Source organism: Telluria aromaticivorans (genome assembly GCF_013003915.1).
In the GTDB taxonomy this organism is placed as follows: Bacteria; Pseudomonadota; Gammaproteobacteria; order Burkholderiales; family Burkholderiaceae_D; genus Telluria; species Telluria aromaticivorans.
Map to the genome: position 1 here is coordinate 966,916 of NZ_JABAIV010000001.1, position 225,045 is coordinate 1,191,960.

At 64.8% G+C, this 225,045-nt stretch carries 195 protein-coding genes, 4 tRNA genes and 1 pseudogene; 73 read left to right on the forward strand and 127 right to left on the reverse strand.

Annotated features, from left to right (window positions below; translation table 11 throughout):
• Positions 1-3 precede the first annotated feature (3 nt).
• A complete protein-coding gene (locus HGB41_RS04460; RefSeq protein WP_171081442.1) occupies positions 4-459 on the forward strand; it encodes a response regulator in 456 nt (151 codons plus the stop codon).
• Here the strand turns inward: HGB41_RS04460 and HGB41_RS04465 are convergent.
• Complete coding sequence (locus tag HGB41_RS04465; RefSeq protein ID WP_171081444.1) at positions 441-2,108, reverse strand: response regulator; 1,668 nt, start codon at positions 2,106-2,108, stop codon at positions 441-443. The genes HGB41_RS04460 and HGB41_RS04465 overlap by 19 nt on opposite strands.
• Before the next feature lie 133 nt (positions 2,109-2,241).
• On the opposite strand from HGB41_RS04465, the gene HGB41_RS04470 reads away from it, so the two are divergent.
• From HGB41_RS04470 to HGB41_RS04480, 3 genes are read left to right on the forward strand one after another with little or no spacing between them, the layout of a single operon-like run.
• Positions 2,242-2,592 carry a hypothetical protein gene (locus tag HGB41_RS04470; protein ID WP_229422719.1) on the forward strand — a complete coding sequence of 117 codons (351 nt, stop codon included), beginning with the start codon at positions 2,242-2,244 and terminating at the stop codon, positions 2,590-2,592.
• A gap of 24 nt (positions 2,593-2,616) precedes the next feature.
• Positions 2,617-3,060, forward strand: a complete 444-nt coding sequence (locus HGB41_RS04475) for a YeeE/YedE family protein (protein WP_171081446.1) — start codon at positions 2,617-2,619, stop codon at positions 3,058-3,060.
• Positions 3,057-3,482 carry a YeeE/YedE family protein gene (locus tag HGB41_RS04480; protein WP_171081448.1) on the forward strand — a complete coding sequence of 142 codons (426 nt, stop codon included), beginning with the start codon at positions 3,057-3,059 and terminating at the stop codon, positions 3,480-3,482. The genes HGB41_RS04475 and HGB41_RS04480 overlap by 4 nt, the downstream gene beginning before the upstream one ends.
• Positions 3,483-3,546: 64 nt before the next feature.
• Here HGB41_RS04480 and HGB41_RS04485 read toward each other — a convergent pair.
• A tRNA-Asn gene (locus HGB41_RS04485) sits at positions 3,547-3,622 on the reverse strand.
• Between the two features lie 133 nt (positions 3,623-3,755).
• Between HGB41_RS04485 and purT the strand changes: the two genes are divergently transcribed.
• Positions 3,756-4,964, forward strand: coding sequence for a formate-dependent phosphoribosylglycinamide formyltransferase (gene purT / locus HGB41_RS04490; RefSeq protein ID WP_171081449.1), 1,209 nt, complete (start codon positions 3,756-3,758; stop codon positions 4,962-4,964).
• Between the two features lie 90 nt (positions 4,965-5,054).
• Here the strand turns inward: purT and HGB41_RS04495 are convergent, their stop codons facing one another.
• From HGB41_RS04495 to HGB41_RS04515, 5 genes are all read right to left on the reverse strand, one after another.
• On the reverse strand, positions 5,055-5,666 hold the full coding sequence (locus HGB41_RS04495) for a PEP-CTERM sorting domain-containing protein (RefSeq protein WP_171081451.1): 612 nt from the start codon (positions 5,664-5,666) through the stop codon (positions 5,055-5,057).
• Positions 5,667-5,858: 192 nt separating this feature from the next.
• A tRNA-Asn gene (locus tag HGB41_RS04500) sits at positions 5,859-5,934 on the reverse strand.
• 77 nt (positions 5,935-6,011) lie between these two features.
• On the reverse strand, positions 6,012-6,785 hold the full coding sequence (locus HGB41_RS04505; RefSeq protein WP_171081452.1) for an alpha/beta fold hydrolase: 774 nt from the start codon (positions 6,783-6,785) through the stop codon (positions 6,012-6,014).
• A gap of 122 nt (positions 6,786-6,907) precedes the next feature.
• Positions 6,908-6,983 (reverse strand) — tRNA-Asn (locus tag HGB41_RS04510).
• Positions 6,984-7,097: 114 nt separating this feature from the next.
• Positions 7,098-8,309 (reverse strand): amino acid aminotransferase, encoded by a 1,212-nt coding sequence (locus tag HGB41_RS04515; RefSeq protein ID WP_171081455.1) that lies wholly within the window; start codon positions 8,307-8,309, stop codon positions 7,098-7,100.
• Positions 8,310-8,425: 116 nt separating this feature from the next.
• Between HGB41_RS04515 and uvrB the strand changes: the two genes are divergently transcribed.
• The gene (uvrB, locus tag HGB41_RS04520; RefSeq protein WP_212760806.1) at positions 8,426-10,522 is read left to right on the forward strand and encodes an excinuclease ABC subunit UvrB; all 2,097 of its coding nucleotides are present in this window, start codon (positions 8,426-8,428) and stop codon (positions 10,520-10,522) included.
• Positions 10,523-10,700: 178 nt separating this feature from the next.
• Here the strand turns inward: uvrB and HGB41_RS04525 are convergent, their stop codons facing one another.
• From HGB41_RS04525 to ndk, 18 genes are all read right to left on the reverse strand, one after another.
• Positions 10,701-12,725, reverse strand: a complete 2,025-nt coding sequence (locus HGB41_RS04525; protein WP_171081457.1) for a hybrid sensor histidine kinase/response regulator — start codon at positions 12,723-12,725, stop codon at positions 10,701-10,703.
• Positions 12,726-12,809: 84 nt separating this feature from the next.
• On the reverse strand, positions 12,810-13,409 hold the full coding sequence (locus tag HGB41_RS04530; protein WP_171081459.1) for a MarC family protein: 600 nt from the start codon (positions 13,407-13,409) through the stop codon (positions 12,810-12,812).
• Between the two features lie 168 nt (positions 13,410-13,577).
• On the reverse strand, positions 13,578-14,117 hold the full coding sequence (locus tag HGB41_RS04535; RefSeq protein ID WP_171081460.1) for a phosphoribosyltransferase: 540 nt from the start codon (positions 14,115-14,117) through the stop codon (positions 13,578-13,580).
• 98 nt (positions 14,118-14,215) lie between these two features.
• A complete protein-coding gene (locus HGB41_RS04540; RefSeq protein WP_171081462.1) occupies positions 14,216-15,532 on the reverse strand; it encodes an adenylosuccinate synthase in 1,317 nt (438 codons plus the stop codon).
• 3 nt (positions 15,533-15,535) lie between these two features.
• On the reverse strand, positions 15,536-16,690 hold the full coding sequence (locus HGB41_RS04545; RefSeq protein ID WP_171081463.1) for an ATP phosphoribosyltransferase regulatory subunit: 1,155 nt from the start codon (positions 16,688-16,690) through the stop codon (positions 15,536-15,538).
• A gap of 486 nt (positions 16,691-17,176) precedes the next feature.
• A complete protein-coding gene (gene hflC / locus HGB41_RS04550) occupies positions 17,177-18,049 on the reverse strand; it encodes a protease modulator HflC (protein WP_171081465.1) in 873 nt (290 codons plus the stop codon).
• The gene (hflK, locus tag HGB41_RS04555; protein WP_171081469.1) at positions 18,049-19,341 is read right to left on the reverse strand and encodes an FtsH protease activity modulator HflK; all 1,293 of its coding nucleotides are present in this window, start codon (positions 19,339-19,341) and stop codon (positions 18,049-18,051) included. Before hflK ends, hflC begins: the two co-directional genes overlap by 1 nt.
• Positions 19,342-19,344: 3 nt before the next feature.
• Positions 19,345-20,559, reverse strand: coding sequence for a GTPase HflX (gene hflX / locus HGB41_RS04560; protein ID WP_171081984.1), 1,215 nt, complete (start codon positions 20,557-20,559; stop codon positions 19,345-19,347).
• Positions 20,560-20,591: 32 nt separating this feature from the next.
• The gene (hfq, locus tag HGB41_RS04565) at positions 20,592-20,828 is read right to left on the reverse strand and encodes an RNA chaperone Hfq (RefSeq protein ID WP_106756584.1); all 237 of its coding nucleotides are present in this window, start codon (positions 20,826-20,828) and stop codon (positions 20,592-20,594) included.
• A gap of 158 nt (positions 20,829-20,986) precedes the next feature.
• Positions 20,987-22,330: a ribosome biogenesis GTPase Der gene (gene der, locus HGB41_RS04570; RefSeq protein ID WP_171081471.1), complete on the reverse strand. Its 1,344-nt coding sequence runs from the start codon at positions 22,328-22,330 to the stop codon at positions 20,987-20,989.
• Between the two features lie 9 nt (positions 22,331-22,339).
• The gene (gene bamB / locus HGB41_RS04575; protein WP_171081473.1) at positions 22,340-23,512 is read right to left on the reverse strand and encodes an outer membrane protein assembly factor BamB; all 1,173 of its coding nucleotides are present in this window, start codon (positions 23,510-23,512) and stop codon (positions 22,340-22,342) included.
• 85 nt (positions 23,513-23,597) lie between these two features.
• Positions 23,598-24,281: a YfgM family protein gene (locus HGB41_RS04580; RefSeq protein WP_171081475.1), complete on the reverse strand. Its 684-nt coding sequence runs from the start codon at positions 24,279-24,281 to the stop codon at positions 23,598-23,600.
• Positions 24,282-24,357: 76 nt separating this feature from the next.
• The gene (hisS, locus tag HGB41_RS04585) at positions 24,358-25,719 is read right to left on the reverse strand and encodes a histidine--tRNA ligase (protein WP_171081477.1); all 1,362 of its coding nucleotides are present in this window, start codon (positions 25,717-25,719) and stop codon (positions 24,358-24,360) included.
• A 117-nt stretch (positions 25,720-25,836) separates the two neighbouring features.
• The gene (gene ispG, locus HGB41_RS04590; RefSeq protein WP_371868440.1) at positions 25,837-27,120 is read right to left on the reverse strand and encodes a flavodoxin-dependent (E)-4-hydroxy-3-methylbut-2-enyl-diphosphate synthase; all 1,284 of its coding nucleotides are present in this window, start codon (positions 27,118-27,120) and stop codon (positions 25,837-25,839) included.
• Positions 27,121-27,141: 21 nt separating this feature from the next.
• Positions 27,142-28,173, reverse strand: coding sequence for a RodZ domain-containing protein (locus HGB41_RS04595; RefSeq protein WP_171081479.1), 1,032 nt, complete (start codon positions 28,171-28,173; stop codon positions 27,142-27,144).
• Positions 28,174-28,197: 24 nt separating this feature from the next.
• Entirely contained in the window at positions 28,198-28,986 is a 789-nt protein-coding gene (pilW, locus tag HGB41_RS04600) for a type IV pilus biogenesis/stability protein PilW (RefSeq protein WP_171081482.1), read from the reverse strand.
• Positions 28,986-30,155 (reverse strand): dual-specificity RNA methyltransferase RlmN, encoded by a 1,170-nt coding sequence (gene rlmN / locus HGB41_RS04605; RefSeq protein WP_171081484.1) that lies wholly within the window; start codon positions 30,153-30,155, stop codon positions 28,986-28,988. Before rlmN ends, pilW begins: the two co-directional genes overlap by 1 nt.
• Positions 30,156-30,251: 96 nt before the next feature.
• Positions 30,252-30,665: a nucleoside-diphosphate kinase gene (gene ndk / locus HGB41_RS04610; RefSeq protein WP_171081486.1), complete on the reverse strand. Its 414-nt coding sequence runs from the start codon at positions 30,663-30,665 to the stop codon at positions 30,252-30,254.
• A 232-nt stretch (positions 30,666-30,897) separates the two neighbouring features.
• Here ndk and HGB41_RS04615 point away from each other — a divergent pair, with 232 nt between their 5' ends.
• On the forward strand, positions 30,898-31,593 hold the full coding sequence (locus tag HGB41_RS04615; RefSeq protein WP_171081488.1) for a Bax inhibitor-1/YccA family protein: 696 nt from the start codon (positions 30,898-30,900) through the stop codon (positions 31,591-31,593).
• Between the two features lie 219 nt (positions 31,594-31,812).
• Here HGB41_RS04615 and rlmD read toward each other — a convergent pair whose 3' ends face one another.
• From rlmD to HGB41_RS04650, 7 genes are all read right to left on the reverse strand, one after another.
• Positions 31,813-33,180 carry a 23S rRNA (uracil(1939)-C(5))-methyltransferase RlmD gene (gene rlmD, locus HGB41_RS04620; protein ID WP_171081490.1) on the reverse strand — a complete coding sequence of 456 codons (1,368 nt, stop codon included), beginning with the start codon at positions 33,178-33,180 and terminating at the stop codon, positions 31,813-31,815.
• Between the two features lie 307 nt (positions 33,181-33,487).
• Entirely contained in the window at positions 33,488-34,504 is a 1,017-nt protein-coding gene (rpoS, locus tag HGB41_RS04625; RefSeq protein WP_171081492.1) for an RNA polymerase sigma factor RpoS, read from the reverse strand.
• A 6-nt stretch (positions 34,505-34,510) separates the two neighbouring features.
• Positions 34,511-35,437 carry a peptidoglycan DD-metalloendopeptidase family protein gene (locus HGB41_RS04630; protein WP_171081494.1) on the reverse strand — a complete coding sequence of 309 codons (927 nt, stop codon included), beginning with the start codon at positions 35,435-35,437 and terminating at the stop codon, positions 34,511-34,513.
• Between the two features lie 153 nt (positions 35,438-35,590).
• Positions 35,591-36,499, reverse strand: coding sequence for a protein-L-isoaspartate(D-aspartate) O-methyltransferase (locus HGB41_RS04635; protein ID WP_171081496.1), 909 nt, complete (start codon positions 36,497-36,499; stop codon positions 35,591-35,593).
• Positions 36,496-37,227, reverse strand: coding sequence for a 5'/3'-nucleotidase SurE (gene surE, locus HGB41_RS04640; RefSeq protein ID WP_171081498.1), 732 nt, complete (start codon positions 37,225-37,227; stop codon positions 36,496-36,498). Before surE ends, HGB41_RS04635 begins: the two co-directional genes overlap by 4 nt.
• Before the next feature lie 299 nt (positions 37,228-37,526).
• Positions 37,527-39,524 carry a tetratricopeptide repeat protein gene (locus HGB41_RS04645; protein WP_171081500.1) on the reverse strand — a complete coding sequence of 666 codons (1,998 nt, stop codon included), beginning with the start codon at positions 39,522-39,524 and terminating at the stop codon, positions 37,527-37,529.
• Between the two features lie 8 nt (positions 39,525-39,532).
• Positions 39,533-40,141: a toll/interleukin-1 receptor domain-containing protein gene (locus tag HGB41_RS04650; RefSeq protein ID WP_171081502.1), complete on the reverse strand. Its 609-nt coding sequence runs from the start codon at positions 40,139-40,141 to the stop codon at positions 39,533-39,535.
• 175 nt (positions 40,142-40,316) lie between these two features.
• Between HGB41_RS04650 and HGB41_RS04655 the strand changes: the two genes are divergently transcribed.
• Positions 40,317-41,291 (forward strand): NADPH:quinone oxidoreductase family protein, encoded by a 975-nt coding sequence (locus HGB41_RS04655; RefSeq protein WP_171081504.1) that lies wholly within the window; start codon positions 40,317-40,319, stop codon positions 41,289-41,291.
• Between the two features lie 129 nt (positions 41,292-41,420).
• Here the strand turns inward: HGB41_RS04655 and yoaA are convergent, their stop codons facing one another.
• Together yoaA and HGB41_RS04665 are read right to left on the reverse strand one after the other, a co-directional pair.
• Positions 41,421-43,490, reverse strand: a complete 2,070-nt coding sequence (gene yoaA, locus HGB41_RS04660; protein ID WP_371868441.1) for a DNA repair helicase YoaA — start codon at positions 43,488-43,490, stop codon at positions 41,421-41,423.
• Positions 43,491-43,530: 40 nt separating this feature from the next.
• Positions 43,531-43,731 carry a YdcH family protein gene (locus HGB41_RS04665; RefSeq protein ID WP_171081506.1) on the reverse strand — a complete coding sequence of 67 codons (201 nt, stop codon included), beginning with the start codon at positions 43,729-43,731 and terminating at the stop codon, positions 43,531-43,533.
• A 192-nt stretch (positions 43,732-43,923) separates the two neighbouring features.
• On the opposite strand from HGB41_RS04665, the gene HGB41_RS04670 reads away from it, so the two are divergent.
• Positions 43,924-44,715, forward strand: a complete 792-nt coding sequence (locus tag HGB41_RS04670) for a PP2C family protein-serine/threonine phosphatase (protein ID WP_171081508.1) — start codon at positions 43,924-43,926, stop codon at positions 44,713-44,715.
• Between the two features lie 148 nt (positions 44,716-44,863).
• On the opposite strand, the gene HGB41_RS04675 is transcribed toward HGB41_RS04670, so the two are convergent.
• From HGB41_RS04675 to HGB41_RS04700, 6 genes are all read right to left on the reverse strand, one after another.
• Positions 44,864-45,541, reverse strand: a complete 678-nt coding sequence (locus tag HGB41_RS04675; protein WP_171081509.1) for a hypothetical protein — start codon at positions 45,539-45,541, stop codon at positions 44,864-44,866.
• An 18-nt stretch (positions 45,542-45,559) separates the two neighbouring features.
• Complete coding sequence (gene zapE, locus HGB41_RS04680; RefSeq protein WP_171081511.1) at positions 45,560-46,657, reverse strand: cell division protein ZapE; 1,098 nt, start codon at positions 46,655-46,657, stop codon at positions 45,560-45,562.
• Positions 46,658-46,873: 216 nt separating this feature from the next.
• Entirely contained in the window at positions 46,874-48,304 is a 1,431-nt protein-coding gene (gene lpdA / locus HGB41_RS04685) for a dihydrolipoyl dehydrogenase (protein ID WP_171081513.1), read from the reverse strand.
• Positions 48,305-48,574: 270 nt separating this feature from the next.
• Positions 48,575-48,916 carry a PspC domain-containing protein gene (locus tag HGB41_RS04690; RefSeq protein WP_171081514.1) on the reverse strand — a complete coding sequence of 114 codons (342 nt, stop codon included), beginning with the start codon at positions 48,914-48,916 and terminating at the stop codon, positions 48,575-48,577.
• Between the two features lie 61 nt (positions 48,917-48,977).
• The gene (odhB, locus tag HGB41_RS04695) at positions 48,978-50,225 is read right to left on the reverse strand and encodes a 2-oxoglutarate dehydrogenase complex dihydrolipoyllysine-residue succinyltransferase (protein WP_171081516.1); all 1,248 of its coding nucleotides are present in this window, start codon (positions 50,223-50,225) and stop codon (positions 48,978-48,980) included.
• Positions 50,226-50,337: 112 nt separating this feature from the next.
• The gene (locus HGB41_RS04700) at positions 50,338-53,193 is read right to left on the reverse strand and encodes a 2-oxoglutarate dehydrogenase E1 component (RefSeq protein WP_171081518.1); all 2,856 of its coding nucleotides are present in this window, start codon (positions 53,191-53,193) and stop codon (positions 50,338-50,340) included.
• A gap of 281 nt (positions 53,194-53,474) precedes the next feature.
• Here HGB41_RS04700 and HGB41_RS04705 point away from each other — a divergent pair, with 281 nt between their 5' ends.
• From HGB41_RS04705 to HGB41_RS04725, 5 genes are read left to right on the forward strand one after another with little or no spacing between them, the layout of a single operon-like run.
• Positions 53,475-54,146: a PepSY-associated TM helix domain-containing protein gene (locus HGB41_RS04705; RefSeq protein ID WP_171081520.1), complete on the forward strand. Its 672-nt coding sequence runs from the start codon at positions 53,475-53,477 to the stop codon at positions 54,144-54,146.
• A 53-nt stretch (positions 54,147-54,199) separates the two neighbouring features.
• On the forward strand, positions 54,200-54,703 hold the full coding sequence (locus HGB41_RS04710) for a DUF2271 domain-containing protein (RefSeq protein WP_171081522.1): 504 nt from the start codon (positions 54,200-54,202) through the stop codon (positions 54,701-54,703).
• 20 nt (positions 54,704-54,723) lie between these two features.
• Positions 54,724-55,539, forward strand: a complete 816-nt coding sequence (locus HGB41_RS04715) for a DUF4198 domain-containing protein (RefSeq protein WP_171081524.1) — start codon at positions 54,724-54,726, stop codon at positions 55,537-55,539.
• A 7-nt stretch (positions 55,540-55,546) separates the two neighbouring features.
• Positions 55,547-56,551 (forward strand): FAD:protein FMN transferase, encoded by a 1,005-nt coding sequence (locus HGB41_RS04720; protein ID WP_171081526.1) that lies wholly within the window; start codon positions 55,547-55,549, stop codon positions 56,549-56,551.
• Entirely contained in the window at positions 56,548-57,900 is a 1,353-nt protein-coding gene (locus tag HGB41_RS04725; protein ID WP_171081528.1) for a sulfite reductase subunit alpha, read from the forward strand. Before HGB41_RS04720 ends, HGB41_RS04725 begins: the two co-directional genes overlap by 4 nt.
• 375 nt (positions 57,901-58,275) lie before the next feature.
• Here HGB41_RS04725 and HGB41_RS04730 read toward each other — a convergent pair whose 3' ends face one another.
• Positions 58,276-58,758 carry a KGG domain-containing protein gene (locus tag HGB41_RS04730; RefSeq protein ID WP_171081530.1) on the reverse strand — a complete coding sequence of 161 codons (483 nt, stop codon included), beginning with the start codon at positions 58,756-58,758 and terminating at the stop codon, positions 58,276-58,278.
• 281 nt (positions 58,759-59,039) lie between these two features.
• Between HGB41_RS04730 and HGB41_RS23925 the strand changes: the two genes are divergently transcribed.
• From HGB41_RS23925 to HGB41_RS04765, 7 genes are all read left to right on the forward strand, one after another.
• The gene (locus HGB41_RS23925) at positions 59,040-60,650 is read left to right on the forward strand and encodes an ATP-binding protein (RefSeq protein WP_171081532.1); all 1,611 of its coding nucleotides are present in this window, start codon (positions 59,040-59,042) and stop codon (positions 60,648-60,650) included.
• Positions 60,647-61,309 carry a response regulator gene (locus HGB41_RS04740; protein ID WP_171081534.1) on the forward strand — a complete coding sequence of 221 codons (663 nt, stop codon included), beginning with the start codon at positions 60,647-60,649 and terminating at the stop codon, positions 61,307-61,309. The genes HGB41_RS23925 and HGB41_RS04740 overlap by 4 nt, the downstream gene beginning before the upstream one ends.
• 99 nt (positions 61,310-61,408) lie before the next feature.
• On the forward strand, positions 61,409-61,840 hold the full coding sequence (locus HGB41_RS04745) for a hypothetical protein (RefSeq protein WP_171081536.1): 432 nt from the start codon (positions 61,409-61,411) through the stop codon (positions 61,838-61,840).
• A 57-nt stretch (positions 61,841-61,897) separates the two neighbouring features.
• Positions 61,898-62,278, forward strand: a complete 381-nt coding sequence (locus tag HGB41_RS04750) for a BlaI/MecI/CopY family transcriptional regulator (RefSeq protein WP_171081538.1) — start codon at positions 61,898-61,900, stop codon at positions 62,276-62,278.
• A gap of 3 nt (positions 62,279-62,281) precedes the next feature.
• The gene (locus HGB41_RS04755; protein ID WP_171081540.1) at positions 62,282-62,476 is read left to right on the forward strand and encodes an oxidoreductase-like domain-containing protein; all 195 of its coding nucleotides are present in this window, start codon (positions 62,282-62,284) and stop codon (positions 62,474-62,476) included.
• A gap of 84 nt (positions 62,477-62,560) precedes the next feature.
• Positions 62,561-63,025, forward strand: a complete 465-nt coding sequence (locus tag HGB41_RS04760) for a DUF421 domain-containing protein (protein WP_171081542.1) — start codon at positions 62,561-62,563, stop codon at positions 63,023-63,025.
• Between the two features lie 149 nt (positions 63,026-63,174).
• Positions 63,175-63,780, forward strand: coding sequence for a CHRD domain-containing protein (locus HGB41_RS04765; RefSeq protein WP_171081545.1), 606 nt, complete (start codon positions 63,175-63,177; stop codon positions 63,778-63,780).
• Here the strand turns inward: HGB41_RS04765 and gluQRS are convergent.
• Positions 63,767-64,666 (reverse strand): tRNA glutamyl-Q(34) synthetase GluQRS, encoded by a 900-nt coding sequence (gene gluQRS / locus HGB41_RS04770; RefSeq protein WP_171081547.1) that lies wholly within the window; start codon positions 64,664-64,666, stop codon positions 63,767-63,769. The genes HGB41_RS04765 and gluQRS overlap by 14 nt on opposite strands.
• 177 nt (positions 64,667-64,843) lie before the next feature.
• The gene (locus HGB41_RS04775; RefSeq protein WP_171081549.1) at positions 64,844-65,326 is read right to left on the reverse strand and encodes a nuclear transport factor 2 family protein; all 483 of its coding nucleotides are present in this window, start codon (positions 65,324-65,326) and stop codon (positions 64,844-64,846) included.
• 127 nt (positions 65,327-65,453) lie between these two features.
• Here HGB41_RS04775 and HGB41_RS04780 point away from each other — a divergent pair, with 127 nt between their 5' ends.
• The 6 genes from HGB41_RS04780 to HGB41_RS04805 all read left to right on the forward strand — a co-directional run bounded on the left by HGB41_RS04780 (position 65,454) and on the right by HGB41_RS04805 (position 71,087).
• Positions 65,454-65,825, forward strand: coding sequence for a hypothetical protein (locus HGB41_RS04780; protein WP_171081551.1), 372 nt, complete (start codon positions 65,454-65,456; stop codon positions 65,823-65,825).
• Positions 65,826-66,172: 347 nt separating this feature from the next.
• Entirely contained in the window at positions 66,173-66,607 is a 435-nt protein-coding gene (locus HGB41_RS04785; protein ID WP_171081553.1) for a hypothetical protein, read from the forward strand.
• 30 nt (positions 66,608-66,637) lie between these two features.
• The gene (locus tag HGB41_RS04790) at positions 66,638-67,339 is read left to right on the forward strand and encodes a response regulator transcription factor (protein ID WP_171081554.1); all 702 of its coding nucleotides are present in this window, start codon (positions 66,638-66,640) and stop codon (positions 67,337-67,339) included.
• Entirely contained in the window at positions 67,326-68,597 is a 1,272-nt protein-coding gene (locus HGB41_RS04795) for a sensor histidine kinase (protein ID WP_171081557.1), read from the forward strand. The genes HGB41_RS04790 and HGB41_RS04795 overlap by 14 nt, the downstream gene beginning before the upstream one ends.
• A 77-nt stretch (positions 68,598-68,674) precedes the next feature.
• Positions 68,675-70,297, forward strand: coding sequence for a phosphoethanolamine transferase (locus HGB41_RS04800; RefSeq protein WP_371868443.1), 1,623 nt, complete (start codon positions 68,675-68,677; stop codon positions 70,295-70,297).
• A 4-nt stretch (positions 70,298-70,301) separates the two neighbouring features.
• Positions 70,302-71,087 (forward strand): phosphatase PAP2 family protein, encoded by a 786-nt coding sequence (locus tag HGB41_RS04805; protein WP_171081559.1) that lies wholly within the window; start codon positions 70,302-70,304, stop codon positions 71,085-71,087.
• Here the strand turns inward: HGB41_RS04805 and rnk are convergent.
• Positions 71,032-71,439 carry a nucleoside diphosphate kinase regulator gene (rnk, locus tag HGB41_RS04810; RefSeq protein ID WP_171081993.1) on the reverse strand — a complete coding sequence of 136 codons (408 nt, stop codon included), beginning with the start codon at positions 71,437-71,439 and terminating at the stop codon, positions 71,032-71,034. The two genes, HGB41_RS04805 and rnk, sit on opposite strands and share 56 nt — an antisense overlap.
• Before the next feature lie 355 nt (positions 71,440-71,794).
• The gene (locus tag HGB41_RS04815; protein WP_171081561.1) at positions 71,795-72,142 is read right to left on the reverse strand and encodes a TfoX/Sxy family protein; all 348 of its coding nucleotides are present in this window, start codon (positions 72,140-72,142) and stop codon (positions 71,795-71,797) included.
• A gap of 130 nt (positions 72,143-72,272) precedes the next feature.
• On the opposite strand from HGB41_RS04815, the gene HGB41_RS04820 reads away from it, so the two are divergent.
• Positions 72,273-74,765, forward strand: a complete 2,493-nt coding sequence (locus HGB41_RS04820) for a hybrid sensor histidine kinase/response regulator (protein WP_171081563.1) — start codon at positions 72,273-72,275, stop codon at positions 74,763-74,765.
• A gap of 77 nt (positions 74,766-74,842) precedes the next feature.
• On the opposite strand, the gene HGB41_RS04825 is transcribed toward HGB41_RS04820, so the two are convergent.
• The 8 genes from HGB41_RS04825 to HGB41_RS04860 form a co-directional block, all read right to left on the reverse strand.
• Positions 74,843-75,721 (reverse strand): PhzF family phenazine biosynthesis protein, encoded by an 879-nt coding sequence (locus HGB41_RS04825; protein WP_171081564.1) that lies wholly within the window; start codon positions 75,719-75,721, stop codon positions 74,843-74,845.
• A gap of 122 nt (positions 75,722-75,843) precedes the next feature.
• Entirely contained in the window at positions 75,844-77,145 is a 1,302-nt protein-coding gene (gene gltA, locus HGB41_RS04830; protein ID WP_171081567.1) for a citrate synthase, read from the reverse strand.
• A 66-nt stretch (positions 77,146-77,211) separates the two neighbouring features.
• The gene (locus HGB41_RS04835) at positions 77,212-77,478 is read right to left on the reverse strand and encodes an FAD assembly factor SdhE (RefSeq protein WP_171081569.1); all 267 of its coding nucleotides are present in this window, start codon (positions 77,476-77,478) and stop codon (positions 77,212-77,214) included.
• A gap of 272 nt (positions 77,479-77,750) precedes the next feature.
• Entirely contained in the window at positions 77,751-78,461 is a 711-nt protein-coding gene (locus HGB41_RS04840) for a succinate dehydrogenase iron-sulfur subunit (protein WP_171081571.1), read from the reverse strand.
• 50 nt (positions 78,462-78,511) lie between these two features.
• Entirely contained in the window at positions 78,512-80,290 is a 1,779-nt protein-coding gene (sdhA, locus tag HGB41_RS04845) for a succinate dehydrogenase flavoprotein subunit (protein WP_171081573.1), read from the reverse strand.
• Between the two features lie 2 nt (positions 80,291-80,292).
• Entirely contained in the window at positions 80,293-80,661 is a 369-nt protein-coding gene (gene sdhD, locus HGB41_RS04850; RefSeq protein WP_171081575.1) for a succinate dehydrogenase, hydrophobic membrane anchor protein, read from the reverse strand.
• Between the two features lie 2 nt (positions 80,662-80,663).
• Positions 80,664-81,089, reverse strand: a complete 426-nt coding sequence (gene sdhC / locus HGB41_RS04855; protein ID WP_171081578.1) for a succinate dehydrogenase, cytochrome b556 subunit — start codon at positions 81,087-81,089, stop codon at positions 80,664-80,666.
• 340 nt (positions 81,090-81,429) lie between these two features.
• Positions 81,430-82,203 carry a GntR family transcriptional regulator gene (locus HGB41_RS04860; protein ID WP_171081580.1) on the reverse strand — a complete coding sequence of 258 codons (774 nt, stop codon included), beginning with the start codon at positions 82,201-82,203 and terminating at the stop codon, positions 81,430-81,432.
• 270 nt (positions 82,204-82,473) lie between these two features.
• Here HGB41_RS04860 and HGB41_RS04865 point away from each other — a divergent pair, with 270 nt between their 5' ends.
• The 7 genes from HGB41_RS04865 (at position 82,474) to HGB41_RS04895 (ending at position 91,425) form a co-directional block, all read left to right on the forward strand.
• Positions 82,474-83,463: a malate dehydrogenase gene (locus HGB41_RS04865; RefSeq protein ID WP_171081582.1), complete on the forward strand. Its 990-nt coding sequence runs from the start codon at positions 82,474-82,476 to the stop codon at positions 83,461-83,463.
• Positions 83,464-83,573: 110 nt separating this feature from the next.
• Positions 83,574-84,578 carry an HpcH/HpaI aldolase/citrate lyase family protein gene (locus tag HGB41_RS04870; protein WP_171081584.1) on the forward strand — a complete coding sequence of 335 codons (1,005 nt, stop codon included), beginning with the start codon at positions 83,574-83,576 and terminating at the stop codon, positions 84,576-84,578.
• Positions 84,578-85,138, forward strand: a complete 561-nt coding sequence (locus tag HGB41_RS04875) for a hypothetical protein (protein WP_171081586.1) — start codon at positions 84,578-84,580, stop codon at positions 85,136-85,138. Before HGB41_RS04870 ends, HGB41_RS04875 begins: the two co-directional genes overlap by 1 nt.
• Positions 85,139-85,212: 74 nt before the next feature.
• Positions 85,213-87,921, forward strand: a complete 2,709-nt coding sequence (acnA, locus tag HGB41_RS04880) for an aconitate hydratase AcnA (RefSeq protein ID WP_171081589.1) — start codon at positions 85,213-85,215, stop codon at positions 87,919-87,921.
• 293 nt (positions 87,922-88,214) lie between these two features.
• Complete coding sequence (locus HGB41_RS04885) at positions 88,215-89,366, forward strand: sensor histidine kinase (protein WP_171081591.1); 1,152 nt, start codon at positions 88,215-88,217, stop codon at positions 89,364-89,366.
• 251 nt (positions 89,367-89,617) lie between these two features.
• Positions 89,618-91,036 (forward strand): ATPase domain-containing protein, encoded by a 1,419-nt coding sequence (locus HGB41_RS04890; RefSeq protein WP_229422721.1) that lies wholly within the window; start codon positions 89,618-89,620, stop codon positions 91,034-91,036.
• A 14-nt stretch (positions 91,037-91,050) separates the two neighbouring features.
• On the forward strand, positions 91,051-91,425 hold the full coding sequence (locus tag HGB41_RS04895; RefSeq protein WP_371868445.1) for a response regulator: 375 nt from the start codon (positions 91,051-91,053) through the stop codon (positions 91,423-91,425).
• Positions 91,426-91,543: 118 nt separating this feature from the next.
• Here the strand turns inward: HGB41_RS04895 and HGB41_RS04900 are convergent, their stop codons facing one another.
• Complete coding sequence (locus HGB41_RS04900; protein ID WP_171081596.1) at positions 91,544-91,837, reverse strand: hypothetical protein; 294 nt, start codon at positions 91,835-91,837, stop codon at positions 91,544-91,546.
• Between the two features lie 182 nt (positions 91,838-92,019).
• Here HGB41_RS04900 and HGB41_RS04905 point away from each other — a divergent pair, with 182 nt between their 5' ends.
• The 3 genes from HGB41_RS04905 (at position 92,020) to HGB41_RS04915 (ending at position 94,048) form a co-directional block, all read left to right on the forward strand.
• Positions 92,020-92,451 carry a DUF2231 domain-containing protein gene (locus HGB41_RS04905; RefSeq protein ID WP_171081598.1) on the forward strand — a complete coding sequence of 144 codons (432 nt, stop codon included), beginning with the start codon at positions 92,020-92,022 and terminating at the stop codon, positions 92,449-92,451.
• The gene (locus tag HGB41_RS04910) at positions 92,448-93,740 is read left to right on the forward strand and encodes a PQQ-dependent sugar dehydrogenase (RefSeq protein ID WP_171081600.1); all 1,293 of its coding nucleotides are present in this window, start codon (positions 92,448-92,450) and stop codon (positions 93,738-93,740) included. Before HGB41_RS04905 ends, HGB41_RS04910 begins: the two co-directional genes overlap by 4 nt.
• Positions 93,741-93,898: 158 nt before the next feature.
• Positions 93,899-94,048, forward strand: a complete 150-nt coding sequence (locus HGB41_RS04915; protein WP_171081996.1) for a lmo0937 family membrane protein — start codon at positions 93,899-93,901, stop codon at positions 94,046-94,048.
• A gap of 70 nt (positions 94,049-94,118) precedes the next feature.
• Here HGB41_RS04915 and HGB41_RS04920 read toward each other — a convergent pair whose 3' ends face one another.
• The 3 genes from HGB41_RS04920 to HGB41_RS04930 form a co-directional block, all read right to left on the reverse strand.
• Positions 94,119-94,640, reverse strand: a complete 522-nt coding sequence (locus HGB41_RS04920) for a GNAT family N-acetyltransferase (protein ID WP_171081602.1) — start codon at positions 94,638-94,640, stop codon at positions 94,119-94,121.
• A complete protein-coding gene (locus HGB41_RS04925; RefSeq protein WP_171081604.1) occupies positions 94,637-95,320 on the reverse strand; it encodes a Fe2+-dependent dioxygenase in 684 nt (227 codons plus the stop codon). Before HGB41_RS04925 ends, HGB41_RS04920 begins: the two co-directional genes overlap by 4 nt.
• Before the next feature lie 88 nt (positions 95,321-95,408).
• Positions 95,409-97,739 (reverse strand): TonB-dependent receptor, encoded by a 2,331-nt coding sequence (locus tag HGB41_RS04930; RefSeq protein WP_171081607.1) that lies wholly within the window; start codon positions 97,737-97,739, stop codon positions 95,409-95,411.
• A 237-nt stretch (positions 97,740-97,976) separates the two neighbouring features.
• Between HGB41_RS04930 and HGB41_RS04935 the strand changes: the two genes are divergently transcribed.
• Together HGB41_RS04935 and HGB41_RS04940 are read left to right on the forward strand one after the other, a co-directional pair.
• Positions 97,977-99,230 carry a DUF2863 family protein gene (locus HGB41_RS04935; protein ID WP_171081609.1) on the forward strand — a complete coding sequence of 418 codons (1,254 nt, stop codon included), beginning with the start codon at positions 97,977-97,979 and terminating at the stop codon, positions 99,228-99,230.
• A gap of 267 nt (positions 99,231-99,497) precedes the next feature.
• On the forward strand, positions 99,498-100,217 hold the full coding sequence (locus HGB41_RS04940) for a carboxylesterase family protein (RefSeq protein WP_171081611.1): 720 nt from the start codon (positions 99,498-99,500) through the stop codon (positions 100,215-100,217).
• 66 nt (positions 100,218-100,283) lie between these two features.
• Here HGB41_RS04940 and HGB41_RS04945 read toward each other — a convergent pair whose 3' ends face one another.
• The 6 genes from HGB41_RS04945 to HGB41_RS04970 form a co-directional block, all read right to left on the reverse strand.
• Positions 100,284-102,548 (reverse strand): catecholate siderophore receptor Fiu, encoded by a 2,265-nt coding sequence (locus tag HGB41_RS04945; protein WP_171081613.1) that lies wholly within the window; start codon positions 102,546-102,548, stop codon positions 100,284-100,286.
• A gap of 310 nt (positions 102,549-102,858) precedes the next feature.
• Positions 102,859-104,004: a serine hydrolase domain-containing protein gene (locus HGB41_RS04950; protein ID WP_171081616.1), complete on the reverse strand. Its 1,146-nt coding sequence runs from the start codon at positions 104,002-104,004 to the stop codon at positions 102,859-102,861.
• Positions 104,001-104,474 (reverse strand): CYTH domain-containing protein, encoded by a 474-nt coding sequence (locus tag HGB41_RS04955; protein ID WP_171081618.1) that lies wholly within the window; start codon positions 104,472-104,474, stop codon positions 104,001-104,003. Before HGB41_RS04955 ends, HGB41_RS04950 begins: the two co-directional genes overlap by 4 nt.
• 13 nt (positions 104,475-104,487) lie before the next feature.
• Positions 104,488-105,609 carry a M14 family metallopeptidase gene (locus HGB41_RS04960; RefSeq protein ID WP_171081620.1) on the reverse strand — a complete coding sequence of 374 codons (1,122 nt, stop codon included), beginning with the start codon at positions 105,607-105,609 and terminating at the stop codon, positions 104,488-104,490.
• Positions 105,610-105,700: 91 nt separating this feature from the next.
• Positions 105,701-106,066, reverse strand: coding sequence for a hypothetical protein (locus HGB41_RS04965; RefSeq protein WP_171081622.1), 366 nt, complete (start codon positions 106,064-106,066; stop codon positions 105,701-105,703).
• Between the two features lie 204 nt (positions 106,067-106,270).
• Positions 106,271-106,591, reverse strand: a complete 321-nt coding sequence (locus HGB41_RS04970; protein ID WP_171081623.1) for a KGG domain-containing protein — start codon at positions 106,589-106,591, stop codon at positions 106,271-106,273.
• Positions 106,592-106,932: 341 nt separating this feature from the next.
• Between HGB41_RS04970 and HGB41_RS04975 the strand changes: the two genes are divergently transcribed.
• A complete protein-coding gene (locus HGB41_RS04975) occupies positions 106,933-107,928 on the forward strand; it encodes a hypothetical protein (RefSeq protein ID WP_171081625.1) in 996 nt (331 codons plus the stop codon).
• A gap of 316 nt (positions 107,929-108,244) precedes the next feature.
• Here the strand turns inward: HGB41_RS04975 and HGB41_RS04980 are convergent, their stop codons facing one another.
• Entirely contained in the window at positions 108,245-109,675 is a 1,431-nt protein-coding gene (locus HGB41_RS04980; protein WP_171081626.1) for an aldehyde dehydrogenase family protein, read from the reverse strand.
• Positions 109,676-109,916: 241 nt separating this feature from the next.
• Here HGB41_RS04980 and HGB41_RS04985 point away from each other — a divergent pair, with 241 nt between their 5' ends.
• From HGB41_RS04985 to HGB41_RS05010, 5 genes are all read left to right on the forward strand, one after another.
• Complete coding sequence (locus tag HGB41_RS04985; RefSeq protein WP_171081628.1) at positions 109,917-110,915, forward strand: glycosyltransferase family 2 protein; 999 nt, start codon at positions 109,917-109,919, stop codon at positions 110,913-110,915.
• Between the two features lie 24 nt (positions 110,916-110,939).
• The gene (locus HGB41_RS04990; RefSeq protein ID WP_229422723.1) at positions 110,940-112,295 is read left to right on the forward strand and encodes a glycosyltransferase; all 1,356 of its coding nucleotides are present in this window, start codon (positions 110,940-110,942) and stop codon (positions 112,293-112,295) included.
• Positions 112,296-112,434: 139 nt separating this feature from the next.
• Entirely contained in the window at positions 112,435-112,998 is a 564-nt protein-coding gene (locus tag HGB41_RS04995; protein WP_171081630.1) for a D-glycero-alpha-D-manno-heptose-1,7-bisphosphate 7-phosphatase, read from the forward strand.
• Between the two features lie 206 nt (positions 112,999-113,204).
• Positions 113,205-113,417 (forward strand): hypothetical protein, encoded by a 213-nt coding sequence (locus tag HGB41_RS05000; protein WP_171081633.1) that lies wholly within the window; start codon positions 113,205-113,207, stop codon positions 113,415-113,417.
• A 155-nt stretch (positions 113,418-113,572) separates the two neighbouring features.
• A complete protein-coding gene (locus HGB41_RS05010; RefSeq protein ID WP_171081638.1) occupies positions 113,573-113,755 on the forward strand; it encodes a hypothetical protein in 183 nt (60 codons plus the stop codon).
• Positions 113,756-113,831: 76 nt separating this feature from the next.
• Here the strand turns inward: HGB41_RS05010 and HGB41_RS05015 are convergent.
• Positions 113,832-113,908, reverse strand: a tRNA-Pro gene (locus HGB41_RS05015).
• A 153-nt stretch (positions 113,909-114,061) separates the two neighbouring features.
• Positions 114,062-115,948 carry an MFS transporter gene (locus HGB41_RS05020; protein WP_171081639.1) on the reverse strand — a complete coding sequence of 629 codons (1,887 nt, stop codon included), beginning with the start codon at positions 115,946-115,948 and terminating at the stop codon, positions 114,062-114,064.
• Between the two features lie 274 nt (positions 115,949-116,222).
• On the opposite strand from HGB41_RS05020, the gene HGB41_RS05025 reads away from it, so the two are divergent.
• Positions 116,223-116,405 carry a hypothetical protein gene (locus tag HGB41_RS05025; protein WP_171079747.1) on the forward strand — a complete coding sequence of 61 codons (183 nt, stop codon included), beginning with the start codon at positions 116,223-116,225 and terminating at the stop codon, positions 116,403-116,405.
• A 103-nt stretch (positions 116,406-116,508) separates the two neighbouring features.
• Here HGB41_RS05025 and HGB41_RS05030 read toward each other — a convergent pair whose 3' ends face one another.
• A complete protein-coding gene (locus HGB41_RS05030) occupies positions 116,509-117,828 on the reverse strand; it encodes a homoserine dehydrogenase (protein WP_171081641.1) in 1,320 nt (439 codons plus the stop codon).
• A 23-nt stretch (positions 117,829-117,851) separates the two neighbouring features.
• The gene (locus tag HGB41_RS05035) at positions 117,852-119,078 is read right to left on the reverse strand and encodes a pyridoxal phosphate-dependent aminotransferase (protein WP_171081644.1); all 1,227 of its coding nucleotides are present in this window, start codon (positions 119,076-119,078) and stop codon (positions 117,852-117,854) included.
• A gap of 175 nt (positions 119,079-119,253) precedes the next feature.
• Here HGB41_RS05035 and HGB41_RS05040 point away from each other — a divergent pair, with 175 nt between their 5' ends.
• From HGB41_RS05040 to HGB41_RS05090, 11 genes and pseudogenes are all read left to right on the forward strand, one after another.
• Positions 119,254-119,640 (forward strand): Mth938-like domain-containing protein, encoded by a 387-nt coding sequence (locus tag HGB41_RS05040; protein ID WP_171081647.1) that lies wholly within the window; start codon positions 119,254-119,256, stop codon positions 119,638-119,640.
• A 62-nt stretch (positions 119,641-119,702) separates the two neighbouring features.
• Entirely contained in the window at positions 119,703-120,077 is a 375-nt protein-coding gene (locus HGB41_RS05045; RefSeq protein ID WP_171081649.1) for an SMR family transporter, read from the forward strand.
• A 214-nt stretch (positions 120,078-120,291) separates the two neighbouring features.
• Positions 120,292-120,762, forward strand: a complete 471-nt coding sequence (locus HGB41_RS05050; protein ID WP_171081651.1) for a peroxiredoxin — start codon at positions 120,292-120,294, stop codon at positions 120,760-120,762.
• A 234-nt stretch (positions 120,763-120,996) separates the two neighbouring features.
• Entirely contained in the window at positions 120,997-122,847 is a 1,851-nt protein-coding gene (locus HGB41_RS05055) for a PhoH family protein (protein WP_171081654.1), read from the forward strand.
• 108 nt (positions 122,848-122,955) lie between these two features.
• Complete coding sequence (locus HGB41_RS05060; protein ID WP_171081656.1) at positions 122,956-123,774, forward strand: hypothetical protein; 819 nt, start codon at positions 122,956-122,958, stop codon at positions 123,772-123,774.
• 326 nt (positions 123,775-124,100) lie between these two features.
• Positions 124,101-124,675, forward strand: a pseudogene (locus HGB41_RS05065) (GGDEF domain-containing protein).
• A gap of 82 nt (positions 124,676-124,757) precedes the next feature.
• Positions 124,758-125,399, forward strand: a complete 642-nt coding sequence (gene udk / locus HGB41_RS05070; protein ID WP_171081660.1) for a uridine kinase — start codon at positions 124,758-124,760, stop codon at positions 125,397-125,399.
• Positions 125,400-125,579: 180 nt separating this feature from the next.
• Entirely contained in the window at positions 125,580-125,936 is a 357-nt protein-coding gene (locus HGB41_RS05075; protein WP_171081662.1) for a YciI family protein, read from the forward strand.
• A 111-nt stretch (positions 125,937-126,047) separates the two neighbouring features.
• Positions 126,048-126,446, forward strand: coding sequence for a YciI family protein (locus HGB41_RS05080; protein ID WP_171081664.1), 399 nt, complete (start codon positions 126,048-126,050; stop codon positions 126,444-126,446).
• Positions 126,447-126,470: 24 nt separating this feature from the next.
• Entirely contained in the window at positions 126,471-126,911 is a 441-nt protein-coding gene (locus HGB41_RS05085; RefSeq protein WP_171081667.1) for a VOC family protein, read from the forward strand.
• A complete protein-coding gene (locus HGB41_RS05090) occupies positions 126,911-128,182 on the forward strand; it encodes an RNA polymerase sigma factor (RefSeq protein ID WP_171081671.1) in 1,272 nt (423 codons plus the stop codon). Before HGB41_RS05085 ends, HGB41_RS05090 begins: the two co-directional genes overlap by 1 nt.
• Before the next feature lie 53 nt (positions 128,183-128,235).
• Here HGB41_RS05090 and HGB41_RS05095 read toward each other — a convergent pair whose 3' ends face one another.
• From HGB41_RS05095 to HGB41_RS05115, 5 genes are all read right to left on the reverse strand, one after another.
• A complete protein-coding gene (locus HGB41_RS05095; protein WP_171081673.1) occupies positions 128,236-129,096 on the reverse strand; it encodes a FecR family protein in 861 nt (286 codons plus the stop codon).
• Positions 129,062-133,081: a two-partner secretion domain-containing protein gene (locus tag HGB41_RS05100; RefSeq protein WP_171081675.1), complete on the reverse strand. Its 4,020-nt coding sequence runs from the start codon at positions 133,079-133,081 to the stop codon at positions 129,062-129,064. The genes HGB41_RS05095 and HGB41_RS05100 overlap by 35 nt, the downstream gene beginning before the upstream one ends.
• Positions 133,082-133,089: 8 nt before the next feature.
• Positions 133,090-134,712, reverse strand: a complete 1,623-nt coding sequence (locus tag HGB41_RS05105; RefSeq protein ID WP_171081677.1) for a ShlB/FhaC/HecB family hemolysin secretion/activation protein — start codon at positions 134,710-134,712, stop codon at positions 133,090-133,092.
• A gap of 224 nt (positions 134,713-134,936) precedes the next feature.
• Complete coding sequence (locus HGB41_RS05110; RefSeq protein WP_171081679.1) at positions 134,937-137,204, reverse strand: CHASE2 domain-containing protein; 2,268 nt, start codon at positions 137,202-137,204, stop codon at positions 134,937-134,939.
• Between the two features lie 14 nt (positions 137,205-137,218).
• Complete coding sequence (locus HGB41_RS05115; RefSeq protein ID WP_171081682.1) at positions 137,219-138,838, reverse strand: GAF and HD-GYP domain-containing protein; 1,620 nt, start codon at positions 138,836-138,838, stop codon at positions 137,219-137,221.
• A gap of 235 nt (positions 138,839-139,073) precedes the next feature.
• Between HGB41_RS05115 and HGB41_RS05120 the strand changes: the two genes are divergently transcribed.
• From HGB41_RS05120 to HGB41_RS05130, 3 genes are all read left to right on the forward strand, one after another.
• Positions 139,074-139,961 carry an MBL fold metallo-hydrolase gene (locus HGB41_RS05120; protein WP_171081684.1) on the forward strand — a complete coding sequence of 296 codons (888 nt, stop codon included), beginning with the start codon at positions 139,074-139,076 and terminating at the stop codon, positions 139,959-139,961.
• 151 nt (positions 139,962-140,112) lie between these two features.
• Positions 140,113-140,274 carry a hypothetical protein gene (locus tag HGB41_RS05125; protein ID WP_171081686.1) on the forward strand — a complete coding sequence of 54 codons (162 nt, stop codon included), beginning with the start codon at positions 140,113-140,115 and terminating at the stop codon, positions 140,272-140,274.
• 57 nt (positions 140,275-140,331) lie between these two features.
• Positions 140,332-140,571, forward strand: coding sequence for a putative periplasmic lipoprotein (locus HGB41_RS05130; RefSeq protein ID WP_171081689.1), 240 nt, complete (start codon positions 140,332-140,334; stop codon positions 140,569-140,571).
• Between the two features lie 83 nt (positions 140,572-140,654).
• Here the strand turns inward: HGB41_RS05130 and pulA are convergent, their stop codons facing one another.
• The 16 genes from pulA to rpsF form a co-directional block, all read right to left on the reverse strand.
• Positions 140,655-143,753, reverse strand: coding sequence for a pullulanase-type alpha-1,6-glucosidase (gene pulA, locus HGB41_RS05135; protein ID WP_171081691.1), 3,099 nt, complete (start codon positions 143,751-143,753; stop codon positions 140,655-140,657).
• 180 nt (positions 143,754-143,933) lie between these two features.
• The gene (locus tag HGB41_RS05140) at positions 143,934-146,648 is read right to left on the reverse strand and encodes a bifunctional diguanylate cyclase/phosphodiesterase (RefSeq protein WP_171081693.1); all 2,715 of its coding nucleotides are present in this window, start codon (positions 146,646-146,648) and stop codon (positions 143,934-143,936) included.
• A 119-nt stretch (positions 146,649-146,767) separates the two neighbouring features.
• Complete coding sequence (locus HGB41_RS05145; protein ID WP_371868447.1) at positions 146,768-147,706, reverse strand: diguanylate cyclase; 939 nt, start codon at positions 147,704-147,706, stop codon at positions 146,768-146,770.
• Positions 147,707-147,823: 117 nt separating this feature from the next.
• A complete protein-coding gene (gene cheB, locus HGB41_RS05150) occupies positions 147,824-148,840 on the reverse strand; it encodes a chemotaxis-specific protein-glutamate methyltransferase CheB (protein WP_171081697.1) in 1,017 nt (338 codons plus the stop codon).
• Positions 148,837-151,056, reverse strand: coding sequence for a hybrid sensor histidine kinase/response regulator (locus tag HGB41_RS05155; protein ID WP_171081698.1), 2,220 nt, complete (start codon positions 151,054-151,056; stop codon positions 148,837-148,839). The genes cheB and HGB41_RS05155 overlap by 4 nt, the downstream gene beginning before the upstream one ends.
• Positions 151,053-151,622 (reverse strand): chemotaxis protein CheW, encoded by a 570-nt coding sequence (locus tag HGB41_RS05160; RefSeq protein WP_171081700.1) that lies wholly within the window; start codon positions 151,620-151,622, stop codon positions 151,053-151,055. The genes HGB41_RS05155 and HGB41_RS05160 overlap by 4 nt, the downstream gene beginning before the upstream one ends.
• Entirely contained in the window at positions 151,619-152,830 is a 1,212-nt protein-coding gene (locus HGB41_RS05165; RefSeq protein WP_171081702.1) for a CheR family methyltransferase, read from the reverse strand. Before HGB41_RS05165 ends, HGB41_RS05160 begins: the two co-directional genes overlap by 4 nt.
• On the reverse strand, positions 152,827-153,279 hold the full coding sequence (locus HGB41_RS05170; RefSeq protein WP_171081704.1) for a chemotaxis protein CheW: 453 nt from the start codon (positions 153,277-153,279) through the stop codon (positions 152,827-152,829). Before HGB41_RS05170 ends, HGB41_RS05165 begins: the two co-directional genes overlap by 4 nt.
• A gap of 7 nt (positions 153,280-153,286) precedes the next feature.
• The gene (locus HGB41_RS05175; RefSeq protein ID WP_171081706.1) at positions 153,287-155,101 is read right to left on the reverse strand and encodes a methyl-accepting chemotaxis protein; all 1,815 of its coding nucleotides are present in this window, start codon (positions 155,099-155,101) and stop codon (positions 153,287-153,289) included.
• A gap of 163 nt (positions 155,102-155,264) precedes the next feature.
• On the reverse strand, positions 155,265-156,278 hold the full coding sequence (locus HGB41_RS05180) for an inorganic phosphate transporter (RefSeq protein ID WP_171081708.1): 1,014 nt from the start codon (positions 156,276-156,278) through the stop codon (positions 155,265-155,267).
• A 20-nt stretch (positions 156,279-156,298) separates the two neighbouring features.
• Positions 156,299-156,925, reverse strand: coding sequence for a DUF47 domain-containing protein (locus HGB41_RS05185; RefSeq protein ID WP_171082000.1), 627 nt, complete (start codon positions 156,923-156,925; stop codon positions 156,299-156,301).
• 100 nt (positions 156,926-157,025) lie between these two features.
• Positions 157,026-158,411: a replicative DNA helicase gene (locus HGB41_RS05190; protein ID WP_171081710.1), complete on the reverse strand. Its 1,386-nt coding sequence runs from the start codon at positions 158,409-158,411 to the stop codon at positions 157,026-157,028.
• A 118-nt stretch (positions 158,412-158,529) separates the two neighbouring features.
• A complete protein-coding gene (gene rplI, locus HGB41_RS05195) occupies positions 158,530-158,982 on the reverse strand; it encodes a 50S ribosomal protein L9 (RefSeq protein ID WP_171081712.1) in 453 nt (150 codons plus the stop codon).
• A gap of 36 nt (positions 158,983-159,018) precedes the next feature.
• On the reverse strand, positions 159,019-159,309 hold the full coding sequence (gene rpsR, locus HGB41_RS05200; protein WP_091874943.1) for a 30S ribosomal protein S18: 291 nt from the start codon (positions 159,307-159,309) through the stop codon (positions 159,019-159,021).
• 46 nt (positions 159,310-159,355) lie between these two features.
• Positions 159,356-159,646, reverse strand: coding sequence for a primosomal replication protein N (priB, locus tag HGB41_RS05205; protein ID WP_171081714.1), 291 nt, complete (start codon positions 159,644-159,646; stop codon positions 159,356-159,358).
• Between the two features lie 38 nt (positions 159,647-159,684).
• Entirely contained in the window at positions 159,685-160,077 is a 393-nt protein-coding gene (gene rpsF / locus HGB41_RS05210; RefSeq protein ID WP_171081716.1) for a 30S ribosomal protein S6, read from the reverse strand.
• A gap of 274 nt (positions 160,078-160,351) precedes the next feature.
• Here rpsF and lexA point away from each other — a divergent pair, with 274 nt between their 5' ends.
• Entirely contained in the window at positions 160,352-160,984 is a 633-nt protein-coding gene (gene lexA, locus HGB41_RS05215) for a transcriptional repressor LexA (protein WP_171081717.1), read from the forward strand.
• Between the two features lie 262 nt (positions 160,985-161,246).
• On the opposite strand, the gene HGB41_RS05220 is transcribed toward lexA, so the two are convergent.
• From HGB41_RS05220 to HGB41_RS05315, 20 genes are all read right to left on the reverse strand, one after another.
• Complete coding sequence (locus HGB41_RS05220; RefSeq protein WP_171081720.1) at positions 161,247-161,966, reverse strand: tetratricopeptide repeat protein; 720 nt, start codon at positions 161,964-161,966, stop codon at positions 161,247-161,249.
• 113 nt (positions 161,967-162,079) lie between these two features.
• The gene (locus tag HGB41_RS05225; RefSeq protein ID WP_171081722.1) at positions 162,080-163,318 is read right to left on the reverse strand and encodes a cystathionine gamma-synthase family protein; all 1,239 of its coding nucleotides are present in this window, start codon (positions 163,316-163,318) and stop codon (positions 162,080-162,082) included.
• 24 nt (positions 163,319-163,342) lie between these two features.
• Positions 163,343-164,863 (reverse strand): amidophosphoribosyltransferase, encoded by a 1,521-nt coding sequence (gene purF / locus HGB41_RS05230; RefSeq protein WP_171081724.1) that lies wholly within the window; start codon positions 164,861-164,863, stop codon positions 163,343-163,345.
• A 54-nt stretch (positions 164,864-164,917) separates the two neighbouring features.
• On the reverse strand, positions 164,918-165,406 hold the full coding sequence (locus tag HGB41_RS05235) for a CvpA family protein (protein WP_171081726.1): 489 nt from the start codon (positions 165,404-165,406) through the stop codon (positions 164,918-164,920).
• A gap of 31 nt (positions 165,407-165,437) precedes the next feature.
• Complete coding sequence (locus HGB41_RS05240; RefSeq protein WP_171081728.1) at positions 165,438-166,370, reverse strand: SPOR domain-containing protein; 933 nt, start codon at positions 166,368-166,370, stop codon at positions 165,438-165,440.
• 12 nt (positions 166,371-166,382) lie between these two features.
• Complete coding sequence (folC, locus tag HGB41_RS05245; RefSeq protein ID WP_171081730.1) at positions 166,383-167,681, reverse strand: bifunctional tetrahydrofolate synthase/dihydrofolate synthase; 1,299 nt, start codon at positions 167,679-167,681, stop codon at positions 166,383-166,385.
• Positions 167,682-167,801: 120 nt separating this feature from the next.
• On the reverse strand, positions 167,802-168,674 hold the full coding sequence (gene accD / locus HGB41_RS05250) for an acetyl-CoA carboxylase, carboxyltransferase subunit beta (protein ID WP_171081732.1): 873 nt from the start codon (positions 168,672-168,674) through the stop codon (positions 167,802-167,804).
• 303 nt (positions 168,675-168,977) lie between these two features.
• Positions 168,978-169,253, reverse strand: coding sequence for a hypothetical protein (locus HGB41_RS05255; protein ID WP_171081735.1), 276 nt, complete (start codon positions 169,251-169,253; stop codon positions 168,978-168,980).
• 304 nt (positions 169,254-169,557) lie between these two features.
• Positions 169,558-170,355 carry a tryptophan synthase subunit alpha gene (trpA, locus tag HGB41_RS05260; RefSeq protein ID WP_171081737.1) on the reverse strand — a complete coding sequence of 266 codons (798 nt, stop codon included), beginning with the start codon at positions 170,353-170,355 and terminating at the stop codon, positions 169,558-169,560.
• 54 nt (positions 170,356-170,409) lie between these two features.
• Positions 170,410-171,654, reverse strand: coding sequence for a tryptophan synthase subunit beta (gene trpB, locus HGB41_RS05265; RefSeq protein WP_171081739.1), 1,245 nt, complete (start codon positions 171,652-171,654; stop codon positions 170,410-170,412).
• Positions 171,638-172,330, reverse strand: a complete 693-nt coding sequence (locus HGB41_RS05270) for a phosphoribosylanthranilate isomerase (protein ID WP_171081740.1) — start codon at positions 172,328-172,330, stop codon at positions 171,638-171,640. Before HGB41_RS05270 ends, trpB begins: the two co-directional genes overlap by 17 nt.
• A gap of 54 nt (positions 172,331-172,384) precedes the next feature.
• Positions 172,385-173,185 carry a tRNA pseudouridine(38-40) synthase TruA gene (truA, locus tag HGB41_RS05275; RefSeq protein WP_171081742.1) on the reverse strand — a complete coding sequence of 267 codons (801 nt, stop codon included), beginning with the start codon at positions 173,183-173,185 and terminating at the stop codon, positions 172,385-172,387.
• Positions 173,182-176,319 carry a motility hub landmark protein FimV gene (locus tag HGB41_RS05280; protein WP_171081745.1) on the reverse strand — a complete coding sequence of 1,046 codons (3,138 nt, stop codon included), beginning with the start codon at positions 176,317-176,319 and terminating at the stop codon, positions 173,182-173,184. The genes truA and HGB41_RS05280 overlap by 4 nt, the downstream gene beginning before the upstream one ends.
• Positions 176,320-176,544: 225 nt before the next feature.
• Positions 176,545-177,672 carry an aspartate-semialdehyde dehydrogenase gene (gene asd / locus HGB41_RS05285; RefSeq protein ID WP_171081747.1) on the reverse strand — a complete coding sequence of 376 codons (1,128 nt, stop codon included), beginning with the start codon at positions 177,670-177,672 and terminating at the stop codon, positions 176,545-176,547.
• A gap of 34 nt (positions 177,673-177,706) precedes the next feature.
• Positions 177,707-178,777 (reverse strand): 3-isopropylmalate dehydrogenase, encoded by a 1,071-nt coding sequence (leuB, locus tag HGB41_RS05290; protein ID WP_171081749.1) that lies wholly within the window; start codon positions 178,775-178,777, stop codon positions 177,707-177,709.
• Positions 178,778-178,787: 10 nt separating this feature from the next.
• Positions 178,788-179,435, reverse strand: a complete 648-nt coding sequence (gene leuD, locus HGB41_RS05295; RefSeq protein ID WP_171081750.1) for a 3-isopropylmalate dehydratase small subunit — start codon at positions 179,433-179,435, stop codon at positions 178,788-178,790.
• 47 nt (positions 179,436-179,482) lie between these two features.
• Positions 179,483-179,608, reverse strand: a complete 126-nt coding sequence (locus tag HGB41_RS05300) for an entericidin A/B family lipoprotein (protein ID WP_171081752.1) — start codon at positions 179,606-179,608, stop codon at positions 179,483-179,485.
• Positions 179,609-179,654: 46 nt separating this feature from the next.
• On the reverse strand, positions 179,655-181,055 hold the full coding sequence (gene leuC, locus HGB41_RS05305; RefSeq protein ID WP_171081753.1) for a 3-isopropylmalate dehydratase large subunit: 1,401 nt from the start codon (positions 181,053-181,055) through the stop codon (positions 179,655-179,657).
• 338 nt (positions 181,056-181,393) lie between these two features.
• Complete coding sequence (locus HGB41_RS05310) at positions 181,394-183,286, reverse strand: chemotaxis protein CheA (protein WP_171081756.1); 1,893 nt, start codon at positions 183,284-183,286, stop codon at positions 181,394-181,396.
• A complete protein-coding gene (locus HGB41_RS05315) occupies positions 183,286-184,125 on the reverse strand; it encodes a protein phosphatase CheZ (RefSeq protein WP_171081757.1) in 840 nt (279 codons plus the stop codon). The genes HGB41_RS05310 and HGB41_RS05315 overlap by 1 nt, the downstream gene beginning before the upstream one ends.
• A gap of 388 nt (positions 184,126-184,513) precedes the next feature.
• Between HGB41_RS05315 and HGB41_RS05320 the strand changes: the two genes are divergently transcribed.
• From HGB41_RS05320 to HGB41_RS05330, 3 genes are all read left to right on the forward strand, one after another.
• Positions 184,514-184,981 carry a universal stress protein gene (locus HGB41_RS05320; RefSeq protein WP_171081759.1) on the forward strand — a complete coding sequence of 156 codons (468 nt, stop codon included), beginning with the start codon at positions 184,514-184,516 and terminating at the stop codon, positions 184,979-184,981.
• Between the two features lie 155 nt (positions 184,982-185,136).
• Positions 185,137-185,781: a response regulator gene (locus HGB41_RS05325; protein WP_171081762.1), complete on the forward strand. Its 645-nt coding sequence runs from the start codon at positions 185,137-185,139 to the stop codon at positions 185,779-185,781.
• 449 nt (positions 185,782-186,230) lie between these two features.
• Complete coding sequence (locus HGB41_RS05330; RefSeq protein ID WP_171082002.1) at positions 186,231-187,022, forward strand: Crp/Fnr family transcriptional regulator; 792 nt, start codon at positions 186,231-186,233, stop codon at positions 187,020-187,022.
• A gap of 195 nt (positions 187,023-187,217) precedes the next feature.
• Here HGB41_RS05330 and HGB41_RS05335 read toward each other — a convergent pair whose 3' ends face one another.
• The 3 genes from HGB41_RS05335 to HGB41_RS05345 all read right to left on the reverse strand — a co-directional run bounded on the left by HGB41_RS05335 (position 187,218) and on the right by HGB41_RS05345 (position 191,551).
• A complete protein-coding gene (locus HGB41_RS05335) occupies positions 187,218-188,318 on the reverse strand; it encodes a glycine zipper 2TM domain-containing protein (protein ID WP_171081763.1) in 1,101 nt (366 codons plus the stop codon).
• A gap of 96 nt (positions 188,319-188,414) precedes the next feature.
• A complete protein-coding gene (pdeM, locus tag HGB41_RS05340; protein ID WP_171081765.1) occupies positions 188,415-189,095 on the reverse strand; it encodes a ligase-associated DNA damage response endonuclease PdeM in 681 nt (226 codons plus the stop codon).
• A complete protein-coding gene (locus HGB41_RS05345) occupies positions 189,092-191,551 on the reverse strand; it encodes a ligase-associated DNA damage response DEXH box helicase (protein ID WP_171081766.1) in 2,460 nt (819 codons plus the stop codon). Before HGB41_RS05345 ends, pdeM begins: the two co-directional genes overlap by 4 nt.
• A 676-nt stretch (positions 191,552-192,227) precedes the next feature.
• Here HGB41_RS05345 and HGB41_RS05350 point away from each other — a divergent pair.
• Positions 192,228-193,301 (forward strand): GGDEF domain-containing protein, encoded by a 1,074-nt coding sequence (locus HGB41_RS05350; protein WP_171081768.1) that lies wholly within the window; start codon positions 192,228-192,230, stop codon positions 193,299-193,301.
• 232 nt (positions 193,302-193,533) lie between these two features.
• Here the strand turns inward: HGB41_RS05350 and HGB41_RS05355 are convergent, their stop codons facing one another.
• The 14 genes from HGB41_RS05355 to HGB41_RS05420 form a co-directional block, all read right to left on the reverse strand.
• Complete coding sequence (locus tag HGB41_RS05355) at positions 193,534-195,168, reverse strand: ATP-dependent DNA ligase (RefSeq protein WP_171081770.1); 1,635 nt, start codon at positions 195,166-195,168, stop codon at positions 193,534-193,536.
• The gene (locus HGB41_RS05360; protein WP_171081772.1) at positions 195,161-196,249 is read right to left on the reverse strand and encodes a ligase-associated DNA damage response exonuclease; all 1,089 of its coding nucleotides are present in this window, start codon (positions 196,247-196,249) and stop codon (positions 195,161-195,163) included. Before HGB41_RS05360 ends, HGB41_RS05355 begins: the two co-directional genes overlap by 8 nt.
• Positions 196,250-196,264: 15 nt before the next feature.
• The gene (locus HGB41_RS05365) at positions 196,265-198,001 is read right to left on the reverse strand and encodes a RecQ family ATP-dependent DNA helicase (RefSeq protein WP_171081774.1); all 1,737 of its coding nucleotides are present in this window, start codon (positions 197,999-198,001) and stop codon (positions 196,265-196,267) included.
• 443 nt (positions 198,002-198,444) lie between these two features.
• Positions 198,445-200,025 carry an alkyl hydroperoxide reductase subunit F gene (gene ahpF / locus HGB41_RS05370; RefSeq protein WP_171081776.1) on the reverse strand — a complete coding sequence of 527 codons (1,581 nt, stop codon included), beginning with the start codon at positions 200,023-200,025 and terminating at the stop codon, positions 198,445-198,447.
• Between the two features lie 85 nt (positions 200,026-200,110).
• On the reverse strand, positions 200,111-200,674 hold the full coding sequence (gene ahpC / locus HGB41_RS05375; protein ID WP_171081778.1) for an alkyl hydroperoxide reductase subunit C: 564 nt from the start codon (positions 200,672-200,674) through the stop codon (positions 200,111-200,113).
• A 380-nt stretch (positions 200,675-201,054) separates the two neighbouring features.
• A complete protein-coding gene (locus tag HGB41_RS05380) occupies positions 201,055-202,272 on the reverse strand; it encodes a hybrid sensor histidine kinase/response regulator (RefSeq protein ID WP_171081780.1) in 1,218 nt (405 codons plus the stop codon).
• Complete coding sequence (locus HGB41_RS05385; RefSeq protein WP_171082004.1) at positions 202,269-202,847, reverse strand: chemotaxis protein CheB; 579 nt, start codon at positions 202,845-202,847, stop codon at positions 202,269-202,271. Before HGB41_RS05385 ends, HGB41_RS05380 begins: the two co-directional genes overlap by 4 nt.
• Before the next feature lie 35 nt (positions 202,848-202,882).
• Positions 202,883-203,725 carry a CheR family methyltransferase gene (locus tag HGB41_RS05390; RefSeq protein ID WP_171081782.1) on the reverse strand — a complete coding sequence of 281 codons (843 nt, stop codon included), beginning with the start codon at positions 203,723-203,725 and terminating at the stop codon, positions 202,883-202,885.
• A gap of 8 nt (positions 203,726-203,733) precedes the next feature.
• Entirely contained in the window at positions 203,734-207,204 is a 3,471-nt protein-coding gene (locus HGB41_RS05395; protein ID WP_171081783.1) for a response regulator, read from the reverse strand.
• Positions 207,205-207,348: 144 nt separating this feature from the next.
• Positions 207,349-209,913, reverse strand: a complete 2,565-nt coding sequence (locus HGB41_RS05400) for an excinuclease ABC subunit UvrA (protein ID WP_171081785.1) — start codon at positions 209,911-209,913, stop codon at positions 207,349-207,351.
• Positions 209,914-209,991: 78 nt separating this feature from the next.
• Entirely contained in the window at positions 209,992-211,251 is a 1,260-nt protein-coding gene (locus HGB41_RS05405; RefSeq protein ID WP_171081787.1) for a glycosyltransferase, read from the reverse strand.
• 16 nt (positions 211,252-211,267) lie between these two features.
• On the reverse strand, positions 211,268-211,804 hold the full coding sequence (locus HGB41_RS05410; RefSeq protein WP_171081790.1) for a pyridoxamine 5'-phosphate oxidase family protein: 537 nt from the start codon (positions 211,802-211,804) through the stop codon (positions 211,268-211,270).
• A 108-nt stretch (positions 211,805-211,912) separates the two neighbouring features.
• Positions 211,913-212,395, reverse strand: a complete 483-nt coding sequence (locus HGB41_RS05415; protein WP_371868449.1) for a cyanophycin metabolism-associated DUF1854 family protein — start codon at positions 212,393-212,395, stop codon at positions 211,913-211,915.
• Between the two features lie 12 nt (positions 212,396-212,407).
• Positions 212,408-214,684, reverse strand: coding sequence for a cyanophycin metabolism-associated ABC transporter (locus tag HGB41_RS05420; protein ID WP_171081792.1), 2,277 nt, complete (start codon positions 214,682-214,684; stop codon positions 212,408-212,410).
• Between the two features lie 310 nt (positions 214,685-214,994).
• Between HGB41_RS05420 and HGB41_RS05425 the strand changes: the two genes are divergently transcribed.
• From HGB41_RS05425 to HGB41_RS05435, 3 genes are all read left to right on the forward strand, one after another.
• Positions 214,995-217,172, forward strand: a complete 2,178-nt coding sequence (locus HGB41_RS05425) for a cyanophycin synthetase (RefSeq protein ID WP_171081794.1) — start codon at positions 214,995-214,997, stop codon at positions 217,170-217,172.
• An 89-nt stretch (positions 217,173-217,261) separates the two neighbouring features.
• Positions 217,262-219,832 (forward strand): cyanophycin synthetase, encoded by a 2,571-nt coding sequence (gene cphA, locus HGB41_RS05430; RefSeq protein ID WP_171081796.1) that lies wholly within the window; start codon positions 217,262-217,264, stop codon positions 219,830-219,832.
• Positions 219,832-220,683 carry a MaoC/PaaZ C-terminal domain-containing protein gene (locus tag HGB41_RS05435; RefSeq protein WP_171081798.1) on the forward strand — a complete coding sequence of 284 codons (852 nt, stop codon included), beginning with the start codon at positions 219,832-219,834 and terminating at the stop codon, positions 220,681-220,683. Before cphA ends, HGB41_RS05435 begins: the two co-directional genes overlap by 1 nt.
• A 56-nt stretch (positions 220,684-220,739) precedes the next feature.
• Here the strand turns inward: HGB41_RS05435 and HGB41_RS05440 are convergent, their stop codons facing one another.
• Positions 220,740-221,123, reverse strand: coding sequence for a hypothetical protein (locus HGB41_RS05440; protein WP_171081800.1), 384 nt, complete (start codon positions 221,121-221,123; stop codon positions 220,740-220,742).
• A 588-nt stretch (positions 221,124-221,711) separates the two neighbouring features.
• On the opposite strand from HGB41_RS05440, the gene HGB41_RS05445 reads away from it, so the two are divergent.
• The 4 genes from HGB41_RS05445 (at position 221,712) to HGB41_RS05460 (ending at position 224,666) form a co-directional block, all read left to right on the forward strand.
• The gene (locus tag HGB41_RS05445) at positions 221,712-221,903 is read left to right on the forward strand and encodes a hypothetical protein (protein ID WP_171081802.1); all 192 of its coding nucleotides are present in this window, start codon (positions 221,712-221,714) and stop codon (positions 221,901-221,903) included.
• A 262-nt stretch (positions 221,904-222,165) separates the two neighbouring features.
• Positions 222,166-222,855 carry an IS6 family transposase gene (locus tag HGB41_RS05450; protein WP_171081804.1) on the forward strand — a complete coding sequence of 230 codons (690 nt, stop codon included), beginning with the start codon at positions 222,166-222,168 and terminating at the stop codon, positions 222,853-222,855.
• A 625-nt stretch (positions 222,856-223,480) separates the two neighbouring features.
• On the forward strand, positions 223,481-224,386 hold the full coding sequence (ppk2, locus tag HGB41_RS05455) for a polyphosphate kinase 2 (RefSeq protein ID WP_371868450.1): 906 nt from the start codon (positions 223,481-223,483) through the stop codon (positions 224,384-224,386).
• A gap of 37 nt (positions 224,387-224,423) precedes the next feature.
• A complete protein-coding gene (locus tag HGB41_RS05460) occupies positions 224,424-224,666 on the forward strand; it encodes a hypothetical protein (protein ID WP_171081809.1) in 243 nt (80 codons plus the stop codon).
• The last annotated feature ends 379 nt before the right edge of the window (positions 224,667-225,045 follow it).

The window sequence follows — 225,045 nt, forward strand, 5'->3', positions numbered from 1 at the left end:
ACCATGCTCAAGCCCATCCTGCTGGTGGAAGACAATCCGCACGACCTGGAACTGACGCTGATCGCGTTGTCGAAAAGCCAGCTCGCCAATGAAGTCGTGATCGTACGCGATGGCGCCGAGGCGCTCGATTACCTTCACCGGGGCGGCGAATACGCCGAGCGTACGGTCGGCAACCCGGCCGTTATCCTGCTCGACCTGAAACTGCCAAAGGTCGACGGGCTCGAGGTATTGAAGAATATCCGCACCAGCGAGGCGCTCAGGAGCGTCCCCGTCGTGATGCTGACGTCGTCGAAGGAGGAGCAGGACGTCGTGCGCAGCTACGAACTCGGCGCGAATGCCTACGTGGTCAAGCCGGTTGACTTCACGGAATTCGTGCGCGCAATCGCCGACCTCGGGGTTTTCTGGGCAGTCCTGAACGAACCGCCGCCGGGTTCGCGCCGCTACATCAAACCCAAGTGAGCCCGGCCGGCTGATTTGTCACCAGTAGCGGCGGCGCGCGGATGGCGTGGGCTACGCAGCAGGTGGCGGATGCGCGCGCTGAGCGCGTCCGGATGGTAGGGTTTTTGCAGCAGGTGGACCGAGGCGTCCACCTTGCCTTCGTGCGACAGCAGGCCTTCGGCATAGCCCGATGTATACAGCAGCTTGGCTTGCGGCAGCCGCTTGCGCACCACCTCGCCCAGCTGCAGGCTCGTCACGGGGCCGGGCATGATCACATCGGAAAACACCAGGTCGACGTGGCGGCCGCTCTCAATGATGTCGATCGCCACCGCCGCATCCGGCGCTTCCAGCACTTCGTAGCCCAATGCCGACAGGATCGCTGAGGTGGAATCGCGCACGGCGTCTTCGTCCCCCACCACCAGGATGGTTTCCAGGCCGCCCGCCAGCGGCAGGCTGTGTATCGGCTCGAGCACGGTCGGCGCCGCATCGCTGCGCGGCAGGTAGATGCGCACGCTGGTGCCCTGCCCGATCTCGCTGCGCAGCACGATCTCGCCGCCCGACTGCTTGACGAAACCATAGGCCATCGACAGGCCCAGGCCCGTGCCCTGCCCGGTTGGCTTGGTGGTGAAGAAGGGTTCGAAGGCGCGCAGCAGCACTTCCTGGGGCATGCCCTTGCCGGTATCGGCCACTTCGATCATGACGTAGTCGCCCTGCGTGACTTCCGGCGGCAAGGTGGCGCTGGCGCCCGTGCTGGCGTCGACGTTGGCGGCGCGGATCTTCAGGGTGCCGTTGCCTCCCATGGCGTCGCGCGCATTGATGGCCAGGTTCAGCAAGACGTTATTGAGCTGGTCCGGATCGACCGTGGTGCTGCCCAGTCCCGGCTCGATCTCGGTGAAGACCTGCGCACTCGGCCCCAGCACGCGGCGCATCATGTCGTCCATGTCGCGCAGCAGGTGGCCGGGATCGACCACCACCGACTGCAGCGGCTGGCGCCGCGCGAAGGCCAGCAGGTGCGCGGCCAGCTTGGCGCCGCGCTCGACACCGGTAAGCGCCATGTCGACCCGCGCCCGGGCGCTGTCGTTCAGGTTCCCCACCAGTTTCAGCAGCTGCAGGTTGCCGCCGATGATCTGCAGGACGTTGTTGAAATCGTGGGCGACCCCGCCGGTCAGCTGGCCGATCGCTTCCATCTTCTGGGCCTGGTGCAGCGCCGACTGGCTCGCGGCGAGCTGTTCCTGGCTCACGCGCAGCGAGGCAAAGGCGGCATCGCGCTCGCGCCGCGCGATGCAGGCCCCGCTGTGGTAGCGCACCCGCGCCACCAGTTCGCGCGGATCGGGCCACTTGACCAGGTAATCGTTGGCGCCCGCGGCAAACGCCCGCGCCTTGATCTCGGGGTTGTCTTCGGAAGACAGCACGATGACCGGCACGTCTTCGGTATCGGGATGGGCGCGCAGCAGGGCGGTGACCTCGAAGCCGTCCAGGCCGGGCATGCGCAGGTCGACCAGCACGACGGTGGCGGCTACTGCCCGCGCCACCTCGACCGCGCGCGCGGCACTGGACTCATAGCAGAGGGAATGCCTGACGCAGCCCTTCAGCCCGTGAGCGATGATGTCTTGCGCGAAGGGCTCATCGTCGATGAGAAGGATGGAGCAGTCGGGACGATCGTCAATCATTGCGTCATAGTCGAAGATGCTGCACGATCTTGCAAAAGTGTAAGAGTTAATTCTACTACAAGCCAATTAATTCACAATTGACGATCTTGAGGCGTGCGCCTGTATTGACAGGCGGCGGCTTGCAAGTCCGGGCATGCGCCACTATCTGTACCCCATGCGCAAGCGCCAGCCCGACATGCCCGCCCCCGCCCCGCCATCCGAGGCCTCCTGCCCGCTCTGCGGCCGGCTCCTCGGCACGGTCAACATCGACCGCCACCACCTGGTGCCCAGGACCTTCAAGGGCAAGGAACAGTTCCCGATCCACAAGATCTGCCACCGCAAGATCCATTCGGCGCTCACCGAGCGCGAGCTGCTGCGGGCCTACCACACCTGGGAAGCGCTGCGCGGCCAGGAAGACATCCGTAGCTTCATCGACTGGGTGGCGAACAAGCCACCCGGCTTCTATACTCGTACGTATACCTCGAACAAGAAGAACTCCCGTTAGCCGTCTTTTCTGCCGGAGGCCGGCATGCAGATCGACTGGAGCCATTTCACCCCGTGGAGTTCGCTGGCGGGCGGCCTGCTGATTGGCGCCGGCATCGCGCTGCTGGTGCTGTTGAACGGCCGCGTCGCCGGCATCAGCGGCATCGTCGGCGGCCTGCTGCGCCCCTCACCCGGTGAAGCCGGCTGGCGGGTCGCCTTCCTTGCCGGGCTGGTGGGCGCGCCGCTCGTGTGGGCCCTGTTCGCGCCGCTGCCCGCGGCCCACGTCGACGCCAGCTATCCCGGACTGCTGGCGGCTGGCCTGCTGGTCGGCATCGGCACCCGCTATGGTTCCGGCTGCACCAGCGGCCACGGCATCTGCGGCCTGTCGCGCGGCTCGCCGCGCTCGATCGCCGCCACCCTCGCCTTCATGGCCACCGGCTTCGCCACCGTCTGGCTCGTACGCCACGTGCTGCAACTGGGGACGCCATGACGCTCGTCTTTGCACTCATCGCCGGCTTCGTGTTCGGAACCGGGCTGGTGATGTCGGGCCTCGCCGACCCCGCCAAGGTGCTTGCCTTCCTCGACCTGGCCGGCAACTGGGACCCGTCGCTGCTGTTCGTGATGGGCGGCGCGCTGCTGGTGTCGGGGCCCGCCTTCGCCATCGCGAAGCGGCGAGGACGCACGCTCGCGAACGGCCCGCTGCAGCTGCCGGGCAAGGGCCGGGTCGACCGCAGGATGATCGTCGGCAGCCTGGTGTTCGGGGTCGGCTGGGGCCTGGCCGGTTATTGCCCCGGCCCGGCGGTGGTGTCGCTGGCATGGGGCGGCCTCAAGCCGCTGCTGTTCGTGGTGGCGATGGTGGCGGGGATGGGGGTGTTCGAGCTGGCGGAACGGCGGCGCGCTTCCGGCAGGTGAATAAGCCACTGAGCGGCAAGCGCCAAACAAAAAGGGCCGCATTTGCATGCGGCCCTTCGAATTCTGGCTCCCCGACCTGGACTCGAACCAGGGACCTGCGGATTAACAGTCCGTCGCTCTACCAACTGAGCTATCAGGGAAAAGAGGCCGCATTATAACGGCCCGACATCGTTTTGACCAGTGCCGTGCAAAAACAAGCCACGCGCAGCGCCGCGGATGCCGCTTTGCTATAGTCGCGACTCCCACGTTTCCACTTTTACGCAAGCCAACTCCATGACGATTCCACGCACCCTCGGTACCCCGCTCTCCCCTTCCGCCACCAAAGTCATGCTGCTCGGCTCCGGCGAACTGGGCAAGGAAGTGATCATCGCGCTGCAGCGCCTCGGCGTGGAAGTCATCGCGGTCGACCGCTACCCGAACGCGCCAGGCCACCAGGTGGCGCACCGCGCCCACGTGATCGACATGACCGATGGCGCCGCGCTGTCTGCCCTGATCGCGCTGGAAAAGCCCGACCTGGTAGTGCCGGAAATCGAAGCCATCGCCACCGAGACCCTGGTCGCGCTGGAAGACGCGGGCCGCATCACCTGCATCCCGACCGCGCGCGCGGCGCTGCTGACCATGAACCGCGAAGGCATCCGCCGCCTGGCGGCCGAGGAACTCGGCCTGCCGACCTCGCCCTACCGCTTCGCCAGCAGCCTGGACGAACTCGAGCAGGCTTGCTCCGCGGTCGGTTTTCCCTGCGTGGTCAAGCCGGTGATGTCTTCGTCGGGCAAGGGCCAGTCGAAGCTCGATGGCGACTTCGACGTGGCGGCCGCGTGGGAGCACGCGGCCAGCGGCAGCCGGGTCGATGCGGGGCGCGTGATCGCCGAGGGCTTCATCGACTTCGACTACGAGATCACCCTGCTCACCGTGCGCTCGCTGGGCGCAGATGGCGCGGTGGAGACCGCATTTTGCGAACCTATCGGCCACAAGCAGGTGCAGGGCGACTACGTCGAATCGTGGCAGCCGCACCCGATGAGCCCTGTGGCGCTGGAACGCTCGCAAGAGATCGCGCACAAGGTGACGGAGAACCTGGGCGGCTGCGGCGTGTTCGGCGTCGAACTCTTCGTCAAGGGCGACACCGTATGGTTCTCGGAAGTGAGCCCGCGTCCGCACGATACCGGCATGGTGACGATGATTACCCAGGTGCAGAGCGAATTCGAGCTGCACGCCAAGGCGGTGCTCGGCCTTCCAGTGGATGTGAGGCTGCGCGCGCCGGGCGCCTCCGCCGTCATCTACGGCCAGGTGGACGCCGCCGGCATCGCCTTCGAGGGCGTGGCGGACGCGCTGCGCGTGCCGGGAACCGACCTGCGCCTGTTCGGCAAACCGGAATCGTTCGCACGCCGCCGCATGGGCGTGGCGCTCGCTACCGCTGACGATATCGGCACCGCGCGCCAGCGTGCGCTGGAAGCGGCGGCGCGGGTCAAGCCGGTGACGCGCTGACGGATGGACCCGGCGAGACCGGGTTCCGCAAAAAAAGGGCTGCGTTCTCACGCAGCCCTTCGCTTTTCCGGCTCAAGCCGGAGGGAGCAATCAGCCCTTGCGCTGTTGGCGGCGCACGAAGCCCAGGCCGGCGAGGCCGAGACCGATGATGGCCAGCGAACCTGGTTCAGGCACAGCGGCAGCGGCGGCGCCGACCTGCAGCGTGAATTTACCCAGCTCAGTCTGGTAACCGGTGTAGTAGCTCGGCAGGACATAGGTGCCCGGCACGAAGTTCGACCAGGCGATGCTATTGGCATTCAGCACCAGGCCATTGAAATCGCTGAGCTGGGCGCCGGCCAGGGACACGCGGTTCTGGAAGTCGAAGCCCTGGGCGATATTGCCGTTCGTGCCCGGCAAGCCGGGATACGAGTACGAGAAAATATTCTGGATACCGAATTTGTTCGTTCCGGCCAGCACCGCCAGGCTGCCGTCATAAGCATAACCGCTTGCGAAGCCCAGTCGTGCAGCGGCGTCTTCGCCAACCAGGAAATTACTACTTGCATAGTCGCTGACGGTGCCGCTGCCGTTGCTGAAGGCGAAGTTCACACCGCCCAACGTGGTGTTCTGGGTGATCGTCATCGTGATGTCGGCCTTGGCCTGGAGCGAGACGGCGCTCATCAGGATGGCGCCGGCGGTAACGATCTGCTTGATGGTGCTGGTCATGGTAATCCCTGGTGAGTTATTGGGTTGATGCTGATGCATTCAATAGAGCAACAACTGTGCCAGCAAGGAAAGATTAAATACTTTCAAGCACTTAGCTGAACTGAACCGGGGATGTTTATACCAAGTGTAAAAATTTCCGACAATCCACAAAGAAAAAGGGCCCGCATCGCTGCGGGCCCTTCTCTTGCATTCTGGCTCCCCGACCTGGACTCGAACCAGGGACCTGCGGATTAACAGTCCGTCGCTCTACCAACTGAGCTATCAGGGATTAGAGGCCGCATTATAGCAGCGCTTTTCGATTTCGCGAACCCCTGCGCTTCCGAAAAGGAAGTTTTCCTGCCGCAGTCAGCGCACCACCTGCGCGACGTGCGTCCGGGCCACCAGCTTCTCCAGCGCCCCAAGCACCACCAAAGGCTCGGACATCTGCGGGAAATGCGCACTCCCCTTCGCAATCACGCGCTCGCCCAACGGCGACAGGCGCGCCAGCGCTTCCTGGTTGCGCACGCGCTCGTGCTGCGCGTCAAGCGACGCCATCCAGCGCGGCAGCTGCTTGCCGCCGGAGATAACCGTGACTGGAATATCCGGGAACGGCGGCGCCTCGGCGATCTCGGCCACCGTCTCGAGCTCGTTGCTGATCTCGTCGTTGGGATCGGGTGGCGAGAAACGGTCGAGCAGGCCGGCGACCGCGCGCTGCAGCGGCGAACGGTAGCGCTTCATGTTGAGTACGTCGTCCGGGCTTGTGGCTTCGAGGAAGAGTACGCCGCAAGTCTCCTCGGGGTAGATGCGCGCGAACAGGTTGGCGTGCAGCCCGCCGAAGGAATGTCCGACCAGCAGGAAAGGCGGCCTGGCGCCGATTTCGCGCAGCAGCGCGCGCAATTGCAGGATGATGGTGGTGCCCAGCTGCGGTTCGCGTGCCCGGGCGCTGGCCCCGACGCCGGGACGGTCATAGGTGACCACCGTGCCCAGCTTGTCCAGTTCTGGAAAGAGCCGGTACCAGCCTTCAAGCGGGCCGCCGGCGCCGCTGAGCATGACGATGGTCGGACTTCCCTCCCCCGACAGGGAAAAACGCAGCACCTGCCCCCCGACCGCGATACTTTTACTCGTTGGTAAATGCTTCACTATGCAGTTCCCATAAGAAGGTATCGACAGCCTACTCTCTATGCATGGAAAAGCAACTACCGATGAGCAACTTCGCATGAAAACAAAAAGGCCACATCTTGCGATGTGGCCTTTCAGAATTCTGGCTCCCCGACCTGGACTCGAACCAGGGACCTGCGGATTAACAGTCCGTCGCTCTACCAACTGAGCTATCAGGGAATTGATGTCAGCATTATATGTTTGCAAGGACACGCTGTCAAATTCACAGCGTGCAGCACAAGCATTCCTGCCGGTCTTCGAAATCGAAACGAATCAATTCCGAAGACCAAGATTTTAAAGAACTTTCGCCACGGCGTCAACGACACGGTCGAGGTTGGTCGAGTTCAGCGCGGCGACACAGATGCGGCCGGTGTCCACGGCGTAGATCGACTGCTCGCGCAGCTTGCCGACTTGCTCCTTGGTCAGGCCCGAATACGAGAACATGCCGACCTGTCGGCGCACGAATTCGAAATCGTGGCCAGGGGCTTTCTCTTTCAGCTTCTCGACGAAGGCGCTGCGCATTTCGCGGATGCGTACGCGCATGCCGGTCAGTTCGTCTTCCCACAACTGGCGCAGCTCCGGTGTGGACAGCACCATGGCGACCGCCTTGGCGGCGTGGGTCGGCGGGTTCGAGTAGTTGGTACGGACCACGCGCTTGAGCTGCGAGAGCACACGCCCGGCTTCTTCACCGCTGGTGGCTACGATCGACAGCGCGCCTACCCGCTCGCCGTACAGCGAGAACGACTTCGAGAACGAGTTCGACACCAGGAAAGGCAGGCCGGTGGCGGCAAAGCGGCCCACCACGGCGCCATCTTCAGTAATGCCGGCGCCGAAGCCCTGGTAGGCCATGTCGAGGAAAGGCACCAGGCCGTGGTCGGCCACGGCGTCGATGACCTGGCCCCACTGGCCTTGCGTCAGGTCGGCGCCGGTCGGGTTGTGGCAGCAGGCGTGCAGCACGACGATGGAACCGCGCGGCATTGCCTTCAGCGAAGCCAGCATGCCCTCGAAGTCCACTCCATGGGTGGCGGCATCGTAATACGTGTAGTTGTTGACCACGAAGCCGGCGCCCTCGAACAGCGCGCGGTGGTTTTCCCAGCTCGGGTCGCTGATGTAAACCTCGGACCCGGGCGAGAAACGCTTGAGGAAGTCGGCGCCCAGCTTGAGCGCGCCGGTGCCGCCGATCGCCTGCACGGTAATCGCGCGCTTCTCTTGAATAACTTCGCTGCCGGCCCCAAATACCAGCTCCTGCACGGCCTTGTCGTACGCCGCCAGCCCTTCGATAGGCAGGTAGGTGCGCGGGGTTTTCTGCTCCATCAGCTTCGCTTCGGCCACTTGCACGCACTGCAGCAAAGGCACCTTGCCGTTGTCGTCGTAATAGACGCCCACTCCCAGGTTGATCTTTGCCGGATTGGTATCGGCGTTGAATGCTTCGGTAATGCCCAGGATCGGGTCGCGCGGTGCCATTTCAATGGCGCCGAAGAGGCTGGCGGAGGCTGTAGAAGTCATCGTGATAAACTGAGTTTGTCGGTGGGTTCGCAGCAATTGTATAGACAGCGGCACCGGCGTCTTACTGATGCTGCGGTGCCGCAAGCGGACTCCCATTCTAGCAAAGGTCTGAAAGTATGGCTGATTTATCCATCGCAAATGCCCCGGAACCGACGGTTATCACTTATCCCGGATCGCCGTTCAAACTACACCAGCCGTTCGAACCGGCCGGCGACCAGCCGACCGCGATCGCCGGCCTGATCGAAGGCATCAACGACGGCCTGATGTACCAGACCCTGCTCGGCGTGACGGGCTCCGGTAAAACCTACACGATGGCCAATGTGATTGCCCAGGCAGGCCGTCCGGCGATCGTGTTCGCCCCGAACAAGACCCTGGCCGCCCAGCTGTATTCGGAGTTCCGCGAATTCTTCCCGCAAAACGCGGTGGAATACTTCGTGTCCTACTACGATTACTACCAGCCGGAAGCCTATGTGCCGCAGCGCGACCTGTTCATCGAAAAGGACTCGTCGATCAACGAGCACATCGAGCAGATGCGCCTGTCGTGCACCAAGTCGCTGATGGAACGGCGCGACGTGGTCATCGTGGCCACCGTGTCGGCCATCTACGGTATCGGTAACCCGAACGAATACCACAAGATGATCCTGACGCTGCGCCATAAAGACAAAGTGGCGCAGCGGGACATCATCGCGCGCCTGATCCAGATGCAGTACACCCGCAACGAGATGGATTTCTCGCGCGGTTCCTTCCGGGTGCGCGGCGACACCATCGACATCTTCCCGGCGGAGCACGCCGAACTGGCGATCCGCGTCGAGATGTTCGACGACGAGATCGAATCCCTGCAATTGTTCGACCCGCTGACGGGCCGCGTGCGCCAGAAGATCCCGCGCTTCACGGTCTATCCGGGTTCGCACTACGTCACGGCGCGCGGCACGGTGCTCAAGGCGGTCGAGTCGATCAAGGCCGAGCTGCGCGACCGGCTCGAAGAATTCCGCCAGCAGAACAAGCTGATCGAAGAGCAGCGCCTCGAGCAGCGCACGCGTTTTGATCTCGAGATGATGGCGGAAATCGGCTTCACCAAGGGCATCGAGAACTATTCGCGCCACCTGTCCGGCGCGATGCCGGGCGAGCCGCCGCCGACGTTGATCGACTACCTGCCGAAAGACGCCCTGATGTTCATGGACGAGTCGCACGTGATGATCGGGCAGCTCAACGCCATGTACAACGGCGACCGTTCGCGCAAGGTCAATTTGGTCGACTTCGGCTTCCGCCTGCCGTCGGCGCTGGACAACCGGCCATTGAAATTCGAGGAATTCGAAAAGAAGATGCGCCAGACCGTGTTCGTGTCGGCCACGCCTGCGGATTACGAAAAGGGCAAGGCCGACAACGTGGTCGAGCAGGTGGTGCGCCCCACCGGCCTGGTTGATCCGCTGATCTTCGTGCGCCCTGCCCGCTCGCAGGTCGACGACCTGATGGGCGAGATCAACGACCGCATCGCCAAGGACGAGCGCGTGCTGGTGACGACGCTCACCAAGCGCATGGCCGAACAGCTCACCGAATACCTGGGCGACCACGGCATCAAGGTGCGTTACCTGCACAGCGATATCGAAACCGTGGAGCGCGTGGAGATCCTGCGCGACCTGCGCCTGGGTACCTTCGACGTGCTGGTCGGGATCAACCTGCTGCGCGAGGGCCTGGATTTGCCCGAGGTGTCGCTGGTGGCGGTGCTCGACGCCGACAAGGAAGGCTTCCTGCGCTCCGAACGCTCGCTGATCCAGACCATCGGCCGCGCCGCGCGTAACCTGAACGGCGTCGCGATCCTGTACGGCGACCAGGTCACCGATTCGATGCGCCGCGCCATCGACGAAACTGAACGCCGCCGCGCCAAGCAGATTGCCTTCAACCTGGAAAACGGCATCACGCCGGTGGGTGTGAAGAAGAAGATCAAGGAGATGATCGACGGCGTCTACAGCAATGCAGCCCAGCGCAGCATGCTCGAGGGCGCGCAGGATGCGAAGGAAACCGCAAAGGTCGAATCCATGAGCGAGAAGCAGATCAGCAAGGAGATCAAGCGCCTCGAAAAGCTCATGGTGGACCACGCCAAGAACCTCGAGTTCGAAAAGGCGGCCCAGGTGCGCGACCAGCTGCATATCCTGAAGCAGCAGGCGTTTGGGGCGCCGGGGACGGACAATGTGGTGTCGATGCTCGGGAAGTAGGCTGCGAGCTCGGGCAGTCCATCGCCCTGATGTGTATTCGCGGCCTCAAGCCGCCGTTCCGCCAGTGGCGGGTACGGCGGTTTTTTTTGGCTTGTGATATGGGCGGGATCGCGTCGCCGGCGCGCTGACGCCACGGCATTGGCAATCGCTGCGTGCCTGCGCGAACAAGCGGCAAGAATCAGGCCGGCTGGCTGCGTACTTCCGCCAGTATCCGCAGCAGCTCCGACAAATCCGCTGGCTTGACCATGTGCCGGTCGAAGCCTGCTTGCCGGGCGCGTTCGCGGTCTTCGCTCTGGCCGTAGCCGGTCAGCGCGACCAGGGTCGCCCCTGCGGTATCGCTCGACGCACGCAGGCGCCGTGCCAGCTCGTGGCCGTCCATGTCGGGCAGGCCGATATCGAGCAGCATGACCTCGGGACGCTCGCGCAGCGCGCGTGCGAAGCCGCTAGTGCCATCGTATTCCACGCTGACCGCGTGGCCGTGGGCCTCGAGCAGGGTGGCGAGCATCTGCGCCGCATCGGCATTGTCGTCTACCACCAGCACGCGCAGCGGCCCGGCCACGGCTGCGCCGACTGCCTGGGCCTGTGCCGGCGTCTCGACGTCGGGAATCGCCTTCAGCAGCGGCAGGCGTATCACGAATTCGCTGCCCTGCCCCAGGCCCTCGCTATGGGCGGAAACGCGCCCGCCATGCAGCGCGACCAGGCTCTTGACCAGGGCCAGGCCGATTCCCAGGCCGCCCTGCGAGCGGTCCGGCGTGCGCTCGGCCTGGGTGAACAGGTCGAAGATATAGGGGAGCATCTGTGGATCGATACCCTGACCTGTATCGCGTACCGCGATCACGGCTTCGTCGCCTTCGGCCGTCACGCGCAGAATGAGCTTGCCGGCGGCCGGCGTGTACTTGGCAGCGTTGTTCAGGATGTTCGAGACGACCTGCATCAGGCGCGTGCGGTCGCCCGACACGTACAGCGGCTGGTGCCACAGTTCCACCTGCAGCTCCTGACGCTTGGCGTCCAGCAGCGGGCGCACCTGCTCGATGGCGCCTTGAACGACACCGGTCACGTCCAGTTCTTCCTTCTCGATGCTCACCAGCCCACGCGTGACTCGCGAGACATCCAGCAAATCGTTCACCAGGTCGGTCATGTGCTCGGCCTGGCGCGCGATGATGGCGCTGGCCTGGCGTGCACGCTCAGGGTCGAGCTGGCCGCGCTGCAGCAGCTGGGCCGCGGTGGTGATCGGCGCCAGCGGGTTGCGCAGCTCGTGCGCCAGCATCGCCAGGAATTGGTCCTTCTGGCGGTTGGCCGCGCGTAGCTCGTCTTCGACGCGCTTGCGCATGGTCACGTCGCTGCCCTCGACGAAAATGCCCGCGACCTCGCCCCTGGCGTTGCGGATCGGCTGGTATACGAAGTCGATGAAGCGCTCTTCGAGCGGCGCGCTGGCCTCGCGCTGGACCCGTAGCGGCACCGCGTGTCCGACGAAGGGCTGGCCACTCTGGAAGACCTGGTCGAGCAGCTCGAAGAACCCTTGTCCAGCGACCTCGGGGATCGCTTCGCGCGCCGGCTTGCCGACCAGCTCACGGCGGCCAATCAGCTGCATATACGATTCGTTGGTGATCTCGAAAACATGGTCCGGGCCGCGCAGTACGGCGATGATGCCGGGCGCCTGCTCGAACAGCGTCATGAGGCGCTGGTTCTCTTCGTCGCGGTAGCGCTCGGCCAGCACTTCGGGGGTCGTCTCCACGCAGGCGCAGAACATGCCGGCGACGCTGCCGTCCTCGTCGCGCACCGGCGAATACGAAAAGCGAAACCAGGTCTCTTCGTCGTAGCCATGGCGGTGCATGCGCAAGGGCAGCCGGTCCATGTAGGTGGCCTCGCCCTTGAGCGCACGCACCACCAGCGGATGGATGTCATCCCAGATCTCGCGCCAGGCGTCGTGGAAGCGCGCGCCGAGCGCGGAGGGATGCTTCTCGCCCAGGGTCGGCACATAGGAATCGTTGTACAGGAAGCCCAGTTCCGGTCCCCAGGCGACGAACATCGGGAACTTGGAGTTGAGCATCAGGCCGACCGTCGTGCGCAAGGCCTGCGGCCAGTCGCGAGGATGCCCCAAGGGCGAGGTTGACCAATCATGCGCCCGCATCATTGCCCCCATCTGCCCGCCCCCGCTCAGGAAAGGCAGCCATTCGGAGGGTGTGGCATGTTCCTGTTTCATGCGTTTAGTGGTCTTGGTGAATGCTGCAATATGCCTGGCAGAAGTTTGCCAGAGTTAGCTTGTTTTACACCACACCGCAGCCCCTCACAGGGTCTTGACGAATTCGCGGATACCGCCGAGCAGCATTTCCACCGACATCGCGGTCAGGATCAGGCCCATCAAGCGCTCGAAGGCGGTCATCACCTGCGGCCCCAGCTTCTGCTGCAGGCGTTCCGCGCTGAGGAATACCGCCAGCCAGACCACGGCCACGGCCGCCAGCGCCGCCACATGCACCATGGTCTCGGACAGGGAACCGGAACTGAACAACAGCACGGTGGCCAGCGCCGAGGGACCCGCCAGCGCCGGAATGGCGAGCGGGACGATGAAGGGCTCGCCGCCATGCTCGCTGCGTCCCAGCACGCCGTCCGGGTGCGGGAAGATCATGCGAATCGCAATAATCAGGAGAATCACCGCGCCGCCGATACGCAGGGCGACCGGGCTCAGGTGCAGCGCGGCCAGGAAGTGCTGGCCAAAGAACATGAAGACCAGCAGCAGCAGGAAGGCGATGGCGCACTCGCGCACGACGATGCGCGGCCGGCGCTGGACCGGCGTGTCTTTCAGGGCGGCAGCGAACAGGGGCACGTTGCCGAACGGGTCGGTGACGAGGATCAGCAGGATGAACGTCTGGAAAAAGCTCTGGGTCATAGGACTGTTATTGTTGAGTACCCTAAAACAGGACGAGATGATCTTAGCAGAGATACATCATCCCCGTGCTGTCCGTGCGGAAAATGACGTACCACGAGAGAAACAAAAGAAAAGCGGGGAAGGCTTGCGCACTTCCCCGCTTCTTGCAGCGCCTGGCAGGGCTGCGGATTACTTCTCGAACTTCTTCATCCACGCCGACAGCTGGTGCGGACGCAGGCCGTCGTAGTCTTCGAACGGCTGGTGGATCCACGGGTTGTGCGGCAGGTCTTCGAGGTGGTAGTCCGGCTTGAAGCTGGACGTGCCCTTGACCCACAGGACGGCCGAGCGCACTTCCGAGACGTCCGGGTAGTTCGACTGCAGGTGCTCGCGCACTTTCTGCAGGGTCACGCCGGAGTCGGCCAGGTCGTCGACCAGCAGGATGCGGCCGGCCAGCGGGCCCTTGGTCATCGTCATGTACTTGGCGATGTCCAGGTTGCCCTGCTTGGTGCCCGACTCTTCGCGGTAGGAACTGGTCGACAGGATCGCCAGCGGCACGTCGAAGATGCGCGAGATCACGTCGCCAGGGCGAACGCCGCCGCGCGCGAGGCACAACACCATGTCGAACTTCCAGTTCGATTCATAGACTTGCAGCGCAAGGCGTTCGACCATACGGTTGTATTCGTCCCACGAAACCCAGAGGTCCTTGTCGGTCGATGCAGGGGTGTTCATTTCAGGCTTTTCCTATTCTCGGAACCTCTAAAAACCTACTGAGCGTTGCATTGTTGGCCTGCGATGCTCGCTACGGTTTTTTGAGGCCCCTATTTATATTAAGCTGCGAACGGATGGCGCAGCACGATGGTCTCTTCGCGGTCCGGACCGGTCGACACCATGTCGATCGGCACGCCCACCAGCTCTTCGATGCGCTTGATGTAGGCGCGGGCGTTGGCCGGCAGCTCATCCATCGATTTAGCGCCGACAGTCGATTCAGTCCAGCCCGGCATTTCTTCGTAGACCGGCTCGCACAGGGCGGCTTCTTCGGCGCCGACCGGGAAGATGTCGACCTGGCGGCCGTCGATCTTGTAACCGGTGCAGAGCTTCAGGGACTCGATGCCATCCAGCACGTCCAGCTTGGTCAGGCACATGCCCGACACGCCGTTGATCTGGACCGAGCGGCGCAGCAGCGCGGCGTCGAACCAGCCGCAGCGGCGGGCGCGGCCGGTCACGGTGCCGAATTCATGGCCGACGCGCGACAGGTGCTCGCCAACGCCTGCGTCGGTCGGCAGTTCGGCCGGGAACGGGCCCGAACCGACGCGGGTGGTGTAGGCCTTGGTGATGCCCATGATGTAGTGCAGCATGCCCGGACCGACGCCGGCGCCGGCGGCGGCGTTACCGGCCACGCAGTTCGACGAAGTCACGAACGGATAAGTGCCGTGGTCGACGTCGAGCAAGGAACCTTGCGCGCCTTCGAACAGCAGGCTGCCGCCGGCCTTGTGCGCCGCGTACAGTGCCGACGAGACGTCGCCGACCATCGGGCGCAGGCGCGGTACCAGGGCCATCGCGTCGTCGAAGGTCTGCTGGAAGTCCACTGCTTCGGCGCCCAGGTAGTTGGTCAGCACGAAGTTGTGGTAATCGAGGTTCTCTTTAAGCTTCTCGGCGAAACGCTCTTCGTTGAGCATGTCGGCGATGCGGATGGCGCGGCGCGCGACCTTGTCTTCATAGGCCGGGCCGATGCCCTTGCCGGTGGTGCCGATCTTGTTCTCGCCGCGCTTGGCTTCGCGTGCCTTGTCGATGGCGACGTGGTAAGGCAGGATGACCGGGCAGGCTTCCGAGATCATCAGGCGCGACACGACTTCGACGCCGGCCGCGGCCAGCTTGTCGATCTCGCGCAGGACGTCCGGCACCGAGACCACGACGCCGTTGCCGATGTAGCAGGCAACGCCTTCGCGCATGATGCCCGACGGGATCAGCTGCAGCGCGGTCTTCTGGCCCTTGATCACGAGCGTGTGGCCCGCGTTATGGCCGCCCTGGAAACGGACGACGCCGGCCGCATGGTCGGTCAGCCAATCGACGATCTTACCCTTGCCCTCATCGCCCCACTGGGTGCCGATGACAACGACGTTCTTTGCCACGTTAGTATTTGACATCACTTAACCTAAGTTTTTGAGAATCCAATTTCCGTTTTCGAGGACGAGCACGCGGTCGCACTCGAACTCGTCCTGAACATTGTCGTGACCCGGCATGCTCTGGATCACGACTTCGCCTGCCTTGCGCAGGTCAGCGATTTTTTCGCGCAGCTCCGGGGCATTGCCCCAGGGTGCGCGGATGGAATGCTTGCGCTCGGCGGTCGGCAGCAGCCGCGCCAGTTCGCGCAGGTCGAGCGAGAAGCCGGTGGCGGGACGCGCCCGCCCAAAAGCTTCGCCGACGTGGTCGTAGCGGCCGCCGCGCGCCACCGCGTTCGGCAGGCCCGGCACGTAGAGCGCGAACATGGCGCCGCTTTCGTACTGGTAGCCGCGCAGGTCGGCCAGGTCGATCGCGACCTCGGCGCGGCCGATGGCGCACGCCGCAAGCGCAGCCAGTTCGCCCAGCGCGCGGGTGATACCCGGCAGCGGCGGCAGCGCTTCTTTCGCGCGCGCCAGCACCTCGACGTCGCCGTACAGGTGCGGCAGCGCCAGCAGCGCCTTGCGGGTGCCCGGTTCGTAGTTCTGCGTGAACTCGTCCAGGCCCGGCGCATCCTTGGCGCGCAGCAGGCAGGTGAGCTGCGCTTCGTCGCGGCGCGCGGCCGGGTCGTCGCCCAGGATCGCGCGCAGGATGCCGACGTGGCACAGGTCGAGGCGCACTTCCGTGAAGCCGGCCAGCGCGATCGAGCCAAGGGCCAGTTCCTGAATCTCGGCGTCGGCTTCCAGGCCGGCGTGGCCGTAGATCTCGGCGCCGATCTGGATCGGCTCGCGGGTGGCGTGCAGGCCCGACGGACGGGTATGCAGCACGCTGCCGGCGTAGCACAGGCGGGTGACGGAATCGCGGTTCAGCAGGTGGGCGTCGATGCGCGCGACCTGGGTGGTCATGTCGGCGCGCAGGCCGAGCAGGCGGCCGGAAATCTGGTCGACCACTTTAAACGTACGCAGTTCGGTGTCCTGCCCGGCCCCGGCCAGCAGCGACTCGACGTATTCGAGCAGCGGCGGCATCACCAGTTCGTAACCGTACAGACGGAAGGTATCGAGCATCTTTCGGCGCAGATCCTCGATCTTGCGCGCCTCGGACGGCAAGACATCGGCGATATTCTCGGGCAAAAGCCAGTTCGGCATGGGCGACAGCTACGGGTTGTGTTTTAAGAGCAAGGACTAGCACGCAGGGTACGGACAACCGGCGTGCTGACGCACGGTGCGAGCGCCGAATCGGCAATTTTACCCGAAAATGGGCTGGTGTAGGCGGGGGATGTTGGTTTGACAGCTCGTGCGGGTTGCCAAAGTGCCACGGGAAGCGCTTGTCTATACCGATGGGCTGGGGTGGTGCACGCAATGATCACGGCGGTGATGAGCTGCGAAACCCTAGGGTGGGCAGGGCATGGGAGGCCGGTGGCCTGCCATGCGCCCACGCGTTCAACCATCCGATAAATCATACGGATGCGTATGGCACACATGATTTGAACGCGTGGGCAAGGGACTTGCCCACCCTACGAGCCGCTGGCCCATTGGCTAACCGACTGGCTCAGCAAAAAACAAAACGCCACCAACATCACCCCGGCGCAGGCCGGGATCCCAGTTGACGGCGTTTCGCTGGCGCGAACTGAATTACTTGCTACCCGGCGCCTTGAAATACTTGAAGAACTCCGAATTCGGATCCACCACCATCACGTCGCTGCGGCTCTTGAACGTGGCGCGGTAGGCCTCCAGCGAGCGGTAGAACTTGGCGAACTCCGGGTTCTTGCCGAACGAGTCGGCGTAGATCACCGAGGCCTTGGCGTCGCCCTCGCCCTTGATCTTCTCGGCCTCGCGGAAGGCTTCGGCGATGATCACGGTGCGCTGACGGTCGGCGTCGGCGCGGATCTGTTCGGATTCGGCGGCGCCGGTCGAACGCAGTTCGTTGGCCACCCGGGTACGCTCGGCCTTCATGCGCTCGTAGACCGAGTTGTTGATCTGCTCGATGTAGTCGACGCGCTTGAGGCGCACGTCCACCACGCCCACGCCGATCTCTTTCGCTTCGGCCACGACTTTCGCTTTGACCGCTTCCATCACGCGGCCACGCTCGCCGGAAATCACTTCGCGCACGGTGCGCTTGGTGATCTCGTCGTTCAGGGCCGCCTTGATGATCTGCGACAGGCGGTCGCGGGCACGGCTTTCGTCACCGCCGAAACTGACGAAATACAGGCGCGGATCGGTGATGCGCCACTTCATGAAGGCATCTACCAGGATGTTCTTCTTCTCGGCCGTGATGAAGCGGTCGGCATCAGGCGTGTCGAGGGTCAGGATGCGCTTGTCCAGGTAGATCACGTTCTGGAACGGCGGCGGCAGCTTGAAGTGCAGGCCCGGCTCGGTGATCACGCTGCGCACCTGGCCCAGGGCGAAGACGATGGCGAAGCGGCGCTGGTCGACCACGAAAATGGTGGACGACAGCAGCATCAGGGCAATGAAGCCCGCCACAAATAAAGTTACGAGGCGGTTCATTAACGGCTCTCCCGGTCACGTGAGGAATCGCGGGCGCGGTCGTCGCGGGAACGTACCGAGTCCAGTGCTTGCATGACGTCTGCCGGCGGCGCGGACTGCGGCACCTGCACCGGTCCGGACTTGCTGCCAACGCCTTCACTTCCCGCGTTTTGCGAAATGAGTTTATCCAGCGGCAGGTAGATCATCGGATTGCCCGCGCGCGAATCGACCATCACCTTGCTGGTGTTGGAGAAGATCTGCTGCATGGTGTCGATGTACATGCGGTCGCGGGTCACGGCCGGGGCCTTGCCGTAAGCCGCCACCACCTGGTCGAAGCGCGAGGCGTTACCGGTCGCGTTCTCGACCACCATCGAGCGGTAGGCTTCTGCATCTTGCATCAGGCGGAAGGCCTGGCCGCGCGCCTGCGGGATCACCTGGTTGGCATAGGCTTCGCCTTCGTTCTTGGCGCGGGCGCGGTCCTGGCCGGCCTTGACGGCATCGTCGAAGGAGCTCTGCACCTGCTCCGGTGGCTGCACCGCCTGCATGGTCACGTTGGTGATCAGGGCGCCCAGCTTGTATCGGTCGAGAATGGTCTGCATCATCTGGTGCACGTCGACCGCGACCTTCTCGCGGCCTTCGTACAGCACGAAGTCCATCTTGTTCTTGCCGACCACTTCGCGGATCGCGGTCTCGGCGACCTGGCGCACGGTCTCGTCGTTCTCGCGGTTGTTGTACAGCCATTGGACCGGGTCCTTCAGCGTGTACTGGACGGCGAACTGGATGTCGATGATGTTTTCGTCGTCGGTCAGCATCAGTGCTTCTTGAGGCTGCTTGTTGCGGACGTTCGCGCGATAGCCGATCTCGGCGGTACGGATCTGCGAGACGTTGACGGTCTCGTGGGCCTGGATCGGGTACGGCCAGCGCCAGTTGAAGCCGGCGCCGGTGGAATGGCTGAGTTTGCCGAAGGTGGTGACCACGCCGGTCTGGCCCTCTTGCACGATGAAGGCGCCGCTCGCCAGCCAGATCAGGCCGACGATGACCGCCACCACGCCGGCGGTGACGCTGGCGCCGCGCATGTCGCCGCGGCCGCTTGGCCCGCCGCCGCCATCGCCGCTGCCGTTGCCATTGCCGCGCGCGCCGAACAGGCGGTTGAGGCGCGCATTGAAGTCGCGCCAGAGTTGATCGAGGTCCGGTGGGCCTTCACCCGGCCGGCGGCCCTCCTGGGCCTTGTGGTCACCGTCGGGCTTGTGGCCCCAACGTGGATCGTTCAGCGACAGTTTGATGCCGCAACGCTTGAGTAAAGATACGAGCATAGGCTAGTGTGGCCCGACATGGTTGGTGGTTGTCATATTATCGGCAGGACCGTCAAGGGAGCCGTCCACCGGGGGCTCCTCGTCGTCGAAGCCGTGTTGCGCTTCGTCGCTGGGGTCTAACTGCGCTTCTTTTGTGTGCTTCAGGCCGGGCGCCGCCTTGGCCGACTCGACGATCGCGTCGCGCAGCAGGTCCAGGCCGGCGCCGCTGTGGGCGCTGATGAAAACGCGGCTGATCTTATCATACTCATCACGCTCGACCCCGGGCTCCAGTCCGGCCGCATCGATCTTGTTCCAGACCAGGATTTGAGGAATGTGGTCGGCGCCGATTTCGCGCAATACCTCGTTGACCTGCTCGATCTGTTCCATGCGCACTGGCGAATTGCCATCGACCACGTGCAGCAGAAGGTCGGCGTGGATGGTTTCTTCGAGCGTGGCACGGAAGGCTGCAACCAGCTGGTGAGGCAGCTCGCGCACGAAACCGACGGTATCGGAAATAACGACGCTGCCGGCTTCCTCGCCCAGGTAGAGGCGGCGGCTGGTGGTGTCCAGGGTCGCGAACAGCTGGTTCGCGACGTAGACGCCGGCCTTGGTGAGCGTATTGAACAGGGTCGACTTGCCGGCATTGGTATAGCCGACCAGCGACACCGAGAAGGTCTGGTTGCGTCCGCGCGCGCGGCGCTGGGTCTCGTGCTGCTTGCGCAGCTTGGTCAGGCGGGTACGCAACTGCTTGACCCGCTCGCCGATCAGGCGGCGGTCGGTCTCGAGCTGGGTTTCACCCGGGCCGCGCAGGCCGATACCACCCTTTTGACGCTCCAGGTGGGTCCAGCCGCGGATCAGGCGCGTGGCCAGGTGCTGCAGCTGGGCCAATTCGACCTGGAGCTTGCCCTCGTGGCTCTTGGCGCGTTGGGCGAAGATGTCGAGGATCAGGCTGGTGCGGTCGACGACGCCCACTTCGAGGCGGCGCTCGAGGTTACGCTGCTGCGCGGGAGACAATGCATGATTGAAGATGACCAGCTCGATGCCGTCGAGCTTGCAGGCCATCTTGATTTCGTCGGCCTTGCCGCTGCCCACGAAGTGGGCGGCATCGGGACTACTGCGCTTGGCCGTGATCGTGGTGATCGGGTCGGCGCCGGCGGAACGTGCGAGGAGCGACAGTTCTTCGAGGCTGGCGGTAAAGTCGCCAGCGCCGAAGTCGACGCCGACCAGCGCTGCGCGCATGCTGGGAATGCCGGGGGCTTCAGCCATCGGCCTTACTCGGCTTCTGGGTCGAGGTTGAGGTTGACGGCGCGGGCCGGGACGACGGTGGAAATGGCGTGCTTGTAGACCATCTGGGTCACGGTGTTACGAAGCAGGACGACGTACTGGTCGAAGGACTCGATATGGCCCTGGAGTTTGATACCGTTGACCAGGTAGATCGAAACGGGGACATGCTCCTTGCGCAATGCGTTCAGGAATGGGTCTTGTAACAGTTGCCCTTTGTTGCTCATAACAGCTCCGTAATGTTGTTGTAGTTCAGTTGTTGTAGATATACGAGTTTGAGGCTATTTGCCGGTTTTCAAGTGCTGAGGCTACATTCAGCTCGGTGCGAATGAAAGCCCTGAGCTAACTGTAACCTGTTTTGCCACTCTTTGTCGTACTGCTACGGCTATTTCTGTTCCCGGGCGAATGGGTTTTTGCCGCTCTTCAGTTCGATGCGCACCGGGGTGCCGACCAGGTTGAAGGTGTCGCGGAAATGCCGCTCCAGGTAGCGCTTGTAGGGCTCGCTGACGGCCTCGAGTGCATTGCCGTGGATGACGATGATCGGCGGGTTCTGGCCGCCCTGGTGGGCGTAGCGCATCTTCGGACGGGTGCTGCCCTTGCGCTTCGGCTCCTGCTTTTCGATCGCTTCCTGCAGCGCGCGGGTCAGGCGCGGGGTCGACAGGTTGGCGGTGGCAGCAGCATAGGCCGCATCGACCGACTTCATCAGCTGCGAGATGCCGGTGCCCTTCAGCGCCGAGATGAAATGGGTCTTGGCAAACGACAGGAAATCGAGCTTGCGGTCGAGGTCGATCTTGACTTCGTCGCGGTCGTCCGACTGCAGGCCGTCCCACTTGTTGACGGCCACGACCAGCGCCCTGCCCGACTCCAGGATGAAGCCGGCGATGTGGGCATCCTGCTCGGAGATGTCCTGCTGGGCGTCGAGCAGCAGCACGACCACGTTGGCGTCCGAGATCGATTGCATGGTCTTTACCACCGAGAACTTCTCGATGGCTTCGAACACCTTGCCGCGGCGGCGGATACCGGCCGTGTCGATCAGCGTGTATTGCTTGCCTTCGCGTTCGAACGGGACTTCGATCGAGTCGCGGGTGGTGCCGGGCATGTCGAAGGCGATCACGCGCTGCTCGCCGACCAGGGTGTTGATCAGCGTGGACTTGCCGACGTTCGGGCGGCCGACGATGGCGATCTTGACGCCATGGTCGACGTGCTCGCCCATTTGCTCGGCGTCGGGACGGCTGGCGAAGGCGAAGTCGAGCGCCTCGACCACGAGGTCGTTGACGCCGTCGCCGTGCGCGGCCGAAATCACGTAGGGGTCGCCCATGCCGAGCTCGTAGAAATCGGCGGTGACGGAGGTGTATTTCATGCCCTCGGATTTATTCACCACGAGCATGACCTTGCGGCCCGTCTTGCGCAGGTAATCCGTGATGGTCTTGTCGTGCGGAGTCATACCCTGGCGGCCGTCGACGATGAACACGACGACGTCGGCTTCCGCCACCGCCTGGCGCGTCTGCAGCGCCATTTCGAACATGATGCCCTCTTTGGCCACCGGTTCGAAACCGCCGGTATCGATGACCAGGAAGGGACGTTCGCCGATCCGGCCTTCGCCATAGTGGCGGTCGCGGGTCAGGCCAGGAAGATCGGCCACCAGCGCGTCCCGCGAACGTGTCAGGCGGTTGAACAGGGTCGACTTCCCGACATTCGGGCGACCTACGAGTGCGATTACCGGCTTCATGTAGATATTCTATTCGACCGCGATAGCGGTCACAGTTCCATTTTGTGTTTGAAAAATCAGGTGCGATCCGGCCACCACGGGGGTGCCGACGATCGGGCTGCCGTCTGTTGCGGCGCGCGCCAGGAACGAGCCATCCTCGCGCGACAGGAAATGCACGATGCCCTGGTAGTCGCCGACCGCGACCGCGCGGCCGTAGCTCAGCGGCGTGGACAGGCGGCGGAAGGCCAGCTTGTCGTTCTTCCAGGCGGAGGCACCGGTATCGCGGTTGAATGCGAGCAGCGCGCCTTTGTCGTCGGGTGCGAATACAAAGCGCTGGTCGACTGCGACGCCGGCTTCCGACGACAGGTCGCGGGTCCAGCGTGCCGAACCGGTGGTCAGGTCGAAGCAGCCGACCCGGCCCTGGTAGGACACGGCGCAGACGTCGTTCTCGAACAGCACCGGGGCGCCGCCGATATCGGTCACGCGCTCGAGTTCGGTAGTACCGCGCGCCACGCCCACCTCGACGTCCCAGCGCGGTGCGCCGGTCGCCAGGATGAACGAGGACAGCTTGCCGCCCGGTTGGGCGATGATGACGTCGTTACCAGCCACTACCATGCCCGGCGCATTGCGCAGGGTCAGCGGCGGCGAGACGCGCTGCACGGTCCATTTCTTTTCGCCGGTCCTGGCGTCGAAACCGACGATGCGGTTATCCAGGCTGCGCGCGACGACCACGCCCTGCCCCACCACCGGCGCCGACAGGATCTCGCTCGACAGCTGCGACTTCCACAGCGGCTTGCCGTCCATGTCGAAGGCCAGCAGGGTACCCTTGGTGCCGCCGACCACGATCAGGTTGCCGTCGGTGCCGACGCCGCTCGATAAGTCGGTGCCGGCCTTGGTGCGCCAGACCTGGCGGCCGGTGGCCGCTTCCACGCGCGCGATGTCGCCATTGCCGCCGGCGACCACCACGGTATTGCCGGTCAGCGCAGGCGCAAACTGGTAGCTGCCGGCCTTGCCGATGTCGAGCTTCCAGGCGGTGCGCACGGCCATCGTGCCCTTGAGCTCGACGAGTGGCGCCGGCTGGTCGGTCTTGCTTTTCGATGCGAACGGGTTGAGCGAGCTGAGCGATGGGAGCGAAGGCAGGCTCGAGCAACCCGTCATCAGGGCCAGTACACCAACACCAACAAGTTTGCTGCTAATACGCATATTCTTTTACCTTGTTCTTGGACTGTAGAGGACGCAAAGCCCGCGCCTGCCTCCAGGCTGGCGCGGGCCTGTGAATCTGGATGAATTACGCGGCAGCTGCGGCAGCTTTCGCGTCCTTCGTGGCATTTGCATCCGCCGGCGCGGTGCCGCCGATGGCTTCGAGCTTGACCGTCACCAGCTGGCGGCCAGGGTTATTCGCAGGCATGGCGGCCAGTGCGGCCACATAGGCCTGGCGTGCTTCGGCCAATTTGTTCTGCGCCACCAGCACGTCGCCCTTGCGGTCGGCCACGGCCGCCGAGTACTGCGGCGGGAAGGACTCGTTCAGCAGCTTGAGCGCGCCATCATAGGACTTCTCGTCCAGCAGCACGCCGGCCAGGCGCAGCTTGGCAATCGCCTTGTACTCGTCGTTGCCGTGGTCCACCACCCATTGCAGCTGGGTCTTGGCGGCCTTCAGGTCGTTCGCTTCGAAGGCGGTCTTGGCGGCGCCCAGGGCGGCCATTTGCGCATACGAGGTGCCGTCGTATTTCTTCTGCATGTCGGCCGAGATGCGCTGCGCTTTCGCGTTGTCGTTCGCGGTGAGCGCAGCCTGCAGCTCGTCGTACAGGGCCGAAGCTTCGACCGACTGGTTGCGCTTGTGCGTGTTCCAGTAGTTATAAGCGGCGTAGGAACCCAACGTGGCGATCAGCACCCAGGTAATGAGGTTGCCGAAACGCGACCAAAAGGCCTTGAAGGTCGCTATCTGTTCCTGTTCTTCGAGATCGTATGCCATTGTCTGCTCTAACTCTAAGTTGTTACTCGGTTGTTATTGAAGTAGTGCCTGGTCGGACCCGTTGCCGGGGCCTGCGTTAAGGACGGTGGTGATGCCCGTGCTCGTTGCAATTTTCGTCGACGCAGTCGTGTTCACCGCCGCCGCCGACGATCTGGTCGACCACGTAGTCGACCACTTCCAGGAAGGGCACGCTGGCCTGCTGCTGCTCGCCTGCTTCTCCGCGCATCGCCTTCACGGCCGCTTTTTCGCCGGCCATCTCGTCGTCGCCGATGATCACGGCAAAGGCGGCGCCGCTGCCGTCGGCCTTCTTCATCTGGCTCTTGAAGCTGCCACTACCGGCCGGTGTCGCGCAATGTAACACAACATCCAGGCCGGCATCGCGGAGGCGCTCGGCCAGGATGAAGGCCTGCGCCTGCGCTTCCTCACCCTGGTGGACCATGTAGACGTCGCACTGGCTCGGGGCTTGCGTTTCGCCCAGGCCCTTCATCAGCTCGATGATGCGCTCGATGCCCATCGCGAAACCGACCGCCGGCGTGGCCTTGCCGCCGAACTGCTCGATCAGCGGGTCGTAGCGGCCGCCGGCGCAGATCGTGCCCTGCGCGCCGAGTTCGTCGGTGACCCATTCGAACACGGTGCGGTTGTAGTAATCCAGGCCGCGCACCAGGCGCGGGTTGATGGTGTATTGCACCGCGTTGCGATCGAGGATCTTCTTCAAACCATTGAGGTGGGCCAGCGATTCTTCGCCCAGGTAGTCCAGCAGCTTCGGCGCGCCGTTGACCATCTCCTGCATGGCAGGGTTTTTCGTATCCAGGATGCGCAGCGGGTTGCTGTGCAGGCGGCGCTTGGCTTCCGCATCGAGCACCGCTTCGTTCTGCTCGAAAAAGGCGATCAGGTCGGCGCGGTGGCGCTGGCGCTCGTCGGCATTGCCGATCGAGTTCAGTTCGAGGCGCACGTTCTGCAGGCCCAGGTCATCCCACAGGCGGCGGCACAGCATGATCAGTTCTGCGTCGATGTCCGGGCCCGAGAAACCAACGGCTTCGGCGCCGAACTGGAAGAACTGGCGGTAGCGGCCGCGCTGCGGACGCTCATGGCGGAACATCGGGCCCTTGTACCACAGGCGTTTCGGGCCGTCGTAGACCAGGTTATGTTCGAGCACCGCGCGCACGACGCTGGCCGTGCCTTCAGGGCGCAGGGTCAGCTGGTCGCCGTTCATCGAATCTTCGAACGAGTACATCTCTTTTTCGACGATGTCGGTCACGGCGCCGATGGCGCGCGCGAACAAAGATGTGTCCTCGACGATGGGGGTCACGATCTTCTGGTAGCCGTAGCTTTTCAGGATCGTTTCGGCGGTGTTCTCGAACAGCTCCCACATCGGCGCATCGGCCGGGAGGATGTCGTTCATGCCTTTGACGGCGACGATTTTTTCTGGTTTGGACATTAATTTAATCTTTCTTGTAGGGTGGGCGGGTTCCCCGCCCACGCGGTCAACCTACGCTTGCACTGGTTGACCGCGTGGGCGGCGGAGCCGCCCACCCTACGAACAGCCATGGTTACTTTATTCCGCCACTACCTGGCGGCTGTAATTCTTCTCGACGTAATTCATCACGATCGTCTTGAACTCGTCCACGATGCGCTCGCCGCGCAGGGTGGCGAATTTCTGGCCGTCGACGAATACCGGCGCGGCCGGCGATTCGCCCGTACCCGGCAGGCTGATGCCGATGTTGGCGTGCTTCGATTCGCCCGGGCCGTTCACGATGCAGCCCATCACGGCCACGTTCATCGCTTCCACGCCCGGGTGGGTCTTTTTCCATTCCGGCATCTGCTCGCGCAGGAAGGTCTGGATGTTGTCGGCCAGTTCCTGGAACACGGTCGAGGTGGTGCGGCCGCAGCCCGGGCATGCGATCACCATCGGGGTGAACTTGCGCAGGCCCATGGTCTGCAGGATTTCCTGGCCAACCACCACTTCGCGGGTGCGGTCGCCGCCCGGTTCCGGGGTCAGCGAAATGCGGATGGTGTCGCCGATGCCCTCTTGCAGCAGCACCGACAGCGCGGCGGTCGAGGCGACGATGCCCTTGCTGCCCATGCCGGCCTCGGTCAGGCCCAGGTGCAGCGGGTAGTCGCAGCGGCGCGCCAGTTCGCGGTAGACCGCGATCAGGTCCTGCACACCCGAGACCTTGCACGACAAGATGATCTTGTCGCGCGCCAGGCCCACTTCTTCGGCGCGCATGGCGTTCTCGATGGCCGAGGTAATCAAGGCTTCGTACATCACGGCCTGCGCGGTCCACGGGGTGGCGCGCGACGCATTTTCGTCCATGATGCGCGCCAGCAGCGACTGGTCCAGGCTGCCCCAGTTCACGCCGATGCGCACCGGCTTGTCGTACTTTGCCGCGATCTCGATCATCTGGGCGAACTGGGTGTCGCGCTTGGCGCCCTGCCCAACGTTGCCCGGGTTGATGCGGTATTTCGACAGCGCCTGCGCGCATTCCGGATAGTCGCGCAGCAGCAGGTGGCCGTTGTAGTGGAAGTCGCCCACCAGCGGGGTGTCGATTTCCATGCGATCGAGCTGTTCGCGGATCGCCGGCACGGCCGCGGCCGCGGCCGGGGTGTCCACGGTGATGCGGACGATTTCGGAGCCGGCGCGCGCCAGCTCCTTCACCTGGATCGCCGTGCCGATCGCGTCGGCGGTGTCGGTATTGGTCATCGACTGCACTACGACTGGAGCATCGCCGCCGACCCAGACCTTGCGCTCGCCGTGCGAGACCAGCACCTTGCGGCGCATGCGGCGCGGCAGCGGTCCGGAAGGAATCGGCTCACCCATGCACGGCGCGTTCAACATCATGTTCTGTTCCATGCTCAGGCTTTATTTCAGTGCAAGGCGGGCGATGGTCTTGCCCGGCACCTGCGGCAGCTCGACACTCGCGCCGCGCAGGGTGGCCGATACGGCCGTCGGGTTGCCGACCACCAGCTTGACCGGCTCGGCGACGTCGATGGTTTCGGTCGATCCGGCCTTGACCAGGCGCGAGATCAGCGGCTTGCCGCCCTTGGCGGGACGCACTTCGATCCAAGCATCTTCGCGCACGTTGAAGACCAGCGCGTTGGCGCCGGCTGCTGCGGCAGGCGTGGCGGCCGCTGGTGCGGCCAGGGTCGCTGCGACCGGGGTTGCCGGTGCCGCGCCAGGCGGGGTAGCGGCAGGCGCCGGGCCGGGAGCGGTTGCCGGCGCGGTGGCGGCCGGTGCGACCGGCGTGGTGGCGGGCGCAGTCGCTGGCGCATTGCCCGGTGCAGTGGCAGGCGAGGTGTTTTCCGAACCCGGCGCAGGCACCGAGATCAGCGGCACGGACGGGTTCAGCAGCGGATCCTGGGTTGCCGGCATGGCGGCGCCCGGGGTCGTGACCACCGGGTTTTCGAGCACGGCGCCGGTATCGGCATCCTGCTGGCCGGTCGGAATCAGTCCGAAATGCCAGAGCGCGGCGCCGGCGGCGAGCACCGCGATGGCGCCGGCGATCAGGCCCACCGGGACGCGCGAGCGCTTGCCGCCGATCGGGAAGCGGCTCTGCGAGAACGCGGCCGGGCGCTGCTCGCGGCGCGGGATCGAGGCGGCTGCGCCAGCCTGGGCTTCCGGGGGCATGTTCATTTCGATCTTGGCCACCAGCGGGGCGGCGTCGATCTTCAGCAGCTTGGCATAGGCGCGCACGAAACCGCGCGTCACGGCCGGGCTCGGCAGTGAAGCGTAGTTGCCGGCTTCCAGCGCCATTACCTGGCGCGGCGCGAGTTTCAGCTGGTCGGCCACCTGCTCCACGCTCCAGCCCATCGCTTCGCGTTGGGACTGCAGGGTCTTGCCAGGAAGTCCAGCGTCGTTGCCCGGGGTCGCGGGCTGGTCTGCATGCTCGTTCATTGTCCTCGTCTCACTCTGCTAGTGTTACTCATCAAAAGCGCCGCGCTCGAAAGCCTGGTACTCGGGCGATCCGGGAAAGCGGCGGCGCAGCTGGGCAGCCAGGCTCGCCTCGCGGCTGCGGTCGCCCAGCTTGCGCTGCACGCGCATCGCAAGCCAGACTGCGTCGGCCGACAGCGTGTCGAGTTTCGATGTCTCGATCAGGCGGCTAATAAAAAACCCGGCGCGGGTGTAATCGCGCCGCTCGTAATACACCCGCGCCAGGCCGGCATTCGTGGCCTGCAGTTCGGGGTTGTAACGCAGGGCCTCGAGCAGGTAGCGCTCGGCGGCCTCGCTGTTGCGGTTGCGCAGGCTGCACACGCCCGCATTCACCAGTGCGCTCACCGGCGTCTGGTAGGCGCGGTTGCGCAGCGCGGCGTCGAAATACGGCATGGCCTGCGCCGGCTTGTCCATCGACTGGCACAGGAAAGAGCCGTAGTTGTTGGACAGCTCGGGGTTGCCCGGCTCGAGTCGCAGCGCCTGCTGGTAATTCTCGTCGGCCAGCGGCAGCTGGCCCATCGCGGTGTAGATCAGGGCGCGCAGGCCGTAGGCCTCGGCATTGCCCGGCTCGACGGCGATCGCCTGCTTGACCTCGTCCAGGGCGATTTCGTACTTGCCGTCCTGGTAGTAACCGACGGCCAGCTGCACCCGGATCGAAGCACGCTTTTCAGTCGCCGTCTGGTCGGATGCGGTCTTGAGTTCCCCGCTGCCCGGGCTGGCGCAGGCAGCCAAGAGGCAGGAAAGAAGGATAGCGGCGACGCGGCCGGAGCGACCCATCAGGACGGGATCTCCACGATGCGCCCGAAGTCGGCGCCGAACTTCTTCTGGTACTCGGCCATCTTCTCCATGCGCTCGGCCACGCGGGTACGATCCTGCACTTCGCCGGCCAGCTGGCCGCAGGCCGCGTCGATGTCGTCGCCGCGCGTCTTGCGCACGGTGGTGACGATGCCGGCGTCCATCAGGATCTGCGCGAAGGCCTTGATGCGCGGGTTCTTCGAGCGGAACAGGCCCGACTCCGGGAACGGATTGAACGGGATCAGGTTAAACTTGCAGTTCAGGCCCACGACCGGGTCGGTGACCAGCGCGATCAGTTCGCGCGCATGCTCGTCGCTATCGTTGTAGTTGTCGAGCATGCAGTATTCGAAGGTGATGAAGTCGCGTGGCGCGAACTCCAGGTAACGCTTGCAGGCGGCCATCAGCTCGCGCAGCGGGTATTTCTTGTTGAGCGGTACCAGCACGTCGCGCAGGGCGTCGTTCGACGCGTGCAGCGACACGGCCAGCGCCACCGGCACGTCTTGCGCCAGCTTGTCGATGTTCGGCACGACGCCCGAGGTCGACAGGGTCACCCGGCGGCGCGACAGGCCGTAGGCGTTATCGTCGAGCATCATCTTGAGCGCGGTGGCGGTCGGCTCGTAGTTGAGCAGCGGCTCGCCCATGCCCATCATCACCACGTTGGTGATCTGGCGCTCGCCCTTCGGGCCGGGGTCGATACCCTTGGTCTTGCGCAGCTCGAACTCGGCCATCCACAGCTGGCCGATGATCTCGGCCACCGTCAGGTTGCGGTTGAAACCCTGCTTGCCGGTCGAGCAGAAGCGGCAGTTGACGGCGCAACCGGCCTGCGTGGAGATGCACAGCGTGCCGCGGTTTTCTTCCGGGATGAACACGGTTTCCACGGCATTGCCATTGCCCACGTCAATCACCCATTTGCGGGTACCGTCGGTGGACGTATGGTCGCTGATGGCTTTTGGCGCTTCGACCGTGGCGCGGGTCTTGAGCTTTTCGCGCAGCGACTTGGCCAGGTCGGTCATGTCGTCGAAATTCGACGCACCGAACTGGTGGATCCAGCGCTGCAGCTGTTTGGCACGGAACGGCTTCTCACCCAGCTCGCCGCAATAGGCGACGAGTTGCGCGGGATCGAAGTCCAGCAGGTTAGTGAGAGTCGTCATGATGTTCTGGGTACCTAAAAATGATGCAATAAAGCTTATACAGCCCCGCTCGCCGGGCCCGGGGCATCAGGCGAGCGGTTCTTGATGCAGGAACTATTACTTCACTTCTGGGAAGAAGTAAGCGATTTCGACTTGTGCGGCTTCGACAGCGTCCGAACCGTGGACGGCGTTGGCGTCGATCGAATCGGCGAAATCGGCGCGGATGGTGCCTTTTTCAGCTTTCTTCGGATCGGTCGCGCCCATCAGGTCGCGGTGCTTCAGGACGGCGTTTTCGCCTTCCAGGGCCTGGATCATGACTGGACCCGAGACCATGAAGTCGACCAGGTCCTTGAAGAAGCCGCGCTCTTTGTGGGCAGCGTAGAAGCCTTCAGCCTGCTCGCGCGACAGCTGGGTCATGCGGGCTGCAACGATCTTCAGGCCGGCTTGTTCGAAGCGGGTGTAGATCTGGCCGATCACGTTTTTTGCAACTGCATCTGGTTTGATGATCGACAGGGTGCGTTCGATTGCCATGTAATAACTCCAATAGAAAGAAAGGTTAAAATCGAGAAATTCGTGAGAACGTTGAGAACTAATTTGGCGCTCAATCAACCTTCGATTTTACCATATATCCCTCATATAGCCGATATTGCGCCAGTAGCAAGCAAAGTGGTAGAGTTATAGGGTAAAACCGTCCTGTTTTCATCGCCGCTTAAGTTTACCCTTGTATGTTTGCAGTGACGCTCATCCACTAACCGGAGGCACCATGTTCCCAAATTCGCAACCACGCAGCACGATCGACCTGACCAAGGCCGGCCGTGGAGTCACGCGTAACAACGTCCTGCGCAACACCTACTGGCTGCTCGCGCTGTCGATGATCCCGACCGTGCTCGGCGCCTTCATCGGCGTATCGATGGAATTGCCGATGCTCAGCGGCGGTTTCGGCTTCATCATCTTCCTGGCCGTCGCGTTCGGTTTCATGTTCGCAATCGAAAAGACCAAGCACTCGGCGCTGGGCGTGGCCTTCCTGCTCGGCTTCACCTTCTTCATGGGCCTGATGCTCACGCCCCTGCTGCGCCACACCCTGGGCTATTCGAACGGCGGCACCCTGATCATGACCGCCTTCGGCGGCACGGCCTGCGTGTTCGCAGTGATGGCAAGCATCGCCACCACCTCCAAGCGCGATTTCTCGGGCATGGGCAGCTGGCTGATGGCCGGCGTGGTCGTGATCCTGCTGGCGGCCGTCGCCAACATCTTCCTGCAGATGTCGGTACTGTCGATCGTGATCTCGGTGCTGGCGATCGGTATCTTCTCGGCCTTCATCCTGTACGACGTGCAGCGCATCATCAACGGCGGCGAGACCAACTACATCTCGGCCACCCTGGCGATCTACCTGGACGTGTACAACATCTTCACCAGCCTGCTGCACCTGCTGGGCATCGGTGGCGGCGACCGCGATTAAGCGCTTACAGCTGGCATCAGAAAGCCGACCCTCGAGGTCGGCTTTTTTTCGGTCTTTGCTTAGGGTGGGCGTATTCCGGGCATTGCCCGAAATTACCCTGCCCGCTTGGTGATAGCTGAGGGCCGAAACGCCGCGCAGGCTGCACTAGCGTGGGTTGAACGCGCGGGCGTTTGTATTTCCGGGCATTGCCCGAAAATACCCCGCCCACCCTGCAGAAGCCTACTCGGCTGCTACTGGAACCGGCTTCTCGCCCAGCTCGAACACCGCAATCGACTCCACATGCGAGGTATGCGGGAACATGTTGCACACGCCCGCCTTCTTCAGCACATACCCGGCGCCATGCACCAGGATGCCCGCATCGCGCGCCAGGGTCGACGGACTGCACGAGACGTAGACGATCCGCTGCGGCATCAGGTCTTCGTGGGTCTTGCGCAGCTCGGCGAGCGCCTCAGCCAGCGCCATGGCGCCATCCCGCGGCGGGTCGACCAGCATGCGCTCAAAATGGCCGAGGGCGACCAGGTCGTCCTTCGTCACCTCGAACAGGTTGCGGGTCGAGAACGAGGTCTTGGCCGCCAGGCCGTTGGCTTGCGCATTTTCCAGCGCGCGCGTGGTCAGCGCCGTGCTGCCCTCGATGCCCACGACTTCGCGCGCCTGGGTCGCCAGCGGCAGCGTGAAGTTGCCAAGGCCGCAGAACAGGTCGGCGACGCGGTCGGTTTTCTGCACGTCCAGCAGGCGCAGCGCTTTCGAGACCAGCACGCGGTTGATCTGGTGGTTCACCTGGGTGAAGTCGGTCGGCTTGAAGGGCATGCGGATGCCGAATTCGGGCAGCGTGTAATACAGCTCCTTGCCCAGCGGGTAGAACGGATAGGCGGTATCCGGGCCCTTCGTCTGCAGCCACCATTCGATGTTCCACTTGTCGGCAAAGGCCTTCACCAGCACTTCGTCGGCCGTGGTGAGCGGCGCCATGATGCGCATCACCAGCACGGTGCTCTCTTCGCCGATGGCGACCTCGATCTGCGGAACATCCCGGAACAGCGACATCGCACCTACCAGTTCGCGCAGCGGCACCAGCAGGCGGGCGACGTGGTCCGGCAGGATCTCGCAGGTGGTGATATCGGCCACCAGGGCCGAGCTGCGCTCGTGGAAGCCGACCAGCACCCCGCCCTTCTTCGGCACGTGGCGCAGCGACAGGCGCGCGCGGTAGCGGTAGTCCCAGGTCGGGCCGAACATCGGGCGCATGATCATCTCGGACTTCACCTTGCCGATATGCCAGAGGTTGTCCTCCAGCACGCGCTGCTTCATCGCGACCTGTGCCGACGGCTCCAGGTGCTGCATCGAGCAGCCGCCGCAGACGCCGAAATGGATGCACTTCGGCTCGACCCGCATCGACGAAGCGCGCTGCAGGGTGAGCATGCGGCCCGATTCCCAGTTCTTCTTCTTTTTCAGCGTTTCATAGCTGACGCGCTCGCCCGGCAGCGCGCCTTCGACAAACACGACCTTGCCCGGCGAGCCGTCTTCGTTCTCGAGGTGGCCGACGCCGCGCGCGTCCGCATCCAGGGATTTGATGTCGATAAAAATTTCTTGCATGGCGAGAGAAAAAAGAATGGGCGGCAGGCCGGCCAGCGGGCGGGTGCCTGCGTGGGGGACGTTAGAAACAAAAAATGGGCTGAAGCGGCCCGGCGGGCATGATAGCAAGGAAACGGGGTGGGCGCTACAGCTTGGGTGGCTCTGCGGGCGCTGCGGTTAATGCGCGGCGGTTTTTCAGCTGGTTGTACTTGGCGGGACGTCGTAGTTTAAGTTTGGCGGCCAGGCGGCGTTGGCGCTTCATTCAGCGCTAACCCCAAAGACCGTCGCACCGGCGCAGGCCGGTGCCCAAGTTCCTCGCCCAAGCCGCCTACAAGAGCGAATCGCGAACAACCCCACGCGCCGCCATCGCGCGCTTGAGCTTGACCAGCGCCTCCTGCTGGATCTGCCTGACCCGCTCGCGCGTGACGCCCATCTCCTCGGCCAGCGTCTCGAGCGTGGCCGGGTCATCGTTGTCGAGCCCGAAGCGGCGCGTGACGACCTGGCGCTGCTTGTCCGGCAGCCGGGACAGCCAGTCGCGCACCAGCACCGTCATTTCGTGGTGTTCGGCCAGCACGTCGGGCATGGCTTCGCCATCGTCGGGCAGCATGTCCATCAGGCTGGATTGGGGGTCGTTGTCGAGCGGGGCGTCGAGCGAAGCGGCGTGTTCGGACAGGGCCAGGATGTCCTGCACTTCTTCCACCGGCCGTCCGACCAGGCTGGCGATGTCCTCGGCCGCGGCGTCCTTGCCGTCGTGTTTTTGTGCTTCCAGGTGGTATTTGGCGCGCAGCACCTGGTTCAGCTCACGCACCATGTGCACCGGCAGGCGCACCGTGCGAGCCTGGTTCATGATGGCGCGCTCGATGCTCTGGCGGATCCACCAGGTGGCGTAGGTGGAGAAACGGAAGCCGCGCTCGGGCTCGAACTTGTCGATCGCGCGCATCAGGCCGATATTGCCCTCTTCGATCAGGTCGAGCAGCACCACGCCGCGGTTGATGTAGTGCTTGGCGATCGAGACGACCAGGCGCAGGTTATGCTCGATCATCTTCTGGCGCGCCGGGAAGTCGCCGCCCTTGGCCCGGGTGGCGACCTGGCATTCCTCGCTTGCCGTGAGCAGCGCGCGGGTGCCGATCTGGTTCAGGTAGTGCTGGGTGGTGTCGGTTGCGAGCTCGGCCTGCAGGACCTTGCGCAGGTCATCGACGATGTCGGCCTCGGCGGAAGGCGGGACTTCCGCCTCGGCCGCCTCCTCGTCTTCGCCGCCGTCGGCCGCAAGCGCCCCCTCGCCTTCCGGCGTATCCGGAAACTCGTCCGTATCCTGCTGGTCGTGCGCGTGCGGCGGCTGCGTCATACCATCCTATCGGCCGGGCAGGAACCTCGACGGGTCGACTGGCTTGCCCTGTTGGCGGATCTCGAAATGCAACTTCACCGAGTCGGCGTCCGAATCGCCCATTTCCGCAATCACCTGGCCTTTGGCCACGTTGTCGCCTTCCTTGACGACGATTTTGCGGTTGTGTGCGTATGCCGACAGCAGGCTGTTGCTGTGCTTGACGATAACGAGATTACCATAACCCCGGATACCACTGCCAGCGTACATCACCTTGCCCGGGCCGGCGGCCACCACTTGCTGGCCGGCCTTGCCTGCGATGTCGATGCCCTTGTTGCGGCCTTCGTCGAAAGTGGCGACGATGCGGCCGTCCGACGGCCACATCCAGCTCAGCTTCTCGTCGTCATTCGCGGTCACGGTGCTGCCCGCGGCGATCGTGGGCGCAGGCGCCGCTGCGGGTGGGGTCACGGCCGGGGCCGGCTCGACGCGGGTGCCCGGATCTTTCTGGGCGCTGGCGGCAGTCGCATCGCTGTAGGGCTGCTTGTCGGCGCGCGGCGTGGTCTTGCGCGGCGGCGTGGCCGGTGGCGGCGCAGGCACCGGCTGGGTCTGGATGTTGGCGGTGCGTTCGCCGCGCTCAGGCGGGGCCACGCGCAGGACCTGGCCGACCTTGATGTCGTCCGGGTCGCGCAGGTTGTTCCAGGCAACCAGGTCGCGGTAGTTCTGGCCGTTGTCCAGCGCGATGCGCAGCAGCGTGTCGCCGCGGCGCACGGTGTGCATGCCTTTTTCGTCTTTCGGTTCTTCGGCGCGGACCGGGGCCGGGCGCGACTGGGACGGCGGCGAGGTGCGCTCGACGACCGGGGCATGGCGGGTCAGGGAAGTACAGCCGGCCAGCAGGCCGATGGCAAGGGTGAGCAGGGCTAAGGGGGCTGCCTGGGTCGTTCGAGGTGCTTGGTTCATTGTCTTTCTGGCTTTTCGTTTTATGTTCTGTGGCGCCGCTTCAGGCGGACGGGCCGTATTGGCGGACCCGGCCGTGCAAGGGCTGCGCAAGGCCAGCCCTGCTGCTATGGCAGCAAGGGCCTTGGCCCGGCGGCGGCGTCAAACCGGGCCGTACTAGACGGTACCCGGGCGCAGCGGCACGAAATGGCACGATTCCAGCGTTTCGCTGGCCCATTCGCTTTTGCCGATGCGGGTAATGCGTTGCAGGTGCTGGACCTGGGCGCCGACCGGCGCGACAAGGTGCGCGCCAATGGCCAGCTGTTCGAGCAGGGCTTGCGGTACTTCGAGGCCCGCAGCTGCGAGGATGATGCCGTCGAACGGCGCAACCTGCGGCAAGCCTAGCATACCATCGCCGTATTGCAAACGAAGGTTCGAAATCCGCAGGGGGCGCAGGTTGGTTTTGGCAAGCTCGTGGAGGGACTTGATGCGCTCGATCGAGTACACCTCGCGCGCCACGAAGGACAGCACGGCGGCCTGGTAGCCGCAGCCGGTGCCGATCTCGAGCACCTTGCCCAATTGGCTTCCTGCCGGGGTCGAGGCTTTCATCACCTCGATCATGCGGGCGACGATATACGGCTGCGAAATCGTCTGCTGGTGCCCGATCGGCAACGAGGCGTCGACATAGGCCTGGGCCGACATCGCCGGTTCGATGAACAGGTGGCGCGGCACCGCTTCCATGGCAGCCAGTACCTGGCCATCCTTGACGCCCTGGCGCGCGACGCGTCCGACCATGGCGCGGCGCACCGCTTCCGAGGCCATCAGGTCGGAGCGCTGCATGCTCGGCGCGCTCGGCGTGTGCGAGGCGGCATAGCCGGGCGGACGCGGCGAGGGCGAAGGCGCCAGTGGCGCCTGAGCGGTGCCTCCAATGAAGGCGGTGCGGGCGGCATTGCGGGTGGCGGTCTGCGGCGTCGCCACCGGCGCCGGCGCGCGCTGGTTGCCCGGGTTGCGGCGGTCTGCCCCGGTCACCGACGACAGCGGCAGCGGGAAGGTGCTGCGCCGCTCCTTCGTACGGTCTTCGCTCATACGATCCCCCGCAGCAGTTCGAGCTGGGTCTTGTGGGTCAGGTCCACCTGCAGCGGGGTGATCGAGACGCAGCCCTGCGCGGTGGCGTGGAAATCGGTGCCCTCGCCGGCGTCGCGGCAGGCGCCCGGGGCGCCGATCCAGAAGATCTCGCGGCCGCGCGGATCCTGCGAGCGGATCACCGGCTCGGCCTGGTGGCGGCGCCCGAGGCGCGACGGCGTCAAGGGGCCGATCTGCTCGAACGGCAGGTTCGGGATGTTCACGTTGAACAGGAAAGGCAGGTCGAGCTTGTCGAAACGGCGTTCGACGATCTCGCGCGCCACCCGTGCAGCGGCATCGATATGGGCCCAGCCCGGGTTCACCTGCGAAAAGGCGATCGCCGGGATGCCATACAAATACGCTTCGGTCGCGGCGGCGACGGTGCCGGAATACAGCGTGTCGTCGCCCATGTTCTGGCCATTGTTGATACCCGAGACGACCAGGTCGGGCGGCGCATCCATCATCGTCAGGGCGATGTGGACGCAGTCGGTCGGCGTGCCGTTGACAAAATGAAACCCATTTGCAGCGCGCTGGACCGATAAGGGCCGGTCGAGCGACAGCGAATTCGAGGCGCCCGAGCGGTTGCTGTCGGGGGCGAACACCACGATGTCCGCAATCGCGGACAACGCGTCCGCCAGCGCACTGAGACCAGGCGCCAGGTAGCCGTCATCGTTACTGATAAGGATTCGCATGTCAGCGATTTTACCTGAAGCAACGGGCTTGTCGGTCGTCTCCGGGGCTATTTTTGTTGCCCAGTGGCGATTTTTAACACGACTGGGAGGCTATCCGGCACCCCTTGGACCGGCGCGATGCATGGCTCGGACCCGTAGGGTGGGCGGGTCCTCCCGCCCGCGCGTTCGGATCACGGTGCTGAAGCCCGTGCGGCTGTGCAGTTCGCAACTATCACCGCGTGGGCGGAATCCGCCCACCCTACGAGTGACCGGCGGCTCTTGACGGATCGGCAAGGTCCCCGCCCCCCTGCCGCCGCCGCTCAGCTTCTGCCGAATCCACCGGCGCCACCCGCCTCTTCCAGGCGCTGGCGCAGCTCGGCCACCCTTCCGCGCAGCCGGCGCGCGGCTTCTTCTTCTCCCTGCTGGCCGAGGGTGGAGGCCAGCCGCAACTGGATGCTGAGGGTGTCGGGATGGCTGGCGCCGAGATGGCGCTCGCGGGTCCAGGCCAGCGATTCCTGGATCCGGCGCACCGCCGCCAGGTCGCCCTGCGCGGCAAGGATCTCGGCCAGCGCCTCGCGCGCCTGCAGCGTGGGCGTGGCGTCGGCGCCGTCGTGGCGTTCGCGCGCACGCAGCACGGCTTCGAGCAGCCGGCGCGCGTTGCCAAGGTCGCCCATTTCGCCGAGCAGCTGGGCCAGGCGCTGGCCGCAGCGCAGCGTGTCGCCGTGCTCCCCGCCCTGCAGCCGGCGGCGGCCATCGAGCACCCGCTCGCACAGCACGCGGGCGCGGTCGAATTCGTGCTGGCCGGTGAGCGTCACGGCCAGGTCTTCCAGGCTGTCGAGGGTGGCGACGTGGAAGTCGTCCCACAGGCGCTCGCAGGTGGCCACCACCTGTTCGTGCAGGGCCAGCGCGCGCTCGCCTTCGCCCAGCTGCCCCAGCACGCAGGCCAGGCGCGCGCGCGCGCCCAGGGTTTCGGGATGTTCGGCGCCGACGCTGCGCGCGCAGCCCTGCGCCAGCAATTCGTAGTCGCGGCGCGCTTCGTGCAGGCGGCCAGCCTCGTGGTGCAGCCCCGCCAGCGCGCGCAGGCCGGCGCGCGACTGGCTGTGGTCTTCGCCCAGCGCGCCGCGGCACAGGGACAGGCTCTCGACCAGCAGTTCGTCGGCTTCGCCGGTGCGGCCTTCGTCGCGGCACAGCGCGCCGAGCCGGGCCAGGCTGGATGCCAGCGGAATCGCCAGCGGATTTGCCGTCGAAGCAGCGGCAAGGTCGGCCCGGTTGCGCGCAACCGCCGTGCGCAGGCGCACCTCGGCCAACGACTGCCACGGGAAGTGGCCATGCGCCAGCCAGGACAGCAGGCCGGCGGCCGGAGGCGCCAGGGCGCGCTGCTCGGCGCCCGCGGGGGCGATGGCGACGGCGTCGGCGAGCGGCAGCTGGAGCTCGTCGAACCAGCTGTCCAGGCGCAGGCGCGTCATGCCATAGGCGCCGCGCAGCAGCGCCTCCAGGCGCGGCTGGTAGCCGGCCAGGCCGGCGCTGGTGTCGCCGCGCCGCCAGCGCTGGCCCGGATCGCTGCGCGCGCCGTCGGCGCTGCAGGCTACCGGGTACACTATCAGTGGACGCTGTTCGTCTTCGTGGGTGCAGCGGTAGTCGATGGCGCGTTTCACCACGCCCTCCAGGCCATCGAGGCTGCCGGGGGCCGGCGTGAACAGGCCCACGATGCGGTCGGGCAGCAGCGTGGTGCAGACGCTGACGCTCGACGAGCGGCCCGCGCGGCTGGCAATGAGCACGTGGCCGAAATGGCGCCGCATGCGCGCGGCGAAGCGGCGGAACAGCGCCGGGCAGGCATCGAACAGCCCGTCCCAGTCTAGGCGCCCGGCGCGGTCGGCATAGCCGTCGTCGAAGCGCCCGGCGCGCATCAGGTAGAGCGGGCGGCGGCCATCGGCGCGCTGGGCATAATTGCGCCAGTCGACGGCATCGAGCACTGCTTCGGCCAGCGCTTCGCCGCAGTCGCCATTGGCGAAGCGCTGGCGCCGCAATCCGTCGCGCAGGGCGCCGAAGTATTCGACCAGGCCAGGCGCCGGCGCCGCGGCGCCCTGTTCTTCACAGGCCGCATCGAGATCCAGTGCGAGCCAGGCATGCAGCGAAGGCGCATCGAGGTCCCAGTCGATCACCAGCACCGGTGCATGCGAAGGGTCGCCTGCCAGCTGCAGCGCGGTGGCGGCAAGCAGTCCGTTGCGGGCGGGTCCGCCCTCGTAGGCATAAAACGTGGTCACTGCGCCGGGCCCCTCCAGCGCTGGAAGGGGTGCCCTGTTCTCGTTCTTGTCCATGCAGCTCCTCATTTTTTCGGGAAGGTCAGGTCGGGCAGCGTGCGCCACTCTGGTGGGACATCGGGGAGCACGAATTGGTTGCAGTCATGGTTGGGTGGCGTATGCTTTTTTTGGCATTGGTAATGCGTCGCGATGCGCTTGACCATCTTGTCGATGTCAGGCAAGAAGTCGGGGTTCGACTTGATGTCGGCCGTCGCCATCGTGAAGTGGGAAAAGTCCACGTAGAAGCTGCTCTCGGTAATCTGCGGCGGCAGCGAATCGGGGTGGCGCGTCATGATCACCGGGATGATCAGGTGGCTGGGCAAGGTGTACCAGTTCGAGCGCTCGGCCTCGAGCTGGCGCATGGCGGCGTATTCCCGGCGCGTATAGGCATGGGCCTCGTACTTGGGCGTATAAATCAGGATCATGCAGACGCTCTCGCACATCGCGCGCGCAATCTTGCGGTCGAGGTCATCGCCGCCACCAAGCTGCTCGGTGTCGATAAACAGTTCGTCTTCGTTGTCGAAGTAAGGTTCGAGATAGCAGCGCAGGGCATCGGCCAGGGCGGTCTTGAACCGTTTCATCAGGTCATGCTTGCCGTGCGCGTAGCTGAAGAAACACCCGTAACGGATAGCCATTGCCTGCTCCCCATTCCAATATGCCAAAGGCGTACCGCTCGACTCTAGCGCTGCCGACCCCAGCCGCTTTGAGTGGGCACAAGCGTGCCAGCGGCCTCGTCGGTATTGGCTGCATGTGGTCTTCAGGCATAATTCCGCCGATTAACGAACATGAACCAAAGCTGGAGGAAAGCAAATGAAAGCCGTGCGATGCAAGGATTGGGGACCGATCGACAGCCTGGTGATCGAGGACCTCCCGGACCTCGTGCCCGCCGCGGGCGAAGTCGTGGTCGACGTGAAAGCGGCCGGCGTGAATTTCCCGGACGTGCTGACGGTGCAGGGCAAATACCAGGTGCGCCCGGAACTGCCCTTTACGCCGGGGAATGAGTTCGCGGGCACCGTGCGCGCCGTCGGTCCGGGTGTGACCGCGTTCGCGCCGGGCCAGGGGGTGATCGGTTTTACCCGCACCGGCGCCTTTGCCGAGCAGGCCATTGCGCCCGTCGAGGCCTTGATGCCGATGCCGCCCGGGATGGACTTCGACACCGCTGCGGCCATCACCCTCACCTACGGCACTTCGCACCATGCGGTGGTGGACCGCGGCGCCTTGCAGGCCGGCGAGACCATGCTGGTGCTGGGCGCGGCCGGCGGCGTCGGGCTGGCGGCGATCGAGATCGGCAAGGCGCTCGGTGCGCGCGTGATCGCGGCGGCATCGAGCGATGCGAAGCTGGCGATCTGCCGCGCGCATGGAGCCGATGTCGTCATCAACTACGAGAAGGAAGACCTGCGCCAAGCGCTGAAGGCGGCGACCAACGGGCGCGGGCCGGACGTGATTTATGATCCGGTCGGCGGGCCGTACAGCGAGCCGGCGCTGCGCTCGATTGCCTGGCGCGGGCGGCACCTGGTGGTGGGCTTTGCAGCGGGCGAGATTCCAAAGCTGCCGTGGAATTTGATGCTGTTGAAGGGGGCGTCGGTGGTGGGCGTATTCTGGGGAGACTTCGTGCGGCGCGAGCCGGCGGCGAACCTGGCGGCGATGCGGCAGATGCTGGGGTGGATGGCGGAGGGGAAGCTGAAGCCGCTGGTGTCTGCCAGATATCCGTTAGCGGATACGGCGCGGGCTTTGAATGACATGGCGGCGCGGAAGGTGATGGGGAAAGTCGTCATCAATCCCTAAAGGCAGAACGGCCGCACCCCGTAGGGTGGGCAGGTTTCCTGCCCACGCGGTCAACGCACGCATGCAATCCACGGAGCGGGCCGGGAGACGTAATTTGAACGCGCGGGCGGCGAAGCCGCCCACCCTACATCACGTCGGCGGCTTGAAGAACTCGATCACTTCCGACTGCACGCGCGTGCGCTTGAACGGCGGCAAACTCTGCCAGATCCGCCGCCCATACGGTTTCGTGATCAAGCGCGGATCGCAAATCATCAAGACCCCGCGGTCATCCACGTCGCGAATCAAACGCCCTGCCCCCTGCTTGAGCGTGATGATCGCCTCCGGCAGCTGGTGGTGCATGAAGCCGTTCATGCCCTGCTTTTCCATCACCTCGATGCGCGCCGCCAGCACCGGGTCGTCCGGTGGCGCAAACGGCAGCTTGTCGATGATCACCAAGGAAAGCGCTTCGCCGCGCACGTCCACGCCTTCCCAGAAGCTCTGGCTGCCGACCAGCACCGCATTGCCGGCATTGCGGAAGGAGTCCAGTAATTCGGTGCGGCCACGCTCGCCCTGCACGAACAGCGGGAAGTCCAGCCCGCGCTCGGCGAATTCGGTGCGCAGGCGCTCGGCGACCTTGTTCACGGCGCGAATCGTCGTGCACAGGAAGAAGGTGCGCCCGCCGGCGGCCTCGATGATCGGCAGCGCGATGTCGACCACGGCGTCGGTGTAGTGCATCGAGTTCGGTTCCGGCAGGCCGGTCGGCACGTACAGGATGCCCTGCTCGCTGTAGTTGAACGGGCTGGGCCAGGTCATGGCCGGCTCGCCGGTCAGGCCCATCTGCTCGGAGAAATGCTTGAAGTCGTTTTTTACTGCCAGCGTCGCCGAGGTGAAGATCCAGCTGCGCGGCGTGCCTTCGCGTTGGCTCGAGAAGATCGGTGCGATCGACAGCGGCGTCTTGTGCAGCTGCAGCGACCCCGAGAAAGCCTCGACCCACAGCACCGCCTCGTCGCCCTCGACCACTTTGCCCTTCTTTGGATCGGCCTTCCAGGCCTCGTAGGAAGCGGCCAGTTCCAGCGCCCGCACGCGGCAGGCCTCGATGGTCTCGGCGCGCGCGGCGTGTTCTTCCAGCACCGTGATCATGCCGGACAGCTCTTCTTTCAGCTTGGCCAGCGCCGGGAAAAAGGCGGACGTCGGCAACACCTGCGGCAGCGACAGGCGCGTGCTGCCTTCGGGGAAAGTCAGGCGCAAGTCGCGCGCGGCTTTTTCGACCACGGTCACGACCTTGCCCCAGTCCGGTCCGCGCGCATGCGCCAGGCCTTCGGCCAGCACGTCGCGGCACAGTTCGAGCACCTGCGAGGTCGAGACCGAGGTGCCGAAGAACAGCGTCGCGGTGTCCGGCAACTGGTGCGCCTCGTCGAAGATGATGGTGTTGGCCGACGGCAGCAGCTCGGCCACGCCGGTGTCCTTCAGCGCGACGTCGGCGAAGAACAGGTGGTGGTTGACCACCACCACATCGGCTTGTTGTGCTTCCCTGCGCGCCTTCATCACGAAGCAGTCCTGGTAGTACTGGCACTCGGCGCCCATGCAGGTGTCGCGGGTCGAGGTGACCAGGTTCCACACGGTCGCGGTTTCCGGCACCTTGGCCAGTTCGGCCTTGTCGCCCGAATTGGTCATCTTGATGAAGCGCGAGATCTCGCGCAGGTGGCCGACGTCGTCGCGCGAGGTCAGGCGGCCGTTGCTCAGCGTGCGTTCCAGGTGGAAGTGGCAGACATAGTTCGAGCGGCCCTTGAGCAGCGCCACCGAGACCGGCGCGCGCAGTGCGGCGCGGATGGTCGGGATGTCGCGCAAAAACAACTGGTCCTGCAGGTTCTTGGTGCCGGTCGAGATGATCGTCTTGCCGCCCCACAGCAGTGCCGGGACCAGGTAGGCAAAGGTCTTGCCGGTACCGGTGCCGGCTTCCGCCATCAGGACTTTCTGGTCGGCCATGGCCTGTGCCACGGCCTTGGCCATCTCGGTTTGCGCCTGGCGCGGCTTGAAGGTGCCGACGGCGGGCGCGAGCGGGCCGCCCGCACCGAATAAACGGTCGAGCTCGTCGTCATACTTGCCGGGCGGGCGAACGCTGGCGGGCAGGACGTCGCCGGCCGGGGACGAGGCCGCCGTGCCTGCCGGCCCGGCGGCGGGGCCGGAGACCGGAACAGATGCGGGGAGATGATCGGTCAAAATGCTTTGTTTCTCGGTAGCCGTTAAACGGCGAATGGGTTCAGGCTGGAATGTCGGGGACCAGCTGCATCTTCAGCAGGGTAATATGATCCTTGAGCTGCAGCTTACGCTTTTTCAAACGGCGCAGCTGGAGCTGGTCGCCGTGGCCGTCCGCAGTCAGCATCGAAATGACGGCATCGAGGTCGCGGTGTTCCACGTCGAGTTCGATGATGCGGCGCTGGAGGTCCTGGACGTCGGTCATGATTGCTGTTCCAAACAGTTCTGTTCAAAGCGTTTGCGGGAAAAAGGGCGATCTGGCCGGCGCTTGGGCGGCTCGCGAGCCATGCAGGTGTGTGTTCGGCTTGCAACACCACGGCTTCTCGGTGCATAGTTTAATCTACGCTGAGGTTGCCGCCAACAAAGTTCGGCGCGGGCGCTACGGAAACACACGTTTATGACACCATACAAGATCGAAGCGGGCACCGCGCAACACATCGGCAACCGCCCGCAGCAGAACGACCGCATTGCCCTGTACACCGGCGCACGTGCGCCCGGCTACATGCTGGCGGTGCTGTCCGACGGCATCGCCAGCCCGGCGGCCTCGGAGCAGGTGCTGCACACGGCGCGCCAGGTCTTCGACGAATTCAAGCCCGGCGACCACCCGGGCATCGAGCGGATCGCCCAGCTGCTGCGCGACATCGTCAGCGAAACCCATCTCGTCATCAAGATGAATGCCCTTACTTCCCAGGCCGAGGCGCACGCCAGTTTCGTCGGGCTGGTATTGACGCCGCATGGCGAGGCGGTGTGGGGGCATGTCGGCGACTCGCGCCTGTACCGCTTCCAGCACGGCAAACCGGTAGCGCGCACCAGCGATGCCGACTACGTGCAGCACCTGGTGGCGAGCGACCGCCTGCCCGAAGACGCGGCAAAAAACCACCGCAAGTCGAAACTGCTGCTCAACATGCTGGGCAACAGCCGCAAGGAGCCCTTCGTTGCCATCGGCAGCCACAGCGGGCTGGCGCCGGGCGACAGCTTCCTGCTGTGCTCGGACGGCTTGTGGCATTTCTTTACCGACGCAGAACTGGCGGCTGCCATCGGCCGCGCCTCGCCGCGCCAGGCGTCCGAAATGCTGATCAACAAGGCGGGCGAGCGCTCGCAGGGCAAGGGCGGGAATTGCACGATGGGGATCGTGAAGCTGGTGAAGCCGCCGCAGGGAGTGGCGGGGACGGTGTCGCAGAGTGTGTGAGGGGTGGCGGCGTAGCGGCGTCGAGATCAATCTCATTCTTCCAATAGCTTAGAAACCGTCATCCCGGCGCAGGCCGGGATGACGGTTTTAAGTGTGATGGCTCATGGATACGGCTCGGTACGCGCGGCTACAGAATAGAGTGTCGTCCTTACTTCCCCACCGGCGCAGCCGCCTTCGCTTCCTCATTCGCCTTCTTCGCCGCAGCCTTCGCCTCGCGCTCGGCCTTGCGGGCCGCCACGTCGCGCTGGCGCTGTTCCGACTTGCGCTTGCGTTCCTCGAAGGCCGCCACATTCGCTGCCGCCTTCGCCGCGTCTTCCGGCGCGCGCGCCGCTTCTTCCCTGGCCTTGGCATTACGGCGGGCGATGCGGGCGGCGGCCGGCGATGGCTTCGGTGGCGCGATGGCAGAAGTCTCGCGTGGCGGTGCCGGCGGCTGGGCAGCCAGCGCGGCTTCTTCGGCCTTGAATTGGGCGTCAGCTGCCGCGATCTCGCGGTCGCGCTCTTCCACCTTCAGGCGGCGCTTGAAGCGTTCGGCCTCGATCTCGATATTACGCTGGGCGACCAGGGCCGCGCGGCGGCGTTCCTTGGCTTCGTCGAGGCAGTTATTCACGAAGAACTTCTCGTAGCAGACCGCTTCGCGTTCGGCGAAGCGCGCTTCGATCGCGGCGCGCTCGGTGGCGACTGCGGCCAGGCGCGTATCGGCCTGGGCGATCGAGGTGCTCGGCTCGACCGCCGCCACCGACGGCCCCGGCTCGACCGTCGAACACGCAGCAAGCGCCACGCTTGCTATGACAATGGCTACACCACGCAATACTGGATGACTCGTCATGGATTTCCTTAAGTTCGATCAGGCGATGGCGTCCGCCGCCCCGCGCCGTTCGGCGAGCATGTACTCGCGCGACTGCATTTCAATGATACGCGAGACGGTGCGGTGGAATTCGTTTGCCAGCATGCCTTGCGTGTACAGCTCCTCGGGCTCCACCGCCGCCGCCATGATCAGCTTGACCTTGTGGTCGTAGAACACGTCGATCAGCCAGGTGAAGCGGCGCGCTTCGGACGACTGGCCAGCGGACATTGCAGGAATGCTCGACAGGACCACGGTGTGGAAGCGGGTTGCCAGTTCGAGGTAATCGTTCTGCGAACGCGGGCCGCCGCACAGGGTCGCGAAATCGAACCAGATCACGCCGCCGGCGCGGCGCAGCGCGCGGATCTCGCGGTTCTCGATGTGCACGATCGGGCTCTCGTCGGCCGTATCGGCCACCTTGGCGTACGCTTCACGCAGCGCATGGTCCGAGGCCGCGTTCAGCGGCGTGTAATAGGCCTCGACCTGCTCGAGCGCACGCTTGCGGTAGTCGTTGCCGGCATCGACGTTCAGCACGTCCAGCTTGTCCTTGAGCAGGGCGATGGTCGGCAGCATGCGGTCGCGGTGCAGGCCGTCCGGGTAGAGCGTGGACGGCTCGTAGTTCGAGGTCATCACGAAGCTCACGCCATTGGCGAACAGGGCGGACAGCAGGTTATACAGGATCATCGCGTCGGCGATGTCGGACACGTGGAATTCGTCGAAGCAGATCAGGCGGTACTTCCTGGCGATGCGCTTGGCGACTTCGTCGAGCGGATCGGCCACGCCTTTCAATTCGTCCAGCTGGCCGTGCACGGCGCGCATGAATTCGTGGAAGTGCAGGCGCGTCTTGCGCACCACCGGCACCACCGAATAGAAGGAGTCCATCAGGAAGGACTTGCCGCGCCCTACCCCGCCCCACATGTAGACGCCTTTCGGCACGTCCGGACGGTTGATGAGGCGCTTGAAAGCGGACGACCGCTGGGCCTTGTAGTCGACCCAGTCGTCGTACGCCTGCTGCAATCTGGCCACTGCGGCCTGTTGGGCCGGGTCGGACGTGAAGCCGCGCTCGGTAAGCGCGTGCTGGTAGTACTCTTGGACGTTCATGGATGCTTCATTCAATACGGGGTGGCGTACACGGGATCGGCAACATCGCCGGCCCCGATAAACGTAGGGTGGGCGGGTCTCCCGCCCGCGCGTTCAAATCACGTATCGAGGCCCGCTCCGTGGCGTGCATTTGTACGTTGAACGCGCGGGCGGGGAACCCGCCCACCCTACGGAAAACACGTCCGCCAACGAACATGGCGGAATGTCCGGTAAAACTTAGAAGTTCAGCGAACGCTTGTCCACTGCCAGTGCGGCTTCCTTCACCGCTTCCGACAGCGACGGGTGCGCGTGGCAGATGCGGGCGATGTCTTCCGACGAGGCCTTGAATTCCATCGCGACCACGGCTTCCGAGATCAGCTCCGATGCGACCGGGCCGACGATGTGCACGCCCAGGATTTCGTCGGTGACGGCATCGGCCAGGAATTTCACCATGCCCGAGGTGTCGCCCAGCGCGCGCGCACGGCCATTGGCCATGAACGGGAAGGTGCCGGCCTTGTAGGACACGCCTTCGGCCTTGAGCTGCTGTTCGGTCTTGCCGACCCACGCGATTTCCGGCGAGGTGTAGATCACCCACGGGATCGTGTTGAAGTTGACGTGGCCGTGCTGGCCGGCGATACGCTCGGCAACCGCGACGCCCTCTTCTTCCGCCTTGTGCGCCAGCATCGGGCCGCGCACGACGTCGCCGACTGCCCATACGCCCGGGAGGCTGGTGCGGCATTCGTCGTCGACCACCACGAAGCCGCGCTCGTCCAGCTGCAGGCCGACCGCTTCGCCATTCAGGCCGATGGTGTTCGGCACGCGGCCGATCGAGATGATCAGGCGATCGAACGTGGCTTTCTGCGCTGCGCCGGTGCTGTCCGCGTATTCGACGGTGACGTCGTTGGCGCCCTTGGTGATCGCACCGATCTTGCAGCCCAGGTTGATTGTCAAGCCCTGCTTGACGAACAGCTTGTGCGCTTCCTTGGCGATCTGCTCGTCGACCGCACCCAGGAAGGTCGGCAGGCCTTCGAGCACGGTGACGTCGGCGCCGACACGGCGCCATACCGAGCCCATTTCCAGGCCGATGACGCCGGCGCCGATCACGCCGAGTTTGCCCGGTACCGCTTCGATCGCCAGTGCGCCGGCGTTCGACAGGATCAGCTTCTCGTCGAATTCCGCGCCAGGCAGCTGGCGTGCGTTCGAACCGGTCGCGATGACGACGTTCTTTGCGGTCAGGGTCTCGGTGCTTGGGCCGGTCACGTTGATGGTGTAGCCCCCGTCCGCCTTGCCGGCAAATGCGCCGCGGCCGTGGAAGAAGCTGACCTTGTTCTTCTTGAACAGGAACAGGATGCCGTCGTTGTTCTGCTTGACGATGGTGTCCTTGCGCTTGAGCATCGTGTTCAGGTCGAGCTCGAGGCCCGAGACCTTGATGCCGTGGTCGGCGAAAGCGTGGCCGGCGTGCTCGAAGTGCTCCGACGATTGCAGCAGTGCCTTCGACGGGATGCAGCCGACGTTGGTGCAGGTGCCGCCTGGCGCCGGCTTACCTGCCGCGTTGCTCCACTCGTCGACGCAGGCGACCTTGAAGCCCAGCTGCGCTGCACGGATAGCGGCGATATAGCCGCCAGGACCGCCGCCGATCACGACGACGTCAAATTGTTTGTCACTCATTTGGTAATTCCTTGTTTGGGTCGATCCGGGGTGGGTTGGCTTGGGAGGTCGAGCCGGCTCGAACAGCGGAGCCCTATGCTTCCACCTCACCTTATGAGCCGTCATCCCGGCGCAGGCCGGGATCCAGGTTCGTCGCGTCGCGCCTGCGCTTGAGGCCGGCAGCTATTCGCGAAACTTAGGTTCCGGCCTTCGCCGGAACGACGGTTTCAAGGGTGACGGTGCCAAGGACTGAACCTCAGACCAACGACCTGCAACCCAGACCAATCAGTTTTATTCTTCGGGAACAAAAATCCACAACAGCAGGTAAATCGCGATACCGAACCCGAAGGTCAGGGTGAACAGCGCGAACACCAGGCGCCAGACCCAGGAGTCGACTCCCGAGACCTGCGCCAGGCCGCCGCACACACCGCCCAGCCAGCGGTCGGTGCGCGAGCGGCGCAGCGTGCCCAGCTCACCGGTCAGGGTGCCGTCGCCCTTGCCCAGGTTGACACCCGGGCTGGTGAGGTTGGCGGAAGACAGCACCCGCGCCTTGGCTTGTTCGAATTCGGCGTCGCTCAGCGCGCCGGCCTGGTGCAGCTCGTGCAGCCGCTTGATTTCGTCCGACAGGTTCATGCCTTACTCCTTCAAACTGCGTGCACGGCGCTGCCTGCCAGCGCGCCCCGCGGTTAATGAATTACAGGTCGAGCAGCAGGCGGGCCGGATCTTCCAGCGCGTCCTTCATGGCGACCAGCGCCAGCACGGCTTCGCGGCCGTCGATGATGCGGTGGTCGTACGACATCGCCAGGTAGTTCATCGGGCGGATGACGATCTGGCCGTTTTCGACCACGGCGCGGTCCTTGGTCGCGTGCACGCCCAGGATGGCCGACTGTGGCGGGTTGATGATCGGGGTCGACAGCATCGAGCCGAAGGTGCCGCCGTTCGAGATCGAGAAGGTGCCGCCGGTCAGGTCTTCCAGGGTCAGCTTGCCTTCCTTGGCTTTCTGGCCGAATTCACCGATCTTCTTTTCGATCTCGGCGATCGACATCTGGTCGGCGTTGCGCAGGATCGGCACCACCAGGCCGCGTGGCGAACCGACAGCGATACCGATGTCGAAATAGCCGTGGTAGACGATGTCGTTACCGTCGACCGACGCGTTCACGATCGGGTATTTCTTGAGCGCGGCAACGGCGGCCTTGACGAAGAAGGACATGAAGCCCAGCTTGACGCCGTGTTCTTTCTCGAACTTGTCCTTGTACTTCGCGCGCAGTTCCATGACCGGGGCCATGTTCACTTCGTTGAAGGTGGTCAGGATGGCGTTGGTCGACTGCGACTGCAGCAGGCGCTCGGCGATACGGGCGCGCAGGCGGCTCATCGGTACGCGCTCTTCCGGACGGTCGCCCAGGTTGGCGCTAGGCGCGGCGACTTGCTGCAGCGCAGGCTTGGCGGCTGGGGCTGGAGCAGCGGCTGGCTTGTTGGCGACTGCGGCCAGGGCGTCGCCCTTGGTCACGCGACCGTCGCGGCCCGAGCCGTCCATGCCGGCGGCGCTCATGTTGTTGTCGGCCAGGATCTTGGCGGCGGCAGGCATCGCCACGCCCGATTTCGCCCCCCCAGCGGCAGGAGCGGCCGCCGGCTGTTCGATCGGCGCGTTTGGCGCGGCCGACGGGATGGCTTTCACTTCCAGCGGGCTGGTCTGGGCCGAGGCTTCGGTGTCGATGATGGCGATGACTTCGCCGGCGACGACGGTTGCGCCGTCGGCCTTGAGCAGTTGCACGATCACGCCCGCGCCTGGCGCCGGCAGTTCCAGGACCACCTTGTCGGTTTCGATGTCGATCATGTTTTCGTCGCGCTCGACCGGCTCGCCGACTTTCTTGTGCCAGGACAGCAGGGTTGCTTCAGCAACCGATTCCGACAGGACGGGGACCTTGACTTCGATTTGTGCCATGTTTGTAAACTCCGTTTAGTTATTCTGTGCAATGGCCCCGTACCGAGGTACGGGGCCGTGGTGTGCTTTACTTGGTGAGGAGCAGCACGTGCGAACGTGCGGCGCACCATTCTCACTTCGTGAGAATGAATCCTTTCAGCTTCGAGAACGCGGTTTCCAGCAGTTCCTTTTGCTGCGCCACGTGCTTGTCGGCATAGCCGACCGCAGGGGACGCCGATGCCGGCCGGCCGGCATAGGCCAGGCGCTGGCCATCTTCCAGGCTTTCGAAGATGTTGTGCTGGATCTGGAACCACGGGCCCTGGTTCTGCGGCTCGTCCTGCACCCACACCACCTCAAGCGCATTGCTGAACTTCTTCAGTTCGGCGGCGAACGACTTGTGCGGGAACGGATACATCTGCTCGATACGCACGATGGCGGTATCCGTCGTGCCACGGGTCTTGCGCGAATTGACCAGGTCATAATAAACCTTGCCCGAGCAGACCAGCACGCGCTTGACCTTGCTCGCATCGATCTTCTCGTCCACTTCGCCGATCACGGTCTGGAAACCGCCCTTGGCCAGGTCGGTCAGCGGCGAGCCGGCGTCCTTGTTACGCAGCAGCGACTTCGGCGTGAAGATGACCAGCGGCTTGCGGAACTGGCGCACCATCTGGCGGCGCAGCAGGTGGAAGATCTGCGCGGCCGTGGTCGGCTGCACCACTTGCATGTTGTTGTCTGCGCACAGCTGCAGGAAGCGCTCGATACGGGCCGACGAGTGCTCCGGACCCTGGCCTTCGTAGCCATGCGGGAGCATCATCACCAGGCCCGAGGCGCGGCCCCATTTCACTTCGCCGGAAGCGATGAACTGGTCGATGACGACCTGGGCGCCGTTGACGAAGTCGCCGAACTGGGCTTCCCAGATGGTGAGGGTGTTCGGTTCGGCGGTCGAGAAGCCGTACTCGAAGGCGAGCACCGCTTCTTCCGACAGCACCGAGTCGATCACGGTGAAGTTGGCCTGGTTGTCCGAGACGTTGGCCAGCGGCAGGTAGATGCCCTGGTCCCAGCGCTCGCGGTTCTGGTCGTGCAGCACGGCGTGGCGGTGCACGAAGGTGCCGCGGCCGGCATCCTGGCCCGACAGGCGGATCGCATAGCCCGACGACAGCAGCGAGGCGAACGCGAGGTGCTCGCCCATGCCCCAGTCGAGGTTGACTTCGCCCTTGCCCATGTTGCCGCGGTCGTTCAGGACCTTGTCGACCAGCGAGTGCGGCTTGAAGTCTTCCGGCACCTTGGTGATGCGTTCGGCCAGGCGCTTCAGTTCGGTCATCGGCACGGCGGTATCGGCCGCGTCGGTCCACTTCTTGTTCAGGAACGGCGCCCAGTCGACGGCGTACTTGTTCTTGAAGTTGGTCAGCACCGGATCGACCGTATGCTTGCCGGCGTCCATCGCATTGCGGTAGGCGGCGACCAGCTGGTCACCGCCGTCGGCCGGGATGCTGCCTTGCGCGGACAGCTTCTCCGCGTACAGCTTGCGGGTGCCAGGGTGCTTGGCGATCTTCTTGTACATCAGCGGCTGGGTGAGCGCGGGGGTGTCCTGCTCGTTGTGGCCCAGCTTGCGGTAGCAGACGATGTCGACGACGACGTCCTTGCCGAACTCGGTGCGGTAGTCCATCGCGATCTGCGAAGCCATCACGACCGCTTCCGGATCGTCGGCGTTCACGTGCAGCACCGGTGCTTCGATCATCTTGACGACGTCCGAGCAGTACAGGGTCGAGCGCGCATCGCGCGGGTCCGAGGTGGTGAAGCCGATCTGGTTGTTGATAACGATGTGGACGGTGCCGCCGGTGCCGTAGCCGCGGGTCTGGGCCAGGTTCAGGGTTTCCATGACCACGCCCTGGCCGGCGAATGCGGCGTCGCCGTGCACCAGGATCGGCAGCACTTCCTTGCCCTTGCGGTCGCCGCGGCGTTCCATGCGCGCCTTGACCGAACCTTCGACGACCGGGTTCACGATTTCCAGGTGCGATGGGTTGAAGGCCAGCGACAGGTGGACCGGGCCGCCGGGGGTCGAGATATCGCTCGAGAAGCCCTGGTGGTATTTGACGTCGCCCGATGGCAGGTCGTCGGCGTGCTTGCCTTCGAATTCTTCGAACAGGTCGGCCGGCGACTTGCCCAGGGTGTTGACCAGCACGTTCAGGCGGCCGCGGTGGGCCATGCCGATGACGATCTCCTGCACGCCTTTTTCACCGGCGCGCTGGATCACTTCGTCCATCGAGGCGATGAAGGACTCGCCGCCCTCCAGCGAGAAACGCTTGGCGCCGACGTATTTGGTGTGGAGGTAGCGTTCCAGGCCTTCGGCCGCGGTCAGGCGCTCGAGGATGTGCTTTTTCTTTTCCAGCGTGAAGGCCGGGGTCGAGCGGGTGCTCTCCAGGCGTTCCTGCAGCCAGCGCTTTTCGGTCGGGTCGCTGATGTACATGAACTCGGCGCCGATCGAGCGGCAGTAAGTATCACGCAGCATGTTCAGGATGTCGCGCAGGGGCGCGGTTTCCTTGCCGAAGTAGGTATTGCTGATGTTGAAGACGGTGTCGAGGTCCGCTTCGGTGAAGCCGTAGAAGCTTGGATCGAGCTCTGGCAGTGGCGGACGTTCCTGGCGCTGCAGCGGGTCCAGGTTGGCCCAGCGCGAGCCGAGGTAGCGATAGGCGGCGATCAGCTGGGTGACGGCGACGCGCTTGCGGCCGAGTTCCGCGTCGGTCGAGGCGACCACGGTGCGGATCGGGCCCTGCTTGGCGCGCTCGGCGAACGAGGCGACCACGGACGAGTGGACCACGTCGGTACGGTTCGAGCCGTCGACGGCAGGCACGTTCTGCATCTGGTCGAAATAGGCGCGCCAGTTCTCCGGGACCGAGCCTGGATTGTTCAGGTACGCTTCGTATAACTCTTCCACATACGGCGCATTACCGCCGAACAGGTACGAGTTCGCATTCTGTTGCTGCATCATTCTTGCTCACCTTTCTTCGCGCTTCGCGAGTTTGGGGCGGGTTTAGGTAACCTTCCGCGACACGGCCTGACCGGTTAGCGGACGCACTACTACTCAAGTTGTGGGGAAGGACGTATTTCTATAAAGCCAGTGGCAATCGGACCACTACAGCCAATCAGCACACGTTATTGTAACGCAAGCTCACATGCAGGGCAGATCAGCAGCGCCGAATTATTTGTTTCCGTATGTAAAGAACACACAAGCTGGTTGACCACGTAAATGATAATCGTTATCATTTAAAGATGAGCTCAACCGGAACATCCTCCTCAGCGCCTGTCGCGCCCGCCTCTGCCTTGCCGGGTGCTCGCCGCGCCGTCTTCCTCAAGCAGTTGCATCAATGGCACTGGATCAGCTCGGCGATCTGCCTGATGGCCATGCTGCTGTTCAGCTTTACCGGCTTTACCCTGAACCACGCTTCCCAGATCGAGTCCAAGCCGGTCGTGACGCGCCTGAAGGCCGAGTTGCCGGAGCCGCTGCGCGCCCAGTTGGAAGCGTACGCCGCGGGACACGCCGACGCCGAAGTGCCATTGCCGAGCGAGCTGGCCGACTGGGCCAACGGCGCCTTCCCGGTCGACGTGCGCGGCAAGCGCGCCGAGTGGAGCGAGGAAGACGCCTATATCGCCCTGCCCCGTCCCGGCGGCGACGCCTGGCTGCGCATCGCGGCCGACGGCGCGGCCGAATACGAGCGTACCGACCGCGGCTGGATCTCCTGGCTCAACGACATGCACAAGGGCCGCAATACCGGCACCGTGTGGAGCTGGTTCATCGACATCTTCTCGATCGCCTGCGTGGTGTTCTGCATTACCGGTTTCCTGATCATGAAATACCACGCGGCCAACCGGCCGTCGACCTGGCCGGTGATCGGCTTCGGCATCCTGCTGCCAGCCCTGCTGGCGCTGCTGTTCGTGCACTGAGTTTGAAGTATTTGCTTAGCTTCTAATTACTACACTATATATAAGGCGAACTAATGAAACTGTCCCACTCGCTCGCACTCACCCTGCCGCTCGCATCCGGCTGGGCCGTCGCTGCCGACCTGTCCGTGAAGTTCGAACTGCCGCAGATGAACGTGGCCGAGTACCACAAGCCTTATGTCGCGATCTGGATCGAAAAGGGCGACGGCAGCGTGGCCTCGAACCTGGCGGTGCTGTACGACGTCAAGAAAAAGGACAAGGCCGGCGAAAAGTGGATCAAGGACCTGCGCACCTGGTGGCGCAAGGGGGGCAAGGACCTCAGCCTGCCGATGGACGGCGTCAGCGGCGCGACCAAGGCCGCCGGCAGCCACACGATGAACTTCGCCGGCGCCACCAATAAACTGGCGGCCGGCGAGTACAAGCTGGTGGTGGAAGCATCGCGCGAGGCGGGCGGCCGCGAACTGGTGCGGGTGCCGTTCACCCTGCCGGGCAAGGGCAAGCTCGCGGCCAATAGCGCGGGCAAGGAAGAACTCGGCGCCGTATCGATCGCCATCCAATAACCGACAAGCCGGAGACCACGATGAACCACCTCGTCAAGAAGACCGTCCTCACCCTCAGCCTGGCCAGCCTGTCCTTCGCCGCCAGCGCCCACCGCGGCTGGATCCTGCCTTCCACCACCTTCGTCGAGAAGGAAGAAGCCTGGGTCACGCTCGACGGCGCCATCTCGGAAGGCCTGTTCGAATTCGACCACGTCCCGCTGCGCATGGAAAACGTGACCGTTACCGATCCGGACGGCGCCACCAGCGCCCTCAGCGGCGCCGTGCTGGGCAAGGTCCGCGCCACGGTCGACCTGCGCCTGCCGAAGGACGGCACCTACCGCATCGCGATGGTCAACCACAACGTCATGGGCAGCTACAAGCTCAATGGCGAAGTAAAACGCTTCCGCGGCACCGAGGCCAGCGTGGCCAAGGAAATCCCGGCCGGCGCCACCGATGTACAAAAGTCCGTCACCCACGCCCGCCTCGAGACCTTCGTCTCGGCCAACAAGCTGTCCAACGGGGCACTCAAGCCGAGCGGCGACGGCCTGGAGCTGGTGCCGGTCACCAATCCGAACGACCTGCGCGCCGGCGAAACTGCGAAGTTCCGCTTCCAGTTAGATGGCAAGCCGCTGCCGAACTTCCCGTTCTCGCTGGTGCCGGGCGGCGTCAAGTTCCGCGGCACGATCGGCGAAATCCGCGTGGTCACCGATGCCAAGGGCGAAGCCAGCTTCAAGCTGCCGGAACCGAACCGCTACTGGGTCAGCGCCAAGTTCCCGGTCGAGCAGGCCAAGGGACCGGGCGAACCGGGTTCGCGCCGCTACGCCTACTCGGCCACGCTCGAAGTGCTGCCGGAGTAACAGCAGCATGCGCGACGTCCTGGTTCCGCTCGATATCGACCCGGTAGCGCCGCCCCTGGGCAGCCAGCTGCGCAAGGCGGCCGGGCGGACGATGGGCACAAGCTGGTCGGCGCAGATGGTCGTCCCAAGCGGCGTCACGGCCGACCTCGACGCGGCGCTGCGCCGCGAACTGGACGAGATCGTCGCGCAGATGAGCCACTGGGAGGAAGGCTCCCTGCTCTCGCGCTACAACCGCGCGCCGGGCGGCAGCTGGCATGCGCTGCCGCCGCAGTTCTTCGACGTGATCGATTTCGCGCTGCGGGTGCACGACGACACCGGCGGCGCCTACGATCCGGCCGCTGGCGCGCTGGTCAAGCTGTGGGGGTTTGGTCCTGTCAGCCGCTACGACCAGGCCGGGTTTCATGCGCCGGCGCCGGGTGCCGTGGCCGCGGCCGTGGCGGCGCGCGCTTCAAGCACGCCGCAGCTCGACCGCGTTGGCCGGCGCCTGCTGCAGCCGGGCGGCGCAATTCTCGATTTTTCATCGAGCGCCAAGGGCTATGCGGTGGACCGCCTCGCTATCTGCCTCGAACGCCACGGCATCAAACACTACCTGGTAGAAGTCGGCGGCGAACTGCGCGGCGCCGGCGTCAAACCGGGCGGCGATCCGTGGTGGGTCGAGATCGAAGGCGTGCCCGATGCTGGTGACGCCATGCAGCCGATCGTCGCGCTGCACGGGCTGGCCATCGCGACCTCGGGCGACTACCGAAGCTATTACCAGCACGGCCCGCGCCGCGCCTCGCACACGCTCGACCCGCGCAGCGGCCACCCGATCGCCAACGACGTTGCCTCCTGCACGGTGGTGACCAGCACCTGCATGGCGGCCGATGCGCTGTCGACCGCACTGGGCGTGATGGGGGTCGATACCGGAATCGCCTTTGCCGATGCGCGCGGCATCGCGGCCCGCTACCTGCTGCGCAGCGATGGCGGCCTGCTCGAGTTCACCTCCGCCGCCTGGCGCAAGCTGCTGCAATGATGACGATCGATCCAATACGCTGGGGTAGCGCGCTGGCCCTGTTCGCCACTTACCTGGGCATGTGCCTCGCGATCTGGCGCGCCCGCGATGCGCGCCGCATCGGGCGTAAGCTCGGTCAGGCCGGGACTGCCGACTGGCTGGTGGTCCATGCCAGCCAGACCGGCAGCGCCGAATACCTGGCCGAACGCACTGCCGCCCTGCTTTCCACCGGCGGCTTGCTGGCGCGCTCCGTGTGCATGTCGGAGCTTGGCTTTGACGCGCTGGCATCCAGCGGCCGCATCCTCTTCATCGCCAGCACCTATGGCGAAGGCGACGCACCCGATTCCGGCGCGCGTTTCTCAAGCATCACGATGGCCGCCGCGCCGGAACTCTCGCACCTGCACTACGCGGTGCTGGCGCTGGGCGACAGCACATACAAGAACTACTGCGGCTTCGGCCGCGCCCTGGACGGCTGGCTCGCGGCGCACGGGGCCACGGCGCTGTTCGAGCGCGTCGACGTCGACCGCGGCGATGACGCGGCACTCGCCGAATGGCAGCACCAGGTCAGCCGCCTCGCCGGCACCAGCGATGCGCCCGACTGGGAGGCGCCCGCTTATGGCGACTGGCGCATCGCCGGCCGCACCCTGGCCAACCCCGGCAGCGCCGGCGCCCCGCTCTACCGGATCGCGCTCGTACCGGTAGACGGCGCCCTGCCCGCATGGGAAGCCGGCGACCTGGCCCAGGTCAGCGCACCGGGCGACCCGGAGCATCCGCGCGAATACTCGATTGCATCGCTTCCGTCCGAGGGCCACTTGGCGCTGCTGGTACGCCTGCAGCGGCGCGAAGACGGCAGCCTCGGCGCCGCCTCCGGCTGGCTGTGCGACGGCGCCGCGATGAATGACCTGGTCCGCCTGCGCATCCGCGCCCACCAGCGCTTCCGCCTGAACGGGAACGCGGCGCGCCCGCTGGTCGCGATCGGCAACGGCAGCGGCCTGGCCGGCTTGCGCGCCCTGCTCAAGTCGCGCATCGACGCCGGCAAGGGCGACAACTGGCTGCTGTTCGGCGAACGCAATGCCGCGCACGACTTCCTGTGCCGCGAAGAGCTGCAGGGCTGGCTGGCCTCGGGTTCGCTGGCGCGGCTCGACCTGGCGTTTTCGCGCGACCAGGCGACGGCGCGGTATGTGCAGCACCTGGTACGCGGGCAGGCGGATGAATTGCGCGGCTGGATAGCTCGCGGTGCGGCGATTTATGTGTGCGGCAGTTTGCAGGGCATGGCGGGTGGCGTGCATGAGGCGCTGGTCGAGGTGCTGGGTGCGGAGGCGCTCGAAGCGCTGACGGCGGAAGGTCGCTATCGCCGAGACGTGTACTGACCCACTGTCCCGTAGGGTGGGCAGGTTTCCTGCCCGCGCGTTCAACCATCGGATGATCTTGCGAAATGCCGGCCCTTGGCCTGTTCGTCAATTCCCATACGTCCGGATTGACGGACATCTCGGACCTAGTACGAAACATCATCAAACGTCCACCAGCGCGTCAACGCAACCGTGATTTGAACGCGCGGGCGGGAGACCCGCCCACCCTACAACGGCATGACATCCCATCCGTTCATATCGGCCCCACATAAAAAAAGCCAGTGGCCGCACTCCCGTGCAAACCACTGGCATCTCGCCGGCCGCCCTGACTGAGGTCCCACTACGCGTCCTGCGTAAGTGAAACGCTCGGCCTGCAGCCGGTGCCAATCGAACCGATCAGCGCTTGTCGTTCTTGTGGCTCTGTGCGCCGGCGCGGGCGTGCTGCTCCGGTGTGCCGCCCTGCACCCCACGGCTGGCCTGGTTGCCGCCGCCCTGGTTCTCACTGCGGCCGCCCTGTTTGCCACCGCCGCTACTGCTCTGGTTATTGCCGCCGCGGCCGCTTTGCTGGCTGCCGCCGCCCTGGTTCTCGCTGCGGCCGCCCTGCTGGCCGCCGCCACTGCCGCTTTGGTTGTTGCCGTCATTCTTGTGGCTCATCGAGCCTGCACGGCGTGCTTCTTCCGAGGTGAATTCGTGGGCATTGCCCGATGCGTGCGCTGCACGGCCGCCTTCGCTGGCGATCTCGCGCTGGCGCTGCGGGTCCATCGATGCAAAGCCGCGATTGCTGGTGTCGCTCTGGTTGTTGCCGCCCTGGTTACCGCCTTTGTTGCCCTGGTTACCTTGGTTACCGCCTTTGTTGCCGCCTTGATTGTTCGCTGCCATATGTTCCTCCTAAGCAATGTGTTCGGTGGGTCATTAGCCCGCCAAGAAGTGGCTGAGTCAGGAACATCGTAGTCGTCCCAGCCGTGTCCAGCCACCCAAAGACGGCAGTAAGCTTGTAGGAGAATGCCTTGCCCGACCTGGCTTCTGGTCTGGCAAACTGCGGGCAATTTATTCTGAAAAATTTCACTGCCCCGCCTTGCCTTAGAATACGCTTAAGCACCGTTTTCACTAATCGAGAACAAATCAACCCAAGCCCTGTAGTCCGACGCTGACGCGACCTTGTGAAACTATCCATCGGCCACCGCCTTTTCCTGTCTGTCCTGCTGGCCATTCTCGCGGTGGCTGCCAGCGCTGTTTACTTGCTGCGCCAAAATGTGCTGGCCGGTTTCGGCGAATACGCCGTCGGTATCGAGCTCGACCGCCTGGACGAATTATCCGGCGCGCTGGCTGCGCGCTACCGCTCGGCAGGCGACTGGCAATTCCTGCCGTCCGGCGACGAGCGCCGCGGCTGGATCGCCACCGAACTGGCGCGCCTGCAAGAAGAACGACAGCGCCGCGCGCTCGCAGTTCCGGCGCCACCCTCGCCGCCCTCGCCGGAATCGCCCCCCTCACCGCCCTCCCCCGACGACCGGCCGGCGCGCGCCCTGGTCCCTGCAGCAGCTCCCCCCGCTCCGGTCACGCCGCCCGCCCCGCCGGCGCCCCCAGCCCCGCCCGCGCCGCCGGCCATGCCCCTGCCGCCGCCGCGGATCGACACCGCAGGCACAGGGCCCGAAGCGCCGCGTGCGATTGGCGTCACCTACGACCTGCACCAGCGCGTCACGCTGCTCGATGCGAACGGCCGCTACCTGGCCGGCCGCCTCCCCGGCACGCTGCCGCTGGCGCGGCGCACCATCGAGGTCGAGGGCCGCACCGTCGGCTACCTCGGCGTGGCGCGCGGCCACCGGCCGAGCGATGCGATGTCGCTCGCCTTCCTGGAACAGCTGCGCAGCAGCCTGTGGCTGATCGTCGCCATGGCGGTGGCGCTGAGCGCGCTGGCTGCCGTCCTGCTGGCGCGCCACTTCCGCCAGCCGATCGGGCGCCTGGCCGAGGGCGCCGGCGCCCTTGCCGGTGGCCGCTACGAGGTGCGCCTGCCGGAGTCGCGCAGCGACGAACTGGGCGACCTGGCGCGCCACTTCAACGCGCTGGCCCTGCAGCTGGAAAGCGCGGAAAGCGCGCGCCGCCAATGGGTGGCCGACACCTCGCACGAGCTGCGCACCCCGCTCGCAGTGCTGCGCGCCCAGCTGGAAGCGCTGCAGGACGGCGTGCGCAGCGCCACGCCCGAGACCATCGGCGCCATGCTGCGCCAGGTGCTGGCCCTGAACAAACTCATCGACGAGTTGTATGCGCTGGCGCGCGCCGACGTCGGAGCCCTGGATTGCAAGCCGGCGCCGCTCGACCTGTGGCAGCTCGCCGCCACCCACGCGCAGGCCTTCGGCGCGCGCCTGCAGGCGGCCGGGCTGGAACTGGAACTGGGCAGTGCGCCGCCCGTGCAACGGGTGGTGGGCGACGCCGACCGCCTGCACCAGGTGCTCGACAACCTGTTCGAGAACAGCTTGCGCTACACCTCGGCAGGCGGACGCATTTTCCTGCACGCGCATGCCGACGCAAAGCAGGTGCACCTCGTCATCGACGACAGCGCGCCCGGCGTGCCTGGCGATGCGCTGGCGCGCCTGGGCGAACGCTTCTATCGCGTGGACGCGTCGCGCAGCCGGGCGCATGGCGGCGCCGGGCTCGGACTGGCGCTGTGCGGCCGCATCCTCGAGGCCCAGGGTGGCACGCTCGCCTTTGCCCACTCGCCGCTGGGCGGCCTGCGCGTGACCGTCTCGCTGCCGCTGGCCAGGGAGGGCATGTGAGCGCGCGCCTGGTGATTGTCGAGGACGAGCCTGATCTGGCCGCCGTGGTCGCCGACTACGCACGCGCGGCCGGCCACGACCCGGTCGTTTTCGGCGACGGCCTGGAGGCGCTGGCGGCAATCCGCGCCCATCCTCCCGCGCTGGTGGTGCTCGACCTGATGCTGCCCGGGCTCGATGGCCTGTCGCTGTGCCGCGAGCTGCGCGCCTCCAGCGAGGTTCCGGTGATAATGGTGACCGCGCGCGTCGAAGAGATCGACCGCCTGCTCGGCCTGGAAGCCGGCGCCGACGACTACCTGTGCAAGCCCTTCAGCCCGCGCGAGCTGATGGCCCGCATCAAGGCCATCCTGCGCCGCAGCGCGACAGGCGCACCTGCCCGCGCACTGGCGATCGACGAGGCGGCACGCCGCATCAGCATCCACGGCCATGCGCTCGACCTGACGCCGAGCGAATTCGCCATCCTCGCCGCACTGGCGCGCCGCCCGGGCCAGGTGTTCTCGCGCGCCCAGTTGCTCGATGCCGCGCGCGCCGACAGCCTGGACGCCACCGACCGCGCCATCGACAGCCACGTCAAGAACCTGCGCCGCAAGATCGATGCCGCAGCGCCGGGGTGCGAGGCGATCCGCTCGATCTACGGGCTGGGCTACCGCTGCGACCTGTAGCCGCCCGAAGTGGCCCGATGCGGCTCCATCGTTTCTCCACGTTTGGCCTGCAGGATGCACCCATGGCCCGATGCGTGGCCGCAGCCAGAGGAGAACACCATGAAAACAATCACCCCGACACTTATCCTGGTCGCCCTGCTGGGCCTGGGCGCTGGGACCGCCCAGGCCGGCGTGCACTACAAGTGCGGCTCGGCCGTGCGCGGCAAATGCCCGCCGCCGCCGGTTCCACCGGCTCCGCCTGCCCCGCCTGCGCCACCGGCCCCGCCCATGGCGCCGCATGATGGGTATGCAGCGCCGGCCCCACCAGCGCCACCGTCGCCGCCGTCGCTCACCGCGCCACCTGCACCACCGGCTCCGCCCGCCATCGAACTGCCCGAGGTACCGGCCGCCGCCCACGCGGCCTGCGCCGGCAAGGCGGACGGCACCCGCTTCACCTACGTGTTGCGCAAGGGTGAAAGCATGACCGGCGTGTGCGAACGCGACGGCAGCAAAGTCGTGTTCCAGCTGCGCGAATACCAGCGCGAGGATTGACGGGGGGGACGGACCGGGATACTCGACTTACGGGTCTAGATCATTTATTCTAGACCCATGAGCATTCCCGCCGTTCCCGCCAAACCGACCCCGTCCGAACTGGAAATGCTGCGCCTGCTGTGGCAGCTCGGCCCGGCCACCGCCCGCCAGGTCCACGAGGCGGCAGTCGAGGCGCGCCCGGACATGGCCTATGCCAACGTTCTGCGCCTGCTGCAGGTGATGCATGCCAAGGGCCTGCTGAACCGCGACGAAAGCGCGCGCGCCCACGTGTACGCGCCGGCCCAGCCGCAGGACAGCCTGCAGACCAATCTCATCAAGGACCTGATCCACAAGGCCTTCTCTGGTTCCGGCAAGGAACTGGTGCTGGCGGCCCTGCGCGGCCACGTCAGCAAGAAGGAACGCGAAGAGATCCAGCAGATCCTGAATCGCAAGGACTGAGCCATGCCGCTGCCTCCTTCGACGCGGCCCGTGCCACCGGTGCAGCCGGAACTCGAGGATTGCTGCCGCAGCGGCTGCACGCCCTGCGTATTCGACCTCTACGAAGCGGCGCTCGAACGCTACGAACAGGCGCTGGCGGAATGGGAAGTCGCCAACCGCGCCGGCGACGCGCCGCCCCCGCCTCCGCCTCCGCCCTGAGGCGTACCACCGCCGCGCACGCTTGAGTCCGGCCTCTTGCCGTTTTGATTACAATGAACTCATCGGTCACGGCCTGGAGCGGATATGTTTGACATGGATCTTCCCTGGTGGGAGTTCGTCGTACGCGGCCTGGTCGTCTACATCCTGCTGCTGGTCATGGTGCGGATCTCGGGCCGCAGGACGGTCGGCCAGTTCACGCCCTTTGACCTGTTGGTGGTCATGCTGCTGTCCGAAGCCGTGTCGAACTCGATGACCGGTGGCGACAATTCGCTCGCCGGCGGATTGATCGTCGCCACCACCCTGGTCGCCATCAAGTCGGTGATCGCCCTGCTGGGCTCGCGCAACGAGACTTTCGCCAAGGCGGTCGACGGCAGCGCCGTGCTGATCGGGCGCGACGGCGTCTTCTTCGACAAGGTGGTGCGCAGTTGCCGCCTGTCCGAAGGCGACCTGGACGAAGCCTTGCGCGAGCACGATTGCCCGCGTTCCGAGATGAAATGTGCCTTCCTCGAAGCCGACGGCGGGATCACCATCATGCGCAATCCGCAGTAGCTTTCTGGCACACCGGCCTTGCTTGCTTGTCGGGTATCTCTTTACTTCCCGTAAGGTGTAGCTCGCTATGCTTGCATGTGCTACTTTTTTCTGCGGCGGGTCCGGTCGGACGCGCCGTTTTGGTTTCTTTCCTATTCAGGAGGTATGCCATGAAAAAAGTAATCTCGGCCCTCGCGCTGACAGTGTCCGCCTTGACGGTGGCGCCGGCAAGCCAGGCCCAGGATGTCTACCGGGCCGTATCCAGCGGACCCGCTGAAGCGACGCCCAATGCCTCGCCCGGCTATAGCATCGCGACATTTGAAATCGACGGGAACATCCTGACCGCGGACATTCCCTTCAGCGACCTGACCACGCCCACGGTGAGCGCCCACCTGCACTGCTGCACCACCGATTCGCTGGCGGGCGCGGCAGGCGTTGCCATCCCCCTGTTCGGCTTCCCGCTCGGGGTGACGTCAGGGAACTATACCCAGACCTTCGACCTGTCTGACCCTGCCATCTACAACCCCACCTTCCTCGCGGCGTTCGGGGGCACGGCTACCGGCGCCAGTGCAGCGATGCTCGATGCGCTGACCGGTAACCAGGTCTACCTGAATATCCACACCTCGCTCTATCCGGGAGGAGAAATCCGCGGCTTCCTCACCGATACCTCGGTCGCAGCGATCCCCGAACCGGCAACCTGGGGAATGCTGGGAGCGGGCCTGGCCGGCCTGGCGATCCTGTCGCGCCGCCGTCCGGCCTTGTTCAAGCAAGCCTAGCGTCAAGGGATGCCAGTTTGTGGTCCCAGGCCGGTATCGCCGCACGCCAGAAGGCGTCGAGCGATACCGCCTTTTCGAGCGGTAAATCGAGGAAGCGCGCCGCCTGCAGCAAGACCGCGACCGCCGCCGCTTCGTCGCCCGGCAGCACCGCCACGGCGCCGGTCTGCTTCGACAGCTTTTCGCCCAATTCATTGCGCACGACCGGCACGTGCAAATAGCGCGGCGTCGGCACGCCGAGAACGCGCTGCAGGAAGACCTGGCGCGGCGTCGAGTCCAGCAAATCCGCACCGCGCACCACGTCGGTGACGCCTTGCAGCGCATCGTCCACCACTACCGCCAGCTGGTAAGCCCAGAAGCCGTCGGCGCGTTTCAGAACGAAGTCACCGGAATCGGCGCCGAGGCGCTGCGTCACCTCGCCGGCGAAGCGGTCGGTGAAGCTGATCACGTCATAGCCGGCGTCGGGCACGCGCAGGCGCAGGCTGCGCATGCTGCGGCCTTCCGCCAGCCCGTAGCGGCAGGTGCCGGGATAAATCGCTGCGCCGTCCGGGGCGACGCCCAGCCGCGAATCGGCTATCTCGCGCCGGTTGCAGCCGCAGGGATAGGTGTGTTCCGCGATGCGGTCGGCGGCAGCCTGGTAGAGGTGCTTGCGCCGGCTCTGCCAGACGATCTCGCCATCGGCATGCATGCCGAGCGAATCGAGCAGCGCCAGGATGCCCTCGGCCGCGCCGGGGACGCTGCGGCCTTCGTCGATGTCTTCGATGCGCACCAGCCAGGTGCCGTGGTGGGCGCGGGCGTCGAGGTAGCTGGCCAGCGCCGCGACCAGCGAGCCGGCATGCAGCGGGCCGGTCGGCGACGGGGCGAACCGGCCGATGTAGGGTTGGTTCACGTGCTTGATTGATTGTTGCAGGATGTGGCTACCTTAACACGTAGGGTGGGCGGGGTCATTCTGGCCAATGGCCGGAATGACGAACGCCCGCGCGTGCAACGCCGGTTTGCATGGACACGGTGCATGAATTCAAACGTGAATTGAACGCGCGGGCGGCGAAGCCGCCCACCCTACGGGTTATTTTTTGGCGTGCTCCTTGATCAACTTCGTCACCTGGTCCGCCACTTCGTTCGGCACCGCCATCGACAGCTGGTAATGCACGATCTCGAAGCCCTTCGCCGTCTTGCGGATCACGCCGCTGGCCATGCACGGGCCCATGTTCGGCGTGTCGAGCAGCTCGTCGAACCAGATCAGCGACTTGTCGGCCGACGCATACACATTGCGGCGCGTGGCCTTGAAGCTCCACGCCGACTTGCGGTCGAAATATTTTTTCGCCCAGGTCTTGAACTCGTCACGGCGCCAGAGTTCGGTGCGGTCGGTGCCGATGTAGACGCCGTCCTTTGCCATCTTGTCGAAATAGGCCAGGCGCGCATTGGCGGCGTCGTCATGCCATTCGTCGACAAAGGCGTTGACCTGTTTGGTGAGGACGGCGTCGGTCTCGGCATGGACAAGGCCAGTCAGGCCGAACAACAGGACGAGGGCGGCAAGAAGTCGTTTCATGGTCTCTTTCGGTGGTTGGCGCATGCGGTTCGCATGAAATGCGTCGCCTGGGGTGGCGCACAGTATGGAAACCCGCTAACGATAATGCAACTGCAGTACATTGCCAAGGTTGCCACCGTCCCCTTGAATGATGAAACGACTGCTGCTGGCCTGCGCCGCCGCCCTTGCCCAGCCCGCGCCCGCCGCCGAGCCAGAACCACGCAAGGCCACTATCGCAGCACCTGAGCCGGCGCCGCTGCCGCTGCGGGCACGCCTGACGGGCGGCGCGATCGCACAGGCAGTGAGCGACACCCTGGCCGAACAGCCCATTGCGGGGCGCAGCGAAGGCATTGCCCTGGGCGCCGACGCCTACCGCGATTTCTCGCGCAGGATGGACGAGGCCAAGGTCCCCGACTGCCTGCGCCCGGATGGCCTGAAGCACCAGCCGACCTATTTCCTGGCCGGCCTCTTCGCGCTTCCTTTCATTCCCATCGCTAAGCTGCGTGGCAAATGCAACTAGTCCCGGCTTCACGGCAATGCCAGTCAATTATTGAGAACCGTAGGGTGGGCGACTTGCAATCTGGTCCACTGGACCAGATTGCCCCATGCGGTGATAGTTGCAGCTTGAACCGGCGCACGGGCTGCAGCACCGTGATCTGACCGCGTGGGCAAGGTAATTCAGGGCAATGCCCTGAATTACGAATTGCAAACCCTACGGGTAGCCGGCGGCTCTCAGTGATCGGCATTCGGCTTCGGAGCGAGTTTGACGCCGGATTAGCGCGTCCTTAACGAAAATTTAACGCCGTGCCCACTAGGCTTCGGTACGTGGCCACCAGGCCACCCCACCATCGCCAAAGGCGCCCTTCATTGAACAAGCGTGTGCATGTATCGTCGAACCTGATGCCGGTCCAGGATTTCCTGGTGCTGGAAGACGTCGCACGCCGGCTCGCACGCACCTACCCGCCCGACTGGCTGGAGCGCCAGGGACGGCAGGTCTACACCGTCGCGCTGACCGTCTCCTTCCTGCTCGGCATGCTGCTCGGGCTGGCCTGGGGCCCGTGGTGGGGCTTCCTCATCCCCCTGTCGATGCCGGGCCTGGTCCTGGTCGTCCTGCCGCGCTGCCTCTTTGGCCGCGAAGCGGGACGCCCGCGCTGGGCCCATCGGCTGGCTGCGCTCGACCGGAAGGACGTCGAACTGGTGGGCCGCATCACCGGCCTGGAACCCGGCCAGGCATGCAGCGGCGACCGTTTTTTCGAGATCTGGCGCCACGCCCAATGCTTCATCGACTACCGCAATGGCTGACGGCTGCGCGGCTGCACTAGAATAGGCTCCATGCGCATCCTTATCGTTGAAGACCATCCCGACATCCTCGCCAACCTCTACGGCTTCCTCGAACCAAAGGGCCACCAGCTCGACTCCGCCCGCAACGGCTACGGCGGGCTGGCGCTGGCGTCCGAACACGACTACGACGTAATCGTCCTCGACGTCATGCTGCCCGGCCTGAACGGGCTGGAGCTGTGCCAGAAGCTGCGCACGGAACTCGGCAAGTCCACCCCGGTGCTGATGCTCACGGCGCGCGACAGCCTGCCCGACAAGGTGGCCGGCTTCGACAGCGGAGCCGACGACTACCTGGTCAAGCCGTTCTCGCTGGTGGAGCTCGAGGTGCGCCTGAAAGCGCTGGTGCGCCGCTCCGCCGCCGCCCATGCGGTGCACGCGACCATGCGCTTCGGCGAGCTCAGTTACGATCCCGATACGCAGGAGGCATCGCGCGCCGGCGTGCCGGTGATGCTCACCCGGACCGGCTACACCCTGCTGCGCACCCTGCTCGCCTCCGCCCCGCGCATCGTCACGCGCGAGTCGCTCGAGCATGCGGTCTGGGGCGACGACCGCCCCGACAGCGACGCGCTGCGCACGCATATCCACGCACTGCGCCAGGCGATCGACAAGCCGTTTGCGACGCCGATGCTGCAGACCGTCGCCGGCGTCGGCTACAAGCTGGTCCAGCCGATTGCGGCGCGCGATGAAAAGCGCTGATTCGCTGCAGCGTCGCATCGTCGTCGCCTTCCTGTTGTTCGGCATCGGCGCATCGAGCTTTTTCGCGGTCGTTGCCGCGCTGGCGGTGGAAGGCATCGAAGTGCAGCTGGTGGACAAGCGCCTGGAAGCAGCCGTGGCCTGGGCCGCGCCGCGCCAGACCGCCGGCCTCGACGTCGACATGCCGGCCGGACTGCGCTTCCACCGCAACGGGACGATCCCCGCGCCGCTGCGCGGGCTCCCGGACGGCGTGCACAAGGTCGATGTCGGCGACACCCGCCTGCACGTGCTGGCCGGCCACAATGGTGACGATCAGCGCGACCGCTGGGTACTGGTCGACCACGAGAGCGACTACGACAAGATCGAAGTGGTGGTGTACTCGATGTTCGCGGTCGCCTTCATCGGTTTCATGCTGCTGGCTACCCTGCTGGGACGATTCCTGGGAACGCGCGTGGTCACGCCGATCCGCGAGCTGGCGCAATCGGTCCGCAACGAGACCGTGCCGACTGCCCTTACGGGACGCAAGGACGAGCTGGGGGTGCTGGCGCGGGCCCTGGAGGCCCACACCACCGAGCTGCGCGCCTTCCTCGACCGCGAGCGCTATTTCACCGGCGACGTCAGCCACGAGCTGCGCAGCCCCCTCACCGTCATCATGGGCGCGTCGGAGATTCTGATGCAGCAAGCCGACTCTCCGATCATGCGTGCGCCCGCCGAACGCATCTACCGCGCCGCGCGCGAAGCGGCGGAATGCGTGACGGTGCTGCTCCTGCTGGCGCGCGCACCGGAACTCGGCGCCCAGCCGCCGGTGGCGGTCGACGAAATCGCCGAAGACGAAGTGGAAAAATACCGCCCGCTGGTGGCCGGCAAGCCGGTAAGCATGCGCTTCGTCGACGGCCCGCCCTTGTCCGTGCGCGCGCCGCGCGAGCTGTGCGCCGCGGCGATCGGCAACCTGGTGCGCAATGCCTGCCAGTACACCGACCAGGGAGAAGTCCGGGTCGTGCTCCTGCCCGGGCAGGTCGTGGTCGAAGACACCGGTCCCGGCCTGCCGCCCGCCGTGGTCGCGACGCTCGGCCTTGGCAGCGGCAGCCCGTCCATCGGCTCGGCCGGCACCGGCCTTGGCCTGGCATTGGCGCGCCGTATCTGCGACTTTTTGGGCGCCGGCTTCGCCTATGCGCCGCGCGAAGGAGGCGGCAGCCGCTTCACGATCACCTTCGCGGCCGCCGACTCGCGGCCCATTCACGCAGGCTTAACACCCGGCTGACGGTCGGCTCACGGCACGGACGCTATCGTTCACCGGTAACCCAGCCATTCCGGCTGCGCATCCTGAAGTGAAACGACGTGCCTGCCATCCTCTACCGGCGTATCAGCGCCAACCTGCTTGTCCTTGCGGTCGCGCTGCTGCTGGCCTCCGTCGCCAACATCAATTTCTGGTCGGCCTATCTCCACGCCGTCGGCGGGTTGTCCCTCGCGCGCCTGCCGCTCCTGCTGGCCAGCTTCGCGATCGTGGTCCTGCTGTTCCACGGGCTGCTCACGCTGGCGAGCTTCCGCTTCGTCGCCAAGCCGGCGCTGGTCGTGCTCCTGCTTACCGCTTCGGCGTCGGCCTGGTTCATCAACGAATACGGCATCGTGATCGACAAGGCGATCGTCCAGAGCATCTTTGAAACCGACCCGCGCGAAGCGGGTGAACTGCTGAGCTGGCGCCTGCTGCTCTTCGTCGCGCTGACGGGCGGCCTGCCTTCGCTGCTGGTGGCCCGTGCGCGCATCGACTACCCGGCCGGCCTGCGCGGCCTTGGGCAGCGCCTCGGCATCGCCACCGGCTCGCTGGCGCTGGCCGCCTTGCTGCTGGTGATGCTGTTCAAGACCCTGGCCCCGGTGGTGCGCGAGCATCGCGAGCTGCGCTACCTGCTCACGCCGACCAATGCGGTGCAGGCACTGAACGGCTACCTGCGCAGCCGCTGGAGCACGCCGGTCCCTCTCGCACCCCTCGGGCGCGATGCGGTCAAGGGCAGCCGCTGGGCGAGCCAGCAGCGCCATACGGTCACCGTCATCGTGGTCGGTGAAACCGCGCGCGCGGCGAATTTTTCGCTCAACGGCTATGCACGCGAGACCAACCCGCGCCTGAAGCGCGAAGCGGGATTGATCAACTTCGCCAGGGTGCAGTCATGCGGCACGGCGACCGCGGTGTCGGTGCCCTGCGTCTTCTCTGCGCTCGGACGCGCGCGCTACGACGATGCCAAAGCGAGGAATCAGGAAGGCCTGCTGGACGTGCTGTCGCATGCCGGCTTCGAGGTGCTCTGGCGCGATAACAACTCGGGCTGCAAGGGCGTGTGCGACCGGGTGGCGTTCACCGACCTGTCGACCCGCTGCGCCGGTGAAGAGTGTTACGACGAAGGCCTGCTCGACGGCTTGCCGGAGCTGATCCGGCATGCCGACAAGGACCTCGTGGTCGTCCTGCACCAGAAAGGCAGCCACGGACCCGCCTATGCGAAACGTTACCCCGCCGGCTTCGGGCAATTCGGCCCGGTGTGCAATACCAGCGAGTTCGAACAATGCAGCCGCGAGGAGATCGTCTCCGCCTACGACAACACGATCCTCTACACCGATACCTTCCTGGCGAAGACGATCGATTTGCTGCGCGAGGCGGCGCATGACGGCGGCGCCGACACGGCCATGCTCTACTTCTCGGACCACGGCGAATCGCTCGGCGAAGGCAATATGTACCTGCATGGCGCGCCTTACATGTTCGCGCCCCAGGAGCAAACCCATGTGCCGATGATGCTGTGGATGTCGGACGGTTTCACCGACCGCTTCCACATCGACCGCGCCTGCCTGCAGGCGCGCCGCGACCAGGCGCTGTCGCACGACAACGTGTTCCACTCGGTGCTGGGAATGCTCGATATCGACACCGCCGTGCTGAACCCGAAGCTCGACCTGTTCCATGCCTGCGTACGCAAGGGCTGAGGGCATGCAAGCGCAGCACGAAGCGGCGATCTTGCTGGAGACGGGCGCAGCGATCCGGATCGGCGCGCTGCTCGCCCTTGCGGGCTTGCTGATATTTGCATTGGGACGCTACACCAACATCGACCTGGTGCTGGCAGACGCGCTGTACGACGCGGCGGCCGGCGCCTTCCCGTGGCGCGACGCGTGGCTGACCGACATCCTCGGCCACCGTATCCTGAAGACAGCGCTGACCGTGCTGGCGGCGCTGCACATCGCCGCCGCCCTCGGCGACGCGACCTGGCCGCAGGCCGTGCTGGACCGCCCGCTGGCCAGGCTGCGCCTGCACGTCATCGCGTGGTCCGCGGCCCTGGTGCCGCTTGCCATCAGCCTGCTCAAGCAGGGCAGCAATGCGCACTGTCCCTGGGACCTTGCGCGCTACGGCGGCAGCCAGCCCTATGTGCGCCTGTTCGAGGCGCTGCCGGCCGGCGCCCTCCCGGGCCACTGCCTCCCGGCCGGGCATGCCTCCAGCGCACTCTGGCTGGTTTCGCTGGCGGTGCTGTGGCTGCCGGACCGGGCGCGCAGGGCGTGGCGCGCCGCGGGCGCCGCCATCGCGCTCGGCACGGCGGTGGGATGGATGCAGCAGATGCGTGGCGCCCACTTCCTGACCCATACCCTGTGGTCGGTATGGATCGCCTGCGCCATCGTGCTGGCCCTCGTCATGCTGCTGCAATCGCGACCATGGCCCAGGGGCAGGCCTAACGGTGGTAGACCCCTTCGCGTTCCGGCTGGTACTCGATGGCGTGCACGGTGACCTCGAACAGGCCGCCGTCCGGGCGTTCCCAGCTCATCGTGTCACCCACCTTCAGGCCGAGCAGCGCGGTGCCGACCGGGGTCAGGATCGACAGCTGCCCGGCGCCGCCGTTCATGTCTTTCGGATAGGTCAGCGTCATCGTGACCGGCTGCTCCGAGGCTTCGAAAGAAAAGCGCAGGCGCGAATTCATCGTGACGACGTCGGGCGGCATCTCCCACGGTTCTGCGAGCCGCGCGCGGCCCAGTTCATCGAGCAGCGCATCGCGCGCCCGCGCCTGCGCGGCAGGCAAGGCATCCAACAGGCGATCGAGGCGGTCCATATCCAGCCACGAGACGAGGATAGTCGGTTTCATCATTACTCCAGGGTGTGCCCGCAGCAGGGCGGGCAGGAACGGTGACGGCAGACCTGGATGGCCAGCCGGCGTATGGGAAGGAATGGAGGCGGCTCGGGAGGATGGATGTTGCGGGCGGTGTTGCCGCGGTCCTCACCGAGCCCGGGAGAGCCAGGCGAGGTTGCGCGACGACTGCTGCACCGCTCGGAGTACGGCGGCACAGTCACGCTCGACGGACGCGGCGAAGCCCCTGCCTTGCTGGCAGGCGCTGGTGCGCGGCGATGTGGAGCGTGGTGGGTTCATGGGGTCTGGGTGGTTCCTTGCATGGCCAGTATAGCCCTTCTGCGGTTTCATGCAGGCCGACCGCGGCGAACGGCTAGCCTGCGGCTCCGCGCCTGGCCTTTGGCGGCTTTTTCGCCTTCGGCGGCGGCATCTGTTCGGCCGTGTCGAGGATCAGCCTGCGCAAGGCATCTGGGTCGTCGAGCAATTCGTCCGCGATCGGATAATCCTTCGCGCCGGGATACGGCGGCCCCTGCGGCAAGTCAGGTGCGAGGGTCGTCACCGCCTGGGACGGTTTGATGTAGACGCTGTTATCGCAGACGAAGGCAACCACCTTTTCGTCCAGGTAGAGCGCATATTCGCCGAACAGCTTCTTGTACGTGAGGCGGCTGCCCAGCCTCGCCGTTTCGGCGACATATTCCACAAAACTCAGGTCGGTCGACATATCTTTTCCTGTTCATTGACGGCATTGTGTGCCCGCGTCCTACCATAAAGTGGCATCCAGGAGCGCGCTATGTATCCTGGCAACTGGATACAATGCTTGCTTCGCTTTCTTACGTCGGCAGGATTTTCCCATGGATGCAGGTTTGACGCACAGCGCCGGTATCGACCGTCTCGCTGTCCTTGATACGTACGGCATCCTCGATACGCCGCCCGAGCGGGCGTTCGACGATGTCGCACTCCTGCTCAGCCAACTGCTCGATGCGCCGATCGCGGCAGTGAACCTGATTGCGCGAACGCGGCAGTTCTTCAAGGCCGAAATTGGCCTGGGCACGCGGGAAATGCCGCTCGACGATTCCATTTGCAAATTCGCCCTGCTCCAGCACGACGTGATGGTGGTGCCGGATACACGCCTCGACAGCCGCTTCAGCTGCAATCCCCTGGTCACGGGCGCCCCCGGCCTGCGCTTCTATGCGGGTGCCCTGCTCAAGACCGCCGAAGGCGTGCCGCTCGGTACGCTATGCGCACTCGACACGGAGCCGCGTCCGCACGGACTCACGGCCCAGGAACGCTTCATCCTCGAGACCCTCGCCCAGCAGGTCATGAGCCAGATCGAGCTGCGCAAAGCCCTGCGCGACCAGCGCGAATTGCTCATCCGGCAGCAGGGCATCCTGCAGGAGCTCGAGCTGGAACGCGACCAGGGCCAGCGCCTGCTGCACGGCATGGACGAAGGCTTCGTCTTCCTCGACCGCGATTTCAGGGTAAGGCAAATCAATGCCGGCGGCCTGAAATTCGAAACCCGTGCCGCCGCCGACATCATCGGGCTCACGCACTGGGAGGCCTGGCCGGGCTCGGAAGGTTTGCCCATGGCGCAGCACTACCGGCATGCGATGCAGGAGCGGGTGCCGGTCAACTTCGAAGCCCACTATGACTACCCGGACGGCCGCAGCTACTGGATCGATGTGCGCGCCTATCCGGCAAACGAAGGCCTGGCGGTCTTTTACCGTGACATCACCGAACGCAAGCAAGGCGAAGAAGCGCTGCGCGCCAGCCAGCACCATGCACTCGAGATCGCGCGGCAGGCGGAGAACGAACGGCGGCGCCTCGATGCGCTGCTGGAAGCGGTGCCGGTCGGAATCATCGTCGCCGACACAGCGGGCGCAGTCATCCAGGTCAATGCCGAGAACCGGAAGATCTGGGGTAACCATCCTTTTTCTGCAAGTATCGACGCTTACGGCGAATGGAAAGGCTGGTGGGCCGATGGGTCGACACGCCACGGGCAGCCGCTGCTGCAGCACGACTGGGCCATGAGCCGGGCCCTGGCCGGGGAAGCGGCGCCGCGCCAGATCATCGAAGTCCAGACCTTCGATGCGTCGCAACAGCGGCGTATCGTGCTGAACTCGGGCGCGCCGATCCGCAACGAGACCGGGGCGATCATCGGTGCCGTCGTCGCGCAGATGGACATCACCGACCGCGTCCGGGCAGAAGAAGCCTTGCGGCAGGCGGACCAGCGCAAGGATGAATTCCTCGCGATGCTCGCCCATGAGCTGCGTAACCCGCTGGCGCCGATCACCTCGGCCGCCGCCATGCTCTCCATTCGCCCGGGCGACGAGCCGACCGTGCGCCGCAGCAGCGCCATCATCGCGCGCCAGGCGAAACACATGACCGGCCTGATCGACGACCTGCTCGATGTGTCACGGGTCACGCGAGGCAAGGTAGAACTCGACAACCATGTTCTCGACATGAGGGACGTGATCGCCGACGCAATGGAGCAGGTGCGGCCCCTCATCGAACGGCATGCCCACCACCTCGTGCTGCGCCTGCCGCCGGCGCCGGCGCCCGTGTTCGGGGACCGCAAGCGGCTGGTGCAAGTCATGACCAACCTGCTGAGCAATGCCGCGAAATACACACCGGACGGTGGCAACATCGAGGTCCTGCTCGAGCCTGGCCCCGATGCCCTCGCTATCAGGGTGATCGACGACGGCATCGGCATGACTGCCGATCTGACGGCGAGCGCCTTCGAGCTGTTCTCGCAGGGCGCGCGTGGACTCGATCGCAGCCAGGGCGGACTGGGTATCGGGCTGGCGCTGGTGAAAAGCCTGCTGCAACTGCACGGCGGACTGGTGACGGTGCACAGTGCGGGGCCCGGCAAGGGCAGCATGTTCGAGGTCACCCTTCCCCGGCTGGCCGGCGCACCAGGGATAGCCGGCACCGTTCCCGTCTCGCACGCGGAGGAGCAGCCAGGTTCGCTACGCATTGCGGTAGTGGACGACAACGAGGACGCTGCGGCGATGCTGGCCATGTACCTGGAGTCTTGCGGGCACAAGGTCGCGATCTCTCCATCCGCACAGCACGCCCTGGAGCGCCTGCCCGAATTCCGGCCGGACGTCTGCCTGCTCGACATCGGACTGCCTGGAATGAATGGGTTCGAACTCGCCCGCAGCCTGCGCGCGGATCCGGCCACGGCTGGCGCCACCCTGATCGCCATTACCGGCTACGCCCAGGAGCAGGACAGGCAGGACGCGATCTCGGCCGGTTTCGACGACCTGTTCGCCAAGCCGGTCGACCTGGACTTCCTCAATGCGTCGCTGACCCGGGCTGCGCGCCGCCGCCCGCTGGCGGCATAGCGGGTCCATGACACGAAAGGCAGCGTGCATCCGCGTGCGGAAACCTGGCATACCGCGCTGTAGCAACGGCAGCCCGGTTACACCACCAGGCTCCCGTCGATACAGGTGATCGCCTGCCCGCCGACCCTGATCGCCGCGTCCGTGATCGACAAGCGCAGCACGCCGGCGCGCCCGACCATCTCGCCCTGGCTGGCCAGGAATTCGCGCCCGAACTCGTCGAGTTGCTGCGTGTGCCGCAAGTAGGCGGCCACCGCGCCGGTCCCGCTGCCGCACACCGGGTCTTCATTGACGCCATGGGCCGGTGCAAAGGCCCGCACTTCGATTCCCGCCGCGCTGCCCGCGTCGTGCTTGCCGAAGACGATGACGCCCGTATGTCTGTCCTTGCTGTCCTGCGCCTTCATCCGCTGCAGGTCCGGCTCGCATGCCAGCACCGCCCGCGCGCTCGTCAACTGGGCAATCACCCAGCGTGCGCCGACGTCGACCAGGTAGGGCGTGACATTCACTTCCAGGTCGGCGCGCAGGATCGCTTCCAGTTGCGCAGCCTGGCGCGCATCGAGCGCCGTGAAGCTTGGCGCCGGCAGCTCAAATGAAATCCAAGGAGCGCCCTCGTCCGGCTGCTCCACGGTCAGCATGATCAGCCCGGCCGCACATTGCTGGACCAGCACACCGTCCTTTGCTGCAACCACACCCGCTTCCAGCAGGGCGTGCGCGGTGCCGATGGTGGGATGCCCGGCAAACGGCAGCTCGGCGCCGGGCGTGAAGATGCGGACCTGGTAATCGGCGCCCCCTGCCGTGACCGGCACCACGAATGTGGTTTCCGACAGGTTGGTCCAGCTGGCGATCTGTTGCATCTGGCCGGGGGACAGGCCGGACGCATCCAGCACCACTGCCACCGGGTTGCCCTTGAATGGGACGCTGGTGAATACGTCGACGGTCTTGAGGGGTAGGTGCGCCATGATTGTCCAGTGGGAGAATGAGGGGGTGACCATGAGTGTACCGGTACTCCCTTCCATAGCGCCGCCGGCTCCCCAATAAAAAAGCGGGCCGAAGCCCGCTTTCATGTGAACCGACCAGCAAATTAACGCTTGTCGATCGACGTCACGTCGCGCACCGGCGAACCGACGAACAGCTGGCGTGGACGGCCGATCTTCTGCTCCGGGTCGGCGATCATTTCGTTCCACTGGGCGATCCAGCCGATGGTGCGGGCCATTGCGAAGATGCCGGTGAACAGCGAGACCGGGATGCCCAGGGCCGACTGCACGATGCCCGAGTAGAAGTCGACGTTCGGGTACAGCTTGCGCGACACGAAGTATTCGTCTTCCAGCGCGATGCGTTCCAGTTCCATCGCCAGCTTGAACAGCGGGTCTTCCTGCAGGCCGAGCTCTTCGAGCACTTCGTGGCAGGTTTCGCGCATCAGCTTGGCGCGCGGGTCGAAGTTCTTGTAGACGCGGTGACCGAAGCCCATCAGCTTGACGCCCGAGTTCTTGTCCTTGACCTTCTCGATGAAGGCTGGGATGTTCTCGACCGAGCCGATTTCCTTCAGCATGGTCAGTGCCGCTTCGTTGGCGCCGCCGTGGGCAGGGCCCCACAGGCAGGCGATACCGGCAGCGATACAGGCGAATGGGTTGGCGCCCGACGAACCGGCCAGGCGGACGGTCGAGGTCGAGGCGTTCTGCTCGTGGTCCGCGTGCAGGATCAGGATGCGGTCGAGGGCGCGCACCAGCACGTCGTTGACCTTGTACTCTTCGCACGGGTTGGCGAACATCATGTGCATGAAGTTGGCGCTGTACGACAGGTCGTTGCGTGGGTACATGAACGGCTGGCCGATCGTGTACTTGTAAGCCATCGCGACCAGGGTCGGCAGCTTGGCGATCAGGCGGATCGCCGAGATTTCGCGCTGCTTCGGATCGTTGATGTCGAGCGAGTCGTGGTAGAACGAGGCCAGAGCTCCGACAGTGCCGACCAGGACCGACATCGGGTGCGCGTCGCGGCGGAAACCACGGAAGAAGAATTGCATCTGCTCGTGGACCATCGTGTGCTTGGTCACGGTGTCGCTGAACTTGGCCTTCTGCTCGGCGTTCGGCAGTTCGCCGTTCAGCAGCAGGTAGCAGGTTTCCAGGAAGTCGCAGTTCTCGGCCAGCTGTTCGATCGGGTAGCCGCGATACAGCAGCTCGCCCTTGTCGCCGTCGATGTAGGTGATGCTCGAGTTACAGGCTGCGGTCGACATGAAGCCAGGATCGTAGGTGAACTTGCCGGTCTGGCCGTACAGCTTGCGGATGTCGACGACGTCCGGGCCGATCGTGCCCTTGTAGATTGGCATGTCGATCGACGGGCTGCCGTCGGAGAACGACAGGGTGGCTTTGGTATCAGAGATATTCATGGCACTTCCTTCTTTGGGAGTGGATCTAAAAACAATAAACGAAAACTTGGCGCGGGCTCAGCCGGATCAGGCCTGCCGCAGGCGCGCCAGCAAGGCGCGCACGTGCGGCTGGTCGATTTCGCCCTCCAGCTCGGTGCGGGCCAGCAGCAGGTCCATCAGCGGGTTGTCCGCCAGGTCCAGCAGGCGGGTCAGCGCATCGACGTCCTCGTCGCTCAATTCGGCTTCATGCGCATCGAGGAAGCGCGTGAGGATCAAATCGTTCTCGAGCAGGCCGCGGCGCGAACGCCAGCGCAGGCGTGCACGGTTGGCAGGATCGGATTGATGCGTTTTCACACTAGAGTCCGTTGTTGGGTCAACATCATACTCCGCATGCCGGGTTTCGGCAGTACGGTACTTTTACTGTATTTGCGGCATCTTTACCCACGGATACGGCAAGTAGGTGGGGTAATTGCGCCTTGATGCAAGCGTGATTTGAACGCGTGGGCAAGGAACTTTCCCCACCCTACGAGTCTCGACGGCCCGTAGGGTGGGCAGATTCTGCCCACGCGTTCAACGCACGCTGGCAAATCGAAACGCGACACGAGGCGCGTATCGACACGCGAACCTTAAATCGCCCGGCGAACCAGCAATTCCTTGATCTTGCCGATCGCCTTGTTCGGATTCAGGCCCTTCGGGCACACGTCCGTGCAATTCATGATCGAGTGGCAGCGGAACAGGCGGTACGGGTCTTCCAGGTTGTCCAGGCGCTCGGCGGTGGCTTCGTCGCGCGAGTCGGCGATGAAGCGGTAGGCCTGCAGCAGGCCTGCCGGGCCGACGAACTTGTCCGGGTTCCACCAGAACGACGGGCAAGAGGTCGAGCAGCAGGCGCACAGGATGCACTCGTACAGGCCGTCGAGCTCTTCGCGCTCTTCGGGCGACTGCAGGCGTTCCTTCTCCGGCTTGATCGAGTCGTTGATCAGGAACGGCTTGATCGAGTTGTACTGCTTGAAGAAATTGGTCATGTCCACGATCAGGTCGCGGATGACCGGCAGGCCAGGCAGCGGGCGCAACACGATCGGCTGGGTCAGCTCGTTCAGGTTGGTGGTACAGGCCAGGCCGTTCTTGCCGTTGATGTTCATTGCGTCCGAACCGCACACGCCTTCGCGGCACGAACGGCGCAGCGCGAGCGAGTCGTCGACGTCGGACTTGATGCGCTGGAGCGCGTCGAGCAGCATCTTGTCGGTGTCTTGCAGCTCGACGGTGACGTCTTGCATGTAAGGCTTCGCATCCTTGTCAGGATCGTAGCGGTAGATCTTCAGTTGGACGGTGCGTGCCATGTTGTTTTACCTGTTCATCGGGGCCGGGGGAAAGCCCCGGCCCTGCAATATTAGAAAGTACGGGCCTTCGGCTTGAAGGTATCGACGGTCAGCGGCTTCTGGATCACGGCCTTGTAGTCGAGGCGGTTGCTGTCCGAGAACCACAGAGTGTGCTTCATCCAGTTCTCGTCGTCGCGCTTCTCGTAGTCGCTGTGGGCGTGGGCGCCGCGCGATTCCTTGCGCGCCGCGGCCGACACGATGGTCGCTTTCGCGGTCTCGATCAGGTTGTCGAGTTCCAGCGCTTCCACGCGGGCGGTGTTGAACACCTTCGACTTGTCCTGGAAGGACACGTGCTTGCGGCGCTCGTCCAGCTTCATGATCTCTTCCACGCCCTGGTTCAGCAGCGCTTCGGTACGGAACACGCCGCAGTACTTCTGCATCGTGGCGCGGATGTCGTTGGCGACGTGCTGCACCTTCTCGCCGCCGGTCGAGGTCTCGAGGCGGTTCAGGCGGGCCAAAGCGATGTCGGTTGCATCGGCAGGCAGCGGCTTGTTCAGCTTCTGCTTGAGGTTCGATGCCACCACGTGGTTGCCGGCCGCGCGGCCGAACACCAGCAGGTCGAGCAGCGAGTTGGTGCCGAGGCGGTTGGCGCCGTGCACCGACACGCAGGCGCATTCGCCGATCGCGTACAGGCCATTGACGATCTTCTGCGAACCGTCCGCGGCTGGTGCGACGACCTGGCCGTGGATATTGGTCGGGATGCCGCCCATCTGGTAGTGGATGGTTGGCACGACCGGAATCGCTTCCTTGGTCGCATCGACGTTGGCGAACTTGTGGCCGATTTCCAGGATCGAAGGCAGGCGCTTCTTGATGGTGTCGGCGCCGATGTGGCGCAGGTCCAGCAGCACGTGGTCCTTGTTCGGACCGCAGCCGCGGCCTTCCTTGATTTCCTGGTCCATCGAACGCGACACGAAGTCGCGCGGCGCCAGGTCTTTCAGTGTCGGCGCGTAGCGCTCCATGAAGCGTTCGCCGTTCGAGTTGATCAGGATACCGCCCTCGCCGCGCACACCCTCGGTGATCAGGACGCCCGCGCCGGACACGCCGGTCGGGTGGAACTGCCAGAATTCCATATCTTGCAGCGGCAGGCCGGCACGTGCCGCCATGCCCATGCCGTCGCCGGTGTTGATGAAGGCGTTGGTCGATGCGGCGAAGATGCGGCCGGCACCGCCGGTGGCGAAGATGGTGGTCTTCGCTTCCAGGATCATGGTGTCGCCGGTTTCCATTTCCAGGGCCAGCACGCCGACCACGTCGCCTTCGGCGTCGCGGATCAGGTCGAGGGCCATCCACTCGACGAAGAAGTGGGTACGGGCGCGCACATTACGCTGGTACAGCGTATGCAGCAGCGCGTGGCCGGTACGGTCGGCCGCGGCGCAGGCGCGCTGGACCGGCTTCTCGCCGAAGTTGGCGGTGTGGCCGCCGAACGGGCGCTGGTAGATCGTGCCATCCGGGTTGCGGTCGAAAGGCATGCCGAAGTGTTCGAGCTCGTACACGACTTTCGGCGCTTCGCGGCACATGAATTCGATCGCATCCTGGTCGCCCAGGTAGTCGCCACCCTTGACGGTGTCGAACATGTGCCAGTACCAGTCGTCTTCGCTCATGTTGCCGAGCGAGGCGCCGATGCCGCCCTGGGCAGCCACGGTGTGCGAACGGGTCGGGAACACTTTCGAGAGCACCGCCACGTTCAGGCCGGCTTCAGCCAGCTGCAGCGATGCGCGCATGCCGGAACCGCCGGCGCCAACGATGACCGCGTCGAAACGACGGGTAGGGATTGCAGTTTTGATTGCTGCCACGATTACACGCTCCAGAGAATTTGCACAGTCCACGCAGCACAGGCGAGCAGGAAGAAGATGGTCAAGAGTTGCAGCAGCAGGCGCAGGCCCGCCGATTTGACGTAGTCCATCCAGATGTCGCGGATGCCGACCCAGGCGTGGTAGAACAGGCCGACGAAGGTCACCAGCGAGAACAGCTTGAACCACTGTTTCGAGAACAGCCCGGCCCAGCCTTCGTAGCTGAAGTCCTGCGCGGTCAGGAAGGAGACCAGCAGCACGATGGTGTAGACGGCCATGACGATGGCGGTGACGCGCTGCGCCAGCCAGTCTTTCACGCCGTAGTGGGCGCCGACGACGAGGCGGCGCGGTCCGATATTATTCTTGGTTGCCATGATTAAAACACTCCGAACATTTTCAGGCCGACCAGGGCAGTCAGCACCAGGCCGATGACCAGCACCCAGCGTGCGGTCTTTTGTGCAGCGTCCTTGTCCAGGGCAAAGTGGTTGTCCATGAACAGGTGGCGGACGCCGGCGGTGAAGTGGTGCAGGTAAGCCCACGACAGGCCCAGCAGGATGATCTTGACGAACACGTTATCGACGATGCCCGCGAAGTGGGCGAACGAGATCTCGGAACGCAGGCTCTCTTGCAGCAGGTACAGCAGGAACGGCAGCATCAGGAACAATGCGGCGCCGCTGACGCGGTGCAGGATCGACACGATGGCCGACGGCGGCATGCGATATTTAGTTGTAATATCCCCAATACCAATATTGCGGAACTCCGGCCGCCCTTTTTTTGCAGCTTCTCTCACGGCTTCGGACATGTAACACCTCCTTGATGACGACAGTTTTTTAATGAACCCTTCATTTTCGCCGATTTTGTGACCGGGCACCAAGCATCAAAGAAGATAACCGGTACATCAGTGCGCGAACCGGGTCAGTCCGTCGCTTTCCCAAAACCAACATATTTTAATCGCTTCATGCGATTGCTGCAGCGTTCCCATGGGTTCACCGCAACGGCGCCGGCCTCATTCCGGACGGTTGGCACCGCGTGATCGCGTAGGGTGGGCGGGTTCCCCGCCCGCGCGTTCAACGCCGGCGTGATTGGCCACGGCGCGTGTCATGACACGTGATTTGAACGCGCGGGCGGGAGACCCGCCCACCCTACGATAATTCATTCTGGTAATGATGATGCGCGGTCGAGTAAATCCCCTTGCGCAGCTCCACCGCCTTGTCGCCATAGGTAAACGACACCCGCTCCGCACACAGCAAGGGCGTGCCTTCCGCCACATGCAAATGCTCGCTGGCCGCAGCATCCGCCGCCACCGCGCGGATCCGCTCGGTTGCGCGGATCATGCGTGTGCCGAATTCCGATTCGAACAAGCCGTACATGGGCCCCTTGTATTCCACCAGGCGCTCCGCCGTCAGCCCCTTGAACAGCTGCCCCGGCAGCCACAGCTCCTCGAGGATGGTCGGCTGGCCATCGAAGGATTGCACCCGCTTGATATACACGACCGCGTCGCCCGACTTCAGTTCGAGCAGGCGCGCGACCTCGGCCGGGGCGCGGGTGCGCTTGACCTCGAGGACGCGGTTGTCGGGATGGTGGGGGACGCCCTCGTCAGGCATCAGGCGCAGGAAGCGGAAGTGGGCGCGCTCCTCGGCGTGGGTGGCGACGAAGGTGCCCTTCCCCTGCCGGCGCACGACCAGGTGTTCGGCGGCCAGTTCGTCGATGGCCTTGCGCACCGTGCCCTGGCTGACCTTGAAGCGCCCGGCCAGTTCGACCTCGCTCGGCATCAGTTCGCCCGGTTTCCACTCGCCCGATTGCAGGCTCTGGGTAATCAATGCCTTGATCTGCTGGTACAGCGGGCGGAACGACGGGGACTGGCTGGCGTTTGCGGCGCTTGCGGCATCACCGGCCGGGTTCGAGAGGGGATTCATAGACCGCGATTTCACCATAAACGGGCACGTACGTCCAGTGCATAGCGGTCAAGACATGTGTCTTATATAAGACATATGATATGAATTGACAGATGGATTGGCAGAGGAATAAACTCGCGGTCGACTGGACCTCCGTGCGCCGGCTCAGGCACGCCCTGGGCGGGAGCCACGCGATATCCAATTGACAGGTGCCGCTTTTGGTATCATTGCTGTTTTCCCGAATTCGCATCCTCTGCTCGACCATTTTCTTTCCCACTTTGGAGATTCATCATGGCTAAAACCCCAATGCGCGTCGCCGTCACCGGCGCGGCCGGCCAGATCGGCTATTCCCTGCTGTTCCGCATCGCCAACGGCGACATGCTCGGCAAGGACCAGCCGGTCATCCTTCAGCTGCTCGAGATCGACAACGAGAAGGCACAGAAGGCGCTCAAGGGCGTCATGATGGAAATCGACGACTGTGCATTCCCGCTGCTGGCCGGCATGACCGCCCACGCCGACCCGATGACCGCCTTCAAGGATGTCGACTTCGCCCTGCTGGTCGGCGCGCGTCCACGCGGCCCTGGCATGGAACGCAAGGACCTGCTGGAAGCGAATGCCCAGATCTTCACCGTGCAGGGCAAGGCGCTCGACGCCGTCGCTTCGCGCAACGTCAAGGTGCTGGTGGTCGGCAACCCGGCCAACACCAACGCCTACATCGCCATGAAATCGGCGCCGTCGCTGCCGGCCAAGAACTTCACCGCCATGCTGCGCCTGGACCACAACCGCGCCCTGTCGCAAGTCGCTGCCAAGACCGGCAAGCCAGTCGCCTCGATCGAGAAGCTGGCCGTGTGGGGCAACCACTCGCCGACCATGTACGCCGACTACCGCTTCGCCACCATCGACGGCGCTTCGGTCAAGGACATGATCAACGACGACGCCTGGAACCGCGACACCTTCCTGCCAACCGTCGGCAAGCGCGGCGCGGCCATCATCGAAGCGCGCGGCCTGTCGTCGGCAGCGTCGGCAGCCAACGCCGCCATCGACCACATGCACGACTGGCACGTCGGCACCGGCGGCAAGTGGACCACCATGGGCATCCCGTCGGACGGTTCGTACGGCATCCCTGCAGAGACCATGTTCGGCTTCCCTGTCACCATCGAAAACGGTGAATACAAGATCGTCCAGGGCCTGGAAATCGACGCCTTCTCGCAAGAGCGCATCAACCTCACCCTCAAGGAACTGACCGAAGAGCGTGAAGGCGTGGCGCACCTGCTGGCCTGAGTACCACGCGGCAGATGGAATCGGCTAAGCCGCCCGTCCGCCGCACCCGCCGTGCCGCCCCTGGCGGCACGGCTGCTTCCGCTTCTGCTTCCTCCCCGGGCGACAAACACATGCATCCTTCCGAGGTTTTATTCCAGGGCAAACGCCAGCCGCTCCTGCTTCCCGCCTGCGACCATTACGCCGGCTCGGAGAAGCTGATGCGCAAGTCGATGGCCCTGCAACAAGAGCTTGGCCCCCTGTTCGACATCACCTTCGACTGTGAGGACGGCGCCGCCGCCGGCAGCGAAGGCGAGCACGCCCTGCTGGTCACGGCGCTCGTCAACAGCGAGGACAACCGCTTCAACCGCATCGGCGCGCGCCTGCACGACCCGAAGAGCGAGCACTTCGCCAACGACGTCGCCACCATCGTCGGCGGGGCTGCCGCCCGCCTGGCCTATGTGGTGCTGCCGAAAGTGGACAGCGCCGCCGAAGTCATTCGCGCGATCGACCTGATTAACCAGCACGCCGGGAAAGCCGGCCGCCGGGGCGCCGGACCGACGGACCTGCCGGTGCACGTGCTGGTCGAGACCCACGGCGCCCTGCGCGAAGCCTACGACATCGCCGCCCTGCCCCAGGTCGAATGCCTGTCCTTCGGCATCATGGACTTCGTCTCGGCCCACTATGGCGCGGTGCCGGCCAGCGCCATGCGCACCCCCGGCCAGTTCACCCACCCGCTGGTGGTGCGCGCCAAGCTCGAGATGGTCGCGGCCTGCCATGCGCACGGCAAGGTGGCCTCGCACAACGTCACCACCGATATCAAGGACAGCGGCACCGTCGCCAACGACGCCCAGCGCGCCGGCGCCGAATTCGGTTTCACCCGGATGTGGAGCATCCACCCGGACCAGGTCAAGCCGATCCTGAAGGCCTTCACGCCGCGCCTGTCCGAAGTGAACGAAGCAACCAATATCCTCACCGAGGCGATGAACGCCGGGTGGGGACCAATCGCGCAACATGGCCGCTTGCACGACCGTGCAAGCTACCGATATTATTGGACCGTTCTACAGCGCGCGAAGCTGGCTGGCCTTGCGCTGCCGGAAGCCGCTGCCGCAATCGTCAACCAAACGGATTCCCACTGATGGCCACCACACTCCCCCACTTCCTCGCCGCCTGCGCATTGGCGCTGGCCGCGAGCAGCATGTGCGCAAACGCGACTGCCGCAACCACCAAGACCGCTGAAACGCACCCGAAAGCCGAAGCCGTCCTGAAAGCCAAGGCCGACGCCAAGTCCAAAGGCAAGACCAAGAAGTCCGCGAAGGCCGATGCCGCCGCCGACGCCGCGGTGCGCGCCGCTGCCGCTTACGACGCCGCCGAAGAGACCGAACCGGACATCACCGACACGGTCACCACCGAATACGCCTGCGAGCTCAATAACAAGGTCACGATCTACAGCAACGAGAACGATCCTGCCAACATCGCGCTGCGCTGGAAAAAGCGCGTGCACCGCCTGACCCGCGTGGGCACCACCACCGGCGCGCTGCGCTTCGAGAACGCGTACTGGGGCCTGATCTGGATCGGCATCCCGTCCAAGGGCATCCTGCTCGACTCGCGCCTGAACCGCCAGCTCGCCAACGAATGCAAGAATGCCAAGCAGTCGGAGCCGGTCACGGTCGCCCTGCCGGAAGAAAAGAAAAGCTGATCCACGGCCCCAAGCCCCGGATCCCTGGTTGCAATAACGGTATTGAATAACAATATCCCACTGAAGGAGAGCATATGTCTCGCAACACCCTGAACACACTGAAGGAATTCCCGGCCGGCGCCGGCCAGACCGGCCAGTACTATTCGCTGCCTGCGCTGGGCGAAGCCCTCGGTGTGAACCTGTCGCGCCTGCCGGTGTCGATCCGTATCGTGCTGGAATCCGTCCTGCGTAACTGCGATGGCAAGAAGGTCACTGAAGAGCACATCAAGCAAGTCGCCAACTGGAAGGCCTGCGCCGAGCGCACGGACGAGATTCCTTTCGTCGTCGCCCGCGTCGTGCTGCAGGACTTTACCGGCGTGCCGCTGCTGGCCGACCTGGCCGCGATGCGCAACGTCGCCAACAAGATGGGCGTGGACGCCAAGAAGATCGAGCCGCTGGTGCCGGTCGACCTGGTGGTCGACCACTCGGTCACCATCGACCACTTCCGCGAGCCGAACGCCCTCGACCTGAACATGAAACTGGAATTCCAGCGCAATAACGAGCGCTACCAGTTCATGAAGTGGGGCATGCAGGCCTTCGACACCTTCGGCGTCGTGCCTCCGGGCTTCGGCATCGTCCACCAGGTCAACCTGGAATACCTGGCGCGCGGTGTCATGAAGCAAGGCGACGTGTTCTACCCGGACACCCTGGTCGGCACCGACTCGCACACCACCATGATCAACGGCGTCGGCGTGGTCGGCTGGGGCGTGGGCGGCATCGAGGCGGAAGCCGGCATGCTCGGCCAGCCGGTCTATTTCCTGACCCCGGACGTCATCGGCGTCAACCTGAAGGGCAAGCTGCGCGAAGGCTGCACCGCGACCGACCTGGTGCTGACCGTCACCGAAATGCTGCGCCGCGAAAAAGTCGTCGGCAAGTTCGTCGAGTTCTTCGGCGCCGGCACCCGTTCGCTGTCGACCACCGACCGCGCGACCATCGCCAACATGGCGCCCGAATACGGCGCGACCATGGGCTTCTTCCCGGTCGACGAAGCCACCATCGACTACTTCCGCGGCACCGGCCGCACCGAAGAAGAACTGGCCGCCTTCGAAGGCTATTTCAAGGCGCAGGGCATGTTCGGCGTCCCGCAGGAAGGCGAGATCGACTACACCCGTGTGATCGAACTGGACCTGTCGACCGTGACCCCGTCGCTGGCAGGCCCGAAGCGTCCGCAGGACCGTATCGAACTGGGCAACGTGAAGAACAACTTCACTGAACTGTTCAGCAAGCCGACCACCGCGAACGGCTTCAACAAGAACCCGGACGACCTGCACAAGCTGTACGAGACCACCAACGGCGTGCGCGTGAAGAACGGCGACGTGCTGATCGCCGCGATCACCTCGTGCACCAACACCTCGAACCCGAGCGTGCTGCTGGCCGCCGGCCTGCTGGCCAAGAAGGCCGTCGAGCGCGGCCTGACCGTCGCCCCGCACATCAAGTCCTCGCTGGCCCCTGGCTCGCGCGTGGTCACCGAATACCTGACCGCCGCCGGCCTGCTGCCTTACCTGGACAAGCTGGGCTTCGGCGTGACCGCCTACGGCTGCACCACCTGCATCGGCAACGCCGGCGACCTGACCCCGGAACTGAACGCCGCGATCACCGAGAACGACATCGTCGCCTCGGCCGTCCTGTCGGGCAACCGTAACTTCGAAGCGCGCATCCACCCGAACATCCGCTCGAACTTCCTGGCTTCGCCACCGCTGGTCGTCGCGTACGCGATCGCCGGCAACATGACGCGCGACCTGATGACCGAGCCGGTCGGCAAGGACACCAATGGCGTCGACGTCTACCTGGGCGACATCTGGCCGACCTCGCAGGAAATCGGCGAACTGATGCGCTTCGCGATGAACTCGGAAGTCTTCAAGAAGAACTACGCGGACGTCAAGGGCAACCCGGGCGAACTGTGGGAGCGCGTGTCGACCACCGAAGGCCAGGTCTACAACTGGCCTGAATCGACCTACATTGCGGAACCGCCGTTCTTCGCCGACTTCGAGATGACCCCGAAGGCAGCCGCTACCGGCATCCAGGGCGCGCGCGCACTGGGCGTGTTCGGCGACTCGATCACCACCGACCACATCTCCCCGGCCGGTTCGATCAAGGAAGACGGTCCTGCGGGCCAGTGGCTCAAGGCGCACGGCGTCCTGAAGGCCGACTTCAACTCCTACGGCTCGCGCCGCGGCAACCACGAGATCATGATGCGCGGTACGTTTGCCAACGTGCGCATCAAGAACAAGATGATCCCGGCCAAGCCTGACGGTTCGGCGGTCGAAGGCGGCATCACGATGTTCCAGCCGACCGGCGAACAGCTGTCGATCTATGACGCGGCCATGAAGTACGTGGCCGAAGGCACCCCGACCATGATCTTCGGCGGCGAAGAATACGGCACCGGCTCGTCGCGCGACTGGGCTGCCAAGGGCACCCAGCTGCTGGGCGTGAAGGCCGTGATCGTGCGTTCGTACGAGCGCATCCACCGCTCGAACCTGGTCGGCATGGGCGTGCTGCCGCTGCAGTTCATCGGGACCGACAGCGTCGAGACCCTGGGCATCACCGGCAAGGAAACCTACGACCTGAAGGGCCTGGAAGGCGAGATCAAGCCGCAGCAACTGGCGACCCTCGTGATCCACCGTGAAGACGGTTCCTCGCAGGACGTGCAGGTGCTGCTGCGTATCGACACCCCGATCGAAGTCGACTACTACAAGCATGGCGGCATCCTGCCGTTCGTGCTGCGCCAGCTGCTGGCTGCGTAACTGCGGGTGCCCGCGCCAGCGGGCTGCTTGACAGAAAAAAGGCCGAACCCTCGCGGGTTCGGCCTTTTTTGTGTCTCCTCGCATTGGCCATGCCTATGTGTGGCCTAGCGTACGGATGCCATGGCAGCACCTCCTCATACTTCAGGATGGGAGAGCCTTTACCCCCTTACCGATTCCCGTGGACCGTTCGGTGACAAATAAACGGCCTACTAGGAAATGCTGATGGTGATTTTAATAGCAGATGATGATCTTGATTTTGCAGGGAACTGTTCGGAAATCAGAAAAGAGAATCCATGAGATTATCGACCTTCATTCTGTCCGAGCTCGAGTGCATCTTGCAGGAGTGGGAAGATTTCGCTTCGACGATCGAACCGCTTGTCGATGCAAACAAGAAAGAATTGCGTGATCATGCTGCGGCGGTCCTGAAGGTCATCGCGGCCGACCTCGATACTCCCCAGTGCGAACGCGAGAGCATTGCCAAATCCAAAGGCCTCGGGCCGCAAGCGGCAGACGATACCGCAGCCGAGATCCACGGGGCGGACCGGGTCTCCATCGGCTTTACAGGTGAACAGGTGATGGCCGAGTATCGCGCCCTTCGCTCGAGCGTGTTGCGCCTGTGGGCGGGCCAGGTGGAGATAACCACCGCCGGCGATATCCAGGACATGATTCGCTTCAATGAGGCAATCGACCAGGCGCAGACCGAGTCAATGGCGCGGTATGCACAGATGTTGCGTGAAGCGCAAAACGTCTTCCTGGCGATTCTCGGCCATGATGTCCGCAGCCCGCTCGGCGCGATCAGCATGGGTGCGCAGGTACTGCTGCAGGACCAGACCCTTCCATCGCAGGCGCTCAAGGTCGCTCTCCGAATTTTTAACAGCACGAAACGCATGGATGCAATCGTCCGGGATCTCCTTGATTTCTCGACATCGCACCTCGGCGATGGCATCCCGGTTGATCCCATTACGGTCGACCTGCTGGAAATTTGCCACGGCGTGGTAGAAGAGGCCCATACCTTCCATCCAGACCGCAAGATCGAGTTGCTGGTCGAAGGTGACCTGACCGGGGTGTGGGACGGAGATCGCATGTCTCAAGTCTTTGCGAATCTGGTCTCCAACGCCATTCAGCACGGCAAGCCTGGCAGTGTCGTCAAGGTGTCGATACGCGGTCTCGCCGACGAGGTGGTCTACGAAGTAAAAAACGACGGCGATCTCATCGCGCCGGCTAGATTGCGGACACTCTTCGATCCCGTAAAGCGTTTTGCCATACGTCCCCCAAACGAGCGCGTCAGGGCAGGATCGCAAAACCTGGGATTAGGTCTTTACGTGGTTAAAGAGATTGTCGCGGCCCACAAAGGTGAGGTTTCCGTGACGTCGAGCGAGACGGATGGGGTAATTTTCTCGGTACGCATACCACGTGTGATACCGCATCGCAGGAGCAATGACTGATCACCTGTCTTTTCATTGCAGCCTGCTTGCGCCACCTATCGTCATCAGACCCGTTCCGGGGTGATTGAATCGAGAGTCCATGACAGTGCTGCGCCTGTGTATGTGCGCTGCCGCTGACGCGGCCTGCCTTTTACTCCTTGTCCGCTCAATGACTCGAGATCCTCGCACGGCGTTCCCGCCCAGCCGACAATCGCTATAAAGAAATTATGTTCAAAAATATAGAAAACGACACGCCACATCGCTCGCAGCCCTTGCTGCAAACCGGTGTGGCCGGGCTTGATGCCGTACTCGGCGGAGGCCTGCCGGCCGGGCATCTTTACCTCATCCAGGGCCTGGCCGGCAGGGGGAAAACCACCCTGGCCTGCCAGATCGGTTTCAACCATGCGCACCAGGGCAAGAAGGTGGTCGTGATGACCTTGCTTGGCGAGTCGCATGCCAAGATGATCAACCACTTCTCCAACTTCAGTTTTTTCGATGAAGGACTGGTCGGCAAGGAAATCATTTTCTTTTCAGCCTATGCAAGCCTCGTCAAAGGTGGCTTGGGCGAGCTCCTGCAGCTGATCGTCGCAACCTTGTCGGAAGAGCGGCCCCACATCCTGATCATCGACGGATTCCGGTCGATACGCAATTCGAGCGCTACTGATCTTGCACTGGCCGAGTTCATGCACTCGCTCAATTCACTGGTCTCATCGATGGCCTGCACCACCTTCCTGCTCTCGCCGGTCGAGGGCAATATTACCGACATCGAAAACACGCTGGTCGATGGCGTGATCGAGCTCGGGCAATTCAGCCAGGGCCTGAACGTGATCCGCGAGCTTCAGGTCTTTAAAATCCGGGGCGCTAAACAGTTGCTGGGCAAGCATGTGTTCGACATGGGCAGCGAAGGCGTGCGTGTGTATCCGCGCTTCGAGGCAATGGCGACACATGCCCAGGCACCGCCTGCCGCGACGGGTCGCCTGAGCGTGGGCATTCCGAGCTGGGACGAACGCATTGGCGGAGGCGTGGTTGCGGGCTCGATCACTTGCCTGCTTGGCAGTCCGGGCGTAGGCAAAACCATGATGGGCCTGCACTTTATCGGCGCCGGCCTCGCGAATAACGAAAGCTGCCTCATCGTGGGCTTCCACGAGTCGCCCGAGACCCTGGTGCATAAAGCGCGCAAGATCTCGATCGAACTGCAGCCGCATGTGGACAGCGGCAAGCTGCAGATGATGTGGCAGCTTCCGCTGGAAATCCTGGTCGACGACCTGGCGACGCGCATACTTGACTGCATCCGCACGCACAAGGTCAAGCGCTTGTTCATCGACGGCATGGAAGGGCTGGACAACCTGATCATGCATCCGGAACGTTCGCGCGCGTTCTTCGTGGCACTGAGCAATGAACTCAGGCGGCAAGGGGTCACGGTCTACGTCACCGAACAGCTGCACTACTTCAAGAAGGGCGCGCCGGCGGCAGAAGCTTCTTCGTCCATGCTCTACGAGAACATCATGTTGCTGGAGTACTTCGCGGTAGGCGATATCAACCATCGCCGCATCTCGGTCATGAAGCTGCGTGAGAACGAATACGACGGTGCAAACCGCATCATGACGATTTCGGGCGAAGGAATGGCCGTCGGTGGCCTGACCTCCCAGGCGAACTTCAATGAGCCCGAGCCCGACGCGAACGTCGGTTGAGGATGGGGACGAGCGTGAATAACAAACCCCTGATCCTGGTAGTCGATGACGAAGTCGACATCACTGAGACCTATGCCTTGTACCTCGGCTTTGAGGGATTCGAGGTCATCACGGCTAACAATGCATTGCAGGCAATTGAGCTCCTTGCGAGCAGGACGCCCGCGCTGATCATTTCCGACTGCATGATGCCGCACATGGACGGCGTCGAGTTATCGGTGCAGGTCAAGGCCCGGCCAAGCACCCGGAATACGCCGATCATCCTGATGAGCGGCGCGCCCGAGCGGCACGATCTCGACAGTCCGAGTTACGAGGTTTTCTTGCGCAAACCGGTGTTCTTCGACCGCTTGATGCCGGAAATCCGCAGGTTACTGGCGGGTCGTACACCTTGAACCAGTAGGCAGGCAGGAAGAAAGCCGACCCGTCTTGCCTCTCTGCCCCCTTCGAACGCCAGTGACGAGCCTTCCTTGCGCTTGGCCTGGACTGCCTGCAGCCCGCTAACCAGGGTTGCTAGCGCCCTATCCCGATGCCGATACCGATCCCGGAGCCGCGCCCCCCGCTACCCCAACCGCCAAAGATCGAGGTCGACACGCCGCCACGCCTGCCGCCGTTCCTCATTTCCGACTGAAGAATGCACTCCCGCCATGGATCCGAATTCATGGCATAGCCCAGTTGCGTGCAAGCCGGTCCGTATTCGGCCATCATCTGCTGCATTTCAGCTTGCTGCTGCTGGGCCCGTTCCTGTGGGCTGGCACAGCCCAGCAGGCAAATTGCGGTCGTCGCCGCCAACGTGAATCCGCGCATGGTCTTCTCCTTAAGCAATAGATCGAACTGGCTTCCAGACTGACAGCCTCTGGAACGATCATACGCTGCAATTGGATTCGCCCATTCCCTGATGCCTTGACGGGCGGTGGAATCAATGAAGCGACATGTTCATTGCATTATCGATAAGATTGAAACCATCAATTACTATCAAGGACAATCTCATGCCCTCTGTTGCATCGGCCACCCCGGCCTACCGAAGCTCACCAGGTCCGCTCCATGCGATCCTGCTTGGCGGCAGCGTTTCCCTCTTCCTGGGCGCCATGCTCAGCGACATCGCCTACTACCAGACCCACCAGATCCAGTGGAGCAATTTCGCGTCCTGGCTGAACGCCGCCGGCATGGTGTTTTGCGGCGTCGCGCTGGCGTTCGCGTTGGTGAACCTGCTGCGCGCGCGGCAAAAAGGCGGGCAGCCGCTGACCTACTTCGTCGTTCTGCTGGCCGCCTTCGTGCTGGGCCTGTTCACCGCTTTCCAGCATGCCAAGGATGCCTGGGCCATCATGCCCGCAGCCCTGGTCATGTCGATCATCGTCCTGATCCTGATCCTGGCCGCGGCCTGGATCGGCCTCAGCGCGCGCACGGGAGGTGCCGAATGAAACACGTCGCCACCTTGAGCGTCATCGGCATGAGCCTGCTGCTGGGCGCCTGCTCCAACGAAGGCGCCAGCACCCTGGCGCTTGGACCGGATCCGAAGCTGCCGGCGCCGGAACGCGGCATCCTGCCGAGCATGAAGATCGCCGAACCGGAAGCCTGGGGCAGCCAGAAGCCAACCGTCCCGGCCGGCTTCACCATCTCGGCGATCGCTACCGACCTGAAGATTCCGCGCCAGACCCTGGTGCTGCCCAACGGCGACATCCTGGTGGCCGAAGGCCGCGGCGGCAAGGCCGCCAAACTCAAGCCAAAGGACGTGATCGCCGGTTACATCAAGGCGCAAGGCAACACCAAGGTCAAGGGCGGCAACCGCCTGACCCTGCTGCGCGATGCCGACGGCGACGGCAAATACGAACTCAACACCGTCTTTGCCGAGAACCTCGACGCCCCTTACGGCCTGGCGTTTGCGAATAACAAGATCTACGTTGCCAACCAGGGCGAGCTGGTCAGCTTCGACTACCAGGAAGGCCAGACCAAGGCCACCGGCGCGCCGACCAGCATCGCCAAGCTGCCGTCCGAGATCAACCACCACTGGACCAAGGCGATGACGATCAGCCCGGACGGCAACTTCGTCTATGTCGGCATCGGCTCGAACAGCAACATCACCGAACGCGGCATGGAAGCCGAGGTCGACCGGGCCCTGGTGTGGAAAATCGACGTCAAGACCGGCGCCTACAAGCCCTATGCCACCGGCCTGCGCAACCCGACGGCCCTGGCAATCCAGCCGGGCACCGGGCAACTGTGGTCCGTGGTCAATGAGCGCGACGAGCTGGGACCGGACCTGGTGCCGGACTACCTGACCTCGGTGCGCGAAGGCGGTTTCTATGGCTGGCCCTACAGCTATTGGGGCCAGAACGTCGATGCGCGCGTGATGCCGCAAGACCCGAAAAAGGTCGCCGCCGCCATCAAGCCCGATTACAGCCTGGGCTCGCACGTCGCCGCGCTGGGCCTGAGCTTCTCGTCCCCGGTAATGGGCGACAAGTATGCCGACGGCGTGTTCGTCGGCGAGCACGGCAGCTGGAACCGCGCCAACCCGGTGGGCTACAAGGTGATCTTCGTGCCTTTCGCCGATGGACGCCCATCCGGAGCGGCCGTGGACTTCGTCACCGGCTTCCGTGACGGCGAAGGCAAGACCCGCGGCCGTCCGGTTGGCGTGACGGTCGACCCGAAGGGCGCGCTGATCGTGGCGGATGACCTGGCCAATACCGTGTGGCGGGTGGTCCGGAACCCTTGATCGCGGGTTTCGCAGCCACGCGCGAAAATTATCATAAAAACAAGCGTTCAGTTCGGCAACGCACGGAAGAGGCGCTGGACTGGGAGGATGATGGGTCATCGGGAAAGCAAACAGCAGCAGGGTTTGCAGCTCCCCCACCCAAAGCGGAAGGTCACAACATGTTATATACCATCGCCATCATTCTTCTCGTCCTCTGGCTGCTCGGTATGGTCACTTCGGTGGCCGCCGGTGGTCTGATCCACATCCTGCTGGTCGTTGCCGTGGTCATCATCCTGATCCGCCTGTTCACGGGCCGAAAAGTGCTCTGACGAACACCAGCTTGCAAGTGAAAAGGCCGGAACCCTGAGGGATCCGGCCTTTTTGTTATGTGCTGCGTGATCACGCGCCCGGCGCGTGGCATTCGAAATGCAGCCGGTCATACCACACGCCGCCATGCTCGAAGCTGCGCCGCGAATGTCCGAACTGTTCGAAGCCGTTGCGCAGCAGGACGCGCCTAGATGCTTCGTTATCGACACGGCAGTCCGCCTCGATCCGCTGAAGCCGCAGCTTGCCGAAGGCGATGTCGAGGACCTGGCGCACCGCTTCGCCGGCATGGCCTTTCCCGCAGGCGGCTTGGGCGATCCGGTAGCCCAACACGGCGCCATGAAAATGCGCGCGCTTCACGACGCTCAGATTGACCCGTCCGACGATCTGCCCTGCCTCGTCGACCACCAGGTACTGGTAGCCCAGGTCGGCAATGGCGTCCGCCATCGACTGCGCCACCGCCAGGCCCATGGCCGCGTGGGAGTAATACCCCGCCGGCCGGGCATTGATGGTGGCCTCGAAGAAGGCGCGGTTGTCCTGCTCGAAGGCGAGCAGCGCGTCGATGTGGCCGTGGCCTGGTGCGACGAGAGTGATCACATCTCCGCCCACATCCGGAGCAGGTTGTGATAATGCCCGGTGATCCCCACGGTCGCTTCGCTCTCGCCATGCGCCGCGCGCAGCTTCTGGATATTTGTATCGAGCTCGAACAGCATCGCGCGCTTCGCATCGTCGCGCACCATGCTCTGGGTCCAGAGGAAGGAGGCGACCCGCTCGCCGCGCGTTACCGGCAGCACCTGGTGCAGGCTTCCGGACGGGTACACGATTGCATCCCCGGCCGGCAGCTTCACCTCATGCGTGCCATAGGCATCGACCACCACCAGTTCGCCGCCGTCATAGTCTTCCGGGTCGCTCAGGAACACCGTGGTTGATACATCCGCTCGCACCGGCGGCAAGCCGCCGCGCTGGGCGCGCACTGCGCCGTCCACGTGCAGGCCGTAGTGCTCTCCCCCGCCGTAGGCATTGAAGTATGGCGCCAGCACGCGCAGCGGCAGCACGCTCGAAAAGAACAGCGGGTTGGCCATCAGAGCCGCGCTCACAAGCTGTCCCAGCTCCACGCCAAGGGGCGAGCCTTCCTTCAACTGGCGGTTGCGCTTGACCTGGGCGCCTTGCGGGCCGACGCTCTCGCGGCCATCGACCCACTCGGGCGAACCTTCCATGCGCGCGCGGATACTTGCCACCTGCTCGGGTGTCAGCACGCCCGGGATATGCAGCATCATGATTCGACTCCATCCTGGAAGAAAAAAGCCCTCCTGATCATATCAGGAGGGCGAATCCGGTTGCCCGGCGGGGGTGGTACCCGGGGGTTCAGAACTTGAGGTTGGCCATGAGCGACGCCGAACGGCCCGCGCCCACGCCCGCATAGTGCGGCGACGAGACTCGGTCGAAGTACAGCTTGTCCGTCAGGTTCTGGATATTCAGCTGGAACGACACGTTCGGGCTGTACGTGTAGCTCGCCATTGCGTCGAAGCGGGTATACGCCGGCGCGTACTTGGTGTTGTTAATGTTGGCGAACTGGCGGTCCGCGAAGTTGGCGCCGCCGCCGATCGTGAAGGCCTTGTTCAGCGCATAGGTCGTCCACAGCGAGGCGCTGTGCTTCGGCGTGGTCGGGAAAGCGTTGCCGTTGAACGGAGACGGGGTCCAGACCGGGGCTGCGGTACTGCCGGTGTTCACGAAACCGTTGTCGGCGATGACACCGTCCAGGTAGGTGTAGCCGCCGAACACGGTCCAGGCAGGCGTGACGCGGCCCGAGAAGCCCAGCTCGACGCCTTTCAGTTCCTTGCGGCCGACGTTCTGCGTGGTGCCGTCCGGCGCGGTGACGCGGGCGTTGTCCATGTCGCTCTTGAACACGGCTGCGCTCAGCGACAGGCGGCCGCCCGGCAGCACTTCCCACTTGGTGCCCAGCTCGATGTTGCGGCTGACCTGCGGCTGCAGGTTCTGGATCGCCACGGTCAGCGCATCCAGGCCGTCGCCGCCGTCATTGCCCGGCGGCGTGGCCGAGGTGGCCCACGACAGGTAGATGCTGCCGTTTGCTTTCGGCTTGTACACCAGGCCGGCCTGGTAGGTGTCGAAGCTGGTGTCGACCAGGGCGCGGGTGGCGGCGGTCGCGCCCACGGCCGGGGTATTCAGTTCGGTGCGGAAGTCGTCCCAGCGCGCGCCCAGGTTCAGCTGCCACTGCGGGCTGAACTCGATGGTGTCGAAGCCGTACACGGCGCGGGTGGTGGTGTCGACGCTGGTCAGCGTTGGCGACTTGCTGCGCGTGGTCACCCACGGGTCATACGGATTCGGGTTGACCAGGGTGGTGCAGTTGTACAGGGTCGGCGCGCCGCTGGTCGGGCAGGTGGAGTTGCCGGTCAGCGGGTTGTTGGTGCCCGGGCTGAAGACATAGGTGCCGCGGTCGGTCTGCTCGCGCGAAAACTCGACGCCCACGTTGAAGCTGTGCTTGATGCCGGCGGTATTCCAGGTGCCGCCCAGGCTGGTGGAATTGGCGACGGTTTCGGTGTCGACGATGCGGGTGTTGGCGCGGCGCCAAACGGTGCCATACAGGGCGGCGTTGCCAATCGAGCTGTCAGGCTGGGTCCAGACGTAGTCCTGGCCGCTCTTGCCGTAGCGGGTCACGTTGCGCAGCGTCAGGCTGGGGCTGAACTCGTGGCGCAGGTCGACGGTGGCGACATCGGTCTCGGTGTCGCGGAAGTCGCGGTTGACCAGGCCATAGAAGGCTTCGCGGTCCACGGTGTACGGGGTGCCGCCGCCGTTGCGGGCGAGATTGGGGCCGGTCGTGAACGGGTTGTTGAACGGGATGCCGGTGTCCGGGATCTCGCTGCTCTCCATGTGGTAATAGCTCAGGGTGGCGCGGGTCGGGCCGTTCAGGCCGAAGGTGATGCTCGGGGCGATGCCCCAGCGGTCGCCGCCGACCACGTTGCGGCCGGCGATGTTGTTTTCGTGCGCCATCACGTTCAGGCGGAAGGCGGCGTTATTGCCCAGCACGCGGTTGAGGTCGCCGGTGACGCGGCGGTACTGGTCGGTGCCGATGCCCACGGTGGCATTGTTGAAATCGTATTCCTTGGCGGTCTTGGTGACGATATTGATGCCGCCGCCGGCCGACGAACGGCCGCCCAGCGCCGAGTTCGGGCCCTTGACCACTTCGATCTGTTCGATCGCGAAGATCTCGCGCGACTGCGAACCCGAATCGCGGATGCCGTCGACATAGGTGTCGGTCTGCGCGTTGTAGCCGCGGATGAACAGGTTGTCGCCCACCGGGTTGCCGCCTTCGGCTGCGCCGATGGTAATGCCCGGCACGGTGCGCAGGGCGTCGGTCAGCGACACGGCGCCGGTCTGCGAGATGGTCTCGGAGGTGACCACGGTGATCGACTTCGGGGTATCCAGCAACGGGGCGGTGAACTTGTCCGAGCTCGCGCGGATCGGGCCCTGCACCGAGCGGTCGGCGCCGGCATTGATCACCACTTTCGGCAGGCTTGCCTCATCGGCCAGTGCGGGAGCATCCTCGGCGTAGGCCAGCGGCATCGCCAGGGTGGCCAGTACGGCCAACGCCGGCGCCGACAGGGATGGCGCCGAAAGACGGCTGTGTTTCTTGCTCTTGATGAAGGTGCTGCTGGCCTGCTGCGTGATCGTGGTCATTTTCTTTTTGGGTCGTGATTGCCAGCATGGTTGCGAGCAATGTGAATTTTAATGAGAACGATTCGCATTATGTTTTCTATTGGGTTTTTTTGCAAGCGCCGATGAGCTGCCCGTCCCTGCTTTGCCCTTCTATGGGGATAGCTTGTGCCATCGCATGTGGCTGAATCAACTACAATAACTGGGACAAGGGTTTATCATGAACCTCCATACCTTCCCAAAAAGAGAACCCCCAGCGCCATGCGTCGTCCTTCCAAAGATTCAGCCCCTAAACTGTCCGCCGAAAGCCAGCGTCTCGTCAGCGTCGCGCAAGCCATCATGCAGGCTGCCAGCCGCGTCGAGGAACGGACCTGGGAGCGCCAGCTGGATACGCAACTGCAGAAACTGCTCAAGACCAACCACCAGGACAGCATCGACGCCGCGCTGAACGCCCTGTTCAAGGACGATCTCGCCTCGTACGACGTGCTGATGGATGGGGTCGAGGCAGTCAGCGAATCCGCCACCATGGTGGAGCAGCAGGACGGCAAGGAAGTCACCTGGCAAGCCCTGCTGGTGGCCGCGCCGGTACTCGCCTGGACCCGTTTCAATATCGCTTCGGGCAGTATCCCGGCCGATATGCTGGCCACCCTGCAGGCGCATTTCTCGGGCCACCTGCTGGCCGAAGGCACCCGCCTTGCGATGGCGCCCTCGCTGTATTCGATCGACCAGCTGCCGCGCACCCACGCCGAAACCTATGCGCTGACCCACAAGCTGGCCGCCGCCGCCCACAAGGGTGGTACGATCAAGTCCTCGACCCGCATCGAGGAAACCGCGCCCTTCCTGGCCGACACCCGCTACCTGCTGGTGGCGGTCATCGCGCCCCTGGGTGCGCCGATGTTCCGCTGGCAGGAGCCGCAGCACCACATCCACTTCGCCGAAGAACGCAACCGCGCGCTCGAGCAATGGCGCGCCCAGGGCACCGCCAACATCGCACGCCTCATGCCGGGCTGCGGCGTCGAGCTGCTGCTGCCGGAAGCGTATTACGTGGCCTGCCGCGAAGCGGATAAATTGATCCGCCCGATCTCGATCCGCGCCGCCGTGCACTACCTGACCCACACCCTCGATGTCGAGGCCTCCGACCTGCGTGCGGTGATTGCCGGCTTCGGCGAAGAAGCCCCGGATATCCAGATCGACGAATACCGCGTATCGTTCACGATCCGCCAGGATACCGACGTCATGTACGGCATCGTCTGGCCGCTGTACGGCCAGGAAGACGAAAACGGCACGCCGATGGAAGGCCCGTTCGCCATCGGCCCGGCGCCGCTGACCCCGATCAACGAGATCGTGGCCCACCTGAACGAAGCCGGCATCACCCACATCAAGCGGATCAGCGAACGCTATCCGGCCGAGTACTGCGACGACTGCGGCGGGCCGCTGTTCGCCGACCCGACCGGCGAACTGGTGCATGCCGAAATGCCGGAAGATGCGCCGCCAGGGACTGAGCACTTCCATTGATCGCCCGGGGCTTCGCTCCTCGCCTCAGGCTGCCGTGAAATATTCTTTCACCAGTGCAGCCTGCGTGAAAGATTCTTTCGTAGGGTGGCCGGCTCTGCCGGCCGCGCGTTCAAAGTCCATCTGATTTGCCACGGCGCGTCTTCGCCTGCGTGATTTGAACGCGCGGGCGGAGAATCCGCCCACCCTACGAAGCCTGGCGTCGCGCCATGCTAGAGTGAACGATACCTGCCGTGCAGGAACCGACCATTCACTCCGGAGATGCCCGCAATGCCCCGTCCCCTCCTCCGCCTCGCCTTCGCAGGCCTGGCCCTGTGTGCAGCAGGCGTCGTCCTAGCTGCGCCGTCAAAATCTCCCCAGCAGCCGCGCAGCACCAGCGTCAAGGCGAAAGTCAATTACCTGACCTTCCTGCCGAAATCGTATTCGGCCAAGGGCGAGAAGGTGCCGCTGATCGTGTTCCTGCACGGCTCCGGCGAGCGGGGCAGCGACCTGGACAAGGTGAAGGCATGGGGGCCGCCGGCTATCGTCGAGAAAGACCCGGACTTCCCCTTCATGGTCGTGTCGCCCCAAATCCCCGAAGGCCAGTGGTGGGATACGTATTTGCTGAAGTCGATGCTGGACGACGTGCTCAAGCGCTATAACGTGGACCCGAAGCGCGTCTACCTGACTGGCATCAGCATGGGCGGCTATGGCGCGTGGGACCTGGCGATCAAGCACCCGGACTATTTTGCAGCGGTCGCGCCGATCTGCGGCGGTGGCATCGCGCGCATGGCGGGACGGTTGAAGGACGTGCCGGTATGGGCCTTTCACGGCCTCAAGGACGAAGCGGTGCCCGAAGCGGAATCCGCGCGCATGGTCGATGCCTTGAGGGCCCAGGGCGGCAAGGTGAAATACACGGTGCTGCCGGAGGCAGGCCATATCGAGGCCTGGGTCCATGCCTATGGCGAAGCGGGATTGTTCGACTGGTTCGCGCAGCAGCGCCGGCAGTGAGTTAACACGCATGCCGGCGCTGTGGGACTGCAGTCCGGCCGTGGCGACCGGACTGGTGAAACCGGTTTAGAACCGGAAGTTGGCCGTCAGGCTGGCGGAACGCGGTGCCCCCGGGGTGTAGCGGTAGCCACTCTTGTTGATGGCTGCCACGTAGCGCTCGTCGCCCAGGTTGTACACGTTCAGGCGCAGGTCCAGGTTCGGGCTGACGCGGTACGAGGCCATGGCATCGAAGACCCAGTATGAATCGGCATAGGCCGGGGTGCCGATCGCGCCATCGGTGCCGCGCATCAGCTTGTCGCTGAAGCGGGCGCCGCCGCCGAGCTTGAAGCCGTTGCCCAGGTCATAGGAGGTCCAGGCGGTGAACGAGCTCTTCGGCGTATAGGTCAGCACGTTCTCGCCCGCCGCGGTGATCGAACGGCCCGCTTCGACGCTGGTGTCCATGTACAAATAGCCTGCGCTCACCAGCCAGTTCGGCGCCAGTTCGCCGGTGGCGCCCAGTTCAACACCCTGCACGCGCTTCTTGCCGGTCTGGTAGTACTTCAGGTCGACCGGATCCTGCTCGACCTCGTTCTTCACTTCGGTGCGGAACAGTGCGCCCGACAGCGACAGCTTCTGGCGCAGCAGGTCCAGCTTGCCGCCCAGTTCGGTGGTCAGGGTTTTCTGCGGATCGTAGATCGGGTTCTGGGCACTATTGAGATTGCCCGACACCGTGAAGCTGGAGCCCGGCGGCAGTTTCGAACTGGCCACCATCGCATACACGCTGCTGTTGGTGGTCGGCTTGTACAGCAGCGAAGCCTTGCCGTTGACCAGGGTGTCGCCTACCGAGAAGCGGGTCGGGACCAGCACGTTGTTGGTCAGCGCCACCACGCTGTAGTCGCCGCTGTAGTGGTCGAGGCGCACGCCGCCATTGAAGATCCAGCGCTCGCCGAACTTGACGGTGTCGAAGGCGTACAGGCTCTGGGTGCTGATCTCGCCTTCGTTATAGGCGCCGGTGCGGGTCGGGTTGAAGCCGGTGACAGGATCCAGCGGGTTCGGGCGGTACAGGTTGGCCGCCGGCATGCTGCCCAGGCTGGCCGGAACATAACCGTAGGTCACCTGGTTTTCGTTGGTGAATTCCAGGCCCGTCACCAGCGTGTGGGCGACCGCGCCGGTGTTGAATTGCGAGGTCAGCGTGGTCTGGTTGGTCAGGATTTTGTTTTCCTGGTCCTTCACCGTGCGGGTGCTGCGCGCCACGGTCCAGGTGGACGGGTCGGTCTGCACTGGCGTCTTGAAATTGGCGGCGCTGGCCAGCCAAGCGGTGAGCAGGTAGTCCTGCTTGGTTTTTCCGTAGCGGCTGACGTTCTGCAGGCGCAGGGTCGGCGAGAACTCATGCTCGACGCGCACGGTCGCCATGTCGGCCTTGACCTTGTCGTAGTCGCTGTTCGAGCCGTAGAAATTCTTCGGGTCGACCGGCGCCGCATTGGCGATGAACGGACGGGTCGGGTCAGGGCTGGTGTAGCCCGGCAGGCCCACCGTCGAGACGCCGCCATCCGGGATATTGTCCTGGTCCACGTGCAGGAAATCGAGGTGCATGCGGGTCGCGCCGTTCAGGCCGAACCCGAGGCTGGGCGCTACTGCCCAGCGCTTGTTGCGCACCACGTCGCGCGCCGGGTTGTCGGAATCCTGGGCCAGCAGGTTCAGGCGCAGGGCGATGCCGCGCTCGGCATTGAGCACCGTGTTCAGGTCGGCCGTGGCACGCTTTTGCGATGCGCTACCGCCGGTCAGCGAAGCGCTTGCTGCGCGTGCCATGTGCGCTTTCTTGCTCACCAGGTTGACCGAGCCGGTCGGCGAACCGCGGCCATTGTCGGTGCCGGCCGGCCCCTTGACCACGTCGATCTGCTCCAGGTTGAAGACATCGCGCGAGACCGAGCCGACGTCGCGCACGCCGTCGACGAAGATGCTGCCCGAGGTATCGAAGCCGCGCATGAAGATCGCGTCGCCGGTATTCGTGTTGCCGTTTTCGCCAAGGAAGAATGCGCCGACGCCCGGGGTGTTGCGCAGTGCGTCGGTCAGGGTCAGCGCGCCCTGCTGCTCGAACAGCTCTTTCTTGATGACCTGCACCGACTGGGCGGTGTCCACCAGCTTCTCGGTGTATTTCGGCGACGAAGCGTGCTCGGCGCGGAAGCCGTTATCGGCCTTGCCCACGACTTCAACCGTCGAGGCCGGGGCAATGTTCTCCATGGCCGCATTGTCCATCTCGCTTGCATGCGCCGCCATCGGCAGCAGGACTGCCGCCAGGACAGTGCCCATTACCGGCGAGTGAATGTGTTTGCGGCTTTTTATTGTTTTCATACGAAAGGCTTCCTTACGTTCAAAGTGGATTCCCAGGAGGGGACGGGTCATCAATGAAAATTATTGTAAAGAAATCGTTCTGATATGTAAACAAGAATCATTCTTATTCGCGTTTACTTTTGACATTGCGCCGAGACTGGAGAAGATGGGCGAACGACACCTATCCCTGCTGTCGTACTCGTGAATCGTAGGGTGGGCAGGTTTCTGCCCACGCGTTCAAATCACGGTACTGCTGCCCGTGCGGCTTTTCAGCTGGAAACGATCCTGTTGCCATATGAAGACGGCCCGCGCTGCGGGCCGTTGTACCGGGTCAGCGGCGAATACTGCCGATGACCTTGGTGGCGAAGTCGGCGACGTTGCCGGCATGCCAGCGCCAGACGATCACGAGATCATGATCGGGCGAGACGACGATGGTATTGCTGCCGGCACCCTGCGCTGCATAGGCATTGGCTGGCAGCCCGGGCAAGTTCTTGCCCTTGGTATTGAGCCACCAGAGATAGCCGTAGTCCGGGCCATGTGCGCTCGGGCTCAAGGCGGCCTTCACATAGTCCGGCTGCAGCACCTGCCTGCCGTTCCAGGTCCCGCCGCGCAGCCACAGGTAGCCGAAGCGCGCCATGTCCCAGGAATTGATCCACATGCCACCACCCCAGCGGGTCCCGCCACTGACCGACGGCACCTGCTTGCCATCGAGTTCCACGTAGCTGTTATGGTAGGGAACCCACTTCCAGCTGTTCGAGGCGCCGATCGGGTCCATGACCTGCTGCTGGAACATCTCCGGCACCGGCTGGCCGAGCACGCGCAGCAGCGACAGCGCAAAACGGTTGACGCGCACGTCGTTGTATTCGTAGAAGCTGCCCGGCTGGCCCAGCGCGCGCGGTTTGCGCTCGCCCGAACCGAAGGCAGCCTTGCCGATGAAGTCGGCATTCTTGCCGAACAGGCTGCCTTCCCACTCGGATTCCTGCTGCAGGTGCTGCTTCCAGGTGACCAGGGCGTTCTGCGCCGACGCGTAGCCGCCGTCGTTGACGCGCTTGGCCACCGGCTCGTCAACCTTGATCCGGCCATCGCGGACGGCCACGCCGGCAACCGTGGCCAGCATGCTCTTGGCCACCGAATAGGTTGGGTCGACAAACTGCGTGTCGCCGAACTCCGCCACCACATAGCCTTTATAAATCACCAGTCCATTGGTGCGCGCGCGCCGGGTCGGCATCGAACCGAGGCGGGCACCGAAAGTCGCTTCCTGGTCCGAGAAATCGACGGCGCGGGTGGTTTCGCGCGACTGCGCGAACTGCACGGCAGCGGCCAGCGCCGCCGGGTCCATGCCGAGTTCGGCGGGCGATTTGCGGGCCCATTCGCCTTGCGGCGGGAAATAGCTTGCCGGTGTGGCGGCATGGGCGGCGGCCGGCAACAGCGCGGCAAGGGAAAGCGCCAGCAGGCTGCGGCGCGAAAGGAGGGTCATGGAGTAGTCCACTGGGCGTAAGGGAAACGGATCAGGCTGGAGTTGTAGTAGCGCTTCTCGCCGGTGACTTCCTGGCCAATCCAGTCGGGCTTGTCAAAAGCGGTGTCTTCCGACGGCAGCTCGATTTCGGCCACGATGAGGCCGGCGTTCTCGCCCAGGAATTCATCGACTTCCCAGGTGAAGCCGGCGTGCGCAATGCGGCGCCGGTATTTTTCCACGAGCGGACGCTCGCACAGGGTGTCCAGCAGTTCTTCGGCGTCCAGCAACGGAATGGGATATTCCCACTCTCCCCTGCTGGCGCCGACGTTCTTGCTCTTGATGGTGAGGATGCCTTCGGCGCCTTCGATGCGCACGCGCACCGTGCGCGCCGGGTCGGCGTTCAGGTAGCCCTGGCGCAGCAGGGTCGCCTCGCCGAGCGTGCGCCAGGCGCTGCCTTCAACCAGGAACTTGCGCTCGATCTCGACGCCCACTTTCAGTTCCTCATCAATCCAGCGACTGCAGGATCGGCTGCAGGATCGCCGCGCCGAGCGCCGCGCTGCGCGCGCCATTCCAGCCGGTGTGCGGGTCCGGCAGGTCGGCATTGTCCTTGAACGGCATTTCCAGGGTCAGGGACAGGCATTTGAAGGTGTGGCCGATGTATTTCGAGGCCAGGGTCAGCAGCTCTTCGTTGTACTTGCTGGCTGCGTAGCCATACACGTTCTGGAAGTCCGGGCTGGACGCCATGTATTGCGCAACAAAAGCGGTCTGGCGCGCCTGGCGCTCCGGCGTGAAGTCAGCCAGCATCTCATTGCCGGCCACGAAGTTGTAGGGCAGGGCTTCGTCGCCGTGGATGTCGAAGAACATGTCGACGCCGGTTTCAATGATCTTGTTCTTCACGCACAGCACTTCCGGGCTGCGCTCGAGCGAAGGCGTCATCCACTCGCGGTTCAGGTTGGCGCCGGCCGCATTGGTGCGCAGGTTGCCGCGCACCGAGCCGTCCGGGTTCATGTTCGGCACGATGTAGAACACGGCGCGCTGCAGGAGCTTGCGCGAGACCGGGTTGGCGCTGTCGAGCAGTGCGTCCATCATGCCCTCGACGTACCACTCGGCCATCGTTTCGCCAGGGTGCTGGCGCGCGATCACCCAGATCTTCTTTTCCGCTTGCGGGTTGCCGATCACGACCAGGTTCATGTCGCGGCCGTCGATCGTGGTCCCGATGTCGTGCACGCGCGCGATCGGGTTTTCCGCCACTTCGCCCAGCAGGCGCAGGTGGCGCTCCCAGGTGTAGGGCTCGAAATAGGCGTAGTAGATGCTGTCGAGTTCAGGCGTGTGGTTCACCGTCATGACCTGCCCGTCGAAGCTGGTCGGCACCCGGAACCAGTTTTCGGTGTCGTAGCTGGCGGCGACCTGGTAATCCTCGAAGCCCTTCGGATAAGTGGCCTGCCCGGCATTCAGGAAACGGATCGTGCAGGCCTGGCCACGCGCGCCCTGCAGGCGGAAATGGAACCACTGGTGGATGTCGGCGTGGGAATCCTTGCGCAGATTCAGGTCGATCGCCTTGGCGTTGTCGGCGCTGAGCACCTCGATGGCGCCGGAATCGAAGGTCTGGCTGATTTTGATGGGCATGGTGAATCCTTCATTGTCGGTTCAAACGAATCGCATCCTACCGGACCGGGCGCCGGCGGATGCTGCCCGCGCAGGCTCCCTTAGCATTGGGTCATTGCGCGTCGAGGTCGATCAGGTCTTTCGAGTACATTGCCATGACCTGGCGCATCAGCTCGACGTTGCTGCGGTCCAGCACCACCGTCAGGTCTTCCTTGCTGTTGAGCGCGAAGTGCATGCGGATCGCACCCGGCAGTTCCTTGCACATCACATACTCGGCGCGCGGGGTGGTGGGATTGTCCCAGTCCTGCTGCGTAATGGCGGGCGGCGCCGGCGGCGCGGCCAGTGCGGGGTCGCGGTTGACCGGCAGGTGCTTGAGCAGCCAGAACACGATCGAGGCCGGCAGCTGGATGCACAGGTCGCTGGCGCCCTTGGTGGAGAACTTGGTGAGCAACAGGTTACCGACCCGGTCGCACGACATGGAGATGCTCTTGACTTGACGAATTACCGCTGGTTTCACGAGGATGGTTCCTGCTGAAAAGGTTGAAAAAGGCGCAGCGATTCTACCGCATCCCACCGCTCAATTGTGTGGTATCAGAAACAAAACGGGGAGCCTGGCGGCTCCCCATGGAACTTGATAGGACTGCTGCCCGGCCCCCCGGCCTGGCGCAGCCCTTGGACCGGCTCACTCTTTCGAACCGCCGCGGTTGCCACCCTGCGAACCCTGGCGGCCGGACTTGGCCGAGACGCTGGTGCGCGATGCGCTGCCCGAGCCGGCGCTGGCCGACTGGCGGTTACCGTGGCTCATGCTGCCGGCACGGCGTGCTTCTTCCGAAGTGAATTCGTGTGCGGTCCCCTTGGCATGGGCGGCCTTGCCACCCTGGCTGGCGATCTCACGCTGGCGGGCCGGATCCATCGATGCGAATCCGCGGTTGCGGGTGCCGCTGCTCTGGCTGTTACCACCTTGGTTGCTTCCTTGCTTGTTACCTTGGTTACTCGAGGCCATGATCATCTTCTCCCTGTTCACTTTGAACCGCCGCTTCCTGCGGCAGGCTTTGACCGCCCGCGTACGTTCCCCGATGAGCGGACGGCGAAGGTCATCTTAGGCACGCCTGAGTAATGAGGGTATAGGACACTTTCAGATGACTTTGTAGGACATCGCGCGACAGAAAATGCACATGTGAAAGTGTACTTCCAGTCGACAACAAACCCTTCAGTAAGAGTCCTACACGGCACCCCTACGTCTTCCTATACTGAAACGGAGCGTGCGCGCGCATGATGGGGCTATCAGGCGGCGCTTGCCATGGCCTCGGGCCAGCGCGCCGCCGCACATGTAAAGGAGTCGATATGGACGCGAATCAACGTAGCGAGGTCAATAATCAGACCAACAATGGCGCAAATGAGAAATGGACGCCAGGCTCCAAGGGCAACACCACCGATGGCCCGATGGACCACACCTACCCGCAGGGAGCGAGCCAGCAACAGGCCATCCGCGGCGAGAACGAACTGGCCGGGCAGGATCCGTCCCGCGTCGGCCAGCAGCAGGTAGCCGCCGAAGATGGTGGCCGCGCCGACAACGAGTCCACCCTGCCGGGCGCGGTCCGTTCTGACCTGCCGGGCGGGTCGATGCAGAGCCAGCAAACCGGCGGCACCGGCCCGCAGCAAGGCATCACCGACAGCCACCAGCGCCAGATGGAGCAGCACTCCGGCGCCTGGGGCATGCTCGAGCAGCCGGTCGGCCGCCGCGACAAGCATTCCGGCACCGACCTGCATGCGCACTCGGTCACCCAGCAGGGCAACAGCCAGGCCGCACAGGCGATGAACCCGCAAAACCCGGCACAGCCCGAACTGCAAGGCGGCTCGCTCGGGCGCCATCATGGCGTATCGGCAGGAACCTACCAGGCGCAGGCGGCGGCCGGACAAGGCGGTTTCTACTCCAACCAACAAAGCGCCATGCGTGGCGGCGAGGGGACAGGCATGGCGACACCATATCAGCAGGGAACTGCGCAGCAAGGAACCCAGCAGGGCGATACGCAACAGGGCAACGCCCAGAAGAGCACCGACTGCGGCGGCTTGCAGACCGGCACCGGCGCGCGCGATAGCGGCAGCCATGACGTGCACCAGTCGAACGACGTTGCCGGCGGCCTGCCGCGCAGCCCCGGCAACAGCGGCCCGCGCAGCGACGAACCGGGCTGGCTGCCGGCGCAAAGCGTCGACGCGGAAAAGAATCCGGTGCGCGATTCGAACGACCTGGGCGGCGGATTGCCGAAGAGCCCGGCAGGTGCGAACCAGCTGGCGGGTGATCGCAAGATGGATGACGATACGGGGTTTTCGCGGGGGTGATGGAGCTGTACGGGTCTCGCGTAGTCGATGGGTCTGCATCAAGGCTCATCGTAGGGTGGGCAGGTTTCCTGCCCACGCGTTCAACTAGTGCGCGAGTAGTTGAAATGCTGTTTTCGTGCCTGCTTTCGCAGCTCATACCTCAACCGACTGGCGAAATTTGCGTTGTTTGACAGCGGCAAAGCATCAAGAACTGCGTTGCTCTTGCTTGCCACTCCATGGAGCACACACTGGTTGAACGCGTGGGCAGGTAAACCTGCCCACCCTACGGTGTTCGACATGCGAACCGCGCCACTCCCTTGGCCAGTGGCGCCTGCCTCTATGCAGACGTATAACTCGTCTTCACCGTCGCAAAGAACTCCACCGCATTACTCCCCTGCTCGCGCGGGCCATAGCTCGAGGCCTTGGTGCCGCCAAACGGCACGTGGTAATCCACGCCCGCGGTCGGCAGGTTGACCATCACCATCCCCGCTTTGGCATGGCGCTTGAAGTGGGTGGCGTGCTTGAGCGAGGTGGTGCAGATACCGGCAGTCAGGCCGAACTCGGTATCGTTGGCCAGCGCCAGCGCGTGCTCGTAGCCCTTGGCGGGAATCACCGAAGCCACCGGGCCGAAGATTTCTTCGCGCGCATGCCGCATGCCAGGCGCGCAATCCGCGAACAGCGCCGGGCTCAGGAAATAGCCCTCGGTGTCGCGCTGCAGGCGTTCGCCGCCGCAGACCAGGCGCGCGCCCTCTTGCTTCGCGATCCCGATGTACGACAAGTCCTGCTCCAGCTGTGAGGCGTCGACCACCGGACCGATATCGATCCCCTGCTCCAGCGCGTTCCCGACCTTCAGCGCGGCCATGCGCCCGGCCATCGCATCGACGAAGCGGCCATAGATGGCTTCGTCGACGATCAGGCGCGACGAGGCGGTGCAGCGCTGCCCGGTCGAGAAGAACGATCCCTGGATCGCCGCGTTGACGGCAACGTCGAGGTCGGCATCGGCCAGCACCACCAGTGGATTCTTGCCGCCCATCTCGAGCTGGACGCGGGCCCGGCGCCGCGCGCAGGCCAGCATGACGCGCTCGCCGGTGGAGGTCGAGCCGGTGAAACTGATGGCATGCACGCGCGCATCGTTCAGCATGGCTTCGCCGACCACCCTGCCCGGCCCCATCGCCAGGTTGAACACGCCCGGTGGCAGGCCGGCGCGGCTGATGATCTCGGCCAGCGCCCAGGCACTGCCGGGCACGATCTCGGCCGGCTTGAACACGACCGTATTGCCGTAGGCGAGTGCCGGCGCGATCTTCCAGGCCGGGATGGCAATCGGGAAATTCCACGGCGCGATGATGCCGACCACGCCGACCGGCTCGCGCGTGACGTCGACATCGACGCCGGGACGCACCGAGGCCAGCCGGTCGCCGCGCACGCGCAGCGCCTCCTGCGCATAGAACTTGAAGATCGCGCCGGCGCGCGCGACCTCGCCGATGGCTTCCGGCAGCGTCTTGCCTTCTTCCCGCGCCAGCAGCGTACCCAGCTCGCTCTTGCGCGCCAGCAGCTCGCTGCCGATCGCGTCGAGTGCGTCGGCACGCATTTGCACGCCGGACAAGGCCCAGCCGGGCGCTGCCGCATGCGCCGCGGCGACGGCCAGCGCCGCCTCTTCGGCGCCGGCACTGGCGTATTCGCCGACCACGTCATTGCGGTCGGACGGGCTGCGCGTGGTCGTGGTGGCGGTGCCATCGAGCCAGCGGCCAGCGATATACAGTTGTTTCATGTCGGTCCTGTTATTCCTGTTATCACGGAGATCACAAGCCGCCAGTGTAGCAAACCGCTGCCTGCATGGGTTCGCCGGCAAGCTGGTTTTCGCGCCCCAAGCGCACCGGATCTTGATCCACCTCCAAGCCGGAGCGAACCAAGGGAACCCGGCTGTACCCGCCCACTCCAACCCCAGGCAACAGGCCCTGTCGTCCGCACATCGCGACGGAGGAGGCCGCCTGCGGAAGCGGAGACGAAACATGCCTGCAATGACGGATGAAGCAACAATCACGGTCTCGGTGGTGGTGCCTGCCAGTGGCCGCATGGACCTGCTCGACCGCTGCCTGGATGCCCTGGTGCGCCAGCAGGTCAACCCTCACAGCTACGAAATCATCGTCGTCGACGACGAGCCCAACCACAACACCCTGCACCTTGTCGCCGGCTGGCGCACCCGCACGCTCGACCGCGGGCCGCGCCTGACCTACATCGCCAATCCCGGCCCCAACGGCCCGGCGGCCGCGCGCAACCGCGGCTGGCGCACCGCCCGTGCGCCCATCGTGGCTTTCACCAGCGACGAAGCCGTGCCCGAGCCCGGCTGGCTGGCCGCGGGTGTGGCCGCCTTCCACGACAACACCGAAGTCGTCTGCGGTCGCACCCAGGCGCTGGTGCCGCCCCGTCCCAGCGACGGGCAGCGCAGCATACTCGAGCACGAAGCGGCCGACTTCACCAGCGCCAGCTGCTTCTTCCGCAAGCCCGTGCTCGAGCGCCTCGGCGGCTTCGACGAGCGCTTCAACGTCCCGCGCGGCACCGATGCCGACATGTACTTCCGCCTGCTCGAACACGGCATCGCCATCGGGCAGGCGCCGGCGGCACTGGTCCTGTACCCCCTGGGGCCGGCGCCATGGGGCGCCAGCCTGATGCAGGTGCGCCATGCGGAGTTCGACGCCCTGCTGTACAAGAAGCATCCTGCTCTGTATCGCCAGAAAGTCGAGCCGCGGCCGGCCTGGGACAATTACGTGGTGGCCGGCGTGCTGCTGCTCGCCCTGGCCAGCGCGCTGCTCGGCCTGGCAGTCATGGCGGCGCTGTCCTTCGGCGCCTGGCTGCTGCTGACCGCCCGGCGCTGCGCGCACAGCCTGCGCGGCGCGCCGCACACGCCATCCCACGTGGCCGAGATGATCGTCACCTCGGCCCTGCTGCCACCGCTGTCGGTGTTCTGGCGCCTTGCCGGCGCGGTGCGCTACCGCGTCCGGTTCGCGTGAGGCCGCCATGCCCAGGGAGCGAGCATGAGACTCAACGATGTACAGGCGGTCCACTCGGCGCGCGACGCAGGGCGGCGCCTGCGCATCGCCCTCATCAGCGACTGCGCCGCGCCTGCTACTACCCCGGGCAACATCGTCTGTAGCGGGCAAAACGCCTACGTCGGCCAGCTCGCCCATGAGCTGGCCCGTGCAGGTCACACGGTGGATATCTTTGCACGCCGCGACGCTCCCGCACAGCCGCAGCTGGCGCAGCTTAGCGACAAGCTTCGCATCATCTACGTTCCGGCGGGCCCGCCGGGCTATGTCCCCACGGAGCTGATGCTGGCCCACATCGATGCGTTCTCGCGCTTCGTCACCCGCTTCGTGCGGCGCCAAGCCGGCCACTACGACATCGTGCACGCGAACTTCTTCATGGCGGGCATGGTCGCCCAGCACCTCAAGGAAGCGCTGGGTCTGCCCTTCGTCCTCACCTTCCACGCGCTGGGACGGGCGCACCAACGTGCCGAGGCGGTGGCTGATTCCTTCGCCATCGCGCGCATCCGCATCGAAAGCGCGCTCATGCGGGTAGCCGACCGCATCATTGCCGAGTCCCCGCAAGACCGCGCCGACATGGAGCGGCTGTACGGCGCCCCTGCTTCGCGCATCGAGGTCGCGCCCTGCGGTTTTTCGCAAGGCGAATTGTGGCCGGTGCCGATGCTTGAGGCACGTGCCCGCCTTGGCCTTGACCCCGGCCGTTTCATCGTGCTCCAGCTCGGGCGCATCGTGCCGCGCAAGGGCGTCGACACCGTGATCCTGGGCGTGGCCATGCTGCGGAACCGGCATGGTGTCGATGCTCAGTTGCTCGTAGTGGGCGGCGGCATGGGTGGCGATGCGGGCGGCAATACAGGCGGCCGTGCGAACAGTGCCGCCGGGAACGATGGCCCGGAGCTGGCACGGCTGCGCAGCCTCGCAGCGGACCTCGGCGTGGCGGCGCAGGTGCGCTTCACCGGCCAGAAAGCGCGCAACCAGCTGCGCGACTACTACAGCGCTGCCAACATATTCGCCAGTACGCCCTGGTACGAACCCTTCGGCATCACCCCGGTAGAAGCGATGGCCTGCGCACGCCCCGTCATCGGCTCGGAAGTCGGCGGCATCAAGAGCACGGTCAACGATGGTGTGACCGGCTTCCTGATTCCCTCGCGCGACCCGGAGGCGCTGGCCGACCGGCTGGCGCGCCTGCACCGCTGCCCGGACCTGGCGCGCGCCATGGGTGAGGCAGGCCGGCGCCGCGCCTGCGAGCACTACACCTGGCACCACGTCGCCAGCCAACTGCTTGCCATCTATGCCGACGTGCTGGACGAAACCCGGCTGGCCACCAGCCCTGCCCTTCTTTCAACCTGAGGAACCCCACGAGCATGACAACACGCATTCCCTTCGCGCCGCCGGGCAAGCCGCTCCTTGCCACCGGTTCGGCGAGCCATCCGGGCGTTAAACGCATGAACGCTTCGCCGCGAGGCCCGTCACCACGCCCGGTCCCCGCATGAAGGCGATCTTCTTCGACCAGGACGGCACCCTGGTGGACGACCTGCCCTTCAATATCGAACCGCGCCGCATCCGGCTGGTGAGCGGCGCCGGCCCCGCGCTGCGCTTGCTGGCAAGGCTCGACTACCGCTTCTTCGTCGTCACCAACCAGTCCGGCATTGCGCACGGCTGCTTTGGCGAGGACGCGATGGGACCGGTCGCCGACCGGCTGGCCGACCTGCTGTTCCGCGAAAACCTGACCATGGACGGCTTTTACTACTGCCCGCATCATCCTCTGGGCACGGTCGGCGGCTACGCCATGGTCTGCGCCTGCCGTAAACCCTCGCCCGGCATGCTGCTGAAAGCGGCGAACGAGCACGGCATCGACCTGCGCTCGTCGTGGATGGTCGGCGACATCCTGCACGATGTGGAAGCGGGCAACCGGGCGGGATGCCGGACGCTGCTGATCGACAATGGCAACGAAACTGAATGGCGGTTGGGGCCACGCCGCGTGCCGACGCGCATGGCGCCGGATCTGTATGCGGCGGCGGTGCTGATTGCCAGCCACGAAGCGGCACGATGAGCGTCGCTTCCCTGGTTGCCTGGGGCAGTCCCGGCACAGCACAGCCCTTGAACCCATGGGGCCGGCTTAGCACTGATAACGCGTGTACGCCGAGTACGCACCCCGGCACTCGCGACCTTGATTTGCTCACGGACGAGCGTTGACCATCGCCAACTTGCGGGAAATCCAAGCCTGCGACGATAGCCTGCTTAACCCAGGAGGTCGACATGCTTGGAGACGGACAACGAAATTCACTGATCCTGCTTACACTGCTCGCGGGACCCAGCGTATCGGCAACGCCGTACGCCTACACGCTTAACGGCGACCAGTTCGTGAGCGCGATGAACCGCCCGCAGCGGCTGAGCAGCCTGGACTATATCGAAAGGGAAAAGGCGTACAGCTACCTGGATGGCGCGCGCGATCATGCTCAGGGGCGCTAGTGGTGTGATGTGAACCAGCTTAAAACACATGACCTGGCGCAGGAGCTGGCCAACGATATCCGCAAGTTGCCGGCCAACGCCAGGAAACGGAATGCATCCGTCTTGCTCATCGAACAGCTGCGACGCAAATATCCGTGCGGCGCGGGAGGCCGGCCATGAAGCCGACCTTCTCCTCGCTGTCGAAGCACTATCCCGCAGAGGAGTCTCGCGAGGAGACTGTGGAGCACTGGTTCTGGCCGCTGAGCCAGGAAGTCGATGCTGCTGCAGCCCTTACGCAGCCTCAAGCATTCCTGCCTGGCTTCATGACGACATCTGCGCGCAGCCTGCATGGCAGGTGAGCGCATGCACTGCCGCCCGCTCATCCGGACAAAGAAAAGGGCCAGCGCTGTGGCTGGCCCAAGTCCTTGATTCTGTTGGTCGGGGCGAGAGGATTCGAACCTCCGACCCCGTGCACCCCATGCACGTACGCTACCAGGCTGCGCTACGCCCCGACTAGCCAGGAATTATATCAGAGCTCCTCAGGAATACCCGAATTTTTGTTATGGATTTGCAATGGCTTCTTGCGCTAGCGCAGGCTTCGCTTGAGGCCATCGCCGCAGCGCCGCCGTCGCGAGCACAGCCGGCGCGCCCACGATCGAAAGCCCCTACTTCCAATCCCCGCGCAGGGCCAGCACCTGCTCCTGCAAATGCTCCGGCGACGCCGCATGCGGCTCCACCGGCTTCCCCACCGCCAGCGACAGCTTCGAGCGGATCCCGCGCGCAAACGAGCGCTCGAAGATGTTCGATGAGTCGCGCGTGAACACGCTGCCCCACAGGCCGCGCAGCGCCATCGGGATCACCGGCACCTTGCTGCGCTCGACGATCCTGGCGATGCCGCCGCGGAACTCATTGATTTCGCCGGTGTTGGTCAGCTTCCCCTCCGGGAAAATGCACACCAGTTCCCCTTCATGCAGCGCCTGGGCGATGTCGATGAAGGCGCGCTCCATCAGGAAAGGATCTTCCTTGGCCGCGGCGATCGGGATCGCCTTGGCGGCGCGGAAAATCCAGCCGAGGAAAGGCGTCTTGAAAATGCGGTGGTCCATCACGAAGCGGATCGGGCGCGGGCTGGCGGCGCCGATCACCAGCGCATCGACATAGGACACGTGGTTGCAGACCAGTACCGCGGCGCCCTGCTCCGGGATGCGGTGGGCATCGACGGTGCGCACGCGGTAGCCGGTATGGATCAGCATCCAGGCCAGGAAGCGCATCAGGAATTCCGGCACCAGCGAGAAGATGTAGACGGCCACGCAGGCATTGAGCAGCGCGGTGACCAGGAACATTTCGGGAATCGTGAAGCCCTGCCCCAGCAGCAGGATCGCCACGCCGGCTGCCGCGACCATGAAGATCGCATTCAGGATATTCATGCCCGCAATGGTGCGCGAGACGTGTTTCGGGTCGCAGCGGGTCTGGATCAGGGCAAACAGCGGCACGATGAAGAAGCCGCCGAATACGCCGATCAGCACCAGGTCGGCCAGGATGCGCCACATGCCCGGCAAGGCAACCAATGCAAAAGCGTCGACGGTGGCGGTATTGCTGTAACCCATGCTGGCGAAATACAGGTCGATGCCGAATACCGACAGTCCGATCGACCCGAAGGGCACCAGCCCGATCTCGACCTTGTGGCCCGACAGCTTTTCGCACAACAGCGAGCCGGCGCCGATGCCGAGCGAGAACACGGTCAGCAGCAGCACGAACACGCTATGGTCGCCGTGCAGGTAATCCTTGGCATACACCGGGAATTGCGACAGCAGCAGTGCGCCGTAGAACCAGAACCAGGAATTGCCCAGCATCGACAGGAAGACGGTACGGTTCTGGCTCGAGAACTTCAGGTTGCGCACCGATTCCGCGAACGGGTTGCGGCTGATTTTCAGTTCCGGCGCCGGGGCCGGCGACGGCGGGATGCGCCAGCTGGCCAGCAGGCCCAGCACGGCGCAGAAGACCGTGCCCCCGGCAACCAGTTCGATGCCCCAGGGTTTGTAGGCGACGAGCAAGGCGCCGGCGACTTCGCCCAGCAAGATGCCGACAAAAGTCCCCATTTCGATGACGCCGTTGCCGCCCACCAGTTCCTCGGGTTTCAACTGCTGCGGCAGGTAGGCGTATTTCACCGGGCCGAACAGGGTCGAATGCAGGCCCATGCCCACCACTGCGGCGATCAGGAGCCACAGGGTGTGGGTCATCCAGCCAATGCCGGCGATGAGCATGATCACGATTTCGAGCAACTTGACGAACCTTGCCAGGCGCGCTTTGTCGAACTTGTCGGCAACCTGCCCGGCCGTCGCCGAGAACAGCACGAAAGGCAGGATGAACAGGCCGGGGATCAGGTTGTTCAGCAGCGAGGGGCTGACGGTCGTCCAGCTCAGTGCGTCATAGGTCAGCACCACCAACAGCGCGGTCTTGAACAAATTGTCGTTGAAGGCGCCGAGGAACTGGGTCCAGAAGAAGGGGCCGAAACGGCGCTGTGTCAGCAGGGAAAACTGGCTTGGTTGGCTCATGCGGTCTGGTCGTCAAGAAAGGAAATACGGAATTTACAGGAAGCTGGCAGATTACAGGAGAGCCACGGAGCAGTGTTGCCTTCCCTCATCAGTGGGTCATCGATACCGAATAGAAAGACGCGGATGGCGATACTCGGTAAATAAAAAGCATAGACCGCCGCGCGCGACAAGCGATGTCCGGCTTGAAACCGAGGTATTGTTATCTCGATTGAAACCCCTCAAACCAGCCTGCATACGCCTGAATTGTGCAGCGCAGCGCGGGTAGAATCCGCGGATGACTTCTTCCGACTTCCTTCTCCGGTATGCCAGCGTGACCACCGCGCTGTTCGAGCACATCGAACACGACATGCTGGCACTTGCCTCTGCCTTCATCGACGATGATGAGCCTTCTTCAATGCCTTTCCAGGGCGCCTTGTGGCCGTACGGCCCGCTGTCGATGAACATCCCGCTCACCTGAGCCAGCGGGCCCCATAGGCCAGGCTCGCAAAAAAAATGATTCAGATTAGCGGCACATGCCGCCAAATCCGAATCATGTTCGCCCATCGAACCGTGCGCGCCGGTCAGGCCAGGGTTTCCAGGCGGATGCGCGTCACCTTGCCGATCACGGCCGGCAGCGCTTCGATCTTGGCAATCGCCGCATCGATGTTCTTCTCGCGCGTCTGGTGGGTCAGCATGATGATGTCGAGGTTGACCTGGTTGCCCGGCTCCTTCTGCAGCACGGCGTCGATCGAGATGCCGCCATCAGCCAAAATACGGGTCAGGTCGGCCATCACGCCGAGCTGGTCTTTCACATACACGCGCAGGTAATAGCTGGTGGTGATCTCGGCCATCGGCATGATGGCGACGTCGGTCATTTCGTTTGGCTGGAAGGCCAGGTGCGGCACGCGGCAATACGGGTCCACGGTCGCCAGGCGGGTGACGTCGACCAGGTCCGCGATCACCGCCGAAGCGGTCGGCTCCGAGCCGGCGCCCTTGCCGTAGTAGAGCGAAGCGCCCACCGCATCGGCCTGCACCAGCACCGCGTTCATCGCGCCCTCCACGTTGGCGATCAGGCGCGCGGCCGGGATCAGGGTCGGGTGCACGCGCAGTTCGATGCCCTCGCCTGCTTCGGTACGGGTGCGGCGGGTGATGCCCAGCAGCTTGATGCGGTAGCCCAGTTGCTCGGCGTAGCGGATATCCACGGCCTGCAGCTGGCTGATGCCTTCGATATACGCCTTGTCGAACTGCACCGGAATGCCGAAGGCGATCGCCGACATGATGGTGAGTTTATGGGCGGCGTCCACGCCCTCGATGTCGAAAGTCGGGTCGGCTTCGGCATAGCCCAGCTCCTGTGCCTGCTTGAGCACGGTGGCGAAGTCCAGGCCCTTCTCGCGCATTTCCGACAGGATGAAGTTGGTGGTGCCGTTGATGATGCCGGCCACCGATTCGATGCGGTTCGCGGTCAGGCCTTCGCGCAGCGCCTTGATGATCGGCACGCCCCCGGCGACGGCCGCCTCGAAGGCCACCATCACGCCCTTGTCCTGGGCGGCAGCGAAGATCTCGTTGCCGTGCAGCGCCAGCAGCGCTTTATTCGCGGTGACCACGTGCTTGCCGTTGGCAATGGCTTTCAAAACCAGTTCACGTGGCAGCTCGACACCGCCGATCAGCTCGACGACGATGTCGATGTCCGGGCTGTCGACGATCGCAAAGGGATCGGACACGACTTCCACCCCGTTGCCGGTCAGCGCACGGGCACGCTCGGTATCGCGCGCCGCCACCATGGTGATTTCGATGCCGCGGCCGGCGCGGCGGCGGATGTCTTCCTGGTTGCGCTGCAGGACGTTGAAGGTGCCGGCACCGACGGTGCCGATGCCCAGGAGGCCAACTCGGATGGGTTTCATGATTGTGGTTCTTCTAAAGATGTCTAACGCGCATGGCGCCGTCGGTAGCCGTCGAGGAAGCGCGCAATGCGTCCGCAGGCATCCGTCAGGTCGTCGGAATTGGGCAGGAACACCAGCCGGAAGTGATCCGGGGCGATCCAGTTAAAGCCGGTGCCTTGCACCAGCAGCACTTTTTCCTCTGACAGCAGTTCGCAGATGAACTGCTGGTCGTCCGCGATCGGGTACATCTTCGGATCGAGGCGCGGGAACATGTACAGCGCCGCTTTTGGCTTGACGCAGGACACCCCCGGAATATCGGTAAGCAGTTTATGGGCGAGGTCGCGCTGCTTCAGCAGGCGCCCGCCTGGCCCGACCAGGTCGGCGATGCTCTGGTAGCCGCCGAGCGCGGTCTGGATCGCGTACTGGCCCGGCGCATTGGCGCACAGGCGCATCGAGGCCAGCATGTTCAGGCCCTCGATATAGTCTTTCGCGTGGCGTTTCTCGCCCGAGACCACCATCCAGCCGGCACGGTAGCCGCAGGAACGGTAGTTCTTCGACAGGCCGTTCAGGGTGAGGAACAGCACGTCGTCGGCCAGCGAGGCCATCGACACGTGCTCTTCGCCGTCGTACAGGGTCTTGTCGTAGATTTCGTCGGCGTAGATGATCAGCTGGTGCTGGCGCGCCAGCTCGATGATCTCGAGCAGGATTTCGCGCGGATACAGGGCGCCGGTCGGGTTGTTCGGGTTGATGACCACGATCGCGCGCGTGTTCGGCGTGATCTTGCGGCGCATGTCCTCGATGTCCGGCAGCCAGCCGGCGCCTTCGTCGCAGATGTAATGCTTCGGGGCACCGCCGGCCAGGCTGACGGCCGCGGTCCAGAGGGGGTAGTCGGGCGCCGGCACCAGCACTTCGTCGCCGGTATTGAGCAGGCCCTGCATCGCCATGACGATCAGTTCCGACGCGCCATTGCCAAGGTAGATGTCGTCGATGCCGACGCCCAGGATATTCTTGCCCTGGGTGTAGTGCATGACGGCCTTGCGCGGCGCGAACATGCCCTTCGAATCGGTATAGCCGGCCGCGCCGTGCATGTTGCGGATCATGTCGTGCACGATCTCGTCGGGCGGGTCGAAGCCGAACACGGCGAGGTTGCCGATGTTCAGCTTGATGATCTTCTGGCCGTCGTCTTCCATTGCCCGGGCCTGCTCCAGGGCCGGACCGCGGATTTCGTAACAGACGTCGTCCAGCTTGTTCGATTTCAGAATCGGTCGCAAAATATCCCCTGGCTCATCGTCTATTGTGCCCTGCTTTGTTGCAGTGCGAAAAATACCATTCTGCCGAAAGCGCAGGATTTAAGCAACCTCGCCTCTCCGGGTACAATGGACGCCGGTTGCGCACCCTCCGGTCCGCCCATTTCGCCACCGCATCTACCTATCCGCTCGCGACACGATGAAGCTCCATTCCGACAACACCCAGCAATACCAGACCGTCACCGGCTACGACGCCGGCGGGGTCGAAATCAACGCCCAGCGCTTCGACTTCAGCTTGATCGTCATGCCCGAAGTCCCGCCTCGCCCCTGGGAAGTGGCCCGCTTCGAAGACCTGGCCGCCACCCACTTCGAGCAGATTGGCGCGGACAACCCGGACGTCGTCGTGCTCGGCACCGGCGAGCGCCAGCGTTTCGTGCACCCGCGCCTGACCACCAGCCTGTCCGATAAACGCATCGGGGTCGAGTGCATGGACAGCCACGCGGCCTGCCGCACCTACAACATCCTGATGGGTGAAGGCCGCAAGGTCACGCTGGCCCTGATCATCGACGGCGCCCATCGCGCCTGAGGCTGCATGGCCGGGCCTTCCGCAGCACGGCGCCCGGCCTCGCCCACACCCACCACAAGAACATGAATTCATCGGCCTTTGCCTTCATCATCAGCGGCGTCATCCTGAACGCCCTGGCCCAGCTGCTGCTCAAGGCCGGCACCAATGCCCTCGGCGGCGCCATCCACCTGACCCGCGACAACTGGTTCATCACAGGCCTGAAGGTCGCCACCCAGTGGCCGATCGTGCTAGGCCTGCTGTGCTACGGCATTTCGCTGGTGGTCTGGATCCTCGGTTTGTCGCGTACCGACGTCACGGTGGCCTACCCGATGCTCTCGCTCGGCTACGTGATCGGGGCGCTCGGCGCCTGGATGTTCCTGGGCGAAGCGATCTCGCCGCAGCGCATGCTGGCCATCGGCGTGATCATGCTGGGCGTGGTGCTGCTGGCACGTAGTTGAAAAAACTGAAATAAATTCCAGTTCGCATCTTGAATATATGAAAACCCGCCTCATCTCGCGGGTTATCACCCTGGCATACAGCACTAGCTTCAAGACGCGGCGCCGATTATCATGGCGGTATCCGCTTCCTGCCGCGCTGCTCGTTGCGCTTTTGCCGGCGCCATTGCCGCGCCAGGGACCCGGCGGCTTGCCGCCATGACACCAGGAGACCCCCGTGGTTGAGAGCTTAACCGCTGCCCCCGTCGAGAATTTTTCCGCCTCCATGACCAGCGGCCTCACTTTCGAGCTCGCCGGCCGTCCGGCGAAGCACACCGTGCTGTACTTTTACCCAAAAGACAACACGCCGGGCTGCACCACCGAGAGCATCGCCTTCCGCGAAGCCTATCCGGAATTCCAGGCGCTGCAGGCCGAGATCTACGGCATCAGCCGCGACTCCATGCGCTCGCACGAAAGCTTCAAGGGCAAGCTCGGCCTGCCCTTCGAACTGATTTCCGACCCGGACGAAGCGGTCTGCCAGCAGTTCGGCGTCATGAAGATGAAAAATATGTATGGGAAACAGGTGCGGGGAGTTGAGCGCAGTACGTTTATCATTGACGCTCACGGCCGATTGGTGAAAGAATGGCGTGGCGTGAAAGTCAACGACCACGTGACCGAAGTGCTGGAATTTTTGAAGAGCCAGCCCTGAAAACGGATGGCTCCAGTTATTAACTTTGCTGGATACCTGCCTCCTATTTTGAGTCAACCGCAATTCATCCGAACTACTCGTCCGCATCGTTCCCATTCGGCTGCCTGCCGGACCGGCATCCTCCGGCTGCACCCTGTACCTCAGCAACACCCCCTAGAGCATCGATCCCGTTCAGCGGCGCGCCCTGTGCTGCGCCCGTACGGCTTTCCAGACTTTTTTTAGATTGAGAACCTGATGCCATTGCCAAAAATGCCTACCAAGCCAGCCACCATGCTGCTGGCAAAAGATTACCCAAAAGCTGAGCCGGGCAAGTCGTCCGTGCGCCCGGTGTCCGCCAAGGCCGACGCCGACCTCGAAGACCTGATCAGCGGCCAGGCCGTCGCGACCCCGAAAGCGGCCAAGGCACGCAAGGCCAAGGCTGCTGCAGACGCCGCCTCCGGCATGGCCCCTGCCGCCGCCAACGATACCGCAGCCGCGCGCTGGCCTGAACCGGCAACTGCGGCGGTTACCGATGCTCCGCTGGCCAAGGGCCCTTCCCGCAAGTCGAAGGACGGCGCCGCCGAGCCGATGCCAGCCTCGCGCCTGCGCGAAATCGATGCCGACCAGCCGCATCCGGCCAAGCACAAGCCGGTCGAAGTCACCGTCAAGTCGTCCACCAGCCGCAAGGCCGACCGCAGCGGCATGACCAAGGTCTTCGTGCTGGACACCAATGTCCTGATGCACGACCCAAGTTCGCTGTTCCGCTTCGAGGAACACGACGTCTACCTGCCGATGATGACGCTCGAGGAGCTCGACAACCACAAGAAGGGTATGTCGGAAGTCGCGCGCAACGCCCGCCAGGTGTCGCGTACGCTCGACGCCCTGATCGCCAACATCGACGACGACGCGATCGAAGCCGGCATTCCGCTGGCCAAGCTCGGCAACAAGGACGCCAAGGGCCGCCTGTTCTTCCAGACCAAGCTGGACGCCGCGCCGCTGCCGGAAGGCCTGCCATCGGGCAAAGCCGACAACCAGATCCTGGGTGTGGTCCGTGCGCTGGAAGACCAGATGGGTGGCCGCGCGATCGTGCTGGTGTCGAAAGACATCAACATGCGCATCAAGGCGCGTGCCCTGGGCCTGCCGGCCGAAGACTATTTCAACGACCATGTGCTGGAAGACACCGACCTGCTGTATTCGGGCATCGTCCAGCTCCCGGACGACTTCTGGAACAAGCACGGCAAGGACATGGAGTCGTGGCAGGAGAACAAGAACGGCAACTCGGCCACCTATTACCGCATGACCGGCCCGGTGATCCCGACCCTGCTCGTGAATCAGTTCGTCTTCATCGAACCGAAGAATGGCGAAGCGCCCTTCTATGGCCAGGTAAAACAGATCACCGGCAAGACCGCCGTGTTCCAGACCTTGCGCGACTATAGCCACAACAAGAACAATGTCTGGGGCATCACGGCGCGCAACCGCGAGCAGAACTTCGCACTGAACCTGCTCATGAACCCGGAATGCGATTTCGTCAGCCTGCTCGGCCAGGCCGGCACCGGCAAGACCCTGCTGGCACTGGCCGCCGGCCTCGCGCAAGTGCTCGAGACCAAGCAGTACAACGAGATCATCGTCACCCGCGTGACCGTGCCGGTGGGCGAAGACATCGGCTTCCTGCCGGGTACCGAGGAAGAGAAGATGTCGCCGTGGATGGGCGCCTTCGACGACAACCTGGAAGTGCTGATGAAGGGCGACGGCGACGCCGGCGACTGGGGCCGCGCGGCAACGCAAGACCTGATCCGCTCGCGCATCAAGATCAAGTCGCTGAACTTCATGCGTGGCCGTACCTTCGTGAACAAGTTCCTCATCATCGACGAGGCGCAGAACCTGACGCCGAAGCAGATGAAGACCCTGGTCACGCGCGCCGGTCCCGGCACCAAGATCCTGTGCCTGGGTAACATCGCCCAGATCGACACGCCTTACCTGACCGAAGGCTCGAGCGGCCTGACCTATGTGGTCGACCGTTTTAAAGGCTGGAGCCATGGCGGCCACGTCACCCTGGCGCGCGGCGAACGCTCGCGCCTGGCGGACCACGCCAGCGAAGTGCTGTAAGCGTGCTACTGCCTTACTTGCCTGCTTTAACTTTAAGTTAGCAGGTGGATTGTCGAAACGCTCGCCGCAAGGCGGGCGTTTTTCATTTCTCCTTCCTATTCACTACGCATGCCCGAACTCTCGACGCTGTTCCTTCTGAAACTCCTGCTGGTCCCGACCCTGATTGCCCTGGTCACCCTGGCCGGACGGCGCTGGGGGCCCGCGGTGGCCGGCTGGCTGTCGGCCTTCCCCATCGTCTCCGGCCCGATCCTGCTAGCCATCGCGCTCGAGCAAGGCGCCGACTTCGCCTCGGTGGCCGCCGCCAATACCCTGCTGGCCGTGCTGGCCATCCTCGTCTTCAGCATCGCCTATGCCCGGGTTGCCCGGATGGGCATGCCGCGCGCGATGGCGGCAGCCCTGCTCGCCTATGCCGTCGCCGTGGTGATCCTGAAATCGATCTCGCTGCCCTTATGGACCGGGTTCGCCGCCGTGCTGGCGGCATTGTTCGCCGCGCCCTTCCTGTTCGGCACGGCGCCGCAGGGAGCCGCGAGCGCCGGCAAGCCGGCCAATGACCTGCCCTGGCGCATGCTGGCCGGCGCCGGCTTGTGCCTGAGCGTGACCTATGCAGCGGCCCAGCTCGGGCCGCGCCTGAGCGGGCTGTTTGCGATGTTCCCTGTAATGAGCACGGTGCTGGTCGGGTTTTCGCACCGGGCCAGCGGGCCGGGCTTTGCGGTGGTGCTGCTGCGCGGCATGGTCAATGGCTATTACGCGTTTGCGGTGTTTTGCCTCGTGCTGTCGGTGCTGTTGCGATCGCAGTCGATTGCTTTTGCGTTTGCCTGCGCGACTGGTGCGGCGCTGGTGGTGCAACTGGGCGTGAAATGGATGCTGGGAACAAGCAATAAAGTCGGACACCAAACGACAAACTTGGACAAAGCCAATAAAATTTGACACAAGAGCAACATGAAGGCTGTCTCTTCCCGGCTACACCTTGGCTTAACCCGGCAACAGCATAAACCGCTGCCTCATCCACGGATCAGCCTTAAGCTGCCATGCTCGCTCCCAATAGATTATTTCCTATAACATACAAACGATTCTCTCGAGCAACAATCCGCGCTCTTCCCATCCGAGCGCCCTGTTGCGTGTAGGGCCTCAAGAGAAGAGCTTGGTTACAGCGCAAAATCCGTTGTTGATCAAGCCCGCACGTGCCAGATGAGTATCCCTTTGACTGTTACCGACTCTGACGTAGCCGTTGCCCACGCAACAGGTTTTTCAGAATGAGTGATTGCGCTGCCTCACTGGCAGCGCAATTACGCGTGGCGCTGGAAAAAGTTGAACTCGATGCTGTCACCGATACGCTGACAGGGCAGGGAAACCGGAGGGCGCTTGACGACATCCTCAGGCAACAGGCAGCGCTATACATTTCAGATGGAAAATCCTTTTCCATCTTGATGCTCGACATCGATTTTTTTAAAAGTATCAACGATGAATTCGGCCACATGGTCGGCGACGATACGCTGCGTGCCTTTTCCCAGCGGGTGCGCGAGTACTGCGCCCGGGAGATGTTTGCGCGCGTTTTGGAGGTGAGGAGTTCGTGGTGGTCCTGCCAAGGAGCACGCTGGAAGCAGCCGTGCAAGTGGCAGAGCGTTTGCGCCAGGGCGTTGCACAATCCCCCCTTCTGGCAGCACCAATGGTGCAGGTGACGGTGTCCATCGGCGTCGCCACACTGCTACCCAGACAGTCGGTAGCCGATTTGCTCGCCGTTGCGGACGCTGCAGTGTACGTCGCCAAGAACGCAGGGCGCGACCAGGTGCATCCTCGATCCGCAGAGACCCTGCATTCCAGCCAGTAGGATGCTCATGATGGACTCGCCGAGGACTTCATTCAGCTAGCCTCTCCTGTCGGTTTACCCGCCGCTCCGGTATCATTCGGGGATGAATCAGATTTCTTTCCAACCGTTTGTCATTGGCGTCGCCGGCGGCAGCGGCAGCGGCAAGTCAACCGTGTCCCAGCAAGTCATGGCCTCGTTCGGCGCCGATGTGGTGTCGGTCGTGATGCAGGACGATTACTACTGCGACCAATCCGACCTCACCCCTGACGTCCGCCGCAAGCAGAACTACGACCATCCGAACGCTTTCGACTGGCCACTGCTGGTCCAGCACGTCCAGGCCCTGCGCAATGGCGAAGCGATCGAGATGCCGGAGTACGATTTCACGATCGACAACCGCTCCAACAAGACCATTCCGGTCAAACCTGCCCCGGTCATCATGATCGAAGGCCTGTTTGCCTTGTATGACGCCGACTTGCGCGACATGATGTCGCTGAAGATCTTTGTCGACACTGCCTCCGACGTCCGCTTCATCCGCCGCATGCAAAGGGATATCAACGAACGCGGCCGCTCGGTCGAGAGCATCGTCGGCCAGTACCTGGAAACGGTACGCCCGATGCACAAGCAATTCATCGAGCCGACCAAGCGCCACGCCGATGTCATCTTGCCCCACGGCGCCAATGGCCCGGCGGTCGATGTGATTACCACCAAGGTAGCGAGCGTGATCGGCCAGTTGAAGCGGCCCTGATCCCATCGCCGCAAGTTCTCCCCGCTCCTGCCGCCGTTGCGCCCCGAGGCCCACGCCTCGGGCATGCTGACGCCGGTTCGTTATGACCTCCTCCGCGAGCGGACTTTGCGCGCTACAGCGTGCCCCCATGCAGAACGCGGCTTAGAATAGCCGCTCCAACCCTTCCATGGAGAGTCACCGATGCCGCACATGCTCCTGATCCACGAACCCGCCGGCCAGCGCGCCACCCGCACCGAGGCCGAGGGCCGCGCCGTGTACGAACGCATGCTGCGCTGGGGCGAAGACCTGCGCAGCCGCGGCCTGCTGCTGGCGGCCGAATCGCTAGCCTCGCAGGATGGGGCGGCGCGGGTCACGGCGCCGGGCGGCAAGGCGCGCATCGTGGATGGGCCATTTGCGGAAGCCAAGGAGATGGTGGGCGGGTTCTTTTTGGTCGATGTCGATTCGCGCGAGGAAGCGATCGCGTTGGCGCAGCAGTGTCCGGCCGCGGAGTGGGCAACGGTGGAGGTCAGGGGGCTCGCGCCCTGCTTCGAGGGTTAACCCGGGCGGCGCGCAAAAAAACTGGCGCCCCGTGTCGATTCCCCGCCCCTCCATTCGTCGTACCGGTTGGAAGCCCCTTCAGGCGCTCCCACCCACGACTAGGAGACCCTCATGCGTTTCATGATCATCGTCAAGGCCACGCCCGACACGGAAGCCGGGGTCATGCCCGGCGAGCCGCTGTTCGCGGCCATGGCCGACTACCACCAGGAGCTGGCCCGGGCCGGTGTCCTGCTCGACGCCAACGGCCTGCGGCCCAGCCGCGACGGATGGCGGATCCGCCACCACGAAGGCCGGCGCAGCCTCGTCGACGGCCCTTTCGCCGAGACCAAGGAGCTGATCGCCGGCTATACCCTGATCCAGGTGCGCAGCCGCGAAGAAGCCATGGAATGGTCGCGCCGCTTCCCTGCCCCGCACGGCGAGCTGCTTGATGGGGAGATCGAAGTGCGCCAGCTCTACGAAGCCGACGACCTGCCCGCATCCCCCGCCCGCGAACCCTTCCGCGCCCTGTAATCCCCTACTCGAAAGGACACCCCCATGAACAGGCAGATCTATGTGAACCTCCCGGTCAAGGACCTCGAACGCAGCAAGGCCTTCTTCGGTGCGCTCGGCTTCGGCTTCAACCCGCAGTTCAGCGACCAGAACGCGGCCTGCATGATCGTCTCCCCCGACATCTACGTCATGCTGCTGGTCGAGCCCTTCTTCCAGACCTTCACCAACAAGTCCATCTCCGACGCACGCACGTCCACCGAAGTGCTGCTCTGCCTCTCTTGCGACAGCCGCGCCGAGGTCGACGGGCTGGCCGCGAAAGCGAAGGCCGCCGGCGCCGCCTGGCCGAACGAACCAAAGGACTACGGCTTCATGTACCAGCACGGCTTCGAAGACCTGGACGGCCACCTGTGGGAGCTGGCGTACATGGAAAGCATGCCGGAGTCGCAGCACGACACCGCGCCGGAAAACGCAGCAGCCCAGATCTGATGGATGCCCAGGTCGAACGCAGCATCGCCGCGGTCTGGCGCATCGAGTCCGCGAAGATCGTGGGCAGCGTCGCGCGCATCGTGCGCGACGTCGGCTTGGCCGAGGAGCTGGCCCAGGATGCCCTGGTCGCGGCCCTCGAGCACTGGCCGCTCGAGGGCATCCCGGACAAGCCGGGGGCCTGGCTCATGACCACGGCCAGGCACGCCGCGCTCGACCGGCTGCGGCGCGACCGCCTGCTGCGCCAGAAGCTCGAGCAGATCGGGCTCGACCTCGAAGCCCAGGAGGCGCTGGTGGTGCCCGATTTTGTCGACAGCCTCGATGCCGCGCGCAACGACGTCTTCCAGGACGATGTGCTGCGCCTGATGTTCAGCGCCTGCCACCCGGTGCTCTCGCTCGACGCCCGCCTGGCGCTCACACTCAAGCTGCTGGGCGGCCTGTCCACGGCGGAGATCGCGCGCGCATTCCTGGTTCCCGAAGCGACCATGGCCCAGCGCATCGTGCGCGCCAAGCGCCTGCTGGCTGAAGCGCGCGTCCCGTTCGAGCTGCCGCCACCGGCCGAACTTGGCGAGCGTCTCGGCGCGGTGCTCGAAGCGGTTTACCTGATCTTCAACGAAGGCTATGCCGCCACCGCGGGCGAAGACTGGATGCGCCCCGCGCTGGTGGACGAAGCCCTGCGCCTGGGACGCATGCTGGCCGAACTGGCGGCGCAGGAGCCGGAAGCCCTCGGCCTTGTCGCGCTGATGGAATTGCAGGCCTCGCGCATGCAGGCTAGGCTCGACGGCGAAGGCCGTCCGGTGCTGCTGCTGGAGCAGGACCGTTCGCGCTGGGATGGCGTATTGGTACGGCGCGGCCTGGCGGCGCTGGCGCGCGCCGCGCAACTGGGCCAGCCGCGCGGCCCCTACCTGCTGCAGGCGGAGATCGCGGCCTGCCACGCGCGTGCCCATGTGGCGCAGGAAACCGACTGGCAGGCCATTGCAGCGCTCTACGGCGAACTGGCCCAGGTCCAACCCTCACCGGTGATCGAACTCAATCGCGCGGTGGCGGTGGGCATGGCCAAGGGGCCGGAAGCCGGGCTGGCGCTGGCCGACCTGCTGGCGGCGGGCGGCAAACTCGATGGCTACCACTGGCTGCCGAGCGTGCGCGCCGACCTGCTGGCCAAGCTGGGGCGCTTCGATGAAGCGCGCCTCGAATTCGAGCGCGCCGCCGGCATGACCGCCAATGCTCGGGAACGCGAACTGCTGCTGGCGCGGGCGCGGGCGCAGCGCTCGTAAAAAAACCCCGCAGGCCAGGGGCGTGCGGGGCTGGGAAATCGGGCGGGCGCGGATCAGCGCACTTCGCAATCGACCTGGTTCGGATCCGGGCGCGCAGGGCCGCTGCCATTCGCTCCCGTCAGCGAGGTATTGAAGGCCGGGGGCGGCGTGAACTGCAGGCCCGGGTTGTTCGGCACGATCACCGGCGGCTGGGTCATGTTCGGCACGAAGCCGAACTGGCCGGCTGCGAAGTTCAGCGCACCGCCGCTGTTGGTCACCACGATCATGCCGTCGCTGACCTGCACGTGCAGGCCCGGCGGCAAGCCGCTTGCGGACGGCAGTTTGCCCTGCGGGGCGGCAGGAATGCCGAGCGGGCCGTCCGGGCCGCGCGCGACCTTGCCGCCCGCCTGCTGGTTCAGCCCCGTCACATTGTTCGCCAGGTTCAAGCCGCTGGCCCCTGCCGGCGGCGGCGGCACGTACTGCGCGACGAAGGTGGTGCCGCGGATACCGATGGTGGCGCTCGGGGTCTTCAGCGAGAACTTCTCCTTGTTGCGCTTGCCCATCAGGCCCGTGATCGAGCGCAGGCCACCCTTGACCAGGCTGAAGTTCGCGCTGTCGGCTTCCGGCTTGCCTTCGTCATAGGCGAAGTTCTCGACCTTGAACGTGGTGCCGGGACGCAGCGTGATCTCGCTGTTGTCGATGAACCTGATCTGGGCGTAGGTGTTCTTTTCGGACACCAGGGTGTCGCCGCTTTCGATCTCCGAACGCAGCGCCAGCACCTTGACGCTGCCATCTGGCTTCTTCGCCATCAGCGGACCGCTCAGGCGCGTCACCGCCCCGGCCACCTGCGCCGCCCAGGCCGCGCCGCCAAAGCCCAGCAGCGCCGCGAACAGCAGGCCTTTAATTGCAGTACATTTTTGCAGCTGGTTTTTCATTCTTCACTCCAGGGTTGGTACCCGATGCAGGACCGGCCTGCTGTTCCGTCTTGTCCGACGACGCATCGTCGCCCTTGGCGCCATCGCCGCTGCTTGCCGGCGTGGTGGCCGCCGTCGTGCCCGGCGTGGCCGGCGTACGCGTATTGATCAGGTTGACCGTGGCCTGCTGGGCCTGGGCCACCGGCGCCTGCGGCTCGCCCCCTGTAGACGGGGCAACCACCTGGCAGGCCGGGGACGTTGGATTCGCCACGCAGGACGACACGCTAGGCAGCACCACCGCGCAGCCCTGCAGCGTCGGCGAGGCCACGCACTGGGCCAGGGTCGGCAGGATCACCGAGCAGCCCTGCAGCGACGGGCTACCGACGCATTGGGACAGCGTCGGCAGCGTCGCCGCGCAACCGGCCAGCGACGGGTTGCCGATGCATTGCGACAGCGTCGGCAATACCACCGAACAGCCCTGCAGCGACGAATTGCCGACGCATTGCGCCAGCGAAGGCAAGGTCACCGCGCAGCCAGGCAGCGAAGGGTTGCCGGTGCACTGCGCCAGCGTCGGCAGCACCACCGAGCAGCCCGGGGTCGTGCGGTTGACGATGCACTGCGACACGGTCGGCAGCACGCCGCTGCACGCCGCATCGCCAGGGTTGACCAGGCAGGCATTGAGGGTCAGCTGCAGCACCTGGGCGCAACCTGGCAGGCCTGGGGTGGCCTTGCACACCGCCAGCGACGGCAGCACGGCGAGGCAGCCGCTGGCCGACGGGTTGGCCAGGCAGGCCTCGAACTGGGCGCGTGCCAGGACTGGGGCGCAGCCCGGTTTCCCCGGGGTGGCCACGCACACTTCATACGTCGGCAACACCGCGGCGCAGCCCGGGCCCGATGGCTCGGCGATACAGGCCATCAGCGCCGCGCGTTCCAGCACGGTGGCGCAGCCATTGGTCGACGGGTTGACGCGGCAGGCGGCAGGCGTCGGCAGCACCTGGCCGCAGTTCGGGCCGTCCGGATTGACGATGCAGGCCTGGGTGGCCGCGGCCAGCACCGGTGCGCAGCCGCTTGCCGCCGGGTTGGCGATACAGGCTGCCAGCGTCGGCGCCGGCGCCGGCACTGGCGTGCCCGGTTCCGCGGGCGCGTTAGGGGACGTCACCGTCAGCTTGTCCGGGCTGGACACGACGATGCTGCCCGGTGCGATGGCGGTGGTGGCGGCCGCGACCTGGACGCTGCCGGTGGCGGAGGCCACCTGCGCACCCGGCCCCACCGTCAAGGCGCCGCTGCTGCCGGCGTCGAGGCGGATGTTGCCGCTGTCGGAGCGCACCTTGCCCTGGATCGTGAGCGGCCCCTGGGTCAGCAGGCTGATGCTGCCGCTGCCGGCTTTCACGCCCTGCCCTTCGACGCCGCTGTCGGCCACGGTCAGGCCGGCGGGGCTGTCGACCGTGATGCTGCCGGTGTTGTTGGGCCCTGCCTGCACCAGGTCGCGCACGGTCACGGCGCGGCTGCTGAGGATATTAATCGGGGTATTCCCGGTGGCGGTATTGGTGGCATTGAGCACCTGGGCATTGATGCGCAGTGGCGCGCTGCCGGTGCCGATGCCGCCACCGGATGCCAGCGACAGGTGGTTGGCGCTCAGGGTGCCGCTGCCGGAGATCGAATCGGCTTCGATGAACATCGCCAGGCCTTGAAGGTTGGCGTTTGCACTGAAGGCGCCGCCGGCCAGGTCCAGTTCGGATCCCGCCGCGATGCCCGACATGCCGGCTACGGTCCCGACCTGCAGGGCCCCGGTCCAGTTGAAGCGGAAGTTGCCGGTCGAGGCCGCACCCGCAAGCGTACCGACCTGGTTGGCGTATTTCATGTCCACGTTGGCGGCGTCCACCAGCAGGCTGGCGGCCTTCACGGTCGAACCATTGTGCTGGATGACGTTGGAGGTCGAGCGCAGTGTCACCAGGCCGCTGGACTCGAGCACGCCTCCCAGCTTCAGGCCCTCGTCGCCGGCCGCGATCGCGATTGCGCCGGAGCTCAGCTTGCCGTCGACGACGATGCGTCCGCCCGAGAGTTCTACCTTGCCCGGCGCGGTGATCGAGGCATTCGGGCCGCGCACGTTGATCGCGCCGCCGCCGAGGTTCGGGTGCAGGGTGCCGCCGAATTGGCTGGTGCCGCCGGTCAGGACCACCGGCGCGCTGACGTTGACGATGCCGGCCGAATCGATCTGCAGGTGGCCCGGCATGGTCAGCGCACTGTCGATGTCGACCGCGCCCACGTGCCCGCTGTTGCCGAGGTTGATGCCAAAGGCGCTGAAGGCGCCCAGGCGGGCCGGGTCCAGCGTCAGGCTGCTGCCGCTCTCGGCGCCCGCAATCTTGATGCCGGTGGTGTTGATGAAAGTATTGAACGAGATGATCGGCAGCGTACCGCCGACACCGCCGATATTCCCGAGCAGCGTCATGCGCTCGGCCTTCAGGTCGATGAAGCGCGGGCTGGCGAGCGCGCCGCCTGCACCCAGGGTGAAGCGGTTGCCGGCGCGGAAATCGAGGTCGCCCTCGCTCGAGCTGACCAGGGCATTCACGGCAAGGTTGTTGCCCGCTTCGGCGCGCACGCTCTTGAGCGCTGCGAGGTTGTCGCTGATGGTGAGGTCGTTCTGCGCCTGCAGGACGATGTTGGCATTGGTCGCCAGCAGCGTCGCCGGCGACACCACGGTGTCGCCGCTGCCGGGCGGCTTGCCGAAGACGTCGACCGCCGCGGCCGGGGCGGTACCGTCGGCGCGCACGATGATATTCCACGGGTCGAGCAGCCAGGTGCCGGTGCGGCCCTGCGCTGCGCCGGCGTCCACGCGGATGCCGGCGGTGTCCAGGTCGTGGCCCGAGGTTTCGACCAGGCCGCCATTTCCTTTACCGGCGCCGCGCGCCGAGATGCTGCCATGGGCGCTGGTGGCGCCGTCCGACCACAGCACGATCTTGCCGCCGTCGCCGGAACCCAGCGCATCGGCGCGGATGCCGGCATCCTTGCCGAACCAGGTTTGCTGCGCATTCGGAACCAGAGCGTTCTTGCCTTGATAATCGCCGCCGACCAGCACGGTGCCGCCACCGAGCTGGCCGCTGGCGTCCACCATGGCGTTGCCGGCCAGGCCGACGCGCGCGCCCAGCAGCTGGACTTCGCCGCCCTTGCCCGCGCCAGTGGCGCTGGTGACGCTGCCTGCATCCAGTACCGTGTCGCGGCTGGCTTTCAGGACGATCCTGCCGTCCTGGCCGATCACCGCGCTGTTGGCGTTGACCACGCCGCGCTGGCTGACCAGGGCGCCGTAGATGCCGATGCGGCCGCCCTGCGCCACGACCTGCCCGAGGTTGATCGCGCCGTCGTTCGGCGCCGACACCACCACCTGCAGGTCGGGATTGCTGGAGTCAACTAGTTGCACGCTGCGGCCCGCCGCCAGCACCACTTCGCCATTCGGCGCGGTGATGATGCCGGTGTTCTCGACGTTCGGCGCCACCAGGAAGACCTTGCCGCCACTCGGCGTCGTGATCGCGCCTTCGTTGCGCACCGTGCCGGCCTTCGGTCCTGCCGTAAAATTCATTTTCCCGGCCAGGAAGTCGGCATCGCTCAGGTTCAGCGTGGACGCCACCAGGCCGCCCACGTCGACGCGCGCGCCTTGAGCGAACACCACGCCGTTCGGGTTGATCAGGAAGACCTTGCCGTTCGACTGCAGTGCGCCGAGGATGCGGCTCGGGTCCTGGCCCAGGATGCGGTTCAGCACCGCGCTGTCGCCGCTTTGCTGGATGAAGCGCGTGACCTCGCCCGCATTCACCGAGAAGCTTTGCCAGTTGATGATGGTGCCTGGCGTATTCGTGATCGAATACACCTTGCCCTGCTGGGAGAAGCTGGCCTGCCCCGCGACCACCTGCGGCAGTGCCGGCGCGGCCTGCGCTGCCTGGGTGGCGGCGAAGCAGCTGGCAACGCATAGCGCCGCCCGACTCAGCCTGATCAAACCATGTCTCATCTTGCTCATTTCTTCTCCTAGTAGGCCAGGCCAACGCGCACGTGCAGCTTGTCCTTGCCGGCGCCGTTCAAGGCGCCCTCTTTCACTACCTTGCCGTAATCGACCTGCACGCTGGCCGAGTTGCCCATTGCGAAGCGCAGGCCGATGCCCGCGCCGGCGATGGTCGTGCTGCGCAGTTCGCCCGGCAGCGCGTGATTGCGCCGGCCGTGGGCAGTGTCGTAGAACGCCAGCAGGCGGCATTGCCAGCCGCCGCGGCTGCACAGGTTCGGCGTGTACAGTTCCAGGTTCAGGCCCAGGCCCGAGTCGGTCGACAGTTCGCGCTCGTCGAAGCCGCGCACGCTGGTCGAGCCGCCGGCGCCGAACTGCTCGCCCGGCACCAGCGCATCGGGCGTGTACTGGCCATTGGCCAGCACGCGGGTCTGCCAGTCGCCGGTCCCGAGTGCGCGGCTCCAGGCGCCGGCAAAGCGCAGCGCGGTATAGCCATCTTTCGCGCCGGCGCGCACGGCCGTGAATGCGGCCTGGTCCCCGCGCGAGCCGCCCGAGACGTTGCGCAGCAGGGTCGCCGTAAAGTTCGCTTCGCCGTTCTCCAGCGCCATCCGGCCCTGGTAGCCGATGCTGATCGGGCGCACGGTGACGTCGCTGCCGAAGTCCTGGTTGAAGAAGACCACACTGTTTTTATAGGCCTTCACTTCGAGGCCATAGACGATGCGGCCTTCGAGTTCGCGGCCGGCAAGCAGACGCTTGGCAAGCACCTTGTTGTAGCGGGCGCCATACACCGCGCCGCGGCCGCTGACGGCCAGGTCGAACAGGCCGGCGGTCACAAGGCCGGAGTCGACATCCGAATAGCTGGCGTACAGGTCGACCGAAGCGCCCTGCGCATACAGCGGCACGTGGTAGCCGACGCCCCAGACGGCGACCTGCGAAGGCTCTTCCACCGTGGTGGTGTACTGCAGGCTGGCGACATGGTCGCGGCCCCCTAGGTTCGCATGCTGCAGCACCAGGCCGGCGTGGGTCTTGCCGGTTTCTTTCGTGCCGGTGTTGTCGAAGTTGGCCATGACGGTCCAGGGACGCTCGTCAAGCACGTCGACCCGCGCATCCACGGTGTCGTCCTGCTGCCCGCTCTCGAGGCTCAGCTTGATTTTCTTGGCAGGGTTTTCGTTGGCCAGCTTCAGGTCGGCCGACACTTGCGTCAGGTTGGGGGTGGCGCCTTCGCGCAGGCCGGGCAGGCTGCGGCGGATGTTATCGACGCTGGCGTGGCGGTTGCCGGCCACCGTCACGCGGCCGATCGTGGTCTGCAGCACCGTCAAGTGCACCACGCCGCCATTCAATTCCTGCTCGGGCAGCTGCACCGTCACGACCTTGTAGCCGCGCTCGTGGTACAGGGCTTCGAGCGCTTCCAGCGCGCGCTGGACGTCGCCGAAATCGCGCCCTGCACCGGTGAAGGGAGTCACCGCGCGCTCGACCTCCGCGGCCGGCAGCAGCGTATTCCCCGCCACCTCGAAGCGGCTGATCCCGAAACGGACGATGTCGTCCGGCGCCGTTGTTGCCGAGTCTGATGGCGCCAGGTCCTGGGCCCAGGCCGCGTTCACCGCCATGGCAAGCACGGAACCTGCGAACAGGCGTGCGAAGCGTTGATTCATTAGATTTGCTTTACAGATGGTTGTTTTTATAAGGTTTTCTTCTGATCGAACGACAAGCGGCCCCAAGGGCCACAGCCCTGCAGTGTTGAAGTCTACCGAGGTTTATGTTGCAATGGAGAAAAATTGCAACAAAGGAAGCAACTTCCGCCATGCGAAAGGAAAAAGCGCAAAGCCGGCGTTGTAGTGACAACACACCGGGCGCGATCAGCGCGCTCGCCTGATATTTACTTGCTATCGAAATTGGTCACGCCATCCCAGTCGGCGCCCGGAGGATGGGCCCGCAACCGGGCGATGCGTTCGAGGTAGAGCGGGTACAAGGGGCGCTCCGGGTGGCGCGCCGCCAGGCTGTCGATGGCCGCCTGCGCCGCATCCCACTGCCGCGCGCGCACCAGCGCCAGCGCCGCATCCCATTCGGCCAGCTCCTCCAAAGTCCCGGGCGCCAGCGCGTCCGATTTGCCGAGCGGCTCGTAGATCGCAACCGGTTCGGTCTTGCCTTTCACCCGCACCAGGTCGAGCTCGCGGTAAACGAATTCCGGCGCGGCCAGGCGCGTCACGGCGCCCACCGCGATGCCGACGCCATACACCTTGGTGATGCCTTCCAGGCGCGCGCCCAGGTTCACCGCGTCGCCCATCACCGTGTAGGCACGGCGGATCTTCGAGCCCATGTCGCCGACGTGCATCAGGCCACTGTTCACGCCGATGCCGATCTTCAGCGCCGGCCAGCCGCGCGCCAAAAATTCCGCGTTCAGGCGCGCCGCGCTGGCCTGCATCAGCAGCGAGGTCCCCACCGCGCGGCTGGCGTGGTCAGTGAAGGCCACCGGCGCGCCCCAGAAGGCCATGACGGCGTCGCCGATGTATTTGTCGAGCGTGCCCTGGTGGGCGGAGCGGATGTCCTCGGACATCGCGGTGAGATACAGGTTGATGTATTCGCGCAGCGCCTTCGGGCTCAGGCCTTCGGAGATGGTGGTGAAGCCGCGCACGTCGGCGAACATGACGCTCAGCTCGCGGCTCTCGCCCTCCATGTTGTAGGCTTCCGGGTCTTCGGCCATTCTCTTCACCAGTTCGGGCGCCACGTATTCGCCGAAGCGCGAGACCAGCGCCCTGCCCTTGCGGAATTCGAAGAAATACCCCCATGCGACGTTCAGCACGAACAGCGCGCCGACCAGCAGCAGGCAGGTGAAGACGTTGAGGATGGCGTCCTGCTGGCTGTACATGTAATAGTTGAAGGCGCCGCAGGCGACAAAGGCCGCTGCCGCGAGCAGCACCGACCAGGCCGGCGCCAGCGCCGCCAGCGCAAAGCTCAGCACCACCCCCACCACCAGCAGCTGGATGGCCTCGATCGCCTGGGCCGACCAGTGGCGCGTCTTGAAGCGCCCGTCGAGCATCGACTTGATCATGTTGGCGTGGATCTCGACGCCGGGGTATTCCGCACTCACCGGCGTGGCCCGCAAGTCTTGCAGGCCGGGCGCCGTGGTGCCGACCAGGACGATCGCGCCCTCCAATACCTCTTTTGCCACCCTGCCCGCCAGCACGTCGGCCGCCGACACGTAGCGGAAGGCGCCGCCATCGGGGCCGCCGCGGCCGCGGAACTGCACCGTCGAAATCATCGCCTCGCCCACCGGGAACACCACCCGGCCGGCCTTCTTCGTGAACATCTGGAGGGTGTCGAAGGCCGAGGCCTGGCGCTCGTTCTCGGACAGGGTGTCGACGGTCCCGCTCAGCACCGGCTTGATCGACCCGGTGTCGAGGAAGGCGGCGAGGGTCGCCAGCGACAGCGAAGGGTAATAGCCGTCCTTGATGCGGAACAGCACCGGCGACGAGCGCACGATGCCGTCCGCATCGGTCACGGCGGTGAAGATGCCGGCTCCCGCGGCCGCCTGCTGCAGGCGCGCGATATTCGCTTCATACCCCTTGGCGGTATAGGCATGGCCTTCGCGCCCGTTCAGGAATTCCGCGGTAAACGCGGGTTCCGGCAGCACGCCCTTGGCCTGGCTGTCCGAGATATTAAAGCCCAGCACCACTGGCCGGCCCTGCAGCGAGCTGGCAAACATGCCGTCGTAGTCGAGCGAGGTTTTCAGCATGCCAAGCTGGCGCTGCAGCCCGGGTACGTCTTTCAGCTCGCGCCCGGCCAGGCGCGCCAGCACCTCGTAGCCGGAACTGGTGTCCGGCTCGGGAAAGGAGACGTCGAAGCCCACCGCGCCGACGGCGTAATGCCCGGTGAGCTGGTCCACGAGCTTGGCCAGCACGTTGCGGCTCCAGGGGAAGCGCCCGACTTCGTTCAGGCTCTTGCTGTCGATGTCGACGATGACGATGGCCGGGTCCAGCTCGAAGGGCTCGAGCCGCATGCGCAGGTCCGAGATGATGGTGTCCTGGCGTTCGATCGTGTGGCTGGTCCAGAAGTCGAGCGGATACAGCACCGCGCCGAAGGTCAGCAGCAGGCCGAGCGCCCAGCGCGCGCCATAGCGCGACAGCAGCTGCCGTAGACGTTTCATGGCCGCGCCGCTGCTTACGGCCGGTAGCCCGGGATCGCCGACTCGTCCACGGAGTCGATCTGGTGCGCGTCCATGTTCCTGCGTGCGAACTCGATATAGACCTTGTTGCGCACGAAGATGTCGAACAGGTCGGGGTCGATATGGCCGTTGAGCGCGAACTTGCCGAGGATGTTCAGCGATTCGGACAGCAGCTTGCCCTTCTTGTACGGGCGGTCGGCGGCGGTCAGCGCTTCGAAGATGTCGGCGATCGCCATGATGCGCGCCTGCACCGACATCTGGTCGCGGGTCAGGCCGCGCGGATAGCCCTTGCCGTCCATGCGCTCGTGGTGGCCGCCCGCATATTCCGGCACGTTCTTCAGGTGCTTCGGCCAAGGGAGCGACTCGAGCATGCGCACCGAGACGTCGATGTGGTTGTTGATGACCTTGCGCTCGGCCTCGGTCAGGGTCCCGAAACGCACCGTCAGGTTCAGGATCTCGTTCTCGCTCAGGAAGTCCTGCTCGACGCCGCCCGGGCCGGTCCAGCGGATCTGCCCGATGCGGCGCACGCGCGCCTGGTCGGCCTCGGACATGCCTTCGCCGCCGAGGTTGGCGTGGCGCAGGAATTCGCGGTCGGCGCGGATGCGCGCCTGCTCTTCCTCGCAGCGTGCATCGATGGCGCCATGATCGGCGCCCGCCTGGCATTTTTCGCGCAGCGCGCGGATCTCGCAGTCGCGCAGCAGCACCTCGAAGCGCGTATCGACCAGGTGGATGCGGTCAAAAATGGTTTCCAGCTTGGTGGCCTTGTCGACGATGTGCACCGGCGTGGTGATCTTGCCGCAATCGTGCAGCAGGCCGGCCAGCCACAATTCCTTGCGGTCGGCATCCGTCATGCTGAAGCTTGCCAGCGGGCCCTCGGTGGTCTGGTGCACCGCCTCGGCCAGCAGCATGGTCAGCTCGGGCACGAACTGGCAGTGGCGGCCGGTGTAGGGAGATTTTTCGTCGATGCCGATGTTGATCAGGTTGACCAGCGACTCGAGCAGGGTCTCGAGCTGCTGGATCAGCAGCTGCTTGGTCAGCGCCGATGCCGCCTGTGCCGCCAGCGCCTCGATGAAGCGCTGGTCGGTCTGGGTGAAGGCGCGGATCGCGCCGGTCGCCGGGTCCTTCGCGTTGATCAGCTGGAGCACACCGACCAGCTCGCCCTCGTGGTCGGTCATCGGCACCGTCAGGAAGGACTGCGAGTGATAACCGAAGGCCGCATCAAAACTGCGCATGCCCGAGAAATTGAAGGCCTCCGCCCGGTACACGTCGTCGATGTTGACCGACTGGTTGCAGTTGGCCGCATAAGCCGCCACCGAGGCCAGGTTCTTGTTGCCCTCCTCGTCGTACAGCGGCACCGGCGCGATGTCGATCGGCTGGCCGCTCGCGCCGCCCTGATGGATACCGAGGGTGTCGTTGATGGAGATATGGAAGCACAGGCTGCGCCGGTCTTCGCTCGGGCGGTACAGGGTGCCGCCGTCGGCGTCGGTCATGCCCTTGGCCACGCGCAGGATGCGGTCGAGCAGCGCGGGGGTGCCGTGCGTGTCCCCGAGCGCGACGCTGACTTCGGTCAACTGGTGCAGGCGTTGCGCAATTTGTAGGGGGTTCAGCTCTTGCATGATGGTCGCTCGGGATTGCGGGCCGCGGCTGCATGGACTTGCCGCAAGCGTGCTTTTTTTTGCCGGGTGGTAACTCCGGGAAGTGTAGCTATGTTACGGCTGGCTGTATATCCCCAATGCCGGATCACCTGCACCACATCCGAAAAATCGCAATATTTGGACTATTTGCCACACAAACTCGCTATCATGCGCGATGTTCGCAAAAAAATAATGACTTGTCCGGCTGGGAGTAGAGATGAAATTCCGCTTTTGGGGAGTGCGCGGTTCGATACCGTCCCCGGGTCCACGGACCGCGCGCTACGGCGGCAACACCACCTGCATCGAAGTACGCCTTGACGACGACACCCTGATCATTCTCGACGGCGGCACCGGCCTGTTCCCCCTGGCCCAGCACCTGCTGGCCCACCTGCCGGTGCATGCGAACATCTTCATCACCCACAGCCACTGGGACCACATCCACGGCCTGCCCTTCTTCACCCCGCTGTTCATCAAGGGTAACCGGGTGCGCCTGCACGGCGCCTACGATCCGGCCACCGGGCGCGGCATCGAGCACGTGATGGGCGTGCAGCTCCAGAACAGCTATTTCCCGGTGAGCGAAACCCAGATGGACGCCATCATCGAATACCGCACCCTCGACATCGGCGTGCCGATCGAGGTCGGCGATGCGGTCGTTAGCAATGTGGTCATGAACCACCCGGTCACCAACCTGGGCTACCGCATCGCCTGCAACGGCCGCTCTGTGTTCTTCACCGGCGACCACGAGCCATGGCACAACCCCTACCCGCCGGGCGACCCCGCCTTCGACGCCTACGAAAAACACCTGCACGAACGCGAACGCGCGATCGACGCCGCGATGGCGGGCGTGGACGCACTGATCGTCGACTGCTCCTACACCCGCGAGGAATACCCGGCGCGCGCCGGCTGGGGCCACGGCACTTTTGATGCCGCCATCGACATGGCGCTGCGCGTCGGCGCGCGCGCCCTGTATTGCACCCACCACGAACCGACCCGCGGCGACGATGACCTCGAGGCAGTGTTCGCCGGCGTGATGGCGCGCCACCATGGCCGCCTGGGCAGCCTGCAGGTTCACCTGGCCTGGGAAGGCCTGGAAGTCGCGCTCTGAAGGCCCGGGCCTTCCCTCGTTAGCGCCGCCGCTGCGCCGGCACATCCCTGCTCCACGAGTTCGCGGCGGCGCCCTGCCCGCCCGGCGCTGTTGCGCCGATCCCCCCTCCCGTTGTAGGGATGAGACCACCCCTACCGAAGGCCGCTAGAAAGTGGTACGGGAAGAATCCTGCGCACCGACCGGAACCTTCATCCCGCGCAAGAACGGCCAGGGCCTGGGGCCGACCCAGATCGGCACCGTTCGCAAGGACGACCTCGAGAACCAGCGCAACATGGGCTCGTCGGACCAGGTCGGCGCCACCAAGGGCCTGTAAGCCGGCCGCATGCGGCGCGCCGCCCACCTCAATGCAGAAGAAAAGGAGTTGCACCGTATGAAGAAGTTCATGATGGCTGCCGCAGCCTGCACCTTGCTGGCGGGCTGCGCGACCGAGACGCCCCCGAATGGCGAGAAGGTGGCGAAAGAAGAAAGTTACGACCATACCGGGACCTTCATCAAGCGCAAGAACGGCACGGGCCTGGGCGGCACCGCGATCAGCACGGTGCGCAAGCAGGATGTCGAGAACGCGCGCGCCATGAGCTCCTCGGGTGCGGGCGGCCGGAACGGCTTCTGACCGGCGTCCCGAGCGCACCTTCGTTTCGTAAAAAAGGCCAGCAGCGCGTCGAGCGGTGCTGGCCTTTTCTCTGTGCACTGGCGTCAGTTGCCTGAACCGCCTTCCACGAACACCGCCGTCGTACGCGCCGGGATCGTGAAGCTGCCGCTCGCATCGGCATAGCTCGAGGCCTTCACCACCGCGTCATCCGACTTGCGCTGTAGCTTGTGCAGCTTGAGCTTGAGCCCCTTCAGCGCCGGGATCGCGATGGTCTTCGCTTCCTTGTCCACGTTGAACAGCACCACCACGCTGCGGTATTGCGCGTCCTTGTAGCGGGTCGGCTCGTCGCCGTCGATGCGCATTACCACCAGCCCCGGCACCTGGTCCGGCCCCGTGTTGTGGAACTTCAGGCGCTCGATCACGTCTTTCGCCGTGCGCAGGCGGAACAGGCTCGTGTCCTTGCGGATCGCCAGCAGCTCTTCGAAGGCGCCCTTGGCCGACAGGATCGCCTTGGTGTCCGGCTTGATCAGCGGGTTGTTCAGCACCGGCGCCATCAAGCCCCAATTATCGCGGTTCTTGTCGCTTGATGGCAGGCCTACGCCGAAGTTGTTCGAGGCGTAGCTGTAATCCAGGCGGTTGAACCAGTCGCCGGCGTTATAGCTGTCCCGGTCGAGCGACTTGGAGCGCAGCAGTTCCTGTCCCGCATGGATGAACGGGATGCCCTGCGATAGCAGCACGATGGCCGCGCCCAGGTTTTGCACCCGCACCCGGTCCGCCAGCGAAGTCGATTGCGGCAGGCGGAAGGCGTTGATGTCGAACAGGGTCTGGTTGTCGTGCTTTTCGACGTAGTTGATGGTTTCAGAGGGGCTCGCGGTGTAGCCGGCGCGCTGGCCGAAATAATCGATGTCCGCATTGCTGCGCAGCGAACCGAAACGATCGACGAAGCGGTAGTCGCGCAGGGTGCCCGACAAGCCCACCCGCACCAGGTCGGCCAGGCGCAGTGCATCGTCGCGCGACTGGTTGGCGAGGTGATTCGGGTCGTACCAGGCGCCATTGATGAAACCTTGCTGCCTGATGAGGTCTTCGCCGCCGTCGCAGCAACCGCCGCCACGCACGGTGTCGCGCAGGCGGTCGTTGAACGAGCCGATGCCGGTGCCGAACAGGTTGGCCTGGCGCGCCGTCACGAAGCGCTGGTCGTTGCCGACCGCGCCGAAGTTCCAGCCTTCGCCATACAGGTAGATCTCGCGGCCGGCGGCGCGGTTGACGCGTGCCTGCAGATCCTTCATCACGTCCAGTGGCGCAAAGGACATGATGTCGAAGCGGAAGCTGTCCACCTTGTATTCCGACGCCCACAGCGACACCGAATCGATCATGAGTTTCCCCATCATCGTGTGTTCGGCCGCGGTATCGGCGCAGCAGCTGTCGTTCAGGTTGGCGCCGTTGGCATTCAGGCGGTAGTAATAGGTCGGCACGATCTTGTCCAGCACCGACAAAGGCCCCTGCTGCGAAGAACTGGTGTGGTTGTAGACCACGTCCATCGTCACCCGCAGCCCGGTTTCGTGCAGGCCCTGCACCATCGCGCGGAACTCGCGGATGCGGGCGGCGCCGTCATTCGCGTTGGAGGCATAGCTGCCTTCCGGCGCGTTGTAGTGCACCGGGTCGTAGCCCCAGTTGAAGCAGTCGGCATCGCGCACGGCATCCACCGCCGCCTGCTGCGCGTCGGAATCGGGCGCCGCGTCGGGAATGGCCGGCGTCGTGCAGCCGGCCTCGTTGACGCTGGCGAAATCGAAGGCCGGCAACAGGTGGACGTGGGTCAGGCCGGCCCGTTCCAGCGACTTCAGGTGGCGCATGCCGCGCGAATCGCGCTCGGTAAAGGCCAGGTATTTGCCGCGGTTGGCGGCCGCCACGGAATCGTCGGCGGCGCTGAAGTCGCGCACGTGCAGCTCGTACAGCGAGATGTCGGCCGGGTGCTCGAGCCGCGGCAGGTGGTGGTTGTCCCAGCCGCGTGGCTTGAGCGCGGGGCTGTCCAGGTTCGCCACGAAGGAACGGCCGCTGTTCGCGTTCAGGCTCAGCGAATACGGGTCGGTGACGGTATTCGTCACCAGGGTGTTGTTGGCCCAGCGCGACAGCACCTTGACGGTATAGGTGTAATAGGCCCGGTTGGTCAGGCCGGCGTTCGACGCCGTATAGCTCCAGATGCCGCTGGCGGCGTCGAAGCGCATCGGCACTTGCGTGGCGGTGCTCGCGTTCGCGTCGGCATAGATATCCAGCGCGACCGATTTCGCGGTCGGCGCCCACAGGCGGAAGGTCGGCACCCCCAGCACATTGAAGCTCACGCCCAGCTTCGCGCTGGCGGCGCGCTCGGCGAAGACCTCGTCGAGCATGCCGGCATTCTGCAGCGAGGTGACCTGCACCAGCTGGCCAGTGGCGTCGAACTGCGCCACGGCGAACTGCGCGCTGGCCAGGCCTGCCAGTTTCGCGGCGTCGGCGCTGGACAGCGCCAGGCCGGTGGCGCCGGCCAGGTGGCGGAATTTTTCGCGCAGCGCCTCGGGCAAGGCAGCCGGCGTCAAGGCCATGCTGCCGTCGGCGCCGGTAACGCCAGTCAGGCTTGAGCCCAGGCCGCCGTTCGCGGCGTAATACAGCTTGTAGCTGCCGGTGGCCGGCACACCCGGCCAGGCGATGGTCTTCGCGGCCAGCCAGTGGGCGCTGGCATTGGCCAGGTTGCCGAAGCTGATGGCTGGGGGCGCGGTGTAGACGGTGCAGTCGCCTTCGAGCAGCCAGATCTCGTGGCCCTTCGTGGCAACGTCCGGATTGAGCGGCGCGCCCTGGTCGGCGCCGCAGTTCTTGCTGCCGTTGCCGTCGGTGACGAGGAACCACATCGCCGTCTTGCCGGCGGCAAGCGGAATGTCGACATAGCCGCCGAAAGCATCGCTTTGCGTGAACATGAAGCGGTCGGTGATCCAGGCCGAGCTCGGGCTGGCCGGACCATCCCACGAGTACACGCCCCACTGGCTGGTGTCGTTCTGCACGCGGCGGAAGTGGACCCGGATCGTTCCGGGCGCTACCGGTGCTGCCGCGCTGGCGCTGACGCCCTGGGCGGCGGCCGCGGACACCGGCAGGGCGAAGCCCGCCACCAGCATCACGGTCCCGCAGGCAGCCACGGTAATCCGCAGGCGTGAAGTCAAACTACGTCTGTTGCGCATTCTGTCCCCTTTATCATTGTTTTCATTGGCAGTCGCCACGAGCAAAGACGCTGCGGGCGGCAACGGTGGCGAGCGCCACCGTGTAATATTACTACCAGATCTCGGCGATACGATTGGACAGTGGGAGAAAAAAGACCGGCCCGCCACAGGGCCTGGCCGCAAGCCTCCCGGAGCAGCAACTCACGGAAATGCGTGCGCAGCGACCGGCTGGCGTTCACCCGGCGCAACCGGGCGTGAGAAGTAATAGCCCTGCCCTTCGTCGCAGCCCAGCGTCTTGAGCAGCTGCATCTGGCGGATACTCTCGACGCCTTCCGCCACCACCCGCATGCCAAGCGCATGCGCCATCGCGATCATCGATGCGATCAGGGTGTCGCCATCCGGGTGTTCGATCCGCAGCACGAAGGCGCGGTCGATCTTGAGCACGTCGAAACGCAGCTTCTGGAGCTGGGACAGCGAGGAATAGCCGGTGCCGAAATCGTCGATGCACAGCTTGATCCCGAGGCCGCGCAGCTGGCGGAACACGTCCGACTCGCCGATCCCCTCCTGCATCATGGACGATTCGGTCACCTCGATTTCCAGCAGCGAGGGGTCGATGCCGTGACGCAGGCTGGCACTGCGGAACAGCGCCGGCACGTCGCACTGGCTGAACTGGCGCGGCGAAATGTTGACCGACACCGGCACCAGCACCGCGCCGTCGCGCGCCCAGTGGGCCAGCTGGCGGCAGACGCTGTCGACCACCTGTTCTCCCAGCTGCACGATCAGGCCGGTTTCTTCGGCCAGCGCGATGAAGCTGTCCGGGCCGACCAGCCCCTTGCCGGGGCGGTCCCAGCGCACCAGGGCCTCCATGCTCGAGGCGGTGCCGGCGGCCAGGTCCACGCGCGGCTGGTAATGCACCACGAACTGCTGCAGGTCGAGCGCACTGCGCAATTCCAGCTCGGTTTCCAGGCGGGTGCGGATCGCCTCGAAAAACCGCGCCTGGAAGAAGCGGAAACTGCCCTTCCCGTCGGTCTTGACCGAGTACATCGCGATATCCGCATTCTTGAGCAGCGTCTGGGCGTCGTCGCCATGCTCGGGAAACAGGCTGATCCCGATCGAGGCGCCCAGCACGTGGGTGGAATGCTGCAGGTGGAAGCCGTTGTGGAAAGCCTCGAGCACGCGCCCGGCGACGTGCTCGACGCCGGCGGGGCTGTCGACATGCTCCAGCACGACCACGAACTCGTCGCCGCCCAGGCGCACCACGTGGTCGCGCGGGCGTACCGCCAGCTTCAGGCGCTTGCCGACGGTACGCAGCAGCTCGTCCCCGGCCGCATGCCCGAGCGCATCGTTGACCGTCTTGAAGCCATCCAGGTCGATGAACAGCACCGCCAGCCCACGGCCGCCGGAACGCGCCGCTTCGATTGCCTGCGGCAGGTAGTGCTGGATCCAGTGGCGGTTGGGCAGGCCGGTCAGCGCATCGGAATTGCTCCTGAGCTCGAGCTCGCTCAGGTGGGCCTTGGCCTCGCTGATGTCGCGGATCGTCACGGCCAGGTCGTCGCCCGCCCGCACCGCCTTGTAGCGGATCCATTTAGGCTTGAGCAACTGGTTCGGCGCCGTGACCTGGATCTCGCTGTCGTGCAGGCCGGTGTCGAGCGCCTCGCCCAGCCGGGCGCACGCCGCCTTGAACAGCTTGCCCTGGTAGAACTCGGACAGGCGGTGCCCGATCAGCTCGCGCGGGCCCTTGCCGAACATGTCGGCCCCGTACTGGTTGCAGTCGACGATCTCGAAATCGCGCACCGCGCCGTGCAGGTCGCGCAGCGGCCGGTTGATGAAGAAGCCTTCGCCCGCGTCTTCGGTGGCCAGGCGGTAGGTGGAACGGATGGCTTCGATCTGGTGCTGCTTCCACCTGGCGTGCAGGTACAGGCTGGTGGCCGCCAGCGCCGCCAGCGCCAGCCACAGCGTGTTCCACCAGGCGTTGTCCAGCGCCGCCTGGCGGTGGGCGCGGAAGGCCGCCATTGCCGAGTATTCGTCGACGCCGACAATGCCGACCAGCCCGTAGTCCGGCATCCGCTGCCAGCCGGTCACGCGGGTGTGACCGTCGGCGAACCAGCGTTCGCCCTCGAACCGGGCCACGCCTACCGCCGGACTGGCGGGCAAGGCCGCGCGCAGGAAGGGGGTGCGGGACGCATGCACCACGTTCCCGGCTCGGGTAGCACGCACCACCCCGTCGTCGCCGATGACGCCGACCATGCCGAAGTCGCGCAGGATGGGCTCGGCGTAATGCTGCGTGAAAAAGGAGGGATGCACCGACACCAGCACGATGCCGTCGAATCGCCGGTCGGGCGCCCACAACGGGCGCGAGAACACGATCACCTCGCGGTTCGACAATTGACCATCAAGGGGGGTGCTGATGTGCAGCAGGTCGGCGCCTGCGCGCTGCTGCGCGATAAAATAGGCTTTGTCGCTGAAGTCCTGGCCCACCGCCGATGGATGCGAACTGGTCAGGACCATGCCGTTGCGGCCGATGATGGCGACTGCGGCGATGTGTTGCTGCGAGAAAATGCCTGCCTCGATGGTGCCGGCCAGGTCGATGCGCTGGCCGGAGGCGGACCAGTTATGGCGCAACAGCTGCAGGAGCCGGTCGGTATCGCCGATGGAACGGCGGGTGCGGATCACCAGGCTGCGGGTATAGGCGTCGACCTGCTGCTCGAGCTCGGCCTTCCGGTCGTGCAGCTCGTGCCTGAGGTCGAGCAGTACGCCGCCCCATAGCAGGGCCGCGGCGCCCAGCGCGATCGCCGGCCACAGCAGCAGCAGTGCCAGATGCCGGCGCAGGAAGGCCAGGAAGGGACGCAGGGGGCCGAGCACCCCGAGACCAACGGGGGTGCCAGGGGGTAATGCCTTGTCGATATGCTGGGTCATTCGCGCTCCGGCACGGCATGGGCAGCCACCGGCAAAGTATGCCACGAGGGTTGCCGGAACAGCCGCAGCGCATGCGTGTGGGACGCACAAGCAAGGATTACCCTGCCCGACCCGCCGCCTTACCCCTGGCGAACGCGGTTGCGCCCCTCGGCCTTGGCCGCATACAAAGCCTTGTCGGCGCTGGCGATGAGGTCTTCCGCCCTGTGCTCGGGAGCGGGCACGAGCGAGGCGACGCCTACCGAGATCGTGACCATGCCCGCCTCGCTGCAGGGATGCTCGAGCGCCAGGCCTGCCAGGCGGGCGCGGCAGGCTTCGGCCAGCTTCATCGCACCCTCCAGGTCGGTTTCGGGCAGGACGATGGCGAACTCTTCGCCGCCATAGCGCGCCGCCAGGTCGGCCGGACGCTTGAGCTGCTCGGTCAGCACGGCCGCCACCTTCTTCAGGCACAGGTCACCCGCCTGGTGGCCGAACTCGTCGTTGTACAGCTTGAAACGGTCGACGTCGCACAGCAGCATCGACAGCGGCTTCTGGGTGCGCTGCCCGCGCTGCCATTCGCGCTGCACGATGTCGTCGAAGGCCCGGCGGTTGCCGATGCCGGTCAGGCCGTCCAGGGCCGCCAGCTTTTGCAGCTGGACGTTGGCGTCGGCCAGCTTCTGCTGGCTCTCGCGCAGGAAACGGAAGGCTTCGTCGCGTTCGAGCCGGCTGATATGGGCGGCCGAGTGGTAGCGGATGCGCGCCAGCAGCTCCAGCGCATCGGGCAGCTTGACCAGGTAGTCGTTGGCGCCGACGGCGAAACTGTGGGCCTTGAGTTTCGGGTCTTCCTTGGCCGACAGCACGATTACCGGTACCGAACGCAGGGCCGCGTCGACGCGGTACTGGCGGATCAGGTCGAAACCGTCCGTCCCCGGCATGACAAGGTCCTGCAGGATCACGGTCGGCCGCAGCACGGCCGCAGCCGCATGGGCCCTGGCGGCATCGGTCACGAAGTGGAATTCGATATCGGCCTCGGCGACGAGCATGCGCCGGATCGCTTCGACGATGATGAGCTGGTCGTCCACCAGTAAGACCCGGACGCGATGGCGGAAGGAATCCTGCTGCGGAAAATCAATGGATACAACTTCAGACATAATACGCCTGCAATAATGAGTGGAGATTCAAGCTGTTCGAACGTCAAATTAATCACGAATTCTATCGCGAATCGCGGCGCTAATCTTTTCAAGCGGCAAAATATCTGTTGCGGCGTTAATTTCCGCGGCGGCCCGTGGCATGCCATACACGGCGCAACTGGCTCGGTCCTGGGCGATGGTCGCGTGCCCGGCCCGGCGCATTGCCAGCAGACCGGCGGCGCCGTCGCGTCCCATCCCTGTCAGCAGTACGCCGGTCGCACTACCCGCCCAGTGCGAGGCCACGCAGCCGAACAGAACGTCAACCGACGGCCGGTAGGGATTGTCAACCGGTTCAGACTGGTAATGGAAGCGCTGGCCGGCACTGAGCGCCAGGTGGTCGTTGCTTTGCGCGACCTGCACCACTCCGCCCTGCAAGACGTCGTTTTCGGCGACCACCCGCACCGGCATGCCAAGCTGCTCGTCCAGCCAGCGTGCGAAATGCCCGGCGAAGCTCGCGTCGATGTGCTGCACCACCACGATCGCCGTGTCTGGCGGCGCCTGCCACCCGGCCAGGATGGCTGCAATCGCCATCGGTCCGCCGGTCGAGGCGCCGATGGCCAGCAGGTGCCGGATACGCCCCGCGGGTAGATGCGGGCGTCCGCGCCCGGCGCCGGCGGCGAACGAGGCTGTCCGGTCGAAGCGGATCAGCTTGCCGATGGTCTTGATCTTGGCCAGCAGTTCGGCCGCGCCGCTCCCGTCGCCGGCCAGCACCGGCGTGGCGGTCACGTCGAGCGCTCCTGCACCCAGCGCGCGGAACACCTGGCCGACGTTGTCGTGCGGATGGCCGGTGACGACCAGCACCGCGCAGGGCGAGGCAAGCATGATGCGGCGGGTGGCCTCGACCCCATCGAGGCCGGGCATGTTCAGGTCCATCAGGACCAGGTCCGGGCGATCCTCGGCGCACAGGCGCACCGCGTCCAGGCCGGTGCGCGCGATCCATGCCACCTGGTGCCCGGTCCCGGCCGTGACGACGCGGCGCAAGGCTTCCGCTGCCAAGATGACGTCGTTGGCAATGCCGATCCTCATGGCGCGGCCGGCCCGATCAGGTCGAATACGGCATCGAGCAGGGTCGCGTCATGGAAGCTGCCCTTGGCCAGGTAATAGTCGGCCCCCGCCTCCATCCCGCGCGCGCGGTCTTCCGGCCGGTCCTTGTACGACACGATCATGACCGGCAGCTTGCGCAGGCGCGCATCCTGGCGCACCAGGCCGACCAGCTCGATGCCGTCCATGCGCGGCATGTCGATGTCGGTCACCAGGAGGTCGTAACCGCCGGCGCGCGCCATGTTCCAGCCGTCCATGCCGTCGACCGCAGTATCGACCCGGTAGCCGCGCGCGGCAAGCAGCTGGCGCTCCATCTCGCGCACCGTCAGCGAGTCGTCGACCACCAGCACGTGGCGCGCGGCGCGCACTGTGCCCTCGCCCTGGCGCCGCAACTGCTGCAGGTCGCCGGCATGCAGCAGCCTGTCGATCGACACCAGGAGGTCGGCCACGTCCAGCACCAGCACCGGCGCCCCATCGTCGAGCAGCGCGCCGGCCGCTACGTTGCGCAGCTTGCCGAACACCGGGTCGAGCGCCTGCACGGTGAGGCTTTGTTCGCCGGCGATGGCATCGACAACCATCGCGTAGCGCGCCGCGCCCTCGCCCAGCACCACCACCGACAGCTCGGCCGCCGGCGGCGCCTGGCCCATCTCCAGCACCTGGGCCGCGGCCACCAGCCCGTAATGCACCCCGCCGAGCTCGAAGAACTGCTTGTTTTCCAGCGTATGCACGGCGTCCTGCGCCACCCGTAGCACCTGCTGCACCTTGGCGATCGGGATGGCATAGGCTTCGCCCGCCACCAGCACCACCAGCGCGCGCATGATCGATTGCGTCAGCGGCAATGTGATCGAAGTGCGCAAGCCCTGGCCCGGCCTGCTGTCGACGCGTACGCTGCCGTTGTGCTCACGCACCACCTGCTGGACCACGTCCAGGCCCACGCCCCGGCCGGAAATATCGGTCACGTCCGCTTTCAGGCTGAAACCGGGCAGGAACAGGAATTCCATCAGCTCGGCCGGCGACAGCGCCGCCGCCATGGCCTCGCTGCCCAGTCCGCGCTCCACCACCGCGCTGCGCACCCGCTCGGGATCGATGCCGCGGCCGTCGTCGCTGACCTCGATCACCAGCATGCCGCCGCGATGGCGCGCCGCCAGACGGATCGTGCCTTGCGCCGGCTTGCCCGCCGCACTGCGTTCGTCCGGGCTTTCCATGCCGTGGTCGAGCGCATTGCGCAGCAGGTGGTTGAGCGGGTTCTCGATGCGCGCCAGGATCGCCCGGTCGACCGGTATCGCCCCGCCTTCGATGACCAGCTGCACCTGCTTGCCGAGCTTGCGCGCCAGGTCGCGCACCATGCGCGGGAAGGCATGCACGCCGTCGCTGAACGGGCCCATGCGCAGCGCCAGCACTTGGTCCACCATGCGCGTGGCGACCTGGGTCGCACGGCGCTCGTGGGTTTCGGCTTCGGCCATGTGCTGCTGCAGCAGCAGCCTGAGCGGCTCGGCGCGCGCCAGGACGAGCGCCGACTGCTCGGCCAGCGCAGGGTCGCCGCGCGCGGTCACGGCTTCGTGCAGCTGCGCCAGCGCAGCCAACATGGCCGCCTGCTGGCGCTTGAAGCGCTGCAGCGAGGCGTTGAAGCCGGCCAGCTTGTAGGCGTTGACACGCGCCTGGCTGGCCTGCGCCAGCAAAGCGTCGGCGGCCGCGCCGGCGGCGCGGGCCGCAGCCGCAGCCGCAGGCGGCGACGCCGGGACGTGCACGGGCTCCGCAGGGACATGCACGGCCTTGTCCCCGCCGGCCGGTGCGCCCAGGCCGCGCATGGCCGTCACGGACGCATCGATGGCGGGCCGGTGCGCCTGCATCCAGTCGTCCAGGCCTGCCTCGCTCAAGGCCGCCACCTGCGCGACCAGGTCCACGCCGCCCAGCAGCACGTCGATGGCGGCCGGCTGCAGCGCCAGCACTCCAGCCTGGGCCGCGGTGAAGGCATCTTCCATTGCATGCGCGAGCTCGACCACCACCTGCAGTCCGACGATGGCGGCCGCCCCCTTGATCGAGTGGGCCGCGCGCATCAGGCCATCGAGCACCCCGGCGCCGGCGCCGCCGCCCTCCAGGCGCAGCAAGCCTTGGGTCAGGTGGCGCACCTGACCATCGGCCTCCATACGGAACAGGTCGAGCAGCGAAAACTGGCTCAGGTCGCCGGATTCGTGGCTCATCGCAGCAATCCCGTGCAATGCCCGGCCAGCAGGCCCGGGTCGAGCACGCCCACCAGCAGGCCGTCGTGCGACAGCACGCCCGCCAGCTGCCGTCCCAGGCCCTTGTCGATGGTGGCGGCCGGCGCCGCCAGGTGGGCGCCGCTGTAGCGCACCAGCCCTTTGAGTTCGGCTACCGGCAGGGCACATGGCTGGCCCGCGCAGTCCAGCACCAGCAGCCGGGCGAACACATGGCGGCCGGTGACCACGGCGCCCCTGGCCTCGTCGATGCCAAGCATGCTTGCCAGCGACAGCGCCGGCACCAGGCGACCGCCCACGTTCACGACGCCGAGGAGCGCGCCGCCGCTGCGGTGCGGCACCCGGTGCACCGAGGCCATGGGAGCGACCGAATCCACCATCGCCGCCGCCACCGCGAGCCACTCCGCCCCGACCCGGAACACCAGTGCCGAGGCATCCGGCGACTCGACCGCCGCCGGCGGCCGGCGCAGGCGCTCGGCCCAGTGGGCACGGTAGGCGTCATCAACCGGGCGTTCGAGGATGCGTCGCGCCGCGTCTTCGGGCAGGTTCATGCGGTCCTCCGCCCGGCCTGGCCGCGTCCGTAGACGCGCGCCGCGCGCTCCTGATAGGCATCGGCGCCGCGCGCGTCGCCATCGCGCCGGGTCAGCAGGCTGAGGTGGCACAGTGCCTCGTAGTGGTCCGGCTGCAAGTAGACGCAGCGGCGCCAGTAATCGGCGGCCAGCCGAAGCTGCCCTGCGCACTCGCTGACCAGGCCGAGCAGGAAATAGGCGTCTGCCGAGGCCGGGTGGGCGGCCAGCCATCCGTGGCAGAGCCTGGCTGCAGCAGAATGGTCGCCGGCGTCGGCCAGCTGCCGCGCCTGCGCCAGCGCGTCAAGCGCCGCCGGGGGACTTGCCGGCCGAGGGCGCGCGGGCGCACCAGGGACCGGCGCCGGCGCGGTGAATGGGCGCACGGCCAGGGCACGCCGCAAGGCAGGCAGCGGCAGCGCCGGCTGCGCCGCGCTTTTCTCGAGCGCGAAGGCGCCGGGCAGGCGCAGCGCCACGAAGCCATGACGGCACAAGGCCGGCACTTCGGCATAGCCGGCGAACAGCAGGCCGTCGTCCGCCAGCAGGCGGCGCAGGACCTGCGCCGCCGCATGTGCGGCCGGATCGTCGAAGTAAATCAGCAGGTTGCGGCAAAATACCAGGTCATAGCAGCCGGCGGTCAGCGCCGTGTCGAGGGCGAACAGATTGCCCTGCCTGAAGCCGACCCTGGCGCGGATGGCGTTGCACAAGCGGTAGCCGTCGTCCTCGGCCCTGAAGTAGCGCGCGCGAAAGGCCAGGTCGGCGCCGCGGAAGGCGTTGCGCGTGTAGTAGCCGCCCGTTGCGCGTCCGATCGCCACATGCGACAGGTCGATCGCGTCGATCCGCACCGACGCCGGCGCCACCCCCGCCATGTCGAGCGCCATCGCCATCGAATACGGCTCTTCACCGCCGGCGCAGGGCAGCGACAGGATGCGCAGGGTACGGGCCGGGTTGAGCGCCAGCGCGCGCTGGACATGCTCAGTTGCGGCGCGGAAAGCCCCGGCGTCGCGGAACAGCCACGATTCGGGCACCACCACCAGCTCGATCAGCGCCTCGAGTTCACCGGCGGACAATGCATCGAGGTAGGCACCGAGGTCGGCCACGCCCAGCCGGGCCATCCGTTCGCGCACCGCGCGTTCGGCATCGGCCTCGCTGATGTTCAGGCCGGTGGCCTGCTGCAGCAGGCGGCGGGCGCTCATGCCCGCCCCTCGGGAAACAGCAACACGCGCACCTCAGGCGACAGCAGCTGGTCAACCTCGACCAGCTGCAGCATGGCGCCGTCACTTGAGGCGACCTGGCCGAGGAAAGGCGCGCCGCGCACCCCGGCGTCAAGCAGCAGGCCGGGCGCGATCTGCTGCACGCCCTCGACGCGCGTGGCGAGCAGGCCGAGAGCCCGCAGGCTGCCGTCACCGAGGGAATAGTCGGCCACCACGATGCGGGTATCGTAGTGCGGCGGCGACGGCGCGATGCCGGCCAGCCGGTCCAGGTCGATCACGGGCACCGGCGCGCCGTGCAGGTCGAGCAGGCCGGCTACACAGGGCGGCGCCAGCGGCAGCTCCCTGAGCGCCGCCGCCGGCAGCACCTGGCGGATACCTGCCAGGTGCAAGCCGTAGCGCTGGGCGCCGATGTGAAAAACCAGCACTTTCATGGCCGTGTCAGCTGTTGACCGAGAAGGTGGCCACCGACGACTGCAGGTCGCCGGCCGCGTACTGGAGCTGGCGCACCGCTTCGCTGGTCGCCTTCAGGGACTCGACCGTCTGCTGCGTCGCGTCGCTCAGCTGCAGCATGGTTTCCGAGATCTGGGAGGCGCCCACTGCCTGCGACTGCATTCCTTCGAGCACCAGGTCGAACTGGGGCGCGAGCTTTTGCACCTGGTCCATAACCGAGGACAGCTGTTCGGCCACCTGGCGCACCTCGCCCACGCTGCGCCGGATTTCTTCCGAAAATTTATCCATGCCCATGACGCTGGCCGACACGGCCGACTGCATTTCCTTGACCATCTGCTCGATGTCCCAGGTCGATATCGAGGTCTGGTCGGCCAGGCGGCGGATTTCGGTGGCCACCACCGAGAAGCCACGGCCGGCGTCGCCCGCCTTTTCAGCCTCGATCGCGGCATTGAGCGACAGGATATTGGTCTGGTCGGCCACCTTGGTGATCGTGACCAGCACGCTGTTGATATTGCCGGCTTTTTCAGACAGCGCCGCGAGCTTGGCATTGATCGAGTCGGTCGCGCTGACCATGTGCTGCATGGTGGCGTCCATGCGCTTGAGGTTGCCCTGGGCTTCGGCAGTGGCGCTGGTGGTGAAATCTGCCACCGCCGTGGCCTGCTCCATGGTGCGCAGCAGCTGGGTGGTGTTGGCCGAGATTTCCCTGGTCGTCGACAGGATCTCGACACTGGTCTGGGCCTGTTCAATGCCGGTTGCCTCCTGCTGTTTCGAGGACGCGGCGATCTCGGTAGCCGAGGTGGTGACCTGGATGCCGGCCTTCTGCACGTTGTTGAGGTGGCTGCGCAGGGTGTCGAACATGGTGGACAAGCCCTGTCCGAGCTGGCCGATGGCGTCCTTCCCGTCGATGCTGATCCGGCCGCCCAGGTCGCCGGCGGCGGCGCGCGAGACCACTGCCAGCAAGGCATCGACCTTGTCGCGCAGGTCAGTAGTGGCTGCCAGCTCCTTGGCCTGGCTGTCCTGGATCGCCTGCGCCATGCGATTGAATTCGCGCGCCACCTTGCCCAGCTCGTCGTTCGAATCGATACGGGCGCGGGCCGACTGGTCGCCGGCGGCGATGCGACCGAGCGTGTGGTTCAAGCTGTTGAGCGGCGCCAGCAGAGCCCGGATCAGCAGCCAGGCGATCAGCACCGCCAGTGCGATCGTCACGGCGCCGCCTAGCGTGAGCAGCAGCGACATGTTTTCCTGCAACGCCGCGGATTGCTGCGAACGAAGGCCGATCAAACGGTTTTCCTCCGCCGCGATTTCGTCGATCTGCTTGCGGATCGCCGCCACGGTGCGCGCGCCGCCCAGCACGGCGGCATCGGTGGTGGCCGTATCAGCGGCCTTGGCGCCGGCATCCCGGGCCCGGCGCAAGCTAATTTGCGGCAGCACTGCCTGGGCCATCCACTCGTCGAGCATCGGCGCGAGCTGCCTGATGCGGTCGTGCTGGAGCGGATTATCCGCCGTCAGCCGCGTGGCCGTGGCCAGGTGGCGCTTTGCCTCGGCAAACTCGGCATTCAGGGGCGCGATCAGCCCTTCGTTGCCGGTCAGGAGAAAGCCGCGGATGGCGCTCTGGACCTGCAGCACGGAGGTGGCGACATGGTTGGACTCGACCAGCACCTCGAGCGCGTGGCGGTCCCATTTGTTGGCATCGGCCAGCTTTTGCGAGTTGTTATACGCCAGCGCCAGCAGGAACAGCATGATCGATACAATGGCCCCCAGGCCAAGTATCAGTTTGTTCTTGATGCTCAAATCGTTCAACATGGAGGCTCCGGCACAATGGGACTGCAACTGTAGCATTTCCAGGACCCCGCACGGGTAAAAATAGTGCCTAAAGCCAATGGTCCAGCCAGGATGTCAGCGCGCGGCGCAGAAAAAAACCCGGCAATTGCCGGGTTTCGTGGGGCGATCTTGCTGCAGGTCTCGCTTACATGATCTTGGTACCGACCCACCAGGCGACCGCAGCCATGAAGGCCGAGGCCGGGATGGTGACGACCCAGGCCATGACGATATTGCCCGCCACGCCCCAGCGCACGGCCGAGGCCTTCTGCGAGGCGCCCACGCCGACGATGGCGCCGGTGATGGTGTGGGTGGTCGAGACCGGGATGCCGAAGAAGCTCGCCATCAGCAGCGTCATCGCGCCGCCGGTTTCGGCGCAGAAGCCGCCTACCGGCTTGAGCTTGGTGATCTTCTGGCCCATGGTCTTGACGATGCGCCAGCCACCGAACAGCGTGCCGAAAGCGATCGCGGCGTAGCACGAGATGATGACCCAGACCGGTGGCAGCGCGTCGTCCGGGCTGGTGACGCCGGCCGCGATCAGGAGCATCCAGATGATGCCCATGGTCTTCTGCGCGTCATTGCCGCCGTGGCCGAGCGAATAGCCCGCCGCCGATACCAGCTGCAGGCGGCGGAACCAGACATCGACCTTGCGCGGCGTCGATTTCACGAAGATCCACGATACCGCCAGCATGATGGTCGAGCCGAGTACGAAGCCGAGCAGCGGCGCGACGACGATGAAGGCCACCGTCTTGATCAGGCCGCCGGCGATCAGCGCGCCGGTGCCGGACTTGGCCACCGCCGCGCCCACCAGCCCGCCGATCAGGGCGTGCGAGGACGAGGACGGGATGCCGTAGTACCAGGTGATCACGTTCCAGGTAATCGCCCCGACCAGGGCGCCGAAGATGACGTAATGGTCGACGATGTGCGGGTCGATCGTGCCTTTGCCGATGGTCTGCGCCACCTTCATGCTCACCACGAAGATCGCGATGAAGTTGAAGAAGGCCGCCATCGCCACCGCGGTCTGCGGTTTCAGGACGCCGGTCGACACCACGGTGGCGATCGAATTCGCCGAATCGTGGAAGCCGTTCATGAAGTCGAATACCAATGCGAGCAGCACCAGGAAGCCCAGCACAAAGATGCTGATGTTGAGAGTTTCCGTCATTTTCTTGTTCTGAAAGTGCCTCAGGCGTTCTCGACGATAATGCCTTCGATGATGTTGGCGACATCCTCGCAACGGTCGGTGACGGTCTCCAGGATTTCGTAGATCGCCTTCATCTTGATCAGGTTGCGCACGTCCGGCTCGTCGCGGAACAGCTTCGACATGGCCGCGCGCATGACGTGGTCGGCGTCGGACTCGAAGCGGTCGATCTCTTCGCAGATGGCGACGATCTTCTGGGCGTTGCCCATGTCGTGCAGCAGGCCGACGGCTTCCTGCACCTTCAGGCAGCACGACAGGCACAATTCGGCCAGGCGCTTGGCTTCAGGAGTGACGGCGCGCAGGTCGTACAGCGAGATGGTCTGGGCCGCGTCTTCCATCATGTCGAGGATGTCGTCCATGCGGGTGATCAGCTTGTGGATGTCGTCGCGGTCAATCGGCGTGATAAAAGTCTTGTGCAGCAGGTCCACACAGGCATACGTGACCTTGTCCGCCTCTTTCTCGATGCTCTCCACCATGTGGGTACGGATTTCGAGATCGTCGAAATTGATCATCAGGCCGAGCATCTCCTCGGCGCCCTTTACGCACAATGCGGCGTGCTGGTTGAACAGGTCGAAAAACTTGCCCTCCTGGGGCATCAGGCGTCCAAACATCATATTCTCCGTTGCGAATCTCTTGGAAGTGCGACATCGCCGCCGCAGCGGGCAGCGGAAAGTCATACTGGCGTGGTGAGCGATCACCCCTACGAGCAGATCAGTCGCCCTGGTAGACGGCGAGGTTGCCGCTGTAGTTGCCAAACTTGGTGTACTGGCCAATCCAGGTGAGGCGGATCGCCCCGATCGGACCATTACGCTGCTTGCCGATAATGATCTCGGCGGTGCCTTTATCGGGCGAGTCGGGGTTATAGACCTCGTCGCGATACAGGAAGATGATGACGTCGGCATCCTGCTCGATTGCGCCGGATTCGCGCAGGTCGGACATGACGGGACGCTTGTTCGGGCGCTGCTCCAGCGAGCGGTTCAGCTGGGACAGCGCGATGACCGGGCAATGCAGTTCCTTGGCCAGGCCCTTGAGCGAACGCGAGATCTCCGAGATCTCGGCGGTGCGGTTGTCGCCCGGCTGGCTACCCTGCATCAGCTGCAGGTAGTCGACGATGATAAGGCCGAGCTTGCCACACTGGCGGGCCAGCCGGCGCGCGCGCGCGCGCATCTCGATCGGGTTCAGCGCCGGCGTCTCGTCGATGTAGAGCTGGGCGTCGTTCATCTTCTGGATGGCGTGCGTCAGGCGCGGCCAGTCCTCGTCGTTCAGGCGCCCGGTACGCAGGCGGTGCTGGTCGAGCATGCCGACCGAACCGAGCATACGCATGGCCAGCTGGGTGCCGCCCATCTCCATCGAGAACACGGCCACCGGCAGGCCGGCTTCGATCGCGACGTTCTCGCCGATATTGATCGAGAACGCGGTCTTGCCCATCGACGGACGGCCGGCGACGATCACCAGGTCGCCCGGCTGCAGGCCGGAAGTCATGCGGTCGAGGTCGATGAAGCCGGTCGGCACGCCGGTGATCTCGCCCTGGTTTTCGCGCGAATACAGTTCGTCGATGCGTTCGACCACCTGGGTGAGCAGCGGCTGGATCGGGTTCCAGCCCTGCTGGCCGCGCGAGCCGGTCTCCGCGATCGCGAAGATCTTCGATTCGGCTTCGTCGAGCATCTGCTTGACTTCCTTGCCCTGCGGGTTGAAAGCATTGCCCGAGATCTCGTCGGCGACGGTGATGAGTTTGCGCAGGATGCCGCGGTCGCGCACGATCTCGGCATAGCGGCGGATGTTGGCCGCCGACGGCGTGTTCTGCGCCATCGCGTTCAGGTACTGCAGGCCGCCCACGTCCTCGGCCTTGCCGAGCGAGACCATGGCCTCGTAGACCGTGATCACGTCGGCCGGCTTGCCGCCGTTGATCAGGCGGACCATCTGTTCGAAGATGATGCGGTGGTCGTAGCGGTAGAAGTCGTCCGCGTGCATGAAGTCGGCAATACGGTCCCATGCCGCGTTATCGCGCAGGAGGCCGCCGATGACGGACTGCTCTGCTTCGATGGAATGCGGGGGGATGCGCAGCGAGTCGACTTGCGGATCGGATGGGGAATTCATGGCGGGCATTATACCTTTTCCGGTCACACGGCTGAAATAATTGGGTAGATTCTGGCAATAAAAAAAGCCGGGCGAACCCGGCTTTTTCATTTATGCAACAAGTGCTTCAAGCAATAGCTTAAGCAGCTTCGCCGACGACGCTGACGGTAATTTCCGACACGACGTCGGTGTGCAGGGCAACTGCAACCGGGAATTCACCGGTGGTCTTCAGCGGGCCGGTCGGCAGGCGAACCTGCGACTTCTCGACCGGGAAGCCTTGCTTGCTCAGGGCTTCGGCGATGTCGAAGTTGGTGACCGAACCGAACAGGCGGCCGTCGACGCCGGCCTTCTGGCCGATGGTGACGGTCATGCCGCTCAGCTTGTCGCCTTGCGCCTGGGCAGCAGCCAGCTTTTCGCCGGCAGCTTTTTCCAGTTCGGCGCGCTTGACTTCGAACTCGGCCACAGCGGCCTGGGTAGCACGACGTGCCATCTTTTGCGGGATCAGGAAGTTACGTGCGTAACCGTCCTTGACCTTGACGACGTCGCCCAGGTTGCCGACGTTAACAACTTTTTCCAAAAGGATAACTTGCATATTTTTCTCCAGAAGTTCTGATCTGTACGACGGGGATTAACCGTGGTGCAGGTCGGTGTACGGCAGCAGCGCGAGGTAGCGTGCGCGCTTGATCGCGGTGTCGACCTGGCGCTGGTAGTGCGCCTTGGTGCCGGTCAGGCGTGCCGGCATGATCTTGCCGTTTTCCTGGACGAAGTCCTTCAGGGTGTCGACGTCTTTGTAGTCGACCTGTTCCACGTTTGCAGCGGTGAAGCGGCAGAATTTCTTGCGCTTGAACAGCGGGTTTTGCTGTTTGCGCTTCAGTTTTTCTTTGGCTTTGTTTTTGTCGAACTTTTTACCGAATGCCATTTGAGGCTCCTGTATCTATCTAAATTATGCCGTGCGGTTGGATAACCTATGCGGCACTGAAATCAATGATGTGAAACACCAGTGCTTTACTGTTGCGGTTTTTCCGTGCCAGGAACCCTGTGAACTGGTAAGCCGCGCCGAGTTCGGCGCTGGCAAACCTGCCTGAAATCTCGCCCGCGGCCAGCGCGGCGACTTCAAACTCGACCAGCCTCGCTACCCTTGCCTCTTCCTGCTGCGAACTGTGCATCAGGATGGCGCCCACGATGGGGACACCGGCCGGGGTGTAACGCAATACGTCACGCTCGGCGATGGTCGCTACGAGCTGGAGGTGGTTCACTATTGTTCTGGGATTCCCTGGAAAAACGCGGTCAACAATCAGGCAGCTGCAGCCGGGGCAGCAGCTGGTGCTGCGGCTTCAGCGCGGTGGCTCTTGGCTGCGTCTTCGCGCTGGACCGACTTCATCATCGGCGACGGTGCGGTTTCGGCCTTCTTCATCTTGACGGTCAGGTGACGCAGGACGGCATCGTTGAACTTGAATGCGGTTTCCAGCTCGACCAGGGTCTCGTTGTCGCACTCGATGTTCAGGCAGATGTAGTGGGCTTTCGGCAGCTTCTGGATCTGGTAAGCCATCTGGCGACGGCCCCAGTCTTCCACGCGATGGATGTTACCGCCGCGGCTCGTGACCGTGGCTTTGTAGCGCTCGATCATCGCCGGGACTTGCTCGCTTTGGTCCGGGTGGACGATAAAAACGATTTCATAATGACGCATGCATTACTCCTTAAGGACGTTTAAACAAATGCCCACCTCGGCGTCAAGACGAGTGTGGGAAGGGAAAGCCGGACATTATAGCCTGAGATTGGCCGAGTTGGAAAGCCGGGTGTTGTCCGCAACGCCGATGGGCCTGCCAGGCCGCGCGGTTTTTGCCACGCCCGCGAGCGCGCTGCACAATTTTTTTACACTTTTCGGGTGTTTTCCCTTGCGCAGACAGGAATACTGTACAAAAATACAGTCTACTCACACAACGGATTGCCTTAACACACCCATGCTCAAGCTCACTGCAAGGCAAGAACAGATCCTGAACCTGATAAGGGAAGCGATCGAAAACACCGGTTTCCCCCCGACCCGCGCCGAAATCGCTGCCGAACTCGGCTTCAAGTCGGCCAACGCCGCCGAAGAACACCTGCAGGCACTGGCGCGCAAGGGGGCGATCGAGATTTCGCCCGGCACCTCGCGCGGCATCCGCCTGATCGGCGCATCCGTCGAACAGGTGCCGCTGGTGCCTGCAGCCCTGATGATGGCGCTGCCGCTGGTCGGCCGCGTCGCCGCCGGCTCGCCGATCCTGGCGCAGGAACACGTCGAAGCCACCTATAACGTCGATGCCGCCATGTTCTCGGCCCGCCCCGACTTCCTGCTGAAGGTCAAGGGCTGGTCGATGCGCGATGCCGGCATCTGCGACGGCGACTTCCTCGCGGTGAAGAAGATCGACAGCGCCAAGAACGGCCAGATCGTCGTAGCCCGGTTGGGCGACGAAGTCACGGTCAAGCGCTACCGCAAGACCGGCAACATGGTCGAACTGCTGCCGGAGAACCCGGACTTCAAGGTGATCCAGGTGACGCCGGAAGACGAGTTTGCGCTCGAGGGGCTGGCGGTGGGGTTGATGCGTAGCTGGCATTAAGCTGCGCAAACGCTGCACTGCTTAACTTAGGTTCCGGCCTGCGCCGGGAGTCATTTTCGCCAGTGGCGGGAGTCATTTTCGCCAGTGGCGGGAATGACGGTTTTTAGCGTGGTGGCCTAAATCTCGCTTCGTAGTCGCGAACCTTAGCATGTCGTCCCGGCGAAGGCCGGGACAATGCCACTGGCATTGTCCCGCCCAAGTTGGTGCCGCAACTGCTACCCTCGACCGCAGTCCCTACCTTCGTACCGCAGCCCCTACCCCATCACTTCAACTTCTTCGCATCCGAAGAACTCTTCACCATCGCATTATGCTCGGCCACATAGGTCTCGGTCGCCGTGCGCCAGGCCGCGAAATCGGCCAGCACCATCTGCGAGCCCACCTTCGCCTCCTCGGTCAGGTTCGACTGCAGCTGCGTCAGGTAGGCGGTGGACTTTTCCGTCTCGTCCTTGGTCATCAGCTTGGCGATATCCGCCGGGATGCGCTTGGTCAGCGGGGTCGACGCGTTCAGGTTGGTGACGAACTTGTTGTAGCACTCCTGCCAGCTCGTGACTGCCGCGCCGATGCGGTCGATGTCGGCGTTAATCTTCGACATCGCCGGGATGCGCGGCGCGGTGCAGCGGAATTCGCCTGATTTCAGGTCTTCGCCGTCATAGCCCTTGATCCAGTAATCGATGTCCTTGCGGCGCTTGACGCGCTGATCCATCAGCTCGAGCGACGCGATCGCAACCTTGTTGCCCTTGGCGGCGGATTTCTTGAATAGCGCTTCGGCCTTGGCCTCGTCCACCTGCCCGGCTTCGCCATACCAGTACATCTGGCCGAGGGCCTGCTGTGCCTCGGCGTTGCCGCCGTTGGCCAGCTTGGTGTACAGCTTCATGGCCTGGGCGTAGTCCTTCTTCGCGAACAGGGCGTGGGCGTCTTCCAGCTCGCCGGCAAAGGCGCTACCGCAGAACAAGAGGGAAAGGCAGAACAGCGTGGTCTTCATGGGCGCTTACGGAGGAGGAATCGAATCCCCATCATAGCGGCAATCGGACTCCCTGCTCAACTGCTGAAACAAAAACGGCAACCCGTGGGTTGCCGTGTTCAATGCGCACTGGTCTACGCGTCCAGCGCCTGGCGGAAGTCGGCGAGCAAATCGTCCGTGTCCTCGATACCGACCGAGACCCGGATCAGCGACTCCGCGATGCCCATGCTGGCGCGGCGCTCGGCCCCCATCTCGAAGAAGATCGTGTGCGCCACCGGGATCACCAGGGTGCGGGTGTCGCCCAGGTTGCTGGCCGGGATGCCCAGCTGCAGGCGGTTCAGGTAGTCAAAAGGATCGATGCTGTCCACCAGCTCGAAGCTGAGCAGCGAGCCGGCCGCGCGGAACAGTTCACTCGTGATGCCGTGCTGCGGATGCGAAGCCAGGCCGGGGTAGTGCACCGCGGCGACTCGCTCGTCTGCCTCCAGCATCTGCGCCAGCGCCAGCGCATTGCTGCTGGTGCGGTCCATGCGCAGCGCCAGCGTTTCGGCGCCGACGGCGATATGGTGGGCTGCCTCCGGCCCCAGCGCAGCGCCGAAGTCGCGCAATGCTTTCGCCCGCAGCTGGGCCAGGCCTTGCGCCTGGCTTGGCTGCTTGCGGAAGTTCGGCGCGATGTGCGGATAAGCGCTCCAGTCGAACAGGCCGGTATCGGTCAGGGCGCCGCCCAGCGCATTGCCATGGCCGCCGATCGACTTGGTCAGCGAATTGACCACCAGGCCCGCGCCGACCGCCTTCGGGCGGAACAGGTAAGGCGTGGTCATGGTGTTGTCGACCACGTAGAGGATGCCGCGCTCGCGGCACAGCTGGCCGATGCGGGCCAGGTCGGCCACCTGCGTGCGCGGGTTGGCGATGGTCTCGACGAAGACCATGCGCGTGGCCGCGGTGAGCACCGCTTCCACATTCGCTACATCGGTCGCATCGACAAAGGCGACGTCCACGCCCTGCCCCGCTACCGTCTGCCACAGGCTGTTGGTGTTCCCGAACAGGAAGGACGAGGACACGATATGGTCGCCGGACTTCAGCAGCGCCTGGAACAGCGCGCCGATGGCGCCCATGCCGGTGGCGAAGCACAGCGTGCCGACGCCGTCTTCCATCTTGGTGACCTTGTCTTCGAGCGCGCTGACGGTCGGGTTGCCCTGGCGGCCGTAGCGAAAGCCCGGTTCCTTGCCCTGGAAGACCGAAGCCAGCTGGCGCGCATCGTTGTAGCCGAAGGCCACCGAGGTGTGCACCGGCTTGTGCAGCGAGCCCTGCTCGATGCTCTTACTGCGGTCGTTGTGCAGGATGGTGGTGGTGAAACCGTACTTGGTATCGCTCATGGGAGTTCGCTTGAACCGGCAGGCTTATTCGGTGGCCGGGGCCTTGAGGTGCAGGTGCGTGGTGACGTCGTCCTCGTCGCGCTTCGGGTTCGGCTTGTGGCGGGCCGACTCCAGGCGATCGAGGTATTCCGGGGTCACGTCGCCGGTCACGTAAATGCCGTCGAAACATGAGGCCTCGAAATTCTTCAGGGCCGGATTGACATCGGAAATAGCGCGCTTCAGGGCGTCGATGTCCTGGTAGACCAGGCGGTCGGCGGTGATCTCGCGGCATACCTCTTCGGTAGTGCGGCCATGGGCGATCAGCTCGTCGCGGGTCGGCATGTCGATGCCGTACACGTTCGGGTAGAGCACCGGCGGCGCGGCCGAGGCGAAGAACACCTTGCGCGCGCCGGCTTCACGCGCCATCTGCACGATCTCGCGGCTGGTGGTGCCGCGCACGATCGAGTCGTCCACCAGCAGCACGTTCTTGTCCTTGAATTCGGAGGCGATCGCATTGAGCTTCTGGCGCACCGATTTCTTGCGCATGCCCTGGCCAGGCATGATGAAGGTGCGGCCGATGTAGCGGTTCTTGATGAAGCCTTCGCGGTACTCGATGCCGAGTTTCAGCGCCAGCTGGATCGCGGCGGGACGCGAGGAATCGGGGATCGGCATGACCACGTCGATCTCGCCGTCCGGGATCTCGGCGCGCACCTTGTCAGCCAAATACTCGCCCATGCGCAGGCGGGTCGCATACACCGAGGCGCCGTCGATCACCGAGTCCGGGCGCGCCAGGTAGACGTATTCGAAGGCGCAGGGGTTCAGCGACGGGTTTTCCGCGCACTGCTGTTCCGCCAGGTTGCCGTCGTTGTCGATGAAGACCGCTTCGCCCGGCGCGATGTCGCGCACGAAGCGGAAGCCCAGGCCCTCGAGCGCCACCGATTCGCTGGCCACCAGGTATTCGGTGCCGCCTTCGGTTTCGTTCATGCCCAGGCAGAGCGGGCGAATGCCGAAGGGGTCGCGGAAGGCCAGCATGCCGTGGCCGGCAATCTGGGCCACCACGGCGTACGCACCGCGCACCCGGCGATGCACCGCGGCGACCGCCTTGAAGACGGCATCCTTGTCCAGGTTGTAGCCATCGGCCGCTTCCTGGATCTCGTGCGCCAGCACGTTGAGCAGCACCTCGGAATCGGAATCGGTATTGATGTGGCGGCGGTCGTTACGGAACAGTTCCTCCTTGAGCACCGCCTGGTTGGTCAGGTTGCCGTTGTGGGCAAGCGTGATGCCGAACGGGGCGTTGACGTAGAAAGGCTGCGCTTCTTCCTCGCTCGAGGAGCCGGCGGTCGGATAGCGGCAGTGGCCGATACCGGTATTGCCTTGGAGCGAGCGCATGTTGCGGGTACGGAACACGTCACGGACGAGGCCATTGGCCTTGTACATCGAGAACATGCTGCTGTGATTGGTCGCAATGCCCGCAGCGTCCTGGCCGCGGTGCTGCAAGAGCAGCAACGCGTCATACAAGAGCTGGTTGACGGGATTGTGCGAGACGACGCCGACGATGCCACACATGGTGCGCTCCTAAAACTGGACTGCTTGATTACAAAAAAAGTTCAATACCTTGGTTCAATATCTCACGTGCTGCGCAAGCGCTGCAGGCAGGAAAGGCTTGACCGTGCGCGCCCCGGTTTCCGCCATAGGCGAGAGCAGCGCATTTTTCCAGAAATCCTGTTGCGGGATGGAAGTCATCCCACACAATATGACGGCGGCAAGCACGATTACAATGCCGCGCCCCAATCCAAACAATCCTCCCAGGCCCCGGTCAGCCAGGCTCAGCCCACTGGCCGTGATGAGGGCGCCGATCGCCAGCGACAGCAAGCCCATCAAGATGCGCACGCCGAGGAAGAGGATCACGAAGGCCGCGATCAGGCGTGCCGTCTCGCCGGGAACCAGGTCGGGCAGCATGGGCGCCAGCTTGGCGCCGTACATGTTGGCCACCACGAAGGCGACCACCCAGCCCAGCAGCGACAGGATCTCTTTCACCAGGCCGCGCAGGGTGGAAATGATGACCGATGAAATCAGGACGAACAGGACCAGGTAATCGAAAATCGTCACGCCGCGCTGCCCTGCTTCACACTGCCCTGCATCAGAGCGGAACCATCTTTCCCGACAGGCCGATGCCCATCAGCTTCGAACGGACCTTGTCCGCTTCTTCCTTGGCGAACGGCCCTACCCGCACGCGGATCAGGTCACCTGACTTTTCGGTGAACGAGGAGACGCCGGCGGCGCGCAGGCGGCCCTGCAGCTCGTTGACCTTTTCCGGGGTCGTCAGCGCGGCGACCTGCACCACGTATTTCTGCGAAGGGCCTTCAGCCTTCACAGCCGGCTTGTCTTCGAGGATGGCGATCGCGCGGGCGGCGTCGTCCTTGGTCTTCGGTTTCACGTCGAGCGGCTTCGCGGCTGGCTCGGCTTTCTTCAGCGCGAGGTCGGCGGCCTTCGGATGCACGGTATCGATGACGGCAGGCCGCTCGGGAATCCGCTTCGGTTCAGGTTTGACCGGTTCAGGCTTAGGCTCCAGCTTGGGCTCGAGCTTCGCTACCGGCGCGGGGTCGGTGCGGCCGGTCTCGATGGTGCGCATCGGCGGCGGGTCGGATGGCGGGACCGCAATGCCGGCGCCTGCTGCGCCAGGCTGGGCGCCCACATCGACCGGCTCGACGATTTCCTCGCCGCTGTCGACGGTCGCTGCTGCCGGCACCGGCAGGGGCGCCGCTTTTTCCTTGTCCGGGATGTTGATGGCGATGTCGGTGCCGAGCGGCTTGGGCTCGGAATCGAGCAGCATCGGCAGCCCGACTGCCGCGGCCAGCGCCAGTGCGATCGCGCCGACCAGGCGGCGGCGTGCGCGTTTTTTCTCGGGAAGGACAGGATCCGGGCCGCGGCTGCGGCGCGCGCCTTCACCGGCGTGCGTCGCGCGCTTGGCGCGGGCGCGTTCGCCATAGGCGGCATCGTCATCCTTGACGAAGTGGCCGCTGTCGCGGACCGTGTCTTGCTTGTTTTTGCTGCCGAACGAGAACAAGCCCATGCGTTTCAGATATCAGTGAAGAGAGGATTTACGGGCCGCCATGACGCCGGCGACCGTGTAGAACGAACCAAAGACCACAATTCTATCATTCTCCCCTGCCCGGCTCACCGCATTCGCATACGCCTCGGCCGGATTGGCGAAGCTGGTGACCGAAAAATCGTCCGCTTTGGCGCCCGCGGGCTTCAAGGCTTCGAGTTTTTCGGCCAGGTGCGCAGGCTGGGCGGAGCGTGGGGACGGCAGCGCCGTCACGCACCAATGGTCGACGTACTGGGCCATCGGCGCAATCACGGCATCGATGTCCTTGTCTTCCATGATGCCGAACACCGCATAGGTGTAGCGGTGGAAGCCCATGTTCCCGAGGTTCTGGGCCAGGGTCGCGGCAGCGTGTGGATTGTGGGCGACGTCGAGCACCTGGGTCGGGCGTCCCGGCAGCACCTGGAAGCGTCCCGGCAGCTCGACCAGCGCCAGCCCGGCGCGCACTTCCTGTGCGCCGCAGGGCAGCTGCATGCGCAGTACTTCGAGCGCAGCCAGCGCGGCGGAGGCGTTGAGCAGCTGGTTGGCGCCGCGCAGTGCCGGATAGGCCAGCGAATTGCGGCGCTGGCCGCGTCCACCGTAGCTCCACTGCTGCTGGTCGCCCTGGTAGTTGAAGTCGCGGCCCAGCAGCCACAGGTCGGCGCCGATGCTTTCCGCGTGGTCGATCAGCGATTGCGGGGGCACCGGGTCGCTGCAGATCGCCGTCCTGCCGGCGCGGAAGATGCCGGCTTTCTCGAAGCCGATTTTCTCGCGCGTGTCGCCGAGGTAGTCGGTGTGGTCGATGTCGACGCTGGTGACGATCGCCACGTCGGCGTCGACCACGTTGACCGCATCGAGGCGCCCGCCCAGGCCGACTTCGAGGATCGCGACGTCGACGTTCGATTGGGAGATCAGGTGCATGATCGCGAGGGTCGTGAATTCGAAATAGGTCAGCGCTACGTCGCCGCGCACGCTTTCCACGGCATCGAAGGCCTCGACCAGTGCCGCGTCGGATGCAAGCTCGCCGTTGATGCGGGCGCGCTCGTTAAAATCGAGGAAATGCGGCTTGATGTAGAGGCCGACGCGATAGCCGCATTGCAGCAGCACGCTTTCCAGCATCGCGCAGGTCGAGCCCTTGCCGTTGGTGCCGGCCACCATGATCACGGGGCAGGCAAAAGTGAGCTGCAGGCGTTCCTTGACGGCGCGCACGCGGTCCAGGCCCATGTCGATATGGGTTTCGGCATGGCGTGACTCGAGCAGCGCCAGCCAGTCGGGCAAGATGGTCGGGGTAGTAGGCATGGATGGACTTCATTGGTGCGTGCTCGGCACGGTACTCATGCGCGGGTGGTGCGCAAATACGGGAACGCGGAGCGGATGCCTGGACATCCGCTCCGCGAACGGGGTCATGCGAAGGCGTGATCAGGCAAGGACTTCGACTGCCTGGTTCTGCAACAGCGCCAGCAGACGCGCGATTTCTTCGCGCATCTTGCGGCGGTCGACGATCATATCGACGGCGCCCTTCTGGACCAGGAACTCGGCGCGCTGGAAGCCTTCCGGCAGCTTTTCGCGCACGGTGTTCTCGATCACGCGCGGGCCGGCAAAGCCGATCAGCGCCTTCGGTTCGGCGATCACGACGTCGCCCATGAAGGCGAACGAGGCCGACACGCCGCCCATGGTCGGGTCGGTCAGCACGCTAATGAAAGGCAGCTTCTTTTCCGACAGCTTGGTCAGCATGGCAGTGGTCTTGGCCATCTGCAGCAGCGACAGCAGGCCTTCCTGCATGCGGGCGCCGCCGGTGGCGGTAATGCAGATGAACGGCACCTTCTGCTCCAGGGCGATCTGGGCGCCGCGCACGAAGCGTTCGCCGACGACCGAGCCCATCGATCCACCCATGAATTCGAATTCGAAGCAGGCGACGACGACCGGCAGGCTCATGATCGAGCCGCCCTGCACGATCAGCGCATCGGTTTCGCCGGTAGCTTCCATGGCCGATTTCAGGCGGTCCGGGTATTTCTTGCTGTCCTTGAACTTCAGGGTATCGACCGGCAGGGTTTCCTGGCCGATTTCATAGCGGCCTTCCGCATCGAGCAGCCCATCGAGGCGCTCGCGGGCGCGGATGCGCATGTGATAGTCGCATTTCGGGCACACGTGCAGGTTCGACTCCAGGTCGGCACGGTACAGCACCGCTTCGCACGACGGGCACTTGACCCACAGCCCTTCGGGCATGGTTTTGCGGTTGGCGGCATCGGAGCGCTGGATCCGTGGGGGGAGCAATTTTTCTAGCCAACTCATCTTTTTCTCCTTGCGGCAGTTCTTCGAGGTGGCGGTAGTGTAGCCGCTCAGAACCCGCTTGTCGAATCATGTCGGGCTACCAATTAACATCCTGACATCATTGTTCCACACCGGGGTCAGAGTCAACGTTGAGCAATTTCCTAAAATTTTTCCGCAATTCGACTCCGACCCTGATTGCTTGTTGGCAGGCCTGTTGCAAAACAATTAGGGTCAGAGTCGAATTACAGGAAACTTTTCAATGTTTCCCAATAATTCGACTCTGACCCTAATTAATTTTCTTGAGTATCGGAACCGGAACGACAGTCAGGAAGCCTCCCCAATCTCGGAAGTGGTGTATTCGAAGCCACCGACCTTCTTGGCTGCAACGTTATAGAGCCATGCCGAGAAGGCGGTGCCGACATACGCGGCAGCAGCGTAGAACACTGGCGCCAGGAGCAGCAAGAAAATGAAATTCCCTTGGCCACCAGCGAGGGCGAACGCAACGAAGACGGCCACGAACGGAATGGATAGCAACAAGTACAGCATCGCCATGACCTTCGCCGACTGGCCTACGGAAACCTTTGTGACCTGTATTTTCATTGAGTATCCGTTTAGTTGAACATTGGAAATACGAACTCAATGTAAGCGAACTTTAAGGAACTTTATGCGGCGCAACGCAAAAGTCGCACTGCGCGAAAACAATAGCTCAAACAGTAATGAGGGTCAGAGTCAAATTGTTGAGCAACTTTGCAAAGTTTCCCAATAATTCGACTCTGACCCTCATTAATTAGCATTCGGATAGGCCTGCTGATAATTAGGGTCAGAGTCGAATTGCAGGAAATTTTTGAAAGTTTCCCAATAATTTAACTCTGACCCCGAGGCTCCCCCAAGGCTCGCCCAAGGCTCAGGCGTCGAGGGCGGTGCGGATGGTGGTGGTGAAGGCACGGACGGCGTCGACGGCCTGGTCTTTTGGCACCGATTCGAGTTCCTGGATGATGCGGCTGCCGATCACGACCGCGTCCGCGACTTCGGCTACCGCACGGGCAGTGGCGCCGTCGCGGATGCCGAAGCCGACGCCGATCGGCAGCTTCACGTGCTCGCGGATGGTGGCGACACGGCGCGCTACATCCTCCGTGTCGATGGTGCCGGCGCCGGTGACGCCTTTCAGCGAGACGTAATAACTGAAGCCGCTACCGTACTGCGCCACCTGCTGGATGCGGGCCGTGGTCGAGGTCGGCGCGAGCAGGAAAATCAGGTCGAGGCCGTCGGCGCGCATGGCCTCGGCAAATGACGCGCACTCTTCCGGCGGGTAGTCGACGACGATGGCGCCGTCGACGCCGGCTTCTTTCGCGAGGCGGATGAAGTTATCCGGGCCGATACGCTCGATCGGGTTGGCGTAGCCCATCAGGACCACCGGCGTGGTGGCATCCTTCTGGCGGAATTCGCGCACGAAGTTAAACACATCCGGCAGGCCGATGCCGAATGCAAGCGCACGCTCGCAGGCGCGCTGGATCACCGGGCCTTCGGCCATCGGGTCGGAAAACGGCACGCCGAGTTCCAGCACATTGGCGCCGCCTTCCACCAGGGCGTGCATCAGCGGCACGGTGAGTTCCGGCGCCGGATCGCCGGCGGTGATGAAGGTGACCAGGCCGGTCTTGTCCTGCGCCTTGAGCGCAGCAAAGGTCGATTCGATACGGGACATGCGGTTCTTTCAATCAGGGTTCACGTAGGGATGGGAACGACAGGCTGAGACAACTCAGCTGAAATCGAGTCCCATCTTCTCCGCCACCGTGTGCATGTCCTTGTCGCCGCGGCCCGACAGATTGACCAGGATGTGCTGGTCCTTCGGCAGCGTGGCCGCCAGCTTTACCGCGTACGCGATCGCGTGCGACGATTCCAGCGCCGGGATAATCCCCTCGATGCGGCAGCAGTCGTGGAAGGCCTGCAGCGCTTCAATGTCCGTGATCGACACGTATTCGGCGCGCAGCGAATCCTTGAGCCAGGCGTGCTCCGGCCCCACGCCCGGATAATCCAGGCCGGCCGACACAGAATGGGTCTCGATGATCTGGCCGTTCGCATCCTGCAGCAAATAGGTGCGGTTGCCGTGCAACACGCCCGGGAAGCCGGCCGTCAGCGAAGCCGCATGCTTGCCCGAATCCAGGCCCTCGCCCGCCGCCTCGACGCCCACCAGCTTCACGCCCGGCTCGTCGATGTACGGATAGAAGATGCCCATCGCGTTCGAGCCGCCGCCGATGCAGGCGACCACGTAGTCGGGCTGGCGCCCGGTCATGGCGGGCATCTGGACCCGGCATTCCTCGCCGATCACCGACTGGAAGTCGCGGACCATCATCGGGTAAGGATGCGGGCCTGCCACCGTGCCGATGATGTAGAAGGTGTTTTCGATGTTGGTGACCCAGTCGCGCATCGCTTCGTTGAGCGCGTCCTTCAGGGTCCTGGAGCCCGACTCCACCGGCACCACGGTCGCGCCCAGCAGTTTCATGCGGTAGACGTTCTGGGCCTGGCGCTTGACGTCTTCGCTGCCCATGTACACCACGCATTCGAGGCCGAAGCGGGCGCAGATGGTGGCAGTGGCCACGCCGTGCTGGCCGGCGCCGGTTTCGGCGATGATGCGCTTCTTGCCCATGCGGCGCGCCAGCAGGGCCTGGCCGATCACATTGTTGATCTTGTGGGCGCCGGTATGGTTCAGGTCTTCGCGCTTGAAGAAGATTTGCGCGCCGCCGGTCTGCTCGGACCAGCGCTTGGCGTGGTACACGGGCGACGGACGGCCGACGAAGTGGGCCAGCTCGTAGCGGTATTCATTGAGGAATTCGGGATCTTGCGAATAGCGTGCGTAGGCTTCGTTCAGCTCGGCCAATGCATGCGACAGGGTTTCGGCGACGAAGCTGCCGCCGTAGGGGCCGAAGTGCCCGGACGTGTCGGGCAGCTGGTAGCCGGTGTTCTTGAACAGCGCGGCAGTGCCGCGGTTAGGCAATTCTTTCATGGGATGTCTCACTCAAAATGGTGGCGTCGGCCGCCCGCACCGCCTTGATGAACTCGGCGAGCTTGCGGGCATCCTTGATGCCCTTCTGCGCTTCGACGCCACTGCTGACGTCTACCGCGAAGGGACGAACACGTACCACCGCGTCAGTCGCGTTTTGTACGTTCAAGCCACCACTCAAAACGACCCGAGGCGCGAGCTCTTTTGGGATGAGAGACCAATCGAAAACCTTTCCAGCGCCGCCATACGCGTCCACATAAGTATCGAGCAGGACACCCGAGAACCAGGGACTAGCGGCGCGGTTTGCACGCTCGTATTCTAGCAGTTCATCCTGGGTCGTGTCCGGCCGGACGCGGAAGGCCCGTACATAGGGGCGCGCCACCTCAGCCGCGAGCGCCGCGCATTCCCCGGTCGTTTCATCGCCATGGAACTGAATCAGCGACAGCGGCGCCTTCGCGGCGACCGCCTTGACCTCATCGGCAGTCGGGTTGACGAACAGCGCCACCGCGCTCACGTAAGGCGGCAAGGCTGCGCACAGGTCCCCCGCGCGTTCGGGCGTGACGTAGCGCGGGCTCTTCGGATAGAACACGAAGCCCAGCGCATCGGCGCCGGCGGCGACGGCCGCGCGCAGGTCTTCCTCGCGGGTGATGCCGCAGATTTTGATACGGGTGCGTTGCATGTCGATCCTTCGTTATACGTGCGCCTGGCAAAGCTCTCAGTGTAGTCGAGGGCTCTACAGCCAAGGCAAGGGCGACGCCGCCTCTTGCGGCAATCCCCATCTTGGATCGTAATCGATTTTGGCCAGGTACAGGCCGTCCGGCATGAAGGTCGGCGCGGCGACATCGCGCGAGCGGCTGGCCAGCACCTCGGCCATCCAGCCCGGCTGCTGGCGGCCGACGCCGACATAGACCAGCGAGCCGACGATATTGCGCACCATGTGGTGCAGGAAGGCGCTGGCCCGCACCGTGAACACGATCACGTCGCCGTAGCGCTGGATGCTCACCTCGTGCATCAGCTTGACCGGGGTATTGGCCTGGCAGCTGGCGGCGCGGAAGGCCGAGAAATCGTGCTCGCCGACCAGGTGCCGCGCCGCTTCCCGCATGGCGTCGAGGTCGAGCGGGCGGAACACCCACCCAGCCCGGCCGGCCAGCAGCGCCGACGGGGTCGGGTGGTTGTAGAGCACGTAATGGTAGGTGCGCGAACGCGCCGAGAAGCGTGCGTGGAATTCCAGTCCATCGAGTTCGGCCGGCGGCTGGTGCGCCCAGCGCACGGCGATCGAATCGGGCAGGAAGGTATTCACGCCGCGCACCCAGCTCTGGGTGGCGCGGTCGAGTTCCGTGTCGAAGTGGATCACCTGCTCGATGCCGTGCACGCCGGCGTCGGTGCGGCCGGCGCAGGTGGTCGCCAGCGGCGTGCAGGCAAACTTCTCGAGGGCGATCTCGAGACGGTCCTGGACGGTGTTGCGGTCCGGCTGCTTCTGGTAGCCGGACCAGGTCGTGCCTACGTACTGGACACCAAGTGCGATGCGCCTCACGCGAGCAGGGAGCGCATCGCGCTGGCCTTGCTCACCTGTTCGCTGCTGCCACCCTTGATGACTTCATCGAGCAGCTCGCGTGCGCCTTCCTTGTCGCCGATTTCCTGGTAGGCGATTGCGAGGTCGAGTTTGGTTTCCATTTCCATGTGCTCGGGCGACATGGCGGCCGGCTCCAGCGCTTCGCCGGGTTCCGGCAGGGCCACATCGGGCGGCGATGCCTGGCCAGGGGCCGGCAGCTCGAGGTCGATGTCGGTCAGGTCGAAGGATGGCGCGGCCGGGGCCAGTGCGGCTTCACCGGCCGGGCCAGCCATCGGCATGTCCGGCAGCGCGAACGGGTCTTCATCGGCCCCGAACGAGGTATCGAATGCCAGCGGCTCTTCTTGCGGCGCCTGCGCCGCAGGCGGTGCGTCGAATTCGAAGGGCTCGGCCGCGGCGTGCGCAGGTGCAGGCGACGGAGTCGGGGCCAATGCAGCCGGGGCGAAATCGGCCGGGCTGCCGAAGTCCATGGTGTCGAGGTCGAACAGAGGATCGTCGGCCACGCCCGACTGTGCCGGGGTAGCGATGATGGCCGGGACGTCTTCGTGGAAAGGGGTCGCTTCGGCGACGGCGGCCGGCGCGGCCGGCGTCGCCGGCAGGCCGAAGTCCATCATGTCGAGGTCGAACAGCGGATCCTGCGCGGCAGCCGATTCGAAAGTGGCACCAGCCATCGGCACCTCGTCTTCGTTCACGGCAGGCAGCGGCGGCAGGTCGAACTCGGCGGCCAGGCCGGCCATGTCGACGTCCGCGCCCGGCGCGTTCATCGACGCGTGGCCTGCTTGCGCCTGCGGGGCTTCCGGCTCGCCGAAGCTCATGTCGAAGGCAAGATCGAACGGTTCCTCGGACGCCGGGGCAGGTGCCGCAGTGATATCGGCCGGTGTGACCGGGTCGAGCGCGAACTCGAGGTCAGGCACCGCCGTTTCGTCCTGCTCCTGCGAGAACGGGCCGCCCATCGCGATCGGCTCGCTGCTGCTCACCGGTTCGAAGGTCAGGCCGCCCAGGTCGAAGTCGAGCGCATTGTCGTCGGCGCGTCCTTCGGCCACGGCGTCGGCAACCGGCACTGCGGTGGCGTCGTGGTCCATGGCGGCATAGGCTGCACCGCCTGCGAGCGCGCCGGTAGCAGCGCCAGCGCCGAAAGCGGCCGCCGGGGCGCCGCTGCGGAAGGCGCCTTCCAGCTGTTGCGACAGAAGCGACTGCTGGTCGCGTTCCTGCGCGCTTGGCGCAGGGGCCACCGGCGCCGCGCCGGTCGCGCTCGCATACATCGGGTTGGTCGGGTCGATGCCCTGGCCGAGCGCTGCCGCCTGGGCCCATTCGTCGCCCTGGCCGCGCGTGATGCCGAACAGCTCGCCGGCCTGGGTTTCAAAGGCGCGCAGGTCCTTGCGCGCGGCATAGATCTCGAGCAGCTTCAGGCGCACCGGGTGACGTTCCGGCTGGTTGCGCAGGGCTTCCTTGAGGATCTCTTCGGCCTGGGCATCGCGGCCGTAGGCGATATAAACATCGGCTTCGGCGACCGGGTCGACTTCATTGGTGTCGAGTTGCGAGGCCGAGGGCGCGAAGCTGGAGTTGAACACGCTGTTGCTGGTGTCGACGCTCTGGCCACCCGCTTCCGCGAACAGCGAGTGGGCAGCCTTGGTCGGCACGCCCAGCACCGACGGCTCGGCGTCGAGGATGCGTTCGTTGTCTTTCTTCTTCTTGCGGCGCGACAGGCCGAAGGCGGCCAGCAGCAGCACGGCAGCGCCGGCGGCAACCAGGTTGATGTTGTCCATCAGCGTGTCGGCCAGGGTCTTCTCTTCAGCCTTGGCTTTCTTCTTCGGCTTGACCGCGGCCTTGTCGGCCGGCTTTACGGCCGGCGCCGGCGTGGTCCCTGCAAGCTTGTCGGCGGCGGCGCCCGCAGCCACACCAGCGGCAGCGCCTGCTGCCGCGTTCTGGGTATCGCTGCCGGTGCGGCTCTTCACCGTCATCAGCGTTTCCAGCTCGCTGACGTTGCGTTCGAGTTCCTTCACCCGGGCCTGGGCCAGCGCCAGCTCGCGCTCGCGGGCGATGCGGTCTTCGGCGTTTGCGGTGTCGCCGCCTGCACCGGCGGTCGCCTGCGTCGCCTTCGACAGGCGCAGCTGGTCCTGCGATTCATTGGCCGCGGTCGCGCGTTCCTCGACCTTGGCGGTGATCTTGCCGGCCGCGCTCTGGCTGGCTTGCGGCGTACGCTGCGGCGCCGCGCTGGCCACCTGGCCGGCGAGCTTGTTGCGGTAGGCGTTGAAATCGGCCGCGTGGGCAACGACGACGGCATTGGCTTCGCCCTCGCCGCCGCCGCGCAGCGAGCCGGCATCCGGCACCGCCAGGATCTGGCCCGACTTCAGGCGGTTCATGTTGTTGCCGATGAAGGCGTCCGGATTGGCGCGGTACAGCGACACCAGCATCATGTCGAGCGAGATGTCGGCCGGCTTGAGTTTGGTCGCGATCTTGCTGAGGGTGTCGCCCTGGCGCACGCGGTAGCTGGACGGCGCATCGACGGCCGGCGCGGCCCGTGGGGCCGGCGGGGCGGTGCGCGACTCCTGCGCGCTTGGCGCGGCTGGCTGCGGCGTGGCCGCGCGCGGCTGGACCGGCGCCGGTGCCGGCGCTGCGGCAGCTGCCGGGCGCTGGGTCTCGGCCGCGACCTGGGCCGGCTGCGTCGCGCGCAGTTCGGCCGGGTCGAGCAGGAAGGTGTACTCGCGTACCAGGCGGCCGTTATTCCACGACAGCTCGAGCAGCATGTCCACGAACGGTTCGTTCAGCGGCTGGGTCGAACTCAGGCGGATGAACTGGCGGCCGGCGCGGGTCTCGACATTGAAGCGCAGCGACAGCAGCGCCGGATTGAATTCGATGTTGGCCGCGCGGAAGGCTTCCGGCGAGGCCAGCTTCACTGCCAGGCTGGACGCATCTTCGCCCGCCGTGGTCGTCAGTTCGATCTCGGCGCGAAGGGGCTGGCCGAGCGCCGACAGCACCGTCAGCTTGCCGAGGCCGGCGGCCGAGGCGGCAGGCGACAGGAGCACGGCACCGGCGACTGCCGCGGTGACTGTTTTCAGCGCAAACGCCGTGAGCGCAGGACGGTGAGGAAGGTGCATAATTGGCAGTGAAAATAGTTGGCTCTGGGCAAGAATCTCCCCGGGAGTCTCAACATATCATCATGCTCTGGAGCATGCAAGCTCTCCGCGCACAACTGTGACCTGCCAGAGGGGAAGTGTGGCCAGAATGGCGGAAAACACGCCGCCGGATGGTGTTCCAATATGCTCCCGCGACAAGGCCGCGGGACCCGGCACGGGCGCATCCTGCGCCCGCATCCATCTACATTATTTGTCGAGCACGATACGCAGCATGCGGCGCAGCGGTTCGGCGGCGCCCCACAGCAGCTGGTCGCCGACGGTGAAGGCCGACAGGTAATCGCCACCCATCGACATCTTGCGCAGGCGTCCCACCGGGATGCCCAGGCGTCCGGTGACTGCAGCCGGCGACAAGTCGCGCATCGACGCTTCGCGCGTGTTAGGCACCACCTTCACCCATTGGTTGTGCGAGGCGATGATGTCGTTGATCTCATCCAGCGGCACATCCCTGGTGAGCTTGATGGTCAGCGCCTGCGAGTGGCAGCGCATGGCGCCGATACGCACGCACAGGCCGTCGACTGGAATCGCCCGGGTACCGAAGCCTTCGCCGCGGCCGAGGATCTTGTTGGTCTCGGCGCCGGCCTTCCATTCCTCCTTCGACTGGCCATTGCCCAGGTCCTTGTCGATCCACGGGATCAGGTTGCCGGCCAGCGGCACGCCGAACTGCTTGGTCTCTTCACCCGAGAGCCCGTGCTGGGTCGCCAGCACGGTGCGGTCGACCTCGAGGATAGCCGAGGCCGGGTCGTCCAGCAGCGGCTTGACGGCGCTGTTGATGGTGCCGAACTGGGTGAGCAGCTCGCGCATGTGCTGGGCGCCGCCGCCGGAAGCCGCCTGGTAGGTCATGGACGTCATCCAATCGACCAGGCCCTGCTCGAACAGGCCGCCCAGGCCGATCAGCATGCAGGACACGGTGCAGTTGCCGCCAATGTAGTTCTTGACGCCGCGCGACATCGCGTTCTTGATCACGTCCTGGTTGACCGGATCCAGCACGATGACGGCGTCGTCGTTCATGCGCAAGGTCGAGGCGGCGTCGATCCAGTAGCCGTTCCAGCCGCTGGCGCGCAGTTGCGGGAAGACTTCGCCCGTGTAATCGCCACCCTGGCAGGAAATGATGATCTCGCACTTGGACAGCGCGGCGATGTCAGTTGCACTCTTGAGGGTGGTTTCGTTCTTCGCCATTGTCGGTGCGGCGCCGCCCGGGTTCGAGGTGGTGAAGAACACCGGCTCGATGTGGTCGAAATCGCCCTCTTCCTGCATGCGCTGCATCAGGACCGAACCCACCATGCCGCGCCAACCTACCAGGCCTACTAAAGTCATTGTCTTCTCTCAGGTATAAAAAATTTCTGATAATTTACTGGAGGGCGGCGACCACCGCATCGCCCATCTCCCGGGTACCGACCTTGCTGGTTCCCGCCTCGTAAATATCGGGGGTGCGCAGGCCCTGCGCCAGCACGCGCTTGACGGCCGCCTCGATGCGGTCGGCCTGCTCGGACCGGCCGAAAGTAAAGCGCAGCATCATCGCCGCGGACAGGATGGTGGCCAGCGGATTGGCCACGCCCTTGCCGGCAATGTCCGGCGCCGAACCGTGCGAAGGCTCGTACAGGCCCTTGTTGTTCGCATCGAGCGAGGCCGAAGGCAACATGCCGATCGAGCCGGTCAGCATGGCGGCGGCGTCGGACAGGATGTCGCCGAACATGTTGCCGGTGACGAGGACGTCGAATTTTTTTGGCGCGCGCACCAGCTGCATGGCGGCGTTATCGACATACATGTGCTCCAGCTCGACGTCCGCGTATTCCTTGTGGACGTCGCTCACGATATCGCGCCAGAACTGGAAGGTTTCCAGCACATTGGCCTTGTCGACGCTGGTCACGCGGCGGTCGCGCTTGCGCGCGGCCTGGAAGGCCACGTGGGCGATGCGGCGGATCTCGCCTTCGGCATAGCGCATGGTGTCGAAGCCTTCGCGCTGGCCCTTGAACGGGCCGTCCGGGCATTCGCGTACGCCGCGCGGCTTGCCGAAATAGATGTCGCCGGTGAGTTCGCGGATGATCAGGATGTCCAGGCCCGACACCACCTCGGGCTTCAGGGTGGAGGCGCCGGCCAGCTCCGGATACAGGATGGCCGGGCGCAGGTTGGCGAACAAACCGAGTTCGCGGCGCAATCCGAGGATGGCCTGCTCCGGGCGCAGCGCGCGCTCCAGTCTGTCGTACTGGTAGTCGCCCACGGCGCCGAACAGCACCGCGTCGGCTTCGTTCGCCAGCTTCAGGGTGCTGTCAGGCAGCGGGTGGCCGTGCGCGGCGTAGCCGGCGCCGCCGACTTGCGCCGTTTCCATCTCGAACGGTTCGCCCAGTGCCTCGAGCACCTTGACCGCTTCGTTCATGATCTCGGGGCCGATGCCGTCACCCGGCAGGATTGCGATTTTCATCGGGTCTCTTTCAGATCGTGTTGGCCAGCCAGGGCTGGGCAGCCAGGTGGCGCGCCTCGAAATCGCGGATCTCATCCGCATGGCGCAGGGTCAGGCCGATGTCGTCCAGGCCGTTCAGCAGGCAGTATTTGCGGAAGTCGTCGATCGCGAAGCCATAGGACAGGCTGCCATCTTCGCTCTTGATCAGCTGCTGTTCCAGGTCGACCACCAAGGTGAAGCCAGGGGAGGCCTCTACCGCCATGAACAGTCCGTCGACCGCTTCTTCCGGCAGCACGATCGGCAGCAGGCCGCTCTTGTAGCAGTTATTGAAGAAGATGTCGGCGAAGCCCGGCGCGACGATGGCGCGGAAGCCGTACTGCTGCAGGGCCCAGGGCGCATGCTCGCGCGAGGAGCCGCAGCCGAAGTTCTTGCGTGCCAGCAGGATCGAGGCGCCGGCATAGCGCGGCTGGTTCAGCACGAAGTCCGGGTTCAGTGGACGGTTCGTGCAATCCTGGCCCGGCTCGCCGTGGTCGAGGTAGCGCCATTCGTCGAACAGGTTGGGGCCGAAGCCGGTGCGGCGGATCGACTTCAGGAACTGCTTCGGGATGATGGCGTCGGTGTCGACATTGGCGCGGTCCAGCGGCGCTACCAGTCCTTCGTGTACGGTGAATTTGTCCATCTGCCTTGCCCTCAGTTGCCCTCTGTTGCCCCGTGCGGGATGGTTTCTTATTTGCCGCCGGCGCCGGTGACGACCTGGCCGACCTTCTGCACATCCCGGCCGAAGCCCGAGATGGTGTTGCAGCCGGTGAGGACGAATGCCGCGAGTGCGGCGAGTGCGATTGCTTTTTTCATGATGAATCCTGTGGTTCGGTGTTTCGGTTAAAACGGTATTAACGGTTCAAAGGGCGCGTACGTCGACAAAGTGGCCGGCAATTCCTGCGGCGGCCGCCATCGCCGGCGACACCAGGTGGGTGCGGCCGCCCTGCCCCTGGCGTCCTTCGAAGTTGCGGTTCGAGGTCGAGGCGCAGCGCTCGCCCGGCTCGAGCCGGTCGGCGTTCATGGCCAGGCACATCGAGCAGCCCGGCTCGCGCCATTCGAAGCCGGCATCGATGAAGATGCGGTCCAGGCCTTCGCGCTCCGCCTGTTCCTTCACCAGGCCGGAGCCCGGCACCACCATCGCCAGCTTGACGCTGGCCGCGCGCTGGCGGCCGCGCACCACGTCGGCGGCTGCGCGCAGGTCTTCGATGCGCGAATTGGTGCAGGAGCCGATGAAGACCTTGTCGATCATGATCTGCTCGATCGGCGTGTTTGGCGCCAGGTCCATGTAGGCCAGCGCCTTTTCCATCGCACCGCGGCGCACGGCGTCCGGCTCGCTGCTCGGGTCGGGCACACGGCCGTCGACCGAGGTCACCATCTCGGGCGAGGTGCCCCAGGTGACTTGCGGGCGGATGCTGGAGGCCTCCAGGGTGACGACGGCATCAAAACTGGCGCCTTCATCGGTGTGCAGGGTGCGCCAGTAGCCCACGGCCTGCTCCCATTGTTCAGCCTTGGGCGAGAACGGGCGGCCTTTGACGTAGTCGATCGTGGTGTCGTCCACCGCGACCATGCCGGCGCGCGCCCCTGCTTCGATCGCCATGTTACAGACCGTCATGCGGCCTTCCATCGACAGCGCGCGGATGGTCGAGCCGCCGAATTCGATGGCGTAACCGGTGCCGCCGGCGGTGCCGATCTCGCCGATCACGGCCAGCACGATGTCCTTGGCAGTCACGCCAGCCGGGAGGCTGCCTTCGACCTGCACCAGCATGGCTTTCGATTTCTTGGCCAGCAGCGTTTGCGTGGCCAGCACGTGCTCGACTTCCGAGGTGCCGATGCCGTGCGCCAGGCAGCCAAAGGCGCCATGGGTCGAGGTGTGCGAGTCGCCGCAGACCACGGTCATCCCTGGCAGGGTCGCGCCCTGCTCCGGCCCGATCACATGGACGATGCCCTGGCGCTTGTCGTTCATGTTGAAATAGGTGAGCCCGAAACCCTTCGCGTTGGCGTCGAGCGTCTCGACCTGCAGGCGCGAGGTCGGGTCGGCAATGCCCTGGGCACGGTCGGTGGTCGGCACGTTGTGGTCGGCCACGGCCAGGTTGGCCGAGGTACGCCATAGTCCACGGCCCGCTTCGCGCAGGCCTTCGAAGGCCTGGGGACTGGTCACTTCGTGCACCAGGTGGCGGTCGATATACAGGACAGTGGTGCCATCGGCGTCGGCACGCACGACATGGGAATCCCAGAGTTTGTCGTAGAGCGTTTTTTGCATGGTCAATCCGTAAGCGTGCCCCGCTAATGCGGAGCCGGATTTTGATTATGCCATAATTGTGCAGTGCCGCACCAAGAGGGGGCGGCGCATTTTTCTGCCAATCAATGCAATCTCATGCAAATATAATTTGTATATAGAAGTCTGCATGCAAATAAAAAAAGCCTGCGCGGCGTGCACAGGCTTTTGTATGCGCTTTTTTCATGCGGGCGCGGATAGTGCGTATTGCGCACTGCACCGTAGGGTGGTCGGCTCTGCCGACCGCGCGTTCAGATCACGTTTGAACAGTGTCGCGGCAAATCGTCAGCCGGTTGAACGCGCGGTCGGCGAAGCCGACCACCCTACGCGGCTAAACGGACGTTGCTGCGACATCCATCCATCAGGAACGACAGCCCCACCACCAGCACCAGTTCGCCCTCGGCCGAACGCGCGGTACCGGTAATGCCTTCGACGCTCAGCGCGGTCATCGGCTTGATCACCAGGTCGGCCGTGCCATCGACCGCTTCCACCGCCAGGATATAGGGCTGTGGTGCGTTGATGACGATGCCGACGCGTTCCGAGCAGGCTTCGTAGCCCAGCGCCAAGGCCAGCGAGCGCACCGGCAGCGGGCGGCCCTGGTCTTTCAGTACCGGGGCGCCGCCGACGCACTGGAACTCTTCCGGCAGCTCGACCACGCGCTCGACGACTGCCATCGGCAGCGCCAGCGAGGCGCTCGAGGTCGACACCAGCATGGTCGGGACGATCGACAGCTCGATCGGCAGGCGGATCGCGAACTTGGTGCCGTGGCCCAGCGAGGAATCGATGCGGATCGCGCCGCGGTTCTTTTCCACCGCCGTTTTCACGACGTCCATGCCCACGCCGCGGCCCGAGACCGAGGAAGCGACTTCCTTGGTCGAGAAGCCCGGCAGGAACACGAGTTGATAAGCGTCTTCGTCGCTCTGGGCGCCGTTCTCGCCGATCAGGCCCTTGTCGATGGCCTTCTTGCGCAGCTTGATCGGGTCCATGCCCTTGCCGTCGTCCTGCAGCACGATCATGACGCTGTTGGCTTCCTGCCAGGCTTTCAGCAGGATGAAGGCCTTGGCCGGTTTGCCATTGGCCACGCGCTCTTCCGGCGACTCGACACCGTGGTCGAGCGCGTTGCGCAGCATGTGCACCAGCGGGTCGTACAGGCTATCCACCACGACGCGGTCGACTTCGGTCTCGGCGCCTTCGATGGTCAGCTCGACGTCCTTGCCGAGGTCTTTCGCCAGTTCGCGCACCAGGCGTGGGAATTTCTGGAACAGGCGGCCCACCGGCTGCATGCGGGTCGCCAGCGTGGCGCGCTGCAATTCGGCCGAATAGCGCGAGGCGCGTTCCAGCGTTTCGGTCAGGGTCGCCATCAGGGCGGCGGCCTGGCCTTCGAATTTGAACTGCTGCAGGCGTTCCAGAAGCACGGCAGCCTGGTTGGCCGCCTGCACCGATTCGCCCGCCACTTCCAGCAGGGCGTCCAGCTTGACCGCATCGATGCGGATGCTTTCGTCCTTGGCAGGCGCCGCGGCGGCACGCGCGTCGGCGACCTTGTCGTTGCGGCGGTCGACGCCATCCCAGCCGCCCGGGCGTGCCGCAGGGGCCTCGCCTTGCGCAGCTGCGGCAGCTGGTGGAGCAACAGATGCGGCAGCGGCAGCCGGTGCATCGGCAGCGCCGGCCGTCACGGCAATCATGCTGCTTGCCGGCACCACGGCGTTGTACATTGCGGTCCAGTCCAGGCCGTCGTCGCCCACGGCCGGCGCGGACGCTGCGGCAGGCGCTGCTGCCACCGGCGCTGCAGCGGCAGGCGCCGGTGCGGCAACGGGTGCAGGAGCAGCTGCGGCCTTGCCTTCGATCGCGTCCGTCAGGATGCGCTCGAGGGCGGCCGGCATTTGCGCCAGGCCTTCCGGCGGCGTGCCGTTGTTCAGGTCATTGAGCTGGTCGGCCACGAAGCCCGAGGCTTCCAGCGCGGCTTCGATCGCCAGCGGCGTCACCGGCGCCTGGCCGGTACGCAGTGCGTCGAACAGGTTCTCGGTCAGGTGGCAGGCTGCGACCAGCGCGGGCAGGCCCATGAAGCCGGCGCCACCCTTGATCGTGTGGAAGGACCGGAACACCGCATTGAGCGTTTCCTTGTTGTCCGGATCGCGTTCGAGGCGCAGCAAATGTTCTTCAACATTTACCGCAAGGTCCATCGCCTCGACGACGAAGTCCTTGAGCATATCGTCCATTAGAATCCCAGATCGGCGAGAAGGTCGTCAACGTTGTCCTGGTTCAGCGCCGATTCCGGCACCGACGGGCCCGACATCAGCGGCGCCGGTGGTGGCGGCGCTTCTTTCTTGGCCAGTTTTTCCTTCAGGTCGGCCGGCGCGTGGTCGCGCAGCAGCTGCGCCAGTTCCGATTCCACGGTCTGGGTGATCTTGACCACTTTCTTGATCAGCTGGCCGGTGATGTCCTGGAAGTCCTGCGCCATCATGATCTCCAGCAGGCGCGCCTTTTCGGCTTCGGTGGCTTCGTTCACGGTAGCCGCGAACTGGCGCGAATCGCCGGCCAGGGCCTTGAACTCGTCCAGGCTCAGTTTGCCCGAATACAAGTCGGCCCAGCGGGTTTCCATGTCCTTGGCCTGCTTCGACAGCAGGTCCTGGGCCGGCATGCCGTCATCCAGGGTGTTCAGCACCTTATTGGCAGCCTGTTCGGTCAGGGTGGCGACGTATTCCAGGCGGTCCTGGGCGTCGACGATGGCCGACGAGGCTTCGGTCAGCGCCTTGTCGTAGCCGAGTTCGCGCAGCGAATCGTGCAGCAGGCGCACGATGCCGCCGAGGCGCTCGAACATGCCGCCGTGTTCGCCGTCGGCTGGAGCTGCGGCGGCCAAGGCCGGGGCGGCGGCCGGGGCCGGGGCAGCTGCGGCCACGGGGGCGGCGCTGGCCGACACCTGGTCGAACAGCGAATCCAGGTCGTCTTCGGCAGCAGCAGCAGGCGCAGCGGCCGGCGCCGGAGCGGCAGGCGCGCTGGTGCGCTGGGCTGCCACTTCATCGAATAGTGCGTCGAAATCGTCAGCGGCGTCGGTCATAATCCCTGCTTCTCCATGGTGTTTGGTTCGCGATGTGCGTTTGCGTCGGTCTGTACTGCGGCCATCTGACCGCGCAAGCGCGGGATGTGACAGATGGTGAGCTTATGCACGGGAGTGTAGCAGCGTGGTTGCCGTAGGTAAATGTCGGCGAGGGCGACGCAACAAAATGGACAAGGAATCTTAATTCCGCGACAATCAAAATGCACGGTTCCTGAATGTTTACACAAGGGAGGTGTTGTTTTTCGTAATCGCGACCGCCTCTTGTCCCGATGTTGTCGTGCGCCGGGGAAGCGGCCTGATGTTTGATCGAGCTCAACAGTTTGCGTTCCCGCAATAGCCGCCACGCCCCGTACGCCCCAGAATGGCGTGGCCATTCGAGGAGTCAACCATGTACCGCAAAATCCTGATCACGACTGACGGCTCGGCCGTATCGCAGCACACGGCCTGTGCCGGTGTGAAGTTTGCGCAACAAATGGGCGCCGAAGTGCTGGCCCTGTTCGTCGCGCCCGAGTACCAGTACCCGGTATATGTGGAAATCATTCCACCGTCCTACCCCAGCGAAGAAGAATACGTGGCCCAGATGCGCCGGCTGGGCGAGGAATACATGGGCAAGATCATGCGCTCGGCCGAGAATTCCGGCCTCAAGCATGCCTGCACCACCGCCTTCTCCGATACCGCAGCCCTGAAGATCGTCGACGTCGCCGAGCAGGAGGGCTGCGACCTGATCTTCATGGGCTCGCACGGCCGCAGCGGCTGGGGCCAGCTGCTGCTGGGCAGCGTCACCAACAAGGTGTTGTCGCATACCACCAAGCCGGTGCTGGTGCACCGCCTGATCAACGAACCGGCCGCAGCGTGATGGCGGCCAGCACCCGCGAGCTGCCGCCGGTGACTTCCCTGCTCCCGGCGCCCCGGGTGGCTGGGTGCCGGCGGACAAGATTCGATGACAATTTGTCCTGTAATACTGTGTTAGCCTTCGTTGGTTACTATCGATTCCCGCTGGAAGGGTGATTTATGATTCGAATTGTCATAGCCGACGACCACACCATCATGCGCGAGGGCCTCAAGCGCATCCTCGATGGCGCACCGGATATCGAGATCGCCGGCGAAGCCACCAATGGTTTCGAAGTGCTGGCCCAGGTGCGCCAGGGCGGATTCGACCTGCTGCTGCTCGATCTGTCGATGCCGGGCCGTAGCGGGGTCGACCTGATCCGCCAGGTGCGCAGCGAAGCGCCCAAGTTGTCGATCCTGATCCTGACCATGCACGAAGAAGAGCAATACGCGGTGCGGGCGATCCGCGCCGGCGCCCAGGGCTACCTGACCAAGGAGAGTGCGGGCACGCAACTGGTGGGCGCGATCCGCAAGGTGGCCTCGGGACGTCCTTATATCAGTACCGAAGTGGCCGAGCAGCTGGCGCTGAACATCATGGCGCCGAATGAACAATTGCTCCATAAACAGCTGTCGGACCGCGAATTCGAGGTTTTTTCGCTACTCGTTGGCGGGAAGTCGATCACCGACATCGCCAACGGCCTGCACCTCTCGGTCAAGACCGTCAGCACCCACAAGACGCGCATCATGCAAAAGATGGGCATGACGTCCTTGTCGGAAATGGTGCAATACGCAGTTGCCCACCGCCTACTTTTTCCAATGAAGGCGTAGGACAAACGAATCTCGATATGAAAGCGTAGGCCAAACACATTTAGACCAAGGGCTGCGGTTTTTGTGCCACTCCCTTGCGCAAACCGCTGCCTGCTCCCTATCCTTGCCCTTCCCCGCTTTTCCTGCCCTTCCCCCGCTTTTCCCTCTGACGCTGCTGTCGAGCGTCAGACGATTCCTACAGGCGCGTAATGCGTCCTACCTACATATTCAGTAGCCGCTGATATCCGTGCCGGACTCGTGTTGGCATACTGAATTCAACGTTTCGACTTGCTTGCGATCCAAGTCCCAGCGTGAGCCAGCCTGCGGCGAGGTCCGCCTCTACAGCGCCGGTTGGGTCTCCGCCCCGTGGTCGCCGCCTGAAACCCAAGATTTTCTACCTGGAGATGAGCATGCAGTCCCAGCCAACGTCAGAACAACGCAACGTCAACACGCCTACCCTGCATTCGCCCATGGAAGCTGGCCGCCAGCGCCAGGGCCGTCTCTGGTCCAATCTCAAGGAAGTCTGCGACCTGCTGCGCATCCCTGCCAGCGTGTCGGTTACCTCGGAAGAACTGCTGTTCCAGCACGTGCAATTCAAGACCGGCCAGCGCGTCCATACCATCGGCCAGGCCTTCGACACCCTGTACATCGTCAACTCGGGCTTCCTCAAGACCGTGCTCATCGACGAGTTCGGCAACGAGCAGGTGCTCAGCTTCCCGATGAAGGGCGACATGCTCGGCGTCGACGGCATCCACACCCGCCACTACGCCTCCGAGGCCGTGGCACTGTCGGACTGCGACCTGATCCTGCTGCCATTCAAGAAACTCACCGCCCTCGGCCGCGTGCACGCAGAGCTCGAGAACATGATGTACGGCGTCATGAGCCGCGAGCTGGTGCGCGAGCAAACCATGATCGGCATGCTCGGCGCCCTGTCGGCCGAAGCCCGGGTGGCGCGCTTCCTGGTCTCGCTGGCCGACCGCTTCGCCGCGATGGGCTATTCGAGCAAGCTGTTCAACCTGCGCATGACCCGCCACGAGATCGGCAGCTACCTGGGCCTGACCCTGGAGACGGTCAGCCGCACGCTGTCGGCCTTCAACGAAATCGGCCTGATCACCGTCGACCAGCGCACCATCGGCATCAAGGATGCCGATGCGCTCAAGACCCTGCGCCGCCTGCCGCCATCGCGTTCGCGCACCAAGGGCGCGGCCAAGAAGGCCGAGCTCGACCAGGCGGGGGATAGCCAGGTGCTGGCGACTGCTTAAAAACGTCCTGTATAAGAAAAGGCCGGCTTCCATCTCGGAACCGGCCTTTGTTTTTCGTAGGGTGGGCGGGTCTTCCCGCCCGCGCGTTCAAATATCAATCGCTCAGAGGCGAACAAACTGGCTTCTCTGGCCCCGATTGAACGCGCGGGGTGATCTGGTCCAGTGGACCAGATCACAAGTCGCCCACCCTAGGTCTTACTGGTCCCGCGCCAGCACGCCATTGTTCACGCGCACGCGGTCGCCCTGGCGGAAGCCCGGGTCGTTCTCGTACTGCAGGGTCTGCGTGCCGCCGTTGGCATAGCGCACCACCACTTCATAGCGCTGGTCCTTGTTCATGTTGCGCTGGATGTTGCGGCCGGCAAGGCCGCCCGCTACTGCGCCGGCCACCGAAGCAGCCGTACGGCCGCTGCCGCTACCGACCTGGTTGCCGAGCAGGCCGCCGACCACGGCGCCGCCGACGGTGCCAAGGTAGTTGCCGTTACCCGACACTTCGATCACGTTCACCGCTTCCACGGTGGCGCAGTTGGTGCAGTAACGCGCCACACGCGGCTGGTCTGCGGGAGCAGCGGCCATCAGCGGGCGGGCCAGCACCGAGGTCGTATAGCGGCCGTTGGCGCGGATGGTGGCGGTCACGCGGCTGCTTGGGGTGACGGCATCGCGGTTACGCACCGTGTAGATGGCTTCGTATTCGCCCGGACGCACTTCCGGCAGGAAGAACACGCCGCGGGTTCCGGCGATCGCCACTTCGACGCGCGCGCCGGGGGTGCCGACCACCCTGAAGCGCAGCTCGTTGCCCGGGCCGAGGTCCGGCGCGCCCTGCACGTCGAAGCGCTGGATCACCAGGTTCGACGCCAGCTGGCCGCGGCGGTCGCCGCGCTGGACGTTCGAGGCCAGCACCGATTCGCTCAGCAGGCTGGTAGCAACCTGGTTGCCCAGGCGCAGGTTCGCGGTCACGCCGCTACTGGCCACGATGCGGTCGCGGGTACCGATGGTATAGGTGCCGGTATACTGGCCCGGCTCGACTTCGGTCAGGTTCAGGTTGCGCGTGGCGCCGTCGATGCGCAGCGTGGCGTTGCCGCCCGGGCTGCCGTACAGGTCGAAATGCAGATCGACGCCCGGCGTCAGGCGGCGGACTTCTTCCACGTTGAAGCCGTTGATGACCGGGCCGTAGGCGCGGCTGTCGCGGGCATCGCGTTCCTGGTATTGCTGGGCATGGACGGCAGCGCCGCCAAGGGCCACCGGGCCAAAGGCCACGGCGGTGGCGAAGACGGCTTGTAGCAGGTTACGGAATTTCATGGTTTTCCCTCCGGGTATGAATGCGGCACAGGCTGGTGCGTCAGTACGTCTTGTTCTTGATGGAACTTACGCTTTAGCCCAACAGCAGTCAGTACGCTAACGAACGCAGTGAACGGCGTCGCCGGAGGTGACGTAAATGGTATCCCCCGCTTCGGGACGGATCGCATGGCCACCCGTGAAGGAACCGAACGAAGGCAGGATCATGCGCTCGCGCCCGACCACGAAGCACGGCAGGCGCAATGCATCGAAGCGGGTTGCCAGCATATAGACCGGGTGGATGTGGCCTGCCAGCGCATAGCCCGCGGTATCCAGGTCGGGGTGGTGGCAAAAGGCGAAGGGCCCCAGCGCGTGCGGCTCGTCCACCAGTTCGATCCCGAGCGCCCCGGCCGGATCGCCCGCATGGCGGTCGTGGTTGCCGCGTACGAGGATGAGTTCCAGCTCGCGGCGGCGGTCGCGCCAGGCCAGCATCGCCTGCTGGGTGGCGCTGGCGTGGGCCGCGCGCGCATGCAGGAAGTCGCCCAGGAAAACGACCTGGCGCGCCCCGTGCGCATCGACCAGGGCATCCAGCCCGGCCAGGTTCTCGGTGGTGGTCCCGCGCGGCACCGGCACCCCGAGCGCGCGGAAGGCGGCTGCCTTCCCGAAGTGGATATCGGCGATGACCAGCATTTTCTCGGCCGGCCAGTACAGCGCTTTCTCGGGCAGCAGCAGCATCGTTTCGCCGCCGATGCGCACCGCCAGGCTGCTGGTGCCCGTGCTGGCGCCTGTGCTTGTGTTCATACCGCGGCCGCCTTTTCCAGTTCGCGCACCATGCGCGAGACGCGGTCGGACAGCTTTTCGGTGCTGACTTTTTCGCGGAAGCGCTCGACCATCAGCGCGAAGCCGAAGGGCGTGGCGCGCTTCACCTCGCGGTAGGCGACGCGGCGCCCGTGCAACTCGACCAGGGTCTCGCGCAGGCGGGTCAGTTCCAGCTCCTGCTCCAGCACCTCGCGCTGGGCCTGCGTGAGCAGCAGGTTGCCGGAGTCGTGCTTGCGGAAGACCTCGAAGAACAGGGACGACGACGCCTGCAGCTGGCGGTTCGACTTCGGCTGGCCCGGATAGCCCTGGAAAATCAGGCCGGCGATGCGCGCCACTTCGCGGAAGCGCTGTTGCGACAACTGGGTCGCGTTCAGGCTGCCCAGTACGTCCTCGAGCAGGCAGTCGGTCGAAAACAAGTCTACCCCGGCGCCCGCATCCGCCCCGAAAATGCCCGGCCAGTCGACCGGCTCCGGGCTCATGAGCTCGAAGCCGTAATCGTTGATTGCGATCGAAAAGGTCGAGGGCTGCATGCGCCCGACCCGCCAGGCGAACAGCGAGGCCAGGCCCATGTGCACCGAGCGCCCCGCGAACGGGTACACGAACAGGTGGTAGCCTTCGCGGCTCTTCATGTGCTCCAGCACCAGGGTCTCGTTGGTGGGCAGCGCGGACCAGCGGCACTGGATCTCGATCAGCGGGCGGATCGATTCCATCTCGGGACTGTCGTAGATGCCCTGGGAGGCCAGCCGCAGTTCCTCGAGCGCCGCATTCGCCAGTTCCGACGACATCGGCATCTTGGCCCCGCCCCAGCGCGCGATCGCCCCGCGGCTGCCGGTGGCGCGCTTGACGAAAGCCGTCATCTCGTGCACGCGGATGAATTCCAGGATGCGCCCGCCGAACAAAAAATGGTCGCCCTGCTTCATCCGCGAGATGAAGGATTCCTCGACGCTGCCGATGCGGCCCCCGCTCATGTATTTCACCGAGATCGACGCATCCGATACGATGGTGCCGATGCCCATGCGGTGGCGCCGCCCGATGGCGCTGTCGGGCACCCGGTAGACGCCCTCTTCGTCCGGCAGCACGCGGCGGTATTCCGGGTACACCGTCAGGCTCTGGCCGCCGCGCGCAACGAAATCCAGCGCCCACTGCCATTCTTCCTCGTCCAGATTGCGGTAAGACCAGGCCTGCTTGACTTCCTCGTACAGGTCTTTCGACACGAAGCCGCCGCCCAACGCCACCGTGACCAGATGCTGCACCAGCACGTCGAAGGGTTTGTTCGGCACATAGCGGCCTTCGATGCGGCGCGCCGCCACTGCCTTCTTGGCGCCGGCCGCCTCCAGCAGTTCCAGGCTATTCGTCGGCACCAGGGTAAGGCGCGAGATGCGCCCCGGCGCGTGCCCGCTGCGGCCGGCGCGCTGCAGCAGGCGCGCAATGCCCTTGGCGCTGCCGATCTGCAGCACCCGCTCGACCGGCAAGAAGTCCACCCCCAGGTCCAGGCTGGCGGTGCAGATCACGGCCTTCAGCTCACCCTTCTTGAGCCCCTGCTCTACCCATTCGCGCACCTCGCGATCCAGCGAGCCGTGGTGCAGCGCGATCACGCCGGCCCAGTCGGGCCGCGCTTCCAGGATGTTCTGGTACCAGATCTCGGACTGGGCCCGGGTATTGGTGAACACCAGGGTCGCGTTGTAGTGTTCGATCTCGTCGATCACCGGCTGCAGCATCTGCAGGCCCATGTGCCCGCCCCAGGGGAAGCGTGCGACGTTTTCGGGAATCAGGCAGTCGACCTGGATCTGCTTGCGCATGTCGCCCTCGACCAGTACGCCTTCGTCGCCGCCGAGCAGCACCTGGCGCGCCAGGTCGAGGTTGCCCATGGTGGCCGAAACGCCCCAGACCAGCAGTTCCGGGCGCCAATGGCGCAGCCGCGCCAGCGCCAGCTGCACCTGCACGCCGCGCTTGCTGCCCATCAGTTCGTGCCATTCGTCGATGACGATCATGTCGAGGTGCCTGAACTGCTCGGCGGCGGCTGCATGGCTGAGCATCAGGGACAGGCTTTCGGGCGTGGTGACCAGCGTGGACGGCATGCTCCGCGTCTGGCGCGCGCGTTCGCTTGAGCCGGTGTCGCCGGTGCGCGCGCCGATGGTCCAGGTGGGCGCCAGCTCCGCCGCCGACTGTTCCAGCGCGCGCTGGGTATCGGCCGCGAGCGCGCGCATCGGCGTGATCCACAATACCCGCAGGCCGCTTGCCTTCCTGCCTTTGGCGAGCGAGCCGCGCTGCAGGGCCGCGAACCAGACGGCGAAAGTCTTGCCGGCGCCGGTGTTCGCGTGCAGCAGGCCGGATTGCCCGGCCAGCGCCGCCTTCCAGACCGCGCGCTGGAACGGGAAGACCTTCCAGCCGCGCGCGGCGAACCAGTCCTTGACGACGGTTGGGGTCGGGCCGCTCATGCACCCGCGAGCGCGGCCGGCCGGTACTGCCGTGCGGTCATGCATCTGGTCCTGCTGCGGAAAAGGTGTCGGTTCATGCCCGGTTCGCTCGAAAATGCCGCGTTTCCGCGGCTGGCTGCGCACCTGTCGTCGCCCGTGGAGGCGGCGCCGGATGCCGGCCGAGTCTAGCAGATGGCAGCGACGGACGGCGCAGGCGACCGCATGCAGGCAGGCCCCGCAGTCGCATCGGAGTCCGGCGCATTGCGTCAGGAAAATTAACACACGACATTTCAGAAAAATATAGTCTGATGACCCGGGGTAATGAGAGTAATGTCGTCTCTTTATAATGACAAACCCGGCCTGTTTGCTTCGGTCGTGGTTGAGACCCTCGAAAATGACCCAACGCCAAAAGCGAATCGATAACGATACAGCGAACGCAGTCGCGCGCGGTGTCAATATCATGGCCGTTCGTGACCGGTCGGTTGCACGTCACTACATGGAGCATCACGATGTCCCGGCGGCAGTCATCGAGCGCGTGCTTGACCGCCCTGCTGCGCGCCGCATGCCTAGTGCGGATCAACTCAGGTCGGAGGCAATCAGCCCCCTCACGTCTTGCCCTGCCGACGACTAGCCTGGCGGCCGGTGGCGGGCTCGCCTGCAAGCGTCACGTTCCAACGCCAATGGAGGCACAGGAAACATGAGCCACAAGCTTTTCAGGACGCCCCAGCTCGCCGCACCGGAATTGCGCATGCTGCTGACACTGTCGCGCGAACTGTTCCAGACAGACGAGGCCGGCAGCTCGCTCAGGCTGGTCGGTCATGCCCTGGCAGACATGACCCATCCCGAATCCGCCCTGCTGCTCCTGCGTGGCGCACGGCTGGAACTCATCGGCTTTGACAGGCAGGGTAAGGACCATCCCGCCGGTAATGACCATCCGATGTACGTGGCCGGGATGGCGCAGCTTTCCACCGTCCTGCCCTCGAAGGGGGATAGTGTTACCCGCGACACGCACTGGCGGCAGGTCGGTCCGCGCATGCTCGCCCTTGGGGTTCCAGTGCATGCCGCGGTGGCCGCCCTCGTCGTCGCATGGGACCGCGACCTCGATGCCACCACGCAGGACAGGTATGGGGCGAGCATGTCGCTGCTGCTGGAACTGGCCACTGCAGCACTGGGCAAGATCGATGCGCGCCGCGCGCTGGAGCAGCTGGTGGGTGACCAGCGCGAACATATCGCCACGGCATCCCTGGCCCATGCGGCCGAGCTGGCGCGGCGCGACGAAACAGAAACCGAGATGCACCTGTTGTCGCTCACCGACGTACTGACCGGCCTGTACAACCGGCGCGGTTTCTTCGTGGAGGCGGAACGGATCTTCAAGGTGTCGCGGCGCAAGCGCACACGCAGCGCCGTGATCTTCGCTGACATCGATGGCCTGAAGCGGGTCAACGACCAGCTCGGCCACGATGCCGGCGACGCCCTGATCCGCGATGCGGCCTTCGTGCTGCGCCATTCGTTTCGCGAGGCCGATGTGGTGTCGCGCCTTGGCGGGGACGAATTCGTCGCCTATACCCTGGACGACGAACAGCCGGAGGTGATCCGCGCGCGCGTCTCGGCCAACCTGCAGGCATTCAACCTGATGCAGGAACGGCCCTACACCGTGTCCATCAGCACTGGGCTGGTGCAGTGCGACCCGCTCGGCCGGGAGACGCTGGGAGACTATGTGCTGCAGGCCGACGAGCAGATGTACCTCAACAAGCGCAGCCGCCTGCACTGAGGGGCTCAAGCCCCAATGCCAGTCAATCAGTGAGAACCGTAGGGTGGGCGGCTTGTAACCCGGGCCACTGGCCCCGGTTACCCCACGCGGTGATAGTTGCAATATGAGCCGGCGCACGGGCTGCAGCACCGTAGTTTGAACGCGTGGGCAAGGTAGATCAGGGCAATGCCCTGATCTACGAATTGCCCACCCTACTAGTAACCGGCGGCTCTTAGGTGATCGGCATTAGGGCTCAAGCCCCGGCCGCGGCCAGCAGGCCTTTCAGGGTATCGAGCGTGTCGGCCTCGTCGACCGGCTTGTCCTGGCGCCGGCGCAAAATGCGCGGGAAGCGCACCGCGATGCCGGCCTTGTGGCGGGTGGACAGCGCGATGCCTTCGAAGCCGAGCTCGAACACCATGGTCGGTTTCACCGAGCGCACCGGCCCGAATTTCTCGATCGTGGTCTTGCGCACGGCATTGTCGACCTGCGCGATCTCGGCATCGGTCAGGCCGGAATAGGCTTTCGCGAAGGGCACCAGCTTGCGCTCCTCGCCTTCGCCGTCCCACACCGCGAATGTATAGTCGGTATATAACGAAGCGCGCCGTCCGCTGCCGGCTTGCGCGTAGATCAGCACCGCGTCCACCGTATAGGGGTCGACCTTCCACTTCCACCAGGTGCCGACATCCTTCGTGCGGCCCACGCCATACTGGGCGCTGCGTGCCTTGACCATCATGCCCTCGACGCCGCGCTGGCGCGACTCCTCGCGCAAGGTCGCCAGCTCGGCCCAGCTGTCGGCCTTGACGATGGGCGAGGGTCGCAGCTGCGGCGACGCCGCGGCCACGACTTCGGTTTCCATCAGGGCGCGCCGTTCATGCTGGGGCAGCGCGCGCAGGTCGACGCCTCCGAACTCCAGCAGATCGTAGCAGCACAGCACCGCCGGCAGTTCGCCCAGCAGTTTGGCGCTCAAGGTCTTGCGGCCGATGCGCTTCTGCAGGTCGGCAAACGGCGCCGGGGCGTCGCAGCCGGGCTGCCAGATCAGCACTTCGCCATCCAGCACCGTGCCTTCCGGGATGCGCACGGCCGCCAGTTCGGGAAACCGCTCGGTAATCAGGTCTTCGCCGCGCGACCACAGGTAGTTCTGGCCACCGCGCCGCACCAGCTGGGCGCGGATGCCGTCGTATTTCCATTCCACCTGCCAGTCGTCGACTTCGCCTAAGGCAGCAGGGTCGCCCTGCAACTGGTGGGCCAGGAAGAACGGATAGGGCTGGCCGCCGCGCAGCTTGTGCTCTTCGTCGGATTGCGCCGCGATCAGCTGCAGGAAGCTGGTGGCCGTGGGACGCACCGAATTGTCGGTCCAGCCCATCAAGCGCTGGGCGATCAGCTTGCTGTCGACGGCGGCAATCGCCGCCAGTGCGCGCGTGACCAGCAGGCGCGAGACGCCGACCCGGAAGCCGCCGCCGATCAGTTTGACGAACAGGAAGCGTTCCCGCCAGTCGAGTTCATCCCAGGTAGCGAACAGCGCCTCGCGGATGGTGCCGGGGTCGGCGCCGCGCAGGGGGCCGATGCGTTCTTCCATCCACTGCGCCAGGCCGATGCTGCTCTGCCGGGTGGGCGGCGGCAGGATGTGGGCGATGGTTTCGGCCATGTCGCCGACGGCATGGTAGGACTCGTCGAACAGCCAGTCGTCCAGCGCCGCGTATTCGATCGCGTACTGGCGCAGCAGCTTGGTCGGCACCGCCTGGCGCGGCTTGCCGCCGGCCAGGAAGTAAACGGCCCAGGCCGCGTTTTCGGGGGCGGCGCTGGAAAAATACTGCTGCAGGGCGTCGAGCTTGCGGGTAGTGGAGGTGGTTTCGTCGAGTTCGGCGTACAGGCGGGCGAATTCACGCATCTGCTTCTCCCGCTTCTGCTCCCGCAGGCGCTTCGGCCTCGCCTCCCGCTTTCGCCTCCGCGGCCGCCTCAACGCCCGGCGGCGCCGATTCGTCTTCTTCCTCGTCGCCGTATTCCGTGTCAAAACCCTTGGCATCGAGCCCGTTCTGGCACAGCCAGCGCACCATGGTCGGGATCGAGCCGTGGGTGACGATGACGCGTTCGGCCTCGGTGGCCTTGATGGCGCTCATCAGGCCGGGCCAGTCGGCATGGTCGGACAGCACGAAGCCGCGGTCGACGCCACGGCGGCGCCGCGCGCCGCGCAGCAGCATCCAGCCGCTCGCAAACGAGTCGCTGTAGTCGCCGAATCGCTTCATCCAGGGCGAGCCGCCGGCCGAGGGTGGCGCAATCACGATGGCGCGCCGCAGCGCCACCTTCTCGATCTCGCTGACCATGACGGTATCGGGCAGTGCAACGCCGCCCGCGCGGTAGACGCTGTTCAGCGGCTCCACCGCGCCGTGGCAGACGATCGGGCCAATGGACGGGTCGAGGCGCGACAGGATGCGCTGGGCCTTGCCGAAGGCGTAGGCAAACACCACGCTGCAGCGGCCTTCGTCGGCATTCTTGCGCCACCATGCGTTGATCTCGTCGATGGTCTGCTGCTCGGGCTCCCAGCGGTAGATCGGCAGTCCGAAGGTCGATTCGGTAATGAAGGTATCGCAGACCACCGGCTCGAAAGGCGCGCAGGTCTTGTCGGGTTCCACCTTGTAGTCGCCCGAGGCGACCCAGACTTCGCCGCCGCATTCCATGCGCACCTGGGCCGAGCCGAGCACGTGGCCAGCCGGGTGCAGCGAGATGGCGACACCGTTATGCGTGACCGTCTCGCCGTATTCGATGCCGTCGATGTTGATGTCGCTGCCCAGGCGCGACTTGAGCACGTTCACGCCCGACGACGTCGACAGATAGTGGCCGTGGCCAACCCGCGCATGGTCGCCGTGGGCGTGCGTGATCACGGCCCGGTCCACCGGGCGCCAGGGATCGATATAAAACTGGCCGGGCACGCAATACAGCCCCTCCTTGCGGACAACTACCATGTCTCCCATGCGGTCCTTTCTGGCTCAGGCCGGTGCTAGCGACTGCAGCGGCTGGACCGGCTCCAGGAACTGCGCCATGAAGGTATGCGGCTCATCCTGGCCCGGGAAGACCAGGGTCACCTGGTCGCCGGCGACGGCAAGCACCGTGCCCTCGCCATATTTCGCTGCCTTTGCGCGGCCGCCGACTTCGTACTGCGGGCCGCTTGGTGCGGGCGCCGGTTCGCGGTCGAATTCGTCATCGCGGATCTCGATGCCTTCAGTCAGCGACTGGGCCGGCGGGTTCAGGCAATTGTCGCATTTGCAGCACTTCTCGAAGCCGTCGACTTCGTCGCTGAAATAGTCCAGCAGCAGCTTCCAGCGGCAAAAGCCGCTCACCGCATAGCCTACCATCTGATTCAGCGCCTCGCGGTCCCGTTCGGATTTCTGCACATACACCTCGGCCAGGCGCTCGAACACGCCCGGCGCCGGCTCCTTGTTCGACACCAGGAATTCGAGCTTGCGGTTCTGGCGCAGCAGCTTGCCGTCCTTGAGCAGCTTGAGGCAGACCTTGAGCTTGGCTTCGCCCGCTTCTTCCAGCGCGGTTTCCAGGCGCTCGCAGCTGAGCGGCCCTTCCTCGGCCAGCTCGCGCGCCACCGTGTACACCGTTTGCAGCTCGGCCGCAGCCGGGTAGTGCTTGACCAGGAAGAACTGCTGGATGCGCTTGTCGTCCTGCAGGAACAGCAGCGTGCACTGCGCGTCCAGCCCGTCGCGGCCGGCGCGGCCCGACTCCTGGTAATAGGATTCGAGGTTGGCCGGGATCTGCAGGTGGATCACGAAGCGGGTATCGCTCTTGTCGATTCCCATGCCGAATGCATTGGTGGCAATCATGACGCGGCGCTCGCCGTTCATGAACATGTCCTGGTTCAGCTTGCGTTCCCCGGCCGGCAGCTTGCCATGGTAGATGGTGACCGATTCGCCGGCCTCTTCGAGCACCGCCAGCATTTCTTCGGCTACCTTGACGGTGGCGGCATACACGATGCCGACGCCCTCGCTTTCCTGCACCAGTCGGAGTGCCTGGGCAAATTTTTCCTGCATGTTCGTCACCTGCACCACGCTGTAGTGCAGGTTCGGCCGGTAGATGCCCGTGTTAATCACGTTCATCTTGCGACCCAGCTGCTTGCTGATGTCGGTGATCACGTCATCGGTGGCGGTGGCGGTCAGCGCCAGTACCGGCGGCTTGCCGAGGGCGTCGATGGCGGCGGCCAGGCCGATGTAGGCGGTGCGGAAATCATGGCCCCATTGCGAGATGCAGTGGGCTTCGTCGATGACGACGATGTCCAGCGTGACCGCCTTGAGCAGCTCGATGAATTCGGGCGAGACCAGGCGTTCGGGGGTGCAGAACACGATTTCGCAGGATTCGGTGGCAATCGCCTCGAGCGCCGCGGCGGCTTCTTCCGCGTTCAGGGTGCTGTTGACCTGGACCGAGCGGATGCCGAGTTCTTCCAGCTTCTCGAGCTGGTCCTTCATCAGCGAAATCAGGGGCGACACGACGATCGTGATCCCTTCGAGCATCTTGGCAGGGATCTGGTAGCACAGCGATTTGCCGCCACCGGTAGGCATGATGGCCAGGGTGTCCTTTCCGTCGAGGACGCTGTCGATAATCAGTTGCTGGCCTTCGCGCAGCTGCTCGATCCCGAAGGTCGAACGCAGCAGGCGGCGGATGGTGTTGCGGCGCACGGCCATCAGGCCGCGGTGCAGGAGCTTGGGTTCGTGTCTTGTCATGGTGATACCGACTTTATGCCGGCCACCTGCCACTCACTATAGGACTCAGCCTAGCTCTCCCGTAGGAACTCAACTTTTCGACGTGGTGGAAATGTCACAAGGTTTATTCCTACAAGTCCACGGAGTTTTGACCGATAGTTACTGCCGGGGTAGGAATGTAAGATGACTCCATTGGCACTACGAATTCAATCGCTCAGGAGAACCAACATGGCGCGCCACCACCCAATGACCTGGACCGCAGTCCACCTGGCCCTGGCCAGTGCGGCCACGTGGCTGCTGCTCGAAACCGAAGCACTGACCGGCGCCTTGCTGGTGGCCTTCCACTGAGCGACCGGCGCGGTACGCCGCGCCGGACCGACCGTCGAAACAAGAACGCCATCCCCGGCGACAGGGATGGCGTTTCTATTTGATGAAAGAACGGGCCCGGCGGGCCCGCCCCATCCTCAGGCTGCCTTGGCTTCCTGGGTTTCTTCTTCCACCGGCTGGCGCATCAGGTAATCGAAGGCTGCCAGCGATGCTTTCGCACCCTCGCCCACCGCGATCACGATCTGCTTGAACGGCACCGTGGTGACGTCGCCGGCTGCGAACACGCCCGGGATCGAGGTCATGCCGCGCACGTCGACTTCGATTTCGCCGTGGGCCGACAGCTCCATCGTGCCTTTCAGCCATTCGGCGTTCGGCACCAGGCCGATCTGCACGAACACGCCTTCCAGGTCAATGCGTTTGACTTCGCCGCTGTTGCGGTCCTTGTAGCTCAGGCCGTTGACGATCTTGCCGTCGCCATGCACTTCAGTGGTCTGGGCAGACTTGATCACGGTAACGTTCTTCAGCGAGTACAACTTGCGCTGCAGGACGGCATCGGCACGCAGCTCGGCGCCGAATTCGATCAGGGTCACTTCCTTGACAATACCCGCCAGGTCGATCGCCGCTTCCACACCCGAGTTGCCGCCGCCGATCACGGCCACGCGCTTGCCCTTGAACAGCGGGCCGTCGCAGTGCGGGCAGTAAGCCACGCCATGGTTGCGGTATTCCTTCTCGCCCGGCACGTTGATTTCGCGCCAGCGGGCGCCGGTGGCGATGATCACCGATTTCGACTGCAGCACCGCGCCGCTTTCGGTATGCACTTCGATCAGCTTGCCCCCGACCAGCTTGCTGGCACGCTGGGTATTCATGATGTCGACTTCGTAGTGCTTGACGTGCTCTTCCAGGGCCACGGCGAATTTCGGGCCGTCGGTTTCCTTCATCGAGACGAAGTTCTCGATGGCCAGCGTGTCCAGCACCTGGCCGCCGAAGCGGTCCGACAGCACGCCGGTACGGATGCCCTTGCGGGCGGCATAGATCGCCGCGGCCGCGCCGGCAGGACCGCCGCCGACGATCAGCACGTCGAACGGGTCTTTCTTGTTCAGTTCTTCCGCCTTGCGCGCGCCGGCCTTGGTGTCGATCTTGGCCAGGATTTCTTCCACGCTGGTGCGGCCCTGGCCAAAGTGCTGGCCGTTCAGGAACATCATCGGTACCGCCATGATCTGGCGCGCGTCGACTTCGCTCTTGAACACACCGCCATCGATGGCGACGACCTTGATGCGTGGGTTAATTACCGCCATCGAGTTGAGCGCCTGCACGACTTCCGGGCAGTTATGGCAGCTCAGCGAGATGAAGGTTTCGAAGACGTAGTCGCCTTCGAGGTTCTTGATCTGGTCGATGACGGCGGCGTCCAGCTTGATCGGGTGGCCGCCCACCTGCAGCAGCGCCAGCACCAGCGAGCTGAATTCGTGGCCGAGCGGGATGCCGGCGAAACGCACGCCGATATCGGTGCCGACACGGTTGATGGCAAACGAGGGCTTGCGCTCGTTTGCATCATCGCTCTGACGAACGGTGATCTTGTTGCTCAACTCGGCAATTTCGCGCAGCAGTTCATCCATTTCGCGCGCTTTCGGCGAATCATCCAGCGATGCAACGAGCTCAATCGGCTGCACCACTTTTTCCAGATAGGCCTGCAACTGCTTCTTGAGGGTTGCGTCCAGCATGATATTTTCCTTGAATGGGTTTAACTAGACCAGAAAAGCACCGGGCCGCCACGGCGGCCCGGCAGGGTACTACCAGCTTGCCAGCTTAGATCTTGCCGACCAGGTCCAGCGACGGGGTCAGGGTTTCGGCGCCTTCGGTCCACTTCGCAGGGCACACTTCGCCCGGGTGCGATGCGACGTATTGGGCAGCTTTCACCTTGCGCATCAGTTCCGATGCGTCGCGGCCGATGCCGTTGTCATGCACTTCCATGACCTTGATCTGGCCTTCCGGATTGATCACGAAGGTACCGCGCAGTGCCATGCCTTCTTCTTCGATCATGACTTCGAAATTGCGCGACAGGGTGCCGGTCGGGTCGCCGATCAGCGGGTAGTTGACCTTCTTGATGGCTTCCGAGGTGTCGTGCCATGCCTTGTGCGCGAAGTGGCTGTCGGTCGACACGCCGTAGACGTTCACGCCCATATCCTTGAATTCAGGCTGGAATGCGGCCAGGTCTTCCAGTTCCGTCGGGCAAACGAAGGTGAAGTCGGCCGGATAAAACATGAGGACCGACCAGTGGCCCTTGAAGTTTTCTTCGGTCAGGTCGATGAACTTGCCGTTCGAGAAAGCGGTTGCCTTGAATGGTTTGATCTGGGTATTGATAAGGGACATGTAATTTCCTGTTGAGGTTGAAAGTTGATGGACACCAGTTTACTGCTCTGGCCGTCTTTTGTGAAATTGATTGATACGATACTAGTTATAGGTTTTGACTATCGAGAAGGGTTTGATGCATTCGTGGGGAAACGAATAATGCCGGCGAACCGGCATTGACGTGCAGTGTGGACGAATTGATAGCGGTGTGCAACCGGTGCTTCGTTAGTGCGATCCGTCGTGCATCGTAGGGTGGGCAAGTTCCTTGCCCACGCGTTCAACCAGCGCTTGATCAGCCGCAGCGTCAGCTCACCCGTGATTTGAACGCGTGGGCAGAATCTGCCCACGCTACGGTCTCCGGCTATTCAAGCGTTCGCGGTTGCCGCCATTGTTCGTTGCGGCTATTCAAGCGTCGCGGTCGCCGCCACCGTCTGCTCGCAACAAGGCAGCACCAGCGTAAACGTCGAGCCCTCTCCCGGCTTGCTCGTCACGCGCAATTCGCCCCCATGCGACATCGCGAGCTGGCGCGAGATGTATAGCCCCAGGCCCAGGCCCTTCGGTTCGCCGTTGCGGGCGCCGCGCTCATACGGCTCGAAGATGCGCTCGATATCGCCCGGCGAAATGCCCTTGCCTTCGTCGCGCACGTCGATGCGCACCACGTCGCCGCTGTACTGCACGCTGACCTCGACCGGCCCGCCGCCGCCGTAGCGCATCGCGTTGGTCAGCAAATTCACCACCACCTGCTCGATGCGGAACTCGTCCCAGCAGCCCTGCACCGGATGGTGTTCGCGCAGCGACAACGAGCTGCCGGTGGCGGCGGCCTGCAGCGACAAATCACTGACGATCCGCTCCAGCAAATTCATGAGCTCCACCTGGTTGGGGCGGATCGAGAGCTGGCCGCTGCGCATGCGCGAGACGTCGAGCATGTCGTCGATCAGGCGGATCATGGCCTTGATCTGGCGCTCGTCGCGCTTGATCATGGCGTCGAACTGCTCCGGCCCGATGGTGGCCAGGGTGCCGCGCTTGAGCTGCAGGCTGCGCATCTGCGCTTCCAGGAACAGGGTATTGAGCGGCGTGCGCAGCTCGTGCGCGACCAGCGACATGAATTCGTCGCGCATGCGCAGCGAGCGCTGGAGCTCTTCCTGGGTCTGGTTCAGCTCGCGCAGCAGGGTTTCCTGCTCCTGGCGGCTGCGTTCCAGTGCGGCCATCTGGCGCCGCATTTCGCGGCGCTGCTGGTCGAGCGTGACGAACACGTTCACCTTGCTGCGCACCGCGTCCGGATCGAGCGGCTTGTACAGGAAATCCACCGCGCCGGTTTCATAGCCCTTGAAGGCGTAATTCAGTTCGCGCCCGGCGGCCGAGACGAACACGATCGGGATATTGCGGGTGCGTTCGGTACCGCGCATCAGTTCCGCCAGCTCGAAACCGTCCATGCCCGGCATCTGCACGTCGAGGATGGCGAGCGCGAATTCGTGCTCGAGCATCAGGGTGAGCGCCGCTTCGCCGCTCGAGGCCTGGAACACCAGGCGGTCTTCGCCGCGGATCAGCGCGTCGAGCGCGCGCAGGTTTTCCGGCAGGTCGTCGACGATCAGGAGTTTGCTTGGTTCTTGGACGCTCATGGGGTCTCCAGCAGGGGAAGCAGTGCCCGGATACCGGACAGGGGCAGCACGAGATGGGGCGCGCAGCGGCGGATGGCCTCGATCGGCATGGCGCTGGCCTGCGCTTCGCCCGGATCCTGCACCACCGTCAGCCCGCCGCGCTCGCCGATGCGGCACATGCCGTCGGCGCCATCGTGGTTGGCGCCGGTAAGCAGGATGCCGGCCAGCGCCGGGCCATAGGCATCGGCGGCGGACTCCATCAGCAGGTCGATCGCCGGGCGCGCGAACTGCACCGGCGGCTCGCAGCTCAGGGAAAAGGTCCGGTCTCGTTCGACCGACAGATGATAGCCCGAACCGGCAAAATAGATGACGCCGGGTTCGATCGATTCCTTGTCGCGCGCTTCGCGCGCAGGCAAAACGGCGCGCGATTCGAACAGCTCGGCCAGCCGGCTCTCGCGGTCGGCCGGCACGTGCAGGATGCACACGACGGCCGAACGGAAGCTGGCGGGCAGCGCGGGCAGCAGCCCGACCAGCGCATCGACGCCGCCGGCCGAACCGCCGATGACCACCAGCTCGATGCGGCGCCCGGCCAGCATGGCGCTCGCTTCCTCCGGCAGTTTAGCCTGCACGGTCACGTGGTCCCCTTGCGGAACAGGCGCTCGCGCTTGGCAAGCACGTCGAAACGGTCGGCGTAGGCCGAGAAATCGATGCTTTCCTTGCTGCCCAGGCCGAGGAAGCCGCGGTAGCACAGCGACTCGTGGAACAGGCCGAGCACGCGGTCCTGCAGGCGGCGGTTAAAGTAGATCAGCACGTTGCGGCAGCTGACGAAGTGGGTTTCCGAGAACACGCTGTCGGTGGCCAGGCTGTGGTCGGCGAAGGTCACGTTTTCGACCAGGGCGCGGTCGAACAGGGCGCCGTCGTAGGCCGCCGTGTAGTAATCGGAGAAGGCGCCCTTGCCGCCCGCCTTCTGGTAGTTCTCGGTATACAGGCGCATGCGCTCCAGCGCATACACCCCGCGCCGCGCCGCTTCCAGCGATTCCGGGTTGATGTCGGTGGCGTAGATGATGGCGCGCTCGAGCAAACCTTCTTCGTGCAGCAGGATCGCCAGCGAATACACTTCTTCGCCGGTGCTGCAGCCGGCGATCCAGAGCTTGAGCGACGGGTAGGTCTTCAGGAAAGGCACGACTTGCGCGCGGATGGCGCTCCAGTATTCCGGGTCGCGGAACATCTCGGTCACGGGAATCGTCAGGTATTGCAACAGCTGGGCGAAGCCGTCCGGCTCGTGCATCACCTTCGCCTGCAGGGCCGAGACGGTGGCGCAATCCAGGTCGCGCATGGCCACCAGGATGCGGCGCTTCTGCGAGGCGCCGGTATAGTCCCTGAAGTCGTAGTTGTACTTCAGGTAGACCGCTTCCACCAGCATCTTCAGCTCGATGTCGAAATCGTCCGGCGGGCTCGCGTGCGGCGTGCTCATGGGCGTGCTCACATGCGTTCCAGTGCCGGCATCCAGACACGCAGCAGCGAATACAGGCGGCTCAGGTCGATCGGTTTGGCCAGGTAATCATTCGCACCGGCGGCCAGGCACTGCTCCTGGTCGTCCTTCATGGCCTTGGCCGTGATCGCGATCATCGGCAGGCGGTCGAAGCGGCCGTCGGCGCGGATGCGGCGCATCGCTTCCAGCCCGTCCATCCCCGGCATCATCACGTCCATCAGCACCAGGTCAATACCGGCTACTTCATCGAGCCTGGCGATCGCTTCGAAACCGTTGCGGCCGACTTCGACCTTCGCGCCGCGCGATTCGAGCGCGCTGGTGAGCGCGAACACGTTACGCACGTCGTCGTCGACCAGCAGGATGGTGCGGCCTTCGAACACGCGGTCGCGCCCGCGCACGGTTTTCAGCATGCTCTGGCGCTCGGACGACAGCTCGCTCTCCACCTTGTGCAGGAACAGCGTGACTTCGTCCAGCAGGCGCTCGGGCGAGCGTGCGCCCTTGATGATGATCGAACGCGAATACTTGAGCAGCTCGGCTTCTTCGTCGCGCGTCAGGTTGCGGCCGGTGTAGACGATCACCGGCGGGAACGAGCACAGTTCTTCAAGCGACATGCGCTCGAGCAGCTCCCTGCCCTGCATGTCGGGCAGCTTCAGGTCGATGATCATGCAGTCGTAGACCTGCTTGTGCAGCAGTGCCAGGGCTTCGCCGGCGGTGCCGACCGCATTGATCTCGACGTCGGCATCGGCAATCAGCTGCACCACGCTGTCGCGCTGGCGCTCGTCGTCCTCGACCAGCAGCACGCGCTTGATCTTCTGGGCCGACTTCTCCTGCAGCTTGCGGAATACTTCTTCGAGCTGCTCGCGCGAAGTCGGTTTGAGTGCATAGCCGATCGCACCGAGGTGCAGCGCTTCGCCGCCGTTCTCGATGCTCGACACGATATGCACCGGGATGTGGCGGGTGGCCGGGTTGTCCTTCAGCTGCTGCAGCACCGACAGGCCGGAGCCGTCCGGCAGGCGGATGTCGAGCAGCACGGCGTCCGGCTTGTGAACGGCGGCCAGGGCCAGGCCTTCGCCGGCGGTCAGCGCCACCAGGCAGCGGTACTCGAGTTCGTGCGCGAGGTCGAACAGGATGCGGGCGAACTCGGGATCGTCCTCGACCACCAGCACGGTGCGCGCGCCCTCGGCCGGCTGCTCGCGGTCATCCGCGAAGCTGGCCGAAGGCTCGATATCGGCCAGGGCCGCCGGCTGTACCGGGGCCACCTTGGCCGGCTGGAAGGACTGCAATTCCTGCGGCGGCGGTGGCGGCGGGCTGGCCGAGACCGTGCCGTTGCGCGGCAGGCTCAGGGTGAACAGGCTGCCTTCCCCCGGGACGCTGGCCACCGTCAGGTTACCGCCCAGCAGGTTGGTGAGGTCGCGCGAGATCGACAGCCCCAGGCCGGTGCCGCCGAAGCGGCGGCTGGTGGTGCCGTCGGCCTGGTGGAAAGCGTCGAAGATCTTGTCCTGCTGTTCCTGCGGGATGCCGATGCCGGAATCGCGCACGGCGAACTGCACCCAGCCTTCGGGCGTCACCGACACCGTCATGGCGACAGCGCCGGCGTCGGTGAATTTCACCGCGTTCGACATCAGGTTCTTGAGGATCTGCTCGACGCGCTGGCGGTCGGTGACCACCGTCGCCGGCACGTTCGATTCCACGGTCACGCTGAACTCGAGGGTCTTCTGGCGCGCCAGCGGTTCGAAGGTGCGGGCCATGCCTTCGACCATGCGGCGCAGCGGCACGTCTTCCGGCACCAGTTCGAGCTTGCCGGCTTCGACCTTCGAGATGTCGAGGATGTCGTTGATCAGGTGTAGCAGGTCGTTGCCGGCCGAGTAGATGGTCTGGGCGAAGCGCACCTGCTCGTCGTTCAGGTTGCCGGCCGCGTTGTCGGACAGGAGCTTGGCCAGGATCAGCGAGCTGTTGAGCGGCGTGCGCAGCTCGTGCGACATATTGGCGAGGAACTCGGACTTGTAGCGGCTGGCGCGCTCCAGCTCCAGCGCGCGATCGCGCAGCTGCTCCTGGGCCTTGGTGAGCGCCGCATTCTTCATGTCGAGGTTGAGCGCCTGCTCGGCCAGCTGGTCGTTGGTGGCGCGCAGTTCCGACTGCTGGTTCTCAAGCGCCGACTGCGATTCTTCCAGGGCGCGCGACTGCTCTTCGAGTTCTTCGTTGGCAGTGCGCAGCTCTTCCTGCTGCACCTGCAGTTCTTCGTTCAGGGTCTGGGTCTCTTCCAGCGCGTGCTGCAGGCGCAGGCGGTACAGCACCGAGGCCACCGAAGCGCCGACTGCCGGCGCAATCAGCTCCATGAATTCGCGGTCGCGCGCTTCGACCGGATGCAGGAAGCCGATCTCGATCACGCCCTTGATCTTGCCGTGGTTGTGGACCGGCGCGATCAGGAGCTCGCGCGGCGCGGATTGGCCCAGGCTTGAGGCCACCTTGATGTAACCGGGCGGCAGGTCCTTCATCACCAGGATGCGGTTTTCCAGCACGGCGCGGCTAGCCAGCGAATCGCGCGGCATCAGCACTTGCGCATCATCGGCCGCGTCGTAGGCGAAGCCATAGGCGCCGATCCGGCGCAGCACGCCGTCCTCGCCATGGGAATACATCGCTGCCACCACGCCATCCAGGTAGGCGGTCACGTGCTGCAATACCGCGTCGGCCAGCGGCTCGAGCGAGTGGATGCCGGTGCTCAGCGCCGCCAGCTCGGTCTGGCCGCTACGCAGCCAGTCCTGGTGCCGCAACTGGGCATTGTGCTCGGCCTCGTGCTCGAGCGTTTCCTGGTAGGACGTCGACAGCATGACCAGCTGGCGCCGGCCGAACAGCGCCAATCCGGCTCCCACCAGCAGACTGAGCAGCAGGAAGCTGACCACCGACCAGGTCGTGACACTGCGCGCATCGTCGTTGCGCTCGCGCAGCAGTCGGCGTTCGACGTCGAGCAATTCCTCGAAAGTCCGGCGGATATCCTCCATGAGGATCTTGCCGCGGCCGCTGCGCACGGCCTCGAGGTAGCCGACGTCGTTCTGGCGCCGGCGCTCGATCATCTCGGCGGCATAGCGTTGCCACTGCGCCTGCGCTCCCTCGATGCGCTTGACGCGCTCGACCTGGGCGGGATTGTCGGCCACAAGCTGCGCCATGCCCTGCATCCCGCTCTGCACGCGTTGCCGCGCCAGCAAGTAGGGCGACAGGAAGGTCTCGTCGCCGGCCAGCAGGTAGCCGCGCATGCCGGTTTCCATCTCGGCCGACAGCTTGCTGACCTCCTGGGCATTCCCGATCACCCGCTCGGTGTGTTCGACCCAGTTCAGGACATTGATCAGGTAAGCAATGATGGCGACGAACACCACGGCCGTCACCACGCTCATTGTCAGGGGCAAGGCAACGTTGCGGGTCAGGATGCGGCGGAACTGGGAATTATCGAGTGATGAGCCGGGCATGCGTGGAAATGTTAGGAGAAAAATATCCTAAGTGTAACGTATGCCCCGATTCCCAGTCACACAATTGAATGTCTTAAACAACACAAGAATTGTTAATACGAAAATATATTGGTACGAATTCTTCAATTGCCGGCAAGTTCCCGTTCAAGGCCCTGCTTTGCCGAGGTGGACTGCCAGGTAAGGCGCAGTCCGGCTGGCCTTGCAGGTCGCCACTTCGGCCGGCGGGCCGGCACAGACCACGGTGCCGCCCATGTCGCCCGCTCCCGGCCCGACGTCGATGACCCAGTCGCAACCCGCCACCACCCGCATCGTGTGCTCGACCACGATCACCGTGTTGCCGGCGTCGACCAAACGGTTGAGCTGCACGACCAGGCGGTCGGCGTCGCTCGGATGCAGGCCGGTGGTGGGTTCGTCCAGCACATACAGGGTGTTGCCGCGGCCGGCGCGCTGCAGCTCGGAGGCCAGCTTGATGCGCTGCGCTTCGCCGCCCGACAGTTCGGTGGCCGGCTGGCCCAGGCGCAGGTAGTCCAGCCCCACTTCGCGCAACACTTCAAGTGCCCGCCCGACCAGCGGCTCGCCCTCGAAGAAGTCGATCGCCTCGCCTACCGTCATGCCGAGCACCTGGGCGATGTTGCGGCCGCGGTAGGTCACTTCCAGCGTCTTGGCGTTGTAGCGCGCCCCTTCGCAGGTCGGGCATGGCGCATACACGCTGGGCAGGAACAGCAGTTCGACCATCACGAAGCCTTCGCCGGCGCAGTGCTCGCAGCGGCCCTTGGCCACGTTGAACGAGAAGCGTCCGGCATCGTAGCGGCGCTTTTTCGCATCCGGCGTGGCCGCGAACAGCTTACGCACACCGTCGAACAGGCCGGTATAGGTGGCCAGGTTGGAGCGCGGGGTGCGGCCGATCGGCTTCTGGTCGACCCGCACCATGCGCCGCACCCCGTTCATGCCGGCCACGATGCGCCCCTCCAGCGGCAGCACCGCCTCCTGTTCCAGCCCCGGCTCCTCGCCCTCGCCGGCATCGGATTCGGGGGCGGCATGGCCGAGCGCCGCCGCCACCAGCTCGACCAGCACCTGGCTCACCAGGCTGGATTTTCCGGAGCCGGACACGCCGGTCACCGCGCTCAATACCCCGAGCGGGAATTCGGCGTCGAGATTGGTTAAATTGTTGCGGCTGAGGCCTTCCAGCCGCAGCCAGCCGGTGGGCTCGCGCGGGGTGCGCGGCGCCAGCGGCAGTTCGTCGAACAGGTAGCGGCGCGTCTCCGACGCACTCACCTTTTTCAGGCCCTGAGGCTCGCCGCTGTACAGCACCTGGCCGCCCTTCTCGCCCGCCGCCGGGCCGACGTCGACGATCCAGTCGGCCTGGCGGATCACGTCCAGCGCGTGTTCGACCACGAACAGCGAATTGCCGGCGCTCTTCAACTGGGCCAGCGCATCGAGCAGGGCCTCGGTGTCGGCCGGATGCAGGCCGGCGGACGGCTCGTCCAGCACATACACCACGCCGAACAGGTTCGAGCGCACCTGCGTGGCCAGGCGCAGGCGCTGCAGCTCGCCCGGCGACAAGGTCGGCGTGCTGCGCTCCAGCGCCAGGTAGCCCAGGCCCAGGTCGAGCAGCACGCCCAGGCGCGCGCACAGGTCTTGTGCGATGCGCTGGGTGACGATCATCTGCTCGGGATGTTCTTTCGCGCGCCGCTTGTCCTTCAGGGCCTCGCCGGCGGCGTAAGGCTTCATGAGTTCACTAAGGCGCGCCAGCGGCGTGCGCGACAGCTCGGTGATGTCCATGCCGGCAAAGGTCACCGACAGCGCTTCCTGGCGCAGCCGCTTGCCGCGGCACAGCGGGCATTCGGTACTGACCATGTAGCGCGCTACGCGCTTCTTCATCGAGGCGCTTTCGGTATTCGCAAAGGTCTGCAGCACGTAGCGGCGCGCGCCGGTGAAGGTGCCCTGGTAGCTGGGCGTTTCCTTGCGCCTGAGCGCCGCCTTGGTTTCCTTCGGCGTGAGCCCGGCGTACACCGGCACCGACGGCGTCTCGTCGGTAAACAGGATCCAGTCGCGGTCTTTCTTGGGCAGGTCTCGCCACGGGGTATCGACGTCATAGCCCATGGTGACCAGGATGTCGCGCAGGTTCTGGCCATGCCAGGCCGGCGGCCAGGCGGCGACCGCGCGCTCGCGGATAGTGAGCGTATCGTCCGGCACCAGCGAATGCTCGGTGACTTCGTAGACGCGCCCCAGGCCCGAGCATTCGGTGCAGGCGCCTTCCGGCGTGTTCGGCGAGAACGATTCGGCGTACAGCAACTCCTGCCCGGGCGGATAGTCGCCGGCGCGCGAGTACAGCATGCGCAGGGAGTTCGACAGCGTGCTGACGCTGCCGACCGACGAGCGTGCGGTGGGCGAGCCGCGCTGCTGCTGCAGGGCCACGGCTGGCGGCAGGCCTTCGATCTCGTCGACTTCCGGCACCGGCATCTGGTGGAACAGGCGCCGCGCATAGGGCGAGACCGATTCGAGGTAGCGCCGCTGCGCTTCGGCATACAGGGTGCCGAAGGCCAGAGAAGACTTGCCCGAACCGGACACGCCGGTGAACACCACCAGCGCGCCGCGCGGGATGTCGACATCGACATTCTTCAGGTTGTGCTCGCGGGCGCCGCGCACCCGGACGTAACCAACCTGGCCGTCGCCGGTGACCGGCATTCCTTTGTCTTTGTTGCGCATGCGATCCCCATCATGTCGGTCGATGGTCCATTGTCTTCCCCCGGGGCGGGCCTGACGGTGCGCTCACGAACGGTAAGGCTATGGCTGGGCGGCCAGGGCCAGCAGGCGGTCGCGCACCGCGCCGATGCCGTCCTGTCCGCGGAAGTGCGCGCTCACCCCCTTCGCCCGGGAGGCCACCCCCTCCCCGCCAACCCGGCGCAGGGCCGCCACCAGGCGCGCCGGATCCAGCCGGGCGGCGCGCAGGCTGGTGCCCACGCCGAGGGCTTTCACACGCGCCGCGTTGTCGAACTGGTCGTGGGCCAGCGGCACCACCAGTTGCGGCGTCCCTGCCCGCAAGGCTTCGGCCATCGTGCCGATGCCGCCGTGGTGCACCAGCACGCCGACGTGCGGCAGCAGCGCGCGCAGCGGCACGTAGTCCTGCCACGCTACCTGTGACGGCAGGTGGGCCGGCAACTGTTCGCGATGCGGCGTCAGGAAGATCGCGCGCAGCCCGAGCCTGGCCGAGGCGTCGAGGGCGCAGCGGAAATAGTGGGCCGCCTGGCGGTTGCCGGTACCGGGCGTGAACACCACCGGCGGCGTGCCCTCTTCGATGAAGCGGGCGATCCCGGGCGCCAGTTGTGCATCGGGTGACGGGTCGTAGAGGGGAAAATCGCCGCGCACCAGCGGCTGCGGCCAATCCGGCTGGGTCGGGGCGAACCACGCGGGAAACAGGGTCACCGACAGGTCGGGCACCTCCACGATGTGCTCGACCAGGTCATTCACCGGCGCCAGTCCATGCCGGGCGCGGGCCGCGTTCACGTCCGGCAGCGCCACCGGGTTGATCAACGCATCGCCTATGCGGCGCCATAGCCAGCGCCGCGCGCCCAGGGGCACCCAGCGCGGCACCGGGTAAGGCCCGAGCATCAGCGGATCGTGCACGGTCGGGATGTTGGACGGCGCCAGGTAAACCGCCGCCACCTTCAGGCCGGGCCGGCGCGCGCGGCACAGGTCTGCTTCGGGCAGGGCCAGCGGATGCGCCAGCAGCAGCACGCGCTCCCCCGCCGGCAGGCTTGCAATGAAAGCCGGCAGTTCGGCCATGGCCGGGCGCGTCGCGCGCCAGACCACGGCCAGGCCGCGCGTCGGATGCCACAGGTCGGGGTGATCAAGCACCGCTTCGTCCGCCGGCAGGCCGTGGAAGGGCAAGCCGGCCTGCGCCGCATACGGTGCGTGCTGCACCGGGCCGAGCAAGGTGACGCGGTGGCCGCTATCAAGCAGCGCCAGCGCCACGCGCATGAACGGGAACAGGTCGCCGGCCGAGCCGATGGTGACCACCACGAAGTGAAGCGGCGACGCGTTCATGGGGCGAGCCCGCCGCTCAGAAGCTCAGCGTGCCTTCGATCGAATCGTCCAGCGTCTTGCCGAGCACCGCGCCGACCACGATCTTGGCGCCGGCGACCGTATCGCCATGCTTGTTGTCCCAGTAGTAGCCCTGGCGCGGGATCACGCGGATCGCCGTGATGCGCGGGTCATCCTCGCCCTCGGTGAACCAGGTCTTGAGCATGAAATTCCACAGTTGCTTGATGCGCGCGCGGTCGGTCAGCACTTCGGCATAGCCGTCGACTTCGACGAAGCCCGAATGCGAGCATTTCTGGAAATAGAGTTTTACGGCCGGGTTGGCCGCGATTTCCGCGTTCTTGTGGCTGTCGCTGGCGCTCAGGAACCACAACTGGCCCGCGTCGTCGATCTCGCGCACGCTCATCGGGCGCATGCCGCGGCTGGGGCCAATCCCGCCCTGGGTGGTGAAGAAACAGGATTTGGCGTCGTCGACGATGTCCTTGAGGCATTCGACGGCGTCCGCGCCATTCAGGTCGCGGCGGTTGAGTTCTGGCTGGTTACGGTTGATCGAGTCCATGATGTCTCCCTTTGGCCACTGGCCGATAGGGAGACTCTAGCTGCGATCCGGCGGCGCGTATGTGGGAGCACGAACACTTGCGCCGCTAATGACCCGCTTTCAACCCGGCTACAGGAACCGGTCCAGGATCTTGCGCGTGTGCTTGTCGATATGGAACATGTCGCGCACCAGGAAGTTGATGCCGTGGCTGTCCGACACCAGCAGCGAGGCTTCACCGACACGGCGGATGTCTTCGTCGACCTTGAGAACGAACTCGGTGTCGCCGCGGTCGGTCTTCACATACCAGGTGCAGGGCGTGGCAAAGCTCGACACGTCCTTGATGTGCAGGATTTCGGGGATGAATTCGCGGCCCTCGATTTCTTCCTGCACCAGGCTGCGCATCTGTTCCGGCAGCCCGTCCAGGTCGTCGATCCAGGCGGCTTCCTTGCCGCCGTCCCGCACCAGCGAGATGCCGCGCGTCGGCGCCTGGATCGGGAAGGCGCGCACCGGGATGATGCCGACGTACTGCTCACCTTCGGCAGTAGTCAGCACCAGCTTGCCGAAGCTGTCGCGATGCAGTTCAAAATTCGGTTGGACAGTATTTGTCATCATTCGTCCCTGCTCTTATTCTTCATCGTCCGGATCCTGGTCCACGTTGCGCGCCTGCGCTTCGTAGAGGCGGTGGTAAGCGCCTTCGCGCGCCATCAGTTCGTCGTGGTTGCCTTCTTCCACTACCACGCCGCGGTCCAGCACCACCAGGCGGTCGGCGCGGTGCAGCGTCGACAGGCGGTGGGCGATGGCGATGGTCGTACGGCCCTTGACCAGGTTGTCGAGCGCCTTCTGGATTTCTTTTTCGGTTTCCGAGTCCACCGACGACGTTGCCTCATCGAGGATCAGGATCGGCGGGTCGATCAGCAGTGCGCGCGCGATCGAGATGCGCTGGCGCTCGCCGCCCGACAGGCCCTGCCCGCGCTCGCCCACCATCGAATCGTAGCCCTGCGGCAGGCGCAGGATGAACTCGTGCGCATGCGCGGCGCGGGCCGAGGCGATGATCTCTTCGCGGCTCGCACCCGGCTTGCCGTAGGCGATGTTCTCGGCGATGGTGCCGAAGAACAGGAAGGGTTCCTGCAGCACCAAGCCGATGTGGCGGCGGTAATCGGCCACTGCAAAGGTGCGGATGTCGACGCCGTCCAGCAGGATCGCGCCTTCGGCCACGTCGTAGAAGCGGCAAATCAGGTTCACCAGCGTGCTCTTGCCCGAACCCGAATGGCCGACCAGGCCGACCATCTCGCCGGCCTTGATCTTGAGCGAAATGCCGCGGTTGACGGCGCGGTTACCGTAGCGGAAACCGACTTCGCGCAGCTCGATATTGCCGGACACTTTCGCCACCTTGACCGGGTTGACCGGGTCCGGCACGCTCGACACGTGGTCGAGGATGTCGAAAATGCGCTTGGCCGCCGACGCCGACTTCTGCGTCACCGAGACGATCCGGCTCATGGAGTCGAGTTTCCCGTAGAAGCGCCCGCTGTAGGCGATGAAGGCCGTGAGCGTGCCCACCGTGATGTCGCCCTGCGACACCTGCCAGATGCCGAAGCACCAGATCACCAGCAGTCCCAGTTCGGTCAGCAGCGAGACGGTCGGCGAGAACAGGGACCAGACCTTGTTCAACTTGTCGTTGACGACCAGGTTGTGCCTGTTGGCTTCGCGGAAGCGTGCGGCTTCGCGCTTTTCCTGCGCAAACGCTTTCACCACGCGGATGCCGGGGATGGTATCGGCCAGCACGTTGGTGACCTCGCCCCAGACCCGGTCGATCTTCTCGAAGCCGGTGCGCAGCCTGTCGCGCACGACGTGGATCATCCAGGCGATGAAAGGCAGCGGCACCAGGGTCACCAGCGCCAGCCATGGATCCATGCTGAACAGGATCACGCCGGTCATGATGATCAGGAGGACGTCCGACAAAAAGTCGAGCAGATGCAGCGACAGGAAGACGCTGATCCGGTCCGAACCGCTGCCGATGCGCGACATCAGGTCGCCGGTGCGCTTGCCGCCAAAGAATTCAAGGGATAAGCGCAGCAGGTGTTCATAGGTCGTCGAGCGCAGGTCGGCGCTGATGCGCTCGGACGCCAGCGCCAGCACGTAGGTCTTGCCCCAGCCCAGCGCCCAGGCCAGCATCGACGCACCGAACAGCCCCCCCATATATAAATAGACGAGCGAGACGTCGATCGACTGGCCGTTCTGGTACGGGATCAGGACGTTGTCCATCAGCGGCTTGGTGAGGTAGGGCGGGATCATGTGCGCCGCCGTCGAACCGAGCATCAGCAAAAAGCCGACCAGCAGCTGGCCCTTGTAGGGCCTGGCGAAGCGCCACAGGCGGAACAGGGTCCAGGTCGACGGCGGGGTGTGCAGCACCTTGGCGCATACGGCGCACTCGGCGTCGTCAGCTTCGAGCGGCGCCTTGCAGCTCGGGCAGGCATGGTGGTCGGGCGCGGCGACCGGCTCGCCGGAGACGTGGCTGTGCAGCTGGTCGGCGAAGGCATCGGCCACGCGGATCGCGTGCAGGTTCTGCCCCAGCGTGAAGCGCCAGGAAGCGAGCAAGCCCTCGGTATCCACGAGCTCGAGGTGGCCGACGCCGGCGTGGTCGTGGTGGCGCAGCGCCAGTCCCGGACGCCAGGTCCAGTCGCGCCAGGCGCTTTCGCCCGGCGCGCGCGCCAGCAGGCGGCGGTTGGTGACCACCACCAGGCCCTTCGTGAAACGTAATTTCGCGTCGAGGTCAACCTCTACACTGTTTAAAACGTTTTCCCCTGGTGCAAGCTGTTTCGTAACGTCATTTTGCCAATGATCAGGCAAAACCTTGGCGGTGACCGCCACAGACGACGGAATAGCAAGTTGTTGAGTTGTCATGTAGTGCGCCCGACATCAGGCAGTGAGTTCTGGTGGGATGTGCAACATGGACGCTTTGACAGCGCACAAGTCTGCCGGCGTGTCCGTTTGCGTGAAATGTTCCACAAACAGATATAACGTTTCTGCTTATCCTTTGGATGACAGGAACGAAACTTGGCAGAAAACGTTTCGGCACGGTAAGCTTCGGGCCGGCAAGTATACATGATGTGCGCTGCGGAAAACCGGCTTTCGGTACCGTAGCGACAGGCAGGCAAACCTAGGTAAAGGCAGGCGGCATGCGAGCAGCCGCGGCCGGCAAAGACATTTTTTCATGAACAAGAAGAACGACATCAAGTTCCTCCGTGTGAACCACCTGCGCGGCCCGAACATCTGGACCTACCGGCCTGTGATCGAAGCCTGGCTCGACATCGGCGAGCTCGAAGAATTCCCCTCGAATACCCTGCCCGGCTTCACCGAGCGCCTGGTCGCCTGGCTGCCGGGCCTGGCCGTGCACCGCTGCGGCGTCGGCGAACCCGGCGGCTTCATAGAACGCCTGCGCGACGGCACCTGGGCCGGCCACATCCTCGAGCACATCGTGCTCGAATTGCAGAACATGGCCGGCATGAAGACCGGCTTCGGCAAGACCCGCTCGACCGGCGAGCATGGCATCTACAAGATGGCCTTCCGCACCCGCGACCCGGTCGTCGGCCGCGCCGCGCTCGACGCCGGCCACGCCCTGATCATGGCGGCCATCAACGACACCCCGTTCGACATGCCTGCGACCGTGCAGCGTCTGACCGATCTGGTCGACCGCTTTTGCCTGGGCCCGTCGACCGCGCACATCGTCGACGGAGCGACCGACCGCGGCATCCCCTCGATCCGCTTAACCGAAGGCAACTTGGTGCAGCTCGGCTACGGCGCCGCGCAGCGCCGCATCTGGACTGCCGAAACCGACCGCACCAGCGCGATCGGCGAAGGCATCGCCAGCGACAAGGACCTGACCAAGAACCTGCTCGCCTCGTGCGGCGTGCCGGTGCCGGAAGGCGCCCTGGTGCGCAGCGCCGACGACGCATGGGAAGAAGCCCAGGACATCGGCCTGCCGGTCGTGGTCAAGCCGGTCGACGGCAACCACGGGCGCGGCGTGACCCTGAACCTGATGAGCGAGGCCGACGTCCGGGCCGCGTATGCGATCGCCTCGGAAGCCGGCGACAGTAGCGCGGTACTGGTCGAGCGCTTCATCCCGGGTAACGAACACCGCCTGCTGGTGGTCGGCCGCAAGGTGGTCGCTGCCGCCAGGGGCGAATCGCTCTGGGTGACCGGCGACGGTGCGCAGACCGTCATCGAACTGTGCGACAGCCAGATCAACACCGACCCGCGCCGCGGCGAGAGCGAAGAACACCCGCTCGGCCGCGTCACCCCGCACGACGACGAGATCATGCTGGACCTGAAGCGCCAGGGCCTCACGCCGCAATCCGTGCCGCAGGCGGGCCAGAAAGTGCTGATCCAGGTGAACGGCAACGTGGCCGACGACGTCACCGACCAGATGCACCCGTCGGTCGCGCATGCCGCGGCCCTGGCCGCGCGCATCGTCGGCCTGGACATCGCCGGCATCGACCTGGTCACCGACGATATCAGCCGCCCGCTGATCGATACGCGCGGCGCGATCATCGAGGTCAATTCGAGCCCGGGCCTGCTGGCCCACATCAAGCCGGCCAGCGGCGAGCCGCGCAATGTCGGCAAGGCGATCGTCGACCACCTGTTCACCGACAACGAAAGCGGCCGCATTCCCGTGGTCGGCGTCACCGGCACGCTCGGCACCAGCCTGATCGCGCGCCTGGTGGGCTGCCTGGTGCACATCACGGGCAAGCACGTGGGCGTGGCCAACGGCGAAGGCCTGTATCTCGATGCGCGCAAGGTCACCGCGAAAGACGCGACCGGCTTCGACGCCGGCCAGCGCATCCTGATCAACCGCACCGTGCAGACCGCGGTGTTCGAGTCGAACGCGCGCTCGATCCTGCTCGAGGGCCTGCCCTACGACCGCTGCGCGGTGGGCATCGTCACCGACATGGAAGGACTGGCCGGCCTGGACGAGTTTTACATCCGCGACCAGGAAGCGCTGGTCAACGTGATCCGCAGCCAGGTCGACGTCATCCTGCCGGAAGGTACGGCGGTGCTGAACGCCGCCAACGAGGCAGTGGCGGCGCTGGCCGAACTGTCCGACGGCCGCGTGATCTTCTATGCGCTCGACGAAGAGAACCAGGTCGTCGCCAGCCATCGCGCCGAAGGCGAGCGCGTGGTGTTCGTGCGCGACAACCGCATCATCCTGGCCGAAGGCTTCGACGAGGAAACCGCACTGCTGGACCTGTCGAAGATCCCGCCGGCGACCGTGAAGCATCCGGACAGCGTGCTGGCGGCGGTGGCCGCGGCATGGGCGCTGGGCGTGCCGCCAGACCTGATCTGCGGCGGCCTGCGCGCCTTCGACGCCACCCCTAAAAAGACGCATCACTAATACAAGAATGGCCCGGCCGCCGCGCCGGGCCCTGGTGCCCGCACCGCCCCGCCCGGGGCAATGCGGCGCCGCGAAAGGACTGACGGTTTATGGAAGTATCTCGCGTACGGGCCCTGCGTGGCCCCAATCTCTGGAGCCATCACACTTCGGTGGAGGCGATCGTCGCCTGCACCCTTGACGAAGAATCGATCGCCACCTTGAGCGGCTTCGAGGCACGCCTGCGCGCCCGTTTCCCGCAAGTGGGCTACCTGCAGCCGACCGGCCATGACGACACCGTGTCGATGGCCCAGGTGCTCGAGCGCGTTGCGCTGTCGCTGCAGGCCGAAGCCGGCTGCCCGGTCACCTTCAGCCGCACCACCGCCACGCTGGAACGCGGCATCTACCAGGTCGTGGTCGAATACAGCGAGGAAGACGTCGGCCGCCTGGCCATGCAATTGGCGCAGCAACTGTGCGAAGCTGCCCGCAACGACACCGTTTTCGATTTGGCCGCCGCGCTGGTGCGCCTGCGCGACGTCGACGAAGACGTGCGCCTCGGGCCATCGACCGGCTCCATCGTGCAGGCCGCCGTGGCCCGCAACATCCCGTTCCGCCGCCTGACCGAGGGCAGCCTCGTCATGTTCGGCTGGGGCAGCCGCCAGCGCCGCATCCAGGCCGCCGAGATCGACGCCACCGGCGCCATCGCCGAGACCATCGCCCAGGACAAGGAACTGACCAAGAAGCTGCTCGACGCCGCCGGCGTGCCGGTGCCGCAGGGCCGCAGCGTCAGCGACCCTGACGACGCCTGGGCCGCGGCCCAGGAAATCGGCCTGCCGGTCGTGATCAAGCCGAAGGACGGCAACCAGGGCAAGGGCGTGACGGTCAACGTCACCACCAAAGAACAACTCACCGCCGGCTTCCACACCGCCTCGGAATTCCGCGACGATATCCTGGTCGAGCGCTACCTGCCGGGCTACGATTACCGCCTGCTCGTCATCGGCGACAAGCTGGTCGCCGCCGCCCGCCGCGACCCGCCCTACGTGGTCGGCGACGGCGTGCACACCGTGCGCGAGCTGGTCGAGCAGGTCAACCGCGACCCGCGCCGCGGCGAAGGCCATTCCACATCGCTGACCAAGATCCGCTTCGACGACATCGCCCTGGCGACGCTGGCCGCACGCGGCATGGATGCCGATTCGAAACCGGACCAGGGCCAGCGCGTCGTGCTGCGCAATAACGCGAACCTGTCGACCGGCGGCACCGCAACAGACGTCACCGACGACGTCCACCCGGAGGTCGCCGAACGCTGCATCGCGGCCGCCCACATGGTGGGCCTCGACATCTGCGGCGTCGACCTGGTGTGCGACAGCGTGTTGAAGCCGATCGAAGAACAGAACGGCGGCATCGTCGAAGTCAACGCCGCGCCGGGCCTGCGCATGCACCTCTCGCCTTCGTTCGGCAAGAGCCGCCCGATCGGCGAAGCGATCGTCTCGACCCTGTTCGCGGACGGCGACGACGGCCGCATCCCGGTGGTGGCCGTGACCGGCACCAACGGCAAGACCACCACCGTGCGCCTGATCGCCCACCTGCTCACCGCAGCGGGCCTGCGCACCGGCATGACCAATACCGACGGCGTCTACATCGAAGGCCGCCGCATCGACAGCGGCGACTGCTCGGGCCCGCGCAGCGCGCGCAACGTGCTGCTGCACCCCGACGTCGACGCGGCCGTGTTCGAGACCGCGCGCGGCGGCCTGCTGCGCGAAGGCCTGGCCTTCGATCGCTGCCAGGTGGCGGTGGTCACCAACATCGGCGCCGGCGACCACCTCGGCCTGAACTACATCACCACCCTGGAAGACCTGGCGGTGCTCAAGCGCGTGATCGTCCAGAACGTCGCTGTAGGCGGCATGGCCGTGCTCAATGCAGCCGACCCGGTGGTCGCGGCGATGGCCGAGAACACCCATGGCGACGTGACCTTCTTCGCGCTCGACGTGAACAACCCCTTGATGTCGATGCACCGCGCCCAGGGCCGCCGCGTCGTCTTCGTCGAAGACGGCCAGCTGGTTGCGGCGCAGGGCAAGATCGAGCACCGCGTGCCATTGGCCGAGGTGCCGATCACCCGCGGCGGCGCGGTCGGCTTCCAGGTCGAGAACGTAATGGCCTCGGTGGCCGCCGCCTGGGCAGTCGACATTGCATGGGACGCGATCCGCGTCGGCCTGCGCACCTTCGTCGGCGAAAGCGACAATGCGCCGGGCCGCTTCAACGTGTTCGACTACCGCGGCGCCACCGTCATCGCCGACTACGGCCACAACCCGGACGCGATCGCCGCCCTGGTCAACGCCGTCGAAGCGATGCCGGCAAAACGCCGCTCGGTGGTCATCAGCGGCGCCGGCGACCGCCGCGACCAGGACATCAGCCAGCAGACCGAGATCCTCGGCCGGGCATTCGATGACGTGCTGCTCTACCAGGACCAGTGCCAGCGCGGCCGTCCCGACGGCGAAGTGGTCGCCCTGCTGCGCAGGGGCCTGGATGGCGCCACGCGCACCAGCCACATCGAGGAAATCAACGGCGAATTCGTCGCCATCGATCGCGCCCTCTCTCGCCTGGAAGCGGGTGACCTTTGCCTGATCCTGATCGACCAGGTGGACGAAGCGCTGGCGCACATCACGCGCCGGGTTGCCGAAGGCTGATGTCCGGTAGTTCGTCCATTCCTGCGCCGGCCCTGCCGGCGATGGGCTTGCCTACCCTGCTGCGGGCGCTATTCAAGCGTCCGCAGCCGCATTTGCAGGCGATGCCGGAACTCGTCACCGAGTACCGGCTCGACCAGATGCCTAACGACGATATCGCCCGCTACCGCGCGGCCTTCGGCTTCGCCGAGGGGCATGTCCCGGTCACCTGGTGGTACCTGCTTGCCCAGCGCGCGCACCTGGCGACGATGCTGGAACCGGGCTTCCCGTTCCGGATCGCCGGCATGGTCCACATGGAGAATGCGCTCGCCGAACATGGTCAGGCCGAACCCGGACAGCCGCTGGTCCTGCGCACGAGCGTGCGCATGCTGCCGCCATCGGGCAGCGGCGCCATGCGCTGCGTGCTGGAGACCGTCGGCAGTGCAGACGGTGCGCCGGTATTCGCATGCACCAGTACCTATCTGATCAAGCGCGGCACGCGGCGCGGCGGGAAGCCAGTGCGAGACGCTGCGGCGCCGGTTGGCGAGATCGTCGCGCGATGGACGCTCGATGCCGCCGCCGGACGCCGCTATGCACGCCTGTCCGGCGATTGGAACCCTATTCACCTGTATGGATGGAGCGCCCGGCTGATGGGCATGCGCGCGCCGATCATCCACGGCATGCACACGCTGGCGGCGGGCTGCGCGGCGCTGGAAAAGCAGTCGGGGCGCCACGCGACCGCGATTAGCTGCCGATTCCGGGCGCCGGTGGCGCTGGGAAGCTGCGTCGCATTGAGGGTGGAGAGCGCTTGCGCCAACTTCGCAGTGGAGACCGGAGGCACGCCGGCCGTGACAGGAAGCTGCACCCTGGCCTGAGGCCGGCCCGGCCAGTCCTTGACCGGAACCCAAGGTGCAGCGCGTGCATCGACTGTTTAGGTTTTTTTGCTGACCCTGCCAACGGCGATCTTCAACATCTGCGCCTCCGTCTCCTTCATGACCTTGCGGTGACGGACCCACAGCCAGATTGCATACGCCGCGGTCAGCGGCATCGCCAGCACGGCGCCCCCGAAGACGCCAAGGCGAAGACGCAGCGAATTCACCTCGCTCGCCGTGGCGTTCCAAGGCAGCACCCCGAATTCGACAAACTGGAAATAGACAAGGCTGGCCAGCAGGGACAGCGCCACGATCATTCCCGACCGTACCAGGCTTTGCTTTCCCGTCGGATAGTTATATTTGGCCTTCGTCTTTTCAAAAACCTTCCAGTATTCGGGATCGACGCCCTTCGGGGTCTTGCCTGCAGCTTGTGAACTGTTCAATTTCGCATCCTTATCGAGAATTATTGCACCTGACTCCCCTTCTGCAGGAAGCGACCAGCATTGTAGAGCCTAGAAACAGCACGGCTAAGGGAAACTGTCGGCTCAGCGAATCTATTGCTTCTTCGCAAGCCTTGCTAAGACCCACTACCCATGCGGGTGAAAAAAAATTGTGGAGCGCTACGTCCGCAACCGACCCAAAGCAGACATAGCGAAACTCTGGGATGAGTAAGCGGCAGGAGATTTTGAGGGGAAAAGAGGAAGCTGCGCAGTCACACATTTACTTCATCGCACACTTATAACGTATGCACAGTCTGCGAAAGCGGCATCGCTGACCTATGATGTGTCTTACAGTTGCGCTGCGTCGAAATCCCCGATTCCCGGCCATGAACGCCTCTGACGTGTATTGAGCCCTCGTGCCGTTCCAGGGAAATTTCGTCGTACGTTCAACAACGCGACAGAACCCCGCTTCGAGGCCCGCCCTGATTGAGGGGCATCCGCTGCGCGCCCTGGTCTTGACCAGGGCTTTTTCGTAACCACGTCATAATTGCCATGTATCGTCGGTTTTCTACCGACCTACTTCCATTCCAGATGAGCCGATCGAACTATCACAACCGCGATCACAACGTCCTCAGCGAGGCTTCGCTGCACGACATCATGACGGCGCCCCCGTCATCGGCTGAAGCGCATGCCGCCCAGCGCCAGCGCCAACTGCAGGTTAGGCTGCACCTGGAAGCGCTGCGCGACGAGCGCGAGCTGGAGGCGGACCGCGGCTGGCACTGACGCCTGAAAAGGAAAAAATTAGCCTCGCAGCTAATGCCGTTCAGTTAACAGGGCGTTGAAAAAGGGACGCAACCCTCCGGCTTTTGTTGTCCGAAACGCGAATTTTTAGGGTTGGAACCCGCATTCCGCCTAAAAACCGGTTTCTAGCCGCTCTTTAGGTCGATTTTCGCCAATTTTTATCAATTCCGGGGTTCTGTCGCATTAGCGACCGTCGGCGGGCCAGTCATGTAAACTGCGGCGCCCGAATCCATGACGAATCGACATGCTTATCTTCAAAGGGATGCGTTTCCCGATCGATGTGATCCTGGTCTGGATCCGCTGGTATGCGAGCTACCCGCTGAGCTACCGGCATCTCGAGGAGATGATGGAAGAGCGCGGCGTGTCGGTCGACCATTCATCGATCAACCGGTGGGCGATTCGTTTTCTGCCGCTCATCGAGAAGATGGCCCGGAAACACAGGCGTCCGGTCGGCGGCAGCTGGCGCATGGATGAGACCTACATCAAGGTCAAGGGAGTGTGGAAATACCTTTATCGCGCTCTCGACAAGCAGGGCCAGACCGTCGACTTCCTGCTGACGGCCAAGCGCGACATGGCCGCAGCGAAGCGCTTCTTTGATAAGGCGATGTCGGCGAACGGCGATCCAGACAAGATCGCGATGGACAAGAGCGGTGCCAACAAGGCGGCGATCGACGAGGTCAACACTGGTCGCGACGTCCCGATCGTGGTGCGCCAGGTCAAATACCTCAACAATATCGTCGAGCAGGACCATCGCGCCATTAAGAGGCTGACCAGGTCCATGCTCAACTTCAAATCGTTCCGGTCTGCCGCCTCGGTGCTCGCCGGGATCGAGTTGATGCAGATTCGCAAGGGTCAATTCGAGATCAATGGCGCCGATGCGATGTCGTTCGCCGACCAATTTTCTACGTTGGCACGGATGGTCCGTCCCGCTTGAGTGGCACAGTGCCGTTCCAGGGAAATTTCGTCGTTCGTTCAACAACGCGACAGAACCATTTTGCGTGGTGTCTCCCATGGATGAAGCTGCACCCTACCATGAACGAAGGGCCAACTGCAGCTCACCAGCCAAGTTCCGACCGCAGGCATTCGGCGGTCTTAGGCTGATAGATCATCGAGTGCTATATCGTCACGGAGCGCCGACGTAAGTAGACGGACTCCGGCGACTGTAATCGACCCGAAGCGGACGTTGGCTGACAGCGAATCGCCCGAGCAATCTCCAAGGTCGGGGTGCACAGTCTGAGCTGCAGCATAAACAGGCCGTTGTCATCAAGGTGCAACGCTATCGCGTTATTGTGACTGGGTCTCCCACGTGATTCCCAGCGTGTTGGTCCGTTGACGTTCATTTGACGGACTTTTTTTCGCCACGCAGCCGACCCCACCGCCACCGCCGACCGCCTTCGTTCCGGATGCATATCCGGCAGGCAAAGGAACACCGCAGTATCGCGAGGAATACTATTCTTTGCTTTCCTTGCTTGGATTGATACTGCATGCTTGCCGACCGCAGCTAGGCAACACCACGCACTTGCTGAAACGATGGCCGAACTAACATCATGAGAACCGACATGCAAGACGCGACCGAAAGGATCCACCAGGATATCCTCGACAGCTTCGATGAAGAACTCGAGCTCGAACTGGACGACCGCGAGCTCGACGACGCGACCCTGCTTCCGAAGTCCGGACGCAGTCATGAAGAGATGCTTGCGCGGCGGCTTTATTTTCGTGAGCTCTTCCGCATGCAAGCTGAACTGGTCAAGCTGCAGGACTGGGTAGTTGCTACGGGGCACAAGGTAGTCATCTTGTTCGAGGGCCGCGACGCAGCAGGCAAGGGTGGCGTAATTAAACGTATCGCTCAACGCTTGAATCCGCGCGTCTGCCGGGTGGCCGCCTTACCAGCTCCAAGCGACCGCGAACGTTCGCAATGGTATTTCCAGCGCTATGTCTGCCATTTGCCGGCCGCGGGTGAAATAGTCCTGTTTGATCGTAGCTGGTACAACCGCGCAGGTGTCGAGCGCGTGATGGGCTTTTGCACGGACGAGGAATACGACGAATTCTTCCAGTCGGTGCCGGAATTCGAGCGCATGTTGGTCCGTTCCGGAATCCAGCTCATCAAGTACTGGTTCTCAATCTCTGATGAAGAGCAGAACGCGCGCTTTCTGAGCCGTCTTCAGGATCCGCTTAAGCAGTGGAAGCTCAGCCCCATGGATTTAGAGTCGCGCCGGCGCTGGGAGGAATACACCAAGGCCAAGGAAGTGATGTTGCTGCGTACCCACATCGACGAGGCCAGGTGGTGGGTAGTGCAAGGGGTAGACAAGAAGAAGGCCCGTCTCAACTGCATCCACCACCTGCTGCAACAAATCCCTTATGTCGAGGTTGAACGGCCATCGATTACGTTGCCTGAGCGCGAGCACCACGATGACTATGTGCGTCGCCCTGTCCCGAATGAAATCATCGTTCCTGAGTTTTATTGATGTGCTACCGCCCGTAGCGATAGAAAGTGAGGTAGTTATGGAAAACGTAGTGGAGCGCCGCGCGGAACAGTCCGCATCATCCGTTACTAAAGGTCCTTTGAAAACGCAGCAAGTCGTCCGGCAGGGCGTGCTCCTGCAATCGTGCGTGGGAACACTGAGCGCGGTCGAATACCTGAAAGCCAACGGCGTCCAGGGTTCGGTTATCGGTCGCGTGCTGTCGGGCGGCGAGGTTCGCGCGGACGACCGCGCATCCCGGGACATTCCGCGCGCGTGGGACTAAGCGCCGCAATGGAAGAGTCTGTCGTTAAATGGCGCGTATGACCTCGTGATTTCGGTCCGACATCGGAACAAAGCGTGCGATCTATCGGCCAGCGCCGCGGTGCTGTCCGTTGAAGCAAAAACGCCAAGGCCTGTGCAGTAAAAATGCCACATGCCGTGCAGGGCACCGCCGGGCCGCGACCGCCGAGTGACGGGCCGGTTTCGACCTATTGTGTTGAAAAACTCTCTGACAAGAGTGAGATCGGCGGGCTTGTACATAAGCTTTCCGAATTTAAGTACAAACTATACCTGCTGAAGCTGAGCTAGCTCGTCTTTAGGTTTCCGATATGCGCTAGTGGGGCTAGCTTCCTGGCCATTCGCCTTAGATTTTGCGCTACCGC

Coding starts and splice junctions, on each gene's coding strand:
- HGB41_RS05450 (WP_171081804.1), top strand. CDS start 222,166: ATGCTTATCTTCAAAGGGATGCGTTTCCCGATCGATGTGATCCTGGTC.
- HGB41_RS04535 (WP_171081460.1), bottom strand. CDS start 14,117: ATGAACACCCCTGCATCGACCGACAAGGACCTCTGGGTTTCGTGGGAC.
- HGB41_RS05350 (WP_171081768.1), top strand. CDS start 192,228: ATGAGCCACAAGCTTTTCAGGACGCCCCAGCTCGCCGCACCGGAATTG.
- HGB41_RS05425 (WP_171081794.1), top strand. CDS start 214,995: ATGAACAAGAAGAACGACATCAAGTTCCTCCGTGTGAACCACCTGCGC.
- HGB41_RS04705 (WP_171081520.1), top strand. CDS start 53,475: ATGAGCTCAACCGGAACATCCTCCTCAGCGCCTGTCGCGCCCGCCTCT.
- HGB41_RS04865 (WP_171081582.1), top strand. CDS start 82,474: ATGGCTAAAACCCCAATGCGCGTCGCCGTCACCGGCGCGGCCGGCCAG.
- HGB41_RS04715 (WP_171081524.1), top strand. CDS start 54,724: ATGAACCACCTCGTCAAGAAGACCGTCCTCACCCTCAGCCTGGCCAGC.
- lexA (WP_171081717.1), top strand. CDS start 160,352: ATGCTCAAGCTCACTGCAAGGCAAGAACAGATCCTGAACCTGATAAGG.
- HGB41_RS04470 (WP_229422719.1), top strand. CDS start 2,242: ATGCGCCACTATCTGTACCCCATGCGCAAGCGCCAGCCCGACATGCCC.
- HGB41_RS05410 (WP_171081790.1), bottom strand. CDS start 211,804: ATGGACTCGATCAACCGTAACCAGCCAGAACTCAACCGCCGCGACCTG.
- rlmD (WP_171081490.1), bottom strand. CDS start 33,180: ATGCAAGAAATTTTTATCGACATCAAATCCCTGGATGCGGACGCGCGC.
- lpdA (WP_171081513.1), bottom strand. CDS start 48,304: ATGAGTGACAAACAATTTGACGTCGTCGTGATCGGCGGCGGTCCTGGC.
- HGB41_RS05345 (WP_171081766.1), bottom strand. CDS start 191,551: ATGAGCGGCCCGACCCCAACCGTCGTCAAGGACTGGTTCGCCGCGCGC.
- HGB41_RS04915 (WP_171081996.1), top strand. CDS start 93,899: ATGTTATATACCATCGCCATCATTCTTCTCGTCCTCTGGCTGCTCGGT.
- HGB41_RS05270 (WP_171081740.1), bottom strand. CDS start 172,330: ATGCAACGCACCCGTATCAAAATCTGCGGCATCACCCGCGAGGAAGAC.
- HGB41_RS04840 (WP_171081571.1), bottom strand. CDS start 78,461: ATGGCACGCACCGTCCAACTGAAGATCTACCGCTACGATCCTGACAAG.
- gltA (WP_171081567.1), bottom strand. CDS start 77,145: ATGAATATCTCTGATACCAAAGCCACCCTGTCGTTCTCCGACGGCAGC.
- HGB41_RS05395 (WP_171081783.1), bottom strand. CDS start 207,204: ATGCCCGGCTCATCACTCGATAATTCCCAGTTCCGCCGCATCCTGACC.
- leuC (WP_171081753.1), bottom strand. CDS start 181,055: ATGCAAAAAACGCTCTACGACAAACTCTGGGATTCCCATGTCGTGCGT.
- HGB41_RS05095 (WP_171081673.1), bottom strand. CDS start 129,096: ATGAAAAACCAGCTGCAAAAATGTACTGCAATTAAAGGCCTGCTGTTC.
- HGB41_RS04755 (WP_171081540.1), top strand. CDS start 62,282: ATGCCGCTGCCTCCTTCGACGCGGCCCGTGCCACCGGTGCAGCCGGAA.
- HGB41_RS05170 (WP_171081704.1), bottom strand. CDS start 153,279: ATGAAAGTGCTGGTTTTTCACATCGGCGCCCAGCGCTACGGCTTGCAC.
- HGB41_RS05160 (WP_171081700.1), bottom strand. CDS start 151,622: ATGAACCTGCCCGAAGACGCGGCGCGACGCATCCTCGAACGCCCGGTT.
- rplI (WP_171081712.1), bottom strand. CDS start 158,982: ATGCAAGTTATCCTTTTGGAAAAAGTTGTTAACGTCGGCAACCTGGGC.
- HGB41_RS05165 (WP_171081702.1), bottom strand. CDS start 152,830: ATGAGCGCCCGCCGCCTGCTGCAGCAGGCCACCGGCCTGAACATCAGC.
- HGB41_RS04950 (WP_171081616.1), bottom strand. CDS start 104,004: ATGACCCTCCTTTCGCGCCGCAGCCTGCTGGCGCTTTCCCTTGCCGCG.
- HGB41_RS04860 (WP_171081580.1), bottom strand. CDS start 82,203: ATGAATCCCCTCTCGAACCCGGCCGGTGATGCCGCAAGCGCCGCAAAC.
- HGB41_RS05225 (WP_171081722.1), bottom strand. CDS start 163,318: ATGAGCGATACCAAGTACGGTTTCACCACCACCATCCTGCACAACGAC.
- HGB41_RS04480 (WP_171081448.1), top strand. CDS start 3,057: ATGACGCTCGTCTTTGCACTCATCGCCGGCTTCGTGTTCGGAACCGGG.
- HGB41_RS05255 (WP_171081735.1), bottom strand. CDS start 169,253: ATGAAAATACAGGTCACAAAGGTTTCCGTAGGCCAGTCGGCGAAGGTC.
- HGB41_RS04980 (WP_171081626.1), bottom strand. CDS start 109,675: ATGAAACAACTGTATATCGCTGGCCGCTGGCTCGATGGCACCGCCACC.
- HGB41_RS04665 (WP_171081506.1), bottom strand. CDS start 43,731: ATGACCGACGTCCAGGACCTCCAGCGCCGCATCATCGAACTCGACGTG.
- asd (WP_171081747.1), bottom strand. CDS start 177,672: ATGACTTTAGTAGGCCTGGTAGGTTGGCGCGGCATGGTGGGTTCGGTC.
- HGB41_RS05325 (WP_171081762.1), top strand. CDS start 185,137: ATGATTCGAATTGTCATAGCCGACGACCACACCATCATGCGCGAGGGC.
- HGB41_RS04965 (WP_171081622.1), bottom strand. CDS start 106,066: ATGTCGTGCGACCGGGTCGGTAACCTGTTGCTCACCAAGTTCTCCACC.
- HGB41_RS04775 (WP_171081549.1), bottom strand. CDS start 65,326: ATGAAACGACTTCTTGCCGCCCTCGTCCTGTTGTTCGGCCTGACTGGC.
- HGB41_RS05390 (WP_171081782.1), bottom strand. CDS start 203,725: ATGAGCACGCCGCACGCGAGCCCGCCGGACGATTTCGACATCGAGCTG.
- HGB41_RS04790 (WP_171081554.1), top strand. CDS start 66,638: ATGCGCATCCTTATCGTTGAAGACCATCCCGACATCCTCGCCAACCTC.
- HGB41_RS05460 (WP_171081809.1), top strand. CDS start 224,424: ATGGAAAACGTAGTGGAGCGCCGCGCGGAACAGTCCGCATCATCCGTT.
- HGB41_RS04975 (WP_171081625.1), top strand. CDS start 106,933: ATGGACGCGAATCAACGTAGCGAGGTCAATAATCAGACCAACAATGGC.
- der (WP_171081471.1), bottom strand. CDS start 22,330: ATGAAGCCGGTAATCGCACTCGTAGGTCGCCCGAATGTCGGGAAGTCG.
- HGB41_RS05040 (WP_171081647.1), top strand. CDS start 119,254: ATGAAGCTCCATTCCGACAACACCCAGCAATACCAGACCGTCACCGGC.
- sdhC (WP_171081578.1), bottom strand. CDS start 81,089: ATGTCCGAAGCCGTGAGAGAAGCTGCAAAAAAAGGGCGGCCGGAGTTC.
- cheB (WP_171081697.1), bottom strand. CDS start 148,840: ATGAGGATCGGCATTGCCAACGACGTCATCTTGGCAGCGGAAGCCTTG.
- HGB41_RS04935 (WP_171081609.1), top strand. CDS start 97,977: ATGCGTCGTCCTTCCAAAGATTCAGCCCCTAAACTGTCCGCCGAAAGC.
- HGB41_RS04780 (WP_171081551.1), top strand. CDS start 65,454: ATGATGAAACGACTGCTGCTGGCCTGCGCCGCCGCCCTTGCCCAGCCC.
- purF (WP_171081724.1), bottom strand. CDS start 164,863: ATGTGTGGCATCGTCGGCGTCGTCTCGCACAATCCCGTCAACCAGCTC.
- HGB41_RS05310 (WP_171081756.1), bottom strand. CDS start 183,286: ATGGACGATATGCTCAAGGACTTCGTCGTCGAGGCGATGGACCTTGCG.
- HGB41_RS05140 (WP_171081693.1), bottom strand. CDS start 146,648: ATGACCCAGCATATCGACAAGGCATTACCCCCTGGCACCCCCGTTGGT.
- HGB41_RS04885 (WP_171081591.1), top strand. CDS start 88,215: ATGAGATTATCGACCTTCATTCTGTCCGAGCTCGAGTGCATCTTGCAG.
- HGB41_RS04945 (WP_171081613.1), bottom strand. CDS start 102,548: ATGAAAACAATAAAAAGCCGCAAACACATTCACTCGCCGGTAATGGGC.
- HGB41_RS05180 (WP_171081708.1), bottom strand. CDS start 156,278: ATGACGGAAACTCTCAACATCAGCATCTTTGTGCTGGGCTTCCTGGTG.
- hfq (WP_106756584.1), bottom strand. CDS start 20,828: ATGAGCAACAAAGGGCAACTGTTACAAGACCCATTCCTGAACGCATTG.
- hisS (WP_171081477.1), bottom strand. CDS start 25,719: ATGTCCAAACCAGAAAAAATCGTCGCCGTCAAAGGCATGAACGACATC.
- HGB41_RS04595 (WP_171081479.1), bottom strand. CDS start 28,173: ATGAACGAGCATGCAGACCAGCCCGCGACCCCGGGCAACGACGCTGGA.
- HGB41_RS05400 (WP_171081785.1), bottom strand. CDS start 209,913: ATGCGCAACAAAGACAAAGGAATGCCGGTCACCGGCGACGGCCAGGTT.
- HGB41_RS04745 (WP_171081536.1), top strand. CDS start 61,409: ATGAAAACAATCACCCCGACACTTATCCTGGTCGCCCTGCTGGGCCTG.
- HGB41_RS04655 (WP_171081504.1), top strand. CDS start 40,317: ATGAAAGCCGTGCGATGCAAGGATTGGGGACCGATCGACAGCCTGGTG.
- leuB (WP_171081749.1), bottom strand. CDS start 178,777: ATGAAAATCGCAATCCTGCCGGGTGACGGCATCGGCCCCGAGATCATG.
- ahpF (WP_171081776.1), bottom strand. CDS start 200,025: ATGCTGGACGCAACCCTCAAGAAGCAGTTGCAGGCCTATCTGGAAAAA.
- HGB41_RS05175 (WP_171081706.1), bottom strand. CDS start 155,101: ATGTTGAACGATTTGAGCATCAAGAACAAACTGATACTTGGCCTGGGG.
- uvrB (WP_212760806.1), top strand. CDS start 8,426: ATGGCTGATTTATCCATCGCAAATGCCCCGGAACCGACGGTTATCACT.
- surE (WP_171081498.1), bottom strand. CDS start 37,227: ATGCGAATCCTTATCAGTAACGATGACGGCTACCTGGCGCCTGGTCTC.
- HGB41_RS05280 (WP_171081745.1), bottom strand. CDS start 176,319: ATGCACCTTCCTCACCGTCCTGCGCTCACGGCGTTTGCGCTGAAAACA.
- HGB41_RS04495 (WP_171081451.1), bottom strand. CDS start 5,666: ATGACCAGCACCATCAAGCAGATCGTTACCGCCGGCGCCATCCTGATG.
- HGB41_RS05055 (WP_171081654.1), top strand. CDS start 120,997: ATGCCATTGCCAAAAATGCCTACCAAGCCAGCCACCATGCTGCTGGCA.
- HGB41_RS04460 (WP_171081442.1), top strand. CDS start 4: ATGCTCAAGCCCATCCTGCTGGTGGAAGACAATCCGCACGACCTGGAA.
- HGB41_RS04870 (WP_171081584.1), top strand. CDS start 83,574: ATGCATCCTTCCGAGGTTTTATTCCAGGGCAAACGCCAGCCGCTCCTG.
- HGB41_RS04960 (WP_171081620.1), bottom strand. CDS start 105,609: ATGCCCATCAAAATCAGCCAGACCTTCGATTCCGGCGCCATCGAGGTG.
- zapE (WP_171081511.1), bottom strand. CDS start 46,657: ATGAACGTCCAAGAGTACTACCAGCACGCGCTTACCGAGCGCGGCTTC.
- trpB (WP_171081739.1), bottom strand. CDS start 171,654: ATGAAAGAATTGCCTAACCGCGGCACTGCCGCGCTGTTCAAGAACACC.
- hflC (WP_171081465.1), bottom strand. CDS start 18,049: ATGAACCGCCTCGTAACTTTATTTGTGGCGGGCTTCATTGCCCTGATG.
- HGB41_RS05105 (WP_171081677.1), bottom strand. CDS start 134,712: ATGAATCAACGCTTCGCACGCCTGTTCGCAGGTTCCGTGCTTGCCATG.
- HGB41_RS05110 (WP_171081679.1), bottom strand. CDS start 137,204: ATGAAACGTCTACGGCAGCTGCTGTCGCGCTATGGCGCGCGCTGGGCG.
- acnA (WP_171081589.1), top strand. CDS start 85,213: ATGTCTCGCAACACCCTGAACACACTGAAGGAATTCCCGGCCGGCGCC.
- HGB41_RS05155 (WP_171081698.1), bottom strand. CDS start 151,056: ATGAGCCACGAATCCGGCGACCTGAGCCAGTTTTCGCTGCTCGACCTG.
- HGB41_RS05120 (WP_171081684.1), top strand. CDS start 139,074: ATGAAATTCCGCTTTTGGGGAGTGCGCGGTTCGATACCGTCCCCGGGT.
- HGB41_RS05115 (WP_171081682.1), bottom strand. CDS start 138,838: ATGCAAGAGCTGAACCCCCTACAAATTGCGCAACGCCTGCACCAGTTG.
- HGB41_RS05315 (WP_171081757.1), bottom strand. CDS start 184,125: ATGACCGACGCCGCTGACGATTTCGACGCACTATTCGATGAAGTGGCA.
- HGB41_RS04465 (WP_171081444.1), bottom strand. CDS start 2,108: ATGATTGACGATCGTCCCGACTGCTCCATCCTTCTCATCGACGATGAG.
- rpsR (WP_091874943.1), bottom strand. CDS start 159,309: ATGGCATTCGGTAAAAAGTTCGACAAAAACAAAGCCAAAGAAAAACTG.
- rlmN (WP_171081484.1), bottom strand. CDS start 30,155: ATGACGACTCTCACTAACCTGCTGGACTTCGATCCCGCGCAACTCGTC.
- HGB41_RS04900 (WP_171081596.1), bottom strand. CDS start 91,837: ATGCGCGGATTCACGTTGGCGGCGACGACCGCAATTTGCCTGCTGGGC.
- HGB41_RS05060 (WP_171081656.1), top strand. CDS start 122,956: ATGCCCGAACTCTCGACGCTGTTCCTTCTGAAACTCCTGCTGGTCCCG.
- HGB41_RS05240 (WP_171081728.1), bottom strand. CDS start 166,370: ATGGGCTTGTTCTCGTTCGGCAGCAAAAACAAGCAAGACACGGTCCGC.
- HGB41_RS05045 (WP_171081649.1), top strand. CDS start 119,703: ATGAATTCATCGGCCTTTGCCTTCATCATCAGCGGCGTCATCCTGAAC.
- HGB41_RS04690 (WP_171081514.1), bottom strand. CDS start 48,916: ATGAACCTGTCGGACGAAATCAAGCGGCTGCACGAGCTGCACCAGGCC.
- HGB41_RS05330 (WP_171082002.1), top strand. CDS start 186,231: ATGGAAGCTGGCCGCCAGCGCCAGGGCCGTCTCTGGTCCAATCTCAAG.
- hflK (WP_171081469.1), bottom strand. CDS start 19,341: ATGCTCGTATCTTTACTCAAGCGTTGCGGCATCAAACTGTCGCTGAAC.
- HGB41_RS04475 (WP_171081446.1), top strand. CDS start 2,617: ATGCAGATCGACTGGAGCCATTTCACCCCGTGGAGTTCGCTGGCGGGC.
- HGB41_RS04650 (WP_171081502.1), bottom strand. CDS start 40,141: ATGGCTATCCGTTACGGGTGTTTCTTCAGCTACGCGCACGGCAAGCAT.
- HGB41_RS04825 (WP_171081564.1), bottom strand. CDS start 75,721: ATGGCGCACCTACCCCTCAAGACCGTCGACGTATTCACCAGCGTCCCA.
- rpsF (WP_171081716.1), bottom strand. CDS start 160,077: ATGCGTCATTATGAAATCGTTTTTATCGTCCACCCGGACCAAAGCGAG.
- HGB41_RS04515 (WP_171081455.1), bottom strand. CDS start 8,309: ATGACTTCTACAGCCTCCGCCAGCCTCTTCGGCGCCATTGAAATGGCA.
- HGB41_RS04635 (WP_171081496.1), bottom strand. CDS start 36,499: ATGAGCGAAGACCGTACGAAGGAGCGGCGCAGCACCTTCCCGCTGCCG.
- purT (WP_171081449.1), top strand. CDS start 3,756: ATGACGATTCCACGCACCCTCGGTACCCCGCTCTCCCCTTCCGCCACC.
- HGB41_RS04940 (WP_171081611.1), top strand. CDS start 99,498: ATGCCCCGTCCCCTCCTCCGCCTCGCCTTCGCAGGCCTGGCCCTGTGT.
- HGB41_RS04645 (WP_171081500.1), bottom strand. CDS start 39,524: ATGGACAAGAACGAGAACAGGGCACCCCTTCCAGCGCTGGAGGGGCCC.
- HGB41_RS04925 (WP_171081604.1), bottom strand. CDS start 95,320: ATGATGCTGCATATCCCGGGCGTGCTGACACCCGAGCAGGTGGCAAGT.
- cphA (WP_171081796.1), top strand. CDS start 217,262: ATGGAAGTATCTCGCGTACGGGCCCTGCGTGGCCCCAATCTCTGGAGC.
- ahpC (WP_171081778.1), bottom strand. CDS start 200,674: ATGTCCCTTATCAATACCCAGATCAAACCATTCAAGGCAACCGCTTTC.
- HGB41_RS04700 (WP_171081518.1), bottom strand. CDS start 53,193: ATGATGCAGCAACAGAATGCGAACTCGTACCTGTTCGGCGGTAATGCG.
- HGB41_RS04765 (WP_171081545.1), top strand. CDS start 63,175: ATGAAAAAAGTAATCTCGGCCCTCGCGCTGACAGTGTCCGCCTTGACG.
- HGB41_RS05405 (WP_171081787.1), bottom strand. CDS start 211,251: ATGAACGCGTCGCCGCTTCACTTCGTGGTGGTCACCATCGGCTCGGCC.
- HGB41_RS05020 (WP_171081639.1), bottom strand. CDS start 115,948: ATGAGCCAACCAAGCCAGTTTTCCCTGCTGACACAGCGCCGTTTCGGC.
- sdhD (WP_171081575.1), bottom strand. CDS start 80,661: ATGGCAACCAAGAATAATATCGGACCGCGCCGCCTCGTCGTCGGCGCC.
- HGB41_RS04930 (WP_171081607.1), bottom strand. CDS start 97,739: ATGACCACGATCACGCAGCAGGCCAGCAGCACCTTCATCAAGAGCAAG.
- HGB41_RS05085 (WP_171081667.1), top strand. CDS start 126,471: ATGAACAGGCAGATCTATGTGAACCTCCCGGTCAAGGACCTCGAACGC.
- HGB41_RS05420 (WP_171081792.1), bottom strand. CDS start 214,684: ATGACAACTCAACAACTTGCTATTCCGTCGTCTGTGGCGGTCACCGCC.
- leuD (WP_171081750.1), bottom strand. CDS start 179,435: ATGGACAAATTCACCGTACACGAAGGACTGGTAGCGCCGCTGGACCGC.
- HGB41_RS04545 (WP_171081463.1), bottom strand. CDS start 16,690: ATGCCGAACTGGCTTTTGCCCGAGAATATCGCCGATGTCTTGCCGTCC.
- accD (WP_171081732.1), bottom strand. CDS start 168,674: ATGAGTTGGCTAGAAAAATTGCTCCCCCCACGGATCCAGCGCTCCGAT.
- HGB41_RS05335 (WP_171081763.1), bottom strand. CDS start 188,318: ATGAAATTCCGTAACCTGCTACAAGCCGTCTTCGCCACCGCCGTGGCC.
- HGB41_RS04875 (WP_171081586.1), top strand. CDS start 84,578: ATGGCCACCACACTCCCCCACTTCCTCGCCGCCTGCGCATTGGCGCTG.
- HGB41_RS05025 (WP_171079747.1), top strand. CDS start 116,223: ATGACTTCTTCCGACTTCCTTCTCCGGTATGCCAGCGTGACCACCGCG.
- rnk (WP_171081993.1), bottom strand. CDS start 71,439: ATGAAACCGACTATCCTCGTCTCGTGGCTGGATATGGACCGCCTCGAT.
- HGB41_RS05355 (WP_171081770.1), bottom strand. CDS start 195,168: ATGCGTGAATTCGCCCGCCTGTACGCCGAACTCGACGAAACCACCTCC.
- HGB41_RS04580 (WP_171081475.1), bottom strand. CDS start 24,281: ATGGCATACGATCTCGAAGAACAGGAACAGATAGCGACCTTCAAGGCC.
- HGB41_RS04820 (WP_171081563.1), top strand. CDS start 72,273: ATGGATGCAGGTTTGACGCACAGCGCCGGTATCGACCGTCTCGCTGTC.
- ispG (WP_371868440.1), bottom strand. CDS start 27,120: ATGATGTTGAACGCGCCGTGCATGGGTGAGCCGATTCCTTCCGGACCG.
- HGB41_RS05100 (WP_171081675.1), bottom strand. CDS start 133,081: ATGAGCAAGATGAGACATGGTTTGATCAGGCTGAGTCGGGCGGCGCTA.
- HGB41_RS04730 (WP_171081530.1), bottom strand. CDS start 58,758: ATGGCAGCGAACAATCAAGGCGGCAACAAAGGCGGTAACCAAGGTAAC.
- HGB41_RS05090 (WP_171081671.1), top strand. CDS start 126,911: ATGGATGCCCAGGTCGAACGCAGCATCGCCGCGGTCTGGCGCATCGAG.
- HGB41_RS04540 (WP_171081462.1), bottom strand. CDS start 15,532: ATGTCAAATACTAACGTGGCAAAGAACGTCGTTGTCATCGGCACCCAG.
- HGB41_RS05030 (WP_171081641.1), bottom strand. CDS start 117,828: ATGAAACCCATCCGAGTTGGCCTCCTGGGCATCGGCACCGTCGGTGCC.
- HGB41_RS04760 (WP_171081542.1), top strand. CDS start 62,561: ATGTTTGACATGGATCTTCCCTGGTGGGAGTTCGTCGTACGCGGCCTG.
- HGB41_RS05380 (WP_171081780.1), bottom strand. CDS start 202,272: ATGAGCGTCCAAGAACCAAGCAAACTCCTGATCGTCGACGACCTGCCG.
- HGB41_RS04795 (WP_171081557.1), top strand. CDS start 67,326: ATGAAAAGCGCTGATTCGCTGCAGCGTCGCATCGTCGTCGCCTTCCTG.
- HGB41_RS04750 (WP_171081538.1), top strand. CDS start 61,898: ATGAGCATTCCCGCCGTTCCCGCCAAACCGACCCCGTCCGAACTGGAA.
- HGB41_RS04710 (WP_171081522.1), top strand. CDS start 54,200: ATGAAACTGTCCCACTCGCTCGCACTCACCCTGCCGCTCGCATCCGGC.
- HGB41_RS05360 (WP_171081772.1), bottom strand. CDS start 196,249: ATGGGAGACATGGTAGTTGTCCGCAAGGAGGGGCTGTATTGCGTGCCC.
- HGB41_RS05010 (WP_171081638.1), top strand. CDS start 113,573: ATGAAGCCGACCTTCTCCTCGCTGTCGAAGCACTATCCCGCAGAGGAG.
- ndk (WP_171081486.1), bottom strand. CDS start 30,665: ATGGCAATCGAACGCACCCTGTCGATCATCAAACCAGATGCAGTTGCA.
- pilW (WP_171081482.1), bottom strand. CDS start 28,986: ATGGGTCGCTCCGGCCGCGTCGCCGCTATCCTTCTTTCCTGCCTCTTG.
- pdeM (WP_171081765.1), bottom strand. CDS start 189,095: ATGAACACAAGCACAGGCGCCAGCACGGGCACCAGCAGCCTGGCGGTG.
- hflX (WP_171081984.1), bottom strand. CDS start 20,559: ATGCGCGCAGCGCTGGTCGGCGTCGACTTCGGCGCTGGCGACTTTACC.
- HGB41_RS05445 (WP_171081802.1), top strand. CDS start 221,712: ATGAGCCGATCGAACTATCACAACCGCGATCACAACGTCCTCAGCGAG.
- HGB41_RS05220 (WP_171081720.1), bottom strand. CDS start 161,966: ATGAAGACCACGCTGTTCTGCCTTTCCCTCTTGTTCTGCGGTAGCGCC.
- HGB41_RS05130 (WP_171081689.1), top strand. CDS start 140,332: ATGAAGAAGTTCATGATGGCTGCCGCAGCCTGCACCTTGCTGGCGGGC.
- HGB41_RS04615 (WP_171081488.1), top strand. CDS start 30,898: ATGTTCCCAAATTCGCAACCACGCAGCACGATCGACCTGACCAAGGCC.
- HGB41_RS04905 (WP_171081598.1), top strand. CDS start 92,020: ATGCCCTCTGTTGCATCGGCCACCCCGGCCTACCGAAGCTCACCAGGT.
- HGB41_RS05190 (WP_171081710.1), bottom strand. CDS start 158,411: ATGAATTCCCCATCCGATCCGCAAGTCGACTCGCTGCGCATCCCCCCG.
- HGB41_RS04670 (WP_171081508.1), top strand. CDS start 43,924: ATGACACCATACAAGATCGAAGCGGGCACCGCGCAACACATCGGCAAC.
- udk (WP_171081660.1), top strand. CDS start 124,758: ATGAATCAGATTTCTTTCCAACCGTTTGTCATTGGCGTCGCCGGCGGC.
- HGB41_RS05385 (WP_171082004.1), bottom strand. CDS start 202,847: ATGCTGGCCGGGCGCCGCATCGAGCTGGTGGTCATCGGCGGTTCGGCC.
- pulA (WP_171081691.1), bottom strand. CDS start 143,753: ATGCGCAACAGACGTAGTTTGACTTCACGCCTGCGGATTACCGTGGCT.
- HGB41_RS04985 (WP_171081628.1), top strand. CDS start 109,917: ATGCCTGCAATGACGGATGAAGCAACAATCACGGTCTCGGTGGTGGTG.
- bamB (WP_171081473.1), bottom strand. CDS start 23,512: ATGCGTATTAGCAGCAAACTTGTTGGTGTTGGTGTACTGGCCCTGATG.
- HGB41_RS05435 (WP_171081798.1), top strand. CDS start 219,832: ATGTCCGGTAGTTCGTCCATTCCTGCGCCGGCCCTGCCGGCGATGGGC.
- HGB41_RS04805 (WP_171081559.1), top strand. CDS start 70,302: ATGCAAGCGCAGCACGAAGCGGCGATCTTGCTGGAGACGGGCGCAGCG.
- HGB41_RS04720 (WP_171081526.1), top strand. CDS start 55,547: ATGCGCGACGTCCTGGTTCCGCTCGATATCGACCCGGTAGCGCCGCCC.
- trpA (WP_171081737.1), bottom strand. CDS start 170,355: ATGTCCCGTATCGAATCGACCTTTGCTGCGCTCAAGGCGCAGGACAAG.
- HGB41_RS05320 (WP_171081759.1), top strand. CDS start 184,514: ATGTACCGCAAAATCCTGATCACGACTGACGGCTCGGCCGTATCGCAG.
- odhB (WP_171081516.1), bottom strand. CDS start 50,225: ATGGCACAAATCGAAGTCAAGGTCCCCGTCCTGTCGGAATCGGTTGCT.
- HGB41_RS04990 (WP_229422723.1), top strand. CDS start 110,940: ATGAGACTCAACGATGTACAGGCGGTCCACTCGGCGCGCGACGCAGGG.
- HGB41_RS04970 (WP_171081623.1), bottom strand. CDS start 106,591: ATGGCCTCGAGTAACCAAGGTAACAAGCAAGGAAGCAACCAAGGTGGT.
- HGB41_RS05185 (WP_171082000.1), bottom strand. CDS start 156,925: ATGTTTGGACGCCTGATGCCCCAGGAGGGCAAGTTTTTCGACCTGTTC.
- HGB41_RS04995 (WP_171081630.1), top strand. CDS start 112,435: ATGAAGGCGATCTTCTTCGACCAGGACGGCACCCTGGTGGACGACCTG.
- HGB41_RS05000 (WP_171081633.1), top strand. CDS start 113,205: ATGCTTGGAGACGGACAACGAAATTCACTGATCCTGCTTACACTGCTC.
- HGB41_RS04815 (WP_171081561.1), bottom strand. CDS start 72,142: ATGTCGACCGACCTGAGTTTTGTGGAATATGTCGCCGAAACGGCGAGG.
- HGB41_RS04530 (WP_171081459.1), bottom strand. CDS start 13,409: ATGACCCAGAGCTTTTTCCAGACGTTCATCCTGCTGATCCTCGTCACC.
- HGB41_RS05080 (WP_171081664.1), top strand. CDS start 126,048: ATGCGTTTCATGATCATCGTCAAGGCCACGCCCGACACGGAAGCCGGG.
- HGB41_RS04630 (WP_171081494.1), bottom strand. CDS start 35,437: ATGAACCAAGCACCTCGAACGACCCAGGCAGCCCCCTTAGCCCTGCTC.
- HGB41_RS05415 (WP_371868449.1), bottom strand. CDS start 212,395: ATGATGACAAATACTGTCCAACCGAATTTTGAACTGCATCGCGACAGC.
- HGB41_RS04725 (WP_171081528.1), top strand. CDS start 56,548: ATGATGACGATCGATCCAATACGCTGGGGTAGCGCGCTGGCCCTGTTC.
- ppk2 (WP_371868450.1), top strand. CDS start 223,481: ATGCAAGACGCGACCGAAAGGATCCACCAGGATATCCTCGACAGCTTC.
- HGB41_RS05365 (WP_171081774.1), bottom strand. CDS start 198,001: ATGACAAGACACGAACCCAAGCTCCTGCACCGCGGCCTGATGGCCGTG.
- folC (WP_171081730.1), bottom strand. CDS start 167,681: ATGCCTACTACCCCGACCATCTTGCCCGACTGGCTGGCGCTGCTCGAG.
- rpoS (WP_171081492.1), bottom strand. CDS start 34,504: ATGACGCAGCCGCCGCACGCGCACGACCAGCAGGATACGGACGAGTTT.
- HGB41_RS04910 (WP_171081600.1), top strand. CDS start 92,448: ATGAAACACGTCGCCACCTTGAGCGTCATCGGCATGAGCCTGCTGCTG.
- HGB41_RS05075 (WP_171081662.1), top strand. CDS start 125,580: ATGCCGCACATGCTCCTGATCCACGAACCCGCCGGCCAGCGCGCCACC.
- HGB41_RS05300 (WP_171081752.1), bottom strand. CDS start 179,608: ATGAAAAAAGCAATCGCACTCGCCGCACTCGCGGCATTCGTCCTCACC.
- HGB41_RS04675 (WP_171081509.1), bottom strand. CDS start 45,541: ATGACGAGTCATCCAGTATTGCGTGGTGTAGCCATTGTCATAGCAAGC.
- HGB41_RS04525 (WP_171081457.1), bottom strand. CDS start 12,725: ATGAAACAGGAACATGCCACACCCTCCGAATGGCTGCCTTTCCTGAGC.